The organism is Dietzia papillomatosis NBRC 105045, assembly GCF_001570845.1.
GTDB lineage: Bacteria > Actinomycetota > Actinomycetes > Mycobacteriales > Mycobacteriaceae > Dietzia > Dietzia cinnamea.
In genome coordinates this window covers 1-176,556 of sequence record NZ_BCSL01000001.1, presented here as the reverse complement: position 1 = coordinate 176,556, position 176,556 = coordinate 1, and the positions used below count along the sequence as shown (strand labels likewise).

Sequence of the window (176,556 nt, the reverse complement as noted above, 5' to 3'; positions counted from 1 at the left end):
TTAATGGCATCACGATGTTGCTGTACCCAAGCGATCCATTGGTGTGCGTCATGGTGCTCCTCAGCGGGAAGTGTCTGCGCGCGGGCGCGCATCGCCGCCAGGTACTGATCCAGTTCCTGGGCCCGGCGCCAGCGATCCATCTGCGCGGACAGGACACTTGCACGGTGGTGCTCGGCGTAGCGCTGGCGGGCAACGTCCATCGCCTGTTCCCACCGCTGTCTCCTCTCGCGCTCTAGACGTTCGCGTTCGAGTCGCCGGGCCTCAGCGTGGGCGGTACGAAGTTCGATTTCCTGCAGGATCTGCGCGACGTCGGTCAACGAGCCATCGCTATCTGTCCAGGTTCCCTGGCGAACCGCAGGACCGCCGCCCACTTCGACTTTCAAGAGCCCGGCAGGAACGTAGTCGTACCTCGGATACGTGGTCCAGGAGTACTTCTCGTTCTGCCGCAGCTCTGCCGGGGTGGGCTGGTGCTCGACTCGCTTGGTGGGTTCGGTCACCGAGACCGTGAAGGTGTGACCCGAGACTGTGATGTCCAGGTCATGTGGTGGCCTCTGCTGAGTGCGGTTGCCATAGCGGTCCCGACTGACTGCGGCGGCCACTTCGAAACCGCGCGCCGAACTTGCCACGGCGATCGCGTGAAGAATCCGGTGACCGCGTTGACGCAATGGCGAATTCCGCTTCCCTGTTGCGCGGGCGCGGACTTGGGTCAGTGCGGGGTGAAACTTGCTCACTCGCTCTGGCACTGGGATCGGTTCGAGCGCGACTGTCATCCACTCCGGCAGATCGGTCAAAACGATCGTGGCTTCACCCCACCGCGCCCCGCGCTCAACTACGAGGATCTTGTCGGCCGGCACCTTGTTGAACCGGATCGCGCTCTTGACCAGAGCCTCGTAGCTCGGGCCCTTGTCGTCCGTGCGCACGACCTCGAGCCGGCCGCCGGCGGCCACGACGTCAGCGATCAATTGGTCCACAGGCCGCAGCTTCTTGTTCGTGACCGTGGCCCGAGGGGGCCGCGGCGAATCGGCAGTTCTTGACCTTGCCGAAGGCTCTGGATGTGGTCTGCTCGACGGTGCGGCGCCACGCTTTCGCTTGGTCCAGTGCCCGTCCGGGTAGCTGCCGTGTGTCAGGTAGTGATGGCCAGCGTCAGTGAGTGTCGCCGACCATGTGCCACCCTTGGTTGAGATCTCCAGCAGTCGCCTCCATTGGAGGGCTTTCGCACGGGTCTTGTGTGTTCCGCCGTCTGGCATCACCCCGTCGGGGCAGCCGTCTGCGACCCACTTCAACACGGCGAGCTGGGTGGGGTTGATGGGATCCGAGTGCGCCACGCTCTCAGTGTCTGACCTCGCGGACTACCGGACGCTGAATTGAGCCAACTCGCGCGGACCATTGGTTTACTGGGCCCAGCGTGAGGCGGTGTGCGCAGCTAGCGTCTCGGCCAGCTCTGCGGGCTGCTCGTTTTCAATCCACTGCCGCGGGGACTGATCATCCAGGTCAGGGTGAGGTGCGCATATCCAGAGCAGCGCGGTCCACGCATCAGCGCTCGTGACCAACTCCCTCCACAGACATAAGAATTCGGGACGTACCTGACTGTTCGTGAGCTGCCATGTCGGACACACCCACGCACCGTCTTCCAGCTGGGCGCCCAGCACTTCCCCAGACTCAAGCCTGCGCACGGTCTCGGTCAGGGAGATCCCCAAGACCTCGGCCATCGAAGCGGGGGTGTAGAACGGCCCGATCTTCGAGTCCAGAACACGGCCACCCTCGATGCCCCCTGAAATATCGGATGCCTGTGGCGTGTCCATGAGTGCCATTGTCACCGCGAGCAAGGTGCCGTGCAGCCGGATGACGTTCGCGCCAGTCTCCAGGTCGGTCTCGGACTGGCTTCTGGCATCACTCTTGATCCATCGGCGGTTCCGAAAGAGCAAGGGAGGCGAGGGCCCTCGTTCGTCGATAGGGCTGTCCGCATCTTCACTGGCCGCAAGACACTCAGTGCGGGAGAATCAGGTTTCTAGCGTCTGTCGTAGCCGTCTGGTGTCATCCGTTGCTAGGCGGCCGCGATCTCAGCCCACAGCCCGAGCGTTGATTTCAGGTCGTGGTTGGCGGGACGGGCCGAGAAGGAGGCCACCGATGCAGCTCCAGACGATCAGCGACCCACTAGGTGAGGCGACCACTGTCACCGTTGACCTGCCGCGGCAGGAGTTGGGCCATTTCAGACCATGGGACGAGCTTGCTGCACTGCACGCGGCGGGCCTGGCGTTCACATCGGCAGTGTTCATCGACGCACCCACCGAAGAACTCGACACCTGGCCGGCGGCCGATGCCGCCTTCCTCCACGCGATCGCCGACAGTGACCCAGAGGCGACGGTGACGCCGCTGGTGTGGGCGCGGATACGCACCGCGCCCCGCTATCCCTCACTCCGCGAGGTGAAGGCGGAGAAGTTCCCGTTTCATGCCGAGCAGCCGGTCCCGCGAGAGCCGGAGTGGCCACCCGATTTCAGCGGGGTCCCCACTGAGAAGCTGAGCAACACTCTGCGCGATGAGCCGGGATCACGGATCGTGCTGCACGTCCCGGCAGGTGATGGCTGGCATCGCGTCGCCTGGGTCCGCCAGGATTTCGAGGGGCTCAGCATGTCGTCACTGTTGTGCGAGTGCTCTCTGCAGTACGTAGTCAAAGCTGGAGGTGGCACGATCAGCTTCCGCGGTGATGCTGACTGCGCGTACCGCCCAGTGACCGCCTACCTCCGGGCGCTGTCGCTCCGACACCTTTTTTCAGAGGCCACAACCGAGGCTCTGCGTGCGATGGTCGATGCCGCCCTGGCCGGCATGTGGCTCGGGCAACGACACGGGGACGACCTGTGGGGCTCAAACCTGTATCTGCAGACAGTATCGGCGGTGCTCGACGTGCCGATGCCCTGGGAGTTGGCGCACGCCGCTGTCGAAGAGGGGTTAATTAGCCTCGACGGTGCTGTACTCGGCCTACCTCAGCCGATCCGCACCGCGCCTGTCGGACCGGTCATGGACTGGGACAGCACCGAAGCCACCGACGGCGATTGGATCGTGTGGTGGTCGCGGCTTGACGACCGTTACCAAGTCGAAGTCACTCGCGACCCCCACAACACTAGCCGCGCGAAGTTGACGATCTACGACCACGCAAACAACAACGCCGAGGTTCATACCGAGCAGGTCGGTCTGGCGTACGGCGCCGTCTTCGGACCAGACACGGGCGATGTCGACCAGTGGACGGCTATCGCCTTGGGAGTCGTGAGCTGACCGCGCTGTTGGGGGCTCGGCGCTGGCCGGTGTTCGTGCTGCTTACCAGCGCCGAGCCTTTCGCTATCGAGCTACTCGGTATGGCTCGAGGCGTCTGAGCTGACCTGTCGAAGTGCTCGGGAGACCGTTGACAGCGTTCTCCACCAGTTGATCGAAGAGAATGAAGTCCGCGTGTAGAGCCTCGTCAAAGATTGCCGCGGCATCCGCTATGGCGTCAGCCGGGACGTCTTCGGCACGGTCTTGCACCCACATCTGTTCGAGTGGCCTGTACGGCGTGATGCTCTCGATGAGAAGGTTGCCGTCGTCCCTGTCGTAGCTAGACGGCTGACTCTCTCCGGGGGGCACGACCCCGGTAGCAGAGTCGATGAAACTGCGATGCCACTGTTGAACGAAGTTCACGAACCTCCCGAATGCCAACGACTCTTCGATCCGTCCCTTCTCCAGGTACCAAGTGACCAGAGAATTTGAATTAGGTGCTTGATGAGGGTCGCGATGATGGGGATCGACTCGTTTGTCAGATGGCTCGTGCGGCACGGCGCGGTGCCGCGATGGCCGCCCGTCAATGGGTGGCTCCCACTGGGCGGGCTCGTCGATTTCGGCGGTATCGAGTGCTCTAGTGGCCGCGGAGTCGATCGCGTGCCGTAGTGGCGCCCCGAACCTGTTGTGAAACGCTCGATACTCTGTCCGTTCTCGTCCCGGCGCCAAACGTGGCCCCAAAGCAGTGAAGCGCGCGTCGCTTCCGGTCATTGTTTCCCACAGCCGTACGGACACGAAGTGCCTCGTCGTCTCCGTCGTCGCTACGTCCAGTCGGGTGAGCTCCCGGTCGAGGTCAGCGTCGAGCGCTGGCGGTCGCCGGAAGACCCATCGTCGTTGGTCGTAGTCGATCGGCGGAGGTGAGCATGCGAGTACGTCCCAGTAGTGATCCAAAATAGTCAGTGTGTGGTCGAGCAGATCGTTTTCGGCCAAGCGTTGCAGGTGGGTGCTGACGGTCCGAGCGCTCGAAGACGACAGTTGGAACTGTGCCGCGAGTTCAAACCATCTGGTGTGCGTGCCCATCCGCGCCAAGATCAACGAACTGCTGACCGCTTGGGCCCCGGTGTCCTTCTGCGCCAGGCGGGGCAGGGTTACCGTGAGTGAAGGCCAGAGTGCTTGAGGCAGATGCTTCGACTCCAGACTTCGCAAGGATGACTCTGCGGCGGGCCAGGCGGCGCGAGCGCCAAGACGTCTCGGCTTGCGCGGCACCAGGCTGTACATCCGGTAGGACAGTTGATCGGCGACCTTCATCGTGTCGCGGTCTCGCGTGAGGGTGATTGCGGTGGCCAGTGCACTGTCTGAGTGATCCTGCTGGCGGATGAAGGTCCTGGTGAATGGTGCACCGGGGGCCGGAGGCGAATGCTTGAGGTCCTCGTAGCGCTCCAGGGCTTGAGCCGCGGCCTCGAGGTGGGGCGCACGGAGGATGTCGACTGCGGCAGCCAACTGCACCCCGTACTGAGCCGCACTAAGATGTGCGGCGAATATCGGTCCCGGACCAGCGGCGTGTTCGGAAAGGCGGTATCCCGTACCCGCGCTGATTCTGCGCCCGGGTGTGAGATGGGCGGCTACTGCGTCTGCGAGGTCCACTTGCCACATCGATAGCCAGTTCACGATGCGCACGAGCGCATTGAGAACCACCGTCGCCGGAACCAAAAGGCCACAGGCCGTGACCTGTTCACCGGACACCAGCGCTGTGAGGACGTGGTCGACCATCCGTTGAGCGGCTATGACCGGGTGCCCGTGGTCGAGACTGCGCGCCGCTGCGCTGGTCAAATCAGTACCGCACCGTGCCGGACGGCCGGGGCGTTTCGCATCCTCGCTGGATACCTTCGGGTGCTGACAGCGATTCGCATCAGCTGGCACTGCAGTCAGACGCTTCTCCCCGGAGTGCGGTACTCGGCCGCACTCCGGGCAGGCGTCGACCAGAAGCACCAGGTGTTTCGTGCACGCCACGGCCGTTGGCAGATACCAACGCAGCTTCCACGCGCCGTCTCGGCTAACCAGACAAGCGGGGCAGTACCGGGCTCCGGAGCGCCGTAGACGCTGGTCTCGCCGATGCCCCTGCCGATGGTAGGCCTCGGAGTTGATCCAGTTCTCGCCGATCGCGACCTCGAACGGGATGGCCTTAAAAGTCATCGACCGCAGACTTTCTGCGTCGATGCTCAGAGCGTGCCCGATCCTGGCCCAGTCCAATTGGGGGCCTGACAGCAAGTCATATGGCCCCTGAGGCGCCTTCTCTCCGTACGCGCGAAGCAACTCGCTGACCGAAAGGGAGTTGTCGCCAGCGACCAACTCAAGGTAGCTCTGCAGGTCTTGGCCAGATCGCATCGTGCGCGTGACAGCCAGGGGTGCACTGGGGAACTCATGCTCCACGACGTTTCCCCTTTGCTGCCTTGCCCTTCCGGGCGCGTTGTTCTCCGGCAGCGGCTCTGCGTGCTGCGACGGATCCGATGTCAAGGGGAGTCTGATTGATCACGCTCTCATCAATCCGCTCCGCACCGCTGACGATCGCAATGGCGGCGGCGCGTTTGAGTAACTCAGTCAGCGAACCCACGCTGCCGGTGGTGCATTCATAAAGCAGGTCAGCGTGCCTAGCCAAATAGCCGTACTCGTGATTGCACAGCGCGAGTTGAGACTCCAACGTCGCGACTAGACTCTTCCACTCTTTTCGCCCCTCCGCATCGGAGAGGGAGATCCGGTCACCGCGAACCAGGGTCCACCGCCTAGCGGTCTGGTCGATACGACCGCGGGTTCTCCTACCGCTGGTGTCATAGAGACCCTTGTCGGCCAAGTCCACGCCGGCGTACACACAAGTGCCGGCGAAGTCGTCAAGTATCCGCTTGAGATGGTCAGTCAAGGCCTGCCCATCGCGGCTACCGGCGTTGAGGCAGTGCAGGTCATCAACTATCAGCAGCTCGGTCTCAGCCCTCTCGAGTGCCCCCATCGCGGCCGCTGTCCACCTCTCAGTGGTGAGATTCAGCCCCTCGGGGACTCCGAGGAACGTCGCAATCGACCGCGAGAACGCCTTGATCGACGGACTTCCGCTCAAGCCAATCCGGGCGGTCGGTATGCGGTGCGCACCAGTGCCGGTTCTGTCACCGTTGAGGCGGCGTGAACGCCGATCCACAGCGCGAGCGACATGGTTGATCGCCGTTGTCTTGCCGACCGTCGGCGCACCGTCGATGACAACCGCGTTGCGTGCTGCGTACCCACCGACCGGATTCGTCGCTCGAACCAACTGAACTACCTGGCGGATTTCTTTGAGAAACGCGGTCTCCACCGGCGTCATGAACGTGTGGTAGCGGATCCTCAACTCTTGATACTCCGCCAGCGCGTCCTCCTCCATATCCGCGAGTTCTGGGACCGTCTTGATGTCCGGCCGCTGCAAATACGGTGTGTCGCAGAAGGCTTGCCACCCCTGCCAACTTCTGCGCGAAATCTCAGTAGTCATAGCCCCACGCCCGTCCAGTCATCATCCGACTCATCGCTGTCCTCGGAGATCGCGAGGAGCGCGACATCATCGAAATCTACGTCTGGATCATCGAGATCGTCTTCGAACGCGTCCTCAGATGCTGGCCGCTGATCGTCCGGTTTCGCTTCGGCCCACGCGCGATCGGCGGCAGCGAGCTTGTCCAGCACGCTCGGCAACCGGGATCCATCGCTCGTCACTCGTGAGCGGAGCTTGCGGTTCTTGCCCAACGCTTCCAGCGCCGCGTCGAGAAACTCGCGTTCCTTCACCCAGCGGTCGGGTAGATCTTCCGCCCCGATGGCTCGGACCAGCTGCATCATGGCATCGCTGAACGGCGCATCGAGGCCCCGTGCTTGCGTCCACCACAGTGTGTGGATCTCGTTCGTCTCCGGGTCTTGGAAGTAGATTTTCCGAATGTCGTTGACGTCGTAAGCGAAACGGAAATGGTCCGGTCGCCCGACCCGGGGCTCGGTGGACTGCCGATGGCGGTAGGCGTCCAAGGCAGGACCGTCGTAGATCCTGTTGTCCCACTGGACCCCATAGTGCTGAATCGTGCGGGCCACCTTCGGCAGAAACTTGATCCAATCACCGGGCCGAACGAGGAGCCGGGGCAGCCCATGACACGCGATGGATGCTTCGTACATCTCCGCCGGCGACATATCTCGTTGCGGCATACCGGCAAACGTCAGTCCGGACTGCTTGTTGTGGTGATAGACCGTGCAGATCCACTGCCGGATCATGTTGTCCAGTTCGTGGATGGTCAGCAAGTCTTCCTTGTCGACGTCTAGCCCGCGGAGGGTCGGATCGCTTCCCACGTAACCGGGGAGCATCGAGATCAACCCGGAATTCAGGGTCCGGAAGAACCTCTCGAGCACGGCTTTGTCGGTCGGCTTGTAGGGCTGCGCCGTGTACACCGAAACGCCTAGTTCTTGGCACACTGACACCACATGCTCGGCTACATACGGCTTCCCCCGGTCGGTCAGGATCGCCTCGGGACCCACATAGGGCATGCCCCAGACCTCTCCTGCGGGGACCGATATCTGCTGGGGAACGCCCCTGTATCGCCAAGCGGCCTCTTCAGGGATCCCTTCAGGGGCCGGCATCACCGAACATGCCTGCATGATGACGTTGCCCACGTCGACGCGGTTGCTGTTCGGACTAGTCACGACGCCGACGATGTTCTTGGTGCAGTAGTCCATCCCCGCGGCAAGTTCCACGCGCGTGACTATGTCTTTGTGCAGTCGCGTCTTCGGTACCACGACGAGGATGTCGATCCGGTGAGAATCGAGAACTACCAGTTGTCCAGGTCGCGTGATGTCCATCTGCCCATGGGCGGTCTTCGGCGCGTCAGCCACCGATGCCCGACGCTTCGTGGACGCAAAGGTTCCCGCGCCCTTTGCGATGTCCTCCAATCGTCGATAGCGGGTCGACTGGCTGGGAAGTTCCGCCTCGTCGCCGCACTCCTGTCTGAACCTGAGGTTGATCTCCCACATCACATTCTTGCGACTACTGGTGGTCTGGCGGACCTGGTCGCCGACGACCTCGCGCGCGATCTCGGTCCACCGCTGATCCGTGCGAAACTCCCGCCGGCGCGTGATGTCCCCTGATACCAGGCCGTTGGCTCCGGATTCGCGAAATTTCTTCAGCTTGCGACGCACTGTTCGAGTGGAGACACCCCTTGCCTCCGCTACCTCTGCTACCCGCTGCTCCACCTGTGCTGGCGCATCCGGGTCATCGACTGGGTTGATGATCCAGGCGAGCTGCCGGACGAGTTTCTCCAAGTCGTCTCGTTCCTCGGGAGCGAGCAGGTCGACACCCGTGACCATCGAGGTCTCTTCAGCAGGATTCGCTTGCTTTACTTCCCTGATGAACTCCACGAAGCTCATCGTGGTGGTGAACCTCGAGGCGACCGAGCGCAGCACGATGTCCGTGCCTTGACGGTCGGTGATGGTCATCAGCTCGTCCTTTACCTTCACCGTGTCTCCCAGTTTCGGCACCCATGTCGAGCTCATCAGGCCACCTTCTCGTCGGTCGATGCCGTCGCTGGCCACAGCACAGTGCTCAGCTTGAGTTGCTTCGACCAGTCGAAGCTGAGATGGCCGTGCCACACCAGGTGCAACGCTGCTGGGACAATTCGGAGCTGCTCGACACGGGGTGGCAAGTCGCTCAGAAGCTGCCTGAACGAGATCCCAGACGTCGCTACTGCCTCTTGCACGAGGCGGAGGTCGTCCGAGTCAACCAGTCGTGGGTTGCGGTAGCCGGCCACGTGCAGGGTGTTTCGTAGGCGCACCGGATCGTCGTCTGTCCACAATCGGTAGTGCCATCCACGCAGCCGGCACGCCTGGCGGAGCCATGAGCTGGCCTCTGCAACACGCTCGGTGCCTGCCCGTTTCGGCGTAGTGACATCGACCAGCTCCACGGAGCCGTCCGCGTAGGTCAGCAGATAGTCGGGGATCCGGGTACGTAGACGGTCGCTGACCAGATCCGGACCCGAGACCTGCAGTGGTTGAGAGGAAATGTGCACTACGTCGGGATCAGCGTCTGCGGTAGCCAGGAATGACCGCTCGTGCAGCGACTCGTAACCGACGTGCTTGCCGACGGTGGACGACCACCACAGTCCGTCGTAGTGCAGGCGCCCCTTGTAGGCGTGGAAGGTACGGAAGGGATTCGAGTCAGCGACATCGTGCCAGGTCACCTCGGCGAACGGGACGGTCCGCTCCGAGTCCTTTCCTTGGCGTAGCTGCGCCGTCACCTCACGTAACGAGGCGAGACGCGCCGATTGAGAGGGTGTGTTGTCTGACGTGGTCAAGGCGGCGCTATTGACCTGCGTTTGGGTATGCGTCATGATGACGTTGTCTCCTTCAGGAGAGAAGAATTGGTGTGAAGCCTGAGCGCTTCGCGTAATCACGAGCCGGGTTGCCGCCCGGCTCGTGGCGATTTCGCAGCAGGAGTCGCCGCCCCCACTTCAGATGAGTGGCTGGAGCAGCGGTTATTGGGGTATTTCGATGCGCGCCCCTGCGCGAGGTCGCTACGCTTCAGTCGCCTCCGGTGGTTCGGAGACGTCGAGGAAATCCGTTAACGCCAGGGTGGCGACGGATGAGACTGAGCGGTGTTCACGGAGCGCGGCTCCGTACAACTCGCGGACAAGCCATCCGGGCAGGGACAAGTGGACACTGACCGAGGAGTGGTCATCGATTGGCCGGTCTGCGCGTCGTGGCGCACCGAGTCGTGCGGGCGGAATTTTGTTCATATCGAAAGACCGAACCTGCACCCGACGCCTAGTCGAGCTGCAGAGCCGCGTTAGCGACTCGGTCGACCTCCCTTCTTTCGGCTCGGGGCAGCTTGTCTCCGATCCGCCCATCTCATCACGGACATCTCTTGGTGGTCAATGGCCATTGATGTCCAATGCGCCCGATCCTGGCGGCGGTGCGTCCTGACCACGGACGCCGTGAGCGACCACTACGTTTAGACAGTCAGCCATCCTCGATTAAGGAACTACCCGAGTTGCCCACCACCAACGCCGCCTTCATCTGGTCCATCGCCAACAAGCTGCGGGGCCCGTACCAGCCCAATCAGTACGGCGATGTGATCCTGCCGTTCACGATCCTGCGGCGCCTGGACGCGATCCTCGCGCCCACCAAGGCGGAGGTGCTCACCCAGCACGCCCGGCTGCAGGACAGCGGCATCGACCCGTTCGTGGTTCTGCGGTCGAGGTTCGGGCTGCCGTTCTTCAACACCTCGGTGTGGGACTTCGGCAAGCTCGCTGCGGATCCGGCGGGCCTGGCGGACAACTTGATCGACTACATCGAGGGCTTCTCACCCAACATCCGGGACGTCTTCGACGGCTACAAGCTCCCCGAACTGATCGATGAACTGGACAAGAAGGACCGCCTGTTCCTCATCGTCAAGGACTTCGCGAACGTCGACCTGCACCCGGATCGGGTCAGCGGACACGACATGGGCTACATCTTCGAGGAGCTCATCCGGAAGTTCGCCGAGTCTAATAACGCCCAGGCCGGTGACCACTTCACCCCCAGGGAAGTCATCGCCCTCATGGTGAACCTGCTGTACGCGGACTCCGATCTCGAGCTCACCACTCCCGGCATCGTGCGCACCATCTACGACCCCGCGGCGGGCACGGGCGGCATGCTCTCGGTGGCCTATGACCACCTGGTGGAGATGAACCCCGGTGCCAAGCCGGTGCTGTACGGCCAGGAGGTCAACTCTCGCTCGTATGCCATGTGTAAGTCGGACATGGTGATCAAGGGCCAGGGCGTGGACAACATCTACAACGGTGACACGCTCACCGACGATGGCTTCCACGGAGAGCACTTCGATTTCCTACTGTCGAATCCGCCGTTCGGGGTGGAGTGGAAGACGCAGCAGAAGGCGGTGAAGGACGAGCACGAGCAGCGGGGTTTCGCGGGCCGTTTCGGTGCCGGCCTGCCGCGGGTCTCCGATGGCTCTCTTCTGTTCCTGATGCACCTGATCAGCAAGATGCGGCCCGTCCGCTCCCCGGGAGACAAGGGCTCCCGGCTGGCGATCGTCCTTAACGGCTCGCCCCTGTTCACCGGCGGGGCCGGCTCGGGCGAGTCCAATATCCGGCAGTGGATCATCGAGAACGATCTGCTGGACGCGATCATCGCGCTACCGACGGACATGTTCTACAACACCGGCATCTCTACCTACATCTGGATCCTGGACAACGCCAAGACAGACGAGCGCAAGGGCAAGGTTCAGCTCATCAACGCGGTCGAGATGTTCGGCAAGATGCGCAAGTCCCTCGGCTCCAAGCGCAAAGAACTGCGCCCACAGGACATCGAGAAGATCTGCGAACTCTACGACGGCTTTAAGAACCACGACAACGACGACGAGGCGCCCGCCCTCTCTAAGGTATTCGCCAACTCGGAGTTCGGATACCGCACCATCACGGTGGAGCGGCCCCTACAGCTGCGATTTCACATCGCTGACGACACCGCCGAGCTCGTGCTCGCGACCAAGGCGATCGCCAAGCTCCCTGCGGCCGACCAAGACGCCATTCGCAGCGCCCTCTACAGTCTCTCGGGCCGCTCGTGGACCAACCGCGACGCCTTCGCCACCGATCTCAAAGCCGCGCTGAAGGCTGCAGGCATGGCCAAGGTCGGCGCCCCGGTCATCAAGACAATCTGGACCACGATTGGCGAACACGATCCCGAGGCCGACGTCATCACCACCAAGGGCAACCCCGAACCCGACACGTCACTCCGGGACACCGAAAACGTCCCGCTGTCCGAGAACATCGAAGAATACTTCGCCCGCGAGGTCCTACCCCATGTACCGGATGCGTGGATCGACCACGACAAGACCCGCATCGGCTACGAAATCCCCTTCACCCGCCACTTCTACCGCTATACCCCGCCCCGCCCCCTCGAAGAAATCCAGAAGGACCTCCGCCACCTCGTCACGGAGATCCAGGCCATGCTCGCGGAGGTGGGGGCGTGAGCTGGGCCAGATACCCCGACTACGTCGAGAGCGGCGTTCCATGGTTCGGGACTCTTCCATCTCACTGGACTACACCCCATCTGGGGCACATAGTCGAATGCCTGGATGCCATCCGCATCCCGCTAAATTCCTCGGAGCGAGCCGAAGTCCCCGGCGATGTTCCCTATTGGGGCGCTAACGGAGTCGTGGGTTCGGTCGACCGGCCGCTTGTTGACGGCGAGCTAGTTCTCCTCGGAGAAGATGGCGCACCCTTCACTGACAAAACCAAAGAAAAAGCGTTCTACGTAAATGAACCGATTTGGCCAAACAACCATATCCACGTACTGCGGCCTTCGGCGCAAGTAATGCCGCAGTTCTTAACGCATGCGCTGAACGCGAACGAGTACAATTGGTACATTGAGGGCTCAACGAGAGAGAAGCTTACCCAGGGCAAGATGCTCTCAATCCCGATCGCAATGCCACCAATCGCCGAACAACACATAATTGTCAGGTATCTTGACAGCGAGACCGCCAAGATCGATGCGCTGATCGACAAGCAGGAGCAGCTCATCGCCACCCTGCGCGAGGAGTCAGACGCGCTGTGGTCTGCAGAATTGAAACGACTCAGCGGCTTGGCCCCGTCTCTGCCAATCCGACGTGTAATAGAATCGATTGTTGATGGCCCATTCGGCTCCTCACTGACATCGTCCCACTACTCTGCGGATGGCGCGCGTGTAATTCGACTAGGCAACATTGGCGTCAATGAATTTAAGGACGATGATCGAGCGTATATCCCGCTCGATTACGCTACCTCACTGTCCACCCACGAGGTGAAGAAAGGCGACGTTGTGGTTGCCGGCTTAGGCGATGACAAGATGCCACTTGGGCGGGCTGCGCTGGTCCCTCCAATTGGACCCGCTATCGTCAAGGCGGACTGCTACCGAGTGCGTCCCCGCGCTGAATTGGTGCGAGCTGACTACTTAGCGTGGGCTCTCTCCGCCCCGCCCACGCGAAATCAGATCGCCTTGCTCGCACGCGGCGCAACTCGCGCTCGGTTGAATACTTCAGTAATTAAAGAGGTCGAGATTCCTGTTCCTGCTTTGAGGGACCAAGCGGAAGCCGTTTCACGGGCTCGTGAACACCTTTCGAAAATCGACTTCCTTGTGTCCAAAGCTACTCAGCTAAGCGACACCCTTCGCGAGTATCGGTCAGCGCTGATCACCAATGCTGTGACGGGGAAGATCGACGTGAGGGAGGCTGTGTAGTCATGGCCCAGCATCACGAGTCCGTGCTCGAGGACGAGATCTGTGCGCACCTGGCCGCGCACGGCTGGGAGTACTCGCCCAACGATGCCGGGTATGACCGCGAACTCGCGCTGTTCCCCGAGGACGTGTTCTGGTGGCTGCAGCACACCCAGCCCGACGAGTGGGACAAGCGTGTCAAGCCCGCAGACCCGCCCGCGGCGCAAGAGAAGTCCAAGGCCGCACTGCTGCAACGCCTCGCCAAGGCGCTATCCGCAGACCTCAAAGCCGACGGCGGCACCTTGGCGGTCTTGCGGCGGGGGTTCTCGGACTTCAACGCGAACTTCGCGATGTGCCAGTTCAAGCCCAACTCCGGGCTCAACGCCACTACCGCCGCCCAATACCAGGCCGTGCGGTTGCGAGTCATGCGGCAGGTCCACTACTCCCAGTCCAGCCCGAAGAAGTCCATCGACCTGGTTTTCTTTATTAACGGCATCCCCGTTGCCACCGCCGAGCTCAAGACCGACTTCACGCAGTCGGTGGAGCACGCTATCGAGCAGTACAAGAAGGACCGTCTGCCGAAGGGCGAGCCGCTGCTCGGCATTGCCACCCGAGCCCTCGTGCACTTTGCCGTCTCCAACACCGAAGTGCACATGACCACCCGGCTCGCGGGCCAGGACACCGTGTTCCTGCCGTTTAACCGCGGCAACGGCCACCACGCTGGCAATCCGCCCAACTCGCACGGCTCCGCTACCGCCTACCTGTGGGAGACGATCCTTCAGCGCGACAACTGGCTGGAGATCCTCGGCCGGTTCATGCACCTGGAGATCACCGAGAAGCGCGACCCGGACACCGGCAGGAAGACGCGCAAAGAAGCCCTGCTGTTCCCGCGCTACCACCAGTGGGACGCCGTCACCCGACTCGTCCAGGCCGCCCGCACCGAAGGGCCCGGGCAAAAGTACCTCGTTCAGCACTCCGCCGGCTCGGGCAAGACCAACTCCATCTCCTGGCTCGCCCAGCGCCTGTCGTCGCTGTATAACGATGACGACGACAAGGTGTTCTCCTCCGTCATCGTGGTCACCGACCGGACCGTGCTCGACGCGCAACTGCAAGAGGCCATCCACCAGATCAACCGCACCACCGGAGTCGTGGCCCACATCGATGGGCTGACCGGCTCGAAATCCTCAGAACTGGCCGAGGCTCTCGAATCGGGGACCCACATAGTCGTCGTCACCATCCAGACCTTCCCCTACGCCCTGGACGCCATCTCCGACCGCACCACCCTCCGAGGTCGGTCCTTTGCGATCATCGCCGACGAAGCCCATTCCTCCCAGGCCGGCGGAGCGTCCAACAAACTCAAGCAGGTCCTGTCCCAGGCCGAGCTCAACGAGGTCGCCCAGGGCGGGGCCGTGTCGGCTGAGGACATGCTCGCAGCTGAGACCAAAGCCCGCGCCGAGGCCGGCAACATCTCATTCTTCGCCTTCACCGCCACACCCAAGGCCACCACGCTCGAATTGTTCGGCCGCCCCGGCCCCGACGGCACGCCGCAGCCGTTCCACCTGTACTCGATGCAGCAGGCGATCGACGAGGGCTTCATCCTGGACGTCCTGCGCAACTACACCCCGTACACGACCGCGTTCCGGCTCTCTCACAACGGCAAGACCTACACCACTAGCGAAACCGGCGAAGGCACCGTCGCCGTGACCACCGAGGGCAGCGACGACGACCTGGTGGACCGATCCGCCGCGGTGAAGTCGGTCATGAACTGGGTCAAACTGCACCCCACCAACATCTCGCAGAAAGTCCAGATCATCGTCGAGCACTTCCGCCAGAACGTCGCCTGGCGACTGAACGGGCAAGCCAAGGCAATGGTGGTGACCAGTTCCCGCAAGGCAGCCGTGCGCTACAAACTCGCCTTCGACAAGTACGTGACCGAAAACGGCTACACCGACGTCGCCGCGCTAGTCGCTTTCTCCGGGGAGGTCACCGACCCCGAGTCCGGAACCGACGAGCCGTTCTCCGAGATCAACATGAACCCCGGGCTCAAGGGCCGCGACCTGCGGGATGCGTTTGCCACCGACGAGTTCCAGGTGATGCTGGTTGCCAACAAGTTCCAAACTGGTTTCGACCAACCCAAACTCGTAGCCATGTACGTCGACAAGCGGCTCGGCGGGGTCCAGGCCGTGCAGACTCTATCCCGGCTAAACCGAACATTCCCGCCGCTGAAAGACCAGACCTTCGTGCTGGACTTCGCCAACGAGGTCGACGACATTGTCGACGCCTTCGCGCCCTATTACGAGGCCACCACACTGGCCGATGTGACCGACCCGAACATCGTCCACGACACCGAACGCAAACTCTCCGTCGCCGGCATCTACGAACGCTCCGAGGTCGACGGCTTCGCCGATGCCTTCCTCGCCCGTGAAGGCCACAACGCGTTGGTGAAGTGGGTGGCGCCCGCTGCCGACCGTTTCACCGTGCGGATGCGGGCCGCGGTCGAAGCCTCCGACGCCGTGGAAATCGACGAATTGCAGATGTTCCGCAAGGACGTGGGCACTTACGTCCGGCAATACGAGTTCCTGTCCCAGCTGTTCGACTACGAGAACCCATGGCTGGAGAAGCTCGCGCTGTATCTCAAGCTCCTGGCCCCGCAGCTGAGCAGTGGGGAAAAGGACACACCGATCGACCTGTCCGCGGTGGCTATCGACTACCTCGGCCACCACCGGCAGACCACCCGGGACGGCGAACTCTCCGGCGGGACGCCGCTCGAGCCCGCACGCGAGGCCGGCACCGGCACCGTACGCGACCCCGACTTGGTGGCCCTCGACGAGGTGATCGACCGCATCAACGACCTTTTCGCCGGAGACCACCCCGACTCCTCCGTCCGCAACGTGGTCACCCACATCAAGGACCGCCTCGAAGAGAGCGAGACCCTCCGGACCCAAGCGCAGAACAACTCACTCGCCCAGTTCCGCGCGAGCCCCGACATTGATGTCGCCTTCACCGACGCCGTCATCGGATCGATGGACTCCTCGGCAGACCTATCCGCCCAGATCCTCAACAACCAGGACCTGGCCCGCGCACTGCTCGGCGAGCTCCTGCCGGCCGTCTACCGGACACTGAGCAAGGCGAGCTGAGCATCGGGCCCAGACAGAAGGGGCACTTCAGTACAGGTGCTCTACGACCCTGTTCTCTTTGAACGACCACACGAAACGAGTGCTATTCGCCTGAGTCACTATCAAGCGATCTCCCGTGTCCAGCTCGAAGGAGTCATCGTCGAACCGGCCATATGTGTAGGCCATTCCAGTGCTCTTCTCCTTGAAGTTCCACTGGTTGTTCCAATCACCGACATATTCGAAATCACTCATAGAGGGACCCTACGAACCGGGGGAGCGTGGCGCTACCGCTATAACGCACCACGCGCCAGCCATCACCGAGCAAGGCGAGAGCGTTGACCGAACAGAACATATATGAGAACCAAGCCGAACCATCTCCCGTCGACACTCGTTGAGTGGCCTTGGCGGCGCGGCTAACGCACTAACCCGGCAAGAGGGCTCCGATGCGGCGGCACCGCTGCTAGGAGATGCCGACGTCGAGGTGACAGATTCCTGCGAATCATGTGACACGCGAATGAGAAATTGACAGATTGTTTGAGAACCGACACGGCAGCTACAGTCCCCGCGCCATGTCCACGAAGCGCGAGTAGTGGAGCTGGTGCGCGACCGTGATCGTGGACGTGGGACCGCCACGGTGCTTACCGAGGATCAGGTCGGCCTCGCCGGCGCGCGGGTCGTCGCGCTCGGAGGCGTCCGGGCGGTGCAGCAGCATGACGATGTCCGCGTCCTGCTCCAGCGAGCCCGACTCACGGAGGTCGGAGACCTGCGGCCGCTTATCGGTACGCTGCTCCGGCCCACGGTTCAGCTGCGATATCGCGATCAAGGGCACGTCGATCTCCTTGGCCAGCAGTTTGAGCTGACGGGAGAACTCCGAGACCTCCTGCTGACGCGACTCGACCTTCTTCCCCGAGGACATCAGCTGGAGGTAGTCCACCACGATCAGGCGCAGATCGTGCTTCTGCTTGAGCCGACGGGCCTTGGCACGGATCTCCATCATCGTCATGTTGGGCGAGTCGTCGATGAACAGGGGCGCCTCGGAGATCTCACCCATCCGCCGGGCCAGCCGCGTCCAGTCCTCGTCGCTCATCTTGCCCGACTTCATATCGGACAGTTTGACCCGCGCCTCGGCGCTCATCAGACGCATGACGATCTCCGTGCGGCTCATCTCCAGCGAGAACACCACGGAGGCGAGCCCGTGCTTGATGGAGCAGGACCGCATGATGTCCAGGCCGATGGTGGAGTTATGCGTCGGGATCGCGCTGGGACCCGCCAGGTACAGGTGGTCGTCGGCGGCCACCTCGATGCACTTGACCGGCACGCTCGAGGCGCCGCGCACATCGGTGATGAGCCGAGCCGGACGTCCGGAGTCCGGGTGCTCGGGGACGACGATGCCGAAGTCGCAGACCAGCATGAGCGTGTCCAGCGACTTGGTGGTGACGATCTGCTCGGTGCCGCCCATCTCGATGCGCCACTCGTGCTCGGCGTCGGCGACCAGCTCGGTGCCGTCATTGAATCGCACGGTGAAGCAGGGACGGTTCTCCCACACCTCGGTCACGGCCACGACCTCGGTGGGCTGCCCGTCGGCGCCGAGCACGCGGTCACCCACCGCCACCTCGCCCATGGTGGTCTGACCGCCCGGGGTGGGCAGGACGGTGTCCAGGGCGAGAGCCTTACCGACGCCGGGGCGGGCGGCGATGATGATCATCTGCCCGCCGTGCAGGCCGTTGGTGACGGCGTCGAGGTCAGCGAACCCCGTGGGAACACCCTGGGCGAGACCGCCCGCGGTATGGATGTTGTCGATCTCGTCCATCGTGGGCTGCAGCAGCTCCTCGATGATGACGTAGTCCTCGGTGGTGCGGCGCTCGGTGACCTCGAAGATCTCCGCCTGCGCCCGGTCCACGACCTCGGCGACGTCCGAACCCTCGGACCCCGAGTAGCCGTACTGCACGATGCGGGTACCCGCGTCGACAAGACGACGCAGTACCGCCTTCTCCGCGACGATCTGAGCGTAGTACCCCGCGTTGGCCGCGGTGGGGACCGTCGAGATGAGCGTGTGGAGGTAGGGCGCACCACCGGCACGACGGAGATCCCCCCGGCGATCCAGCTCGGCGGCCACGGTCACCGCATCGGCCGGCTCCCCGCGCGCATACAGGTCGAGGATGACGTCGTAGATGGCCTGATGCGCCGGCTTGTAGAAGTCACCCGGCTGGATCTCCTCCACCACGTCCGCGATGGCATCCTTGCTCAGCAGCATGCCGCCCAGCACGGACTGCTCAGCGGTGAGATCCTGCGGCGGGGTACGGCCGAACTCGCCTCCGCCACCCTCGTCGGGCTGAGGGGGCAGCTCGCCGGGACCGTCGTATCCCGCCTGGGCCATGACCGCTCCTCTTCCACTGTCGAACTCGATCACCCGCCCGGCCCCGACTGGGAACCGGCGAGCGACCCCTTCACTGTAGGGCACCGACACGACACACCCGGAGTTGCGCCTCCAGCCTTATCCACAGGCTTCTCCACATTTGCGGGAGGGTGTCTGTGGAGAACTGTGAATGGTTGGAGGTTACGCAGGGCCGATGGGCGTATCACTGTGGATAAACGGTGGAAAGCCCAGGCCAGTTCCCACAAAACCGCTGGTCATTGGTATCGGTGCAGGTCGGAGGCCCCGTGGAGAACCTCGTTTATCACGTCACCAACCGGGACACAACGGATAACGAGATATGAACGCGACGGATCTGAGAACCGTCGGGACCCTAGCCATTACAACTAGTTATCCACAGGCCGTCCACAATGGCGCAGGGCCCCGGCCGTCACTGTGACGACCGGGGCCCTGCGCGGTGTATCAGGCGGGGACGACCTCGACCGCGACGCGCGCGGTGGTGTCGTGACCCAGGTCGACGACGACGTTGTGGCTGCCGGTCGCCTTGATGTGCTCCTTCGGCATCTGCACGGAGCGCTTGTCGAGCGTGGGGCCGCCGGCGGACTTGATGGCCGCGGCGACGTCACCCGCGGTGACGGAGCCGAACAGCTTGCCCGTGTCGGAGGTCTTGACCGCGACCTTGACGTCGGTCATCGACTCGAGCTTCTGCTTCAGCTCGTTGGCGTGATCCGAGTCGCGGACCTCGCGGGCCTCGCGGGCACGCTTGATGGACTCGATCTGGCGCTCGGCACCCGGGGTGGCCACGATGGCCATCCCGCGCGGGAGCAGGAAGTTACGACCGTATCCGCCCTTGACCTCGACGATGTCGCCCGGCGCACCGAGCTTGTCGACGTCGGCGGTGAGGATCAGCTTCATGATCCGTCTACCTTTCTTTCCTCCGACGGACCCGACCTGGGCCGGAGACGTCGCGAGGTCATGTCTCATGCTTGTGGGGTGGGACGCCGGCAGCGCCCCGGGGAATCGACCCGATCTAGAACGGGGGCTCGTCGTCCATGCCGCCGAAGCCACCGGAACCACCGGCCTGCGGGGCGCTACCCCACGGGTCGTCGTTCTGCTGGCCGCGGCCCTGGCCGCCGCCGTAGCCGCCCTGCGACTGACCACCGCCGTAGCCACCCTGCTGACCGCCGCCCTGGAAGCCACCACCCTGCTGGCCGCCGCCCTGGAAACCGCCGCCCCCGCCGCCTTCGCGGTTGGTGCGGGTCACCTTGGCTGTGGCGTACTTGAGGGACGGGCCGACCTCGTCGACCTCGACCTCGTACACCGTGCGCTTCTCGCCCTCACGGGTCTCGTACGACCGCTGCCGAAGCCGGCCGTTGACGATGACGCGCATGCCCTTCTGCAGCGACTCGGCGACATTCTCCGCCGCCTGCCGCCAGACGTTGCAGGTGAGGAACAGGCCTTCGCCGTCCTCCCACTGGTTGGTCTGCGAGTTGAAGCGACGCGGCGTGGAGGCGATCCGGAAGTTCGCCACCGCGGCACCCGACGGCGTGAACCGCAGCTCGGGGTCCGCGACGATGTTCCCGACCACCGTGATGGGGGTGTCGCCCTGTGCCATTCGCTTGTCCTCCGTGTTTCAGGCCTGGTGTGGATGGTGATCGGAGGCCGACCGACCGCGCCCAGAGTACCGGGGTGGTCGGACAGTCCGGGTCACTTGTCGGCGCGCAGCACCTTGGTGCGGAGAACGTTCTCGTTCAGACCGAGCTGACGATCCAGCTCCTTGACCGCGTCCGGCTCGGACTTGAGCTGGACGACCGCGTAGATGCCCTCGTTGAGCTTGTTGATCTCGTAGGCGAAGCGGCGCTTCCCCCAGACATCGACCTTGTCGACCGATCCACCCTCTTGCCGGATCACGTTGAGAAACGTGTCCAGCGACGGCGCCACGGTGCGCTCGTCGAGACTGGGATCGAGGATGACCATCACTTCGTATTGACGCATGGGACCTCATCACCTCCTGTGGACTACAGATTCGGCCACGGTGTCTCCGTGGCAGGAGGGTCGTTGCGTCAGCAACCGCTCAAGGCTACCCCGCCCGAACTCGACTGACGAAATCCCCGTCGGAAGCGGACCGTGCTGCGGCGGCCCGTACTTCGGACTGCGTCCCCATCTGGCGGGCGACGCACCGTTGTTCCACGGCCGCGAGGTGGAGCTCCAACAGAGTATTCGCCGGCTGGCCTCGCCGCGCGTCCGCCCGCCGATGGTCGTGGGGGCGTCCGGGTCGGGCAAGTCCTCGCTGCTCGCCGCAGGTCTCGCGCCGCGGTGGACCGCCAACGGCGCCGGAACACCGTGGACGACAACTACTCCCCGGGCGGGGTCGAAAGCGCCGTCCGCGCGTCGGCGGAGTCCGTCAACCAGGCACTCGACCAGGCGGGACGGGCGAACTGCCGGGCCCTCTTCCTCCGGCTCGTCGACGTCCGCGCCGCCCGACCCGTCCGTCGCCACGCCCCGCTCGCCGAGCTGTCCGACGACCTCCTCGTCGTCGCCACCCCCTTTCGCCAACGCCGGCCTCCTCACCGTGGACGGTGACTCGGTCACCCCACCCACGAGGCCCTCTTCTCCTCCTGGCCGCGCCGACGCCGCCCTGCCCTCAGCGTCGGCCACCGCCGACTACGTGAGATGGAGGGACGACGACGAGGTCGCCAGTCTGCTCTCGCTCCGGGCCGGCGCGGACGCCCGTCACACCCGCGACGTCGCCCACCCGCGACCCCGGACTCGGCCGCGCACGCGATGGCCGCCTACCGGATCCACCCCACCACCGAGGCACTATCGGCGCTGCTCAACACCAGCCGCGCCGACGTGCCGGGCGCGTCGTCTACGCCAGCCGGGCGGACGGCGGCCTCGAGGTGTTCACCGCGCCCTACGGACCCGCCAACCGGTCGGTCGCGAGCCTGCCCGTCACCTCCGGCGCCGTGGTGACCAACCCGCTCAGCCCCGACGACCGGACTCTCGCCGTGCGACACCAACCCCGACCTCGGCCTGGTCGACGTCACCGATCCCACCCGCCCCGCGCTTCGGGTGACCGTGCCTCCGCCCGACCCGTGCCTGGTCGCCGAGTTCTCCCTCCTCACCTCCCGCACCGGGCAGGTCACGGTCATCGACGTCGCCGACCCATCCGACCCGCGACCCTGGGCGGTGCTCGGCTCGACCACCGACCCACAGCTCCACCAGGGCCGCAGCGCCTCCCCGGCGGGCGGACTGCTCGCGGTGGGCGCGGAGGGCGCCATGTGGATGTGGCAGCTCGACCCCGACCGCGTGGTGAGCGACGTCTGAGCCGGCTGCGTCCAACTCACCTGCGAAGAGTGGAAGCGGCACTTCCCGGACACCGAGCCGTTTGGCTTATGCAGCTGAGCCTCTCGCCGCTGACTCTCGCGCGGCGGGCCGGCGCTGCGTCCGCGGGACTGCCGAGCCGGAATCGGCGGACTGCGCTGCGTCCGCGGGACTGTCGAGCCGGGGTCGGCGGGCTGCCGAGCCGGAATCGGCGGCCCGTCGAGCTGTCGCCGCGCAAAGGAGCATCACAACCTCGCCCAGGTGCGCTGCGTCTTCGACCTGTGATGGCCGAATGGACCTGACACGCAGCGCAGTCCCGCTCTGAGCGTGCATTCCGGCAGCGCGGGCCATAGAGGCAGCGCATCCGGCAGCACTCGCGCTGCCGGAATGCCCACGGGGCAGCCGCGGCGCCGGGATCCTGTGGCCAGGACAGTTGCGGCGCCGGGATCCTGTGGCCGAGGCAGCTGCGGCGCCGGGATCCTGTGGCCGAGGCAGCCGCGACGGGGCTACACCGGCCGGGATACGCCGGCGGGGCAATTGCGGCCGGAAGCTGCGCCGCCGGATGCGTCAGCCGTGCTGCAGCCCGATCGTCAGCGCTTGTGCCACCGGGATCACCGTGAGAAACAGGAAGGCCGCGACGGTCCAGCCGATCCACACGGGTTGACGCCACCCCGCGCGGTAGCCACCGGCGGCGGTCACCATGCAGATGAATCCGACCAGGATGCACAGGAACATCCAGATCATGGCGCTGGTAGTCATCGGATCGGGTCCTTCGTCTCGGGGTCGGTGGGAAGTGCCCCACCGGTGTCTGAGCGGGTCGCACGGAATGCGAGCGGCGCGGCCGGCGAAACGGGCGAACCGGCCGAACTCGGCCCACCGTGCCGGGCGGCCCCGGCGGCCATAGTGGATCGGGTCGCCCCGGCGGGCCGAACGGCTCCAGTGGGCCGGGCGACCAGCCGTTCTCCGGGATCGGCGAGGACCCCGGCGAGCGGATCAGACCCCTCGGGTGAGCCCTGATGCGTCATGCGGACACGGTCGAGGTGGGGCCGGTAGATCTCCGTGATCACCACCGCGCACACGGCGAGGACGAGCAGATCACGAACCAGCACGAGAGGGTGGAAGAGCTCGGGCCCGATCCCCTTGTTGGCCACACCGTGGAAGTACGACATGTGCGCCACCCACAGCAGCGCGTCGAACGCCATCCACGTCAGCAGCAGCCGCACGCGAGGCACGGCGAGCACCGCGAGCGGGACCAGCCACAGCGAGTACTGCGGGCTCCACACCTTGTTGGTGAGCAGGAAGAACGCCACGACGAGGAACGCCAACTGCGCCACCCGCGGGGTCACCGGCGCGGTCAAGCCGATCACCAGGACCACCAGGCACGCCAGCGCGAACAGCACCAACGAGACGGTGTTCAGCGTCGCGGGGGCCTCCCCGGCGGCGCGGCCCGCGTCGAAGCCCTGCCACCCGGTGAGCGTCTGGATGACGACGTAGATGCTCTCGGGGTTGGCGGGCCGGTCGGAGTTGAGCCGGAAGAACTCCCGCCATCCCTCGGGGAACAGGGCCATGATCGGCAGGTTCACGGCCGTCCACGCCACGACGGCGGCGCCGGCGGCCTTACCGAGCTCGACGAACCGCCTGCGGCGGATCGCCACCACCAGCAGCGCGCCGAACAGGAACAGCGGATACAGCTTGGCCGCCACGCCCAGCCCCAACACGACGCCGGCCCAGACCGGCCGGCGGCGGGCCCACAACAGCAGCGCGACCGAGGCGAACATCACCGCCATGAGGTCGTAGTTGGTGAAGGCCTGGAAGATGATCAGCGGGCTGGCCGCCATGAGCAGCGTGTCCCACGGTCGGCGACCGGCCGACCGGTAGGTGGCCCACACGGCGACCATCCACATGAACGCCAGCAGGACACAGCCCAGCGCGAAGTAGGTGATCACCTCGAGCGGCCCGCCGGGGAAGATCTCGTGCAGGGCCCGGGCCGCCTGGGCGGTGACGTATTGGAACATCCCGGACAGCACCGGGTACTCCATGGAGCGGACCTCGCCGGTGTCGGTGATCCACGAGTACTTGTAGGGCAGCGCCCCGGTGTCCAGGCCCTCGGCCGAGTACAGCGGCAGCGGGTCCGCGTAACAGGCCTTGTAGTACTGCCGGCCGTCCCAGTTGAGGCCGGGCTGCGACCCGTCGGTGGGGTGGGTGGTCTCCAGGCAGGCGGCCTTGGAGAAGAAGCCGAACGCCAGGAAGATCACGGCGAACAGCATGATCACGCGCAGCGGCGTCCAGAAGCGCTGGCGGCCGACCACGGCGTGCCGGCCGAGGGGCCCGCCCCACGCGGCGAGCGCGCCCGCCCCGGCACCGTCACCGGGTCGGACCCGCTCGTGCGGCTCGAGCGATCTCAGGTCCTCGTCGAGCGGCAGCGGGGAGAGAGGTCCGTTGCTCTGCACGCTCACACCCTAGTCCACGGCTTTTCCGGCCCGCGGCGCCCGCGATCCGGCCACTGCGGGCCGCGGGTCAGGGCCCGCCGTCCGTGGCGTCGCCGCCGTCGTTCCCGCCGCCCGTGTCGCCACCGCCCGTGTTGCCGCCGCCCGTGTTGCCGCCGGCCCCGCCTGGGCCCGGCGCGGGCGCGGGGGCGGGCTGGGCCGGGGCGGGCGCACCGGCGCCGGGGATGACGATCTCCGGCAGGCCGGGCACCTGGATGGTCAGCGGGCCGGGGGCCTGCGGGGCGGGTGCGGGCTGGACGGGCGCGGGCGCGACGCTCGGCTGGGGAGCGGTGTCGCCGGTCCCGGTACCGCCCGTGGTGCCCGAGCCGGTCCCGGAGGACCCCCACGAGGAGCGTCCGGCCTGACCGCCGATGTAGCCGGGCTCGGGGAAGGACTCCCAGTCGGTCCCGGACAGCGCGCCGTCCATGGCCGACTTCCAGATGTCGGCGGGCACGGAGGCGCCGTACATCGTGCCGCCCCAGGCGTTGAGCAGCGGCTTGTTGTCGTCGGTGCCGACCCAGACCGCGGTGGCGATCGACGGGGTGTAGCCGACGAACCAGGCGTCCTTGTTGTAGCCGGTGTCGCCGAGCTGGGTGGTGCCGGATTTGGACGCCGAGGGGCGGCCGCCGGCCAGCGCATGGCCGTTCGAGTAGGCGGCGATGGGCTCCATCGCGGACGTGAGGTTGTTGGCGACGTCGGCCTCGACCACCTCCTCGCCCTCGATCGACGAGTTGTCCAGGAGCACCTCGCCGTCGGCGGTCTCGACCCGCTCGATGAAGTGCGTGGGCCGGTGGACACCCTCGGCGGCGAAGGTCGCCAGGCCGGTCGCCATGTCACGGACGCGGATGGGGTACTGGCCCAGGATGAGGCCGTCGTACGGATCCTCACCCTGCTCGCTCAGGGTCTCCCACGGCAGACCCGGGATCTGCTTGGGGATGCCCGTGCGGTGGGCCATGTCGCGGACGTCGTTGGCCCCGTTGTCCAGCATGCGCTGGAGCCGGATGAACGAGGTGTTGAGCGACAGCAGCAGCGCCTGGGAGATCGAGCAGGAGCCACAGGACCGGCCGTCGACGTTGGTGACCGTGACGTTGCCCGTGGTGACCGGAGCGGAGGAGATCTGGGTGCCGAGGCCGATGCCCTGCTCGAGGGCGGCAGCGACACCGAAGATCTTGAACGTCGAACCGGTCTGCAGCGGGGCGTTGGCGTAGTCCCAGCCCTCGGCCTCCTCGCCGCCGTAGTAGCCGATCACGCCGCCGGTGCGCGGGTTGATCGACACCACCGCCGTGCGGTTGTCCGGACTCTCGCCCTGCATGTTGGAGCGCGCCGCGTTGACGACCGCGTCCTGGGTCTTGGGATCGATCGTGGTGATGATCTTGAGACCGCGGGTGTTGAGCATCTGCTCGTCGATCCCGGACTGGGCGAGCTCGGCGAGCACCTGGCGCCGGATCGGGCCGTTGGTGGGGTCGCCGACGTTCTGCTCGACGGCCTGCGGATCCTCGACCACCTGCGGGAACACGGCGTTGCCGCGCTGCTGCGCGTCGATGGCACCCATGTCCCGCATGCCGTCCATGACGTAGTTCCACCGTCGCTCGGAGGCCTCGCGGTTGTTGAGCGGATCCAGGGCGGAGGGCGACTGGATGACGCCGGCCAGCAGCGCACCCTCCTCCACCGTCAGCGCCTCGACGGGCTTGTTGAAGTAGGCGGTGGAGGCGGCGGCGATACCGTAGGCGCCGCGGCCGAAGTAGATGGTGTTGAGGTAGGCCTCGAGGATCTGGTCCTTGGACCACTCGTTCGTCATCTTGGCGGCGATGATGATCTCTTTGGCCTTGCGCTCGTAGGTGGGCGCGTCCCCGACCATCGTGTTCTTGACGTACTGCTGCGTGATGGTGGAGCCGCCGCCCGCGCTGGACTCGCCCGTGATCTGCCCGATCACCGCACGGCCGATGCCGGTGGGGTCATAACCTTCGTTGGTGTAGAAGGAGCGGTCCTCGGCGGCGATGACCGCGTTGCGCACGTGGACGGGCACCGTGTCGAGCTCGATGAGGGTGCGGTTCCCCTCGGGCGGGACGATGCGACCGATCATCGTGGTGCCGTCGCTCTGGTAGATCTCCGAGATCTGCTCCGTGCGGACGCTGCCGGGATCGGGGATCTCCGTGCGGTTGTAGGTCACGACCGCCACCGTGAGGGGGACGACCAGGAGGACGACGGCGAGGAGGATCACCGTCGTCCAGACCGGATGGCGACGGACCCACCCGGCCTGCTCCGAGGCCCTGCCCCGGTCCTCGTCGGCGGCCTTACCCGTCCTGCCGTTCTGCGCCATGCTCTACCCTCCCGCGAGCCGATCCGACCGACCCGGAAGGCCCCCGGCGGCGGTGCTCTGGCGACCATTGTGTACGAAAAGGGCGCCGACTCTGTACTCCGGAGGCGCTGTCGGGCACCCGGCGGGGTGTTCAGCGGTGGCGTCGGAGCTCTCTGGCCGCCCGTCGTACGCGCTTTCCGGTCCCCGGCGTGAGCCCCACCTCGTAGGACTCGACGAGGTGGTTCCACGAGCAGCTGCGGCACACCTCGACGACGTGGACGGTGAACTCGTCGTGGGACAGGGCGAGCTGCTCGATCTCGTCGGCACCGCGGGCGGAGCCGGACGCCGGGCCCAGGTCGTCGCCGAACACCCAGGACACCTCGGTGAGGTTCTCCTTGCGGCAGACCGGGCACACGGTGTCGGTGACCACGCCGTGGAAGCCGGCCGCGCGCAGGAGGTAGACGTCCGCGTCGCAGACCTCGCGTAGGGACAGGCCGCCCTCGCGCAGGGACGCCAGGACGCCGCGACGGCGCAGCGCGAAGTCCACCACCCGGCGGCGCCGCAGCGCCGCACGGCCGGTGGGGTCCTCCGGCCCCGGCGGGAGGCCGGGTCGCGGGAAGCGGGAGTCGGCCTGGTCCACGACCCCAGCGTACGGCTCCCGCGGGGACCCCGGGCCGGATGGCGCTCGCCGGTATATCGCTCCGATACATCAGTGGGTGTACGATCGGTGACCGTCGCATGACATCCGCAGACACGACCGACGTGGGAAGGGGGAGGTGGAGTGCTGGAACTGGCCATCCTGGGACTGCTCGACGAGCGGCCGATGCACGGGTACGAGCTGCGCAAGCGGCTGTCCGAGATGCTCGGGACGGTCCGGACGGTGTCCTTCGGCTCCCTCTATCCGACGCTGCGTCGCCTCCGACACCAGGGAGACATCGTCGAGGACTCCTCGGCCGCCACCGCTACCCGGCCACCCGCTACGGCGCGGCGCGGTCGCAAGACCTACCGCATCACCACGCGCGGCAAGGAGACGCTGGCGACCCTGCTCGACGAACCCGGCGCGTCGTCGTTCACCGACGACGGCTTCGGCGTCCACCTGGCCTTCTTCGACCGCACGCCCGGCCCCGCCCGGGTGCGGCTACTCGAGGGCCGACGGCGGGTCCTGGAGGAGCGACGCGAGGGTCAACGCGATGCCGCCGCACGCACCGGCCCCGCCGAACTGCGGTACGCCCGGCAGCTCACCCTGCTCGGGCTCGAGACCAGCGAGCGCGAGCTGCGGTGGATCAACGAGCTCATCCGGACCGAGAACCCATCACAAGGAGAACCCCAATGACCGACCAGAAGGTGCGCGTCGCGATCGTCGGCGTCGGCAACTGTGCGTCCTCGCTCGTGCAGGGCGTGGAGTACTACAAGGACGCGGCGGTCGACTCGACCGTCCCCGGCCTCATGCACGTGAAGTTCGGCGACTACCACGTGGGCGACGTGGATTTCGTCGCCGCGTTCGACGTCGACGGCAAGAAGGTCGGCATGGACCTCGCCGAGGCCATCCGCGCCTCCGAGAATAACACCATCTCCATCTGCGACGTCCCGCCCACCGGCGTGACCGTGCAGCGCGGCCCCACTCTCGACGGCCTGGGTAAGTACTACCGCGAGACGATCGAGGAGTCCGCCGCCGAGCCCGTCGACGTCGTGCAGGCACTGCGTGACGCCGAGGTCGACGTGCTGGTGAGCTACCTGCCCGTCGGCTCGGAGGAGGCCGACAAGTTCTACGCGCAGTGCGCGATCGACGCCGGTGTCGCGTTCGTCAACGCCCTACCCGTGTTCATCGCCTCCGACCCCGAGTGGGCGGAGAAGTTCCGCTCCGCCGGCGTCCCGATCGTCGGCGACGACATCAAGAGCCAGGTCGGCGCCACCATCACCCACCGCGTGATGGCCAAGCTCTTCGAGGACCGCGGCGTCGCGCTGGACCGCACGTACCAGCTCAACGTCGGCGGCAACATGGACTTCAAGAACATGCTCGAACGGGACCGCCTCGAGTCCAAGAAGGTCTCCAAGACCCAGGCCGTGACCTCGAACCTCGAGGGCTCGCTCAAGGACAAGGTCCACGACCGCAACGTGCACATCGGCCCCTCGGACTACGTGGAGTGGCTCGACGACCGCAAGTGGGCGTACGTTCGTCTCGAGGGACGTGCGTTCGGTGACGCCCCCATCAACCTGGAGTACAAGCTCGAGGTGTGGGACTCCCCCAACTCGGCGGGCATCATCATCGACGCCGTCCGCGCGGCCAAGATCGCCAAGGACCGCGGGATCGGCGGGCCGATCCTGCCGGCCTCGGCGTACCTGATGAAGTCCCCGCCGGTCCAGATGGCGGACGACAAGGCCCGCGCCGAGCTCGAGGCCTTCATCATCGGGGCCTGACCAGCGCATCACAGAGGACCGTATGAACCCCACCGCGACGCACCACCCGCACGCCACCACGGGACGTCGCCGTGTCCCGGCCGTCATCGCACTCGCGATGGCGGCCGGGGTCGCACTCTCGGCCTGTTCCGCCGACCCGGACGGCGAACCGGCCGCCCCGCCGGCGACGGCGTCGAGCACCTCGTCGTCGTCGACCCCCTCGTCCGCCACGCCGACCCGCGACACCGCCGAACCGGTGTCCGCGACGGCCACCGCCGCCGCGCCCGCGGCGCCCGCACCTCCTCCGCAGCTGCCCGCCAACGTCGTGGGCGCCGGCGGGCCGTGCCAGATGCTCGGCGAGGTCGCGCAGGCCGAGAACGGGTCCGCGCTGTTCTGCACCGAGGACCCCCGCGGCGCCGGCCCGTTGTGGCTGCCCCGCGCCGGCTCCGTGCCCGACGCCGGCGAGGGCGGGGGCGGGGGCGGGCTCGCCGAGGCCGTCGGCCAGCCACGCCCCGGCGGGCCGTGCGCGCAGGAGGGCCTCGCCGTGACCGGCGCCGACGACACCGTCCTGACCTGCCGACTCACCGGCGGCGCGGACGTGCCCGGCGGCCTCTACTGGCAGTAGCAGCCGCGTCAATCGCGGTCACATCGGTTGCAGGCGCCGGCCTTCACAGATTGACTGGGCAGCATCTGACCCCCTGCCCGACCGGAGGCCCCGATGACCCAGACCCGGTTCGCCCATATCGAGGTCGACGACGGCGTGTACGCCCCGCAAGACGATTCCTGGCTGCTCTGCGACGCACTCGACAAGTGCGACGTGGTCGCCGGTAAGCGCGTGCTCGACATCTGTACAGGCAGCGGGATCCTGGCCATCGAGGCCGCACTCAAGGGCGCCCTCGAGGTGGTCGCCTACGACATCTCCCCCGCCGCCGTCGCCTGCGCGTCCAGCAACGCGGAGCGGGCGGGCGTCGACGTCGTCGTCCGCCTCGGCACGCTGGCCGACGCCCGCTACGCCGGGCCCTTCGACGTGGTGGTGTCCAACCCGCCGTACGTCCCCTCCGACGCCCCGCTCGAGGGCACCGGCCCCAACCGCGCGTGGGACGCGGGCGCCAACGGGCGGGTCGTGCTCGACCAGCTCTGCGAGCTCGCCCCCGACCTGCTCGCACCCGGCGGGACCATGCTCATCGTGCACTCGGAGTTCTCCGACCCGCCGGAGACCGTCCGCAGGATGAAGGAGGTCGGGTTCACCGCGCGGCCGATCGCCACGCGCACCGTCGACTTCGGGCCTGTCATGGCCTCGTACGCCGAGCGCCTCGAGGCCGCCGGTCTGCTCGAGCCCGGACGGCGCGAGGAGGAATTGGTGGTGATCCGCGTTGACCGCAGCTGAGCGCGGGACGCGCGGGTCCGACGGCTCGGCTGGTGGCGGAAGCGGCGCGTCGCGCGATGCCCGGCGCGTACGGATCGTGCCGGGCGGCCCGATCCTGGTCGAGGGGCCGGTCGACATGACCACGCCCGACGGGCACCGGGTGTGCTCGGACCGCTTCGTGGTGGCCGTGTGCGCGTGCCGACGCAGCAAGAACTACCCGCTGTGCGACACCAGCCACCGCCGGAAGGTGCGCCCCACCGACACGGAGGACGCGCAGGGCTGACCGCCCAACCAGAAATCCGCTACCCCGAGTAGGGATCCGCTACCCCTGTGGGAGTAGCGGATCAGGAGCGGGAGTAGCGGATGTGGGGCGGGGGCTGCGTCGGCCCCGCCGACTCGCACGGTGGGGCGGGGGCGCGAGACGCGTCAGGGCAGGAGCGAGGACTCGCCGCGCTTCCACGCCGCGAGCATCTTCTCGGCCGCGAGGTCGTCGAGGTAGTCCAGCGCCCGCATCCCGAACACGATGTCGGCGGCCAGCTCGGGCTCCCGTCCGACCAGGTCGCCCACCACGTCGTGGCGCATGACCTGCTCGTGGACCGCGTCGGCCTCGACGTGCTCAGCGTAGAAGTGCACACACTCCTCGGGGGCGTCCATCCGGCGCAGACCCGCCACCAGCCGCGCGGATCCCGGCGACGAGGTGATCTCGATCGCCGCGAAGTGTCCCATCGCGGCGCCGCGCAGCGACCGGTGCAGGCCGAACATCGACATGAGGTTCACCGTCGACAGCGTCTCGGCGCTCACCCGGTCGATGTAGCCGAGATACGACGGGTCCAGTCCGGCCGCGCTCATGAGGTCCGCCCACAGTTGTTGGTGAACGCGATCGCCGCGGCCACCGCCGAACTCGTCGAACTCGACGGCTACGAACGACGCCTTGGCCTGACCCTGCAGCCGCGGGATCGCGAACGCGTGCGGGTCACCCTCCTTGAGGTGGTACAGCGAGCGGTGGGCGATGTACTCGCGGATCTGATCCCACGTGCCCTCGTCCTTGAAGTACCACGACTGGCCGGTGCCGGAAGTGGCCTCGACCGACATCGCGTCCATCTCGGCCACCGGGTCGTCGCCCGGCTCGACCGCGCCACGCAGGTGCGCGAGGAACACCCGCTCGAGGTCCCGACGCATCCGCAGGATCTCCGGGTCCCACTCGAGTTCGGCATCGACGCCGTCAAAGCCCCGGTAGTGCAGCTCGTACAACGTGTAGAGCGTCAGCTGCAGGTCGCGGCCCAACGGCTCGACCTCGGCCGGGACCGCCGGAAGCCGGTCCGTGCGCCCGGTCGACAGAGCCTCGGTCGCCGCATCCGACAGCGGCCCGCACGCGCGGGGCAGCGGAGGCGCGGTCGACGTGGCGTCGTTCACGGGAGCGAGGTCGGCGGGTGCGGCGGTCATGCCCCTTGTCTACCCTCTCGACCGGCCATCCTCCACCTGCCGAGAGGACTCGGAGTCGCCGTCTGCGATGACGCCCCCTCGGTCCGAGGCCCTGTCGTCGTCGACCTCTCGGCGCTCGTCACCGCCGGCGGCCGTGTCGCCACCGGGGTGCTCGCCGCGGCCCTGCTCGCCGTGGCTCTCCTCACCGCGGCCGCGGGCGGCGTTGTCGGCGTCGCCGTCGGCGTCGTCGTTGTCGTCGTCGTCATGCTCGCGCTCGATCCGCTGCTGCTCCTGCTGCTCGTCGGGGTCGCCCTCACGGCTCTGGTAGCTGTCGAACATCTTGCGGCGCTCGTGCCACCGCAGGCTGTAGGTGGCCTCGCGCACCACGTTCTCGTCGTCGAAGTTCGATCCCAGGGCGCCGGCGAAGGCGCCCAGGCAGCTGGACAACCACGCCAGGTGGACGTAGTCGAGCAGGACCGTGGGGCGACCGAGCTGCGTCCCCAGGTAGTCAGCGTCCATCACTGTGAGCGCCAGGACGAACATCGCCGCCAGGAGGGCGACGAACATGATGCCCACGCCGACCCCCACGGTCAGCACCGTGGCCGCGTTGTCCATTCTGCGGTTGCCCGGGGTGAACTCGTCGTTCCGCCGGGTCCAGAGCCCGTTGCGCAGGATGAGCCACGCGACCAGCGTGAGAACCCCCATCACGCTGATGAGCAGCAATCTGAGCGCGTGCAGCTCCACCGACAGCGCGGCGATGCTGCCGTAGAAGATGCCGAAGGCGCCCGTGCCCGCGCCGGCGGCCACGACGCCGGACAGGGCCGTTACCATCCGGGCGGGCCGGTTGTTGTGCACCATGCCCGCGAGCAGGCGGGCCTTGTTGACGAGCCCACGCCGGTGCGCCGGGGGCAGGTCGTCGGTGCCGGGCACACCCATTCCGTCGCGGTGGGTCCCCGAACGCACCAGCCGGAGCGCCAGCTCGCGGACCTTCGACCGCACGCGGAACACACCCAGCACCGGCACGCACACCAGGGCGGCCGCGGTCGAGCGGCTGACGTCGTACAACACCGGCACACCGTCGGGGTGGGTCGCCAGGTCCGTCAGATAGATCACGAAGTCCCACCCGTGCTGCTGCAGCAAGCGGGGGGCGTGATCGGTGAGCCGGATCTCTCCCTCCGGCCCCAGCGGGAGGGTCTCCTGGTCGACCTCCACCCGCCAGCGTCCACCGAGTTCACGGCCGAGGTCCTCGGCGAGGTCGTCCGCGATCGCCACCGCGACCCGGCGGGGCACTCCGGGGTCGGCCATGAGTCCCACGGTCGCGAACGCCCCGGTATCGGTCTGAGTCTGCTCGTCCACGCCACCATGATGCAGGTCGGCGGCGTTCCGGGGAATGGTCGGTCACCGCCCGCCCGCGACCGGGCGGGTCCGACGGTGCTCCGGTTGCGGGGCCCGGGGGGCTCGCGTTACATGGGGCACGTACGCGAGTACGGGAGGTGGCATGTCGGAGACGGAGAACCAGCAGTCCGGGCCGGATCGGCCCCGGGGGGGGTCCGGGCCCGAGCTGGCGAGGTACGGCTCGCCGCTCAACTGGCCCGTGTTGCGCCAGCTGGCCGGGTCCGACCTGCTCGGCCGCGGCAGCGCCACCCGTTCGCGCCGCTCGCTGGAGATCACCCCTCGTACGAAGACGGCCGACAAGGTGGTCAAGAGCGTCTGCCCGTTCTGCGCGGTCGGGTGCGGCCAAGACGTCTACGTCTCCGACGGCGAGGTCGTCCAGATCGAGGGGGATGACGATAGCCCCATCTCGCGCGGTCGCCTGTGCCCAAAGGGATCCGCGAGCAAGCAGCTCGTGACCAACCCCGGGCGCATCACCACGGTCCTCCACCGCAAGCCGTACGCCACAGAGTGGGAGGAACTGGACCTCGAGACGGCGATGGACATGGTCGCCGAGCGCGTCCTGGCGTCGCGGGAAGAGTTCTGGGAGGACACGGACGACAAGGGCGACACGGTCCGGCGCACCCGCGGCTTAGCCAGCCTCGGCGGGGCGACGCTGGACAATGAGGAGAACTACCTCATGAAGAAGCTCTACACGGCGCTCGGCGCCATCGAGGTGGAGAACCAGGCCAGAATTTGACACTCCTCCACCGTTCCCGGTCTGGGAACCTCGTTCGGGCGTGGTGGTGCCACGAACTACCAGCAGGATCTGGCCAACGCTGACTGCATCGTCATCCAGGGCTCCAACATGGCCGAGGCCCACCCCGTGGGTTTCCAGTGGGTCATGGAGGCCAAGCGGCGCGGCGCGACCATCATCCACGTGGACCCGCGGTTCACGCGCACCAGCGCCCTCGCGGACCTGCACGTGCCGATCCGCGCCGGCTCGGACATCGCGTTCCTCGGCGGGCTGATCAACCACGTCCTGACCACCGACTCCTACTTCCACGAGTACGTTCGTGCCTACACCAACGCGTCGACGATCATCGGCGAGGAGTTCCTCGACACCGAAGACCTGGCGGGCCTGTTCTCCGGGTTCGACAGCGGGGACCGGACGTACGACTTCGAGTCGTGGCAGTACGAGGGTCGCGGCAACGACATGCCGGACGAGAGCGGCTCGGGCGAGGACGACTCGGACGACGAGCCCGCGGAAGTCCCCGGCGCCGCCGGCGCCCGCGCTTCGGCGACCACCACCGACCCGAACGTGGACGAGACCCTCCAGCACCCGCGGTGCGTCTTCCAGATCCTCAAGCGGCACTTCAGTCGCTACACCCCGGAGATGGTCGAGCGCACCTGCGGCATCGCGACGGAGGACTTCCACCGCGTCGCCCGGGCGCTGACCGAGAACTCGGGGCGGGAACGCACGTCGGCGTTCTGCTACGCGGTCGGCTGGACCCAGCACACCGTGGGCGTGCAGTACATCCGCACGGCCGCGATCCTGCAGTTGCTGCTCGGCAACATCGGCCGGCCCGGCGGCGGCATCATGGCGCTGCGCGGGCACGCGAGCATCCAGGGCTCCACCGACATCCCCACGCTGTTCGACCTGCTGCCCGGTTACCTGCCCACTCCGGACGCGCACAGCCAACCGGATCTGGACAGCTACATCGGCACCGACGACGAGGCACAGGGATTCTGGGGCAACATGCGCTCGTACACGGTCAGCCTGCTCAAGGCGTGGTGGGGTGACGCGGCCACCGAGGACAACGACTTCGCCTACGGCTATCTGCCCAAGCTCACCGACAAGGCCGACTCGACCGCGACCGTGCAGCGCCAGGTCGACGAGGGCGGCGGCGGCTACTTCCTGGTGGGTGAGAACCCGGCGGTGGGCACCGCGAACGGGCGGATGCAGCGCGCCGGGCTGGCCAATCTCGACTGGCTGGTCGTCCGCGACCTCGTCATGATCGAGTCGGCCGACTTCTGGAAGAACGGGCCGGAGATCGAGACCGGCGAGATGCGCACCGAGGACATCGGCACCGAGGTGTTCTTCTTCCCCGCCGCCAACCACGTGGAGAAGAAGGGCACGTTCACCAACACGCAGCGGCTCCTGCAGTGGCGGCACCAGGCCGTCGAGCCGCCGGGAGACGCGCGAAGCGAACTGTGGTTCTACTACCACCTCGGGCGTCGTCTCAAGGAGAAGATGGCCGGCTCCACCGATCCGCGCGACCGGCCGCTGCTGGACCTGACGTGGGATTACCCGATGGAACCCGGGACGGTGGACGAGCCGGACGCCGAGGCCGTGCTCGCCGAGATCAACGGCCGCGGCCCCGACGGCGAGCCGCTGTCCACGTTCACGCAGCTCAAGCCGGACGGGTCGACCGCGTGCGGCTGTTGGATCTACTGCGGCGTCTACGCCGACGGCGTGAACCAGGCCGCGCGGCGCACGTCGCGGCACGAACAGGGTCCGGTGGCCCCGGAGTGGGGCTGGGCGTGGCCGGCCAACCGACGCATCCTCTACAACCGTGCCTCGGCGGACCCGGAGGGCCGACCGTGGAGTGAGCGCAAGGCGCTGATCCGCTGGGACCCGGATGCGAACGACGGCGCCGGCCGGTGGGTGGGTGACGATGTGCCCGACTTCGAGGCCCACAAGTCACCGGACTACACCCCGCCCTCGGGGGCGGTGGGCCCGGAGGCGATCAGTGGCGCGCAGCCGTTCATCATGCAGGACGACGGCGTGGGGTGGCTCTATGCGCCCCGCGGGCTCGCCGACGGTCCGTTGCCCGCGCACTACGAGCCGCCGGAGTCGCCCGTGTCCAACCCGGTCTATCCGGGCCGGGACGCCAACCCCGCCCGGTCGATCCGGCCGGGTCGGTACAACGAGACCCAGCCGGGTCACGGGGATCCGGGGACGGACGTGTTCCCGTTCGTCTTCACCACCTACCGACTGACCGAGCACCACACGGCGGGGGCCATGAGCCGGACGCTGCCGTACCTGTCCGAACTGCAGCCGGAGTTCTTCTGCGAGATCTCCCCGGAGCTCGCGCGTGAGCGGGGCCTGGTCAACGGCGGGTGGGCGACGATCGTGACCGCCCGTTCCGCGATCGAGGCCCGCGTCCTGGTGACCCGTCGGATGACGCCGCTGCAGATCGACGGCCGGACACTCCACCAGATCGGGCTGCCCTACCACTGGGGTGGCAACGGCGTGAGCATCGGCGACCCGGCCAACGACCTGTTGCCGCAGCAACTCGACCCCAACGTGTCCATCCCCGCGACCAAGGCGACGAGCTGTGACATCGTCGCGGGACGCCGCCCGCGTGGCCCCGCGCTGCTCGAGTTCGTCGAGGAGTACCGTCGCCGCGCCGGCGTGCCCACCGAACCGGGAACGGAGAGCTAAAGCCATGTCCGCCTTCCTGTCCGACCTCGGACGGTCCTTCTTCGGTGACATCGACCCGGCCGGGGACAACGGCTACTCGGATCCGCCGCCGCGCAAGGGCTTCTTCACCGACACCAGCGTGTGTATCGGCTGCAAGGCCTGCGAGGTGGCGTGCAAGGAGTGGAACCTCATCCCCGAGGACGGCATCGAGCTGTCCGGGATGAGTTACGACAACACCCAGGCGCTGGGGGCGTCCACGTGGCGACACGTCGCCTTTATCGAGCAGGAGGTGCCCGCGCGGGTGGCGGACGCGTCCGTCGCGCCGGCGCCGAGTGCGCCCGTCGACCTGGGCATGCCGGCGCCGACCCTGCCCGGTGATTCACCCGGCGCCGGCGAGCCCACGGACTTCCGCTGGCTCATGGAGTCGGACGTGTGCAAGCACTGCACCCACGCGGCGTGCGTGGACGTGTGCCCGACCGGTGCGCTCATGCACACCGAGTTCGGCACGGTGGTGGTGCAGAGCGACATCTGCAACGGGTGCGGGTACTGCGTGAGCGCGTGCCCGTACGGCGTGATCGAGCGGCGCTCGGGGCCGGCGAGCGACCCCGCGGTGGGTATCGCGCAGAAGTGCACGCTCTGCTACGACCGGCTCACCGAGGGCCAGACCCCGGCGTGCGCCAAGGCGTGCCCCACCGAGTCGATACAGTTCGGTGACCTCGACGAGCTCCGCGAGCGCGCCGCCGGTCGCCTCGACCAGCTGGTCGAGGCCGGCGAACCCCATGCCCAGCTGTACGGCCACGACTCCCGCAACGGCGTGGGCGGCACGGGCGCGTTCTTCCTCCTGCTCGACGACCCCGAGGTGTACGGGCTGCCGCCGGATCCCGTGGTGACGACACGGCACGTGGGGTCGATGTGGCGTCAGGCGGCGCTGGCGGCCGTGACGCTATTGGGCGGCGCCGTGGCGGCGTTCGCCGCGGGGGGACGATCCTGATGGCCGTCGACGGTGGGAACCGCGCCGAGCACGACGACGACAAGGCGGGCATTCCCGGGGGCCCGGGGCAGACCACCCGGACCCGCCGGAAGGGCCGGGGCGGCCGCGAGCAGGCCATGGTGCCCCCCGCGGAGTTCCGCTCGTATTACGGAAAGCCGATCGTCAAGGCTCCCCCGTGGAAGTACGACATCGCGGCGTATCTCTTCCTCGGCGGGTTGGCCGGTGGCTCGTCGCTCCTCGCGGCCGGTGCGGACCTCGCCGGGTTGCCGAACCAGCGTCGTTCGGCGCGGATCGTCGCGCTCGGCGGGATCACCGGCAGCTTGTATTACCTGGTCCACGACCTGGGGCGCCCGGAGCGGTTCCACCACATGCTGCGGGTGCTCAAGCTCACCTCGCCGATGAGCGTGGGCACCTGGATCCTCTCGGCATATGGGCCGTTCGCGGGCATGGCGCTCGGTGAGGAGATCGTGCCGCTGCTGCCCGAGAAGCTCGCCCGGCGGCTACCCACCGAGCTCATCACCCGGGCGTCGCGGCCGGCCGGCATCGTCGCGGCGCTCGTCGCCCCGGCGGTCGCGTCGTACACGGCGGTGCTGCTCACCGACACGTCCCTGCCGAGCTGGAGCGCCGCGCGTCGGGAGCTGCCGTTCGTCTTCGTCGGCAGTGCCGCGGCCGCGTCCGGCGGGGTGGGTCTGCTGCTCAGTCCGCTCGAGGAGACCGGGCCGGCCCGTCGGCTAGCCGTGGGCGGCGCGGCTCTCGAGCTCACGGCGGATCAGATCATGCAGCGGTCGATGGGGATCACCGCGGAGCCGCTGCACGCGGGCCGGGCCGGGAAGTATCACCGGGCGGCGCAGATCCTCACGGGCGCCGGCGCGGTGGGCGCGGTCCTCGGTCGGCGCAGTCGACTGCTGTCCGCGGTGTCCGGGCTGGCGATGGCGGCCGGGTCGGCGTGCACGCGGTGGGCGGTGTTCCACGCGGGCATGGCGTCGGCGGAGGACCCGAAGTACGTGGTGATCCCCCAGCGTGAGCGTCGGGACGCCCGCGGCGGGGGCGAGGCGTACGCGGAGCAGGTGGGCGACGACCGCGCCCGCTGACGACCGGATCAGGTGACGACGTGGCCGTCGTCGCCCTCACGGCGGGTGAGCCCGCGTGCGGCGAGCGCCTCGAGCAGCGGCAACACCACACGCCGCGAGGAGATCAGGTGCGTCCGGGCCGCGCTCGGGGTGAACGGCTGCGGTAGCTGACGGAGCCGGCGCACCGCCTCGTGGTAGACGCTCGGGCCCAGCCACACCCCGGCGCCCAGTCCGGTCAGCAGCCCGGCGCGCTCGCACGCGGCCAGCTCGCGCGGCCCGAGGCCCAGCTCGGCGAACTCGTCGGCGGTCGGCGCGTCGAACGGGGCTGCCCGCAGCCGCTCGGCCACCTGCTCCGCGGCGGACCGGACCTTCTCGGGTAAAGCGGCCGTCCCGGCCGTCACCCGACCGCCCTCCGTACGCAGCGAAGCGGCGGCGGGCTGCGCGAGCACCGCCCCCAGCAGTGCGGCATCCGGCAGGTCGAGGGCACGACGCGCGGCCTCCGTGGGCAGGCCGGGATCGAGGGGGGCGTCGCGGTCGTGCACACGGACGGCCTCGACCAGGCGTCCGGCCAGCGCGGCCGCCCTCTCCGGGTCGATGAGCCACCCGCGGTACGCCTCACCGACGGGCGGGGCGGACACGCCCCACGCCCGCAGGTCGTCGACGTGCGCGACACCCCGACGACGCAGCTCCGACTCCAGCTCCGGCGACTCGGGCACCTGCGCGAGCTCGGCCGCCCGCCGGCGGGCGGCCCCGCGGCGACGCAGCTCCGGAGGCGCGGGATCGAGGACGACGGCACCCGCGGGGATCCGGTCCGCGCCCGGTTCGCGCAGGATCAGCCGGTCCCCGATCCGTATGGGCAGCGGCGCGGAGATCGTCAGCCGCGCGTGGCGCTCGTCGAGGGGCCGGACGCGTGCGGCCACCGCGGCGGAGCCGAGATGCACCATGAGCTGCTCGGGCAGCGCGTCGGTCCGCCCGTCGTCCCGCCCCTCGACCCGCACGTCGACGGTGTCGATCGCCCCCCAGCGGCCCGGCGCCACCAGGGTGCTGCCCCGCGGGACGTCGTCGGCGGCGATCCCGCGGAGGTTGACGGCCACCCGCCCCACCGCCGTGACCTCGTCCCGCGTGTCCCCGAGCGACTGCAGGCCGCGCACGGTGACGCGCGGACCCGACGGCCCGAGCTCGAGCGAGTCGCCCACGCGGATCGTGCCGGCGGGCAGGGTCCCGGTGACGACCGTGCCGGCGCCGCCTATCGTGAACGAGCGGTCCACCCACAGGCGCACGTCGGCGTCGCGGTCCGGTTCGGGCAGGAGCGAGCCGAGCTCGGCCAGCTCGGCGCGCAGTCGGTCCATACCCTCGCCGGTGATCGCGGAGACGCACACGGCCGGGATGTCGGCGAGCGGGGTGCCGGCGAGCGCCTCGCGGGCCTCCGCCAACGCGAGCTCCGGCTCCAGCAGGTCACTGCGGGTGATGACCAGGATCCCGTGCCGCACCCGCAGAGCCGCGAGGGCGTCGAGGTGCTCGGCGGACTGTGGCATCCATCCGTCGTCGGCCGCCACGACGAACATCACCGCCGGCACCGGCCCCACCCCGGCGAGCATGTTCGCGACGAACCGCCGGTGCCCGGGAACGTCGACGAACGCGACGGTCCGGCCGTCGTCGAGGGTGGTGGAGGCGTAACCGAGGTCGATCGTCAGTCCGCGGCGCCGTTCCTCGTCCCACCGGTCGGGCTCCTCGCCCGTCAGCGCGCGGACGAGCGTCGACTTGCCGTGATCGACGTGTCCGGCGGTGGCCACGACGAACATCAGGCGAGCGCCCCCACGCGGAGCACGAGCGCAGCGAGCTCGTCGTCGTCACCCGGAGGCAACGCCCGCAGATCCAGGAGGTACCGGCCCTCGGTGACCCGCCCGAGGACGGCGGGGCGGCCGGCACGCAGCGCGTCGGCGAAGGACTCCGGCAGGGACACCGCGGCGCTGGGGAGCTCGACGCCCGGCGCGCCGCCGCCGCCGACGGCCGCGACCGACCGCACGGCCCGCGCGTCGACCCCGGCCTCGTGCAGACGGCCGGTGATGCGCTCGGCGCGCGCCATGAGCGCGACGGGGTCTGCCTCGAGCCCCACCACGACGTGCGGGCGCGGCCCCCGCAGCGTCGCCTCGAGCGCGGCGAGCGTGAGCTTGTCGACCCGCAGCGCGCGGGCGAGCGGGTGGCGCCGCAGGCGGTGGACGAGCTCGGCGTCGCCGGCCAGGATGCCGGCCTGCGGTCCGCCGAGCAGCTTGTCGCCGCTCGAGGTGACGAGGTCCGCGCCCGCCGCGAGTGTGGTGGTCATGTCCGGCTCGTCGGGGAGCGCGGGATGCGGCGCGAGCAGACCCGACCCGATGTCGACGACCAGCGGCACGCCGAGATCGCGGAGGTCGGCGGGCGGGACGGACGAGGTGAAGCCGCTCACCACGAAGTTCGACGGGTGCACCTTGAGGACGAACGCGGTGGTGTCATCGATCGCGCGGGCGTAGTCGTCGGCATTCACACGGTTGGTCGTGCCTACTTCCCGTAGGCGCGTGCCCGTGGACTCGAGCAGCTCGGGCAGGCGGAAACCGTCCCCGATCTCGACCATCTCGCCGCGCGCGATGACGACCGTGCGGCCCGGGCCGCCCAGCGCCGTCACGGCCAGCGCGAGGGCGGCCGCGCCGTTGTTCACCACGTGCACGCCCCCGGCCGTCGGGACCGCCGAGCGTAGGGCGTCCAGCGCTCCGCGACCCCGTCTGCCACGGCGCCCCGTCGCCAGGTCCAGCTCCACGTCATTGGTCCCCGCCGCCTCGGCGAGCGCCCGCACCGCGGCCTCGGACAGAGGCGCGCGGCCGAGGTTGGTGTGCAGGAGGACCCCGCTGGCGTTGAGGACGCGGGTCAGGGTCACCGCGGCGGTCGGCAGGGCCGCGGTGACGGCGTCGACGATGCCGCCCGGGTCGAGGTCCCCCGAGCGGGCCCGCTGCTGCGCGCGCCGGATCTCTGTCTTGACCAACTCGCGCCCCAGCTCGGCGACGGCGGCGGCGAGCCGTGGGTCGCGGAGCAGGACGTCGGTGGACGGGATGCGACGGCGCGGATCGCCGGCGGCGATCCGAGTGGGCTCCGCGGGCGGCTGCTCGGCGATCGTCGCTCCCCTTCTCGCACGGTTGTGGCGGAGGCGGACGGGAATCGAACCCGCCTGACCGAGATACTCGGCCACGTCGGTTTTGAAGACCGCGGGGACCACCAGGTGCCCGGACGCCTCCCTGCCATCACGAGGGTAGGCGTTCCGCGGCGGACGCGCCCGTCGATCCTCGCGCGTGGGTGCCCGCCGGGTCGCTCACGTGGTCACCCGCCGGGTCGCTCACGTGGTCGCCCGCCCGGCCGCTCGCGTGGGCGCCCGCCCGGCCGCTCGCGTGGTTAGGGTCGGGGTATGGCCACCGACACCGCTTCGTCCCCTGCCCGGTTGACCTCGTACGCGCACGGAGGCGGGTGCGCCTGCAAGATCCCGCCCGGGGCCCTGGAGAACGTCGTCTCGGGACTCGTCGGGGCCCCGGTGCGCGACCCGGCGGCCGAGCTCATCGTGGGGCTGGACGACGGCGACGACGCCGCGGCGGTCCGAATCTCCGACGGCGTCGCCGTGATCAGCACTGCTGACTTCTTCACGCCCGTCGTCGACGACCCTTACGACTGGGGGCGGATCGCGGCCGCCAACGCGTTGTCCGATGTCTACGCGATGGGCGGCACCCCGATCGTGGCCATCAACCTCCTGTGCTGGCCGATGGACGTCCTGCCATACGAGATGGCCGGCGAGGTGCTGCGCGGTGCCCAGGACATCGCGGGAGCCGCCGGTTGCCACGTGGCCGGCGGGCACAGTGTCGACGACCCGGAGCCCAAGTACGGCATGGCCGTCACCGGCACCGCCGACCCCGAGCGGCTGCTGCGCAACGACGCCGGACGCGCCGGGGTGCCGCTGTCGCTGACCAAGCCACTGGGGATCGGCGTGCTCAACAGCCTGCACAAGAACACCGGGGCGGTGAGCGTCGAGGCGATCGAGACGATGACCCGCCTCAACGACGTCGCCTCACGGCAGGCGCTGGCCGCGGGCGTCGAGTGCGCGACCGACGTCACCGGGTTCGGGCTGCTCGGACACCTCTACAAGATGACCCGCGCCAGCGGGGTCTCGGCCGTGATCGACTCGGCCGCCGTGCCCTATCTCGAGGGGGCCCGCAGGGCACTGGCCGACGGGTTCGTCAGCGGCGGGACGCGCCGCAACCTCGACTGGGTGCGTCCGCACCTCGACGCGAAGGTGGGCGAGGACGAGCTGCTGCTGCTCGCCGACGCCCAGACCTCCGGCGGACTGCTGGTGGCCGGCGAGATCCCGGGCGCCCCGGTGATCGGCGAGCTCGTCCCCGCCGGCGACGCCGCCGTCACCGTGCGCTGACGTGGCGGCGAAGGGGCTGCCCCTCCAACCGTAGTGGCGCCGGGCGAGGGTACTGACACGGCGTGCGAGAAGGGATGCCGTGCAATCAGGGCGCGCACCTACCGCCAGATGCGCTGCCGAATTGACCCACGCTGCGCGACTGGTCCCGCGAGGCAGCGCAACCCGGCTAGAACCGGGCAATCCGCCAGCACGAACCGAACGGACAGCGTAAGCGCGGCCTGATGCGCTGCTGGAATGTACGGTACGGCCGGCCCGCGGGCACAGCGGACGCACAAGTGCCTCCAGGTGCGCTGCCGTAGCGCACGTCGAGGCTGATCCGGAGGGCCGGGCGGGCTGCCGGGGCGGCGAACCCGGCCGGCGGCGAACGCGGCCGGCGGTGAACGCGGCCGGCGGCGAACGCGGTCGAGGCCTCGCGGTCAGGCGTCGCGGTCGAGGCGCGCGAACTCGTTGAAAATGCGGGCCCCGTGGAGCAACGCCCGCTCGTCGAGCACGAAGCCCGGGTGGTGCAGGTCCGTCTCGTCCCGCTCGCCGTCCCACACGCCCAGCCGCAGGTACACACCCGGGATCTCCTCGGTGTACCAGGCGAAGTCCTCGCCGCCGCTGGACTGCTCGGCCGTGCCCACGCCCTCCGGACCGAGCACGGTCTCGACCGCGCGGGCGGCCAGTTCGGCGCACTCGTCGTCGTTGACCACGGGCGGGACGCCCTGCACGTACTCCACCTCGGCCCGCACGCCGTACAGCGCGGCCAGGTGCTCGATCGCGTCGCGGACGAGCGGCTCGGCGGTCGCCCAGACGTCGCGGTCGGCGCTGCGGAGCGTGCCCCACAGTTCGCCCGAGTCCGGGATGACGTTCGGCGCCGAACCGCCGGCCTTGATCGAACCCCACGTCAGGACCGTCCCGGAGCGGGGATCGATACGCCGGTCGATCACGCCGTTCAGACCCAGGACGATCTGCGCGAGCGCGTGGACGGTGTCCTGCGTCTCGTGTGGCCGCGCCGTGTGACCGCCGGCCGAGTGGACGTGCACGCCGATCTTGGCGTTGGACGAGGTGATCGGCCCGCCGGTCACGCCCACCTCGCCGACACGGCGGTGGGGGTCACAGTGCAGCGCGATGATCCGGTCGACACCCTCGACCACGCCCTCCTCGACGCAGGTCTTGGCGCCACCGGGCATTGTTTCCTCGGCGGGCTGGAAGATGAGGCGGACCGGGCGCGGCGGCGGGTCGGCGACCAGCATCTCCGCCGCACCGAGCAGCATCGCGGTGTGCCCGTCGTGGCCGCAGGTGTGGCTCACTCCCTCGACCTCGGAGGAGAACGACTCCCCCGACTCCTCGGACATCGGCAGCGCATCGATATCGGCGCGAAGTGCGACGACGTCCTTCGCGGTGGCGCCGTCGGCCGCCGGCACGTCACACCACAGGCCCGTGCCCAGCTCGAACTCGCGCGGCTTCAGCCCCATCCCGCGCAGCTGTTCGGCGATGTAGACCGTGGTCTCTGTCTCCTCGAACGACAACTCGGGATGCGCGTGGATGTGGCGCCGCCACCGCACCAGGCGCTCCTCGAGACCGCTGGGGTCCTGCTTCTCGGTCTTATTCTCGGTCTTTCCGCGTCCGAACACCGAACACCTCCTGACAGAACTGGACCACCCGGTCGCCGAGCAGCTGCCGGTTGGCCAACTTCACGAATTCATGACCTTCGTCCTCGAAGATCAGCACGTCCACCGGTACATCCCGGCTGCGCAACGCCTCGGCCGCCTGCTCGGTCTCGCTGGGCGGGACGTTGGTGTCGTTCGCGCCGTGGACGAACAGCATCGGCACATCCACCCGGTGGAACCGGCGCAGGGGCGAGACCTCTCTGAGCAGCTCCCGCTCCTGAAGAGGATTGCCGTACTTGGGGTAGGCGGCCGCCGCGACCCACGGTTCGGTGTCGCGGTAGAAGGTCCGTAGATCGCTCATCCCGCATGCCGCGATCCCGCCGCACCAGCGACCGGCGTGCCGGACGAGGGTGGCGTTGACGAGGTACCCGCCGTAGGAACGCCCGGCCACGACCACGCGGTCCGGGTCGGCGATGCCCTCGTCGACGAGGTGCAACAACGCGTCCTCGACGTCGTCGATCCCCGCGAAGCGACCGTAGCGGTCGTCGGCGTGGCTGAAGAACCGCCCGAACCCGGTCGAGCCGCGGACGTTGGGCGCGAAGCACGTCACCCCGATGTCGAGCAGTCGGCGGGCGACGTCGTTGTACCCCGGGCGCGACTGCCCCTCCGGGCCGCCGTGCAGGTACACCACGGTGGGCGCGGGCTCACCCTCCGGCGCGGCGCGGTAGAGCCAACCGGTCATCTCGAGTCCGTCGCGGGCGGTGAACTCCACCAGCTCGGGAGCCGGGTCCGGCTTGTGGGGGCCACGACCGGTCCACCTGCGGCCCTCGACGTCGTACATCACCACGCGGGGCGGCTCGTCGAGGCTCTCGACCATCACCGCGAGGAGCCGGCCGTCGGCGGTGATCGTCGGTGACGAGGCCACCACGTCGGGCAGGGGCGGCCGTGCGATCACGCGCGGCCGCTCCGACGTGATGTCGAGGACCTCCAGCTCGGAGAGCCCGCCGCGAACGTTCCACAGCAGCACGGCCGTCGACCGGTCCAGACTCACCTCGACGGTGTCGAGATCGGCATCCTCGCGGTAGGCCAGTTTCCACGACTCGGTCCCGTCCTCGCCGGCCTCCACGGCGAGCAGTCCCGTCCGGTCCGACGAGTGGTCGCTGCGGACCACCATGCGCATCGGCCGATCGGGCCCACCGGCGTCGAGGATGACGCCGGCGTCGGTCGTGGACCCCGTGTCGACGGGCAGCAGGGGCCACCACCGGCCGTCGGGGACGATCCGCAGAAGCTCGCGCATGCCGCGGGCGCCCACCCGGAACAGCGCCGCCTCGTCGCGGGCGTGGACGAGCGCGCCGCCCATCCGGCGGTCCACGACCGTGCTCTCCCCCGACTCCGGGTCCACGAGCCGCCCCTCGGCGACCCCCTCGGAGTCGAACGCCGTCACGGCGAGCAACTCGCCGTCCCAGCACACGATCTGCACGGTCGCGTTACCCCACGTGTCCACGGCGTGGGCGCTGTGGTCCTCGGGGTCGGTGGTGACCAGGAAGATGCGCTCACGCTCACCGCCGTCCGGCGCGACCTCGCAGGCCAGCCACTTGCCGTTGGGCGAGTACGCGACCTTGCGGACGGGGCCGTCGATGGGCAGGACGACGTCGCGCTCCGGGCCGAGCGGCCGTTGCACCGCCCGCGGGTACCCTGTCCGTTCGGTGACCACGCACGCGAGCATCGATCCGTCGGGCGACAGGCACGGCGACGACGTGTGACGGATGTACCCCGGGCCGCCGACCGCGTCTTCGGGCGACCCGGCGACATCGAGGGACTCTCTCTCCTCGGTGACCTCGGTGATATCAGGCACGGTGGATCCAGGTGTCCTTCCCGCCCCCTCCGCTGGAGGCGTTGACGACCATTGTGCCCGCAGGTGCGACGCGTGTCATCGCGACCGGCGGGGCCTCGGCGACGATCTGCCCCGCCGCGTCGCGGCTGAGCATGACGAACGCCCGCATGTCCACGTGGCGACGCTGCAGTTCGTGCCCGTCGAACGTCGGCAGCGTGGACAGCGACTGCACCTCCTGCGCCACGAACCGCGCACCGCCGCGGCGCAGTTCGTCACGCCGCTCGTCGAGCTCCCGCGGCGAGCACTCCGGGCCCACCGTGATGCCGGACCCGCCGTAGCCGTCGATGGGCTTGACCACCAGCTCGCCGAGCCGGTCCAGCACCTCGCGCCGCTGCTCGGGGTCGGAGCAGAGATAGGTCTCGACCTGGCCGATCAGCGGCTTCTCGCCCAGGTAGAAGTCGATGATCTGCGGGACCCGCGCGTATATGGCCTTGTCGTCGGCCGCCCCGTTGCCCGGCGCGTTCACCACGGCCACGGCCCCCTCGGCCATCGCGCCGAGCAGCCCACGCCGCAGGCGCACACCGTCCGCGCCGTCCGACGACAGGAACATCTCCTCGTCCATACGGACGTAGAGGACGTCGATGGGGTGGCGGCCCTCGTCGTCGTCGCCATAGACCTTCCCGTCCGAACACACCAGGCGGTCCGGGGTCACCACCACGGCGTCCACCGCCTCGGCGGCGTGGATGAGGTCGAAGGCCTCCAGCTCGTCCTCGGCGACCACCACGGCGATCCGCGGATCGTCCACACCCTCCGGCGCGGCCGCGCGCAACGTCTTCCCCAGCAGCTCCAGACCCGCGCGCGGGTCGTGCACCTCGGAGCGCGCGCCGAACTCGGGGTACCCCTCGGTGATCCGGTCGCGCAGCGCGACGGCCATGGCCAGGCCACCGGGCATGCGCAGGTTGTCCTCGAGGACGATCCACTCGCCCGGCCCCGTCGAGACCAGGTCGGCTCCGCACACCGGCGCGTGCAGCACGCCCTCGGGCACCGCCCGTCCGGTGGGCCGAAAGCCCGGCGCACGTTCGAGCGCCTCGGGCGGCACGACACCCGCGCGTGTGATCTCGCTCGGACCGTAGATGTCCTGGAGGAACATCTCCATCGCGCGGGCGCGCTGCTCGAGTCCCGCCGAGATGCGGCTCCACTTGTCAGCGGGCACGATGCGCGGCACGGCGTCCAGCGGGAAGACCTGCGGCTCGTCGTGGCCGTACACCTTGAGCGTGATGCCGAGGTCGCGCAGGCGGTCGTCGACGCCGGCCTTGCGGTCACGCAGCGTCTCGGGGCCGAGGTCGGAGACGGCCTTGAGCACGTCCACGTACTCGGGTCGCGGCGCGCCGTCGGCGGTGATCGCCTCGTCGTGGACGTCCTCGGTGACGGCCTCGCCGAGCGGCGAGTACGCGGCCAGCATCGAGCGCATGCCGCGGTCGTCGGAGATCGCGCGCGGCCGCAGCCGGCCCGAGGTCTCGGCGAGCAGCACGGACACCACGTCGCCGCGCCGACCGCGCCGTCGGTGCGCGGCGCGCTGCCGGGCGGCCGAGGTGCCGGTCGCGCGGACCCCGTCGAGGAGGTCGCGCACGAGGTCGGCCTCGCCGGTGGCCTCGATGTGGGACTCGAGGTCGGCGACCAGGTCCACGAGCACCTCGGTGGCGGGCCGGGGTGTCCCGGAGACCGCGTCCACGAGGTCCCCCTCGAGGCCGGACCTCGCCGCGCGCCAGAACGCCGCGTCCAACACGGCCGGGGAGGGGTCGTCCCAGCGGCTCTCACCGTCGGCGCGCTCGGCCACGAGGGTGTCGACGACCGCGCGGAACAGGGCGGCGACGACGACGAGGGTGTCCACGGTGCTGCAGGAGTCGCACGCCCGGAATTCCACCCCGGCGCCGTCCCGGGACGGGCGGATGTCGATCTCGAGCGCCTCCCGGCCCGGCACGACACCGGTGCCGACGAGTTCGTCCTCCGCGGCGAGCAGGCCCTCGGCGGTGTCGGTGGCGAACGCGGTGACGTGGGCGGGCGACCAGCGGGCCTCGAATGTGCGGGTGGAGGCGTAACCGGAGTCGGAGCCGTCGGCCCAGTAGGGCGAACTCGCACTCATGGCCAGCAGCGTGGGGGCCACCGCGACCGCCCGCCGCGCGACGTACTGGGCCTCGTCGGCGTCGGCGACCTCGACCACCACGGAGAAACGGGCGGCCGCGCGGGTCTGCGCCTCCCGGCCGGGGCCAGGGTGGAAGTCACCGGGGCCCGGGTCGAACTCGACGCCCGGAGAGGCCAGCGAGCCCGCCGCCACGATGCCCGCGTGTGACTTCTCCGCCGCCTCGCCGAGGATCCGGCGGTTACGCCGGATCGCCTCGGCGAGGTCGTCGATCCGCGTGTGCGCGCCCGCCTCCGACACCAGGAGGGCGCCGTGGTGTGCGGACGACACGGGGCTCGCGCCGCCGTCAGCGGCGCCGGCGGAGTCGGCCAGGGTGGCGGAGTCGGCGGAGTCGGCGAGGGTGGCGCTGTCGGCGGAGTCGGCGCTGTCGGCCAGGGTGGCGAGCACCTCGGGCGCGCGGCGCACCGGCCGTCGGGTACGGAGGTCGACGAGGTGGAGCTCCTCCTCGACCCTGATCCATCGTTGTCGCTGGGTCATTGTTCCCACGCTAAGGGAGCCCGTCGGGGCGTGCATCCGCGCGCGGGCGGCGACTGATCACCGCGGGTCACCTTCTGCTCGCGCGGGCAGGCGCAGGAACCACGTGTCCTTGCCCCCGCCGCCCCGGGAGGAGTTGACGATCATCGACCCTCCGGGTGCCACCCGCGTCAGCGCCGCCGGGACCGCGTGTGCGGTGGTCCGGCCGCCCTCACGGCGCAGGTGCGCGAACGCCCGCAGGTCCACGTGACGCCGCTGCATCTCGCGGCCGTCGAACGTCGGCAGTGTCGACAAAGACACCACGTCCTGGGCGATGTACCGCTCCGGTCGGGCGAGCAGGTCCTCGCGTCGCTCGGCGAGCTCGGCCTCGGTGCACTCGGGCCCGATCGTGATGCCCGCCCCGCCGTAGCCGTCGATCGGCTTGACCACCATCTCGGCCAGCCGGTCGAGCACGTGGTCCCGCTGGGTCCGGTCCGCGCAGAGGAACGTGGGGACCTGGTCGAGGATCGGGGACTCGCCGAGGTAGAAGTCGATCATCTCCGGTACCGCGGCGTAGATCGCCTTGTCGTCGGCCACCCCGTTCCCCAGAGCGTTGGCGACGGTGAGCCGGCCCGCGAACAGGGCCTCGAGGAGCCCGTCGCGCAGCGGCACACCGTCGAAGCCGGGCGAAGACAGCAGCATGTCCTCGTCGATGCGCGCGTAGACCACGTCGATCCGGTGCAGCCCGCCCCGGTCGCGGCGGTGCAGGACGCCGTCGACGAACGCGACGGCGTCCGGGGTGACCAGCGGGAGGCCGGCGCGTTCGGCGATGAGGCGGTGTTCGAACCACGCGGAATCCGTGGGTCCGGACGAGAGCATCACCACGGCGGGGTCGTCCCCCGCCGCGGGCGGCGCGGTCGCCTCGAGCGTCCGCCTGATCATGGGGAACGCCTCGTCGGGCGAGTAGAGGTCGTAGCCCTCCATCAGGTCACCGAACAGCGTCGTGGTCATCTCACGGTGGGCGTGGGAGAACGCTATGCCCGAGGGCACCCGGACGTTGTCCTCCAGGACGAGCCACCGGCCGTCATCAGCACACACCAGGTCGACGCCGCTGATGTGGGCGCGGATCCGGCCCGGTCTCATCACCCGCCCGGTGCTGCGGTACCCGGGTGCGCGGTCCAGTGCCTCCGGGGCGAGTCGACCGGCCGCGACGATCGCCTGGTCGCCGTAGACGTCGTTGAGGAACGCGTCCAACGCCCTGGCGCGCTGCTCGACTCCCGCGGCCAGCCGCTCCCACACCTCGGATGTGACGATCCGGGGCAGGAAGTCCATCGGGAAGACGTGGGGCCGGTCCTCCCCGGTGACCCGGAACGTCACCCCGGCGACGGCGGCCTCCTGTTCGGCCCGGATCTGCCGCGCCCGCAGCCGCACCGTCCCCACCCGCTCGAGCCGCTCGATGACGCGTTCGTACTCGGGGCGCGGCTCCCCGTCGGCGCCGAACGCCTCGTCCCAGCTCGGATCCGGGTCGAGGGCGTCGAGCGGCACGTAACCGCCGAAGAGTCGGCCGCGGGTCGCCGACATCGGCGACCGGGTGCCGGTGCTGCCTGAGGTTTCCGCGACGAGGAGGTCCACCACGTCGACCGGGCGGGTCCGGCGCCTCAGCACCTGCCGCTGCCGGTAGGCGCTACTGCCGTTGTACAGGGCGTCGTCCAGCAGCTCGCGGACCAGGTCGAGGTCACCGGCCGCGCTCAGCTCGTCCGCGAGGGAGGTCACGAGGTCGGTGAGGACGTCGGCCGCGGGGCGTGGCCGAGCGGTCCCCGGGTCCACCAGGTCGCCCTCGAGTCCGGACCTCGCCGCGCGCCACATCGCCGCCCGTAGCGACACGTCGGCGGGCGAACCGACCTGCGCGCCCCGGTCGAGGGCGGCCGACTCCCGCTCCACCAGGGCCCGGAACAGCACGGCCACGAGGACGGCGGTGTCCGCGATCGGGCTCGAGTCGCACGCCGTCAACTCGACCGTCCGGCCGTCCCTCCCGGGCTGGACACCGAAGCGCACCATCGACGCGTCCGAGACCACGCCGCTGGCCACCAGGCCGTCTACCAACGCGTCGTACTCCTCCGCCGAGCAGACCCCCGCCACCGGCGCGATGGTCGGCCACCGCGACGCGGCCGTGGAGCGGTAGCTGGCGTGACCGGAATCCGATCCGTCCCGCAGGAACGGCGAGCTCGCGGTGAGCGCCAGGAACGCCGGCAGGTGCGCGGAGGTCCGGCAGGCCACCTGCACCGCCCGGTCGCGATCGGTGACCCCCACGCGTACGCCGGTGCTGCAGTAGACCTGGTCGCGGACGAGGAACTCGTAGTCGGCGAGCAGCCGACGGAACCGCACGGTCTCGTCCTCGAGGGAGGAGGTCGGGGGACCGAGCGGCAGGGCGCCGGCGGCGACGACCGCTAACCCCGCCTTCTCCCCGGCGTCGCGGAGGTCTCCGCGCAGACGGCGCATCTCGCCGCGGAGCCCGGCGGCCGAGGTCATCTCCGGGGTGCACGATCGCACCACCGAGCTCTCCGCCTCGACCGCCTCGTGGTGCGCGGGCAGCCGGGCGATGAGTTCCCCGGCCCGGGGCGTGAGCTCGCGGGTGGCGGCGTCGAGGACGTGGAGGTCCTCCTCGATCACGATCGTCCGGCCGGTGGGGCTCATGAAGAGACGGTAACACCGCTCCGTCCGGCGCACACCCGGTGCGGCCGAGTATGACGCCTCAGCGCGCCCTCCACACGGGGGCCCGCTTCTCGGCGAACGCCCGCGGGCCCTCCGCCGCGTCCTCCGAGGTCATGACCGTGATCATCTCGGTGTCGTTGACCGTCCACCTGAACGCCTCCGAGGGCCGCGCCCCGTCGGTGATACCGAGCGCGACGCGCTTGGTGCCCTGCACGGCCAGCGGGGCGTTGGCGGCGATCACCGCGGCCAGCTCGAGCGCCTCGTCGAGCAGGCTGTCGGCGGGCACGACGCGGTTGACCAGGTGGAGATCGAGGGCGCGGTCGGCGGAGATCGGCTCGCCGGTGAGGAGCATCTCCATCGCCACGCGGTGCGGCAGCTGGGCGGGCAGTCGGAACGCGCCGCCGGCGGCCGCGATGAGCCCGCGCTTGACCTCGGGCAGGCCGAAGACGGCGTGCTCGGCCGCCACCACGAGGTCGCAGGCCAACGCGATCTCGCAGCCCCCGCCCAGGGCGGTGCCGTTGACGGCGGCGATCACCGGGACCGACACGTACTGCTGCATCATCCCGGCGAAGCCCCACTCGCGGTTCTCGGCGGGGAAGATGTCCTCGCCGCGGGCGATGGCCTTGAGGTCCGCGCCCGCGCAGAACGACTGCTCGCCCGCGCCGGTGATGACCACCGCCCGGACCTCCGGGTCGGTGTCGGCCTCGTGTAGTGCACGCCCGAGCAGGGTGCTCATCTCTCCGTTGACGGCATTGCGGGCCTCGGGACGGTCGAGGATCGCGAGCAGCACGTGGTCGCGACGCTCGGTGCGGACGGCGGGGCGGATCTCGGGGTGGACGGCGGGGCCGGCGGAGTCGGTCATGCACCCAGTCTCACCCGGCCGGATCGTGCGTGGTGAAAATTCCCCGGTCGTCGGTGCGATCACTCCGCGGGTCCGGCGATCAGCGATGTTTCACGTGAATCACTGCTGTGCCACGAGCGCATCGTCGGGCGGGTACTGTGACACGCTACGGATATATCTGATTTGCGCTGCGGCCGCCCCGTGGCGAGCGCTTCGTATCGGGAAGTGAGGTGGCGGACTTGGCCCCCACGCGACTCGCTCAGCGTCCACAGCTGTCGGAGGAGGTCGCCGATCACGTCCGGACCCTCATCATGAGTGGCGAGCTCCGACCCGGCGACTTCATCCGGCTCGATGAGACGGCTGCAACACTCGGGGTCAGCGTCACCCCTGTTCGCGAGGCGCTGCTGACGCTGCGGGGCGAGGGACTGGTCGATCTCGTCCCCCGGCGCGGCTATCTGGTGTCTCCGATGAGCCGACAGGACGTGCAGGACATCTTCTGGCTCCAGGCCGAACTGTCCAAGCGCATCGTCGACCGTGCCATCGCCGGGTTCGACGCCGAGGCCCTGGAGCGTCACGCCCGGCTCGTGGACGATTTCGAGTCGGCCGCCTCGTCAGACGACGCGAACGGGGTGGTTCGCGCCCAGTACGCGATCCACCGCTCGATCAATCGCGCGTCGCGGTCGGACAAACTGGCCCGCTTCCTCTCCAATGCCGCCCGTTACATGCCGTACCGGCTGTACGCGGAGGATCGGCAGTGGCGGGACGCCGCCCTCGCCGAAAACCGCCGCATGCTCGAGGCACTACGCGCGGGCGACACGGCCACGGCCCACGAGGTGATCGACTCGGAGTTCGACAGGGGCGCCCGCCTGCTCGTGGACCATCTCGAGCGGGCGGGCGTGTGGGACGAGTCGAGGGGCGGGGACTCCGCGGACGCCTGAACCCTCCGGTCAGACGCCCACGGTGCCGTGCTCGGCGCGGAGCGCGCCCTTGACCACCTTGCCGCTGGCGTTGCGCGGCAATTCGTCCACGTGCACCAGATGCTTGGGCAGCTTGAAGCCGGCGAGCTTGTCCCGCAGCCACTCGGTGAGCTCCTCCAGGCTGATGTCGACGGCGTCGTCCTGCTCGTTCAGCGCGACCACCGCCACGGGAACCTCGCCCCACTTCTCGTCCTTGCGTCCGATCACCGCGACCTCTCGGATCCGCGGATGGCCGGCGATGACGTTCTCCACCTCCGCGCAGTAGATGTTCTCACCACCGGAAATGATCATGTCCTTCTTGCGGTCGACCACGTAGACGAAACCCTCCTCGTCCATCCGCACCAGGTCCCCGGAGTGGAACCAGCCGCCCTCGAAGGCGTCCGCGGTCTCCTTCGGCTTGTTCCAGTACCCGGACATGGTGGTCGGACCGCGGTAGACGATCTCCCCCACCTCGCCGGGCCCCACCGGCTCACCGAACGGGTCGATCACCCTGGCCTGGAGGGTGGGGATGACCTTGCCCACCGAGCCCAGTTTGCGGATCGCGTCGTCGCCGTCGAGGGCGCACGTGATGGGACTCATCTCGGTTTGACCGAACACCGCGCAGTTCAACGCGTCCGGGAACGTCTCCGCCATGGCCCGCAGGATGGTGTCCGTCGAGGGGGCCGCCCCCCACGAGATGTTGCGCAACACCAGGCTCCGCGGCCGGGCCCGCTGTTCGGCGCAGACGGCCTGCCACTGCACGGGCACGAGGAAGACACTCGTGATGCGTTCGGCCTCGAGGGTGTCCAGGACCGCCGCGGGGTCGAAGGCCTGCAAGGGGTGGACGACCGTCACACCGCCGAGCTGCAGGCTGGGGGCGATCGCTCCGAGCGCCGCGATGTGGAACATCGGCGCTGCGCACAGGGAACGCCCTTCCTCGTCGAAGAGGCGGAACACCCGGATGCAGGTCAGTGACTGGGCGGTGAGGTTCTCGTAGGAGAGCATCGCCCCCTTGGGCCGGCCCGTGGTGCCGGACGTGTACATGATGAGGGCGGTCGAGTCCTCGGGGACGTCCACCGGATCATGCCTCGCACCCTCCTCCGCGAGCGCGTCGGCATACGTGGTCTGGTCTTCCGCAGCGGACTCGCCGCCGATGACGATGTGCTCCCCCGGCTCCTCGCCCTGGGTGCGGATCGCGCCCACGAGCGGGGCGAGCACCGCGTCGGTGATGACGACCTTCGGCGCGCAGTCACTGACCAGGTAGGCGAGCTCGCCCGGGGTGAGTCGGAAATTCACCGGCACCGCGATCGCACCCAGTTCGTTGATCCCGAGAATGGCTTCGACGAACTCGGGGTTATTGAGGGTGATGAGCATGACCCGATCGCCCCTGCCCACGCCGCGGCGGGCCAACGCGTCGGCGAAGCGGCCACTGCGCTCGTGCAGCTGCCTCCATGTGGTGGCCTGGCCGAGAAACCGCAACGCTTCGGCGTCCGGCTTCATCTCGGCATGGGTGGCGACCCACGTGTTCCAGGTGTTGCGCCGTGCGGCATGGAGTTCGGCGATGGGATCCGTTGTGGTGGGGTCCGCGACAGTGGTCATCATCTCGACCTTTCTGAGGGGTGAGGGAGGAACGCGGGTCAGGAGAAGTTCGGGCGGCGTTTCTCGAGGATCGAGGACACGCCCTCGGCGAAGTCGGCTGAGGTCAGCAATTCACGCTGGCCCTCGTGCTCGCGGGCCAATGCGGCGTCGAGTTCGGCCAGGGTGGCTCCGGCGACGGCGCGTTTGGTCAGTTCGAGAGCCCGACGCGGCCCGCGGGCGAGCCGGCGGGCGAGCTTGGCGGCAGCCGGCCGGAGGTCCGATGACGGGTGGATCTCCAGGGCGAGTCCGACGTCGCGCGCCTCCGACGCGGAGACCGCATCGCCACGCAGGAGCATCCGCGAGGCGATCGACCGCCCGACGGCCGCCGGCAGCAGCACGCTGGCGCCTCCGTCGGGCATGAGACCGATATTGGTGAACGCGAACAGCAGGTAGGCGTCCTCGGACATGAGCACGAGGTCGGAGGCCAGCGCCAGCGAGACTCCCACGCCGGCCGCGGGCCCGGTGACCGCCGCGATCACCGGCACCTGCGTGGTGAGCACCGCGCGGACCAGGGCGGCCGCACGATCCATCGTCGCGTCGGGGGTGGGCGCGTCCTCCCCCGCTTCTCTCATCGCCTGCAGATCGGCACCGGTCGTGAACGCCCCGCCCTCTCCCGCCAGGACGATGGCCCGGGTGGCCGGATCGGCACCGTACTCCGTGATGATCTCGACCAGGGCCGTCACGGTGGAGTGGTCGAGCGCGTTCATCCGATCGGGCCGGTTGATACTGATCGTCACCACGCCCGGGTCGTCGTGGTCGACCCTGATCGCGTCGCGTCCGGTGGCGGTCATCGACTCGACTCCTTCGCCTCGATCAACGTGCGGTCCCGCGGCCGGATGGGGCACGCCCCCAGGTCCGCCGGCCGGTAACCATCCGGGTAGCCGGGGTACGTCCGGTTCTCGGTCCCGCGCGCGCCCAGTTCCCGGCGACGCACCGGCATCCACCGGACGATCTTCGACCGCGCCCGCAGTGCCCCGTACGCGGCCTCACGGAGCACCGGCGGCTGCCACGGGAACCCGAAGGCGCGGGTCATGTCGTCGTCGATCAGCGACAGCACCACCCGGCGCACCACCGGCCGGACCGCCCGGGGATACCAGGAACACATGAGGTCCAGGGTGTACGTGCCGATCAGCTCGTTGGTCGGGGCGTACCGCATGGCACGTGACTCGTAATCGTCCCGCCAGCGCCGGAACTCCCCGATGTCCTCGGGGATGTCGGCGATCTTCATCCGCTGACCCACCCCCCGGTAGAAGTGGAACGCGGCCAGGCGCTCATGCGGGTGCAGCCGTCGCCACCCGTTCGCATCGATCCACTCCAGCGGTTCGTAGATGAACGTCGACAGCACGTAGAGCATGTCATCGTTCGTGATGTCGTACCGGGCGTGCTGGCGGTTGATCACCCGCAACGCCTCCTTGCCCCGCGGCGAGTCGTACCCGTGCTCGACGAGCTCCACCATGAGCAGCGCCGTGTCGTCGTACCGCTTCTGCGGGTGGTCGCGAAAGTTGCCCGCCTCCTCCAACACAGCCGACACCGACGGGATGCAGTAGGTCCTGTACAGCGCCAACTCCAGAGCGCGCTGGTAGTCCCACGGGAACTCGTACGTCGCGGTGATGCGGTGGATCTCCGCCGCGTCCGCCACCGGGTCCAACGTCGCGATGAGATCGCGCCAGAACCACCGGCCGGGCGTGAGCGGGACCCGCGCCGTGAGCGGGTGCTCGACCGCCGCGTCCACGATGAGCTCGGCAGGGATGGTTCCGAACACCCCGGGTAGCGCGGGCCGGTTCGGGCCCGAAGTCCTCGTCGTCGTCGTCTCCCCCGTCTTTCCCGGAGCGGTGGCGGTCATGTCACCTCACAGCTTTCCCTGGACATTGGCCAGCATCCATTTGACGATCTTGATGTCGCGCGGCTTGCGCGTCATGGTCATGAGGTTCAGGGGCGCCGAGAACTTCTGCGCGGTGATGGCCTTGGGACGCGCGAACTCACGCAGACCGTCGGCACCGTGGATGCGGCCGAAGCCCGAGTCCCCGGAACCGCCGAACGGTAGAGCGGGGATGCCGGCAAAGGCGAGGAACGAGTTGATCGACACCATTCCCACATCGAGCTTCTCGGCCAGCGCCAGGCCACGCCTGCGGTCGCCGGTGAAGATCGACCCGCCCAGCCCGTAGCTGGTGGCATTGGCCTTCTCCACGCCCTCCTCCAGGTCCGCCACCGGGTTGATGACGACGGTGGGGCCGAAGGTCTCCTCGGTGACCGCGCTCGAATCCTCCGGAACGTCGACCAGCACCACCGGCTCGACGATCTTCTCGCCCACCGAGTCCTCGCCGCCGACGACGGCCTTGCCACCGCGGGATATCGCATCCTCGACGTGCCGGCGGATGATGTCGACCTGCGCCGGTAGCGTCATGGGCCCGTAGCTCGAGGTGATCGAGCTGCCGGGCGTCAGCGCGCGGACCCTGGCGGTGAACTTGCCGACGAACGCGTCCTTGACGTCCTCGTGGACGTAGATCCGCTCGACGCCAGCGCAGGTCTGACCGGCGTTGCCCATCGCGCCGAACACCGCCTGGTCTGCGGCCGCATCGAGATCGGCGTCCCTGTCCACCAACAGCGCGTCTTTGCCGCCCCCCTCGATGACGACAGGCGTCAGTGTCTCCGCGCACGCGGCCATGACCTTACGACCCGTCGCGGCGGAACCGGTGAAGGCCAGCTTGTCGACCCCCGCCCTGCACAGGGCGTTACCCGTCGAGCCGTCGCCGGTGATCGTCTGGATCAGCGGCTGGGACGCCCCGAGCGAATCCCACACCTCGGCGAGCCACACCCCGACACCCGGGGTGAGCTCGCTCGGCTTGAACACGACCGCGTTGCCGGCAGCCATCGCGTAGGACAGGGTGCCCATCGGGGTGAACACCGGGTAGTTCCACGGACCGATGGCCCCGACCACCCCGTAGGGCTGGTACTCGACGTACGCGGCCTGGTTCGCCATGAGCAACCCGGCCGAGACCGCGCGTCGACGCAGCACCTTGTCCGCGTTCTTGGCCGCCCACTCCAGATGGCTGACGGCGAGCATCACCTCCAGCGTCGCGTCCTCGTCCGGCTTGCCGGTCTCAGCGGAGATCAGCGACGCCAATTCCTGGGCGCGGGAGGAGATGGCACGCTTGTACTCCAGCAGCCACGCCCGGCGACCCCGCGGGCCCTGGCCGCGCCACCAGCGCGCGGCGGCCCGCGCCCGCTCCACGGCCAGGCCGACCTCCTCGGGCCCCGCGATCGGATACTCGGCGAGGACGGTTCCGTCGCGGGGGTCCAGGCTCGCGAAGGAGGGTCCCGTCTTGTCGGGCTCGGTGGTGGTCATGTGCGTCTCCCCGGTTCAGATCACATATATTTGATGCAGAGTCAGTGATGTGGGCCACACTAGTGGACCGGGGCGGATCTCGGTACCGGCCCAAGGAAACTCCCGACCGGAACGAGAAGAAGACCCTTCGGCATGTGGCGCGCCACGCCGACACCTGGCACTCGTTCGTCGACGTGGAGACGTACCGCCATGGGTCCGAGGTGCTCGCACGGCACTGCGCGGACGACGGGCGCGACCCGGCCGAGATCGAACGATCCACGGAGATCGGCGGCCCCAGCACCCCTGACGAGGCCCGACAGATGGCCGACGCGCTGCACCCGGAGGGCCGGGCACGCCCCTCAGCTCGCCCGGACCGCCCTGTCGACCCGCCGCCACGTGCGGAAGGTGAACCACGAGATGACCAGCATGAGCACCAGGACCAGCGAGGCGAAGATCGACGGGCGCCCGGTGAGGATCAGGCCCACCGCGTTGACCAGCGCGAGCGCGGTGAAGAACGCGACGAACCCGCCAATCACCTCCAGCCGCTGGCGCGAGGCCAGCGCGTCGCCGCCGCTACGCCCCCGCACCACCCGGTCGGGGCCATCGGACCGACCGGCGCTGTCCCTGCGCCCCATGCCGATCAGCTCTTGAGACCGCCGGCGGTGAGGCCGGAGATGATCCGTCGCTGAAAGAGCAGCACCATGATCACCAGAGGTACGGTGACGAGCGCGCCGGCGGCCATGATCGCCGCGTGCGGCGGGATGTAGGGGTTGACACCGGAGAAGCGGGCGATCGCCACGGTGACGGGCTCGGTCCCGGTGGTGGACAACTGCTGCGAGAGGATGAACTCGTTCCAGGTGATGATGAACGCAAGGATCGCCGTGGTGAACAGGGCTGGCGCCGCGAGCGGAAGGATGATCTTGATGAACGCCTGACCGCGGGTGGCGCCGTCGACGCGGGCGGCCTCCTCGAGCTCCCACGGCAGGTCGTTGAAGAACGATGTCAGGGTGTAGATCGTGAGCGGCAGCGCGAACGAGATGTTGGGGATGATGAGCGCCTGGTACGTGCCGATCCAGCCGATGTCGGTGAACAGCTGGAACAGCGGTGTGACCAAGGCGACCCCGGGGAACATCGACGCGGCGAGGATGAGTCCGGTGACGAAGAACTTGCCGCGGAAATCGACCCGGGCGAGCGCGTACGCGGTGAACACGCCGAAGGTCAGGGCGAGCGCGGTGGTGACGGAGCTGATGATCACCGAGTTGATGATCGCGCCCAGGAAGTTGTTGCCGCCGTCCGTGGACAGTGCCTCGCGGAAGTTGTCCAGCGTGATGTTCGAGGGCAGCGGGCTCGCGGAGAACACGAACCGGTTGTCGCGGAAGGCCGTGACGAGCATCCAGTAGAAGGGCGCGAGCCCCCAGATGAGGATGAGCAGCGCGCCGACGTAGGTGCCCGCGGTGCGGCCGAGAGGCTTGCGCGGGGGCTTGAGGTCCCGGTCGTCGGGGCGTCGGTGGGGGCCGGAGGTCGACGACGACGAGGGGGTCGTCGGCGTGGCCGGCGAGGTGCTGTGGTCAGACACTCGGTGGCTCACCGGATCTCCTCCTTTTTTCCAGTGCGATCTTCCACGACGTTCGCGCCGAGGAACTTCACCATGATGTACGCGACGGCGAAGACCAGCAGGAACACGAGTGTCGAGATCGCGGAGGCGCTGTTGAAGTTGCCCATCCGCATCTCGTTGACCACCAGCATGGACACGGTCGCGGTGGGCGAGTTGGAGTTCGCCGAGACCAGGATGACGGGCAGGTCGTACATGCGCAGCGCGTCGAGCGTGCGGAACAGGATCGCGACCATGAGCGCGGGCCGGACCAGCGGCAGGGTGATGCGGATGAACTGCTGCCACCGGGAGGCGCCGTCGACGCGGGCCGCCTCGTAGACGTCACCGGGGATCATCTGCAGTCCGGCCAGGATGAGCAGGGCCATGAACGGCGCGGTCTTCCACACGTCGGCCACGATGATGGCAACACGGGCGTAGAAGGGGTCGGTGGTCCAGGCGATGTTCGTGCCGAGGATCGTGTTGGCGATGCCGTTGGGGTCGAAGATGAACGCCCAGAGTTTGGCGGTGACGGCGGTGGGGATCGCCCAGGGGACGAGCACCGCGGCCCGCAGGAGGGATCGGCCCCAGATGCTCTTGCCCATGACGACGGCCATGGCGAAGCCGAGCACGGTCTCGAGCGAGACGGTGGTGACCGTGAAGAACAGGGTGTTGCCCATGGCGGGCCAGAAGTCGGTGGCCGAGACGCCGTCGGGGCAGGTGACGGTGCCGCCGCCCGGGGCCGGGCAGGCCTGCGTGAGCCAGTAGAGGTAGTGCTGGAAACCGGCGAACCCGCCGGAGGTGAACATGCCCGTGGCGGGGTCGAGGCCGCGGTCGGCCATGAAGGACAGGTACACCGCGCGGACGATCGGGTAGCCGATCACCACCGCGAGGATGATCAGCGCGGGGCCCACCATCCACACCGGTCGCCAGTCGAACTTCTTCGCCACCAGCGGAGCCTGGGGCGTCTCGCTCGTCGTCATCTCGCCGCTTCCTCGCCGGGTGCGCCACACCCTGTCAGGGAGACCGCTGGGCCCCGGGATGGCACCCGGGGCCCACCGGCCGTCATTCAGAGAGGGTCCGTCACTGAGCCTGTTCGATCGCGGCGCTCATGTCGGTGAGCGCCTGCTCGACGGTCTTCTCTCCCTTCAGGGCCGCGAAGGTGTTGTCCTGAATGGCCTTCGACAGCGCCGGGTAGAACGGTGAGACCGGGCGCGGCTCGGCGTTGTCCAGGGCGGCCTTGAGGGCCTCCATGTACGGGAACTGCTCCTGCAGCGCGGCGTCGTCGTAGATCGAGGATAGGACGGGCGGGAAGGACTCCTGCGCGAAGCCCATCTGGACGTCCTCGGAGATGAGGAACTCGAGGAACGCCGTGGCCGTGGCCTTGTTCTCGGAGTAGACGTTGATGCCGTTGTTGTAGCCGCCGAGGACGGACTTACCCGGGCCGTCCGGGCCGAGGATCGGCGCGACGTCGAACTTGTCCACGACCTCCGAGGTCGGGTCGGTCTGACCCGAGTCGTACATGTACGGCCAGTTGTAGGCGTACATGGTGCGGCCGCCCAGGAAGGCCTGCGCGGTCTGCTCCTCCGTGAAGCTGTCGGACTTCATGGCGACCACGTCGTTCTTGTAGGCGTCGACCAGGGCTGTCAGGCCGGCGCGGGTCTCCTCGCTGTCCAGCTCCGGGGTCTGGCCGTCATCGCCGACGATCCTGCCGCCCCAGCTGTGGATGAACTGCGTGGCCGCGACGGTCAGGCCCTCGTACTGCTTGAGCTGCAGGTTGACGCAGTCGATGGCGGCCTCCACGGCCGCGCCGCAGGACTCGACGAGCTCGCCCCAGTTGGCGGGGGCCTCCGGCTGGAGGTCGGTGCGGTAGTACAGCAGCTGCGCGTTGGTGTTCTGCGGCACCGCGTAGAGCGTGTCGTTGTAGGTCGCCGAGTCGACGGCGGCCTCGATCAGTCCGCTGGTGTCGACCTCGGTCTCACCCTCGATCGGCTGGAGCCAGCCGTTGGCGGCGAAGTACGCGGTGTCGGTGACGTCGAGCGCGAACACGTCGTACTCGCCGCTCTCCGTCTGCAGCGACTGCACGAGGGTGTCGCGCTGACCGTCCTGCTCGGCGGGGAGCTCGTGGAGGGTGACCTCCTGGTCGGGGTTCTCCGCGTTCCACTGTTCGATGACGGGACGCAGCTTGTCCGTGTCGTTGCTACCCATCGCGAAGGTGATGGGGCCGACGCCGGAGGTGCCGGAGCTCGCCTGTTCGCTGTCCTCCCCGCCGCCGGAGGAACAACCCGCGGCGACCACCGCGACGATGGAGGCGGCCGTCGCCGCCTTGAGGAACCTGCCGTGAACGGCCATGCGCTCTCTCCTACTGTCGTGTCTCGACTCCCGTCGGCGCGCGCCGACGGGCAGCTGATCGACGTCGGCTGTGACGCGAATCTCACTGAGGACCTGCTGAGCGTAACCCACACGACGGTGGTCCGGCGGAACCAAGGCGATCATCGGCCGGGCCGCTCGCTCACCGCCGTCAGGTGGGGTTCACACAGGCGAGGTCACGGCGTTAACTGTAACAACAACAGATGTTGCGGCGCGTGACGGTTCAGCGGAGTCGGTCGCCGCCCTCCACCTCGAAGAAGCGCACCTCGCCGTCGAGCGCCTCGAGGTACACGGTGTCGCCTTTGCGCGCGCCCCCGCCGGACCCGGCGCGGTACACCACCGGGTTGCCCTCGGCGGTCGAGCAGTGCAGGTAGCTGTCCGCTCCGAGCTCCTCCACCAGTACGACCGTCACCTCCAACCCGTGGCCGTCCTCGGCGATCCGCAGGTGCTCGGGCCGCACGCCCACCGTGACCCGCGGACCCGACCCGGCCGGCACCGGTTCGCGGAACCCCTCGAGGTCCACCCGGCCGTCGGCCACCGGCGCCTCGAAGAGGTTCATCGACGGCGAGCCGATGAAACCGGCGACGAACGCGTTGACCGGGTTGTTGTACAGCTCGCGCGGAGTGTCGACCTGCTGGAGCACGCCGTCCTTGAGCACCGCGACACGGTCGCCCATCGTCATGGCCTCGACCTGGTCGTGGGTCACGTAGATCATCGTGGTGCGCAGATCCCGCTGCAGCTTGGCGATCTGCGCACGCGTCGCCACACGGAGCTTGGCGTCGAGGTTCGACAGCGGTTCGTCCATGAGGAAGACCTGCGGATTGCGCACGATCGCCCGGCCCATCGCCACACGCTGCCGCTGGCCACCGGAGAGCTCCTTGGGCTTGCGGTCCAGGTACGGCACCAGGTCGAGCATCTCCGCGGCGGTCCGCACCCGCTCGGCGATCTCCTGCTTGCTCGCCTTGGCCAACTTGAGCGCGAAGCCCATGTTCTCGCGGACCGTGTAGTGCGGGTACAGCGCGTAGTTCTGGAACACCATCGCGATGTCCCGGTCCTTGGGTTCGGTCCCGGTGACGTCCCTGTCGCCGATGAGGATGCGTCCGGCGGCCACGTCCTCGAGGCCGGCGAGCGCGCGCAGGGTGGTCGACTTGCCGCAACCGGAGGGCCCGACCAGGACGAGGAACTCGCCGTCGGCGATCTCCAGGTCCAGGCGGTCCACGCTGCGCCGCGCGGCCCCGGGATAGATGATTGACACGTTCTCGAAGGTCACCGAGGCCATGAGCGGGTCTTTCCCTTCACCGGCAGGAACGTGCCGGACGATCCGAGATAGAGGGTGAACACGACGACTGTAGCGGCCCGCGCCGGAGTTCACCGACACTGCGCCCACAGTTCATCCGGACGTTCACCGGGCGCGTTCGTCCGGTGGTTCTGCGCACCTAGCGTCACAGCGTCCGATGAGCCGTAGATGTCTTCAGGGAGACTCGAATGTCCGTCCGCCGCCTGCTTCCGATCGCCACTCCAGGGATCTCCAACCGCCAGCACGTAACATGTGTGTACAAGTGTGGAGACCAGTGCGCCGCCCCGGTGCCCAACACCACCGATAACGCCTACTTCGGCGACATCGCCACCGAGATCAGCCGCCGCGGGGCGCTCAAGGCCGCGGGCGTCGTGGCGCTGGCGGCGGGGGCCGCGCAGGCCCTGCCCGCGACGGCCGCCGCGCAGGGTTCCGGCGCGACCACTTCGCTCGGGGCCACCGGCTCGACCGGCGGCACCACGATCGACACCGGCTTCACCCCGGTCGCGCCCAACAAGGCCGACGCCGTCACCGTCCCCGAGGGCTACTCCAGCGACGTCGTGATCCGCTGGGGCGATCCCGTGTTGCCCGGCGCCCCGGAATTCGACTTCGAGAACCAGACCGCGGCCGCACAGGCCATGCAGTACGGCTACAACTGCGACCTCGCCGTGATGTTCCCGATGGACGACCGCGACGGCCGCTACCTGCTCACCGTCAACCACGAGTACACGACGGAACCCACCATGTTCCGCGGGTACGACTCCGCGAACCCCACGCGCGAGCAGGTCGAGATCGCGTGGGCCGCCCACGGCCTCACCGTCGTGGAGCTCGCCAGCCGCCCGGGCGACGGCGGTCTCGACCCCGTCATGGGCTCGTACAACCGGCGCATCACCGCCACCACCCCGTTCGAGCTGCGCGGCCCCGCCGTCGGCCCCCTCACCCGGACCACCGCCGACCCCACCGGCACTCGGGTGCTGGGGACGCTGAACAACTGCGCTGGCGGGCACACCCCGTGGGGCACCGTGCTCTCGGGCGAGGAGAACTTCAACCAGTACTTCGGCACCTCCGGGACGATCACCGACGTCGACCGCCTCGAGCAGCTGCGCCGCTACGGCATCAGCGCCTCGCCGTCGGGACGCAAGTGGGAGCGGTTCGACGAGCGCTTCGACCTGGCCGCCGAACCCAACGAGGTCAACCGCTTCGGGTACGTCGTCGAGGTCGACCCGTGGGATCCCCACTCGACCCCGGTCAAGCACTCGGCGATGGGCCGGTTCAAGCACGAGGGCGCCAGCATCCACGTCACCCCCGGCGGGACCGTGGTGGCCTACTCCGGCGACGACGAGCGCTTCGACTACCTCTACAAGTTCGTCTCCAGCCGCCGCATCGTCCCCGGCAACACGCGGTCCGCGCGGGCCCAGAACATGCGGATCCTCGACGAGGGCACCCTCTACGTCGCGACGTTCTCCGGCAACTCGCCCGCCTCGGAGATCGACGGCTCGGGCGCCCTGCCGTCCGACGGCGCGTTCGACGGCACCGGCACGTGGATCCCCCTCATGACCGTGAACGCCGACGGCAGGGCCGTCTCCCACGTGGACGGGATGACCCCCGAGCAGGTCGCCGTGCACACCCGGATGGCCGGGGACGCGGTCGGCGCCACCAAGATGGACCGGCCCGAGGACGTCGAGCCCAGCCCGACCACCGGGAAGGTCTACATGGCGCTGACCAACAACTCGCGCCGCGGCACCGCGGGCCAGCCCGCCGCCGACGAGGCCAACCCGCGACACAACAACAAGCACGGCCAGGTCGTGGAGATCACCGACGACCACGAGGGCACCGGATTCGGCTGGAACCTGCTGCTCGTCTGTGGTGATCCCGCCGAGGCCGATTCGTACTTCGGTGGCTTCGACAAGTCCAAGGTCAGCCCCATCTCCTGCCCGGACAACGTCGCGTTCGACCCCGCCGGCGGGCTGTGGGTGTCCACCGACGGCAACGCGCTCGGCTTCAACGACGGCCTGTACTCGGTGGCCACCGAGGGTCCGGACCGCGGTGAGACCAAGCTGTTCCTCACCGTCCCGATCGGTGCGGAGACCTGCGGTCCGCTGGTGTTCAACGATCGCGCGATCGTCAACGTCCAGCACCCGGGCGAGATGGACGGCGCGTCGATCGAGAACCCGGCCTCGCACTGGCCCGACGGCGGTGACTCCCAGCCCCGCCCGTCGACGGTCGTGGCCTGGCGCGACGGCTTCTCCGGCGGCACGGGCTCGCTCGGCTCGGGGTCGCTGGGCTCGGGGTCGCTGGGCTCGGGGTCGCTGCCGACGGGCTCGCTCGGCCGCTGACCCCGCTCGGGCGCGGATCGCAGCTGAGCCTGAGGCCCCGTCGAGAAGAGCTTTTCGCACCATTTCACTAGGTCGATACAGGCGAGATCCTCTTCTCGGCGGGCCGAGGCGCGCCCGCGTACGCCAGTCCGCGCTCGGCGCAGGCCGCGATCGAGGCGGCCACGCCCTCGGGGTCGTCGGACATCGGCACGTGCCCGTCGGCGGTGATCTCCACCTTCGCCTGTGGGAACAGCCGCGTGGCGAGCTTGATCTGACCGACCGGCAGGACCATGTCGAACCGGCCCCAACGGATGGTGATGGGCAGGTTCTCGTCGACGGGCGCGGAGAACAGGAAGGTCCGGCGGTCGGCCCGGTCCAGCACGGTGTTGGACACGATCGCCTCGCTGTCGATCGCGGCGGCCTCGGCGGGGTACCGCCACGGGCGGGCGCAGAACACCGCCATCATGACCGCTCGTCCGGCGGCCCGCTCGGTGAGGGCGGGGATGTGCCGCCCGAGTCTGCCCGCCGCGCGTCGGAGGTTGCGGAAGACGGTGATCGTATAGCGCCACTCGGCGTGCGAGCGGAAGAACCCGGCGGGTGAGAGCGCGGTGACGCTGCTGGCCATCCCGCGCGCGCCGAGTTCCAACGCGAGGAAGCCGCCGAGGGAGTTGCCGGCGATGTGCGGCCGCTCGCCGGCCGGGACGACCGCCTCGAGCAGGTCGACGAGCTCACCGACGAAGTGGTCGAGCACGTCCCCGACGTCCGGCAGGTCGGCGGAGCGTCCGTGTCCGGGCAGGTCGACGACGACCACGCGGAACCGGTCGGCGAGCAACGGCACCACGGCATCCCAGGCGTGCGCGCGGTGACAGACGCCGTGGATGAGGACGATGGTCGGTCCGGATCCGGTGATCTGGTGATACAAACCCATGCCCTGAGTGTCCATCATCACACGCCGCTCCACCAGTGTCTCGACGTGACGCCCCACGACGGGAGAGGAAGGGCTTACATTCGGTGCCGCGAGGCTCCCGGGGGGGAGCCGGTCTCGAGGGGGCTGGGGTCATGACGACGACGACGAGGGAACCGGACACCGGTGAGGTCGGGCCCGCTCTGGGTCTCGCCGAACAGTTCCGGCCCATCCTTCTCCGGCTGGACCTGCTGGTCCGCCGGCAGAGCACCCAGTACGCGCTGAGTAGAGCGCAGACGTCGATACTGCACACCCTGGCCTGCCACGGGCGGCTACGCATGACGGACCTCGCCCGGCTCGAGAACGTGCGGGTGCCGACCATCAGCAACTCGGTGAGCGTCATCGAGGCCATGGGGTACGTCGAGCGCGAGCCCGACGAGTCCGACCGGCGTGGCGTCTGCGTGCGGTTGACGGACCTGGGCCGAGCGCGCATCGAGCAGGTGGTGGCCGACCGCGACCGCGACTTCGCCGAGCACCTGGGCCGGCTGACCGGCGAGCACCGCGAGCTGCTGTCGGCGGCGGTACCCGCCTTCAACGCCCTGCTCGACGCCTTCGACGCCGGCACCGCCGGACCTGCCTGACCTCACCTGGCCCGCCCAGCCGGGCCCGCCGCACCCGACGCACGGGCGCCACCTGACCCCGCGCGGCCCACTCCCCCGCCCCGCCCGACTAGCCTCGGCGGGCATGAGCACAGTCGTCATCACCGGCGCCTCCCGCGGGATCGGGGCGGCGACCGCCCGCGCCCTGGCCGGCAGCCACGAACTGGTCCTGGTGGGCCGCGACGCCGACGCGCTGCGGGCCGTCGCCGCCGACTGTCGCTCCGCACACCCGGACGACGGCCGGTCCGTCGAGATCGTCGAGGCCGACCTCACCACCGCCGACGGGGTCGCCTGCGTCGCCGACGGCCTCAGCACGCTCGACGGGCTCGTCCACTGTGCCGGGGTCGCCGATCTCGGCCGGATCGAACACACCGACGCCGAGCAGTGGCGCCGGGCGTTCGAGGTCAACGTGCTGGCCGTGGTCGAGCTGACCCGGGCACTGCTCCCGGCGCTGCGCGCGGCAGGCGGACACCTCGTCGTCGTCAACTCCGGCGCGGGGACCACCGCCAAGCCCGGCTGGGGCTCCTACAGCGCCTCCAAGTTCGCGCTGCGCGCCGTCACCGACACCCTCCGCGGCGAAGAACCCGACCTACGCGTCACATCGATCCACCCCGGCCGCGTCGACACGGACATGCAGCGCGCGATCGTCGCGGCGGAGGGCGGCACCTACGACCCCGGCGCCTACCTCAGCGCCGACTCCGTGGCCACCGCCGTCCGGCACGCGTTGGAGTCCACTCCGGACGCCCACCCCACCGAGGTCGTCCTGCGGCCCCGGCGCCGCTGACGCCCGCCCCACTCCCCTCGCGCGCCCGCACCACTCCCCTCGCACTTCCCGGCACGGTCACGTACGGCGAACGCCTGCCGCGCGGCCGTGCGTGCCGTAACGTCTCCACCACCATGACCAGCCCCGATCGCCCACTGCGGATCACCGTGATCGGCGCGGGCGTGGTCGGCTGCTACCTCGGCGGCCGACTCGCCCGCCACGCCGACGTGACCCTCGTCGGGCGACCCCACGTCCTCGACCCCATCCGCGAACTGGGCCTCACCGTGGAGGCGGGCGGCAACGAGGGCGGTCGCCTGCACGTCCCCGCGGACATGCTCACCCTGGCCACCACCCCGGACTCGGTCCGCCGCACCGATGTCGTGCTGATGTGCACCAAAGCCGGGCAGACCGCCACCGCCACCGCGGAGTTCGCACCGCTCCTGCGACCCACCACCCTCGTGGTCGGTCTGCAGAACGGGCTGCACTCCGCCGACCTCATCCGCGAAGGCGTCGACTCCGCGCCGGTGATCGCCGGCGTCGTGCCGTTCAACGTCGCCCGCACCGGACCCGCCACCTACCGCCGCACGTCCACCGGTGAGATCCGGATCGCCGAGCACCCGCGGCTCACCCCACTGCTGCGCACGGCCGCCGAGGCCGGCCTGCCGCTGCGTCCCACCGACGACATCCAGGCCGTCCTGCACGGCAAGATCCTCATGAACCTCAACAACGCCGTCCAGGCCCTCTCCGGCCTGCCGCTGCGCACCGAGCTGCTCGACCGCGACCTGCGGTGTTGCGTAGCCCTGTGCCAGGCCGAGGCGAACCGGGTGTTCACCGCGGCCGGCGTGGTGCCCCGGGTGCCGCTCGCCGTGCCCGCCGGCGCCCTCCCGATCGTGATGCGCCTGCCCACCCCGCTGTTCCGCCGACTCGGGCGGGCCGTGATGCGGGTCGACGCCGACGGCACCTCGTCCATGAACGACGACCTGCTGCGCGGCCGGCCCACCGAGATCGACGTCCTGCAGGGCAAGGTCGTGAAGATGGCCCGTCAGCTCGGACTGTCGGCGCCGGCCTGCGAGCGGATGGTGGAGCTGGTGCGCGAGGCGGAGGCCGACGGCGAAAACCGCCGTCGGTGGAGTGGCCCCGACCTGCTCGCCGAGCTGCAGCGCGCGCGGCGCCGGGCACGCCGGCTCGCCCGTCTGCAGCAGAGGAGCGGTCAGTCCTCGTAACCGATCGAGAACGCGGCCTCGAGGTCATGTTTGGACTGGGTGCGGAACGCGATGTGCGTCTCGGTGTCCAGCACGCCGGGGACCTTGTTGAGGCGGTCGGAGACGATGTCGGCGATCTCCTCGTTGCGCCGCGCCCGGACCAGCACGATGAGGTCGATGGTGCCGGTGACGGAGTACACCTCTGACACGCCGTCGATCTCGGCGATGGCGGAGGCGACCTCGGGGATCCGCGCCGTCTCGGCGTGGACGAAGACGATTGCGGTGATCATGGGCCCAAGGGTAGTGCAGTCGAGCGGCCACGGGACGGCAGTGGCCGGTGCGAGAACCTCCGGATGGTGGAGCGGCGAACCGCACGGGTCCGCTCCTTCAACCGGAGGCCCTCGCCTCAACCGGGCTCAGCTTCCCGAGCCGGGAACGACCCTCTCGTAGATCACATCTCCCCTGCCTCATCGAGCACCGCATGAGCGCAGGCGACGAGCTCATCGACCGCCTCCGCCGGGATCTGACCCATCGCCGTGAGGTTGCGCGGATCGTCGAGCTGGCGCCGACGAACCCCCTCGAGAATGATCGCGAGCTTCCACAGTCCGAGACCATGCCAGAAGGGCAAGTCCGAAACGTCACGTCCTGACACCTCGGCGTAGTGCTCGACCAGCTCGGTCCGTGTTGCGAAGCCCGGCACGGTCGAGGCGTCGAAGCGCATCGTCGGCAGGTCTCCCTCTTGGGGCCAGTAGGCCAGCAAGGTGCCGAGGTCGGCGAGCGGGTCGCCGAGGGTGGCAAGCTCCCAGTCGAGGATCGCGCGCACCTGCGCGTCATCCGGGTCGATGATGATGTTGCGGAGGTGACTGTCGCCGTGGACGAGTGCGACTTCGCCGGGCGCCGGTTCGAGCCCGTGCAAACGGGTCGTCAACCGATCCAGTTCGCCCAGCTCACGGGTGCGGGACAGCTCCCATTGACCAGCCCACCGACGCAGCTGCCGCGCGGCGTAGGGCTTGCGGCTCGCGAGGTCGGCGAGACCGACTTCCTCCAGATCGACAGCGTGAATGCGTGCCAGGGTCTCCGCCAGAGACAGCCCCACGGCGTGCCGAGCAGCCGGGGAGAGCCGCTCCGCATCTGCTCGATCATCGAGCACGAGCCCGTCGACGAAGGACACGACGAGTACCGGACGGTCGGCGACCGCCGGGTCCTCGCACAATCCGTGGACGACAGGCAAGGGCACTCGCGTGCTCTGGAGAGCCGCGAGAATCCGGTGCTCCCGCGCGACATCATGCGCGGAGGCGAGGATCTCGCCCATCGGTGGACGGCGTAACACCAACCGGTGGCCCCTGACGTCCGTCGCCAGGTAGGTCAGGTTGGACTGACCCAAACCCACACGTTCGTAGGTCAACGGCTGCTCGACCTCCACTCGCTCGGCGAGCCACTCCGTCATCGCCTCCGTGTCGATGCCCTCGATCACTTGTTCCGCCCCCACTCGGGATCGCGGCGACGGTACTCGCGTCGCGCGATGGTCATCTTGTGCACCTCGTCCGGACCATCGGCAAGACGCAGGGTGCGCATATGGGCGTACCAGAGCGCGAGAGGGAAGTCGTCGCTCACGCCGCCACCGCCATGCACCTGGATGGCGCGGTCGATGACCTTCAACGCGACAGCTGGGGCCGCGACCTTGATCGCGGCGATCTCCGTGCGCGCCACCTTGTTGCCGACGGTGTCCATCATGTGTGCCGCCTTCAGGGTGAGCAGGCGGGCCATCTCGATCTCGATGCGCGATTCGGCGACCCAATCCATGATGTTGGCCCGGTTCGCCACCGGCTCGCCGAACGTCACCCGCGACTGTGCGCGGTCGATCATCAGGTCCAGAGCACGCTCGGCCACACCGATCGCTCGCATGCAGTGATGGATACGACCCGGGCCGAGTCGTGCCTGGGAGATCATGAAGCCATCCCCCTCGCCGGCGAGAAGAGCGGAGCGGGGCACGCGCACATCGGTGAACGTCACCTCCGCATGACCTTCCCGATCCATGTACCCGAAGACCGGGAGACCGCGTTCGATCTTCACCCCCGGGGTGTCGAGGGGGACCACCATCATCGACTGCTGCCGGTGAATGGGGGCGTCTGGATCGGTTTTGCCCATGACGATCATGACCTTGCAGTTCTTGTGCAAGGCGTTCGACGTCCACCACTTGCGCCCGTTGATGACGTACTCGTCACCATCGCGCTCCATGCGGGTCTCGATGTTGGTCGCGTCGGAGCTCGCGACGGCGGGCTCGGTCATGGCGAACGCGGAGGCCATCTCGCCCGCGAGAAGCGGCCGCAGGTACTTCTCTTTGTGCTCCTCGGTGCCGAAGAGGGTGAGCACCTCCATGTTGCCGGTGTCCGGGGCGTTGCAGTTGATGGCCTCGGGTGCGATCTCGAGGCTGCGGCCGGTGATCTCGGCGAGGTGCGCGTACTCGAGGTTGGTCAGGCCCGGTCCCCACTCCGGATGCGGGTGGAACAGATTCCACAGGCCCTGGCTACGAGCCTCGGCCTTGAGGTCCTCGAGCACCTGCGGCTGGTGGTTCGCATCGTTTGATGCACGCATCTGCTCGTGGTAGACGCTTTCCGCGGGATAGACGTGCTCTTCCATGAAGGTGAGGAGACGGTCGCGGTAGTCCTGTCCGCGTTCGCTGAGTTCAAACATCGTGGTGGTCCTTTTCTGATGGCGTGCCGGCTACTCGCCGGCGACGGATGGGGCAGGAAGGTGCAAGAGGTCGCGAACGACGCCGATCGTCTCCTCGGCGGTTCGGTGGAGGACGCCGGTGATTCCCAGACGGGCAGCACCGACGAGGTTGTGCTCGAGGTCGTCGACGAGCAGACACTCATCCGGTGCGACACCGAGCCGAGAACACGCGATGCGGTAGATCTCGCGTGATGGTTTACGTACACCCACCTGAGCGGAGATCACACTGACATCGAAGAGTTCGTCGAGGTCGATGCGGGAATAACAATCTTGACCGAGGGAGTTGGAGACGAGCGCCACCGGTACGCCTGCAGCACGGATCCGGCGGACCATGTCGATCATCGGCAGGTCCAGCTCGAGGTGGGCGCCCAGGCTGGCCAGCAGCCCCCGCGCCTCGACCTTTCCCCCTGCCTCGACTAGGGCTGCCGCGAACGCATCCTCGAAACCCTCATCATCCAGCTGTCCCACCTCGTGCTCCACTAGCGCACAGCGTGCCCCTTCATGGGTGCCGAGGACGCCAATCACCTGACTCGGTTCGAGTCCCGCGTCGGCGGCGATTCCACGGAAGGCTGAACCCAGCGGAGCTGTGAGCACTCCCCCGTAGTCGATCAGAATTGCCCGCACACGGCGCTCGTCGGACGGGGCCGTCACCGGGGACATCGACGTCATAGCGGGGCTCCTTCACGGTTGGTCTGGCTACAGGTATACTTGAACCCTGATTCACCTTCAAGTCCTTGCCGCCTCGCCTGAGGAGTGACCATCTCCAGCGCCAGCCCGCCGCCGGCACCGCACCGCGGGACGCTCGCCTGGGCCATCGCCGTGCTCTTCGGCGTGACCGGCCTCGGAAGTGCCGCGGTCGCTGTCGCCCTGCCGGCGATCGCGAACGATCTCAACCTCACGGCCGGCCGTGCCGCTCTCGTCGTCAGTTGCTACTCGCTGGCCCTCGCAGTGGGCAGCGCGCTCTTCGGACGCCTGGGCGACTTTTTCGGCATCCGGCTGCCCCTTCTAGTAGGAATGTCGATCATGGTCACCGCGGCCTGCGCGGGCGCGCTCGTCGATTCTCTACCCGCCCTCATCGCTACACGGTCCCTGCAGGGACTGGGAGCTGCAGCCGTCCCGGCGCTGACCATCGCCGCAGTCCAAGCGCTGTTCTCGGGCGACTCGAGAGCGCGCGCCATGGCGACGTACTCAGGCATCGGAGCGACCATCAACGCACTCGGTCCGGTGGCCGGGGCCCTGCTCGTCGACCCCTTCGGCTGGCGGCCGGTCGTCGCCATTCCGGCGCTCACCCTCCTCATCGTTCCCCTCGTGAGGCGCGACCTGCCGACAGATCGCCAGCAGGGCGCGACGCTGGACCCCTCCGGAGTGGCCCTCATCGGGGGCGCGGCTATCGGAGCCGTGATGTCCCTTCAGGCAGCGACGCTGGGCCCGATCGTGGCGGCCGCAGGTGGCGCGCTCCTACTCGTCTGCGGACCCACCGCGGTCCTGCGTTCGCGCTGGCGGCCGCACGGGGTCGTGCCCGCCGGACTCGTCAGCGACCGAATAGCCCGCCGGAGCCTGCTCACCGCGGTGAGCCTCCCAGCGGCGTGGTTCGGAATCCTGGTTGCTGTACCCACGGTCCTCATCGCCGAGGGATGGTCCGGGGCGCGGGTCGGACTACTTCTCGTCCCCTGCGCCGCACTGGGTATCGTCGCGCCGCGCATCACCGGCCCGATGCTCATCAGGTTCGGCGCGCCGCGCAGCCAACTTCTCGCGACGATCGGAACCACCTCGGCCATAGCTCTGGCCGCCACGGGAGCCGCCCGGGTCGACGCCGTCGCCCTCATCGCTGCCACACTCGTTCTCGTGCTCGCCTTCGGCCTGGGGCAGCCCGCGATGACCGCGCTCGTGGCCGACTCGGTGCCCGTGAACACCCGTGGCGGGGCCCTCGGTCTACTGACTTTGGTCTTCCTTCTGGGCGGCAGTCTGGGCGCAGCCGCGGTTGGCGGTCTCGGTGAGGCCATCGGCTTCCCCAGGGCCATGCTCGTGCTGGCCGTCCTCCCGATGATCGCCACCATCGCTTTCGTCCGACCATTCCCTTCCACCCGGCCCCGATCCGAACCCCGACACCAGGAGATCCCGTGACTGATACCGACCACGTCCTCTACGACATCACTGAGGGAATCGCGACCATCACCCTCAACCGGCCGGACCGACGAAACGCGATGTCGGTGCCCATGATCGAGCGACTCGGCGAACTACTCGCGCACGCCGACGAGGATCCCGCCGTGCGCGTTCTCGTCCTCACCGGCGCGGGACGCGCATTCTGCGCTGGTGGCGACGTCCAGCAGTTCGACGAGGACGGCGGAGAAGGAGGCGGCGCCACCGAGGTCGACCCCGAGGCGGTCGCCGAGCAGCTGCGCCACCAGGAACTCACCGTCGGGCGTCTGCACGCCTTCACCAAGCCGACGATCGCGGCCATTCCCGGCGCTGCAGCCGGCGCCGGACTGGGCTTGGCCCTCGCCACCGATCTGCGAATCGGAACACCACGGACCGTCATGGCGACGGCTTTCGCCGCAGTGGCACTGTCCGGCGACTTTGGCGTCGCGTGGCTGCTCGACCGGCTGGTCGGCCCGGCGCGTGCTCGCGAGTTGCTGCTGCTGAATCCCCGCCTCGACGGACAAGCATGTCTCGACCTGAATCTGCTCACCCAACTCGTCTCCGAAGATGAGCTCACACGGATGACCACAGAGCTCGCGACCCGTCTGGCCAACGGCCCGGCACTGACCCTGCGGCACATCAAGAGCAATCTGCGAGAGGCCCCGCACCAGACGTTGTCGGAGTCCATGATGGGAGAGGTCCCGCGACACAAGGAGTGCGGACTGACCGACGACCACGTCGAGGCGGCCCGGGCGTTCGTCGAGAAGCGCCCCCCGGTCTTCGCGCACTGACTGCTACCAGATTCCAGCCCCGCCCCGCCTGGGTCGGGGCGGGGCGGGGCTGGACGTATGCGCCAGTCACTCGGCGTCACCGCAGTAGCGGAATGGATCACCCTTCGAAGTACGCGCGCGGATTCTTGATGAGCATCGTGTCTATCTCGTCCTGTGACGCACCGCCCTCGAGGAGCGCGGGGATGACGTCCTCACTAATGTGCCGGTAGTTCCACTGCGGGACCACCCGGCGCTTGGCTTCGGGGTCGAACCAGTCGATGAAGCACGCCGCATCATGTGCGAGCACCATCCGCTCGGCGTAACCGCGGCGAAGCATCTCCAACACCGTGGCCACCCGATCCTCGAAGGGTAGGAGTACGTCCAACCCAAACCGATCCATACCCAGGTAGGAACCCGCGTCAGCGACCTTGCAGAGGTAGTCGACGTCGGTGGTGTCCCCACTGTGGCCGATCACGACCTTCGACAGGTCGGCGCCCTCTTCGGCGAGCACACTCTGGGCCACAAGGCCCGAGCCGGTGTGTGGGTTGGTGTGCACCGTGATAGGAGCACCACTTTCGGCGCTGGCGGCACCGACTGCCCGCATCGCCCGCTCGACGCCCGGGGTCAGACCCTGCTCTTCGATGGCGCACTTGAGGAAGCCGGCACGCACGCCCGTGTCGGCGATGCCCTCGCGCAGGTCCTTAAGAAAGAGCTGCGTCAGCGGTTCAGGGACGTCGAAAAGGAGACCGGGACCCGTGTAGTGGAACTGGAAGGGGATCTCGTTGTACGTGTACAAGCCGGTGGCGACGACGATGTTGACGTCGACCTGTTCGGCTACCCGCTGCACTCGAGGTAGGTAGCGACCCAGTCCCAGTACAGTCGGGTCGAGGATCGTGTCGATTCCCAGGTCGGGGAGTTGTCCGAGTTCTGCTACCGCCTCGGCGACCTTGGCATCTTCGTCCCAGTCGTCTTGGTAGTTCTCCCGGTACTCCTCCCCCAGCACGAAGATGTGTTCGTGGGCCAGCACTCGGCCGAGATCGGCGGAGTCGATATCCCCTGTCACTGTCGGGACGGTCGCCATAGCTTTCTCCTTCGGGATGTCAGGTGTGACGAATCGGTACTTGAATGCGGATACAGGCGCTGGTCGAGCCTGGGTTTCCACGACGATCGCACCCACGGCCCAGGACTGTTGCCCTATCGCCGGGCAAGTGGGGTGTCAGGGTTCGCCGTACGAGAACGTGGATGAACCGCCTGCCAGCAGGCCCCGACTGGCAATGTCGGACTCTGGCAGGCGATTCACTTCACCGAGCCTGATCGGAGCGAGATCAGACCGGGTCATAGCGCGTTTCCGGGTATGACCACGGGTTCTTCCGTCTTGTGCTCGACCACTCCCTGCGTCGGGTTCTCACTGTCGTGGCGCTCGAGCAGCTTCCTCAGCAGGGGGACAAGCAACAGACCGAGGAAGGTCGTGCCCACGACTACCCACAGTCCGGAGGACGGTGAGCCGGTCGCCGTCTCCGCAAGACCGAAGGCGTACGGCCCCACGAAGGCACCGGTGAGTCCGATGGTGTTGACGAAAGCCAGTCCGGCAGCGGCGGCGACTCCCCCCAGGCGAGCCATGAGGACGGACCAGTAGAGAGGCTGAACCCCCACGATGAAGAGCATGGCCGCGCTGAGGATGAGCATCTTGGTCACCGGATTCCCGACCAAGATGAACAGCAACGCCAGGACGATCACGGCCGCGGTCGTGATGCCGATGAGCCGCACCTCCGTGCCGGGATTGCGCTTGAGTACACGGGGGATGAACACCACGCCGATGACGGCACCGATGCCGACGACGCCCGAGATGAGTCCGATCATGAAGCTGTCGGTCACATTCATCGCCTCGACGATCGAGGGGACGAAGAAAATGACGCCGTAGGTCGCAATCTGGTTGATGAAGTAGATGCCCGCGATGGCCAGCAGGAACGGCTTGGACATCGCAGTACGGACGATTGCGCCCGGGTTCGACTCCTCGACCTCGTTCCCGACGGCGCGGCGAGTCAGTTCGCGCGCCTCCTCTGGTTCGAGCCATGGTGCCTTCTCCGGCGAATCGGGCAGCGTGATGTACAGGATGACGCCGAGGATCACAGTCGGGATGCCTTCGAGTATGAAGAGCCACTGCCAGCCGTGCAGACCCGCGATGCCGTCCATTTTCATGAGTGCACCACCGATGGGGTTGGCGACGATGAACGCGACGGATGAGGCCGTGAGAATGAGGCCTACAGCCGTGGCGCGATCCTTCTGCGCGAACCAGGTGGTGATGAGGTACATGATTCCGGGGTAGAGACCAGCCTCGGCCGCGCCCAACAGTAGACGCAGGATGTAGAAGGTCATGGGGCTCGAGATGAACATCATCGCGATGGTGATGAGGCCCCAGGTGACAGCGATGCGGCTGATCCACACCTTGGCCCCGATCCTGTGCAGGATCAGGTTGCTCGGCACCTCGAGGAACGCGTACGTGATGAAGAACAGACCCGCACCGAGCCCGTACGCAGCTGCGTTGATCCCTGCATCGATTTCCAGCGCGTTCTTGGCCAGACCGACGTTGGTCCGGTCGACGAAGGCCATGAAGTAGGCCGCCATGAGCAGGGGCACCAGTCGCAGGAAAACTTTCCTGGTCGCCCTCGCGTGCACAATGTCTGACGCCTCTGTTGGTGCTGTCATCCGGACTCCTGTACTCGAATTCTGATTCAAGTCCCAATATTGAACCCAGATTCAGGTTGTGTCAAGGGTCACATCGTTCGACTTCGCCCGGCGCACAGACCACCTCCCCCGCACGGCTGCCCGTGACGTGCCGGAGACGCGGCGAAACCATCCTGACCAGTTCTGATCGGGATGGGGCAGGACTGTCTGCCCTCGCGCTCACAGGGCCGTACGGGCATAGGATTCCGCGACGTCGAAGACCCTCAGTCCAGAGTGTCGGCGAGCTCCTGCGCACGGGTCAGCAGCGTGAGTTTGCGGATTTTGCCCGTATCGGTGAGCGGAAAGGACTCGACCACTTCGACGAGCGGCACCTTGTAACTCGCCATCCGGCTGCGAGCCCACTCCTCCACCGCTTCCGCGGACAGCGATCCGCCGGCTCGGGCACTGACGAAGGCGACCGGCCGCTGTCCCGTCACCGAGTCCTCGGCCGGGACGACCGCCACCGAGCCGATGTCGGGATGGTCAGCGAGAATCATCTCCACCTCGGCGGGGAATACGCTCATGCCCCTGACCTTGATCAGGTCCTTGCTTCGCGCCAGGTAATGCAGGCAACCGTCGTCGTCGAGATAACCGGTGTCACCTGTGTGAAGCCAGCCATCGCGCAGCTGCGCGGCGCTGGCTTCCGGATTACGCCAGTAACCGTTCATGATCGAAGGGCTCCGGAGGAGGATCTCCCCCGCCTCACCGAAGGGCATCGGGTCGGCGGTCACCGGGTCCACGACGATCACATCGGTCCCCGGAACCGGCAACCCGCAGAAGACGGGTTTTGTCAGCAAGTCGTGGTCGTTCAGATGGAAGCCGTAGGGCACGACGTCGACTGTGTGGCTCTCTGTCATGCCGTAGGACCCCTCCCGCAAGACCGACCCTTCACCGATGACATCAGACCATCGCCTACGGATCTCGGGAGTCAGTTTTTGGATGAAGGACATCGCCATGGGCGCGACGAAAGAGGTCAGGTCACGTTCCTCAACCCCGGGCACGCGCAGGATGTCGAGGAAGTTCTCGACGGTCGCCGCCGTCATGGTCACCCGGTGCCGTTCGACGAGGTCGACGACCGCGGCCGCGTCCCACCGTTCGAGCAGGACCGTCGTGCCCCCCAGCACGAGCGGGATGAGGATGCCCAGATCCTCCCCCGCGATCCAGAAGACCGGGATGAAACACAGTGACACGATGTCGTCGTCGACGAGACCGTTGGCCCCCGCCCCGCTGACCGCGGTGTAGACCATGTGCCGTTGGGTGTGCTCGCATCCCTTGGGCAGCCCGGTCGTGCCGCCGGTGTAGTTGAGCGCGGCGAGAGCGTCGAGGTCTCGTGCGGGCTCGGACAACGGCTCCGCGTCGACCGTCTCGGACCAACGGACCACCTCGACCCCGTCGACGGAGGGCAGTGGGTCCCCCTCTCCCCCGAGAACCACCACGGTGCGCACCTCGGTCTCGGCGGCGATGCTGCAGAGTCTGTCCGCCAGGGCGGCGCTGGTCACGACCACCTGGGCACCGGAATCACCGAGCTCATGGCGGAGCTCGGCGTGTTGGAACATCGGATTGACAGGGACGTGCACGCATCCCGCCCGCAGGGTCCCGAGGAAAGCCACGATGAACTCGGGCACGTTACCGAGGTGAACGCCCACGCGCTCCCCGGGTAGCACCCCGTGCGCCCGCAGCCAACCGGCCCACCGGGCATGACGGTCGGCGAGAGAACGGTAGTCGATCCTGACATCACCGTGAATGACGGCTGGCCGATCGGGGCGCTCCCGGGCCCACGCGTCGACATACTCGGGCACGGTGAGATCGCCCAGGGGGTGGACGACGTCGCGCGGTGTGTCCGCGGGACGAACTCTCTCCTGGCGCCGTCGGACGTCCTCTACGTGTCGGGTGTGGTTCACTCCTGCGCTCCTTCGTTTCACCAGGTGTCGATGTAGCGGGTAGACGTGTCGACCGCGGCCGGGGTCGCCGCTGCCGCCGTGAGAATCCACCGGCGGGTGTCGGCCGGGTCGATGACGTCATCGAGTTCGACAGCGGCAGCGGCGTTGACGGCCCGCCCGCGCTCGTACATGTCGGCCAACAATTTCTCTTCGAGCTCGCGTCGTTCGGCCGGATCGGCGATGGCCTCGAGTTCGCGGCGGAAGCCGAGCCGCACGGCCCCCTCGAGCCCCATCCCTCCGACCTCGCCGGTGGGCCAGGCGAGCGTCGCGGCCGGTCGGTGGAATCCGCCGGCAGCCATCGCCTGCGCCCCCAGCCCGTAGGCCTTGCGCAGGACGACGGTGACGATCGGGACCCGCAGGTGGGCCCCGATGACGAAGAGACGGGCGAAGTGCCGCACGGTGGCGGTGCGCTCGTGATCGGGCCCCACCATGAATCCCGGGGTGTCGCACAGCGAGACGACGGGTAGCCCGTGGGCGTCACAGAGTTGCAGAAAGCGGGCGAGCTTGTCGGCGGCCGGTGCGTCGATCGCCCCACCGAGGTGGCGCGGGTTGTTGGCGACAAGACCCATCGGGCGTCCCTCGATGCGCACCAGGCAGGTGACCACCCCACGCGCGAAGCCTGCTCGCAGCTCCAGCACCGAGCCCTCGTCGGACAGCGCCTCTATCGCGGCGTGGATGTCGTAGGCCCGGACCCGGTTCCCTGGGACGACATGGCGCAGTGCACGCTGATCGACTGCGGCCCACTCCGGCTGCACACCCTGGAAGTAGCCGAGGTAGCGCCGGGCCACCGCGACCGCCTCCGCCTCGTCGGCCACGACGACGTCGACGACGCCGTTGCCGCTCTGGACGTCGATGGGGCCGACCTCGTCCGGAGAGTAGAGCCCGAGGCCACCACCTTCGATCATCGCCGGGCCGCCCATCCCGATGGTCGAGTCGCGGGTGGCGATGACGACATCGCAACACCCGAGGAGGGCGGCGTTGCCCGCGAAGCAGCGGCCGGCGGCGATGCCGATCGTGGGCACCTGCCCGCTGAGGCGCCCCATCGTCGCGAAGGTCGGCACGTCGAGGCCACTGACCACGGTCGTGTCGGTATCGCCGGGACGACCACCGCCACCTTCGGCGAAGAGGACCACGGGCAGTCGCTGCTGCTCTGCCAGTTCGAGCATGCGATCTGTCTTCTTGTGGTTGAGGTACCCCTGGGTGCCTGCGAGGACGGTGTAGTCGTAGGCGAGGACTGCGCAGCGGGTGTCCTCCGCCGGCGCCGCCGTGACCCGGCCGATCCCGGTGATGATGCCGTCGGCCGGTGTGTTCGCGATGAGGTCTTCCTCGGTCCGGCGGGCACGCTGGGCCGCCACGGCGAATCCGCCGTACTCGACGAAACTGCCCTCGTCGACGAGGTCGGCGATGTTCTCCCGAGCGGTCCGCTGGCCGCGGGCGTGGCGCTTGGCGACAGCCCCGGGCCGGGCGTCGTCCATGAGCCGGGCGCGTCGCTCGAGCAGCCGCGTGAGGTCGGGCCGCTCCGAGTCGAGGTCGGGGCCGTCCTCGGCGACACCGGCCGCGGACTGGTCCGCCGACGGCCTGAGCCTCGCGATCAGGTCGCCGGCGGTTACGCTCGCGCCTGCGGAGGCCTGGACCGCCGTCACCTCCCCGGAAGCCGGCGCCGGTACGAGGTGCTCCATCTTCATCGCTTCGATGATCACGAGCGGTGTGCCTGCGGCGACGTCTTGTCCCTCCTCGACGAGCACAGCGATGACTGTCCCGCTCATCTCGGCGAGAATCTCTCCGTCCGTCAGGTCCGACGGCCCCGCTGCCCGCGTCAGGCCGGCGGAGTCGAACCACGTCGTCGTCACCGACCACGTGGGCAGGTCGGCATGCGCGAGCAGTTCGCGCAACGTGGCCAAGTTGGTGTCCAGGCCCCCGACCGTGCACTCATCGAGAGCCCAGCGCGCCTTGGAAAGCGCCCCGGCCTGCCCTTCCTGGCTGTGGGTGATGATCTTCGCGACGAGGGAATCGAAGGAGCCGTCCACGCGCGTGCCCTCTACGAGGTGAGTGTCGACGCGCACCCCCGGCCCGGCCGGCAGGGCGAGGGCGGAGACCACGCCGCTCGCCGGGAGGACCTCGCCGTTGCTGCCCGTGCGCTCGGCCGCCACCCGCAGTTCCACGGCCGCACCGACGACGCGGGGAGGCGATGCCAGACCGAGATCGGTCAGGGTCCCGCCCAACGCGAGACGCAGTTGGGTTAGAACCAGGTCGACACCGGTGACGAACTCGGTCACCGGGTGCTCGACCTGCAGTCGCGGGTTGACCTCGATGAACCACCACCGGGTCGGATCGTCGGCGTCGACGAGGAACTCGACCGTCGCGAGACCGCGGTAGCCACGGCCGGACAGGAGCCGGCGGGCCGCCGCGTGGAGATCGGCCCGTACCTCGTCGGGCAGGCCGGGGGCGGGCGCGACCTCCACAATCTTCTGGAAACGTCTCTGCACGGTGCAGTCCCGCTCGCCGAGATGGGTGATCTTGTCGCCGTCCCCGATGACCTGCACCTCGATATGGCGCGCCCTCTCGACGTAGAGCTCGGCGAAGAGGGCCCCGGAGCCGAAACCACGCTCGGCTTCCGACCGGGCCCGCTCCCATGCCTCACCCAGTTGCTCCCCGGAGGGGACTGCGCGCATGCCACGACCGCCCCCTCCGGCCGCCGCCTTGATCATGACGCCGGCGGGCTCCTGCTCGCGGGCGAAGGCCTCCGCCTGCTCGCGTGTGACACCGACATCGGTGGCGGGCAGAACCGGCACCCCGGCCTCCTGAGCCGCCGAGCGGGCGCTGCCCTTGTCGCCGAACAGTTCGAGGAGCGACGCATCCGGACCGACGAAGGTGACGCCCGCGTCAGCACACGCCCGGGCGAGTGCAGGACTCTCGCTGAGGAAGCCGTAGCCGGGGTGCAGCAGGGTGCACCCGTGTTCCGTCGCCCCGGCGACGAGGGCGTCGGCGTCGAGGTAGGCCGCCGCGCCCTCACCCGGGAGGACGTGGACCGCCGTGGCGAGCCGAGCGGCGAGGGAGTCGACCTCGGCGCGGGTGACGGCGACGACGACGTCGAGACCGAGCTCACGGGCGGCCCGCACGATGCGCAGGGCCACTTCTCCACGGTTGGCAACGAAAACGGACTCGGGCACTCGGGCTCCTCAGTAGGGTTGGACGTCTCAGAAGATCTCGAACAAGCCGGCTGCACCCATGCCGCCTCCGACACACATCGTCACGATGCCGTACCTGGCGCCACGGCGACGGCCCTCGATCAGGATGTGCCCGGCCATACGGGCACCGCTCATGCCGTAGGGGTGGCCGATGGAGATGGCTCCGCCGTTGACGTTGTATTTCTCCGGGTCGATGCCGAGGATGTCGCGGCAGTAGAGGGCCTGTACGGCGAAGGCTTCGTTCAGCTCCCAGAGGTCGATGTCGTCGACGGTCAAGCCGTGTTGCTTGAGCAGCTTCGGCACCGCATAGACCGGACCGATGCCCATCTCGTCGGGCTCGCATCCGGCGACAGCGATGCCGCGCAGGGCACCGAGCGGACTCAGTCCCAGACGTGAGGCCTCCGCGGCTTCCATGACGACCGCGGCGGAGGCTCCGTCGGAGAGCTGCGATGCGTTACCCGCGGTGATCGACATTCCCTCCGAGCCTGCCCCGGCGAGGACCGGATCGAGCTTGCGCAGGTCCTCGATGGCCGTTCCCGGGCGGTTGCCCTCGTCCTTGGCGAGTGTCACCTGCCGTGACCCGACCTCACCCGTCGTGCGGTCCTTCGTGAGCATCGTCGACGGCAGCGGGACGATCTCGTCGTCGAAGGCCCCGGCCGCCTGGGCCGATGCGGTACGTTGCTGGGACTGCAGCGCGTACTCGTCCTGGGCTTCCCGGCTGACGCCGTAGCGCTGCGCGACCACCTCCGCCGTTTCGAGCATCGACATGTACAGCGCGGGCACATGTCCGACGAGCCACGGGTCCTGCGCGCGGTAGTCGTTGATGTGTTCGTTCTGTACGAGCGGGATCGAGTCGACGCCTCCTCCGACGACGATGTCCATTCCGTCCATGACTACCTGCTTCGACGCGGTCGCTATGGCCATGAGGCCGCTGGCGCACTGCCGGTCGACGGACATACCGGCGACGGATACCGGCAGCCCGGCACGCATCGCGGCCTGCCTACCGATGTTCATCGCGGTCGAACCCTGCTGCAGGGCCGCGCCGATCACGACGTCCTCGACGCGCGCGTCGTCGACGCCGGCGCGGTCGACGGCGTGCCGCACGGCATGGCCGATGAGCTCCTGGGCCTGGGTGTCGTTAAAGGCGCCGCGGTAGGCGCGGCCGATCGGGGTTCGGGCCGTGGAGACGATGACTGCTTCACGCATGGTGGGTCCTCTGTGGTGTGTAGTGGTCTCGGAACGGGTTGTCAGCTCACTGGGAGATCCACGAGTTCAGCGAGGTCGGTGCGGTGACGGTCCGGCGTGCCGAGGGCGAGTTGATCAGATTTCGCTCGTTTCAGCCTGGTGTGGACCGGCGCCTCCCACGTCATGCCGATGCCGCCGTGCAGTTGCAGGGCCTCCTCCGTGGCCCGAACGGCCGCATCGGAGCAGAAAGACTGGGCGAGGGCCTGGGCCACGTACTGGTCGGGGTCGTCTTCGGCGAGCGTGGCGGCGGCATATCGGGCGGCCGCCTGGGCGTTGACGAGGAGCAGATAGAGATCGGCCAGCCGGTGCTTGATCGCCTGGAAGGAACCGATCGGCCGGGCGAACTGCACACGGTTCTTCGTGTAGTCCACGGTGGCCTCCAGGCTCCACCGGGTCAGTCCGAGCTGCTCCGAGGCAAGGAGCGCGGCTCCTGCCGCGAGGGCGGCGTCGACGGACTCGGTGGCCGTGCGTCCGGAGGCGACCTCGGTGCCGGCGCCCGCAACGACGACCCGGGCCAGCGGCCGGGTCACGTCCAGCGAGACAATCGGCGTGAGATCCACTTCGTCCCGGTCGTAGGCGCGTAGGGAGGTGCCGCCATCGGCGTCCCGGACCGGGACGAGGAACAGGTCGGCCCCGAGCGCCCCGGCGACCGGAGCAGCGTCGTGGTCCACCGGCGACCACGACCCCCGCCGGGCGGTCCACGGCAGAACGAGCGCAGCTGTGCGCTCACCCGCTGCGAGCGCCGGGAGGAGAACCTCGTCGCCAGCGTGAACGAGGGCGGTGGTGGCGATGACCGCGCTGGTGAGGAAGGGCACGGGCGCGACGGAGGCCCCCAGCTCCTCCAATACGACTGCGGCTTCGCGGGCGCTCGCATCAGACCCCCCGAGGCTCTCGGGAACGAGCAGGCCGGCGAGGCCGAGCTGCTCGGCGAGTACCCGCCACATGGTGGTGACGTCGGTATCCGGCTCGTCGGCCAGACGGGTGAGAAGCGCGTCATCGTGAGTGCGCCGGAGAGCGGAACGGACGCTCAGGCGCAGGGACTCTTCGACATCAGAATTAAGTAGGTCGATCATCGCGGCACGTCCTTGAAGGCGATCCCCTTGTCGGGGCGGTGGTCGGCGGGCAGGCCGAGCACTCGCTCGGCGATGACGTTGCGCATGATCTCGCTGGTGCCTCCCTCTATCGAGTTGCCCTTGGCGCGGAGGTACCGGTAGCCGGGGCCGTGCCCGAGGAACGAACCTCCCTCGGGCCGCACCATCGTCCAGTCGTGGTACGTCAGACCGTCCTCTGGCGCTACCTCGAGAGCGAATCCGCTCACCTGCTGCGCCTGGTGGGCGAAGGCGAGCTTCATCGCGGAGGTCTCCGGGCCCGGCTGGCCCGCCTCGAGGGACTGACTCAGACGCTCTCCGGCCAGCCGGGTCACCTCGGTGTCGACCCACCACTGCATGAGCTCGGCGTGGTGGCCCGGCGTGCGCACGGACACGTCCTCGCGCCAGCGCCGGGCCACGAGACCGATCTGGCCCGCCTCGCGGACGTTGCCGGCGCCGATGGCGACACGCTCGTTGTTGAGCGTCGTCGTGGCCACCTTCCACCCCTGACCGACGTCGCCGACCCTGTTGCTGTCGGGCACCCGGACGCCGGAGAGGAACACCTCGTTGAACTCGGCCTCGCCGGTGATCTGGCGCAGCGGCCGTACGTCGACGCCGGGCTCCGTCATGTCGAGAATGAAGTAGGTCATCCCTGCATGCTTGGGAACGGAGGTGTCGGTGCGGGCGAGGAGGATCGCCAGATCGGCGTTATGAGCCCCGGAGGTCCACACCTTCTGCCCGTCCACGACCCAGTCGTCGCCGTCGCGGACCGCGCGGGTGGCGACGGCCGCGAGGTCCGATCCGGCGCCGGGCTCGCTGAACAGCTGACACCAGACTTCGGTGCCCGCGAATAACGGCCGCAGGTAGCGCTGCTGCATCTCTTCGCTACCGAACGCGAGAATCGTCGGTGCGGCCATACCCAGGCCGATGCTGTTGCGTCCGAGGTCCGGTCGCGGCGCTCCCGCCGCGTCGAGCAGTGCGTCGACCTCCAGCTGTCGTCCCCGGGCCAGGCCCAGCCCGCCCTTCCCCTCGGGGAAGTGAACCCAGGCCAGCCCTTGGTCGAACTGTGCGGCGAGGAACTCTGCACTCGTCGTGGTCTGGGGGTCGTAGCTCGCGAGGAGTTGTTCGACCCGCTCGTGCAGATCAGACATCGGCCGTCATCCTGCGGATCTCGTTGCGGGCGAGCGCATTCTTGTGCACCTCGTCGGGACCGTCGGCGAAGCGGAGGGTGCGGACCTGGGCATACCACTCCGCCACCGGGAAGTCCTGGCTCAGACCGCCGGCGCCGTGCACTTGAACCGCCTTGTCGAGGATCCATTCGACCGTGGCGGGCGCGGCGATTTTGATCGCCTGGATCTCCGTGTGAGCCCCCTTGTTCCCCACGGTATCCATCAACCAGGCGGTCTTGAGGGTGAGTAGACGAAGCTGCTCGATTCGCACCCGTGACTCCGCGATCCAGTCACGGACGACTCCCTGCTCCGACAACGGCTTGCCGAAGCTGACGCGGCTCGCGGCCCGGGCGACCATGAGCTCGAGCGAGCGCTCGGCGATCCCGATAAGGCGCATGCAGTGGTGGATGCGGCCGGGCCCGAGCCGGGCCTGGGCTATCGCGAATCCCGCCCCCTCCTCGCCGATGAGGTTGCTCACCGGAACCCGTACATCGGTGAAGTCGATCTCCGCATGTCCACCGTGGTCGCGGTCGTCATAACCGAACACCTTCATCCCGCGGCGGACGTCGACCCCCGGGGTGTCGCGTGGAACGAGGATCATCGACTGCTGCTTGTTACGTGCGGCCGAGGGATCGGTCTTACCCATGACGATGAAGACCTTGGCATCGGGGTTCATCGCACCGGAGATGTACCACTTTCGACCGTTGATGATGTATTCATCGCCGTCACGGCCGATCGAACTCTCGATGTTGGTCGCGTCGGAACTGGCCACGCGTGGCTCAGTCATGGCGAAGGCCGATCGGATCTCCCCGGCGAGAAGCGGCTGTAGCCACTTTTCCTTCTGCTCCGGGGTCCCGAACATGTGCAGCACCTCCATGTTGCCGGTGTCGGGGGCCGCGCAGTTGGTCGCAACCGGGGCGATGTGCAGGCTGCGCCCGAGCGTCTCGCACAACGGCGCGTACTGGAGGTTGGTCAATCCGGCGCCGTCCCGCCCCGGAAGGAAGAGGTTCCACAATCCCTGCCGGCGGGCTTCTTCCTTCGCCTGCTCGATGATCGGCGGCGGCGACCAGCGGTCGGGGGCCGCGTCGAGCTGCTCCTGGTAGGTCGCCTCGATCGGGTACACGTGCTCATCCATGAATACGTCGAGCTGCTCCTGCAGCTCGGCGGTCCTGGCGTCCGTCGTGAAATCCACGGGTCGCTCCCTTCGTTCAGGTGGTGGGGGTGGCGGTCCGGGCGGGCCGTTCACCGGTTGTCGCGATGTCGCCGCGGTCGATCTGACGCTTGAGGATCTTTCCGGTCGCCCCCTTGGGGAGAGCTTCGACTACCCGGTAGATCCGCGGGACCTTGTAGGCGGCGAGCTGCTCGGAGAGCCACGCGCGCAGGTCGGCGGGGACGATCGTCGAGCCGGGCTGCGGGGTGACCACGGCCGCTATCTCCTCGCCCAGCTGTTCGTCGGGGACTCCGATCACCGCCGCTTCGAGGACATCGGGGTGGTTGTAGAGGACCTCCTCGACTTCGCGGGGATAGACGTTGTAGCCACCACGGATGACTAGGTCCTTCATGCGGTCGAGAATCCACAGGTCACCGTCCTCGTCCATCCGACCGATGTCCCCGGTGAAGAACCACTCGCCGTCACGCACGGCGGCCGTGGCCTCGGGCCTGCCCCAGTACTCGCGCATGACCACCGGGCCTGCGATCGCCACTTCGCCGACCTCACCAGGAGGCAGGTGGTTGCGGTCATCGTCGACGATCGACAGGCGGCACCCGGCGAGGGCCCGACCGACGCTCATCTCCTTGCGGGGATAGATGGCACGGTTGCAGCTCGCCGCCCCGGTGGTCTCACTCAACCCGTAGCCGTCGAGGACCATCGCGCCGAAGCGGTCGCGGAAAGCCCGGGCGACCTTGAAAGGCAGAGCGGCGCCGCCGGAGCAGGCCAACCGCAGGTTGCTCAGATCCTCGGCGGTGACGTCGGTGTCGGCGTGGAGCATGGCGTTCCACATCGTCGGGACTCCGGCGAGAGCGGTGAGCTTCTGATCGGCTGCCATGCGCAGCAGCGAAGCCGCATCGAACGGCCGCAGCAGCGACATACTGCCGCCGGGCGTGTACACGGTGAACATCACCGCGGCCTGGCCGAAGACGTGGAACAGCGGAAGGGCGGTGCCCATCCGGTCCGCGTTCGTCACTTCGAGTGCGTCGGCGAAGGCGGCGCCACAGGCGAGCAGGTTGCCGTGGGTCAGGACGGCGCCCTTCGGCGAACCGGTGGTCCCTGAGGTGTAGAGCAGCACCGCGGCGTCCTCGGTCGAGACGTCGGCGAGGGCAGGCCGCTCCTGCGCAGCGGTGACGCAACCGGGCTCGAGCAGCCACAGCGGGAGACCGCACGTGTTCGCGATTGCCTCCACCGGCCCGCGACTCTCATGCCACCCGAGCACGCAGGTGCATCCCGCGTCCTCGACGAAGTGGAGCAACTCACGCTGCGTGCACAGGGGATTGACGGTCACGGCGGTCGCGCCGAGTGCGAGGACCGCGTGATACGCCAGGACGAACTCCTCACTCGTCGGCACCACGATGAGGACGCGGTCGCCCGGCTCGACGCCGAGGTGGGCGAGCTTCGCCATCGCCCCGCCGATCTGGGAACGCAGCTGAGAGAACGTTCGGGATTTCTCCCCTTCTCGTAGGGCCACGGAGTCGGGTGTCTCGTCTGCCCATTTCCACACCAGTCCGGCGGCGTTGCTCATCGGGTCCCTCCTCGGAGCTGTTGCTGGTATCGCTGCATGCCGTGAATCCACCGATCGGGGTCGTCCACCTTGCGTTTCAGGAACTCCCGCACGTTCGCGTGGGGTGTGATGAGGAAGGTTCCCTCGGCGACCGCCGCCAGGACCTGATCGGCGACATCGCGGGGAGCGAGGACGTCGCCTGCGCTGGTCACGGCGGCCGCGGCCACCTTGCCACCGTCGCTGCCCGACGAACCCATCCCGGAGCGGAGCATGTCGGTGTCGACACCCATCGGGCAGAGACAGCTGACGCCGATACCGTCGGAGCCGTAGGTGACGGCGAGCCATTCCGCAAGGCCGACAGCGCCGTGCTTGGACACCGAATACGTGGCCGAACCGACCTGAGTGAGCAGTCCCGCTGCCGAGGCGGTCGAGACGAAGTACCCGCTCCCCCGCTCGACCCATCCCGGAACGAGCTGCCGAGCCGCGCGCACGTGGGCGAGCAGGTTCACGTCCAGTGCGAGCTGCCATTGCTCGTCCGTGGCGGACAGGCCGGAGCCGTCGCCGACCCCGGCATTGGCGAAGAAGAGATCGACCGGGCCGTAGTGATCCTGCGCTGCGGTGATCATCTCGCTGATCGTCTCCTCGCGGGAGGCGTCCCCCGCGACCGCGATCGCACCGAGACGCTCAGCGGTAGCGTTCAGCCGGTTCTCGTCGAGGTCGGAGACGACCACCCGTGCGCCGGCCTCGAGGAGCGCTTCCGCGAGGGCGGCACCGATGCCACCGGCAGCGCCGGTGACGACGGCCACCTTGTCCTGCACCTGCATCGGGACGCCCATCAGTCGCACGGCCCGCCCGCAACGTAGAGAACCTGGCCCGTGGTGAAGCCGGCGCCCTCGCTCGCGAAGAAGGAGACGGCATGCGCGATGTCGTGGGGCGTGCCTGTGCGACCTACGGCCGCCTGGTCGCGCGCCATCTTCTTCAGGTCGTCGAACGAGATCCCGATACGCTCGGCGGTTTCCGCGGTCATCTCGGTCTCGATGAATCCGGGGGCGATCGCGTTGGCGGTGACGCCGAACTTCCCGAGCTCGAGGGCGAGGGTCTTGGTCAGACCTTGCATGCCGGCCTTCGCGGCAGAGTAGTTGACCTGGCCCCGGTTCCCCTGCGCCGATGTCGAGGAGAGGTTGACGATACGACCGAAGCGCTCCTGCGTCATGTACGCCTGGCAGGCCTTGGTCATGAGAAAGGCACCGCGCAGGTGGACCGACATGACGGAGTCCCAGTCCTCGACCGACATCTTGAAGATCAGGTTGTCGCGGATGATGCCGGCATTGTTGACCAGCACCGTGGGCGCACCGAGGCGGTCGGCGATTCGAGCAACGGCGGCCTCGACCTGGTCGGGATCCGACACGTCGGCGCCGACCGCGAGCGCCCGGCCCCCGCTGGCGACGATGTCCTCTACGACGTCCGCACAGGTGGATTCGTCCAGGTCCAGCACCGCGACCGCCATTCCGTCGCTGGCCAGACGCCGGGCGACATCCGCGCCGATGCCTCGCGCTGCGCCGGTCACGACGGCAACACGCTGGTGATCAGTGGTCATGTGAGCTCCCTGTGTCCTTGTTTGCGATCTAGCTCACACGTTAGTTGAATCCGGTTTCAGGTTCAACTATGTTCGACGTCACAACGCCCCGCGACCCAAGGAGTTCCCCGTGACCCAGACCGCCCGACACCGCCCGACTTCCGTGCAGGACCTCAAGGACCTCTCGGGCCGCGAGCTCGGCCCCACCGCGTGGCACACCGTCGACCAGTCGCGCATCGACGGCTTCGCCGAGCTCACCGGCGACCATCAGTGGATTCACGTCGACCCCGCGCGGGCGGCGGACTCGCCGTTCGGCTCGACGATCGCGCACGGTCTCTACAGCCTGTCGCGCACGCCCGCCTTCCTCGAAGAGCTCATGGCCTTCGACGGGTTCGCCCACAGCCTCAACTACGGCTACGACAAGGTCCGCTTCATCCACCCGCTGCCGGTGGACTCGCGGATCCGGATGCGCGCCACGCTGACCTCGGTCGAAGAGACCGCCCCGGGCGCGGTGAAGGTCGTCACCACGCTGACCGTCGAGGCCGACGGCATCGACAAGCCGATCCTGGTCGCCGAGTCGATCGGCCGCTTCACGGTCTGACCCGCCACGCTCACAAGAAGGGGACCGCATCTGCAGTGCAGGTGCGGTCCCCTTTCGCGTGCGGTCCGGATTCGGCCTAGCGGCGCACGGCCATAGCCCCCGAGAGGGGGAGCTGCCACCCGAGACCGCGGTGGGCGGCTATCTGCGCATCGATCCGCTGCGCGACGTCAGCGGGGAAGGACGCCGTCCGTCGCGCGGTGAGGTCGACGTGGCCCTCGATCATCTCGAGAGTGTTGGCGATGCGCCCGGTCGTACGGTTCACGATCACCGAGATACCGTGGAACACCTTGTCCCCACGGTCGAGCCACCGGACGTGGGCCGAGATCTCCTCGCCGATCCGCACTTCGTCGAAGAACTTCAGGTACTGCTCCATACTGAAGACCCCCATCTGACGGCTGGCGCGGTAGGCGTCATCGATTCCCACTCGACGCAACTCCTCCTCAGCCCCGCGGATGTGGAAGCCGTAGAAGTGGGCGACGTTGACGTGGCCGTTGCCGTCCTCCCACTCGCGTCCGGCGACCGTGCTGCACGCCGCCGGGATCCGGTCGACCTCCTCCACGGAGGGCAGGTTCTGTTTCACGGCACCAGCACGACCTTGCCGGTGACCGAACGCCCCTCGAGGGAGCGCAGTGCAACGGAGGCGTCCTCTAGTGGATGAGTGGCGCCGACGACGGGCCGCAGAGCCCCGCTTCTTAGGTGCGGCAGCATCGCCTCCCACTCCCTGCCGACATGGCCGGGGCGGGATAACGCGTAGGCACCCCATCCGACTCCCACGACGGAGACGTTGTTCAGCAGGAGCCGGTTGACCTTCACCTCGGGGATGGATCCGGCGGTGAAGCCGATGACGAGAAGACGGCCGTGCTCCCGCAGGGAGCGCAGCGAGTCGGTGAACCGTTCACCACCGACGGGATCGACGACGATGTCGACGCTCGCTTTGCCGACCGCCTCGAGGAAGCCGTCGGCCGGGACCACCTCGTCCGCGCCCGCAGCGCGGGCGATCTCGCCCTTCTCCGGCGTGGAGACCACTCCGATGACCTTGCCCGCCCCGAACGCCTTCGCCATCTGGATGGCCGCGGTCCCGATCCCGCCCGCGGCGCCGTGGACGAGGACGGTCTCACCCTCGGCGAGGTGACCGCGCTCGACGAGGGCGAAGTAGACCGTCGCGTAGTTGAAGGTGAAGGATGCCGCCTCCTCGAAGCCGACCTCGTCCGGCAGTGCGAAGGTGAGGTCGGGGCGCGCCAGGGCCTGCTCCGCGAAGCCACCGAGCAGCGTCAGGGCCGCCACGCGGTCACCGACAGCCAGGCCGCTGCCCTCGGGCGCAGCGGTGACGACACCGGCGACCTCCGCCCCCGGGACGAAGGGGAGCTCGGGCTTGAGCTGGTACAGGCCTCGGGTCTGGAGCAACTCGGGGAAGGCGACCCCGGCCGCTTTGACCTCGATGGTCACGAGCTCGTTGTCGCGGAGGTCGGGGAGCTCGACGACCTCGACGGCGTCCGGGCCATCGAGAGAGGAGATGTGGATGGCGCGCATGGTCAGCCCTTTCGGATTCTCAGCAGAAGCTTGCCGGTGTTGACCCCGTCGAAGAGGCCGAGCAGGGCGTCCGGGAAGGCGGGCACCCCGCCCTCGAGGATGGTTTCGGTCGCGACGAGGCGCCCCTCGGCGATGAGTTCCGAGATCTCGGCGACGGCCTCGGCGTAGCGGTCCGCGTAGTCGAACACGACGAACCCCTGCATCGTGGCGCGGAAGACCAGAAGGGACATGTACCGCCGCGGGCCGTCGGCGAGGGTCTCGTCGTTGTACGTCGACACAGCCCCGCACAGCACGACCCGGGCGCCGCGGCGCAGGTTGGCCAGTGCCGCGTCGAGGAGCTCGCCCCCTACGTTGTCGAAGTAGATGTCGATTCCGTCGGGGGCGGCGTTGCGGACCTGGCGCAGGAGGTCGCCCTCCCGCCGGTCGATGACCTCGTCGAGTCCGAGCTCGCGGAGCCAGGACACCTTGTCCGGACCACCGGCGACGCCGATGACGCGGGCCCCTTTCGCCTTGGCCAGCTGCGCGACGGTGCTCCCGACCGCCCCGGCCGCGGCGGAGACCAGGACTGTGTCACCGGCCCGGAGTCGGCCGACGTCGTGGAGGCCGAAGTACGCGGTCATGCCGGGCATGCCGAGCGCGCCTAGCCAGGTGCCCATCGGGGCGATGTCGGTGTCGATACGGTCCACCCCCTTGCCGTCTGACAGCGCGTACTCGCACACGCCGAAACTGCCGGTGACCCGGTCGCCGACGGCGAAGTCCGGGTGCTCCGAGGCGATCACCTCGCCGGCGCCCAGTGCCCGCATGACGTCTCCGATCCCGACCGGGGGGATGTAGGACCGCACGTCGTTCAGCCATCCGCGCATCGCCGGGTCGAGGGAGATCAGATCGACGCGTACGAGGATCTGACCGGGGCCCGGGTCCGGGACCTCGGTGCTGGTGAGATCCCAGGTACTGGAGTCTGGGCGGCCTTGCGGGCGGGCGGCGAGACGGATCTCCTGTGAGGTCCGGGACATAGGTCGACTCCTGTGTTCGGTGCGGGGTTTGTTCGTCAGCCTCCCACAATCTGAATCTGGGTTCAACTAGTATGAATCGGGATTCAATCGAATCTCGAGTCGACCCACTGCACCCGAACGAAGGACAACAATGGACATTCCCGCCCTCTTCTCTCTCGATGGACGCGTCGCCCTCGTCACCGGCGGGTCCCGCGGCATCGGCCGCATGATCGCCGAAGGCCTGCTCGCCCAGGGCGCGACCGTCTACATCACCGCGCGCAAGTCAGAGGCCTGCCTGACCACCGCCGACGAGCTGTCCGCGACCTACGGCGAAGGGCGGTGCGTCGCCCTGCCGTACGACATCTCCACGACCGCCGGCATCGCCGCCCTACTCGAAACATTCCGCGAGAACGAGGACCACCTCAACATCCTCGTCAACAACGCCGGTGCAGCGTGGGGAGAGGCCTTCGACGACTTCCCTGAGAGCGGATGGGACAAGGTGATGGACCTCAACGTCAAGGCGCCCTTCTTCCTCACCCAGGCCGCCAAGCAACTGCTGCTGGCAGGGCACGAGAGCACGGGGCACCTCGCCAAAGTCATCAACATCGCCTCGATCGACGGACTCTCCCTCAACCCGATGGAGACGTACTCCTACCATGCGAGCAAGGCTGGCATCGTCCACCTGACCAAGCGAATGGCGGTGCGCCTCGCTCCCGAGGGCATCATCGTCAGCGCGATCGCCCCTGGCGCCTTCGCGTCCGCGATGAACAAGGAGGCCCGCGACCACGCCGAGGAGATCGCCGGCGAGATCCCCTCCGGCCGTATCGGCCGTCCCGAGGACATGGCGGCCGCGGCGATCTACCTGGCCTCGGACGCCGGCGACTATGTCGTCGGCAGCACTCTCGCCGTCGACGGCGGGGTCAACATCGCCCGCTGACCGCGCGGAGTTGCGCGCTGGACGCCTCAGTCCGCGCGCAGCTCCGGCGTCGTCAGGCCCAGGGCATTGGTCCACAACCGGGTCGCTGTTTCGACGAGTTCGTCGATGGACTCGACCACCGCGCCCCCGGTAAAGGATTCGAAGGCCAATCGGGCCACCATGCCGGACAGCGCCATCGCCGCCATCGAGGCGTCGACACCGCGATCCGCCAGGCCCCGTTCCTGCAGATCCGCTATGGCACGCGCGTTACGCGTGACGAAGGCCATCGTGCGGGCGTTGCGCAGCTCGCGGAATCGGGGATTGAGCGCCGCCACCTGCTGCAGGAGCACGTTCAGCTGGGCATTGCGCCGATAGGCTTCGAAGTAGGCGCGGTTGCTGGCCGCGATGATCGCGACCGGGTCATCGCTCGCCTCTATACGGCCCGTCCCCGGATGGAGCATGTCGCTTTGCGCTTGGTACAGGACAGCAGCAAGAACCTCGTCCTTGCTGTCGAACCACGTGTAGAAGCTGCCGATCGAACACTTGGCCTCGGCGGCAATGTCTACGAGCCGGGAATCAACGTAACCATCGCGCTCGAACACCGTGCGCGCGGCCGCGATCAGAGCGTCACGGGTGCGCCGGCCACGCTCCGTCTGCGGCTGCGGCTGGGCATCCAGCCGTGCAGCATCGACGAGGTCGGGGGCCGCCGTGCTGTTATCGCGGTCGCTGGACATACCGGTTATGCTAGCGGCCGCTTATCCGGGAGCGACAATGGTGAAACCGCCAGGGCTTGTCTACTACATGGCGTAGCCAGGTCGGTATGGCGCAGAGGTGACGCCGGGGCGGCAGGTGGTCGGAGCTCGTCATGGCGGGTAGCGAGGGCTCGCCATTGCGTGGCCAGGCTTCGGCGCGCATCGCGCCGTCGTTGCGTTAGCCTCCGGTGGTTACGCCCGGCGCGAAACGGGTGTCGAACATCCAGGTCAGTACCCACTTGTCGACGCACACGATGTTGGTATGCGAGCGGCCGCGATCAGCTCATGTTCTCCGGGGTCCAGTAAGCGCGCATGGAGGATACCTTGCCCTGCGCGTCGTGGACCATGAGGTCCCACACGTTGATGGTCGCCTTGGAGCCGCCGTCGAAGTGAGTGGTGATCTCGAAGTTGAACAGCAGGTCGTTGCCGCACACTCGGGTCTCGAGGACCTTCGCCTCGATCTTCAGCGCGGTGACGGTCGAGTAGAAGGCGCGGATCGCCTCCGGGCCCTCGTGCACGGTGCCGCCGCCGACGGGGTCCTCGACGGTGGCGTCGTCGGCGTACAGGGCCATGACGGCCTCGAGGTCGCCGGCGACGAGCGCGTCGACATAGGACTGCGCGGTGGCGCGGATCTGCTCGGGTGCGGTGGCTGCGGCGCTCATGGTGGGTGGCCTTTCGGTACGACGACGAGGTGACCCGAGCCTAGAACGTGTTCTCGCGCTGCGGGCGCGCACCGGGGTATTTCCCGGTGGTCCTCTCTGTCGGTTGCGCCTCTCCCGCCCCAGCCCTAACCTCCTCTCACCACCTGTCACAGGGCCGCCGGGCCCGGGGAGCGGGGTCCGCGATGTCCACACCACAGACGTCCCGACAGCCGTCGGACGCGGAGTCGTTCCACACCGGCCGGGTGGTGATCATCTCCCTGGTCGCCGCGCTCGGCGGGTTCCTGTTCGGGTTCGACACCGCGGTCATCAACGGCGCGGTGGACGCGGTGCAGCAGGACTTCGGTATCGGCGCCGGGCTGATCGGGTTCACGGTCTCCTCGGCGTTGCTCGGATGCATCCTCGGCGCCTACCTGGCGGGACGACTGGCCGACCGCTGGGGCCGCACGCGGGTGATGGTGTTGGCGGCAGTGTTGTTCCTCGTGAGTGCTCTGGGATCGGGTTTCGCGTTCGGCCCGTGGGACCTCATCGCCTGGCGCGTCCTCGGCGGACTCGGGGTGGGCGCGGCGTCGGTCATCGCCCCGGCGTACATCGCTGAGGTGGCCCCGCCGGCGGTCCGCGGCCGCCTCGGGTCGCTGCAGCAGCTGGCGATCGTGTCGGGCATCTTCGTGGCCCTGCTCTCGGACGCGTGGCTGGCGGGAGTCGCCGGGGGCGCGATCGAGGAGTTGTGGTTCGGGGCGGCGGCGTGGCGGTGGATGTTCTGGGCGGAGGTCATCCCCGCTGTCGCCTACGGCGTGCTGGCGCTGATGATCCCGGAGTCGCCGCGCTACCTGGTGGGCCGGGGGATGGTCGACGAGGCCAAGCGGGTGCTGCGCTCCATCCAAGAGGGCGGCATCGACTCTCGCATCCGCGAGATCCGGGCGACCGTCCGCGAGGACCGCCGGCAGTCGTGGCGGGACCTGATCCGCCCGGGCGGATGGAACTTCCTGCCCATCGTGTGGATCGGCATCATCCTGTCGGTGTTCCAGCAGGCCGTCGGCATCAACGTGATCTTCTACTACTCCACCACGCTGTGGCAGTCGGTGGGCTTCGCCGAGGAGGACGCGTTCACGCAGTCGGTCATCACGTCGGTGACGAACATCGTGGTCACGGTGGTGGCGATCGCGCTCATCGACAAGATCGGGCGTCGCAGACTGCTCATGATCGGCTCGGTCGGCATGACGGTCTGCCTGGCGGTGATGGCGGCGATGTTCAGTCAGGCCACGATGGTCGCCGGCCCGGACGGCGAGCTCGCCCCACAGCTCGGCGACACCCCGGGGCTCGTCGCCCTCATCGCCGCGAACGGCTTCGTCGTGTTCTTCGGCATGTCGTGGGGCCCGGCGGTGTGGGTCCTGCTCGGCGAGATGTTCAACAACCGGATCCGCTCCACCGCGCTGGGGCTGGCGGCGGCCGCGCAATGGCTGGCGAACTTCGCCGTGTCGACCGCCTTCCCGCCGATGGCCGAGTTCAGTCTGCCGTTCACCTACGGCTTCTACGCGGTCGCGGCGCTGCTCTCGCTGCTGTTCGTGGCGCGGTTCATCCCCGAGACGACCGGCCGTTCGCTGGAGGAGATGGAGTAACCGCCCCGCACGCCGCCCGCACCCGGGGTCAGGCCGCGTCGTCGGGAGTGCGCACCGCGCAGAACAGGTCGGTCCGCAGCGTGGCCGGGTCCATGTCGGGCGACGGCTCGGTGACGTAGGACTCCCAGAACGGTAGGCCGGGCGCGCGTCCCGTCCCCGCGATCTCGCCCATGAAGTCGCCCCACGCCTGCCCGAGGTCGTCGTAGGAGCCCACGTGGCTGATCACGGCGATCTCGCCGGCCGGCAGCTCGGAGGCGACGAGCTGTCGACCGTCGGCCTCGATCGGCTCCGTGCCCACCTGCTCGGCCAGCGGGGCGCGGAGAGGGAAGCCGATCTCCAGGTCCACCACCGAGTCGGGCCCCTCGACCGCGGCGGTGTAGAGCGCGATGGGCGGGCCCGCGGGAGCCAGGCCGGCCTCGAACGCGCGCGGCAGCACGGTCCCGAAGACGGAGTCGAACACCCCGGTCAGCTCAGACATCGGCACGCCCGTCACGCGGACCACCGCGGTGGGCACGGCAGGCGCGCGTAGCAACTGCATTTCGCCGATCGGGTCCACGCCCAGGTTGGGGTAACCGGACGGGGGGTCGGCGGGCGCCGTCGGCGCCTGATCGTGTGACGAAGAGGATGACGACGACGACATGGTGTGCCCTTCCGACGCGAGGTGCCCGTTCCCAGTGTGCGCTGCGGTCGGGACGAGGGGAAGACCCGCCGAGCAGCAGGGTGGGTCCCCCGGCGCCGGCGAGGGATGCGGCCCGCGCCCGCCGGGGGGACACTGGGGGCATGCCCCACTACCGCCTCCGCACCCCCGACCAGACGATCGATCTCGGCGAGCACGAGACCGCCCAGCAGGCCCTCGAGTCCGCCGTGTCCGGTCATCGTGAGACCCGGTCCGCCGACGGGTCCCTCGAGGTGCAGGTGGGCGAGTCGTGGCACCCCGTCGACATCGAGGGGAACATGCCGTGAGCACGGTGACCCAGTGCGCGACGTGCGGGGTCGAGCGGGCGGAGACCCTGCCCGAGGTATGCCCGATCTGTGCGGACGAGCGCCAGTACGTGCCCGTCGCCGGGCAACGCTGGACCACCCCCGAGCAGTCGCGGGCGGCGGGCGCGTCCCTCGAGTTCACCGAGCGCGAGACCGACGTGATCGGTCTGGAGCAGAAGAACTGCCCCGGGATCGGCCAACGGCCGTCGCTCATCCGGACCGACCACGGGAACGTCCTGGTCGAGGTCCCGAACTACATCAGCGACGAGGCGGTCGCGGCGATCCGCGGGTGGGGCGGGTTGTCGGCGATCATCGCCTCGCATCCGCACATGTACGGCGTGCAGTCGCTGTGGTCGGCGGCGTTCGACGACTGCCCGGTGTACGTCTCCGCTCCGGACGAGCAGTGGCTGGGCCTGCGACCGCACAACACGATCGTGTGGGGCGGGGGCCACGCGGCGGGACCGGAGGACGGCGGCGAGATCGAGATCCTGCCCGGCGTGCGGGCGTCGCAGCCGGGCGGTCACTTCCCCGGCAGCGTGGTCGTGCACTGGACCGCTCCGGACGGCCGTGGCGTGCTGTTCAGCGGTGACACGATCGGCACGGTCGCCAGCCGTCGGTGGGTGACGTTCATGCGGTCGTTCCCCAACTGGATGCCGCTGTCCGGGGCGGTGGTGCGTCGGATCGCCGAGCACGTCTCGCGGTACGACTTCGACCGGCTCTACAGCAACTTCGGCGGGTGCGTCCCCCGGGACGCGCGGGCAGCGGTGCAGCGGTCGGCCGAGCGCTACGCGGCGTGGGTCGACGGCGAGTACGACCACCTCACCTAGAGGCGCCCGGGCCCGAGCCGCCTTCGACCGACTCGCCGGACTCGTCGCGCTCGGCCCGCTCCATGCGCTCGGCGCGCTCCCTGACCTGCTCGAGCCGACGATCCCATCCCCGCGACACCGCTCCGAGGAGGTCGGAGATCTCCCGGATGCGGTCCGGCCGCACGGCGTGTACCTGTCGACGATGATGCGGTCGCGCGTGCACGAGCCCCGAGTCGGTGAGGATGCGCAGGTGCTTGGAGACCGCCTGTCGACTCACGCCGAGATCGCGGGCCACGGCACCGGCGTCGTCGGGCCGGTCGGCGAGTCGGACGAGGACCCGCCGACGGGTCCGGTCCGCGAGGGCGCCGAACACACCGTCCGCCTCTTCGCTCAGCAGCCGGTCCTGCGGGTCCTCCTCCCCCCGGCTGTTCATCCGCCGCCCTCGGCACGCACCCGCGCGAGCTCCAGCTCGGACACCCAGCCGTTTGAGTTCTCCTCGAATCGCCGGCGGCGCACGGCCGCGTCGTCGTGCAGACCCGCGAACCCGGTCTCGCGGACCGTCAGGACGACGCCCGATCCGTGGTCCTCGATCGTGAACTCGACCAGGTTGGCCTGCGCCTCATCGACCTCTCCGGCCATGCCACCGAGCCACCGGAACACCGCGCGACGTGGCGGGTCGAGCTCGACGGTGCCGATCGTGAACTCGCCGTGCACCGGGTCGACGACGCGCGACACGTCGCCTTCTGTGGTGATCTCGTGATCGGTCCACGTGCCGTCGTTGATGAACCAACCCGGGTCCGACACGATCGCCCAGACCGTCCTCGCCTCGGCTTCGATGTGGATGCTGCGGACGATCTCGTCGGGAACGTCATCGCTGCTCGCCCCCGCTCCGGACGCGCCACCGCTGTCGACGGGCACGGTGTTCTCGCTCATCGGGCTCTCCTCTCCCCCGAGGCGCCTCCCGCTCGGTGAGGTGGTGTCGCGGTTGCACCTTCCCTCCCCACGATGGCACGCGCGCGACTCGAGTGCAACCATTCAGTTGCAGCAATGTTCGGTCATCGACCGGCGGGCGTCGTCACCGACCGGCGGACGCTGCGACAGTCTCCGGTGTAACTGCACGGCACCCCCACGTCCCCGGGCCGGACGCCGACCGCACGATCTCGAGCCCGACCCCGTTAGTCGATCCGGTGACGAACGGGCCCGCGGGGAGAGCGAACCCGCCCGGCCAGGCGCGGGCGGCGGACTACCCTCCGGGTATGAACTCCCTCACCTCCCCGAGACTCTCGCGGACGCTCTGCGCGGCGGCTGCCGCCCTCGTCGTCGTCGCCCCTCTCACCGCCCCCACCGCCGGCGCGGCGCCCACCGCAGCGACCAACCCGGCACCCACCTGGTCCGGACTCGACACCCGCGAATGGGCACGGCCGATCCCCGCGCCGGGGGCCGCGGCGGAGACCCTCCCGCTCGACCCGTCACTCTCCCTGCCGCAGGCCGGACGGGCCGTGCGGCAGGTCTACGGCACCCTCGACCAGCACGGCCGGCCCGCGATCTCCGGGTCCGCGGTGTTCCTGCCCCACGGTGCCGCGCCGGAGGGCGGCTGGCCGATCATCGCGTGGGCGCACGGCACGACCGGCCTCGGCGACGACTGCGCGCCCTCCACCCAGCCCCGCTCCGAGCGTGACGCCGAGTACCTCGGCCACTGGCTCGACAGGGGCTACGCCGTGGTCGCCTCCGACTACGTGGGCCTGGGCACGCCCGGGCTACTCAGCTACCTCAACGGGCCCGCCACCGGCCAGGCGATCGTCGACTCGGTGATCGCCGCACGCTCCGCCGGCCTGCCCCTGTCCCCCACCTGGGCACTCGTCGGACAGTCCCAGGGCGCCGGAGCCGCGCTCAACACCGCCGTCCGCGCCACCGACCTCGGCGCGCCCGCCGGCCTGGACTACCGCGGCGTCGTGGCGACGGGCGCCCCGGCGAACATCGAGCACATCTTCCAGTGGGGTGGGCCCGGCTTCCCTCCCGTGCAGCTGCCGACCGGACTCAACGTCTACGCGATGTACATCCTCGCCGGGTTCCGAGATCAGCACCCCGAGCTGGACATCAACGGCTACCTCACGCCGGCCGGGCGCGAGATGGTCGACGCCGCCGAGACCCTCTGCTACGCGGCGATGCGCGAGAAGGTCGGCGGGTTCCAGATCTCGCAGGCGCTCTCGCGGCCGTTGCAGGAGATCCCCGACGTGTTCGGCCACCTGCGCCGCTACATGGGCACGCCCGCCACCGGGTACGACCGGCCCGTGTTCCTCGGCCAGGGACTGCTCGACCTCGACGTGCCCGCGCCGTCGGCCCTGTCCCTCGCCGCGGAGATGACGCTCAACCGGCAGCCGCTCGAGCTGCGCGTCTACCCGGACCGCGACCACAGCGGGACCGTGTACGCCGCGACACCGGATGCGACCGCGTTCCTGGCGCGGGTGATGGGGTGAGGGGGTTCGGATCACCGTGGCCACCCCCGTTCGGTGCGGTCGTCCACTTCGAGTCGCGCATTCCCGCACGTCAGGGCGCGCCCTTCACTGCTCGCGATGTGACCTGCGCGGCAATCGTTACAGACTTGTCACATCCCACTGCCAGGGGCTAGAGTCTCGTCATCGCCGCGCGGGGATGTTTCAGGGACTCCCCGCGCGGCTGACATCATTTCGGGGAAAGCCGGACCCCGCGGGACGGCGGGATTCCGGGACACCGCGATTCCTAGAACGCGTTCTAGTACCGTTGCGGGCATGAGCGCCCTCGACTTCGAGTCCACCAGCAAGACCATCACCGCCGGCCGTTTCGAGCTGCACTACCACGAGGCAGGGGGGGCCACGAGCGCAGCGGGCACGGCCGAGCCCGAGAGCGCGGTCCCCGTCCTGTTCCTCCACGGGTCCGGCCCGGGCGTCACCGCGTGGTCCAACTTCTCCGGCAACTTCCCGGTCTTCGCCGAGCGGTTCCACACCATCCTGCTCGACATGCCGGGCTTCGGGAAGAGCTCCGACCTCGAGTGGGAGAAGGCCTACCCGATGATCGCCGCCGAGGCGATCGACGCGTTCTGCGAGGCCAAGGGCATCGAGAAGGTCGACATCATCGGCAACTCCATGGGCGGCAACGTCGCGTGCGAGACCGCCCTCGCCTACCCGGACCGCGTCCGCAAGATGGCGCTCATGGGCCCCGGCGGCCTCGCCGCTCCCCTGTTCACGCCCGATCCCAGCGAGGGTTCGCGTCGCCTGTTCGACTTCCTCGCCGACCCCACCGACGAGAAGATGAGCGCCTGGGTCGACACCATGGTCGGCAACAAGAAGATCGTCTCCCCCGAGCTGATCCGCGCCCGCACCGAGGCCGCCACCGCGCCCGGCGCCGTCGAGCGCATGTACTCGATCTTCGGCTCCATCCTCAAGCCCGAGAACGCCTATACCCCGCTGTACGCCCGCGCCTCCCGGATCCACCAGGAGACACTCCTCATCTGGGGCCGCGACGACCGCATGCTCCCCTACGAGCAGGCACACTTCGCGTTCCGCCAGCTCCCCAAGGCCGAGCTGCACGCCTTCTCCCGCTGCGGGCACTGGGCCATGATCGAGCAGAAGGACAAGTTCGAGCGCCTGGTGATCGCCTTCCTGCTCAACTGAGCCCCCGCGCGGGCGGCCGGGCGTGTCGCGGCCGCGGGGACGCGGGTTAGCCTGTCGTGCATGACCGACTCCCCGCAGCCCGGCCAGCCCGAGCAGCCGCAGGACCAGCCGCCCGCAGTCGACCCGCGGACCGGCGAAGACCTGTCGTGGAAGCAGACGCCCGTGGCGATCGTGCTGCTCGACCGGCCCGCCCCCGGCTACGACGAGATCGGTGAACTGCTCGCCGAGATCTTCGAGGGCTCCTACGAGGTCGAGCGCGGCACCGAGGACGACCCCGCCACGGCGGTGTACATCGAGGACGCGACGGTCATCGTCTCCTCGATCGACGCCCCCGTGCCGGAGGCCGCCCAGTACACGCGCGACCTGGCCGCGTGGAACGGCGGCGAGGCCGTGGTGGAGACGCACCGGTCCCAGGTCGTGGTGGCGGCGTTCCGGTGGGGACCGGTCGGCGACGACGGCGAGCCCACCGATCCCGAGTACCTGGACCCGCGGCTCGATACGCTCCGTTGCGAGTTGGCGGTCGCGAACGTCACGGCAGCACTGACCGCGCTACCCGGCGCGGTGGCCGTCACCGTGGGCGGCGCCGCGGCGACCCTGCCGGCCGGCCCGTACCGCGATCTCGTGACGGGCAACCCGGTGCCGGCGCCGGCGCTCGTCGGGGTGCGGGCGGGGATGCAGTCCGAGTCCACGTCGTGCGTCTACACCACGGGGATGGGCAGGTTCGGCCGGATGGACCTCGAGCGCCTGGACGTGGACGCCGCGACGGCGGCCGTGTACTCCGAGATGTGCAATCTCGTGGCCTATTCGCTGGCGACCGGCACCGTGTTCGTGCCCGGCCAGACGATCGAGGTGGGCGGCCCTCAGCCCCTGGTCGCCAGCGCCGAGGTCTCCCCCTTCACCGGCCAGGAGATCCTCCGGCTCTCGCCGGGCCCGCGGGGCTGAGGGTCAGGGCCGCTGGTGGTTCATCCGCTCCACCACCAGCCTTGTCGTGGCCGCGAGCTGGAACGGCCGGATGACCGGCTCGATCCGGCTGGCCAGCCGCTCCTTCTTGAGCCGGGCGATCACGCTGCGGACCAGCTCCGGCAGCGGATTGCCGAGGTGATCGACCAGCGGGTAGATCCGCACCTCCGGCGCGATCCGCGCCATCTCGACGATCGCGTCGACGTGGTCCGACAGATCCATCCGGTCGGCGTACGTGAACAGCAGGTGCGAGCACAGCACGAGGTCGGCCGAGTCGCTGGCCAACGGCAGCGACGGCAGCGCCCCGGCGATGTACCGCTCGGGCGAGGCCTCCAGGTCCGTGAGCATGCGGTCGGCCGCCGTGCGACGGATCGCCTCGTGTCCCACGACGCCGCCGCGGACGTCCCAGTCGAAGTCCACCTCGCGGGCCTGCTTCTGCGCCACCGACCGGTCGACGTCCGCGAGGATCCGGCCGCGGAGGTCGTCCGCGCCCCGGGCGTACTGCGGGTCCACCGCGATCGCGTCCCCACCGGCCGCGCAGATCTCCGCCACCGCGCTGGCCGCGCCGCCCGGGCAGTCCACGATCCGGCCCTGCAGGTCAGCCCCGTTCAAACCGAACATGTCCGTGTACTCGGCCAACGATCGCGCGCTCACGAGGACATCGGTGTCCTCCAGCGCGTGGAACGTGGTGTCGGGACTTACGGTCACCTGGAAACTCTCCTGAAGTGAGCCGACGCGGATCTGATTTCCGCCGCCGTGGGGTCATGAGCATGGACCCGGGTTCCGGCGCGGACCGCCGCTGATACCGACCGCGGCCCGCCCTTCTCCGGTGGGCCCGCGCGTCGTCCGTGCTACGCCATGACGGCGTGGGCGACGCGGGACCTCTCCGGTACGCGTCGCCAGCACATCAGCACATCTTTCGGCACGAATTCACCGTAACAGCGGCGTACGACAGTGGCCACCGTGAAGTTCACGGTGATCAGAATTCTTCCGCACCCTGGCTGACCGCCGGGTACGCGCCGAGCGGGCGGCGGGCGGGCGAGGCTCCGTGACCGTGAGGTGCATCACCGGTCGAACATGACACAAGCTAGTCTTTTGTCCAGTTCAAGGTCCTCGCGGACCGTTCAGCGTCTCGACCCCCGGGGAGCACTTGTGAGATCACCGACCAGCCGTCGCCGCAGAACACCCGGACTGTCCACCGCCGCAGGTGCTCTCGCCCTGGGCGTCGCGATGGCGCTGGCCCCGGCCATGACGCCCGCCGCCCCGGAGGCCGCCGCGCAGGGCTCGTCCAACTCACCCGACCGCAGCGCGTTCTACACGCCGCCGGCTGAGCTGCCCACCGAGCCGGGCGCAATCATCCGCACCGAACCCATGACCATCACGCCCAGCATCCCCGACCTGGCGAACGGCGGCGCACTGCTCGCCGACGCCCAGCGGATCATGTACCGCTCCACCGGTGCGGCGGGCAGTCCGATCGCCGTCACCGGCGCGTACCTTCATCCCCAGGCCCCCTGGACCGGGCCGGGCCCGCGGCCGCTCGCCGTGGTCACCCCCGGGACGCAGGGCCAGGGCGACCAGTGCGCGCCGTCCAAGTCCATGGAGGTCGGGCTCGGCGTGCAGACCGCACCCCCGTCGGCGGCCGCCGGGTACGCCGTGATCGACGCGCTGACGATGGTCCAGGAGGGCTTCGCCGTGGTCGTCACCGACTACGAGGGCCTCGGCACGCCCGGCCACCACCCGTACGTCAACCGCGACTCGCAGGGTCGCTCCGCCTTGGACGCCGCGCGCGCCGCGCTGCGCCTCCCGGGCACCGACCTCGCCCCCGACTCCAAGACCGTGGTCAGTGGGTACTCGCAGGGCGGTGGTGCCGCCGCGGCCGCCGGCGAGATGCAGCCGACCTACGCGCCGGACGTCAACGTCGTGGGGATCGCCGCGGGCGCGCCGCCGTCAGACATGATCGGCACGCTCGAGCGCGTCGACGGCGGTCTGCTCACCGGCGCCGTGGGTTACGCGATCAACGGCATCCTGCAGGTCCACCCCGAGTTGCGGGACGCCTTCGACCGCCAGCTGAACGACGCGGGCAAGCGCATGCTCGAGGTGACGGCAGGGCAGTGCGTCGCCGAGACCGGCTTCGCCTACGGCCTGCACCGCACCACCGATTTCACCCGGGACGGCCGGTCTCTCGCCGATGCGGCCCGCTCCGAGCCGGAGATCATGCGCGTCCTGGACGGCTACAACCTGGGCGACGGCGCACCGGCCGTCCCGTCACTCGTCCTGATCGGGCGGAATGACGACGTGGTGCCGCACGACACCGCCGTCGACCTCGTCCGGGACTGGTGCGCGCAGGGCACCACCGTCGAGCTGCGCATCGCCGAGGTGCCCGCCCTGGCCCCGGGCCTGGTGATCGACCACGCGATCCCGATGCTGTCCGAGCGCGCGACCAACGCCCGCTACCTCATGGACCGGGTGCACGACCATCCCGCACCGAACTCCTGCGGGACCGTCTGACCGACGCACGCGAACGTCGCGTCCGCGCGCCGCGGCGGTCTCAGGGCAGGTTGTGGTGAAACGCCTGCTGCTGTGTCAGCCGAGAGATCCGCCAGCCGGCGTCGGTGCGGATGAACTCGAGGACGTACCAGAGCCCGTAGAAGAACACCTGCTGGTCCTTCTCCTCCACGGGCCGCAGCGCCATGGGGTTGAAGCACATGCACCGGCCCGTCGCCGTGTCCCCCTCAAGGCTCACCTCGAGGTTGGCCATGAGGTGCTGGGTGGCCGCGAAGACCGGCAGCATCTCGGCCAGCCACGCGCGGATCGCCGGGTAGGCGTCGTCCGGCCCGCCGGAGGCCTCGTAGCTCACCCGCGCGTCCCGCGTGAAGACCCGGTCCAGGCCCTCGAAGTCGCGGGAGTCGATGCAGGTCGCGTACCTGGTCATGAGGTCCTGAAGGTCCCAACGGTCGGATAACTCGACCAGTGTTCGGTTCACGATCCCTACGCTAACGTGGCCGTATGCAGTACGAGGAGGAAAGGCGCGCTCGCGACTCGATCGAGCAGCTGAAGTACCGCTACTGGCGGGCGTGCGACGCCAAGGACCCCGACGGCTTCCGCTCCTGCTTCGTGGCGACCGGTGGAGTGCTCGACTTCGGCCCCCTCGGCCGGACCGACCCCGACACGATGGTCGGCATCTTCCGGCAGATCGCCCTGGCCACCGCCGCCGACGGCGGGCCCCGCATACTCGATATGCACCACGGCTTCATGCCCTCGATCACCGTCGAGGCCGACGGGCCGAGCAGTCCGCCGAGCCGCGCCACCGGCACGTGGACTCTGCAGTTCCGTCAGATCGACCGCGACAAGGGCACCGAGACCCTCTCCACCGGCGAGTACTCGGACGTCTATGTGGTGGAGGGCGACGGGATCGAAGACGACCGCTGGGTCATGGCCGAGTGCCTGTTCACGCCCGGTTGGTCCATCACCCGCACCCTCGACGAGGCCACCGTGACCTACCCGGAGGTCAGCATCGTCCCGGGTGCGGCCACCGAGGGGGCCGACTCGTGAGCGCCCGGGTCGCACTGGTGACAGGTGGCAGCCGCGGTGTCGGGCGCGGGGTGGCCACCGCGCTCGCCGACGCGGGGTGGGATGTCTTCGTCACCGGACGGGCCGCCGAGCGACTGCAGAGCACGGTCGACGCAGCCGACGGCGCCCCGGGCCGGATCCGTGCACTCGAATGCGACCACTCCCGTGACGAGGAGATCCTCGCCGTCGTCACCCGGATCGCCGACGAGACCGGCCGCCTGGACCTGCTGGTCAACAACGCGTGGACCAACCCCGAGGGCTTCGTGGGGTTCAACGGCAGGTTCTGGGAGCGGCCCACCACCGACTGGGACGCCCTGATGGGCGTGGGCCTGCGCGCGCACTACGTCGCGAGCTGCGAGGCCACCAAGGTCATGGTGCCGCAGGGATCGGGGCTGATGGTCAACATCTCGTCGTTCGGCTCGCGCGCGCCGTTCCACACCGTCCTGTACGGCATGAGCAAGACCGCCCTGGACAAGATGGCCTCCGACATGGCGCACGAGCTCGCTGGCACCGGTGTGTCGACCCTGTCCCTGTGGCTGGGCCTCATCCGCACCGAGGTGCTGCTGTCCACCGGCATGGAGGACTTCAACGGCTTCCCGCTGGCCCGCGCGGAGGACCCCGCGTTCGTCGGTCGCGTCATCGCCGCCCTCGCCGACGACCCGGACCTCGGACGGATGAGCGGCTCGACCGTCATCACGGCCGAGTACGGTCGCGAGAAGGGCATCCGGAACGACGACGGCGAGGTTCCGCTGTCGCACCGGGGTGCCTTCGGCGGGGGCCCGCTCTTCCCGCCTGTCACGGACGAGCAGTTGGGGATCGAGACAGTGGACGAGGTGGCCGCGGCGGGCGGACACAACGGATTCACCAAGGAGGGTTGAATGACATCCCCCGAGTTCGGGGAGCTCGACGACCCGCTCGAGCGACTGGAGCGGAACGAGCGTCAGGGCAACCAAGCGTTCCGGTTCGTGCTGCTGTCCGTTGTCGCGATCGTGGCGCTGGCCGTGGCGATCGTGGTGATCCGCGGCGGCGTCGGCGACGAGTGCGCCGACGGGGTCCCGCTGTGCCTGACCTCGGACCGCGTCGAGGTGGTGATCCTGCCGCTGCTGCTGTCGATCGCGCTGTCCATCACGTCCGCCGTGAAGACGTACCGGCGGTGGCAGGCGCGGATCCGATGGCGGCCGTGGCTGTACGCGACGTACGCGATGTGGATGGTCACCACGGCGTACCTGCTGATCTCGTCGTCGGCGGTGTTCGTCCAGCAGGGTTGACGCCGCCGCCTGAGCCCCGACGCCCAGGCACCCCGCTGCGGAACTCCCGGAATCCGCTACCCTCCGCCCGGATCCGCTACTCCTGCGGGGGTAGCGGATCCCGAGTCCGGGTAGCGGATTCGGGCGTGGGGCCTGCCGGGTGATCGACTCGTGCCGGGTAGCGGATTGCGGCGCGCGTCAGTGTCAGCGCGGCCGTCAGGGCACGATGTTGACCATCTTGCCCGGCACCACGATCACCTTCTTGGGCGCGGCGCCGCCCAGGTTCTCCTGCACCTTGGCGTCGGCCAGGGCGGCGGCCTCGACGTCGACCGGCGAGGCGTCAGCGGGCACGGTGATGCGCGAGCGCACCTTGCCCTTGATCTGGACCGGGTACTCGACCGAGTCCTCGACCAGGTACGACTCGTCGAAGGTCGGGAAGGGGCCGTGGGCCAGCGACCCGGTGTGACCGAGCCGGGCCCACAGCTCCTCGGCGAGGTGCGGGGCGACGGGCGCGACCATGAGCACGAGCGGTTCCACGACCGAGCGGGGCGCACCCGGCCCCTCGGTGGGGTACGCCTTGGTCAGGGTGTTGACGTACTCGATGAGCTTGGCGATCGCGGTGTTGTCGCGCAGGCCGGCGTAGTCGTCGCGGACCCCGGCGATGGTGCGGTGCAGCGCCTTGAGCACGTCCTCGCCGGGTGCGCTGTCGGTCGAATCCGTGTCGGTCACGCGGACCTCACCGGTGGACTCGTCGATCACCACGCGCCACAGCCGCTGCAGGAAGCGGTGCGCGCCCACGACGTCCTTGGTGGCCCAGGGGCGCGAGGTGTCGAGCGGGCCCATGGACATCTCGTACACGCGCAGCGTGTCGGCACCGTAGGAGTCGCAGATCTCGTCGGGGGAGACGGAGTTCTTGAGCGACTTGCCCATCTTCCCGTATTCCTGGAACACCTCGATCTCGGTGGCGTCCGCGCCGGCGGAGGCGTCGGTCCAGTAGTACTTCCCGTCGCGCTCGGTCACCTCGGCCGCGGGCACGTAGACGCCGCGGGAGTCGGTGTAGGCGAAGGCCTGGATGTACCCCTGGTTGAACAGGCGCCGGTAGGGCTCCTCGCTGGTGACGTGGCCGAGGTCGAACAGGACCTTGTGCCAGAACCGCGAGTACAGCAGGTGCAGCACGGCGTGCTCGACGCCGCCCACGTAGAGGTCCACGCCGCCCGGGTCGCCGGCGCCGTGGATCTCGGGGCGCGGGCCGGTCCAGTAGCGCTCGTTCTCGATCGCGCAGAGCTGCTCGGAGTTGGTGGGGTCGATGTAGCGCAGCTGGTACCAACTGGAGCCGGCCCAGTTGGGCATGACGTTGGCGTCGCGGGTGTAGGTCTTGAGCCCGTCACCGAGGTCCAGCTCGACGGTCATCCACTCGGTCGCCTTGGCCAGTGGCGGGGACGGCACCGAGTCGGCGTCGTCGGGGTCGAACGAGACGGGCTTGTAGTCCTCGACCTCGGGCAGCTCGACGGGCAGCATCTCCTCGGGCAGCGCGTGGGGCACGCCGTCGGAGTCGTAGACCACGGGGAACGGCTCGCCCCAGTAGCGCTGCCGGGCGAACAGCCAGTCGCGGAGCTTGTACTGGACGGTGCCCTCGCCGGTGCCCTCCCCCTCGAGCCAGGCGATGGTGGCGGCCTTGGCCTCGTCCACGCCCAGGCCGTCGAGGGACAGCCCCTCGTCGTTGGTGGAGTTCACGGCCACGCCGTCGCCGGCGTAGGCCTCGGCCTGCACGTCGAGCTCGCGCCCGTCGGCGGGCGCCACGACCTGCCGGATGGGCAGCCCGAACGCCAGGGCAAACTCGTGGTCGCGCGCGTCGTGGCCGGGCACGGCCATGATGGCGCCGGTGCCGTAGCCCATGAGGACGTAGTCGGCGACGAACACCGGGACCTGCTCGCCGTTGACCGGGTTGACGGCGTAGGCGCCGGTGAAGACGCCGGTCTTGTCCTTGTTCTCCTGGCGCTCGAGCTCGGACTTCATGGACGCGGCGCGCCGGTAGGCGAACACGGCCTCGGCGGGCGAGGAGTGTCCGCCGGTCCAGCGCGGGTCGAGGGCGCCGGGGGTCGACTCGCCGGGGGCCGCGCCGGGCGCGCCGGCCGGGACCTCGGGCCAGAACGGCCCGGCGAGCTCGTCGACCAGCGGGTGCTCGGGCGACAGGACCATGTAGGTGGCGCCGAACAGGGTGTCGGGGCGGGTGGTGAACACCTCGATGGACTGGTCGGCCACGGCGAACCGGACGCGGGCGCCCTGCGAGCGACCGATCCAGTTGCGCTGCATGGACTTGACCTTGTCGGTCCAGTCGAGCCGGTCGAGGTCGTCGACGAGCCGGTCGGCGTAGGCGGTGATCCGCATCATCCACTGGCTCAGGTTCTTGCGGAAGACGGGGAAGTTGCCGCGCTCGGAGCGGCCCTCGGCGGTGACCTCCTCGTTGGCCAGGACTGTGCCCAGGCCGGGGCACCAGTTGACCGTGGAGTCCGAGAGGTAGACGAGCCGGTGCGCGTCGAGGACCTTCTCCTGCTCGGCGCGGGTCAGCTCGCCCCAGGTGCGGCCGGCGAGGTCGGCGGCGAGATCGGCGGGCAGTCCGGCGGCCAGCGGGCGGGCGCCGGAGGCGAACTGCTCGACGAGCTCGGCGATGGGCCGGGCGCGGCCGGTGCGGGTGGGGTGGTCGCCGCCGTCGGTCGTCCGGGCGGGGGCGTCGGGGTCGTACCAGGAGCCGTGGATCTGCAGGAAGATCCACTGGGTCCAGCGGTAGAAGTCGGTGTCGGTGGTGGCGAAGACGCGGCGGCGGTCGTGGCCCAGGCCGAGGCGGCCGAGCTGGCGCTCCATGTTGGCGATGTTGGACTCGGTGGTCACGCGCGGGTGCTGTCCGGTCTGGACGGCGTACTGCTCGGCGGGCAGGCCGAACGCGTCGTAGCCGAGGGTGTGCAGCACGTTGGTGCCGAGCATCCGGTTGTAGCGGGCGAACACGTCGGTCGCGATGTAGCCCAGCGGGTGGCCGACGTGCAGCCCGGCGCCGGACGGGTAGGGGAACATGTCCTGGACGAAGAGCTTGTCCGCGGGCAGCTCGCCGTCGGGCGCGGCCAGCGGACCAACGGGGTTGGGGGCCTCGAACGTGCCGCGCTCGGACCATTCGCGCTGCCAGCGGGACTCGATCTCGCCGGCGAGCGCCGCGCCGTAGCGGTGGGCGGGCCCTCCCTCGGGCTGGGTCCCGCTCCCGGACGCCGCCGCGGTCTCGGGCTGCGCGCCGGTGGCGCTCTGGTCGCTGCTGCTCACGTCGTCTGCTCTCCCTGGTCTCGCCGGTGCCCGCACGCAGGCCGTGTCCAGCCTAAACCCTGGCCGGGGCGGGGCCGCGTCAGCGTCGGACCCGCGCGGCCGGACGCGTGGCGGCGTCCGGCCGCGTGCCGGGTGGCGTGGATCAGGTGGTGGCCGCCCCGGATCGGGTCGGGTGCCGCGCCGGATCAGGTCAGGCGCGGTCCGCGCGCCCACGGGCGAGGACCGCGTCGACGCTGTAGCGGCCGGGGCCGACCAGCACGAAGACGGCGGCGGCGAGTCCGACCACGGCGATGAGCTCCCGGCCGTTGTCGGAGACGTGGACGCCGGAGCCGAGGTGGACGGTGAAGAACGCGCCGATCATGACGACGACGACGAGGACGGCGACCAGGGGGGTGAGCAGTCCCAGGATGAGCAGGATGCCTCCCACGAGCTCGATCACGCCGACGACGGCGGTGGCGGCCGTGGCCCCGGGGGCGCCGACTCATTACGTGTCGTGTCAACTATGCCGCTATAGTGGGGCTATGGCAGATCAGGCTCGGAATCACCAGGTGCGATGGCTGGACAACGAGGAGAAGGCCCTGTGGCGGGACTACCTCGCCGTCCAGGGCCGCCTCCACCTGGAGATCCAGCGAGACCTCAAGGCCTCGTCCGACCTGACCGAACCCGAGTTCGAAGTGCTCGTCTACCTGAGCGAGGCGGACGGCCCGCAGCGCATGACCGCCCTCGCCGACGTCCTCATGTGGGAGCGCAGCCGCCTCTCCCACCAGGTGAGCCGGATGATCAAGCGCGGCCTCGTGCAGCGGACCACCTGCCCCGAGGACGGCCGGGGCGCGTTCGTCTCCGCTACCGGCGAGGGGATGCGGGCCATCGAGCAGGCCGCCCCGGACCACGTCGCCACCGTGCGTCGGGAATTCCTCGACCGCCTCGGCGAAGACGACAAGCGGGAGCTCGCCCGGCTGCTCGCCAAGGTGCGGGGCGCCGACGGGGCTGAGGCGACTCGGCGATCCGCCGGCGCGGGCGTACCCTCAGGGGCGTGAACGCAGTGTCCGTGGTGGTCATGGTGCTCCTCGCGGGGCTCGCCCTCGTCATCGCCGGGACCGGCGTCGCCGCCCTGGTCGGCATGCTCCCCGGCAACGGGGTCCTGGGCGTCCGCACGCCGGAGACCCGCCGCTCCCCCGAGGCGTGGGAACTCGCCAACCGGGCCGCCGGTCCCGCGTTCCTCGGCTCCGGTCTCGTGCTCCTGCTCGGTGCGCTCGCCCTGGGACTGATCGGCGGATGGGTGGGCGGCCTCGTCGTCGTCGTCTCCGTCGTCGGTTCCCTCGCCCTGCTCAGCGTCGCCGGCCTCGCCGGGGCACGCGCGGCGGCGATCTGGGCCGCCGCCGAGGACGGTGACCAGGCCGGATGTGGCTGCGGCCCCGACGGTTGCGGCGGTCACTCCGGCACGAACGCCGCCGACACCGGCTGCGCGGACGGCTCCGCCGACTCCCCCGCCGGCGCCTGCTCCCCCACCGACGCGGGGCCCGGCGCCCCCGGCGACCCCGCCGCCGACTGCGGCGTCACCGGCGGATGCGGCTCGTGCGCCCTCCAGGGCATGTGCGAGACGGAGAGCGCCACCCGCTGAGCGGACCGGTGGCCCGGCCCCACGGTCGCCCCTACGGTGTGGGACACATCAGTCGCCACCGTGGAAGGAGACCGACATGGCCGCCACAGACACGACCCGGGACGTCACCGAGATCCTCACCGCCGATCACCGCGAGATGATCGAGCTCCTCGACCAGATCGAGGCCACCACCGACCCCGCCGAGCGTCGCGCCCTCGCCGACGCCGTCACCGCCGAGGTCATGCGCCACTCCGTGGCCGAGGAGATGTTCGTCTACCCCGTCATGGAACGCGAGATCCCCGGCGGCAAGGACGAGGTCGAGCACGACAAGGAAGAGCACGACGAGATCGTCGTGGTGATGAAGAAGCTCGAGAACGTCGACGCGCAGGAGGCCGAGTTCATGGGCCTCGTCCGCGAGCTCAAGGGCCTGCTCGACCACCACGCCGACGACGAGGAGTCCGACCAGTTCCCCAAGCTGCGCGAGCACCTCTCGAGGGACACGCTGCTCGACCTGGGACGCAAGGTCGAGGCCGCCAAGCAGATCGCCCCCACGCGGCCGCACCCCAGCGCCCCCCACTCCGAGCTGTTCCACAAGACGATCGGCGCGGGCGTCGGGATGGTCGACCGGCTGCGTGACGCGCTGAGCGGGCGGATGAAGAACACCTGACGCCCGCGCCGCCGGCGCGGGCAGCGAGGGGCGGCGCGGGGCGGCAGGCGGCGCGGGGCAGCGAGGGGCGTTTTGGACGCAACCATGTCGGCCTGGCGGCCGTTTCGCCTACATGGTTACGTCCATTCCCTGCCTGGCTGCGTCCACGTCCGCGGAGGTCTGTCCCTACGGCGCCGGCGAGGGTGATCGGCGGTCTACGCCCGGCCGGGTCACCGGAGGGACGTCACCACGATCGCGGCCAACCCGCAGGCGGCGATGACGATCACCAGGGCCACCAGCCCGATGTTGTGGCGGGCCTGCGTCTGCTCGACCTCGCCCGCGCGGACGAACCGGTCCACCCGCTGCTCGTGCCGACGCTGCACCCGCAGAAGGGCCAGCAGCGGGACCACCACGAGCGCCGAGAACGCGGCCGCCCATGCCCACGACAGTTCCCCCACCAGTTTGGCGACGAGGATGATGTTCACCGCCACCACGGCCCAGGTGCGGGCCCACGACAGGCTGGTGCGCTCGGATTGGAGCCCGGCGTCCGGCGGCACCGCCTCGGGCTCCACGCCGATCCGGCGCGGGCGCGGCGAGGTCACCCGAAGGTCCCGCTCAGGATCGCCACCATGAGCACCACCGCACCCGCCGCGATGCCCAGGACCAGCAGGATCGACGCCTGTGGCATGGGCAGCGGCCGCTGGTGCCGCATGGCCACCTCGATCCGGATCCAGCGCCGGAAAGCCACGATCGCCAGCAGCCCGGCCAGCACCAACAGGATGCACGCGAGCGGGGTGCGGATGATCTCCGGGATCTCGTCACCCGCGAACGCCTCCAGCGCCACCGCCCCTGCCGTCAGCCCGAGGCTCGTGCGGATCCACGCCAGGAACGTGCGCTCGTTGGCGAGCGTGAAGCGAGGATCCGGTTCCTCGCCGTCCCGCAGCGCCCTGGGCCGCCACCCCTGCTCCGTCATCCGGCGTGCTCCGTCATGACCCGAGCCTATCGGGCGCCTCGCGCGGCGCGAGTGATGCAATAGGGGGATGGGCCTTCTGCGTCGTCTCCGGGTCGAGCCGTTCATCCTGGCGATCCTCGCCGCGGTGGTCGTCGCCGCGTTCCTGCCCGCCACCGGCGGCGCGGCCGACGCCCTCGACTGGGTGACGACCATCGGCATCGCCGTGCTGTTCTTCCTCTACGGCGCGCGACTCGAGCCCCGCGAACTGCTGGTCGGCCTCACGCATTGGCGGCTGCACTCGGTGGTTCTCGTGGCGACGTTCCTGCTGTTCCCCCTGCTCGGCCTCCTCGGGCAGTGGATCCTGACGCCCGTACTCGGCCCGGCGCTCGCAGCGGGGTTCCTGTTCCTCACGCTGGTCCCGTCGACCGTGCAGTCCTCCATCACGTTCGTGGCGATCGCGCGCGGGCACGTCAGCGCCGCCGTGGTGTCGGCGTCCGTGTCCAACCTCTTGGGCGTATTCGTCACTCCCCTGCTGGTGTTCGCCCTCATGACCACGGACGGGTCGGTGATCATCACGTGGGACTCGGTGGGGTCGATCGCGCTGCAGCTGCTGCTACCGTTCGTGGTGGGTCAGCTGCTGCGGCGGTGGGTTCTGCCGGTCATCCGCAGGATCACGCGGATCGCCCTGTTCGACAAGACCGTCATCGTGCTGGTGGTCTACGCGGCGTTCTCCGACGGGGTGGCCGACGGTATCTGGTCGACCATCGGCGCCGCCGAGCTCGCGTGGCTGCTCGTCGCGTGCTGCGTCCTGCTCGCGGTGGTGCTGGGCCTGACCGAGCTCGCCTCCCGCGCTCTGGGCTTCGAGGACCGCGACAAGCGCGTCGTGCAGTTCTGCGGTTCCAAGAAGTCGCTGGCCACCGGACTGCCGATGGCCGCCGTGCTGTTCGTCGGGCAGCCGATCGGCCTCATGGTGCTGCCGCTCATGCTCTTCCACCAGATCCAGTTGATCGTGTGTGCGTGGCTGGCCGGTCGCTACGGGCGAGCGACCGAGGCGACGCCCGCCTGAGCCGCGCTGCCCATTCAGTCTGTCAGGCCCTTCTGCCGGCTTCACGCCAGCGGGAGACTGCTGTACATTCGTACGCGTACTTTTGTACGGCAACGATGGGAGATCTCGTGACAGCCTCCGGACGCACCCGCGACCCCGAAAAACGCATCCGCGACATCGGGCGCGCGGCCGCCGACCTCATCGCCGAGAACGGCGTGGAGGCGCTCACGCACCGCGCGGTGGCGGCCCGGGCCGGCGTGGCCGTGGGCACCACCACCCGCTACTTCGCGGCCATCGACGACCTGCGCCGCCACGCTCTGGAGTACCTCGCCGACCGGGTCGACCGCGACCTCGCCGAGCTCGCCGAGGGGCTGGCCGTCACCGACGACCCCATCGCCTACCTCGCCGCCGCCGCCCACGCCGACCTCTCCGATCATCAGACGGTGCTGGCGGAGTGCTCGCTCGAGTACGCGGGCCTGTTCGAGGAGGACTTCCGTGATCTCGCCCTGCGCTGGTACACCGGCCTGACCGAGCTCCTCGCCCCCTATTTCGGGCGCGCCCGCTCCGAGATGCTGGCCATGTGCCTGGACGGGGTCTACATCAACACCGCACTCACCGTCACCCCGCCCGATGCCGTCCGCCTCGAGGCGACGATCCGTGCCCTGACCACCATGCCCGACATCACCGACGCACCCGACGAGGACCCCTCCGCATGAGCGGCACCTCCGCCCCTACGCGCGACGCGATGCACGCCGACCCGCATATCGTGGGTTCCTACGACCCGTCGCGTCGCTGGCTCGGCCTGGCCACGCTGGCCTTCTCCCTGCTGGCCATCACCACGGACATGACCATCCTCAACGTGGCGATCCCCGCGATGTCGGCCGACCTGCAACCCACCGCCTCGGAACAGCTGTGGATCATCGACGCCTACTCGCTGGTCATGGCGGGTCTGCTCATCTCCATGTCCTCCATCGGCGACCGCTGGGGCCGCAAGCGGATGCTCATGACCGGGTACGTGCTCATCGCGCTCGCCTCGGCCCTGGTACTGCTCGCCGAGTCCCCCGGGTACGTCATCGCGCTGCGCGTTCTCCTGGGCGTCGGCGCGGCCATGGTCATGCCGTCCACGCTGTCGCTGCTGCGAGTGACCTTCACCGACACCCGTGAACGCGCCACCGCGTTAGCCGTGTGGGCTGCCGTCGCCGGCATCGGCGCCGCCGTGGGCCCGCTGCTCGGCGGGTTCCTGTTGGAGACATTCCACTGGCAGGCGGCGTTCCTGGTGAGCGTGCCGATGATGGTCATCGCCTTTGTCAGCGCAGTCGTCACCGTCCCGGAATCCCGCGTCCCCGAGCCCGGACCCTGGGACCCGTTCGCCGCGGCGCTGACCCTCATCGGGATGTCGACCACTATCTGGGCCGTCAAGAAGTTCAGTGAGGAGGCGTCGATGACCTACGTGCCGGCGTGGATCGCCCTCGCCGTGGGCCTGGGGGCGCTGTCCTGGTTCGTCCGGCGCTGCCTGCGCTCGGACTCGCCACTGCTGGACGTGACGATGTTCCGCCACCGCATCTTCTCGGCCGGCGTCCTGGCTGCCCTCGTCGCGAGTTTCTCCATGTCCGCCGGCCTGTTGCTGCTGGCCCAGTGGTTGCAGCTGGTCAACGGCGCGAGTGCGTTCGAGTCCGGCCTGCAGCTCATGCCGCTGGCGCTGGCCGCCGCCGTCACCTCGCTGCTGGCGCCGGTGGCCTCGGAGCGGATCGGCATGCGCTCCACGATCTTCCTCGCCCTGTTCGTCACCGGCGCCGGCATGGTCTTCCTCGGCCTCCGCGGCGAGGACCTGGACCTGACCTCGGTGTCCATCGCCCTGGCCCTGATCGGGGCCGGGATCGGAGCGCTCGCGCTGGCCTCCTCCATGATCATGGGCGGTGTCCCGCGGTCGAAGGCCGGAAACGCCGCCGCCATGGAGGACACGGCGTATGAGTTCGGCGCCGTCCTGGGCATCGCTCTCCTGGGCTCTCTGGCCTCGTTCCTCTACCGTCGGGAGCTCGGCACCCCGGCCGAGGCACTGGTCCTGGGCCAGGAGGCGACGGAGGCTGCCCGCGACTCGCTGGGCGGGGCCGTGGCCGTGGCCGAGGCCGCTCGACTGCCGGACCTTGCGGTCCGCGCGGGCGAGGCCTTCACCTCCGGACTGGGGGTGACGGGACTGATCGGCGGGGCGATCCTGCTGACGTTCGCGTTCGTGGTGTTCGCCCTGACCCCGAAGGGCACCATGCTCGCGGATCTGGAGCACTGACAGACCAGCTGCGCCCGGCGGAGACGAACTCCACTAAACGATCGTGATCTCGAGCGCGTGCCGGGGGGGTCACAGTGGGCGACCCGGTGCCGGACAAAGCTCGTCCGGCCGATCGGTCCGCTGATGAAGTCGCGGTGGGCGTGGAGTGCGTCGGGTTGCAAGTTCTCCGGGTCGCCGTGCGTGGACAGTAGCCAGTCGCGGAAGTGCTCGCGGTGCTCGGACAGTCCGTAGCCCAGCAGCCCGAAGACGTGGGTGCGGTACCCGGCCTCGGTGCGACCGGGCACCACGACCGCTAGATGTCCGACGACGAGGGCGTTTTGTGGTTGAGGACGACGGGTTCGCCCTCGCTGTGGACGCCGAACTCGATCCGGTGGCCGGCCGATGACGGCGTCGCGGTCGACGGTGTGCTGCACCGGCACCGGGTCAGCCGAGGTCGGACACGATGCGCTTGGCCAGTTCCTCGGAAGACTGCGGGTTCTGGCCGGTGTAGACGTTTCGGTCCACGACAACGTGCGAGCTCCACGGCTCAGCGGCCTTGGAGTAGTTCGCTCCCAGCTCGACGAGCTTGTCCTCGAGCAGCCAGGGCGCGTTGGCGGCCAAGCCCACCTGCTCCTCCTCGTCGTTGGAGAACCCGGTCATCGTGTAGCCGGCGAACGGAGAGGAGGCCGGGTCATCGGACGCGGCGAGCACCGCGGCCGGCGCGTGGCACAGGAGCGCGACGTGCTTGCCCCCGCTGACGCGCTCCCGGAGGATCGCCCCGGAGGTCTTGTCGACGGCGAGGTCCTCCAGCGGGCCGTGGCCGCCCGGGTAGAACACCAGGTCGAACTCGTTGTGGTCGACGCTCGCCAGGTCGGTCGGCGCCTCGAGAACCTGAGCGAGACGGTCGAGGGAGGCACGGACGTGCTGCAGGGTCTCGGGGTCGCCCGCGCCCTCGTCGAGGCTCGCCTGGTCGACGGAGGGGGTGCGGCCGCCCGGCGTGGCCACGGTGATGGACCATCCGGCGTCGGAGAACACCTCGTAGGGGGCCACGAACTCCTCGGCCCAGAAGCCGGTCGGGTGCTGGGAACCGTCCTTGAGAGTCCAGTGGTCGGCTGCGGACAGGATCATCAGTACGTTCACCATGAGCGCGACCCTACTGATCCGAGACGGCCTCGCAAGTGGTCTCACCGAGTCACCTCGCGCGTGACCTCGCCCACAGATATATACATCTTCACCTGAACCACATGTGACAGAGGATGACATTCGCGATCCCGCTACCAGCACCTTTCTGCCGCGCGAGCGATTGGCGACATATCAGCAGGTCAGGACGGGTGCGGTCCGGGAGGCTGCTTAGGGAGCAAAACGTTGAAGAGCGGTGGGGCGACCCTTAGCGTTCACGCGGCATGAGCTGAGCGGCTCACGCGAGTCGAGGGGTGACCCGGGCCCCTCCCGGTGCATTGAAGGAGTTCTCGTTGGCCACAAAGCCCGTCTTGCTCCGTCGCACTGCTCCACTCACCGTCCTGACCGGTCTGGCACTGCTGGGGTTCTCGGCAGGGGCGGGAATCGCATGGATGACTGGGGCTACCGCCTCAGCATCCACGAACCACCGCGCGGATCCTTCCGTCGCGCAAGCGGGTTTGGTCTCTCCGACGACAACCGGCCCGACGTCCACAGCGGCCACATCGACTCCGACGACGTCGACAGCACGCGTAGATGTTAAGTCGCCGGAGTCCTCGAGATCCGAGGGGCCCTCGCCCGGGCCGGCGCCTGCTTCCGCACCCGCGCCCGCCGTCCGCGTGCCAGTGGCATCCGCACAACCACCCGTGCGGCCGCGGTACACGCCGGCTCCCGCGCCGCAGCCTGTGCCGCCACCCGCACCGGTGCGGGCTCCGGCGCCCGCACCGGTAATGCCAGCAGCGCCTGAGCTGCCTCCGATCAACATTCCACTACTACCCGTCAATCCTCAGCCACCCATCCAGCCGCGGCACGTCACCCTCGGCTGAATCTCGCCAGAGAAAAATCGGAACATCAAGGAGAGAACACAATGATCCCCGCTGGAATCCTCGCCGCCATCGTCGCGATCGGGACCACGATCACGACCGCCCTCGTCGGTCTCGGACCCGCTGCCGCGTCCGTTGCCGGGCCGGCCATCGCCGCCGGCCCGCCCGCGGTCGCCGGCGTTGCCGCGGCGGCGTTGGGCGGTGCCGGCAGCCTCGGCGCACTCGGCATCGGTGCCGGCGCCGCCGGCACCAATCCCCATGTGGCCGGCGGTCTCCAGAATGCCGGCGCCCAGATGTACAACGATGCGGTCGGGTCGGTGGCGGGTGCCGTCAACGGCCTCAACATCCCCGGCGTGCACATTCATGTGAACTGACCCGCCGATCGGCGCTCGGCCCCGCCGGATCCCGACTCAGCTCGGATCCAGCGGGGCCGCGGTGCTTCAATAGAACGGTGACCAGCGTGACCTACCTAGAGCAGACCACCGCGGGCCAGCTCCGGCCGGCCGATCCCGTCGACCTCACCATCACGCGCGTCTTTCCCGCGGAGCCCACCTTCAATGAGCGGATGTACCGCGAGATCGGCAGCGACTGGAAGTGGGGCGACCGCCTCGACTGGTCGCAGGGTCGCTGGGCCTCCTACTGCTCCGACCCGTGCGTCAGCACCCTTCGAGCAAGACTGGGCGACGAGGTCGTCGGCTACGCAGAACTGCGCATGAGCCCCTGCGACAGCGCAGCCGACGCTGGCACTGCAGCCGGGACCGGATCCGCCGGTGACGGAGTCGACGTGGAGATCGTCTACTTCGGCATCCTGCCCGCTTTCGCCGGCGGCGGCCTGGGCGGCTGGTTCCTCTCCGAGGTCTGCCGCATCGCCTGGAACGTTTCGGGCTGCCGCCGAGTGTGGCTTCACACCTGCGACGACGACTCCCCCGCCGCCATCCCCAACTACCTCGCCCGCGGGTTCGTCGAATACGCCCGGGCCGGTACTGGCTGCTACGCCTGCACTGCGTGATCCAACGAGCGGGCCCGGCTCACTGCTCCGGAAGCCGGCTCAGCGCCCGCCCACTCATCCGGGAGATCAGCTTCTCCGCGACCGCCCCGAACGCCTGCAGTTCGTCGTCGTCAAATCCCTCGAACAACCAGTCGGCGAGGCCGACGCGCGCCGTCACCACCTCATCAACGATCCGTCGCGACTTCTCCGTCAGGCTCACCAACCGCACCCGGCGGTCATCCGGCGGCATCGTTCGCTCCACGTGACCACTCGCCACCAGGCCGTCCACCAACGCCGTCACCTGGCGCGGTGAGCAATCGAGGTACGTCGCCAGCTCCACCTGCTTGCACTCACCCCGCAGCCCCAGCACGAACAGCAACTCCAACCGCGGCACCGTCAGCCCGTAGTTCGCCGCAGCGCGCGCGATGTGCCCGGCCATCTGCTCGGAGAGCATCAACGCGCGATCGAGAACTTCCCTCGACGATAGTGCCACCTGCTTATAGTTACCACTATTCACGGTTTCATCCCCACCGGGGGCCGGTGGGCGACCAGTCTCAGGAGACACCATGGACGTGACCATCCCGGCGGGCTTCGACTTCACCGACCCGGACCTGTTCGAGAAGCGACTCCCGCACGACGAGTGGCGCGAGCTCCGGCGGACACAACCCATCCACCGCGTGGACAAGCGCCCCGGCTCCGACGGTTTCGACGACGACCACTACTGGCTCGTCACCAGGCACGCCGACGTCAAGGAGATCTCCCGGCTGACCGGCGAGATCTTCTCCGCGGGGGAGAACACGATGATCCCGCGGTTCGCCGAGGCTACCCCGCGCGAGATCATCGAGGCCCAGCGCGCGATGCTCGTCAACGAGGACGGCGAGATCCACAAGAAGCACCGCCGGATCATCTCCCGCGGCTTCACCCCCCGCGGCGTCGCCGGCATGCGCGACGAACTCGCCGACCGGGCGCGCAAGATCGTCACCGCCGCCGCCGAGAGCAACGCCGACGACTTCGTCACCTCCATCGCCTCCGAGCTGCCACTCCAGGCGATCGCCGACCTGCTGGGTGTGCCGCAGGAGGACCGCCACAAGATCTTCGAGTGGTCCAACATCATGACCAGCTACGACGCCGGCGGTGACCCCGACGCACCCGCCATCGCGTCCATGGAGCTCATCGGGTACGCCAACGCCATGGCCGAGGACCGTGCCGCCAACCCGCGCGACGACATCGTCACCAAGCTCGTCCAGGCCGACGTCGACGGCGAACACCTCTCCGCCGAGGAGTTCGGCTGGTTCGTCACCCTCTTGGCCGTGGCCGGGAACGAGACCACCCGCAACGCCACCACACACGGCATGGTCGCGATGCTCGAACACCCCGAGCAGTGGGAACTGTTCAAGCGTGAGCGGCCCGAGACCGCCTACGACGAGATCCTCCGCTGGGCCTCGCCGATCACCCAGTTCCAGCGCACCGCCATGGAGGACACCGAGATCGGCGGGGTGCCCATCGCCAAGGGCGACCGTGTGCTGATCTGCTACGGGTCGGCGAACTTCGACGAGGAGGTCTTCGACGACCCGTTCACGTTCACCATCCTCCGCGACCCGAACCCGCACGTGACCTTCGGCGGCCAGGGCCCGCACTACTGCCTGGGCGCGAATCTCGCGAAGATGCAGCTCGAACTGATCTTCAACGCCGTCGCCGACCACCTGCCGGACCTCACCGCGCTCGGCGATCCCAAGCGCCTGCGCTCCGGGTGGCTCAACGGCCTCACCGAGTGGAAGGTCGACCTGGGCGTGTGCCCCGTGGCGAGCTGACCAGCCCGCTCAGGCCAGCCACGCCTGCAGCACCATGTACGTCGCCGTGCCCAGCACGATGCTCGCGGCGGCGCGCCGGAACGCCAGGTGCACGCCCAACGTGAGCGCGAGCGCGACGGTCGCCGGCACCCACGAGCCGAGCGCCGTGGTGGTGTCGCGCAGGGTGTAGACCACCAGCACCACCATCACGCCGGCCGGCATGGTGCGGCCGAGATAGCGGACGACGCCCGAGTCGCGGAGGCGGGTGAGGGCGACGAACGGAGCGGCCCGCAGCGCCACGGTGACGAGGAACATCACGCCCAACCCGGCGAGGAGGTAGGCGGTCCCGGGGACGGCGGTCACGCGACATCACTCCCGGGCCGCTCGGTCCGCCCGGTGTGCTGCGTCTGTTCGGCGTTCTCCGCCTGCCCGGTCCGCTGCAGCCACGCGTACCGCACCAGCAGCACGCCCACGAACGCGCACAGACCCACGATGAGCATCTGGTCGGGCGCCACCACGGCGGCGACCAGACCGCACACCAGGCCGATCACCGGCGCGGGCAGGTCGCCGGACGAGCGCCACGCGTCCACGGCCAGCACGGCGAACAACCCGGTCAGCGCGAACTGCAACCCGTCCAACCCCTCGGGCAGGGCGGTGCCGACGAGCGCTCCGATCACGCCCGGGATCACCCACAGGGACTGGCAGGTGATCGCGATGGTCAGCGTCCGCGGACCGCTCATCTCCGCGCGCCGCTTGGTGGACGTGATCGCGTAGACCTCGTCGGTGAGCGCGTACACGGCGTACAGCCGACCCAGCCGCGAGCGGATGACCTCGAGCGGGAAGCTCAGGCCGTAGAAGACGTGGCGGAAGTTCACCAGGAACGCGGCGGCGGCCAGCGAGTACAGGGGAGTGACGGCGGTGAGCAGGCCGATCGCCAGGAACTCCATCGACCCGGCGTAGATCACCAGGGAGAACACGGGTGCCCACCACCAGTCGAACCCCGCCTGGGTCATGAGCACCCCGAACGCCAGCCCGAGCGGCACGAGTCCGAGCCCGACGGTCGAGCAGTCGGCCAGACCCTTGCGGATCTCGCCGCGGATCCCTGCGCTGGTGGAGAGGCTGGTCGACACGCCGGGCAGTCTAGCCAGCCACGATTTCGCATCACCCCCGACAGAGGCCTTCCGCTGCCCGGCCGGCGGGCGCAGACTCGACCCATGGACGAACAGTCGGGCGACGCGCCCGCGCCGACGGTGTGGCACTGTTTCCGGTGCTCGGATTCCCGGACGGTGATCGCCTGGCTGGTCGCGGCTCTGGGGTTCGTGGAGACGGCGTGCTACTCCGAGGACGGCGTGGTGACCCACGCGGAGCTCCTGTAGCCCGAGGGCGGAGGCGTGATGCTGGGCGACGCGGGACGTGGTGCGGACGATCCGCACTCCTCGCCACCCGGCACCGGTCTGGCCTACGTCGTGACCGCCGACTCGGAGAAGGTGTACCGCAGGGCCGTGGGCGCCGGGGCCGAGGTGGTGCTGGCGCTGCAGGACACCGACTACGGGGATCGCACCTTCTCCGTGCGGGACCCGGAGGGCAACGTGTGGTCGGTGGGGCAGTACCGGGGCGCGCCTGCGCCCTGACGATGACGCGATGCGGGGCGGTCAGGCCCGCCGCTGGTCGGCGACGGGCACGAGCGGGATCGCCAGCGCCGCGATCACGGCCGCGCCGGCGAACACCGGCCAGTAGCCGACGGCGTCGATCACGGCGGCGACCAGGGGTGTGGACGCCGAGATCGCCACGAACTGGGTGGTGTTCTGCACCCCGAGCGCTCGGCCGCTCCAGCGGGGCCCGGCGAACTCGGCGACAGCGGTGAACGCCAGGCCGTTGTCGGATACCGACAGCACGGTGGCGATCACGCCGAGCGTCACCGCGATGACCCCGGGCGCGCCCAGTGCTTCCGCCGCCGCCAGCGCGGCCAGGCCGGCGGTCACCGAGATCGCCACGCCGCGAATAGGTGTCGTGCGGGACCCCACTCGGTCCGACACCGCGCCCGCCACGATCCGCGCGACCGCACCGAGCACCTGACTCACCGTCACCACGACGCCCGCGGACATCGCCGACCATCCGTGCCCCAGCACGAGCCACGTCAGCAGGAACGCCTGCAGCATGCCCTGTGGCACCACGAGCAGTACCGACACGCCGTGGACGCGGTACAGGTAGCCGGAGCCGCGGTAGGGCGACCCTTCGGTCGCCGCGCCACTCACCGCCTCACCGTCAGCGGCAGTCGCCGCGCCACTCACCGCCTCGGCGCCCGCGTCGCGCGTGGCCTCGGGTGGAGGCGGATCGGTGACGACGACGAGGGCCGCCACCGCCGAAACGGCTGCCATCGCCAGGGGGAGCGCGAACGCCGCGCCCAGACCGTACGACTGCGCGAGCAGCGGCATGGTCATGGCCGCGACCGCGGATCCGGCCGGCTGCGACATCTGGCGGACGCCCATGGCGAGCCCGCGGCGGTTCGCGGGGAACCAGCTCACGACCAGTCGCCCGCTCGCCGAGTTACCTGAGGCGGTGAAGGCACCCGTGATCAGCAGCAGCGCCGCCAGAAATGCGAACGAGTCAACGAACAGAGCCGCGGCGAGGGTGACGGCGGCACCGACCGACCCGGCGACCAGGACGACCTTCTCCCCGGCACGATCGACTAGCCAGCCCCACGCGATCAGCGCCGCGGCCATGCCGACCAGCGGCATCGCGACCAGGATCCCGCCCTGCGAGAGGGACAGTCCCATAACGCTCGTGAGGTGGGGGAGCAGGAAGCCGACGCCGATCACGAACGCCGATCCGGACGCGGCGACGAACGTGGCCACGGCCAGCACCAACCAGTGCCGGGCCGTCACCGTCGTCGACTCACCGTCCACCGTCTCCACCTGCAGGAGCTTATGCCACTGCCCACAATACGGAAACACTGTCCCGAATCGTGAGATCGCGCACGGCTTCTATGTCAGTTGAGGTCGCCGTCCTGCAGGTATGTGGCGTACAGGGGCAGGGGCATCTCCTGGCGGCGCAGCACCGCACCCCACACGTCGACGCGGGCGGGCGCGAGCAGGTCGCTGGGCAGGCTGGGCGCGACGTACCAGTCGCCGCGGTCGAGCTCGTCCTGCAGCTGACCCGGCGCCCAGCCGGTGTACCCGACGAACACCCGCACGCCGTCGATGTGCTCCCGCAGGAGGTCGGGGTCGCTGTCCAGGTCCACGACGTGCACGCGGCCCTCGATCTGCTGGAGCCCGCTGAACCGGTGGCCGTCGACGCCGGCACTCAGCACGACCAGGGCGATGCCGGTGTCGGGCTTGACGGGTCCTCCGATGTGGAATACGGACGGGGGAGCGCACAACTCGGACCAGGCGGGCAGGATCTCCTCGACGTCGGTCTCGCTGCGTCGGGTGATCACCACACCCAGCGACCCGGAATGGTCGTGTTCGATCATGTAGATGATCGCGCGCCGGAAGTTCGGGTCGGGCATGTCGGGCGCGGCGATGAGCAGTGAACCGGCGACGGGATCCCGCTTGTCCATGGCGTCGTAGAGGCGGTCGCCGAACAGGCCTCCGCCGCTCAGATCATCCGGTCCCGTGTCCATGTATCCATGATGCCCCCGTCGTCGCCGGGCCACACGCGCGTCCCCTCGATCGGGTCTCGCCGCGGTGATCGGCGGCCCGGCCGCGAGCGCTACCGTGACTCCCGTGACCTCACCGCCCGCCGACCCGGCCGTTCCCACCCGGGGCCGCCTGGCCGCCGCCCTGCGCGAGTCCGATGGTCTGGGTCGGCTGTCGACGGCTCGGTTGGCGGCGTTGCTCAGCGAGGGCATCCATCAGGCCGCCCTCGGCGGAATCGTGCTGTTCAGCCCCGAGTCGGGCACCACTCCGGCGGCGATCGTGGGCGGGTTCGCGGTGATGCTGCTGCCCTATTCGATCGTCGGGCCCTTCGCCGCGGCCGCTCTGGACCGGTGGGACCGCCGGGTCGTGGTGGCCGTCGCCGCCCTGGTGCGGACCCTCGCGATCGTCGCGACCATCGCGCTCATCGCCGCCGGCGCCGTCCACTCGGGCGTGGGCCTGGCGGTGTTGTTCGCGCTGTCCCTCGTGGCGATCGGTCTGGGCCGGCTCATCAACACCGGGATGACCGCGGCGATGCCGAAGGTGGTGCCGGACCGGCTCCTCGCCGCCACCAACTCGGTGCTGGTGACGGTGGGTTCGGTCATCACCGCGGTGGGCGCGGTCGCGGCGTTCGCGGTGCTCGCCGTCCTGGGCGCGGGCGACTCCGCGGTCTCGTGGACCCTCGTGCCGTCCGTGGTTTCCGCGTTGGCGGGGGTGTGGGCGGTCCTGGCCCTGCCGCCGCGCCACCTGGGACCCGACGACGACGAGCTCCTCTGCCACCCGGACGAGGCCGTGACCCGCCGTGCCGTCCGGGCGTTCGCCGGGGGGCTCGCCGAGGGCGTCCGGGCCGCCCGTTCCTCGGCTCTGGTGTGGGTGTCGTTGACCGGCGTGACGCTCGGGCGGGCCGCGTTCGGGATCACGACGATGCTGGCGATCCTGCTCCTGCGCGATGCCGAGTCCGGCGGGTCAGGCGGTCCGATCGTCGCCGGGATGGGCGGCTTCGGCTTGATGTCGGCGGCCGTGGCCGCGGGCATGGGTCTGGCCGCGGTCGTCACCCCGTGGGCCATCGCCCGAGCCCGACGCGTCCTCGTCGTCGCCGCCGGGGCCACCGCATCCGCCGTCGCCCAGCTCGTCGTCGGACCGACCCTCGACCCGACGGTCCTGGTGGTCGGCGCGGTGGCGATCGGTCTGGGGGCGCAGGTGGTCAAGCTCGTCGCCGACAATGCCATGCAGACCGACGTCCCCGATGTCCGCCGAGGCGGCGTGTTCGCCCTCCAGGACGCGCTGTTCAACTCGGCGTTCGTCGTGGGCATGCTCGCGGTGCTTCCGCTCGTGCCCGCGGACGGCCGGTCGGTGTCACTGATGCTGGTGCCGGCGGTGCTGTACGCCGCCGCGGGCGTGATCGCGGTGGTGGTGGGCATCCGCTCAGGAGCCCAGGCCGAGCGAGCCCGCGGCGATCGAACCGCCGCCCACTGAGCCCCCACCCACTGAACCCGCGCCCACAGAGCCCGCGCCCACAGAGCCCGCGCCAGCGCTGCCTGCTCCGACCGACCCGACGCCGACGCTTCCGGCACCGACTGAGCCCCCGCCGCCCGACCCGGCCGCGGCGGACCCTGCGGCAGCCGATCCGGCCGCTGCCGAACCCGCGGCCGCGGAGCCGGCTCCGAGCGCGCCCGCGTCGATGACCCCGACATCCACCGAACCGGCCACCGACCCCGCGTCGACGTGCGGCAGCTCGACATGCGGTAGCTCGATGTGGGGCGGTTCGAAGTGCGGCAGCTCGATGCGCGGGGGTTCGAACGGCAGGGCGGTGTCGAGGCGACCGTTGCCGTCGACGTCCGCGACCGACAGCCAGCCGCCCCCCGTGTCGACCGTGATCGATCCGTCCTCCTCGACGACCGGGGCCGCCGGCTCAGCAACGGTCCCACCCTGGACCGGCGGGGGCGGCGGGCCCGGGGCGGGCTCGGTGACCGGGGGAGTCGACCATCTGGACGAGTCCGCGACCGCCGCGGAGCCGTGGTGGATCGCGCCGATCGCATCGGACAGCAGCGAGCCCCAGTCCGGCAGCGCTCCCAGGGACTGGGTACCGGCGGCGATCGCGTCCGACCCCGCGGCCAGTGCACCTTCGACGAGACCGCCCGATCCGTGTACCCCGGCGGCGATCGAGCCGGCCGCCAGGGAGCCGGCGCCGACGGAGCCGAGACCCGCGGATCCCGCGCCCACGGAGCCCCCGCCGACCGAGCCCGCGCCGACCGAGCCCGCGCCCACGGAGCCACCACCCACGCTCCCTGCGCCGACCGAGCCACCACCGACGCTGCCCGCGCCGACCGAGCCCGCGCCCGCAGCCCCCGCGCCGAGAGAACCCGCCGCGAGCGCCCCCACGCCACCCGCGTGAACGTTCCACACGCCGCGGTTGCCGTCGTCGGCGTAGGCGACCTGGCCGGCGGCACCGACATCGGTCACCACTCGGTCCGCCGTGCCGTCGAGGTCCGAGTCCCAGAGGGCGTCGTCGGCGTACCCATCGCCGTCGAAGTCCAGCCACAGCGCGTCCGGCGCGCCGATTCCGAGGGTGAGATCGGGCTCGCCCTGCCACTGCGTCGGCTCACCGACGCCGTCTCCGAAGAAGTAGTCCATGCGCCGATCGTGTCGCTCACGAACCGCACCGACCAGAGCCACCGGCCGATCTGTGGAGAGCCCACCGAGTTGTCCACAGGCCACGCGGAGCGCTTGACGCGATCCCGCCGGACAGGTCGGGGGAGGCGCGGTCAGCGGGCTAGCGCGCGGTCCAGCACCACGGGCTGGCGGGGGTCGCCGCCCAGATCGGGCCGGCCCAGGCGGGCCGCCCGCAGCCCGAGCACCACCAGGAACACCAGCGCCCAGATGAGGTAGGCGTTGCCGACGAGGTGCTCGACCGGGCTCCAGCCCAGCTCGCGGCCCTCACTGTTCGGCACCCACCACTGGGGAGTCGCCAGGAAGATCACCACGCCGCTGACGGCGATGCCCAGCCAGAGGCGCTCGTCGCGGCCACCCCGTCGTCCCGCACGGTCGGCCCACACCAGCGCGAGCACGACCGCCGGCACCGCCCACACCCAGTGGTGGCCCCACGACACGGGCGAGCAGAACAGCGCGACGTGACCCACCGCCACCGCAGCGGCGACCTCCTGACCAGACCGCAGCAGACGCCACGCGACCCACGCGATACCCAGCCCGATCGTCGCGGCGACGAGGAACCACACGATCGACGCGGCGGTGTCCTCGAGGCCGAGACGGTAGACGACGCCGTTCACCGACTGGTTGGAGGTGAACGCGAGGCCGCCGATCCGCTCGGGATCACGGATGGCGAAGCTCCAGTAGCGGGCGGAGTCGTCAGGCGCGAGCAGGTGGCCGAGGCCGGTGAACGCCAGCGCCGACACCACCGCCGTGGCCAACCCTCGCCAGTCCCGCCGCAAGAAGAAGTACAGCAGGAACACCGCGGGCGTGAGCTTGATGGCCATCGCGAGCCCGGTGAGCGTGCCGCCCCACCACCGCCCGCGGCCGAGGATGACGTCGACCAGCACCAGCGCCATGAGGAACACGTTGACCTGCCCGAACCCGATCGTCTCCCGGACCGGGCCGGACCACAGCGCCACCACCATGACGGCGGCCGTGAGCCACCACAGCTCACGCGCCGGCCGCTCACACGTGCGCGTGAGCACCAGCTGCACGACGAGCGCCAGCACCGCGATGGTCGCCAGCGTGACGAGCGCGGACGCCACAGGCAGCGGCACCAGCGTGAGCAGCGAGAAGATCTGCGCGGACAGCGGGGGATAGGTGAACGGCAGGTGCGCGCCCTGCGCCAGCTGCGGCAGTTCGCCGTACAGCTCACCGCCGTCGCGGAACACCTGCCCGCCGACGCGGTAGACGTCGAGGTCGATGCGGTACGGCGGGATCTGTTGCAGGCCGGGGACGCCGACGGTGTGCATCAGCGTGCCGACGCAGGCCAGGACGACGACGACGAGGCGACCGACCGCTGACGAGAGGTAGCGGTCGACCGCTCCGCCGGTCACGCCGGGTCGCCGTTCTGCCGGTCCGTGTCGGATCCCCCGGTCGGCTGGTCCCCGCCGTTCTGCTCGGCCCACCATCTGAGGAGTTCGGCCTCGGCCTCGTCCCGGTCGAGCGGGCCGCGGTCCAGGCGGAGTTCCTTGAGGAACGACCACGCGCGGCCGACGTCGGGACCGGGCCCCAGGCCGAGCAGGGTCATGATCTCGTTGCCGTCGAGGTCGGGGCGGACCCGGGCGAGGTCCTCCTTCTCCTCGATCTCGGCGATCCGCCTCTCCAGCGAGTCGTAGTTGGCCTGCAGCTTCGCCGCGCGGCGCCGGTTTCGGGTGGTGCAGTCGGCGCGCACGAGCCGATGCAGGCGGGGAAGCAGGTGACCGGCGTCCGAGACGTAGCGGCGCACGGCCGAGTCGGTCCACTGGCCCTCGCCGTACCCGTGGAAGCGCAGGTGCAGGAACACCAGTCCCGAGACGTCCTCGATCATCTGCTTGGGGTATTTCAGGGCGCGCATGCGCTTGCGGACCATCTTGGCGCCGACCACCTCGTGGTGGTGGAACGTCACGCCGCCGCCGGGTTTGGGCGCGCGGGTGGCCGGCTTGCCGATGTCGTGCAGCAGTGCGGCCCAGCGCAGGACGAGGTCGGGGCCCTCCGGCTCGAGGTCGATGGCCTGCTTGAGCACGGTCAGCGAATGCCAGTAGACGTCCTTGTGCTGCATGTGCTCGTCCCGCTCGAGCTTCATGCCGGGCACCTCGGGCAGCACGTGGTCGGCCAGGCCGGTCTCGCACAGCATGTTGATGCCGTCGATCGGGTAGTCGCCGAGAATGGTCTTGTCGAGCTCGGCCCGGACCCGCTCCGCGGTGATGCGGTCGATCTCCGCGGTCATCTCCGTCATCGCCCGGAACACGCGCGGCGCTAGGGTGAAGCCGAGCTGGGAGACGAAGCGGCACGCCCGCAGCATGCGCAGCGGGTCGTCGGCGAAGGACTGCTCGGGCGCGGCCGGGGTGTCGAGCACTCCGGCCAGTAGCGCGTCCATCCCGTTCAGCGGGTCGACGAACTCGTGCCGGCCGTCGGGGTGCAGCCGCACCGCCATGGCGTTGACGGTGAAGTCGCGCCGCACCAGGTCCCCGTCGAGGGTGTCCCCGTAGACGACCTCGGGGTTGCGGGTGACCCCGTCGTAGGAGTCGGCGCGGAAGGTCGTGATCTCGATCTGCTGCTCGATCCCGTCGCCGTCCCGCTTGACGGCGGACAGGGTGCCGAACTCGATCCCCGTGTCCCACACCGCGTCCGCGTAGCGGTCGAGGATCTCCCGGACCGTCTCCGGGCGGGCGTCGGTCGTGAAGTCCAGGTCCGTGCCGAGACGCCCGAGCACGGCGTCGCGGACGCTGCCGCCCACGAGGTACAGCTCGTGCCCGGCCTCACCGAACGCCGCGGCCAGCGGGGACAGCACGTCGGCGAGCTGGTTGAGGGTGGTCTGGGCGCCGGCCAGCAGTCTGACCCGCCGGGCCTCGACCTCCGCCGGATCGGGCCTGGCGCCGGGGCCGTCCTGCAGACCCGAGAACACCGCGGCATCGTGTCGGTCGGAGGCGGCACGATCGTCGGCGGCGCTGCGATCGGAGGTCGGTCTGCGGGCTGTCACGGCGCTGACTTTACCGAGTGGGCCCGACATGCCCCTGCCGGGCGGAGAACCGGCGCGGGCCGCCCCCGGACGTGCCGGTTCGCCACCGCCCGCGGTCCGCCCGCGGTCCGCCCGCTCGACCCGCCGCGGGTCTCAGTCGTCCGCCGCGACCGCCTTGGACCACAGCGGCTCGACCGCCTCGACCTCCGGCGGACCGCTCAGCAGGTCCCCCGCCTCCTCGAGATACCGCAGGTAGGCCGGGTTACCGAGGAACTCCTGCGCGGCGGCCGCGTCCCGGTAGTGCTGGAACACCACCATCACGTCCGGGTCGACGTACGAGGCGCACAGGACGTAGGCGCGATGCCCGTCGTTGGCCTGTACCGCCTCGGGCATGTGCCGACGCCACGCCTCGATCAGATCCTCGCGACGGCCCGGCTTGGCCCGGTGTCGCAGGACCAGGGCGTGCGCGGGCGGGCCAGAGCTCATACAGCGGACTCTAGCCGCGCCCGGGTAGCCGGTCCCGCCTCACGTGGCGCCCACCCCGTCACCCTGTGTTCGGTGACAGGAGTGACTTAGAGTGACGGGCGTGTCTCGTCGTCGTCGCCCCCGTCCACGCCTGTCACCCACTCGTCGGACCGGTGCCCCGGCCGCCGTCACCCTCGCGGCGGTGGCAGCTCTGACCGGCGCGGCGGTCACCCTGACCGCGGTCGTCCCCGGGACCGTCCCCGCGGCGGCCGCCCAGTCCTCCGGAGGGGTCGACACCTCCACCGCCCTGGGCTTCACCACCGCACCGCGACCCACGGCCCCGCCGCCTGCCGACCGCTCCCGCCCGCAGGTCCTGCGCGTCCAGCCCGTGGAGGGCCGCAAGGTCCTCGCCGACGTGTGGTCGCCGGCCATGAACAAGGCGGTGCCGACGTTCGTCCTCCTGCCCGCACGGCCCGCGCCGGCGCCGCTGCTGCTCCTGCTCAACGGCGTCGGCGGCGGCGAGGACCACGTCGGCTGGGCCTACCACACCGACTACCAGGACTTCTTCGCCGACAAGCACGTCCTCGTCGCCAGCCCCGAGGGCGGCCGGTTCAGCCTCTACACCGACTGGCAGCGACCCGACCCCGTCCTCGGCGTCAACCGCTGGCACACCTTCCTCGACTCCGAGCTGCCCGCCGCGCTCGCCGGCGCCTGGGGGCTCAACGGCACCCGCGGCGTGATCGGCGTGTCCATGTCCGGCGGCCCGGCCCTCACCCTCGCCGCGACCGGCCGTCACCACTACGCGGCCGCCGCGTCCCTGTCCGGCTTCCCCGAGGTCTCCACGCCGCTCGGCCGCGCCGCCATGACGGCGATGGTGGCCCGCGGCGGCGGCAACGTGCACAACGCGTGGGGCGCCCCCGGGGACCCGGCGTGGCTCCACAACGACCCGTCGCACGACGTCGAGCGACTCCGCGGCACCGCTCTCTACCTCGCCTCCGCGCCGGGCAACCCCGGGCCCGACGAGGCCGCGGGGTCCGGCTCGGCGACCCTTGCGATCGGCGCCCCCACCGAGCTCGCCGCCGACCTGGGGACCCGCCACATGGCCGCCGCGCTGCGGGCCGGCGGCGTGCCGTTCACCTATGACCGCTACTCCAGCGGCGCGCACACCTTCGGCCTGTTCTCCCGCGAGCTGCGCGACTCGTGGCGGGTCGTCGGGCCGGCGCTCGGGGCCTGACCCCGCGCGGTGCGGCGACGGCACGCCGTGGATTCCGGTCAAGTCACCCCCGGCCGGTAGCATCGATGGGTGTCCGAAGCCGATCGTCCCGCCGAACCGCGCGCCAACGCGCCGCGGCGTCGTCGTTCGCGTCGGCCGGCCGGACCCGGCTCGGCCGGTCGTGATTCCGCAGGTCACCGCCCGGATCGCGGCGGCGCGAAGGGCTCCGACGGGCAACGATCCGGTCACGGCGACGCCCCGAAGTCGGCCGCCCAGAACCCCTCTGGCGGCGCCGGCGGCGCGTCGGGCCCGAAGGCCGCCCAGGGCGGACAGTCCGGGGCCCCCGATGACGGTCAGCAGCGCCAGGGCCGGCGGCGCCGTCGCGGGGGCCGCGGACGGCGCGGTGGCCGGGGGCAGGGCCGTGCGGCCGAGGCCCAGAAGCAGCAGGGCGCCGACACCACCCACACGGTGAAGTCCGGTGACGGCACCGCCGGCGCGACCTCACGCCAGGCGCCCCGCCACGCGCGCGCCTCCAACCGGTCCCGATCCGGTGGGGGACAGGCGGCCTCGGCCAACACCACCCGCACGTCGCCGCCCGGGAAGGCCGGCGGCAAGGGCGGGTCCAAGGCCGGCGGCAAGACGGCCGCCAAGAACGCGCCCAAGACCGGTGCCAAGGCGGCGTCCAAGCCGGGCGCCCAGGGCGGCAAGGGCGGCGCCAAGAACGCCCGCGGCGGCCGCGGGGGAGCGCGCCATCCCCGCGGGGGCCAGCGCCTCAAGACCGTGCTGGAGACCTCGGCCGGCGGGCTGGTCGTGCGCGGTCTCGAGCGCGCCGCGAGCGGGCCCGAGCCGGACCTGTCCCGGCTCGAGGTCGCGCTCATCGGTCGCCTCGACCGGCGCGGCCGCATGCTGTGGTCCATGCCCAAGGGGCACATCGAGCCGGGCGAGACCGTCGAGGAGACGGCCCGACGCGAAGTGCTCGAGGAGACGGGCGTCGACGGCACGGTCCTGGCGGCGCTGGGCACCATCGACTACTGGTTCGTGGCCGAGGGTCGGCGCATCCACAAGACCGTCCACCACCACCTCATCCGCTACGACCACGGTGACCTGTGCGACGAGGACCCCGAGATCACCGAGGTCGCGTGGGTGCCGTTCGATGACCTGCCCCGCCGCCTGGCCTATCCGGACGAGCGGCGGCTGGTCGAGGCCGCCCGCACCCTGTTGCCGCAGCTCGCCCGCGCCGAGGCCGCAGGCGACAACCCTCCGCCCGCCGACGCGCAGGTGGTGGACCCGTCCCGCCGGGCCGACGGTCCGGAGCCGGTCCGCCGCAGTCACGCCCCGGGTTCCGCAGCCGCGCCCCGCGACGACTCCCCGGAGGAGTCAGGGCCGTGATCGGGCGGCCGGTTGGGCGTGCAGTCCGGGCGGTCGTCCCGACGGCGTTGTGCGCGGCACTGGCGATCGGACCGGGCTGGGGCGTCGGCACCGCGTGGGGCCCGGCCGCGGCCCGCGCGATCACCCCCGAGCAGGCCTCGGCCGCCGGCTACATCCCCAATCCGGCCCCCGCACTGGCCAGGATCAGCATCGACGAGCTCACCCCTCGGGTCCTCGACGGCGCGAACGACCCGGCGGCCGCCGGGGGCGGGGGAGGGGCCGCCGTCGGCACCGAGGCCGGCGTCCCGGTCGTCACGGTGTCGGGGACCATCACCAACGTCGGCGACACCCCGCTCGAGGCGGTTGACGTGCGCCTGCAGCGCGGGCCGCGGTCCGCCGACGCCGAGTCGGTGCGCGAACCGCTGGTGTGGTCGGAACCGTCGTTCGGGGTGCGCGGCGAGTTCGTCCGCGTGGCGGAGGCCGTGCCGCCGGGCGCGTCGGTGACGTACCGGGTCTCCATGCCCGCGCGCGCCGTGCCCGGTGATCCGGGCCCCGACCTGCAGCTCACCGAGCCCGGCGTCTACCCGCTGCTCGTCAACGTCAACGGCACGCCCGCGGGCGGATCCCCCGCGCGCCTCGACGACGCCCGCACCCTGTTGCCCGTGCTGGAGGCGCCGCGGCCGGCGACAGTGCCGGGGGTCGACGACGACGAGGTGGTCGACCCCACGCCGGCGGACGAGCAGGGTCCGGCGCCGGTCCCGCTGACGGTGCTGTGGCCGCTGGCCTCGTCACCGACGCGGGTCGCGGCGGTGCCCGGTGTCGAGGGTCCCGATCCCGTGGTGATGCTGACCGACGATTCCCTCCTGCGGGAGCTGTCGGACTCCGGTCGCCTCACCGGTCTGGTCCGCGCGGCCGACGAGGCGTTCGACGGACCCGGGGGTCAGGAGCTGCGGCGTTCGATGTGCCTGGCGGTGGATCCGTCGCTGCTGGGGACGGTGTCGGAGATCGCGGGCGGCCGCACCGTGGTGATCTCCGACGACGCCGGATCCGATCGCACGGGTGACTCCTCCGCGCGTGGCGCCAGGGTCCGCGGCGGTGGCGACGACGACTCCGGGTCCGGCGGCGCCACCACGCGCCCGGCCGATCCGGAGGCCGTCGCCGCGGACGCCACACGGTGGTTGGACGAGCTGCGTGCCCTTTCCGACGGCGCGTGCGTGGTGAGCCTGCCGGCCGCGCAGGCGGGCCTCGAGTCGGTCGCGGCGGTGGGGTCCACCGACCTCACGCGTGCGGCGCTCGACAACGCGGGCTCGGTCGAGCGGATCCTCGGGGTGGCGCCCGTCCCCGACGTGGTCGTGCCCGCCTCGGGCACCCTGGCGCCGGGCACCGCCGAGGCCCTCGCCCCGCAGGGTGGTGGCGCGGGCAGCGCAGTGGTGGCCGCGCCGTCCACCCGCACCGACACCGGCCTCGTGCCGCCCCCCGGGATCGTGGGACTGGCCGGCACGGCGGTCGGGCGCGCGCTGACCTACTCCGCGACGATCGGCTCGGCCCTGGCCGCGACCGGCGACGTGCCGGAGAACCCGCGCTACTCGGACCCGGACACCCGGTACTGGCTCACGGCCGACTCGCCGGCGGCCCGGCTCCAGGACGCCCGCGCGGCCCTGCTGGCGCCGGTGGTGGACGCGATCGACGCGACGAGTGGCCCGGGGGACGCCACGGCGGACGCTCAGGGCGTCCTCGCCGTGCCGCCGCAGGTGTGGACCGTCGACGGGGAATCGGCCGGCTCCCTGCTCGAGTCGCTCGGCGCCCAGCTGACGGCCGGCCGCATGCGGGCGCTCCCGCTCACCGAACGCCTCACCAGCCCCGTGACCGTCCCCGACGGGACCCTCGCCCCGGATCCGACGGGCGCGGTCGACCCCGGCGCGCCCGACCCCGCCGGCGCGGACCGGCGCATCGCCACCGCCCTCGAGGCCGTCGGCACGCTCCGCTCGTTGGTCGACACCTCCGATCCGACCTCCGCGGGCGCCCAGGATCACCTCGACCCGATGGTCACCGACGCCCTGCGGGTCCTCTCGGAGACCGGGCGGCGGGCCGGCGGCGACGGTGTGGACCCCGGATCCGGGACCGGCGAGGACGCACTGGCCCGGTCCGCCGCGCGACTCGACCGGCTCGAGGAGACGGTGACCGCCTCCCTCGACCGCGTCGACCTCCTGCCGCCGGGCAGCGTCTTCACGATGGCCAGCCCCAACAGCCCGCTCCTGCTCGTGACACGCAACGCCCTGCCGTTCCCGGTCCGCGTCGGCGTGACGGTGACCGCCCCGGAGGACATCCGGGTGGATCCGGTGGGGGTCGTCCAGATCCCGGCGAGCGGATCGCGCACCCTGCAGGTGCCCACCCAGTCCGACGCCGAGGGCGGCACCCGGCACGCCGTGACCTTCATGCTCACCGGACCCGACGGCCGACCGCTGTCGGAGCCGGTGGAACTGTCCGTCCAGACCGGCGGGTACCCGGTCGCGCAGGCATTCGCGTTGGCCGCGGCGGCGCTCGCCCTCGTCCTCGGGGGTCGGCGCTACCTGCGCTACCGTCGGGGCATCCTCGACCCCGCGGACGAAGGGCACCGACCGTGAACGACGAGCAGGGGTCCACCGGACCCGAACTGCGCAGACCGGATCCCGGCCTCAGGGCCAGGCGGCGTGAGTCGGGCAGCTGCGTGCTGCCCGGCCCGGCGTCGCCGCCGCCGGTCGCCGACTCGTTCGTTCCCGACGCGATCCCTACCCCAGCCATGACGGCCGCCTCCGTGGGCGCGGGGGCCCCGGCTGCCGGCACGTCCACGGACGGGTCCTCCGAGTCCCGCTCCGGGGGCGGGACCGGGGGCCGCACGCGCGACTCGTCCGACGCGTCCGTGATGCGGTCGACGGGCTCGATGGCCGTGGCCAACCTCGCGAGCCGTATCACCGGGTTCGTCCGGATGATCCTCATCCTCACCGTGCTGGGCCCCGCGGTCGCGTCGGCGTTCAACACCGCCAACACGCTGCCCAACATGATCACCGAGCTCGTGCTGGGTTCGGTGCTCACGGCCATGTTCATGCCGCTGCTGGCCAAGGCGGCGCAGGAGGACGCGGACGGGGGAGTGTCCTTCATCCGCCGCCTGCTCACCGTCACCTCGGCGCTCGCGCTCGGCGCGACGGTGCTCGCCGTGGCGTGCGCGCCGCTGCTCACCGAACTCAACCTCGGCGACGGCGAGGTCAACACCGACCTGGCCACCGCGTTCGCGTTCCTGCTGCTTCCGCAGATCTTCTTCTACGGCGTGTTCTCCGTGATGCTGGCGGTGCTCAACTACAACGGCGTCTTCCGGCCCGGCGCGTGGGCGCCGGTGTGGAACAACGTCGTCGCGATCGCCACGCTCGCCCTGTTCGCGGTGGTGGGCAGCGGTATCGACCCTGCGGCGCCGGTCAACCTGCTCAGCGGCCCGATCCTGCTGCTCGGTCTGGGCACGACGCTCGGCGTGGTCGTCCAGGCCGCCGTCCTCGTCCCCGCGCTGCGCCGCGCCGGTGTCGACCTGCGCCCGCAGTGGGGGCTCGACCCGCGGATCAAGCAGTTCGGCGGGCACGCGCTGGCCGGCGTGACGTACGTGCTCATCTCGCAGGTCGGTCTGGTCATGACCAACCGCATCGGCGCCGCCGCCGACGAGGCCGCCATCGCGATCTACCAGACCTATTGGCTGCTGCTGCAGGTCCCGTACGGGATCATCGGCGTCACGCTGCTCACGGCGATCAACCCCCGCCTGGCGGACAACGGCGTCGCCGGCCGGAACGACGCGGTCGTGCGCGACATCTCGCTGGGCACCCGGCTGTCCCTGTTCGGCCTCCTGCCGATCATCGCCTTCATGACGGCGTTCGGGCCGACCATCGCCACGGGCCTGTTCCGCTACGGCAACTTCGACGCCGACAGCGCCCGGGTCCTCGGCCTCACCGTGGCCGCCGGCGCCTTCACCCTGGTGCCCTACGCGATCGTACTCCTGCAGCAGCGCGTCTTCTACGCCCGTGAGGACTACTGGACGCCCACGGTGATGATCCTCGCGATCACCGTCGTCCGGGTCGTCCTCTCGCTCCTCGTCCCCGCGGTCGCGGACGAGCGCTCGCACGTGGTGATCGGCCTCGCCCTGGCCAACGGCATCGGCTGGGTCGTCGGCGCGGTGGCCGGGTACGTCCTGCTCCGCTCGAAGCTCGGGTCGTTGCGCGGCCGGGAAACCCTCCGGTCCGCCGCGTGGACGCTCGGCGCCTCGGTCGCCGGCGCCCTGGTGGCCCTCGCGGTGGACACGGTGCTGCCGATGGACGCGCTCACCGACGCCGTCGGCAGCATCGGCTACGTGCTCCGCGCGGCGCTCGCCGGTGTCCTCACCCTCGCGGTCACCGGGCTGGTCCTGTCGAGATCCCGTCTGCCGGAACTGGACTCCATCACCCCCGTTCTCCGCGGCCTCGTGGGGCGTCTGAGGCGATAGTCGATTCCCCGGGCGGGCGGTACGTACACTCGAGGGATCACGAGCGGCCGACGGGAGGCCGGGCGCACCAGGCGAGGAGGACAGCGGGTGGGCGATCAGACCGGGGCCCCCGTGGGGTCCGCTTCCCCCACTCCTCCTCGTCTGACCGTCGGCGGCCTCGTCTCCGGTGGCCGGTACGAACTGCTCGAGCCGTGCGGCGGCGTCGCCGGGCAGGCGTTCTGGAAGGCCCGCGACCGGCGCCTCGACAGGTTCGTCGCCCTCACCTTCGTCGACCCCCTTCCCGGCGAGCAGCCCCCGGGCTCGGCCACCGGGGTCCTCGACCGGACCGTCGCCCTGACGTCCGTCTACTCCGACGGCCTCGCGCGCGTGCTCGACGTCATCCGCGGCCGCGCGGGCGGCATCGTCGTCACCGAGTGGATCCCGGGCCGCAGTCTCGCCGCCGCCGTCGCGGAACCCGACCCGGATTCCGCCGTGGGCGCGGTGTGGGGCCTGTCCGACGCCGCGACCCGCGCCGAGGAGGCCGGCCTCGCCCTCGGGTTGGACTCGCCGGACCGGGTCCGCCTCACCGAGGACGGGCGCGCCGTCCTGTCCTTCCCCGGAGTGCGCGAGGGCGCGGACGCCCGCGCCGACGTGCGGGGTCTGGGCGCGGTCCTCTACGCGCTGCTCACCGGGACGTGGCCGCTGCCCCTTCCCGACGGGTCCGACCGGCACGATCCGGCCGACGGGCGCCCGGGGGAGGCCCCGAGGGGCGACGACGACGAGGTCCTCGATCCCACGGTGGTCGGTTCCGGGGTCTCGCCCGAGTCCGCCGTGCTGGCGATGCGGACGCTCGACGGGTCGTCGGTGAGCTCGGCGGCCACGGTGAGATCCATGGTGGCCGACCGCGTCGGCGGGCCGGTGCGCGCCGCGCGTGTCACCCGCCCGGTAGACCCGGACCCGGCGGGCGGGGCGTACGACGGGGCGTACGCGGGCGGGACCGCTGAGCCGTACTCCGAGCCGGACCCGGAGACGCAGAAGCGCCGGTGGCAGATCATGGCCGGCACCTCCGCCGCGGCGGTCGTGGTGATCGTCCTGGTCCTCACGTGGTTGCTCGGCGGCTTCGGCGGCACGAGCAACAACACGCCGTTGTCGCAACAGCTCGACGCGATCGAGCGGGCCGCCCAGGCCAGCCGGGCGTCCCAGACCACCGAACCTGCGCCGGAGGACCAGGCGGACACCGAGGAGACCGAGCGGGACACCCCGGACACGCCGGTCGAGGTCTCGACCGTGACGACCTGGCAGCCGGCGTCCTCGGCCGGCACGGCGGAGAACTCGGCGAGCGCGCCGAACGTGGCCGACGGTGACCGGTCCACCTCGTGGTCGAGCGACACCTACCGCGCGCAGATCGGCGACTCGCCGTCCGCCTACAAGCCGGGCATCGGGCTGATGTTCACCCTCGACGGCGAGCAGGAGGTCCGGCGGGTGGTCCTGCACTCCGAGGACGACGACGTGCGCTTCGAGGTGCGCTCGTCGCCCACCGCGACGCCGAGCTCCCTCGACGAGACCACCCGGCTCGGGACGGGCACCGTCCGCGACGGCGAGGCGACCGTGACGATCGACGAGCCCGAGGAGTCGCGGTACCTCCTCGTGTGGATCACCCGGCTCGGCACGTCCGGTGCCCAGGCCTACGACGCCGAGATCACCGAGGTCGAGCTCACCCGCTGACCCGCCCGGCGCCGAGGTGGCACCCCCACCGGCCGAGGCACCGGGTTACCGTGACGCCCGTGAACACCGGTGCCACCGTCACCCCCGCCCCGGCGACGACGCGTGCGTCCCTGCGGGCGGAGTCCCCGCTGACGGACTCGGAGTTGATCGACGCGCACGTCGCCGGCGATCCGGACGCGTTCTCCGCGCTCGTCCGCCGTCACTACGACTACCTGTGGCGGCTGGCCATCCGGACGTCGTTCAACCGCGATGACGCCGCGGAGGCCCTCCAGGAGGCCCTCGTCTCGGCGTACCGCAAGGCGGACACGTTCAAGCACGCCTGCCCCGTCCAGGGATGGCTCTACCGGATCGTGGTCAACGCGTGCCTGGACAAGATGCGCGCCCAACGCCTGCGTACCCATACGCAGCTCACCGCGTCACTGCACGAGCAGGTCACCCTGCGCGACCACTTCCACCAGGATCCCGCCTACGCGATCATCGTCGCCGAGGCGCTGGCGGGCCTGCCCGACGATCAGCGCGACGCCGTCGTCGTCGTCGACATGTTGCGGTGCACCGTGGCCGAGGCCAGCCACCTGCTCAACGTCCCCCCGGGCACCATCAAGAGCCGGTGCGCCCGCGGCCGCGCCAAGCTCGCCGTCCTCCTCGAGGGGGTCACCCTCACCGCGTGAGGGGGAGACCGGGGACACTGGGGGAACAAGCCGCCCCACCCGCGTGTTGAGCCCTGGTGAGTAGGCCTGACACGGTGGTGCAGGTCCGCCACCCTCCCCATCGACCGCCCACCCCGAGGAGCCCCGAGAACTCATGAGCGACACCGTCCACGACGTCATCATCGTCGGATCCGGCCCGGCCGGCTACACCGCCGCCATCTACTCCGCGCGGGCCGAGCTCAAACCGGTGGTCTTCGAGGGGTCGCAGTTCGGTGGTGCGCTCATGACCACCACCGACGTGGAGAACTTCCCGGGCTTCGCCGAGGGCATGATGGGCCCGGACCTCATGATGCAGATGCGCGAGCAGGCCGAGCGGTTCGGCGCCGACCTCCGGATGGAGGACGTCACGTCGATGGACCTGGCCGGCGACGTGAAGATCGTCCGCGTCGGCGAGGAGGAACACCGTGCCCGCGCCGTCATCCTCGCGATGGGCGCGGCCGCCCGCTACCTCGGCGTCCCGGGGGAGCAGGAGTACCTCGGCCGCGGCGTGAGCTCGTGCGCCACCTGCGACGGCTTCTTCTTCCGCGACAAGCCCATCGTGGTGGTCGGCGGCGGCGACTCGGCCATGGAGGAGGCGACCTTCCTCACCAAATTCGGCTCCTCGGTGACGATCGTTCATCGCCGCGAGGAGTTCCGCGCGTCGAAGATCATGCTCGAGCGGGCCCGCGAGAACGAGAAGATCTCCTTTATCCTCAACACGACCGTCGACCAGGTCGTCGCCGGCAGCACCGGCTCGGTCGAGAAGCTGTGCCTGCGCAACACGGTCACCGGGGAGACGAGTGAGCTCGAGACCGCCGCGATGTTCGTGGCGATCGGCCACGACCCGCGGTCGGAGCTCGTGCGCGACCAGGTCGAGGTGGACGAGGACGGCTACGTCCTCACCGACCAGACCACCGCCACCTCCATCCCCGGGGTCTTCGCCTGCGGCGATCTCGTCGACAAGCGCTACCGCCAGGCCATCACCGCCGCCGGTTCCGGCTGCTCGGCGTCGATCGACGCCGAGCGTTGGCTCGCCGAGCAGGCCTGACCACAGCCACCCGAACCTCCACCGAAAGGACCGCCATCATGGCCGACACCCCCAACATCGTCGACGTCACCGAGGCCGACTTCGCCGACGCCGTCCTCGCCGCCAGCGCCTCCAAGCCGGTGCTCGTGGACTTCTGGGCCACCTGGTGCCGCCCGTGCACCATGATGGCGCCGGTCCTCAACGAACTCGCGGGCGCCGAGGCCGACAAGCTCACGGTCGCCAAGGTGGACGTCGAGGCCAACCAGGAGTTGGCCGCCGAGTACCAGATCACCGCGATCCCCGCGCTCCTGCTGTTCTCCGAGGGACAGCCCGTGAAGCGCCTCACCGGCGCGAAGTCCAAGTCGGCCCTGCGCTCGGAGCTCAGCGACGTCCTGGGATCCTGAGGGTCCCGCAAGAAGCTGCTGAGAGACCCCCTGAGCCGTTCCCCCGCCGCGCGGCGCGGGAACGGCACTCGGGTGGGTGAGGCGGTAAGTTCATTCGAGTACGTAACTCGAGAGAGCGGGAGGAACCCATGGCGTGGAGGCGTGGTGACCGCGGGCCCGAGGTGGCCGCGATCCGGGCCACCCTCGCTGGGATGGGCCTGCTTCACAACATCGATTCGGTCGGGGTCACCGAGCCGGAGACCGGTTCGGTCCTCGCCCGGACCGACGCGGTGTTCGACGCCGATCTCGAGACGGCCGTTCTGGCCTTCCAGCAGGCCCGTGGGCTGATCTCCGACGGGATCGTGGGTCCGGCGACCCAGGCCGCCCTCGACGACGCCAGCCACGTCCTGGGGACGCGGGATCTGAGCTACATCGTCTCCAAGCCCATGGCCGGGGACGACGTCGCCCAGCTCCAGCGCCGGCTCGGGGAGCTCGGTTTCTACGCCGGTCTCGTCGACGGGACCTTCGGCGCCCTCACCCACGCTGCGGTCACCGACTTCCAGCGGGACTGCGCCCTCGAGGCGGACGGCGTGGTGGGCGCCGAGACCCTCGACACCATCAACCGCTTCTCGACCCTCTTCAAGGGCGGCGACGTGGCGTCCCTCGTGGAGAAGGAGCGCGCCCGTACCTCCGGTCCGATGCTCGCCGGCAAGCGGATCGTGCTCGATCCCGGCCCCAGCGGTTCCGAGAACCCGATCCGCATCGAGACCCCGAACGGAACGATCACGGATGCCGAGCTCTTGTGGGACATCACGCGACGCCTCTCCGAGCGGATGAACCAGGCCGGCGTGGAGGTCTTCCTCTCGCGGCCCGAGGCGATGATCCCCACCGATCCCGAACGCGCGGAGATCGCCAACGCGTTCAACGCCGACCTCGTGATCTCCCTGCGGCTCGACCGGCATCCCAATCCCGTGGGCAACGGGGTCGCGACCTTCTACTTCGGTAACTCGCTGGGCGCGGAGTCCATGCTCGGTGAGGCTCTGTCGGGATTCATCCAGCGGGAGATCGTCAGCCGCACCGAGCTGCGGGACTGCCGCACCCACGGCCGCAGCTGGCCACTGCTGCGGATGACCCGTATGCCGTCCGTGCAGATCTACCTCGGGTACGCACACAACGCCGGCGACCTCGCCATCCTGGGGGACCGCGACGCGCAGGACACGATCATCGATTCGATCCTCGTGGGCGTCAAGCGCCTCTATCTACTCGACGAGGACGACCATCCCACCGGGTCTATGTCCGTCGACGACCTCATCGACTACGAGCAGCGCCAGCGCAGCTGAGCCCCGCGGCTCGCCCGGCACACGCATTCACGCGCTACCAGGCTCGCCCGGCACGTACTACCCGGCCCCGGCCGGACATCACGCCCGGGCCGACGCCCCCGACAACACGCCGACTCGGCGGGTGGCGAAGCCGTGCTCCGCGAACAGCTGATCGAGGGCGCGCTCGACGTCCGCCTTCCACAGGTGCTCGCTCTGGATATCGAGCCGGAGCCTCGGATGGGTCTCGTGCGGCGCGATGATGGTGAACCCGTGCTCGATGAGGAAGCTCGTCGCCGGCACGCACGAGTCCGCGCCGCACGTGTCACGTGACGCTATCTCGCCCGCGTCCTCGGACGTCACCCCGAAGGCCTCGATGGCCTTGATGCCGCGACTCCGCAGGTCCACCACGACCGCGTCGAGGAGCGAGGTGAGGACTCCGGCGGGGGCGCCATCCTCGACGCTCATCCCCGCCAGGAGGATCGCGTCGGCGCCGACCGGTGAGGTCGGGAAGCAGGACGCTCGGGGGATCATCCCCGGGGGCGCGTAGAACGCCGCCGCCGCGGGCTTGTCGGCGGCCCGGGCGATCTGTCCGCACACGCCCCACTCGAGCGAGACGTGGGAAATCCACGCCTCCTTCTCGAACTCCGGATCCCCGGGGGAGCCACTCGTCGACTCGCCGTCCGTCTGCCAATAGACGCAACGCCGGGCCCGCGGGCCGAGATGGTCCACGGCGGACAGGTCCAACGAACGAATCGAGATCATCGTGTCGTACCGGTCGACCCGCCCTCGAGTAGCGAGAGGACACGCGCCAGGTCGTCCGCGTCCCCGACATCGATCGTGATGCGGCCCTTGCGGCGACCCATCGTCACCGACACCGAGGTCTCGAAGCGGTCGGACAGTCGACCGGCCACCGCCTCGAGCTCGGGGTCCTTCCGACGACCGCGGGGAGCGGGCTTCGGCTTCTCCTCGGCATCTTCGGCATCACGGTTGGCCAGAGTGACGATCTCCTCCGTGGCGCGGACGGATAAGCCCTCCGCGACGATCCTCGCGGCGAGCTCGTCCTGCGCGGCCGCGCCCGCCTCCAGCCCGAGGAGCGCGCGGGCGTGCCCTGCGGACAGGACGCCTGCCGCAACCCTGCGCTGGACCGCCGTAGGGAGCTGGAGGAGACGGATACTGTTCGTGATGGCCGGCCTGGACCGCCCGATCCGGTTGGCGAGCTCGGACTGCGTCACGTTGAACTCGTCGAGCAGCTGCTGGTACGCGGCCGCCTCCTCCAGGGGATTGAGCTGCACTCGGTGGATGTTCTCGAGCAGGGCGTCGCGGAGGAGGTCCTCGTCCTCCGTCTGACGGACGATCGCGGGGATCGTCGCCAGCTCGGCCCGCTGGCTCGCGCGCCAGCGGCGCTCGCCCATGATGAGCTGATACCGGCCGCCGGACATCTCACGGACGACAATCGGCTGCAGTAGGCCGAACTCCTTCACGGAGTGCGCGAGTTCGGCGAGGGCCTCTTCGTCGAAGTAGGTCCGCGGCTGCTTGGGGTTCGGGTCGATGTCGCTCGGCGAGATCTCCCGGTAGACCGCGCCCGGATCGACCAGGTCAGCGGTTTCACGTGAAACCTCGCTCGTACGCTCGCCGCGATCGCCGGTCGGCGTTTCACGTGAAACAGCGCCCCGCTCACGACCCCCTCCTGCGGACGCCGAGGATTCGGCGCGGCCCGCACGGGACGCTCCGGCATCGCCGGCGGACTCCGCCGGCGCCGCGGTATCCGCAGCCGCGCGACGGGGGCGCGGGGGAGAGGTACGGGGACCGCCGGCGCGGGGGCCCAGGATCACGTCGGCCGCGTCGCTACCGAGCCGCGGGCCGTCCTCGGGTCCGGTCGGGATCAGGGCCGCCAGCCCACGTCCGAGACCACCCTTGCGTTGCTGACTCATCGACTCTCCTCCGGACGCGATTCGTCCGCGCTCATGCCGGGGGCGGGGGTGCCCACCAACTCGTCAGTCGTCGTATCGCCACCCGGGCTACTCGCCCCCCGGACGTCCGGCCCCCGGTCGCTTGCGCGCCGGCTGGTGACGCCCCGGCCGTTGATCTCGCGGGCGGCGTCGAGGTAGGCCAGGGCACCTCGGGATCCCGCGTCGTACTGGAGAATGGTCATCCCGAAACCCGGCGCCTCCGACACCTTGACGCTCCGAGGGATGACCGTCCGCAGCACCGTGTCGCCGAAGTGGTTCCGTACCTCGCCCGCGACCTGCTCGGCCAGCTTGGTCCGGCCGTCATACATGGTGAGCATGATGGTCGAGATCGCGAGCTCGGTGTTGAGGTGCTGCTGAATCAGCTCGACGTTGCGCAGCAGCTGCCCCACACCCTCCAGTGCGTAGTACTCGCACTGGATGGGGATGAGCACCTCGCTCGCGGCCACCATCGCGTTAACGGTGAGCAGGCCCAGGGAGGGCGGGCAGTCGAGGAAGACGTAGTCGATCCCGAGCAGCCGGAGATCGTCGGGGTGAAGGACCTCGGCCAGTCGCCGCTCCCGGTGGGGTAGGCCGACGAGCTCGATCTCCGAGCCCGCGAGATCGATGGTCGCGGGGATGCAGTACAGCTGCTCGGCGTGCGGGCTCTTCTGCATGAGGTCCTCGATCGAGGCCTCCCACATCAGCAGCTCGTAGCTCGACGGCGTCCCCTCGCGGTGGTCCACACCGAGAGCCGTGCTCGCATTCCCCTGAGGGTCCATGTCGATGACGAGGACACCGAGCCCACCGAGAGCCAGAGCTGCGGCGAGATTGACGGTGGACGTCGTCTTCCCGACGCCGCCCTTCTGGTTGGCGATCGTGATGATGCGCGGCGTCTCAGGCCGGGGGAGCGCGGGGGCATCCCCGTGGAGCACCTCGTTCGCCTGCCTCGCAGCCGCGAAAATCGGGGTCTCGTCGTCGGACATCCGTCACCTTTCGACTTCCATCATGGACACCGGCGGTGCAGCATCCGCTGCCCGTGGAGTCAGTGTTTCACGTGAAACCGACACGATCCCGGGCCGGATGCCCGGGCCGGTCACCGGACGCGTCGTCCTCCCCCGCGAGATCGCGAGCCACGGTGTCCCATCCTAGTCGCCAGACTGCCGATCACCAGTCTCGTCGGCTCCGCATCGGGGGCGGCCACGGTCTCGACGCGAAGCCCCTCGAAACCGAGCGTGGCGAGCGCCCCGCGATCCCGCTCGACCTCGTCTGCCGCGGACTCACCCTTCAGCGCGACCATTCGCCCGCCGACCCGGAGTAGGGGAGCGGACCACCCGGCCAGCTTGGCCAGCGGCGCGACCGCGCGGGACGTCACGACGTCGGCATTCCCCGCCGTCGCGATGACGGCCTTCTCCTCCGCCCGGCCACGCACCACTCGCACGTCGATACCGAGTTCGTCGATGATCTCCTCGAGGAACGTCACGCGCCGCAGCAGTGGTTCCACGAGCGTCACGCGGAGATCCGGTCGGGCGAGAGCGATCGGGATCCCGGGCAGGCCGCCGCCGCTGCCGATGTCCACGACCGCCTCCCCGTCCTCGAGCGCAGACGCCGCCGCAGCCGAGTTGAGCACGTGCCGATCCCACAGACGGGGACGCTCCCGCGGCCCCATCAGACCGCGCTCCAGTCCCGCGGTTCCGAGGAACTCGACGTACCGGATCGCCAGTGGGAGACGCTCGCCGAACACGTCCGCGGCGCCTGCGGGCACGCCGCCCAGGCCGCTGTCACGTGTCGTTTCATTAGTGGTGTCGTCGGTCATGGCGTTGCGCTACCTCCATCGGGCCCAGGCCCGGTTTCACGTGAAACATCGAACTACATCGTTGTCATTCTTCCCCGGACACGCGACAGGGGTGCGAGCCGCTCGACTCGCACCCCTGTCGGGTCCTCATCGCCTCACTCCGGCAGGACGACCACCCGGCGGTTCGGCTCGACGCCGGTCGAGTCCGACGTGACCCCGTCGATCTCCGCGATCGCGCCGTGGATGATCTTCCGCTCGAACGGGGTCATCGGCTCCAGTTCCTCCGACTCTCCTGACTCGAGCACCCGCTGGGCGGCGACACGACCGGCATCGGTCAACGCCTCCCGCTTGGCCTCGCGCCATCCGGCGATGTCGAGCATCAGCCGACTCCGGTCACCCAACTCCTGCTGGACGGCCAGACGGGTCAGCTCCTGGATCGCATCGAGCACCGCGCCGGCCGGACCCACGAGCGTGTCGAGATCGTCGCCCCCGACGATGCTCACGACCGCGCGGTCGCCCTCGACATCCAGGTCGATGTCCCCGTCGAAGTCCAGGATGTCGAGGAACTGCTCGAGATAGTCACCGGCAACCTCGCCCTCCTCGACCAATCGTTCCTCGGACACCTCGATGCTCCTCTTGGACATGGACCCGCCTCCATCGTGACCGCCGATCGCCGTACCCACATGAGCCGACGAGTATCTACCCCAAGTATGGGACAAGGTCCCCGACGCCGGAGCATCGGGGACCTCGTCCAGTTGCGTGCCCTACCGGGTCACCGCTTCTTTTTCTTCTTCTTGTTCTTGGGCCGCGATCCGGAGGCCTTCTGAGCCGGCCTACTCCGCTGACCGCCCGGCGCCTGTGGGCGCTGCCCCGGGCGGGGCCCGCTCGGCGAGGGAGGGGCGGGAGCGGCCTTCGGCGGGACCACCTCGTCGTCGTCCCCATTCACCTCATCCGCGCCCACGGTGGGCGCGGTGGCCACGGCGGTACCCGACGCGGCGGCCGACCCGCTCCCACGGCCCTTCTTGGGGTTGACCGGCTTCACCCCGACACGCGGGGCGAGGGCCTTCTGCTCCTCACGGCGCGCCAGCGCGGCCGCGTCGTCCTCCTTGGCCATCCTCTCGTACAGGAAGTACTGCTGACCCAGGGTCCACAGGTTATTGGTGACCATGTAGACGAGGATCGCCATCGGCCAGAACGCACCGGTCACCAGGATGCCGATGGGGAACGCCCACAGCATCAGCTGGTTCATGATCTTCGCCTGCGGGTTCGCCGCCGCCTCCGGCGACTGACGCGAGAGCGACACGCGGGCGTTGAAGTGGGTCGTGACCGCCGAGATGATCATCAACGGAACGGCGACCAGGATGATGTTCCACCGGGAGAAGTCCAGCGCGGCACCCGGTTCGACGAAGGCCTGGAACTGCTCGACCGGCTGCGAGATGAACGACGACAGCGGGGCGCCGAACAGGCGGGCGTCCAGGAAGCTCTGGACCTCGTCCGCGTTGAACACGTAGTTGCCCGTGTTGCGCGTCTCCTCGGCCGTCATCCCCAGAGCGCCGAACTGCTCACCCATCCGGTTGAACGAGCGCAGCACGTGGAACAGACCCAGGAACACCGGGATCTGGATGAGCATGGGCAAACAGCCCAGCAGAGGGTTGAAGCCCTCCTGCTTCTGCAGCTTGCGCGTCTCGACGGCGAGCTTCTCGCGGTCGTTCTTGTACCGCTTCTGCAGCTCCTTCATCTTTGGCTGCAGCTCTTGCATCTTGCGGGAGAAGCGGATCTGCTTGGCCGCCGGCCAGAACAGCAACGCGCGCAGCGTGACGACGAGGAAGATCACCGACAGCGCCCAGATGACGCCGTTGGAGTCCGGAGCCTCGACCCACGGGAGGAGCCCCCCGAGGAAGGCGAAGATCTTGTGCCAGAACCAGAGGATCCCGGAGATCGGGTAATAGACCAGCGGGTTGGTGATGAACGACATGGGTGTGTGAGTCCTAGCTACGTTCGTGAATTGTGGTCGTGCGCATCATGCTCGTCCGGGGGATCGGGCGCGCGTGGCTCCGGGACCGGGTCCCACCCGCCCGGCGTCCACGGGCCGCAGCGCAGCAGGCGCCACACAGACAGCCAGGTGCCGTACCAGGCGCCGTGGACACGCACGGCCTCGACGGCGTACGCGCTGCACGTCGGCTCGAACCGGCAGCTCGGCGGGGTGAGCGGCGAGATGCCCTTCTGATAGAAGTCCAGCATCCACAACAGGACCCGTGCCACGGGTCCCGGCCGGCCCCGGGTCACGTTGACCCCCGAGCCCGCGACGCCGCCGCGGCCAACCCGGTTCTCATATCCCGCACCAGATCGGCGTGAGGCGCCGTCGCCGACGCCGGGTTCGCGCGCACGACGACCATGAGGTCCGGGTCGACGTCCGCCAGCACCTCGGCGGCGATATGACGAAGCCGCCGGCTGACCCGATGGCGTGTCACCGAGTCCCCGACGGCTTTGCTCACGACGAGCCCGAAACGCGGACCGCCCACGCGGACATCCGAGGAGTCCACGTGGGCGTGTACGACCATGGTGCGGCGGCCCTTCCTGGCACCCTTGCGCACCACCGTAGCGAAATCAGCGGAACGGTGGAGCCGGTGCGACCTGGGAAGCACGCGCCACCCCGGCCGGGATCAGGCCGTCAGCGAGGCGCGGCCCTTGCGACGACGGGCGCCGACGATGCCACGGCCGGCGCGCGTGCGCATCCGGAGACGGAAACCGTGCACCTTGGCACGACGACGGTTGTTCGGCTGGAAAGTCCGCTTGCCCTTGGCCATGGTTGGCTCCTCACGTGAAGTCGGCGCCGTGACCAGCGCCTGTTCGAGTACGAGACGTCGTCGAATCACCGGGGTCGGCGGCACCACGACGCGCCGTACGCCCGCGGGCGCACGACAGACTGTTCAAGATTACGCGCACCACGCGCCGGCCACCAAACCGTGTAATCCCATTCGTCCCACGGTCACCACTTCGCAGGCCATCTCGACACGCCCACGGCCGCGATGCTTGACTTCCGGCCTCCAGTCGATCTTGAGGGTTGCCCCTGGCTGGGACGTGTTGTTACGGTCATTCACCAACAAGCCCCCCCGGGCTGTACATAACCTCAGATCCGAACCAGTACCACCGATCCCTCGCCGCTGATCCTCCACCTGCGCACGGCCCATGGGTGAAGTCTGTCTTCCCACAGCTGTGGACAACCATGTGGATACCTCAGTGGACCTGGGTCGGAGCCTGTGGATAGAGTGTGGTGTCCGGCCTGGCCGGCCCCCCGGCCCACCGGGATCGCCCGACACGCTGACGAGAGGAGACCACCCACCGTGTCTCCTGAGCTCGAACACGTGTGGAGTGCCGTCCTCGACAGGCTCACCGATCCCGAGTTGGCCAGTGACGACAACCCGGCCCTGTCCCGCCAGCAGCAGGCGTGGCTCCGGCTCGTACAGCCGATCGCCGTGGTCAACGGCTTCGCGATGCTCGCCGCGCCATCGGCCTTCGCCCGCGACAACATCGAATCCGTCCTGCGCGGACCCATCACCCGCGCCCTGAGCGCGCAGCTCGGCGAGCCCGTCGACCTCGCCGTCAAGGTCGACACCTCCCTGGCCGGCGGGCAACCGCCCACCGACGACCAGGACGACCAGGTCATCGACGCCGACGAGATCCATCGCCCGGCCGCCGAGGAGGAGCACCCGCCGGCCACCACACGGCCCCGGCGGATGACCGAGGAACAGATCGCCGCCGAGCGACTCCTCCACGGCAGCGACCGCGACGAGGCGCTGTCCGCTGCGACGGCCCCCGGCCTCAACGAGCGCTACACCTTCAGCGCGTTCGTCCAGGGCAACTCCAACAGGTTCGCCAGGGCCGCCGCACTCGCCGTGGCCGAGGCGCCCGCCCGTGCGTACAACCCCCTGTTCATCTGGGGAGAATCCGGTCTCGGCAAGACCCACCTGCTCCACGCCATCGGGCACTACTCGTTGCGCATGTACTCCGAACAGAAGGTCAAGTACGTCTCGACCGAGGAGTTCACCAACGACTTCATCAACTCCGTCCGCGACGGCCGCCAGAACATGTTCAAAAAGCGGTACCGCGAGGCGGACATCCTGCTGGTGGATGACATCCAGTTCCTGATCGGCAAGGAGCAGGTCCAGGAGGAGTTCTTCCACACCTTCAACACGATCCACAACGCGCAGAAGCAGATCGTGATCTCCTCCGACCGGCCGCCCAAGCAGCTGCAGCCCCTCGAGGACCGACTACGCACGCGGTTCGAGTGGGGGCTGATCACCGACATCCAGCCGCCCGAGCTCGAGACACGCATCGCGATCCTGGACAAGAAGGCGAAGTCCGAGAACTACGTCGTCCCCCGGGACGTCCTCGAGCTCATCGCCACCCGCGTCCAGCGCAACATTCGCGAACTCGAGGGCGCGCTCATCCGTGTGGTGGCGTTCGCGTCGCTCAACGGGCACGAGATCGACGTGCCGCTCGCCGAGATCGTTCTGCGCGACGTGGTCTCCGACGACGATTCGCTACAGATCTCCGCGGCGACCATCATGGCGGTGACCGCGGAGTTCTTCTCCACGAGCATCGACGAACTGTGCGGAACGTCCAAGACGCGGTCGCTCTCCCGGGCACGGCAGATCGCCATGTACCTGTGCCGCGAACTCACCGACCTCTCCCTCCCCAAGATCGGCGTCACCTTCGGCGGCAAGGACCACACCACGGTCATGTACGCCCAGCGCAAGATCCTCAAGGAGATCAAGGACGACCGGCGTACCTACGACCAGATCCAGGAGCTCACCGCCCGGATCAAGGAGCGCTCCCGCTCGCTCTGAGGGCCACTCGTACCGTCCCCCTTCCCGCCATACGGGCTGATTCGTCGTGCGCGCGGGTCGCCGCGTCGCCGCGACCCCTGTCATCCGGCCGGAGCCGTCGTGTCACGGCGCCTGCGACCGTCGTGTCACGGCGCCTGCGACCGCGTCGCGACACACCTGAGACCCCCCGCGACCCCCTTCGTCACATCGTTCACAGCTGTGGACAAAGCTGTGGGATCTTGTGGACCGACGGTGGACAGAGGGTGGACGGAATCTTGTGATTCCACCGGGGCGCTCGACCAAATCACAAGAATCGACAGACGCGTTCACACGACGAAATCGGCGGAGACCTGTGATTACAGGTCTCGGCTCACAATTTCACAGGACCTACTACTACCTCTTATCTCTCTTGAGAGTTCTTGTAAGAAGTAGGGATGTGGAACGGCGAGCCTGCTTGACCGGTTACGCCGACTCCGTGTGCCCACTGTCGGTGCGAGCGGTTACCCTCATGGAGACGTTCCGCCGACCGCGGCGGGCACGTACGGCACGACCCCCCGAAACAGACCACTCGTCCAGATACCGGCAGCCGGTATCCGCCCCGCCTGAAAGAGGTCATCGATGGAGATCACGGATCCGACGTTCCGCGTCACCCGCGAGGACTTCGCGGAATCCGTGGCCTGGGTCGCCCGCACGCTACCCTCGCGGCCGTCGGTGCCGATCCTCGGCGGCGTCCTGCTCGAGGCGGACTCGGGTCTGACGATCTCGGGGTTCGACTACGAGACGTCAGCGCAGGTCTCGGTACCCGCGGAGGTATCCGAGCCGGGCAGCACGCTGGTGTCCGGGCGGCTGTTGGCCGACATCGCCCGCGCCCTGCCCGACCGCCCGGTCGAGGTGGTGGTCACCGCGCAGAAGATGTACATCACCTGCGGCTCCGCGAAGTTCACCCTCCCGACCATGCCGGTCGAGGACTACCCGCAGCTTCCGGCCATGCCGGAGGTCACCGGCTCCGCCGAGGTCGACGCGTTCTCGGAGGCCGTGGGCCAGGTCGTCGTCGCGGCCGGCAAGGACGACACCCTCCCGATGCTCACCGGCATCCGTATGGAGATCGAGGGCACCCGGGTCACGCTCATCGCGACCGACCGGTTCCGCCTGGCCATCCGGGAGTTCGACTGGGAGCCGGCTCGCGAGGACGTCACCGTCGAGGTGCTCATCCCGGCCAAGGCGCTGTCCGAGGTCACCCGCTCGGCCGGACACGGTGGTCGAGTCGACCTCAGCCTCGGGGCGGGTTCCAACGTCGGGGCCGAGGGCATCCTCGGTGTGCTGGTCTCCGGTCAGCGCACCACCACCCGCCTGCTCGACGCAGAGTTCCCCAAGGTCCGGCAGCTGCTGCCGCCCCAGCACACGTCCGTCGCGATCGTCGAGGTCGACGCCCTCGTGCAGGCGATCAAGCGTGTCGCGCTCGTCGCCGACCGCGGCGTCCAGGTCCGCATGGCGTTCAGCGAGGGCGAGCTCGCGCTCTCGGCCGGCGGGGACGACGCCGCGCAGGCCAACGAGTCGCTCCCGGTGGACTTCGTCGGCGAGCCGCTGACCATCGCCTTCAACCCCGGCTACCTGCTCGACGGCCTGGGCAGCATCCACTCGGCCCGCGTCGCGTTCGGGTTCACGCAGCCCAGCCGCCCCGCCGTCCTGCGACCCGCACCCGAGGCCCTCCCCGAGCCGGGCGCCGACGGCGCCATCGCGCCCGTCGAGTCGGACCACACCTACCTGCTCATGCCCGTGCGCCTGCCGGGCTGAGCCCGCGACCCGGGACCGTTCCGGTATGCACCTGCGTCACCTCAGGCTCCTGGACTTCCGCTCCTGGCCGCTGCTCGAACTGGATCTCGAGCCGGGGGTCACCACGCTGATCGGCCGCAACGGCCACGGGAAGACCAACGTCCTCGAGGCGATCGGCGTGCTGGCCAGCCTCCGATCCCACCGCGTCGCGGGCGACGCGCCGATGATCCGGACCGGTGCCGGGACCGCGCTCGTCGGCGCACTCGCCCACAACGCCGGGCGGGAACTCACCGTCGAACTCGCGCTCAACTCCGGCAAGGCCAACCGCGCGAGACTCAACACCTCACCGTGCCGCCGACTCTCCGACATCCTCGGGGTCGTCCAGTCCGTCCTCTTCGCACCCGAGGACCTCGCCCTCGTGCGCGGCGAACCAGCCGAGCGGCGTCGAGTGCTCGACGAGCTCATGGTCCAACGCCGTCCCTCGCTCGGTCGCGACCTGGCCGAGTACTCGTCCGTGCTGCGTCAGCGCACCGCGCTGCTCAAGTCCGCGTCAGGTGCGCTGCGGCGCGGCCGGCCCGAGGAATCCGCCGCGGTGCTGGACACCCTCGACGTGTGGGACGGCCGGCTGGCCGAACTCGGGGCCAGACTCGTGGCCGGTCGGATCGACCTCCTCCGGCAGCTGCGCCCCCTCGTCGTCGACGCCTATCGCGGGCTGGCACCCGAGTCCCGCCCGGCCGGTCTCGCCTACCGGTTCCGCGTCGCCGACACCCCCGATGAGTCCGAGCTGACCGATCCCGAACTCGTCGAGGCGGTGCTCCTCGCGGAGCTCGGTCGGCGGCGACGCGACGAGATCGACCGCGGCATGTCGCTCGTCGGGCCGCACCGCGACGACCTCCTCCTGACCCTCGGAGAGGAGCCGGCGAAGGGGTTCGCCAGCCACGGGGAGACGTGGTCGTTCGCGCTCGCGTTGCGCCTCGGCTCCCTCGAGTTGTTCCGCGCCGACGGTGCCGAGCCGGTGCTCCTCCTCGACGATGTGTTCGCCGAACTCGACCGCCATCGCCGCGCCGCGCTCGCCGATGTCGCGGCCGGGGTCGAGCAGGTCCTCATCACCGCGGCGGTCGGGGAGGACGTCCCGGCCGGGCTGCGGGGCGTGCGTCATGACGTCGTGATGACGGGCGAGGGGCGGGACCGTCACTCCGCGATGACACTGTCACGACCCCGGGACGACGAGGGCGACGACGACGAGAACACCGATACGGAAAGTGGGGACCCGACATGACGGGCGGGACCGGACGGGACGGCATAACACCGTCTGCCCAGCCACAACGTGGTTATGACATCGCCAAGAAGGCGCTCGAGGAGGCCAGGGCGAAGGCCCGTGCGGAAGGCAAACAGGTCGGTCGCGGACGGACCGGCCCGGTCGGCGCGGGACGTCGGTTGCGCAAGCGCGGCTGGACGGGCGCCGGCGCCGATCCGTGGGACCCCCAGCCGCTCGGGCGGCTCGTCGGCCAGGTCGCCAAGAAGCGCGGATGGGACGACAAGGTCGCCACCGGCCGGCTGTTCGCCGAGTGGGGACGGATCGTCGGCGAGGACGTCTCGAGCCACGCGACGCCGGAGCGTCTGGAGGAGGGGATCCTCCACGTGCGGGCCTCGAGTACCGCGTGGGCCACGCAGCTGCGGTTGATGTCCGCGGACATCCTCCGCAAGATCGCCGCCGCCATGGGACCGGGTCACGTCCGTCGGCTCAAGGTGGAGGGGCCGGAGAAACCGAGTTGGCGGAAGGGCCCCCTCCACGTGTCGGGTCGGGGCCCGCGGGACACCTACGGGTGAGGGCCGGGCGTGCCCGCGGCCCGCGCGGCGGTTCCCGCAGGTAGACTGGGCCGGTCCCAGACCCCCGAGACGCGAGGAGATCGCACGTGGCGGACGCCAGGAGCACGGCCGACAACGGCGGAGCCAAGGAATACGGCGCTTCATCGATCACGGTCCTCGAGGGGCTCGAGGCCGTCCGGATGCGGCCGGGTATGTACATCGGTTCCACCGGACCGCGGGGTCTGCACCACCTGATCTGGGAGGTCGTCGACAACTCCGTCGACGAGGCCATGGCGGGGCACGCGACCGGCGTCAAGGTCACCCTTCTCGAGGATGGTGGCGTCGAGGTCATCGACGACGGCCGCGGCATCCCGGTGGAGATGCACGAGTCGGGCATGCCCACCGTCCAGGTCGTCATGACCCAGCTCCACGCGGGCGGCAAGTTCGACTCGGATTCCTACGCGGTCTCCGGTGGTCTCCACGGCGTCGGCATCTCGGTGGTCAACGCGCTGTCGACCCGCGTCGAGGTCCAGATCAAGCGCGACGGTCGCCTGTGGAAGCAGGACTTCGACATGGCCGTGCCGGCGGAGCTGGTCGACGCCGGGCCCGCCGAGGGCACCGGGACCAAGATCCGCTTCTGGGCCGATCCGTCGATCTTCGAGACCACCGAGTACGACTTCGACATCGTCGCCCGTCGCCTGCAGGAGATGGCGTTCCTCAACAAGGGACTGACCATCACGCTGACCGACCGTCGGCCGCGAGCCGAGAAGGCGGCGGAGCTCGACGCCATCGCGGACAGCGAGGGCGTCGGCCCGGACTCCGCACCGGGCTCGGACGAGGGCTCGGATCTGGCCAGCGCCGTGGACGCCGAGCAGGTCTTCGTCGAGGGTGCCGGTGACGGAGCTGAGGCGGCCGAGCCCGAGAAGATCCGCGAGCGCAAGCGGACCTTCCACTACCCGGACGGCCTCAAGGACTACGTCAAGGCGATCAACAAGTCCAAGACCGCGATCCACCCGACGATCCTGTACTTCGAGGGCAAGGGCACCGGCCACGAGGTCGAGGTCGCCATGCAGTGGAACTCCGGGTACTCGGAGTCCGTCCACACCTTCGCCAACACGATCAACACCCACGAGGGCGGCACCCACGAGGAGGGCTTCCGTGCGGCGTTGACCTCGCTGGTCAACAAATACGCCCGGGACAAGAAGCTCATCAAGGAGAAGGACCCCAACCTCACGGGTGACGACATCCGCGAGGGTCTCGCGGCCGTCATCTCCGCCAAGATCGCGGACCCGCAGTTCGAGGGGCAGACCAAGACCAAGCTCGGCAACACCGAGGTCAAGGGCTTCGTCCAGCGGCAGGTGGCCGAGCACGTCGGTCACTGGTTCGAAGCCAACCCCGCCGAGGCCAAGGTGATCGTCAACAAGGCCATCGCCTCCAGTCAGGCACGCGTCGCCGCCCGCAAGGCCCGCGAGATGGTGCGCCGGAAGTCGGCGACCGACATCGGTGGCCTGCCCGGCAAGCTCGCGGACTGCCGGTCCAAGGACCCGTCGAAGTCCGAGCTCTACATCGTGGAGGGGGACTCGGCCGGTGGTTCGGCCAAGTCCGGTCGCGACTCGATGTTCCAGGCGATCCTGCCGCTGCGCGGAAAGATCATCAACGTCGAGAAGTCGCGGATCGACAAGGTCCTCAAGAACGCCGAGGTCCAGGCCATCATCACGGCGCTGGGCACCGGCATCCACGAGGAATTCGACATCGACAAGCTGCGGTACCACAAGATCGTGCTGATGGCCGACGCCGACGTCGACGGCCAGCACATCGCGACGCTGCTGCTGACGCTCATCTTCCGCTTCATGAAGCCGCTCGTGGAGAACGGGTACGTCTACCTCGCGCAGCCCCCGCTGTACAAGCTCAAGTGGAGCAAGGGCGAGCCGGACTTCGCGTACTCGGACCGCGAGCGCGACGAACTCCTCAAGATCGGCCTGGAGAACAAGCGCAAGATCAACGTCGACGACGGCATCCAGCGCTACAAGGGCCTCGGCGAGATGAACCCCAAGGAGCTGTGGGAGACCACCATGGACCCGACGGTCCGCACGCTCCGGCAGGTGACCCTCGAGGACGCGGCCGCCGCCGACGAGCTGTTCTCGATCCTCATGGGTGAGGACGTGGACGCGCGCCGCAACTTCATCACCCGCAACGCTCGTGATGTGAGGTTCCTGGACGTCTGACGGGACGTCGGGGCTGAGGTCGATCATCCCGCCGCGATGGTGGCATGATTGCCGCGTGAGACAGACCACAGTGACCGGCGTCGGTCGGGCCGTCGTCGCCCTGGCGTGCGCTACCGCGCTCGTCGTGTCCGGGTGCGGCAGCGAGGTCCTCGGCCAGGGATCGGTCGCGACCGGCCCGGCCCCAGGTACGAGTCCCGACGCGCAGCCGGGTGCTGACGCGCAGCCGGGCGCCGGTGGCCTGTCGGTGCCCGATGTCGAGCCGCCGCCGGCGGGCGCGGTGGTCGACTACCAGATCGGTGGCGCGTACCCGCCCGCCGCTGACGTCGGGGTGGTCATCCGCGATCGCTCGGATCCGCCGGTCGACGGCGTCTACTCGGTCTGCTACCTCAACGCGTTCCAGGCACAACCCCACGAGGCCTCGGCCTGGAGCGGTCAGCACGCTGATCTCGTGTTGAGCGGCCCCGGCGGCGACGTGGTCGAGGACACCGAGTGGGACGAGGCGCTGCTGGACATCTCGTCCGACGCCAAGCGGTCGCGACTGGCCGCCATCGTGGACGGGTGGTTGGCCGAGTGCGCCGACCGTGGATTCCGCGCGGTCGAGCCGGACAATCTCGACTCCTGGACGCGGTCGGGGGGACGCCTGACCCGGGCGGACGCGGTCGCGTACGCGGACCTGCTGGTTGACCGTGCGCACGCCCGGGGCCTCGCGGTCGCGCAGAAGAACGCGGCGGAGCTGACGGATGAGGAGATCCGTCGGGTGGGTTTCGACTACGCCGTCGCCGAGGACTGCCAGCTGTATTCGTGGGGGCGTGGTTCGGAGTGTGATCGCTATCTGGCGGCCTACGGCGACCGGGTGATCGAGATCGAGTACACCGACGGCGGCTCCCGGGCGTTCGAGACCGCGTGCCGTCTCCGCGGTGATCGCATCTCGGTGCTCCTGCGTGACCGGGACGTGGTGCCCCGGGGCGAGCGCGGGTACGTCAACCGCAGCTGCTGACTGGTGCGGCGTCGGGGTTGAGGTATTTGACGGATCCCCACGGGTGGGGCAGCGCGTCGGAGGCGAGGCCCACGTAGCCGGCGCCGAGTTCGGCGGACCGGTCGATGGCCTCCCGGGCACGCTCGGGTGGGCAGTCGTAGACGAGGTGCCACACCCGCGACGGGTCGACGCCCCCCGGTAATTCGCCGGGGTCGGTCAGGTGGGTCTCGAGGTCGGTCTCACGGACGCAGGTGATGTCGAGCAGCCGGAGTATCCACGGGTGGGGGACGGTGCCCGGGTTCCCCGCGATGACCCGGGCGCCGTCCCGCCGCAGCGCGTGGACGAGCCCGGTCAGGGGCACGATGACCCGGGCGTCGAGGTGCCCGTCGGCCCCGATGCCGGACGCCACCTGGTCCAGGAATACCGAGGTCACGCCGTACTCTTCCCGCCAGCGGCGGACATCGGTGCGGACGTCCTGGAGGCTGCGCCGCCCGTAGTCGGTGTCGACGTACCCCAGGAGTGTCGGGCCCCCGTCGACGGGTGTGCTGCGTAGGGCCTCGGCGAAGATCGGGTCGGTGGCGCGTCCGGGACCGGAGTCGACGTTGACGACGACGAGGTCGGCGGCACCCGGATGCAGGACCTGCTCCCAGAGTTCGCGATCGTATACGGGGTGGAGGTACAGCGGCACCGCCGCGCGTGGCGTGCTCACCAGCTGTGGGGGTGTAGAGCCGCTGAGACGGCGTGGTAGACCGCGAGCAGGCAGGCCCCGCACAGCATGGCGACCCCGACGGGTACCGGTAGTCCGAAGCGGAGCGTCGCGAATCCCATGCAGGCGAGGGCTGAGATCCAGATGGCTTCGGCGACGCGGCCGGCCCGGAGGACGATCGCGGAACCGAAGGCGAACACGGCGAACACCGGGGCGACGACGCAGAGGACGACGATGTCCGGGACGAGTCCGGATGCCGGGTCTTCCGCGATGCCGAGAATCTGGTCGACGATCCACGTCGCGGACAGCGTCGCCAGTGCGATGGCCCCCAGGTAGATGAGGGTGCGGACGAGGACGCCGCGGAGGACGAACCGCCAACGGCCGGAGCGGTAGGACAGGGACTTGAGCCGGATGCCGAGGTCCTCGATCGCCGGATCGCACAGCGCGGCCGCGAGGATGACCGCGATGGACAGCGGGATCCGGTCGTCCGAATCGGCGAGGTTGAGCGCCAGGAGCAGCGCGGTCGACATGAGAGCGGCCTGACAGGTGCCGTCGAATGCGGCGCGGACGTCGTCCCGGGAGGGCCACGCCGGTGGGAGCGAGGTGGTCATCCGGTACGTCCGGGCGGCGAGTAGGGCGCCGCCCAGGGACAGCACCCCGAGGGCGATGATCGGTACGAGCGCCGCGCCGGCGAAGGTGGCGGCGACGGCGACCGCCGCGCAGCCCGCGGCGAGTACGGTGAGCAGCCCTAGACCCCCGAGTACGGAGACGAGGGTCAACGACGCGGCGTACAGGGTCCACGCGCCGCAGAGTGCGGCTGTGGGCACAGCTGGGGCGTCGCCGAGGTACCAGGTCGCCGCGGTGACGACGCCGACGAGAGGGACCGCGACGAGCAGTGCGATGCCGACCGAGATGCGCGCAGCGCCGGGGAGATCCCCCAGGCCGGCCCTTCGCCACGTGACGAATCCGAGGAGCTGCCCCAGTATCCAGCCGGAGAGGCCGGTGGCGACGATCGCGATCGACAGATCGGCGCCCACGCCGATCGCGGCGGGTGCGCAGAGCGCCATGACGACCGCGCCGCCCAGGAGCAGCAGTGCGCGGACCCAGCCCTCGCGGCGGACGCGAGGACGAACGATGGCGGTCTCCGCGGCCCCCGGAGCGAGCGCAGGGAGGGTGCGGGCGTATTCGTAGACGTCGTGGGCGCCGTGCCGCCGGGCGAGCGCGTCGCCGAAACCGGACGCCTCGAGGTGGGCGGCCACGTCGAACCGGTCGACCGCGCGCCCGACGAGGCCCTGGTGGGCCTCGGCGGGAACGGCGGCCACGACCAGTGGCCGCGCGTGCCGGGGCGATCTGCCGGGTGGGTCGGGGATGATGAAGGTCTCGCTCATGACGCCACACTCGGGATGAACTCGAGAGCGCCACCGGTGAAGTGGTCGCTGTGGGTGCCGGCGGCGATCTCGTACCAGCCCCGGAAGTTGTCGATGCAGCTTCTCAGGGCGAACGATTCCAGAGCGTGTTCCCGGCCTCGTCGACCGGTCTGCTCGCGGAGCCGGTCGTCGGTGAGGAACCGGAGGCACTCCTCTGCGAAGGCCACGGGGTCCCGCGGCGGGACCAAACCGCCCAATCGACCGTCCCGGCCGACTGCCTCGGAGACACCTCCGACGTCGGTGTTGACGGTGACGCGCCCGCACATCATCGCCTCGATCGTGGTGAAGGGCAGGCCCTCGGACACCGACGACAGGGCGACGATCGAGCCCGCCTCCACCGCGGGGCGGGGTCCGGCGGTCGGACCCTCCCACGTGACGCCGTCCGTGACCCCGAGTTCGTCGATGGTCTTCTCGATCGATTCCTTGTACCGCGCGTTCCCCGCCGGGCAGGGCCCGAAGATCCGCAGGCGCGTGGCGGGGAGTTCCCGCCTCACCAGTGCGTAGGCGCGGACCAGTGTCTCGAGGTCCTTGAGCGGGTCGATGCGGCCCACGAAGCTGATCGTGGGCACCCGGGGCTCGGGGCCCACCGGCGTCATCGTCGACACGTCCACACCGTTGCGGACGGTGTGGATCCGGGCCGGATCGGCGCCGAGGCGGACGGCCCACCGGGCATTGAAATCGCTGACGGGGAGCAGGAGGTCGGCCTCGCTGTAGACGAGAACGCAGAAGGCCCGGAGCGCTGTGCACACGGCGTAGCGGGCCGACCAGCCGAGCTGGGTGCCCGCCAGTGCGAGGTAACGTTCCCGCAGGTAGACACCGTGCTCGGTGAGGATCAGTGGTACGCCGTCCCGCCACTTACGGGCGAGTCCGACCAACGCGGCGCTCCCGTTGGAGGAGGCGTGGACCACATCGACGTCGCCGAATCGGACGTCGGTGGCGCAGAGGGTGCGATCGACGAGAGTGGCGGCTTCGACCGCATCCCCCACGCTGAGCCGGGCGGACCGGTCCAGCGCGGGGGAGTGGCCCCACCACGCGTCGAGCAGGGCCTCGGCGGAACTCTCCGACCCCAGGAGTCGGAAGAGGTCACCGCCGCCGGCCGCGAGGAGCTCGCGGAGCGCCGCGCCCAGGAGGGCCGGGTCGTGGCGCACAGTGCCGTCGGCGACCGTGATGGTCTCGGCGGGCGGCAGAATCGCCGCCCAGAGGTCGCGGAGGGCGGCCCGCACGCGGGCCCGCCTCCGCCGGGTGAGGAGCCGGCTCTCGGGGAGGCCGGCCCGGACAGGCGCCCACACCGGGTACAGGGTCGTGGACCTGACCTGGCTCGGAACGGTCCACGTGATCGGCGTGCGGCTGCCGCCCGTCAAGGTGACGACCTCCCACGTGTGGTCCGGCATCCCGCTCACCAGCTGGTCGCACCAGGTGCTGACGCCGCCGGTGTTGACCGGGTAGGTGCCTTCGTTGATCAGGGCGATACGCATGTCGTCAGCCCCTCGCCGACGGGCCCTCGCCCACGGCGCCGACGCGGGTGGCGTCATTGATCGGCGGGACGACCACGGAGTTCTGACCGGGCGACGGGGCCGCGGCGGCCCCGGCGGCTCGCGGGAGAGCGCGGGCGGCGACCGCCGGCTCTTCCCTGTCTTCATCCGGCGTGAGGAACCCGACGTCGTCTCCGAGCTCGAAGGTGACCTCGCCGCCTGCTGGGACCGTCACCCAGCGTGACTCGGACCCGGCGTAGGCCTCGCCGTCGAAGGCGGAGCCGCTGCGGGTGGTGATCGGCACCTCGACGGAGGCGGCACCGTCGTTCTCGATGACGAGCGTCGAGCCGCGGACGGTCGCCGTGACGGAGTCCGCCGCGTCCGCCCAGGCGGCGCGCCGTTGCATCTCGCGCCCCAGCTCGGCGTGCGAGGGGTTGCGCAGCGGCGCGGACCGGTCGTTGAACAGCGCGCGGTAGTCGCGGACCATCGCGTCCAACACCGGGTAGAGGATGCGGTCTCCGGTGATGTTGGACTGGTGGACGTAGTGCGGCCGCGGGTCCATGCTCAGCGCGTGGCTGAGCGCGTGCCGGGCCTCCTGCGGGACGATGTACTCGTCGAAGCCGCTCTCCAGGGGCAACGGAGCGTCGAGGCAGGTCGAGGCGGCGTTGCTCTCGCAGGTCCCGGAACCACCCTGGTCGGACCGGGTGTAGATCCAGTTGTACTCGTCGACCGCGTTCTCCTTGGTCGAGGTGTTGTAGTAGATGTTCATCGGGTGGCGAGGAACCGTGAGCGCGTTCCCGAGCGGCCGCTGGTTCGGCTCGACCGACGCGTCGCCGGCGATCCAGGTGACGCCGGTGTCGTCCAGCGCCGGCGCGAGAGCAGGGTTGTCGCGCCTGGCGGGACCCGAGGCGGTGCCCGAGTGCTGACCCGTGACCAGTTCGGTGGCGTCGAGTGGGACGCCGTTAACCCGCGCCCAGTCGATGTTCTGCTGGATCTGCGCGGTGATCTCCGCCTGGTCGAGGCTGTCCAGATTGGTGTGGTCCCACGTGTGGTTGATCCACCGCAGCTGGTTCTTCGCCGCGAGCAGGGCGTCGGTGAGCCCGTCGTCGCCCGCGCCGAAGGCGTTGAACGTCATGTCGAGTTGGATGCCGTTCGAGTCCTCCCAACTCGTGGCCACGCCGACATCGGCGGCGACCATGCGGGACTCGGTGAGGGCCCCGTCCTCGGGCTCGTCTTCGCAGTTCACCCCGAACGTGCAGTTGCCGACGGGGTTCCACTCGTCGTCGGCGAGGAAGACGTCGTCGACCTGGACGTTGAACACGTTGCGGTAGAGCGACGTCGACACGCCGCGGGTCAGCCACGTGATGATCCCGTGGGAGAGCGCCTTGAAGTGGTGCTGATACTGGTTCATCGCGACGGTCATCACGAGGCGCTCGCGGGTGCCCTGCGTGTGGACGCCCATCATCACGCCGGCCCCGCCGGACGGGCCCGTCAGCAGGGGTACGAACTGCGCGCCCGTAGCCGGCGTCGCGGCGTAGCCCCACGACTCGGCCACCGTCGAGCTCAGATTCTCGAAGGGCACGGGGCCGTCGAGGTAGGACCACTCGCCGGAGAGTGCTCCCGCGGTCAGCGTGGCGGTGGTGGCGTCGAAGTTGGTGCCGCCGGTGGTCGGCACGAGGCCCACTTCCGCAACCGGCGTGACGTTCGCGGACACCTCGCGGATTCCGTAGTCGGCGGTGAACTGATCGATCACCGCGTTCTCCTCCGGGGTCAGCCCGGTGCGATCGGCGGCCACGGAGACGATGCCCATGTAGCGCGCGGTCTTGGTCGCGTCGTCGGCCAGCATCGCCCGGGTGATGGCCTGGCGGCCGGTAGCCTTGACGTTGATCCGGTCCACTTCGACCCCCTCGGCGGCCAGCCGGGTGGCGAACGCCTCGCCGCTGAAATCCCCGTCGTCGAGGACCAGGACACGGAGCTCGACCGTCGCCTGGGCGGCGGAGGGCGGTGGCGTCGTGGTCGGGGTGGTGCTGGAGGTCGGCGTCGTGCTCGACGCGGGTGGGGTGGACCCACCTGATCCCGATGATCCGAGAGACCCGGTCTGGGCGGTGGCGATACCCACCAGCGGAGCGGTGATGGCGCCGGTGACGGCGAGAGCGGTGACCGCGCGGAGACCCGATCGCTGCAGAGGCGAGAGCCCCCAGCTCGAGCCACCGCGCGCAGCGGTGTTGAACATATTCATCCCTGTTGTAGTGCCGCCACTCCCGATCCCCCTCGGGAGTGGCGGCGTCCCCCCGGGGATCAGGACTCTCGCCCCGATCCCCTCGCACGGTGCTCCGTGCGACAGAGAAAGTGTGCGCCCGGTGACAGGGCCGCACAACAGTCTCGGCCCGACATTTTCCCAAGAAAATCTCTTTACTATAAGACAGTCCTTATCTCAACGTTCGATCACAAACGGGCAGCGGGGTGCCTGGGTATGCGGACGCGTCACAAACAGCGAAATGTGGCCAAGGTGCTGTGATCACGGCGTACACACTAAAATTGCCCTTACTTTGCGTTCCCGGGACGTACTCAGCTCGCTGAAAAGACGGCGTCCGAACCGAGAACTGGACGATAAGTCAGCTTTGTCGTACGTTCGCCGCCCTCGTACCGCGCCCGGGCGGCCTGAATGGTGATCGGCATCACCGGATCGGGGGGAACCGGCCGCGATCGGCCTCGAATCCAGTCGCGCCGATCCGGCGCGGGGCGACATCGGGAGGCGCGCGGAGGCGGCCCCGATGCGCGCGAGGTGCCGCGGGACGGCAGACCGCTGCCGGGCCAGGCCGGTCCCGATGACGAGGCGCGCTTCCGACCGGCGCCGGAGCGGGCGCCGTGGTGGGTCGTCGACCCGGCACCCCCGCGCGCCCGACCCTGCGTTTCCGCTGGTCCTATAGACTGGTGGGGTCGAAGCGTGCCCGGTGGCGCTGCTTCGAGCGCGACAGAAGAGGAGCCCATGACGGACACGACGTTGCCGCCCGAGGCCGGGGGCCACGACCGGATCGAGCCGGTCGACATCCAGGCCGAGATGCAGAGAAGCTACATCGACTACTCGATGAGCGTCATCGTCGGGCGAGCACTCCCGGATGTGCGGGACGGGCTCAAGCCCGTGCACCGTCGCATCCTGTACGCGATGTGGGACAACGGCTACCGGCCCGAGCGTAGTTACGTGAAGTCGGCCAAGCCGGTCGCCGACACGATGGGTAACTACCACCCGCACGGTGACTCGGCGATCTACGACACCCTCGTGCGTCTCGCCCAGCCGTGGGCCATGCGGTACCCGATGGTCGACGGGCAGGGGAACTTCGGCTCGCGGGGCAACGACGGCGCCGCGGCCATGCGCTACACCGAGTGCAAGATGACCCCGCTGGCCATGGAGATGGTCCGGGACATCGACAAGAACACCGTCGATTTCCAGCCGAACTACGACGGCAAGACGTCCGAGCCGGTCGTCCTGCCCTCGCGTATCCCGAACCTGCTGGTCAACGGCTCGAGCGGTATCGCCGTCGGTATGGCCACCAAGATGCCGCCGCACAACCTGCGCGAGGTCGCCGAGGCGATCTACTGGTGCCTGGACAACCCGGATGCCAGCGAGGAGGAGACCCTCGCGGCGTGCATGGAACGGATCAAGGGCCCGGACTTCCCGACGCACGGTTACATCGTCGGCGACCAGGGGATCAAGGACGCCTACTCCACGGGTCGAGGCTCGATCCGCATGCGGGGCAAGACCTCCATCGAGGAGGAGGGCAACCGGACGGTCATCGTCATCACAGAGCTGCCCTACGAGGTCAACCCGGACAACATGATCCTGTCGATCGCCGAGCAGCTGCGCGACGGCAAGATCGCCGGCATCTCGAAGATCGACGACGAGTCCTCGGATCGCGTCGGCCTGCGCATCGTCGTCACGCTCAAGCGTGACGCCGTGGCCAAGGTGGTGCTGAACAACCTCTACAAGCACTCGCAGCTGCAGACGTCGTTCGGCGCCAACATGTTGTCCATCGTGGACGGTGTCCCGCGGACGCTGGCGCTGAACCATCTCGTGCGTCTGTACGTCGAGCACCAGGTCGAGGTCATCGTCCGGCGCACCCAGTACCTGCTCGACGAGGCCGAGAAGCGCGCCCACATTCTTCGTGGTCTGGTCAAGGCACTCGATGCGCTCGACGAGGTCATCGCCCTGATCCGTCGGTCGGAGACGGTCGAGATCGCCCGAGAGGGCCTCAAGGACCTCCTCGAGATCGACGACGACCAGGCGCAGGCGATCCTCGACATGCAGCTGCGCCGCCTGGCGGCACTGGAGCGCCAGAAGATCATCGATCAGCTCGCCGCGATCGAGCTCGAGATCGCCGACTACAAGGACATCCTGGCCAAGCCGGAGCGTCAGCGCGCGATCGTCGGTGATGAGCTGCGCGAGATCGTCGAGAAGTACGGCGACGACCGTCGGACCCGCATCATCCCGGCGGACGGAGACGTCACCGACGAGGACCTCATCGCCCGCGAGGACGTCGTCGTCACGATCACGGAGACCGGGTACGCCAAGCGCACCCGGACAGACCTGTACCGCGCCCAGAAGCGCGGCGGCAAGGGCGTCCGCGGAGCGGAGCTCAAGCAGGACGACATCGTCCGCCACTTCTTCGTCTCCTCGACACACGACTGGCTGCTGTTCTTCACCACGAAGGGCCGGGTCTACAGGATCAAGGCCTACGAGCTCCCGGAGGCCAACCGCACGGCCCGCGGCCAGCACGTGGCCAACCTCCTGGCGTTCCAGCCGGAGGAGCGGATCGCCGGCGTCATCCGGATCAAGAGCTACCAGGACGCGCCGTACCTCGTCCTGGCCACCCGCAACGGACTGGTCAAGAAGTCGCGGCTCGAGGACTACGACTCCCCGCGTTCCGGCGGCCTCATCGCCGTCAACCTGCGCGACGGGGACGAGCTGGTCGGCGCCGCGCTGGCCGGACCGGACGACGACCTGCTGCTGGTGTCGGAGAAGGGCCAGTCGATCCGCTTCCACGCCAACGACGACACGCTCCGCCCGATGGGGCGCGCGACGTCCGGCGTGATGGGGATGCGGTTCAACGACGGCGACGCGCTGCTGAGCATGTCCGTGGTCCGTGCGGACACGTCGGACCAGGAGAAGTACTTCCTGCTGGTGGCCACCGAGCGCGGGTACTCCAAGCGCACCGCGCTGAGCGAGTACACGGCCCAGGGGCGCGGCGGCAAGGGCGTACTCACGCTCATGTTCGATCCCAAGCGCGGCAAGCTCGTCGGCGCGACGATCGTGGAGCTGCAGGACGAGCTGTACGCGATCACGTCCAGTGGCGGCGTCATCCGCACGTTCGCCAAGCAGGTCCGCAAGGCCGGCCGGCAGACCAAGGGCGTGCGTCTGATGAACCTCGCCGAGGGCGACTCGCTCCTGGCCATCGCCCGCAACGCGGACGAGCCCGACGACGAGGACAAGGCCGAGGCCGAGTCCATCACGGAGGAGTAGGCGATGACCGACCCGACCGATCCGGCCGCCGCGCGTCCCGAGACCGCGGGTTCCGGGACCGCGGGTTCCGGTACCGAAGGTCCCGGCGCCGGGGCGACCGCCCCGGAGCCCGGGTACGGCGGGTCCGGATCCGGCGCGAGTGAGGCGGCCACCACCGCGTTCCCGGCGGCGCCCCAGCACCGGGCCGAGGGCGTGAGCGGCGGACTGTCCAAGGCCCACTCGGGTGGGGCCGCCGGTCGGGCCGCACCGGTGGTATCGCCCACCGAGCGCCGCGGGCCGCTCGAGTCCGTCCTCGTACTGCGCAGGATCGACCCGTGGTCGGCGTTCACCACCGTCCTGGGGCTCATGTTCGCCCTCTACCTCGTGTGGATGGTCGCGATCGGCGTGACCTACCTGCTGCTGTCCGGCATGGGCGTGTGGGACCGGCTCGGCGGGTTGCTGTCCGGGGTGGCCGGCGACGAGTCCGCGTCCGTGATCGGTCCGTCGACGATCTTCCTCTACAGCGGCGGCGTCGGTCTGCTCAACGTCCTGTTGCTGTCGATCCTGGCCACGCTCGCGGTGTTCATCTACAACCTCGCGGCAGACCTGACCGGCGGCGGAGTGCAGGTGACGCTCAGTGACCGCCGCAACTGACGCGGCACCGGGGGACGGCCCGGAGGCCGCCCGGCGCGCTGTCCGTGACCGCCTCCGAGTTGCCGATTTGGGTCCGGGGGAGTGCGTCGGGTAGATTCATCCATCGGTACGAGGGCCTATAGCTCAGGTGGTTAGAGCGCCAAACTGATAATTTGGAGGTCGGAGGTTCAAGTCCTCCTAGGCCCACTCCGCAAGGCAGACGCCGGATCCGCACGCTGCGGTCCGGCGTTTATGCTTGGCGGTGACGGGGCCTTAGCTCAGTTGGTAGAGCGCTGCCTTTGCAAGGCAGATGTCAGGGGTTCGAATCCCCTAGGCTCCACTCATCGGCGCCCACCGCGCGGACCGCGCCGCAGCCCGCCGCGGCACAGGACGCCACCCCGACCGACGCCGGATCCGGCGGATAGGGAGACCGTGCAGACCACCCCCCGCTCGTCATGGGTCCCGTTCGTCCTCATGGCCCTGGTGGTGACCGTGGCACTGGCGTCCAGCGCCACCACCTCGCCCCTGTACGTCGATTACCAGCAGTCGTGGGCGGTCGGCGGCACCACCATCACGGTCGTCTACGCCGTGTACGCCCTCGCGGTCCTCGTGCCCCTGCTGTTCCTCGGGCGGCTCTCCGACGCCATCGGTCGCCGACCGGTGATTCTGGCCGGGCTGGCGCTGCTGGCGGCGAGCATGGGCATGCTCGCGGCCGCCCCGTCGGTCGCGTGGCTGATCGCGGGCCGCATCATCCAGGGACTGGCGGTGGGGCTGATCACCGGCTCGGCCTCCGCCGCACTGATCGAGCTCCATCCGACCCGCGATTCACGGGTCGGCGCACTCACCAGCAGCTCCACCACCAACTTCGGTATCGCGGTGGGAGTGCTCCTCGCGGGCGCCGTGGCCACCTCGTCGTCGTCACCCCTCGTGCACCCCTACCTCGTGATCGGCGCGGCCACCGTCGCGCTCCTCGTCGCCGTGGCCACCCTCGTCCCGGAGACGGCGGGCGGCTCCGCGACGGCGCGCGACGCCCTGCGGGTGCGGCCTCCCACGGTCCCGGCGGAGATCCGGTCCACGTTCGCCCTCGCGGCGGTGTGCGTGACCGTCTCGTGGTCCGTCGGCGGCGTCTTCCTGGGGCTGGGCGGGGCGATCGCGCGCGACCTGATGGGCCGGTCGGACTACATGGTCACCGGACTCGTGGTGGCCAGCCTGCAGGGTGCGGCGGGGATCGCCCAGCTCGTGTGGAACCTGCGATCCGGGCCGGAGCGGTGGCGGCTCGGGGTGGCCGTCGGGGTGGGGGCCCTGGTCTCCGGGCTGGTCGTCGCATCCCTGTCCCTGGCGGCCGGCGAGGTGGCGGGCTTCATCGCCGCAGCCGCGCTCACCGGGCTGGGCATGGGTCTGCTGTTCCTCATGGGCAACACGCTGGTGGCGCAGAGCGCGCCCCCGGCCGTACGCGGGCAGGTCTTCTCCGCGCTGCTCGTGGTGGCCTACACCTCGCTCGGTGTGCCGGCGGTGGTGGCGGCGGTCATCGCCGAGGGCATCGGGCTCATCCCGGCCTACCACGTACTGGCTCTGGTCGTGGGCGTGGTCGCCCTGGGAGCGCTGGTTGCCGTGACCCGCGCGCGGCGGACCTAACCTCTGCTCAACGCCTGCGCGGCGGCCACGACACTCAGCGCGGCGAGTCCGGTGCGCAGGCGGTCCGAGGCGAGGAGTGCGGCGATGCGGGGCCGCGTGACCTGTTCACGCGCGATTCCCACGTGCAGCGGCACCACCCCGGCCGTCACCGCGGGGGCCGCGACGCCCGCCGCGCAGGCGACGAGCGTGGCGGTCAGCCCGGTCCGCTCGCGCGAGCGGATGGACCCGTAGGCCGTCCACGCCGTCGCGCCCAGCCCGGCCGCGTACAGCGTCAGGGCCACGGGGGCGATACGGCGGGCGTGATCGGCCTGACGTTCGGCGATCCCGTGGGTGGGGCCGTCGAACAGCTGGGGATACACCACCGAGGTGACCATGGACTGGAAACCCAGGTGGACTGCGGACGTCGTGAGCAGCGCGAGGCGGCCCGCTCGGAGCGTCGGATCGGCGGACGCACGGCGTCGGCGGTTCATGCCCGCCACGTTACCTCTCGCGCGAACGTCCCAGCAGGGCGCGGCCCTCGCCGTCGTCGGTCATGGCGCGGGCGGTGCGGAGCACGACGCGCCACCCACGGTCGGGCGCGTCCACCGGCCCGCGCCGCTCGAGTTCCCACCGGCTGGCGGTCACCCGCACGACGGTGTACCGACCCGGCTTCGAGGAGAGGACGACGAGCTGGGTGTAGCCGGTCGCCACGGCGCGGTCGCCGTCGAGTACGACCACCGGCAGGCTCGGCACGTGACCGCACCCGTGCGCGATGAGACCCTGGTGCGCGTCGCCGGTCACCATCTCCACCAGGCCGTCGTGGCCCTCGAGGCGGCCGGTGTCGACGTCATACACGCCGTCGGAGGTCCACAGCTCGGCCACGCCCTGGGCGTCGCCGGAGTCCACGCGCGGGGAGTAGGCCGCGAGGATCCGGAGGATCGCGAGCTCGTCCTCGGCGGCGGCGAGGCGGTCGTGCGTGTCGGTGAGCCGCGCCTCGAGGACGGCCAGTCGGGTGTCGAGGGAATCGAGGCTCACGGCCTCGGAGGAGGAAGTCATGACCACCACGTTAATGCGCTGACTGAGGGGGTGAACACGTTATAGTTCCGGTATGGCGGACACTTCATCGGACACCGGTCCATCGGTATTCACGGCGGACGTCCTGGTCGTGGGGATGGGCATCGCGGGAGCGTGCGCGTCGATCGAGGCCGCCGAGGCCGGCGCCACGGTCATCGCGCTCGAGGGCGCCTCCGGGCCCGGAGGCTCGTCCGCGCAGTCCGGCGGGGAGGTCTACCTTGGCGGCGGTACGGCCACCCAGCGGGCGCTCGGCATCTCCGACACGGTCGAGGACATGCGCGCGTTCCTCACCGCCGTCCTCGGACCCAACGCCGATCAGGCCAAGATCGACGAGTACTGCGCCGGCGCGGTAGAGCACCACGACTGGTTGGTCGACCACGGCGCGGTGTTCAACCACAAGCTGTGGGACACCCCCACGTGGATGCCGGGCGACGACTCGGGGCTCATGTGGATGGGGGAGCGCGCCGAGCCCTACGCCTCGCTGGCGAAGCCCGCCGCCCGCGGTCACCGCCCGCCCGGCCCGAACTTCGCGGGCAACCTCCTCATGGACTCGCTGGTCGCCACCGCCGAGAAGGCCGGCGTCGACCTGCACTGTGACGTCAAGGCGCGGTCGCTGATCGTCGAGGGCGGCCGTGTGGTGGGCGTGCGGGCGACGCAGTTCGGTGAGGAGCGCGAGTACCGCGCGACCGGCGGCGTCGTGCTGGCGACCGGCGGGTTCGTGGACAACGACCGCATGCTCGAGCAGTGGGCGCCCCAGCAGCTGGGCAAGGACAAGGTCTCCGACGGCCGCGACGACGGCTCGGGGATCGAGATGGGCATGGAGGTCGGCGCCGCGGTGCGTCGCATGCACCAGACCGAGACCGCGATGCTCATCATCCCGCGCCTGGTCGTGGGCTCGATGCTCGTCGACGGCGACGGCAACCGCTTCATCAACGAGGAGGTCTACCCGGGCCTGTACTGCCACGCCGCCGTGCACCACCGCCGCCCGCCGGTGTGGGTGATCATCGACGGCAAGGGCATCGAGGACGTCCCGGAGAACGAGCTGTGGGGCATGCAGCCCATGCACGCGGCCGAGACCATCGAGGAGCTGGCGGCCGACTGCGGTCTGCCCGCCGACGCGCTGGCCGACCAGTTGCGCCGCTACAACGAGGGCGCCGCCCGTGGCGAGGACCCGCAGTTCGGCAAGAGCGCGCAGTGGGTGCGCCCGCTCGAGCCGCCGTTCGGCGCGTACCCCACGGGGGCCGGCGGACCGGACACCTTCAACGGCCTCCCGCTCAAGGCGCAGGGGTTCACCCTCGGTGGCCTGCACACCGACCTCGACTCCCGGGTGCTGAGCCGCGCCGGCGAGCCCATCCCCGGCCTGTTCGCCGCGGGCCGCTGCACCCACGGGCTCCACGGTGACGGTTACATCTCCGGTACCTCGCTGGGCGACGGGTCGTTCTTCGGCCGGCGTGCGGGTCGGGGCGCGGCGGGGGCGACCGGTGCTGGCGGCGCGTCGGCCGCTGCGGACGCCGTCGGGTCGGTGCAGGCGTGAGCGGGCAGGTCGCCGTCGAGCGACGGGACCGGCCGGGGATGGACCCGGGTCCGTGGGACCCCGCGCGCGGCGGTGGTCGCGCTGTCGATCGGATGGACGACGACGAGGGTCTCTACGCCCTGGTCGAGCAGGTCCGCCGGATCCGCGCGCTGACGACCGGCGGGATCTTCGACACCGACTTGTGCCCGCCGACCGCCCGGCTCCGCGAGGTGGCGGCCTGACGCCGGGCCGCGTCGGGCGGCGCCCGACCGCGGAGTAACGTCACACGGCGTGACCGAACAGCCAGAATTCGGGGAAGCCGTCTCCGCTCAGACCTTCCTCGACCAGCCCGACCACGCCTCCGGTGCCACCGAGCTCGCCCGCCAGCTGAGGCGCATCCGCGGCCTCGTCTCCGGCGCGGAGTTCGAGGACCTGTCCGCGGAGATCGAGCTGGCCCGCGAGCTGGCCGACCGCATCGAGAACGCCGCGACCCCCCACCCGCCGGCCGAGTACGACTCATGGGGCGTGCCCGAGCACATCGCCTCCAACCCGGTGATCGGCTCGCGCAACCCGGCCGCCCCGCCGCTGGAGGCCGCCGTACTCCCGGACGGCACCGTCCGCGCGGACCTGACGCTGGGCGTGGAGTTCCAGGGCCCGCCCGGATGTGTGCACGGCGGCGTGGTGGCGATGCTGTTCGACGAGATGCTCGGCCTGGCCAACGCCGCGGCGGAGCGCATCGGGATGACGGTGGACCTGCAGGTCACCTACGTCGCCCCCACCCCGCTGGACACGCCCCTGCGGTTCGAGGCCCGCCAGGACCGGGTGGACGGGCGCAAACTGTGGTGCACGGGCACGCTGCACGCCGGTGACACCCTGTGCGCGTCGGTCACGGGCATGTTCGTCACGCCGCGCTGGATGCTCGACGGGGATCAGAGCAAGCCCATCGAGGGCTGA

The 176,556-nt window shown here is 69.6% G+C and carries 154 protein-coding genes, 3 tRNA genes and 3 pseudogenes; 70 read left to right on the top strand and 90 right to left on the bottom strand.

Features of this window, described 5'->3' with window-relative positions; translation table 11 throughout:
• Both DPA01S_RS00780 and DPA01S_RS00775 read right to left on the bottom strand, forming a co-directional pair.
• The coding region (locus DPA01S_RS00780; protein ID WP_061913506.1) for a hypothetical protein at window positions 1-971 on the bottom strand (971 nt) is incomplete at its 3' end.
• 420 nt (window positions 972-1,391) lie between these two features.
• Window positions 1,392-1,802, bottom strand: a complete 411-nt coding sequence (locus DPA01S_RS00775) for a hypothetical protein (protein ID WP_157076948.1) — start codon at window positions 1,800-1,802, stop codon at window positions 1,392-1,394.
• Window positions 1,803-2,127: 325 nt separating this feature from the next.
• On the opposite strand from DPA01S_RS00775, the gene DPA01S_RS00770 reads away from it, so the two are divergent.
• Window positions 2,128-3,270, top strand: a complete 1,143-nt coding sequence (locus tag DPA01S_RS00770; protein ID WP_061913502.1) for a hypothetical protein — start codon at window positions 2,128-2,130, stop codon at window positions 3,268-3,270.
• A 63-nt stretch (window positions 3,271-3,333) separates the two neighbouring features.
• Here the strand turns inward: DPA01S_RS00770 and DPA01S_RS16175 are convergent, their stop codons facing one another.
• From DPA01S_RS16175 to DPA01S_RS00750, 5 genes and pseudogenes are all read right to left on the bottom strand, one after another.
• Complete coding sequence (locus tag DPA01S_RS16175; RefSeq protein WP_232302942.1) at window positions 3,334-5,016, bottom strand: hypothetical protein; 1,683 nt, start codon at window positions 5,014-5,016, stop codon at window positions 3,334-3,336.
• A 222-nt stretch (window positions 5,017-5,238) separates the two neighbouring features.
• Window positions 5,239-5,631: pseudogene (locus DPA01S_RS17510) on the bottom strand (TniQ family protein); the annotation flags it as partial.
• A 34-nt stretch (window positions 5,632-5,665) separates the two neighbouring features.
• Window positions 5,666-6,649, bottom strand: coding sequence for a TniB family NTP-binding protein (locus tag DPA01S_RS00760; protein WP_232302941.1), 984 nt, complete (start codon window positions 6,647-6,649; stop codon window positions 5,666-5,668).
• A 101-nt stretch (window positions 6,650-6,750) separates the two neighbouring features.
• Window positions 6,751-8,784, bottom strand: coding sequence for a TnsB C-terminal domain-containing protein (locus DPA01S_RS00755; protein WP_061913496.1), 2,034 nt, complete (start codon window positions 8,782-8,784; stop codon window positions 6,751-6,753).
• Window positions 8,784-9,617: a TnsA-like heteromeric transposase endonuclease subunit gene (locus DPA01S_RS00750; RefSeq protein WP_232302940.1), complete on the bottom strand. Its 834-nt coding sequence runs from the start codon at window positions 9,615-9,617 to the stop codon at window positions 8,784-8,786. Before DPA01S_RS00750 ends, DPA01S_RS00755 begins: the two co-directional genes overlap by 1 nt.
• 659 nt (window positions 9,618-10,276) lie before the next feature.
• Between DPA01S_RS00750 and DPA01S_RS00745 the strand changes: the two genes are divergently transcribed.
• Genes DPA01S_RS00745 through DPA01S_RS00740 form a run of 3 tightly spaced genes read left to right on the top strand, consistent with a single transcriptional unit; the run spans window position 10,277 to window position 16,610 of the window.
• Window positions 10,277-12,253, top strand: a complete 1,977-nt coding sequence (locus tag DPA01S_RS00745; RefSeq protein WP_061913492.1) for a type I restriction-modification system subunit M — start codon at window positions 10,277-10,279, stop codon at window positions 12,251-12,253.
• Window positions 12,250-13,497 carry a restriction endonuclease subunit S gene (locus DPA01S_RS16170; protein ID WP_084374631.1) on the top strand — a complete coding sequence of 416 codons (1,248 nt, stop codon included), beginning with the start codon at window positions 12,250-12,252 and terminating at the stop codon, window positions 13,495-13,497. The genes DPA01S_RS00745 and DPA01S_RS16170 overlap by 4 nt, the downstream gene beginning before the upstream one ends.
• A 2-nt stretch (window positions 13,498-13,499) precedes the next feature.
• A complete protein-coding gene (locus DPA01S_RS00740; RefSeq protein WP_061913490.1) occupies window positions 13,500-16,610 on the top strand; it encodes a type I restriction endonuclease subunit R in 3,111 nt (1,036 codons plus the stop codon).
• Between the two features lie 27 nt (window positions 16,611-16,637).
• On the opposite strand, the gene DPA01S_RS16650 is transcribed toward DPA01S_RS00740, so the two are convergent.
• From DPA01S_RS16650 to rpsF, 5 genes are all read right to left on the bottom strand, one after another.
• The gene (locus tag DPA01S_RS16650; RefSeq protein ID WP_157076947.1) at window positions 16,638-16,841 is read right to left on the bottom strand and encodes a hypothetical protein; all 204 of its coding nucleotides are present in this window, start codon (window positions 16,839-16,841) and stop codon (window positions 16,638-16,640) included.
• A 301-nt stretch (window positions 16,842-17,142) separates the two neighbouring features.
• A complete protein-coding gene (gene dnaB, locus DPA01S_RS00735; protein WP_061229636.1) occupies window positions 17,143-18,966 on the bottom strand; it encodes a replicative DNA helicase in 1,824 nt (607 codons plus the stop codon).
• Window positions 18,967-19,425: 459 nt separating this feature from the next.
• Window positions 19,426-19,878, bottom strand: a complete 453-nt coding sequence (rplI, locus tag DPA01S_RS00730) for a 50S ribosomal protein L9 (protein ID WP_061913488.1) — start codon at window positions 19,876-19,878, stop codon at window positions 19,426-19,428.
• Between the two features lie 115 nt (window positions 19,879-19,993).
• Window positions 19,994-20,578 carry a single-stranded DNA-binding protein gene (locus DPA01S_RS00725; RefSeq protein WP_007632070.1) on the bottom strand — a complete coding sequence of 195 codons (585 nt, stop codon included), beginning with the start codon at window positions 20,576-20,578 and terminating at the stop codon, window positions 19,994-19,996.
• A 92-nt stretch (window positions 20,579-20,670) separates the two neighbouring features.
• Window positions 20,671-20,958: a 30S ribosomal protein S6 gene (rpsF, locus tag DPA01S_RS00720; RefSeq protein WP_007632072.1), complete on the bottom strand. Its 288-nt coding sequence runs from the start codon at window positions 20,956-20,958 to the stop codon at window positions 20,671-20,673.
• Here rpsF and DPA01S_RS17505 point away from each other — a divergent pair.
• From DPA01S_RS17505 to DPA01S_RS00710, 3 genes and pseudogenes are all read left to right on the top strand, one after another.
• Window positions 20,957-21,280 (top strand): annotated as a pseudogene (locus tag DPA01S_RS17505) (nSTAND1 domain-containing NTPase); the annotation flags it as partial. The gene rpsF and the pseudogene DPA01S_RS17505 sit on opposite strands and share 2 nt — an antisense overlap.
• Entirely contained in the window at window positions 21,280-21,546 is a 267-nt protein-coding gene (locus DPA01S_RS00715) for an nSTAND1 domain-containing NTPase (protein WP_061913486.1), read from the top strand. The pseudogene DPA01S_RS17505 and the gene DPA01S_RS00715, both read left to right, overlap by 1 nt.
• A 495-nt stretch (window positions 21,547-22,041) precedes the next feature.
• Window positions 22,042-22,290 carry a hypothetical protein gene (locus tag DPA01S_RS00710; protein ID WP_157076946.1) on the top strand — a complete coding sequence of 83 codons (249 nt, stop codon included), beginning with the start codon at window positions 22,042-22,044 and terminating at the stop codon, window positions 22,288-22,290.
• Between the two features lie 564 nt (window positions 22,291-22,854).
• Here DPA01S_RS00710 and DPA01S_RS00705 read toward each other — a convergent pair.
• From DPA01S_RS00705 to DPA01S_RS00690, 4 genes are all read right to left on the bottom strand, one after another.
• Window positions 22,855-23,046 (bottom strand): hypothetical protein, encoded by a 192-nt coding sequence (locus tag DPA01S_RS00705; protein ID WP_043567330.1) that lies wholly within the window; start codon window positions 23,044-23,046, stop codon window positions 22,855-22,857.
• Window positions 23,043-24,743, bottom strand: coding sequence for a glycosyltransferase family 87 protein (locus DPA01S_RS00700; protein ID WP_084374629.1), 1,701 nt, complete (start codon window positions 24,741-24,743; stop codon window positions 23,043-23,045). Before DPA01S_RS00700 ends, DPA01S_RS00705 begins: the two co-directional genes overlap by 4 nt.
• Window positions 24,744-24,804: 61 nt before the next feature.
• Window positions 24,805-27,093, bottom strand: coding sequence for a transglycosylase domain-containing protein (locus DPA01S_RS00695; RefSeq protein WP_061913482.1), 2,289 nt, complete (start codon window positions 27,091-27,093; stop codon window positions 24,805-24,807).
• Between the two features lie 130 nt (window positions 27,094-27,223).
• On the bottom strand, window positions 27,224-27,622 hold the full coding sequence (locus tag DPA01S_RS00690) for a DUF5318 family protein (protein ID WP_061913540.1): 399 nt from the start codon (window positions 27,620-27,622) through the stop codon (window positions 27,224-27,226).
• Window positions 27,623-27,853: 231 nt separating this feature from the next.
• Between DPA01S_RS00690 and DPA01S_RS00685 the strand changes: the two genes are divergently transcribed.
• From DPA01S_RS00685 to DPA01S_RS00665, 5 genes are all read left to right on the top strand, one after another.
• Complete coding sequence (locus DPA01S_RS00685) at window positions 27,854-28,405, top strand: PadR family transcriptional regulator (protein ID WP_061913479.1); 552 nt, start codon at window positions 27,854-27,856, stop codon at window positions 28,403-28,405.
• Window positions 28,402-29,490, top strand: a complete 1,089-nt coding sequence (locus tag DPA01S_RS00680) for an inositol-3-phosphate synthase (RefSeq protein WP_061913477.1) — start codon at window positions 28,402-28,404, stop codon at window positions 29,488-29,490. The genes DPA01S_RS00685 and DPA01S_RS00680 overlap by 4 nt, the downstream gene beginning before the upstream one ends.
• Window positions 29,491-29,512: 22 nt before the next feature.
• Window positions 29,513-30,094, top strand: coding sequence for a hypothetical protein (locus tag DPA01S_RS00675; protein ID WP_061913474.1), 582 nt, complete (start codon window positions 29,513-29,515; stop codon window positions 30,092-30,094).
• Window positions 30,095-30,187: 93 nt separating this feature from the next.
• Entirely contained in the window at window positions 30,188-30,856 is a 669-nt protein-coding gene (locus DPA01S_RS00670; protein WP_061913472.1) for a HemK2/MTQ2 family protein methyltransferase, read from the top strand.
• Entirely contained in the window at window positions 30,843-31,118 is a 276-nt protein-coding gene (locus DPA01S_RS00665) for a CDGSH iron-sulfur domain-containing protein (protein WP_232302939.1), read from the top strand. The genes DPA01S_RS00670 and DPA01S_RS00665 overlap by 14 nt, the downstream gene beginning before the upstream one ends.
• A 143-nt stretch (window positions 31,119-31,261) precedes the next feature.
• Here the strand turns inward: DPA01S_RS00665 and DPA01S_RS00660 are convergent, their stop codons facing one another.
• Both DPA01S_RS00660 and DPA01S_RS00655 read right to left on the bottom strand, forming a co-directional pair.
• Window positions 31,262-32,278, bottom strand: coding sequence for an iron-containing redox enzyme family protein (locus DPA01S_RS00660; protein ID WP_061913468.1), 1,017 nt, complete (start codon window positions 32,276-32,278; stop codon window positions 31,262-31,264).
• Between the two features lie 9 nt (window positions 32,279-32,287).
• Complete coding sequence (locus DPA01S_RS00655; protein WP_061913466.1) at window positions 32,288-33,613, bottom strand: hypothetical protein; 1,326 nt, start codon at window positions 33,611-33,613, stop codon at window positions 32,288-32,290.
• Window positions 33,614-33,818: 205 nt separating this feature from the next.
• Here DPA01S_RS00655 and fdh point away from each other — a divergent pair, with 205 nt between their 5' ends.
• The 3 genes from fdh to nrfD are packed head-to-tail and all read left to right on the top strand — an operon-like array spanning window position 33,819 to window position 39,137.
• Window positions 33,819-37,076 carry a formate dehydrogenase gene (gene fdh / locus DPA01S_RS00645; RefSeq protein ID WP_232302946.1) on the top strand — a complete coding sequence of 1,086 codons (3,258 nt, stop codon included), beginning with the start codon at window positions 33,819-33,821 and terminating at the stop codon, window positions 37,074-37,076.
• Window positions 37,077-37,080: 4 nt separating this feature from the next.
• A complete protein-coding gene (locus DPA01S_RS00640) occupies window positions 37,081-38,046 on the top strand; it encodes a 4Fe-4S dicluster domain-containing protein (protein WP_061913462.1) in 966 nt (321 codons plus the stop codon).
• Window positions 38,046-39,137, top strand: a complete 1,092-nt coding sequence (gene nrfD / locus DPA01S_RS00635) for an NrfD/PsrC family molybdoenzyme membrane anchor subunit (RefSeq protein ID WP_375545243.1) — start codon at window positions 38,046-38,048, stop codon at window positions 39,135-39,137. The genes DPA01S_RS00640 and nrfD overlap by 1 nt, the downstream gene beginning before the upstream one ends.
• A gap of 8 nt (window positions 39,138-39,145) precedes the next feature.
• On the opposite strand, the gene selB is transcribed toward nrfD, so the two are convergent.
• The 3 genes from selB to DPA01S_RS00620 all read right to left on the bottom strand — a co-directional run bounded on the left by selB (window position 39,146) and on the right by DPA01S_RS00620 (window position 42,379).
• The gene (selB, locus tag DPA01S_RS00630) at window positions 39,146-40,918 is read right to left on the bottom strand and encodes a selenocysteine-specific translation elongation factor (protein ID WP_198150698.1); all 1,773 of its coding nucleotides are present in this window, start codon (window positions 40,916-40,918) and stop codon (window positions 39,146-39,148) included.
• Window positions 40,918-42,180: an L-seryl-tRNA(Sec) selenium transferase gene (selA, locus tag DPA01S_RS00625; protein ID WP_061913534.1), complete on the bottom strand. Its 1,263-nt coding sequence runs from the start codon at window positions 42,178-42,180 to the stop codon at window positions 40,918-40,920. The genes selB and selA overlap by 1 nt, the downstream gene beginning before the upstream one ends.
• Window positions 42,181-42,283: 103 nt before the next feature.
• Window positions 42,284-42,379, bottom strand: a tRNA-Sec gene (locus DPA01S_RS00620).
• 167 nt (window positions 42,380-42,546) lie between these two features.
• Here DPA01S_RS00620 and selD point away from each other — a divergent pair.
• Entirely contained in the window at window positions 42,547-43,557 is a 1,011-nt protein-coding gene (selD, locus tag DPA01S_RS00615) for a selenide, water dikinase SelD (protein WP_061913458.1), read from the top strand.
• A 416-nt stretch (window positions 43,558-43,973) separates the two neighbouring features.
• Here selD and DPA01S_RS00610 read toward each other — a convergent pair whose 3' ends face one another.
• Genes DPA01S_RS00610 through DPA01S_RS00590 form a run of 5 tightly spaced genes read right to left on the bottom strand, consistent with a single transcriptional unit; the run spans window position 43,974 to window position 53,210 of the window.
• The gene (locus DPA01S_RS00610; RefSeq protein WP_061913455.1) at window positions 43,974-45,173 is read right to left on the bottom strand and encodes an amidohydrolase; all 1,200 of its coding nucleotides are present in this window, start codon (window positions 45,171-45,173) and stop codon (window positions 43,974-43,976) included.
• The gene (locus tag DPA01S_RS00605) at window positions 45,145-47,004 is read right to left on the bottom strand and encodes an alpha/beta hydrolase family protein (protein WP_061913453.1); all 1,860 of its coding nucleotides are present in this window, start codon (window positions 47,002-47,004) and stop codon (window positions 45,145-45,147) included. The genes DPA01S_RS00610 and DPA01S_RS00605 overlap by 29 nt, the downstream gene beginning before the upstream one ends.
• The gene (locus tag DPA01S_RS00600) at window positions 46,997-49,660 is read right to left on the bottom strand and encodes a glutamate-cysteine ligase family protein (RefSeq protein ID WP_061913451.1); all 2,664 of its coding nucleotides are present in this window, start codon (window positions 49,658-49,660) and stop codon (window positions 46,997-46,999) included. Before DPA01S_RS00600 ends, DPA01S_RS00605 begins: the two co-directional genes overlap by 8 nt.
• A gap of 57 nt (window positions 49,661-49,717) precedes the next feature.
• Window positions 49,718-52,330, bottom strand: a complete 2,613-nt coding sequence (locus tag DPA01S_RS00595; RefSeq protein WP_061913532.1) for a carboxylate--amine ligase/circularly permuted type 2 ATP-grasp protein — start codon at window positions 52,328-52,330, stop codon at window positions 49,718-49,720.
• Window positions 52,331-52,388: 58 nt separating this feature from the next.
• Complete coding sequence (locus tag DPA01S_RS00590) at window positions 52,389-53,210, bottom strand: crotonase/enoyl-CoA hydratase family protein (protein WP_061913449.1); 822 nt, start codon at window positions 53,208-53,210, stop codon at window positions 52,389-52,391.
• A gap of 209 nt (window positions 53,211-53,419) precedes the next feature.
• On the opposite strand from DPA01S_RS00590, the gene DPA01S_RS00585 reads away from it, so the two are divergent.
• Window positions 53,420-54,127 (top strand): GntR family transcriptional regulator, encoded by a 708-nt coding sequence (locus DPA01S_RS00585; RefSeq protein ID WP_061913447.1) that lies wholly within the window; start codon window positions 53,420-53,422, stop codon window positions 54,125-54,127.
• A 9-nt stretch (window positions 54,128-54,136) separates the two neighbouring features.
• Here DPA01S_RS00585 and fadD5 read toward each other — a convergent pair whose 3' ends face one another.
• The 9 genes from fadD5 to DPA01S_RS00540 form a co-directional block, all read right to left on the bottom strand.
• The gene (fadD5, locus tag DPA01S_RS00580; RefSeq protein WP_083961753.1) at window positions 54,137-55,747 is read right to left on the bottom strand and encodes a fatty-acid--CoA ligase FadD5; all 1,611 of its coding nucleotides are present in this window, start codon (window positions 55,745-55,747) and stop codon (window positions 54,137-54,139) included.
• Between the two features lie 35 nt (window positions 55,748-55,782).
• The gene (locus DPA01S_RS00575) at window positions 55,783-56,574 is read right to left on the bottom strand and encodes an enoyl-CoA hydratase-related protein (protein ID WP_061913445.1); all 792 of its coding nucleotides are present in this window, start codon (window positions 56,572-56,574) and stop codon (window positions 55,783-55,785) included.
• The gene (locus DPA01S_RS00570; protein ID WP_083961752.1) at window positions 56,571-57,626 is read right to left on the bottom strand and encodes an oxygenase MpaB family protein; all 1,056 of its coding nucleotides are present in this window, start codon (window positions 57,624-57,626) and stop codon (window positions 56,571-56,573) included. Before DPA01S_RS00570 ends, DPA01S_RS00575 begins: the two co-directional genes overlap by 4 nt.
• A gap of 6 nt (window positions 57,627-57,632) precedes the next feature.
• The gene (locus tag DPA01S_RS00565; protein ID WP_061913443.1) at window positions 57,633-59,129 is read right to left on the bottom strand and encodes an aldehyde dehydrogenase family protein; all 1,497 of its coding nucleotides are present in this window, start codon (window positions 59,127-59,129) and stop codon (window positions 57,633-57,635) included.
• A gap of 338 nt (window positions 59,130-59,467) precedes the next feature.
• Window positions 59,468-59,743 (bottom strand): hypothetical protein, encoded by a 276-nt coding sequence (locus tag DPA01S_RS00560; protein ID WP_061913441.1) that lies wholly within the window; start codon window positions 59,741-59,743, stop codon window positions 59,468-59,470.
• 5 nt (window positions 59,744-59,748) lie between these two features.
• Window positions 59,749-60,684: a carbohydrate ABC transporter permease gene (locus tag DPA01S_RS00555; protein ID WP_153038710.1), complete on the bottom strand. Its 936-nt coding sequence runs from the start codon at window positions 60,682-60,684 to the stop codon at window positions 59,749-59,751.
• A gap of 8 nt (window positions 60,685-60,692) precedes the next feature.
• Complete coding sequence (locus DPA01S_RS00550) at window positions 60,693-61,679, bottom strand: carbohydrate ABC transporter permease (RefSeq protein ID WP_061913439.1); 987 nt, start codon at window positions 61,677-61,679, stop codon at window positions 60,693-60,695.
• A gap of 100 nt (window positions 61,680-61,779) precedes the next feature.
• Entirely contained in the window at window positions 61,780-63,048 is a 1,269-nt protein-coding gene (locus DPA01S_RS00545; protein ID WP_061913436.1) for an ABC transporter substrate-binding protein, read from the bottom strand.
• 241 nt (window positions 63,049-63,289) lie between these two features.
• Window positions 63,290-64,345 carry an ABC transporter ATP-binding protein gene (locus tag DPA01S_RS00540; protein WP_061913434.1) on the bottom strand — a complete coding sequence of 352 codons (1,056 nt, stop codon included), beginning with the start codon at window positions 64,343-64,345 and terminating at the stop codon, window positions 63,290-63,292.
• Between the two features lie 206 nt (window positions 64,346-64,551).
• Here DPA01S_RS00540 and DPA01S_RS00535 point away from each other — a divergent pair, with 206 nt between their 5' ends.
• Complete coding sequence (locus tag DPA01S_RS00535) at window positions 64,552-66,696, top strand: PhoX family protein (protein WP_061913432.1); 2,145 nt, start codon at window positions 64,552-64,554, stop codon at window positions 66,694-66,696.
• Window positions 66,697-66,763: 67 nt separating this feature from the next.
• Here the strand turns inward: DPA01S_RS00535 and DPA01S_RS00530 are convergent, their stop codons facing one another.
• Window positions 66,764-67,621, bottom strand: coding sequence for an alpha/beta fold hydrolase (locus DPA01S_RS00530; protein WP_232302938.1), 858 nt, complete (start codon window positions 67,619-67,621; stop codon window positions 66,764-66,766).
• Window positions 67,622-67,734: 113 nt separating this feature from the next.
• Between DPA01S_RS00530 and DPA01S_RS00525 the strand changes: the two genes are divergently transcribed.
• From DPA01S_RS00525 to DPA01S_RS00515, 3 genes are all read left to right on the top strand, one after another.
• Entirely contained in the window at window positions 67,735-68,220 is a 486-nt protein-coding gene (locus DPA01S_RS00525) for a MarR family winged helix-turn-helix transcriptional regulator (RefSeq protein ID WP_061913430.1), read from the top strand.
• A gap of 103 nt (window positions 68,221-68,323) precedes the next feature.
• On the top strand, window positions 68,324-69,022 hold the full coding sequence (locus DPA01S_RS00520) for an SDR family oxidoreductase (RefSeq protein ID WP_061913428.1): 699 nt from the start codon (window positions 68,324-68,326) through the stop codon (window positions 69,020-69,022).
• 113 nt (window positions 69,023-69,135) lie between these two features.
• Window positions 69,136-70,224 carry a 2-dehydropantoate 2-reductase gene (locus DPA01S_RS00515; RefSeq protein ID WP_061913426.1) on the top strand — a complete coding sequence of 363 codons (1,089 nt, stop codon included), beginning with the start codon at window positions 69,136-69,138 and terminating at the stop codon, window positions 70,222-70,224.
• On the opposite strand, the gene DPA01S_RS00510 is transcribed toward DPA01S_RS00515, so the two are convergent.
• The 4 genes from DPA01S_RS00510 to DPA01S_RS00495 all read right to left on the bottom strand — a co-directional run bounded on the left by DPA01S_RS00510 (window position 70,212) and on the right by DPA01S_RS00495 (window position 73,605).
• Window positions 70,212-70,493: an Lrp/AsnC family transcriptional regulator gene (locus DPA01S_RS00510; RefSeq protein WP_061228358.1), complete on the bottom strand. Its 282-nt coding sequence runs from the start codon at window positions 70,491-70,493 to the stop codon at window positions 70,212-70,214. The genes DPA01S_RS00515 and DPA01S_RS00510 overlap by 13 nt on opposite strands.
• Window positions 70,494-70,654: 161 nt before the next feature.
• On the bottom strand, window positions 70,655-71,650 hold the full coding sequence (locus tag DPA01S_RS00505) for a phosphotransferase family protein (protein ID WP_061913522.1): 996 nt from the start codon (window positions 71,648-71,650) through the stop codon (window positions 70,655-70,657).
• 23 nt (window positions 71,651-71,673) lie between these two features.
• Window positions 71,674-72,897, bottom strand: coding sequence for an acyl-CoA dehydrogenase family protein (locus tag DPA01S_RS00500; RefSeq protein ID WP_061913424.1), 1,224 nt, complete (start codon window positions 72,895-72,897; stop codon window positions 71,674-71,676).
• A 30-nt stretch (window positions 72,898-72,927) separates the two neighbouring features.
• Window positions 72,928-73,605 carry an HAD family hydrolase gene (locus DPA01S_RS00495; RefSeq protein WP_061913422.1) on the bottom strand — a complete coding sequence of 226 codons (678 nt, stop codon included), beginning with the start codon at window positions 73,603-73,605 and terminating at the stop codon, window positions 72,928-72,930.
• A gap of 84 nt (window positions 73,606-73,689) precedes the next feature.
• Here DPA01S_RS00495 and DPA01S_RS00490 point away from each other — a divergent pair, with 84 nt between their 5' ends.
• Together DPA01S_RS00490 and DPA01S_RS00485 are read left to right on the top strand one after the other, a co-directional pair.
• On the top strand, window positions 73,690-75,060 hold the full coding sequence (locus tag DPA01S_RS00490; protein WP_157076943.1) for an MFS transporter: 1,371 nt from the start codon (window positions 73,690-73,692) through the stop codon (window positions 75,058-75,060).
• Window positions 75,057-75,866 (top strand): enoyl-CoA hydratase-related protein, encoded by an 810-nt coding sequence (locus tag DPA01S_RS00485; RefSeq protein WP_061913420.1) that lies wholly within the window; start codon window positions 75,057-75,059, stop codon window positions 75,864-75,866. Before DPA01S_RS00490 ends, DPA01S_RS00485 begins: the two co-directional genes overlap by 4 nt.
• Before the next feature lie 97 nt (window positions 75,867-75,963).
• On the opposite strand, the gene DPA01S_RS00480 is transcribed toward DPA01S_RS00485, so the two are convergent.
• From DPA01S_RS00480 to fabG, 11 genes are all read right to left on the bottom strand, one after another.
• Window positions 75,964-76,926 (bottom strand): phosphotriesterase family protein, encoded by a 963-nt coding sequence (locus tag DPA01S_RS00480; protein WP_061913417.1) that lies wholly within the window; start codon window positions 76,924-76,926, stop codon window positions 75,964-75,966.
• 254 nt (window positions 76,927-77,180) lie between these two features.
• Window positions 77,181-78,482, bottom strand: coding sequence for an MFS transporter (locus DPA01S_RS00475; protein WP_232302937.1), 1,302 nt, complete (start codon window positions 78,480-78,482; stop codon window positions 77,181-77,183).
• 311 nt (window positions 78,483-78,793) lie between these two features.
• Window positions 78,794-80,470, bottom strand: a complete 1,677-nt coding sequence (locus tag DPA01S_RS00470; protein ID WP_061913413.1) for an AMP-binding protein — start codon at window positions 80,468-80,470, stop codon at window positions 78,794-78,796.
• A gap of 17 nt (window positions 80,471-80,487) precedes the next feature.
• A complete protein-coding gene (locus DPA01S_RS00465) occupies window positions 80,488-83,679 on the bottom strand; it encodes a carboxyl transferase domain-containing protein (protein ID WP_061913411.1) in 3,192 nt (1,063 codons plus the stop codon).
• Window positions 83,680-83,706: 27 nt separating this feature from the next.
• Window positions 83,707-84,903 carry an acetyl-CoA C-acyltransferase gene (locus tag DPA01S_RS00460; RefSeq protein WP_061913410.1) on the bottom strand — a complete coding sequence of 399 codons (1,197 nt, stop codon included), beginning with the start codon at window positions 84,901-84,903 and terminating at the stop codon, window positions 83,707-83,709.
• A gap of 41 nt (window positions 84,904-84,944) precedes the next feature.
• Complete coding sequence (locus DPA01S_RS00455) at window positions 84,945-86,015, bottom strand: acyl-CoA dehydrogenase family protein (protein WP_061913407.1); 1,071 nt, start codon at window positions 86,013-86,015, stop codon at window positions 84,945-84,947.
• Window positions 86,012-87,181, bottom strand: coding sequence for an acyl-CoA dehydrogenase family protein (locus tag DPA01S_RS00450; protein WP_061913405.1), 1,170 nt, complete (start codon window positions 87,179-87,181; stop codon window positions 86,012-86,014). The genes DPA01S_RS00455 and DPA01S_RS00450 overlap by 4 nt, the downstream gene beginning before the upstream one ends.
• Complete coding sequence (locus DPA01S_RS00445; RefSeq protein ID WP_061913403.1) at window positions 87,174-88,391, bottom strand: acyl-CoA dehydrogenase family protein; 1,218 nt, start codon at window positions 88,389-88,391, stop codon at window positions 87,174-87,176. The genes DPA01S_RS00450 and DPA01S_RS00445 overlap by 8 nt, the downstream gene beginning before the upstream one ends.
• 16 nt (window positions 88,392-88,407) lie before the next feature.
• On the bottom strand, window positions 88,408-89,934 hold the full coding sequence (locus DPA01S_RS00440; protein WP_061913401.1) for a class I adenylate-forming enzyme family protein: 1,527 nt from the start codon (window positions 89,932-89,934) through the stop codon (window positions 88,408-88,410).
• Window positions 89,931-90,737 carry an SDR family oxidoreductase gene (locus tag DPA01S_RS00435; RefSeq protein ID WP_061913518.1) on the bottom strand — a complete coding sequence of 269 codons (807 nt, stop codon included), beginning with the start codon at window positions 90,735-90,737 and terminating at the stop codon, window positions 89,931-89,933. Before DPA01S_RS00435 ends, DPA01S_RS00440 begins: the two co-directional genes overlap by 4 nt.
• Before the next feature lie 11 nt (window positions 90,738-90,748).
• Window positions 90,749-91,510 carry a 3-oxoacyl-ACP reductase FabG gene (gene fabG, locus DPA01S_RS00430; protein WP_061913399.1) on the bottom strand — a complete coding sequence of 254 codons (762 nt, stop codon included), beginning with the start codon at window positions 91,508-91,510 and terminating at the stop codon, window positions 90,749-90,751.
• Window positions 91,511-91,619: 109 nt separating this feature from the next.
• Between fabG and DPA01S_RS00425 the strand changes: the two genes are divergently transcribed.
• Window positions 91,620-92,090, top strand: a complete 471-nt coding sequence (locus DPA01S_RS00425) for a MaoC family dehydratase (protein WP_061228362.1) — start codon at window positions 91,620-91,622, stop codon at window positions 92,088-92,090.
• A 76-nt stretch (window positions 92,091-92,166) separates the two neighbouring features.
• On the opposite strand, the gene DPA01S_RS00420 is transcribed toward DPA01S_RS00425, so the two are convergent.
• From DPA01S_RS00420 to DPA01S_RS00410, 3 genes are read right to left on the bottom strand one after another with little or no spacing between them, the layout of a single operon-like run.
• Window positions 92,167-92,670: a thioesterase family protein gene (locus DPA01S_RS00420; RefSeq protein WP_061913397.1), complete on the bottom strand. Its 504-nt coding sequence runs from the start codon at window positions 92,668-92,670 to the stop codon at window positions 92,167-92,169.
• The gene (locus tag DPA01S_RS00415; protein WP_061228364.1) at window positions 92,667-93,620 is read right to left on the bottom strand and encodes an NADPH:quinone oxidoreductase family protein; all 954 of its coding nucleotides are present in this window, start codon (window positions 93,618-93,620) and stop codon (window positions 92,667-92,669) included. Before DPA01S_RS00415 ends, DPA01S_RS00420 begins: the two co-directional genes overlap by 4 nt.
• Before the next feature lie 2 nt (window positions 93,621-93,622).
• The gene (locus tag DPA01S_RS00410; protein ID WP_061913395.1) at window positions 93,623-94,633 is read right to left on the bottom strand and encodes an NADP-dependent oxidoreductase; all 1,011 of its coding nucleotides are present in this window, start codon (window positions 94,631-94,633) and stop codon (window positions 93,623-93,625) included.
• A gap of 130 nt (window positions 94,634-94,763) precedes the next feature.
• Here DPA01S_RS00410 and DPA01S_RS00405 point away from each other — a divergent pair, with 130 nt between their 5' ends.
• The gene (locus DPA01S_RS00405) at window positions 94,764-95,549 is read left to right on the top strand and encodes an SDR family oxidoreductase (RefSeq protein WP_061913393.1); all 786 of its coding nucleotides are present in this window, start codon (window positions 94,764-94,766) and stop codon (window positions 95,547-95,549) included.
• 26 nt (window positions 95,550-95,575) lie between these two features.
• Here the strand turns inward: DPA01S_RS00405 and DPA01S_RS00400 are convergent, their stop codons facing one another.
• Both DPA01S_RS00400 and DPA01S_RS00395 read right to left on the bottom strand, forming a co-directional pair.
• Window positions 95,576-96,262, bottom strand: coding sequence for a TetR/AcrR family transcriptional regulator (locus DPA01S_RS00400; RefSeq protein WP_061913391.1), 687 nt, complete (start codon window positions 96,260-96,262; stop codon window positions 95,576-95,578).
• A 296-nt stretch (window positions 96,263-96,558) separates the two neighbouring features.
• Window positions 96,559-96,942, bottom strand: coding sequence for a nuclear transport factor 2 family protein (locus DPA01S_RS00395; RefSeq protein ID WP_061913389.1), 384 nt, complete (start codon window positions 96,940-96,942; stop codon window positions 96,559-96,561).
• 182 nt (window positions 96,943-97,124) lie between these two features.
• Here DPA01S_RS00395 and DPA01S_RS00390 point away from each other — a divergent pair, with 182 nt between their 5' ends.
• The gene (locus DPA01S_RS00390) at window positions 97,125-98,558 is read left to right on the top strand and encodes a sugar porter family MFS transporter (protein ID WP_061913387.1); all 1,434 of its coding nucleotides are present in this window, start codon (window positions 97,125-97,127) and stop codon (window positions 98,556-98,558) included.
• 28 nt (window positions 98,559-98,586) lie between these two features.
• On the opposite strand, the gene DPA01S_RS00385 is transcribed toward DPA01S_RS00390, so the two are convergent.
• Window positions 98,587-99,198, bottom strand: coding sequence for a GyrI-like domain-containing protein (locus DPA01S_RS00385; RefSeq protein ID WP_061913385.1), 612 nt, complete (start codon window positions 99,196-99,198; stop codon window positions 98,587-98,589).
• Window positions 99,199-99,338: 140 nt separating this feature from the next.
• Between DPA01S_RS00385 and DPA01S_RS00380 the strand changes: the two genes are divergently transcribed.
• A complete protein-coding gene (locus DPA01S_RS00380; RefSeq protein ID WP_061913383.1) occupies window positions 99,339-99,521 on the top strand; it encodes a hypothetical protein in 183 nt (60 codons plus the stop codon).
• Window positions 99,518-100,366: an MBL fold metallo-hydrolase gene (locus DPA01S_RS00375; RefSeq protein ID WP_061913381.1), complete on the top strand. Its 849-nt coding sequence runs from the start codon at window positions 99,518-99,520 to the stop codon at window positions 100,364-100,366. Before DPA01S_RS00380 ends, DPA01S_RS00375 begins: the two co-directional genes overlap by 4 nt.
• Here DPA01S_RS00375 and DPA01S_RS00370 read toward each other — a convergent pair.
• Window positions 100,359-100,778: an ArsR/SmtB family transcription factor gene (locus DPA01S_RS00370; RefSeq protein WP_061913379.1), complete on the bottom strand. Its 420-nt coding sequence runs from the start codon at window positions 100,776-100,778 to the stop codon at window positions 100,359-100,361. The genes DPA01S_RS00375 and DPA01S_RS00370 overlap by 8 nt on opposite strands.
• Window positions 100,775-101,278: an SRPBCC domain-containing protein gene (locus tag DPA01S_RS00365; RefSeq protein ID WP_061913377.1), complete on the bottom strand. Its 504-nt coding sequence runs from the start codon at window positions 101,276-101,278 to the stop codon at window positions 100,775-100,777. Before DPA01S_RS00365 ends, DPA01S_RS00370 begins: the two co-directional genes overlap by 4 nt.
• Window positions 101,279-101,601: 323 nt before the next feature.
• Here DPA01S_RS00365 and DPA01S_RS00360 point away from each other — a divergent pair, with 323 nt between their 5' ends.
• The 3 genes from DPA01S_RS00360 to DPA01S_RS00350 all read left to right on the top strand — a co-directional run bounded on the left by DPA01S_RS00360 (window position 101,602) and on the right by DPA01S_RS00350 (window position 104,937).
• On the top strand, window positions 101,602-102,822 hold the full coding sequence (locus DPA01S_RS00360; protein ID WP_061913375.1) for a lipase family protein: 1,221 nt from the start codon (window positions 101,602-101,604) through the stop codon (window positions 102,820-102,822).
• Between the two features lie 291 nt (window positions 102,823-103,113).
• Window positions 103,114-103,995, top strand: coding sequence for an alpha/beta fold hydrolase (locus DPA01S_RS00355; protein WP_061913373.1), 882 nt, complete (start codon window positions 103,114-103,116; stop codon window positions 103,993-103,995).
• A 60-nt stretch (window positions 103,996-104,055) separates the two neighbouring features.
• Complete coding sequence (locus tag DPA01S_RS00350) at window positions 104,056-104,937, top strand: hypothetical protein (protein ID WP_061913372.1); 882 nt, start codon at window positions 104,056-104,058, stop codon at window positions 104,935-104,937.
• A gap of 3 nt (window positions 104,938-104,940) precedes the next feature.
• Here the strand turns inward: DPA01S_RS00350 and DPA01S_RS00345 are convergent, their stop codons facing one another.
• Window positions 104,941-105,663: a hypothetical protein gene (locus DPA01S_RS00345; protein WP_061913370.1), complete on the bottom strand. Its 723-nt coding sequence runs from the start codon at window positions 105,661-105,663 to the stop codon at window positions 104,941-104,943.
• Window positions 105,664-106,107: 444 nt separating this feature from the next.
• Between DPA01S_RS00345 and DPA01S_RS00340 the strand changes: the two genes are divergently transcribed.
• Complete coding sequence (locus DPA01S_RS00340) at window positions 106,108-107,463, top strand: lipase family protein (RefSeq protein ID WP_232302936.1); 1,356 nt, start codon at window positions 106,108-106,110, stop codon at window positions 107,461-107,463.
• Between the two features lie 40 nt (window positions 107,464-107,503).
• On the opposite strand, the gene DPA01S_RS00335 is transcribed toward DPA01S_RS00340, so the two are convergent.
• Window positions 107,504-107,938, bottom strand: coding sequence for a nuclear transport factor 2 family protein (locus DPA01S_RS00335; RefSeq protein ID WP_061913366.1), 435 nt, complete (start codon window positions 107,936-107,938; stop codon window positions 107,504-107,506).
• A 23-nt stretch (window positions 107,939-107,961) separates the two neighbouring features.
• On the opposite strand from DPA01S_RS00335, the gene DPA01S_RS00330 reads away from it, so the two are divergent.
• The 3 genes from DPA01S_RS00330 to DPA01S_RS00320 are packed head-to-tail and all read left to right on the top strand — an operon-like array spanning window position 107,962 to window position 109,793.
• Window positions 107,962-108,507, top strand: a complete 546-nt coding sequence (locus DPA01S_RS00330) for a nuclear transport factor 2 family protein (RefSeq protein ID WP_061913364.1) — start codon at window positions 107,962-107,964, stop codon at window positions 108,505-108,507.
• Window positions 108,504-109,403, top strand: coding sequence for an SDR family NAD(P)-dependent oxidoreductase (locus DPA01S_RS00325; RefSeq protein WP_061913362.1), 900 nt, complete (start codon window positions 108,504-108,506; stop codon window positions 109,401-109,403). Before DPA01S_RS00330 ends, DPA01S_RS00325 begins: the two co-directional genes overlap by 4 nt.
• The gene (locus tag DPA01S_RS00320; protein WP_061913360.1) at window positions 109,404-109,793 is read left to right on the top strand and encodes a hypothetical protein; all 390 of its coding nucleotides are present in this window, start codon (window positions 109,404-109,406) and stop codon (window positions 109,791-109,793) included.
• A gap of 195 nt (window positions 109,794-109,988) precedes the next feature.
• Here DPA01S_RS00320 and DPA01S_RS00315 read toward each other — a convergent pair whose 3' ends face one another.
• Window positions 109,989-113,081 (bottom strand): leucine--tRNA ligase, encoded by a 3,093-nt coding sequence (locus DPA01S_RS00315; protein ID WP_061228373.1) that lies wholly within the window; start codon window positions 113,079-113,081, stop codon window positions 109,989-109,991.
• 190 nt (window positions 113,082-113,271) lie between these two features.
• Window positions 113,272-113,547 (bottom strand): annotated as a pseudogene (locus DPA01S_RS00310) (DoxX family membrane protein); the annotation flags it as partial.
• Between the two features lie 55 nt (window positions 113,548-113,602).
• Here DPA01S_RS00310 and DPA01S_RS00305 point away from each other — a divergent pair.
• The 3 genes from DPA01S_RS00305 to DPA01S_RS00295 all read left to right on the top strand — a co-directional run bounded on the left by DPA01S_RS00305 (window position 113,603) and on the right by DPA01S_RS00295 (window position 115,348).
• Entirely contained in the window at window positions 113,603-114,118 is a 516-nt protein-coding gene (locus tag DPA01S_RS00305) for a MarR family winged helix-turn-helix transcriptional regulator (RefSeq protein ID WP_061228375.1), read from the top strand.
• The gene (locus DPA01S_RS00300; protein WP_061228376.1) at window positions 114,115-114,702 is read left to right on the top strand and encodes an SdpI family protein; all 588 of its coding nucleotides are present in this window, start codon (window positions 114,115-114,117) and stop codon (window positions 114,700-114,702) included. The genes DPA01S_RS00305 and DPA01S_RS00300 overlap by 4 nt, the downstream gene beginning before the upstream one ends.
• 76 nt (window positions 114,703-114,778) lie before the next feature.
• Entirely contained in the window at window positions 114,779-115,348 is a 570-nt protein-coding gene (locus tag DPA01S_RS00295) for a hemerythrin domain-containing protein (RefSeq protein WP_061228377.1), read from the top strand.
• A 209-nt stretch (window positions 115,349-115,557) separates the two neighbouring features.
• On the opposite strand, the gene DPA01S_RS00290 is transcribed toward DPA01S_RS00295, so the two are convergent.
• Complete coding sequence (locus DPA01S_RS00290) at window positions 115,558-115,929, bottom strand: DUF202 domain-containing protein (protein ID WP_061228378.1); 372 nt, start codon at window positions 115,927-115,929, stop codon at window positions 115,558-115,560.
• Window positions 115,926-116,300, bottom strand: coding sequence for a YidH family protein (locus DPA01S_RS00285; RefSeq protein WP_061228379.1), 375 nt, complete (start codon window positions 116,298-116,300; stop codon window positions 115,926-115,928). The genes DPA01S_RS00290 and DPA01S_RS00285 overlap by 4 nt, the downstream gene beginning before the upstream one ends.
• A gap of 67 nt (window positions 116,301-116,367) precedes the next feature.
• Between DPA01S_RS00285 and DPA01S_RS00280 the strand changes: the two genes are divergently transcribed.
• From DPA01S_RS00280 to DPA01S_RS00270, 3 genes are all read left to right on the top strand, one after another.
• Window positions 116,368-117,345, top strand: coding sequence for a bile acid:sodium symporter family protein (locus tag DPA01S_RS00280; RefSeq protein WP_061228380.1), 978 nt, complete (start codon window positions 116,368-116,370; stop codon window positions 117,343-117,345).
• A gap of 107 nt (window positions 117,346-117,452) precedes the next feature.
• A complete protein-coding gene (locus DPA01S_RS00275) occupies window positions 117,453-118,040 on the top strand; it encodes a TetR/AcrR family transcriptional regulator (protein WP_061228381.1) in 588 nt (195 codons plus the stop codon).
• A complete protein-coding gene (locus tag DPA01S_RS00270) occupies window positions 118,037-119,608 on the top strand; it encodes an MFS transporter (RefSeq protein ID WP_082767663.1) in 1,572 nt (523 codons plus the stop codon). The genes DPA01S_RS00275 and DPA01S_RS00270 overlap by 4 nt, the downstream gene beginning before the upstream one ends.
• Before the next feature lie 423 nt (window positions 119,609-120,031).
• Here the strand turns inward: DPA01S_RS00270 and DPA01S_RS00265 are convergent, their stop codons facing one another.
• Window positions 120,032-120,730 (bottom strand): type 1 glutamine amidotransferase domain-containing protein, encoded by a 699-nt coding sequence (locus DPA01S_RS00265; protein ID WP_061228382.1) that lies wholly within the window; start codon window positions 120,728-120,730, stop codon window positions 120,032-120,034.
• A gap of 901 nt (window positions 120,731-121,631) precedes the next feature.
• Here DPA01S_RS00265 and DPA01S_RS00260 point away from each other — a divergent pair.
• Both DPA01S_RS00260 and DPA01S_RS00255 read left to right on the top strand, forming a co-directional pair.
• Window positions 121,632-121,961, top strand: coding sequence for a hypothetical protein (locus tag DPA01S_RS00260; RefSeq protein WP_061913358.1), 330 nt, complete (start codon window positions 121,632-121,634; stop codon window positions 121,959-121,961).
• Window positions 121,962-122,038: 77 nt separating this feature from the next.
• On the top strand, window positions 122,039-122,596 hold the full coding sequence (locus DPA01S_RS00255; protein ID WP_061913356.1) for a GNAT family N-acetyltransferase: 558 nt from the start codon (window positions 122,039-122,041) through the stop codon (window positions 122,594-122,596).
• Window positions 122,597-122,615: 19 nt separating this feature from the next.
• Here DPA01S_RS00255 and DPA01S_RS00250 read toward each other — a convergent pair whose 3' ends face one another.
• A complete protein-coding gene (locus tag DPA01S_RS00250; protein WP_061913516.1) occupies window positions 122,616-123,029 on the bottom strand; it encodes a MarR family winged helix-turn-helix transcriptional regulator in 414 nt (137 codons plus the stop codon).
• A 112-nt stretch (window positions 123,030-123,141) separates the two neighbouring features.
• Between DPA01S_RS00250 and DPA01S_RS00245 the strand changes: the two genes are divergently transcribed.
• A complete protein-coding gene (locus tag DPA01S_RS00245) occupies window positions 123,142-124,386 on the top strand; it encodes a cytochrome P450 (protein WP_061913354.1) in 1,245 nt (414 codons plus the stop codon).
• A 9-nt stretch (window positions 124,387-124,395) separates the two neighbouring features.
• Here the strand turns inward: DPA01S_RS00245 and DPA01S_RS00240 are convergent, their stop codons facing one another.
• Together DPA01S_RS00240 and DPA01S_RS00235 are read right to left on the bottom strand one after the other, a co-directional pair.
• Window positions 124,396-124,680, bottom strand: coding sequence for a branched-chain amino acid transporter permease (locus DPA01S_RS00240; protein WP_061913514.1), 285 nt, complete (start codon window positions 124,678-124,680; stop codon window positions 124,396-124,398).
• A gap of 44 nt (window positions 124,681-124,724) precedes the next feature.
• Complete coding sequence (locus DPA01S_RS00235) at window positions 124,725-125,495, bottom strand: AzlC family ABC transporter permease (RefSeq protein WP_061913352.1); 771 nt, start codon at window positions 125,493-125,495, stop codon at window positions 124,725-124,727.
• Between the two features lie 84 nt (window positions 125,496-125,579).
• Between DPA01S_RS00235 and DPA01S_RS17500 the strand changes: the two genes are divergently transcribed.
• Window positions 125,580-125,741: a VOC family protein gene (locus DPA01S_RS17500; RefSeq protein WP_311200895.1), complete on the top strand. Its 162-nt coding sequence runs from the start codon at window positions 125,580-125,582 to the stop codon at window positions 125,739-125,741.
• A gap of 18 nt (window positions 125,742-125,759) precedes the next feature.
• Window positions 125,760-125,996, top strand: coding sequence for a VOC family protein (locus DPA01S_RS17495; protein ID WP_311200896.1), 237 nt, complete (start codon window positions 125,760-125,762; stop codon window positions 125,994-125,996).
• A 21-nt stretch (window positions 125,997-126,017) separates the two neighbouring features.
• Here DPA01S_RS17495 and DPA01S_RS00225 read toward each other — a convergent pair whose 3' ends face one another.
• Together DPA01S_RS00225 and DPA01S_RS00220 are read right to left on the bottom strand one after the other, a co-directional pair.
• Window positions 126,018-127,280 (bottom strand): MFS transporter, encoded by a 1,263-nt coding sequence (locus DPA01S_RS00225; protein WP_232302935.1) that lies wholly within the window; start codon window positions 127,278-127,280, stop codon window positions 126,018-126,020.
• A 74-nt stretch (window positions 127,281-127,354) separates the two neighbouring features.
• Window positions 127,355-127,987, bottom strand: a complete 633-nt coding sequence (locus DPA01S_RS00220) for a YqgE/AlgH family protein (RefSeq protein WP_061913350.1) — start codon at window positions 127,985-127,987, stop codon at window positions 127,355-127,357.
• Window positions 127,988-128,090: 103 nt separating this feature from the next.
• Here DPA01S_RS00220 and DPA01S_RS00215 point away from each other — a divergent pair, with 103 nt between their 5' ends.
• The gene (locus tag DPA01S_RS00215) at window positions 128,091-129,476 is read left to right on the top strand and encodes an MFS transporter (RefSeq protein ID WP_157076942.1); all 1,386 of its coding nucleotides are present in this window, start codon (window positions 128,091-128,093) and stop codon (window positions 129,474-129,476) included.
• Here the strand turns inward: DPA01S_RS00215 and DPA01S_RS00210 are convergent.
• The 4 genes from DPA01S_RS00210 to DPA01S_RS00195 all read right to left on the bottom strand — a co-directional run bounded on the left by DPA01S_RS00210 (window position 129,426) and on the right by DPA01S_RS00195 (window position 134,136).
• Window positions 129,426-130,634, bottom strand: coding sequence for a hypothetical protein (locus tag DPA01S_RS00210; protein WP_061913345.1), 1,209 nt, complete (start codon window positions 130,632-130,634; stop codon window positions 129,426-129,428). The two genes, DPA01S_RS00215 and DPA01S_RS00210, sit on opposite strands and share 51 nt — an antisense overlap.
• A gap of 131 nt (window positions 130,635-130,765) precedes the next feature.
• The gene (locus DPA01S_RS00205) at window positions 130,766-132,046 is read right to left on the bottom strand and encodes a glycosyltransferase 87 family protein (RefSeq protein ID WP_061913343.1); all 1,281 of its coding nucleotides are present in this window, start codon (window positions 132,044-132,046) and stop codon (window positions 130,766-130,768) included.
• Window positions 132,043-133,671, bottom strand: coding sequence for a CCA tRNA nucleotidyltransferase (locus DPA01S_RS00200; protein ID WP_232302934.1), 1,629 nt, complete (start codon window positions 133,669-133,671; stop codon window positions 132,043-132,045). The genes DPA01S_RS00205 and DPA01S_RS00200 overlap by 4 nt, the downstream gene beginning before the upstream one ends.
• A gap of 132 nt (window positions 133,672-133,803) precedes the next feature.
• On the bottom strand, window positions 133,804-134,136 hold the full coding sequence (locus DPA01S_RS00195) for a putative quinol monooxygenase (RefSeq protein WP_061913341.1): 333 nt from the start codon (window positions 134,134-134,136) through the stop codon (window positions 133,804-133,806).
• 181 nt (window positions 134,137-134,317) lie between these two features.
• Between DPA01S_RS00195 and DPA01S_RS00190 the strand changes: the two genes are divergently transcribed.
• The 9 genes from DPA01S_RS00190 to DPA01S_RS00150 all read left to right on the top strand — a co-directional run bounded on the left by DPA01S_RS00190 (window position 134,318) and on the right by DPA01S_RS00150 (window position 146,334).
• Window positions 134,318-135,349, top strand: coding sequence for an alpha/beta hydrolase (locus DPA01S_RS00190; protein WP_061913339.1), 1,032 nt, complete (start codon window positions 134,318-134,320; stop codon window positions 135,347-135,349).
• 69 nt (window positions 135,350-135,418) lie between these two features.
• Window positions 135,419-136,717, top strand: coding sequence for an NUDIX hydrolase (locus DPA01S_RS17140; RefSeq protein WP_232302933.1), 1,299 nt, complete (start codon window positions 135,419-135,421; stop codon window positions 136,715-136,717).
• Window positions 136,714-139,320 (top strand): hypothetical protein, encoded by a 2,607-nt coding sequence (locus DPA01S_RS00180; protein WP_232302932.1) that lies wholly within the window; start codon window positions 136,714-136,716, stop codon window positions 139,318-139,320. Before DPA01S_RS17140 ends, DPA01S_RS00180 begins: the two co-directional genes overlap by 4 nt.
• Window positions 139,317-141,194, top strand: a complete 1,878-nt coding sequence (locus tag DPA01S_RS00175) for a lipid II flippase MurJ (protein WP_061913336.1) — start codon at window positions 139,317-139,319, stop codon at window positions 141,192-141,194. The genes DPA01S_RS00180 and DPA01S_RS00175 overlap by 4 nt, the downstream gene beginning before the upstream one ends.
• Before the next feature lie 87 nt (window positions 141,195-141,281).
• The gene (locus tag DPA01S_RS00170) at window positions 141,282-142,898 is read left to right on the top strand and encodes a protein kinase family protein (protein WP_061913334.1); all 1,617 of its coding nucleotides are present in this window, start codon (window positions 141,282-141,284) and stop codon (window positions 142,896-142,898) included.
• Between the two features lie 50 nt (window positions 142,899-142,948).
• A complete protein-coding gene (gene sigM / locus DPA01S_RS00165; protein ID WP_061913332.1) occupies window positions 142,949-143,566 on the top strand; it encodes an RNA polymerase sigma factor SigM in 618 nt (205 codons plus the stop codon).
• Between the two features lie 133 nt (window positions 143,567-143,699).
• Window positions 143,700-144,632: a thioredoxin-disulfide reductase gene (gene trxB, locus DPA01S_RS00160; RefSeq protein ID WP_061913330.1), complete on the top strand. Its 933-nt coding sequence runs from the start codon at window positions 143,700-143,702 to the stop codon at window positions 144,630-144,632.
• 38 nt (window positions 144,633-144,670) lie between these two features.
• Window positions 144,671-145,015 carry a thioredoxin gene (trxA, locus tag DPA01S_RS00155; RefSeq protein ID WP_007629616.1) on the top strand — a complete coding sequence of 115 codons (345 nt, stop codon included), beginning with the start codon at window positions 144,671-144,673 and terminating at the stop codon, window positions 145,013-145,015.
• A 128-nt stretch (window positions 145,016-145,143) separates the two neighbouring features.
• Window positions 145,144-146,334, top strand: a complete 1,191-nt coding sequence (locus tag DPA01S_RS00150; protein WP_061913328.1) for an N-acetylmuramoyl-L-alanine amidase — start codon at window positions 145,144-145,146, stop codon at window positions 146,332-146,334.
• A 78-nt stretch (window positions 146,335-146,412) separates the two neighbouring features.
• Here DPA01S_RS00150 and DPA01S_RS00145 read toward each other — a convergent pair whose 3' ends face one another.
• The 9 genes from DPA01S_RS00145 to rpmH form a co-directional block, all read right to left on the bottom strand.
• Complete coding sequence (locus tag DPA01S_RS00145; protein ID WP_061913326.1) at window positions 146,413-147,075, bottom strand: hypothetical protein; 663 nt, start codon at window positions 147,073-147,075, stop codon at window positions 146,413-146,415.
• Window positions 147,072-148,244, bottom strand: a complete 1,173-nt coding sequence (locus DPA01S_RS00140; protein ID WP_061913323.1) for a ParB/RepB/Spo0J family partition protein — start codon at window positions 148,242-148,244, stop codon at window positions 147,072-147,074. The genes DPA01S_RS00145 and DPA01S_RS00140 overlap by 4 nt, the downstream gene beginning before the upstream one ends.
• The gene (locus DPA01S_RS00135) at window positions 148,241-149,245 is read right to left on the bottom strand and encodes a ParA family protein (protein ID WP_061913321.1); all 1,005 of its coding nucleotides are present in this window, start codon (window positions 149,243-149,245) and stop codon (window positions 148,241-148,243) included. The genes DPA01S_RS00140 and DPA01S_RS00135 overlap by 4 nt, the downstream gene beginning before the upstream one ends.
• Window positions 149,246-149,355: 110 nt before the next feature.
• Entirely contained in the window at window positions 149,356-150,075 is a 720-nt protein-coding gene (rsmG, locus tag DPA01S_RS00130) for a 16S rRNA (guanine(527)-N(7))-methyltransferase RsmG (RefSeq protein WP_061913319.1), read from the bottom strand.
• 134 nt (window positions 150,076-150,209) lie between these two features.
• Window positions 150,210-150,698 (bottom strand): Jag family protein, encoded by a 489-nt coding sequence (locus DPA01S_RS00125; protein WP_061913316.1) that lies wholly within the window; start codon window positions 150,696-150,698, stop codon window positions 150,210-150,212.
• A 128-nt stretch (window positions 150,699-150,826) separates the two neighbouring features.
• A complete protein-coding gene (gene yidC / locus DPA01S_RS00120; RefSeq protein WP_061913314.1) occupies window positions 150,827-152,029 on the bottom strand; it encodes a membrane protein insertase YidC in 1,203 nt (400 codons plus the stop codon).
• A gap of 17 nt (window positions 152,030-152,046) precedes the next feature.
• Window positions 152,047-152,316 (bottom strand): membrane protein insertion efficiency factor YidD, encoded by a 270-nt coding sequence (gene yidD / locus DPA01S_RS00115; RefSeq protein ID WP_061913312.1) that lies wholly within the window; start codon window positions 152,314-152,316, stop codon window positions 152,047-152,049.
• 20 nt (window positions 152,317-152,336) lie between these two features.
• Window positions 152,337-152,699: a ribonuclease P protein component gene (gene rnpA / locus DPA01S_RS00110; protein ID WP_061913310.1), complete on the bottom strand. Its 363-nt coding sequence runs from the start codon at window positions 152,697-152,699 to the stop codon at window positions 152,337-152,339.
• 18 nt (window positions 152,700-152,717) lie between these two features.
• The gene (rpmH, locus tag DPA01S_RS00105) at window positions 152,718-152,861 is read right to left on the bottom strand and encodes a 50S ribosomal protein L34 (protein ID WP_007629603.1); all 144 of its coding nucleotides are present in this window, start codon (window positions 152,859-152,861) and stop codon (window positions 152,718-152,720) included.
• Between the two features lie 537 nt (window positions 152,862-153,398).
• Between rpmH and dnaA the strand changes: the two genes are divergently transcribed.
• The 6 genes from dnaA to DPA01S_RS00075 all read left to right on the top strand — a co-directional run bounded on the left by dnaA (window position 153,399) and on the right by DPA01S_RS00075 (window position 161,687).
• The gene (gene dnaA, locus DPA01S_RS00100) at window positions 153,399-154,904 is read left to right on the top strand and encodes a chromosomal replication initiator protein DnaA (RefSeq protein ID WP_007629602.1); all 1,506 of its coding nucleotides are present in this window, start codon (window positions 153,399-153,401) and stop codon (window positions 154,902-154,904) included.
• A gap of 597 nt (window positions 154,905-155,501) precedes the next feature.
• On the top strand, window positions 155,502-156,677 hold the full coding sequence (gene dnaN / locus DPA01S_RS00095) for a DNA polymerase III subunit beta (RefSeq protein WP_061228204.1): 1,176 nt from the start codon (window positions 155,502-155,504) through the stop codon (window positions 156,675-156,677).
• Window positions 156,678-156,702: 25 nt separating this feature from the next.
• Window positions 156,703-157,935 (top strand): DNA replication/repair protein RecF, encoded by a 1,233-nt coding sequence (recF, locus tag DPA01S_RS00090; RefSeq protein ID WP_061913308.1) that lies wholly within the window; start codon window positions 156,703-156,705, stop codon window positions 157,933-157,935.
• Window positions 157,932-158,486 carry a DciA family protein gene (locus DPA01S_RS00085; RefSeq protein ID WP_061913306.1) on the top strand — a complete coding sequence of 185 codons (555 nt, stop codon included), beginning with the start codon at window positions 157,932-157,934 and terminating at the stop codon, window positions 158,484-158,486. The genes recF and DPA01S_RS00085 overlap by 4 nt, the downstream gene beginning before the upstream one ends.
• 86 nt (window positions 158,487-158,572) lie before the next feature.
• On the top strand, window positions 158,573-160,690 hold the full coding sequence (gene gyrB / locus DPA01S_RS00080) for a DNA topoisomerase (ATP-hydrolyzing) subunit B (protein ID WP_061913304.1): 2,118 nt from the start codon (window positions 158,573-158,575) through the stop codon (window positions 160,688-160,690).
• Window positions 160,691-160,745: 55 nt separating this feature from the next.
• On the top strand, window positions 160,746-161,687 hold the full coding sequence (locus DPA01S_RS00075) for an endo alpha-1,4 polygalactosaminidase (protein WP_198150697.1): 942 nt from the start codon (window positions 160,746-160,748) through the stop codon (window positions 161,685-161,687).
• Here the strand turns inward: DPA01S_RS00075 and DPA01S_RS16935 are convergent.
• From DPA01S_RS16935 to DPA01S_RS16925, 4 genes are read right to left on the bottom strand one after another with little or no spacing between them, the layout of a single operon-like run.
• Window positions 161,671-162,375: a spherulation-specific family 4 protein gene (locus DPA01S_RS16935; RefSeq protein ID WP_167349541.1), complete on the bottom strand. Its 705-nt coding sequence runs from the start codon at window positions 162,373-162,375 to the stop codon at window positions 161,671-161,673. The genes DPA01S_RS00075 and DPA01S_RS16935 overlap by 17 nt on opposite strands.
• Window positions 162,372-163,760, bottom strand: coding sequence for a hypothetical protein (locus DPA01S_RS16930; protein ID WP_061913299.1), 1,389 nt, complete (start codon window positions 163,758-163,760; stop codon window positions 162,372-162,374). The genes DPA01S_RS16935 and DPA01S_RS16930 overlap by 4 nt, the downstream gene beginning before the upstream one ends.
• Window positions 163,757-165,274: a DUF3492 domain-containing protein gene (locus DPA01S_RS00060; RefSeq protein WP_061228210.1), complete on the bottom strand. Its 1,518-nt coding sequence runs from the start codon at window positions 165,272-165,274 to the stop codon at window positions 163,757-163,759. The genes DPA01S_RS16930 and DPA01S_RS00060 overlap by 4 nt, the downstream gene beginning before the upstream one ends.
• A gap of 4 nt (window positions 165,275-165,278) precedes the next feature.
• A complete protein-coding gene (locus DPA01S_RS16925) occupies window positions 165,279-167,504 on the bottom strand; it encodes a hypothetical protein (RefSeq protein ID WP_061228211.1) in 2,226 nt (741 codons plus the stop codon).
• Window positions 167,505-168,260: 756 nt separating this feature from the next.
• Here DPA01S_RS16925 and gyrA point away from each other — a divergent pair.
• The 5 genes from gyrA (at window position 168,261) to DPA01S_RS00030 (ending at window position 173,036) form a co-directional block, all read left to right on the top strand.
• Window positions 168,261-170,789, top strand: coding sequence for a DNA gyrase subunit A (gyrA, locus tag DPA01S_RS00050; RefSeq protein ID WP_061913297.1), 2,529 nt, complete (start codon window positions 168,261-168,263; stop codon window positions 170,787-170,789).
• Window positions 170,790-170,792: 3 nt separating this feature from the next.
• Window positions 170,793-171,422: a DUF3566 domain-containing protein gene (locus DPA01S_RS00045; RefSeq protein ID WP_061913295.1), complete on the top strand. Its 630-nt coding sequence runs from the start codon at window positions 170,793-170,795 to the stop codon at window positions 171,420-171,422.
• 112 nt (window positions 171,423-171,534) lie between these two features.
• Window positions 171,535-171,608 (top strand) — tRNA-Ile (locus tag DPA01S_RS00040).
• A gap of 60 nt (window positions 171,609-171,668) precedes the next feature.
• Window positions 171,669-171,741: transfer RNA gene (locus DPA01S_RS00035), tRNA-Ala, on the top strand.
• Between the two features lie 92 nt (window positions 171,742-171,833).
• Window positions 171,834-173,036 (top strand): MFS transporter, encoded by a 1,203-nt coding sequence (locus DPA01S_RS00030; RefSeq protein WP_061913293.1) that lies wholly within the window; start codon window positions 171,834-171,836, stop codon window positions 173,034-173,036.
• Here the strand turns inward: DPA01S_RS00030 and DPA01S_RS00025 are convergent.
• A complete protein-coding gene (locus DPA01S_RS00025) occupies window positions 173,033-173,506 on the bottom strand; it encodes a hypothetical protein (protein ID WP_061228270.1) in 474 nt (157 codons plus the stop codon). The genes DPA01S_RS00030 and DPA01S_RS00025 overlap by 4 nt on opposite strands.
• A 10-nt stretch (window positions 173,507-173,516) precedes the next feature.
• Entirely contained in the window at window positions 173,517-174,071 is a 555-nt protein-coding gene (locus DPA01S_RS00020; protein ID WP_061913290.1) for a nuclear transport factor 2 family protein, read from the bottom strand.
• A gap of 52 nt (window positions 174,072-174,123) precedes the next feature.
• Here DPA01S_RS00020 and DPA01S_RS00015 point away from each other — a divergent pair, with 52 nt between their 5' ends.
• Genes DPA01S_RS00015 through DPA01S_RS00005 form a run of 3 tightly spaced genes read left to right on the top strand, consistent with a single transcriptional unit; the run spans window position 174,124 to window position 176,556 of the window.
• A complete protein-coding gene (locus DPA01S_RS00015) occupies window positions 174,124-175,623 on the top strand; it encodes an FAD-dependent oxidoreductase (RefSeq protein WP_061913288.1) in 1,500 nt (499 codons plus the stop codon).
• The gene (locus tag DPA01S_RS00010) at window positions 175,620-175,844 is read left to right on the top strand and encodes a hypothetical protein (RefSeq protein ID WP_232302931.1); all 225 of its coding nucleotides are present in this window, start codon (window positions 175,620-175,622) and stop codon (window positions 175,842-175,844) included. Before DPA01S_RS00015 ends, DPA01S_RS00010 begins: the two co-directional genes overlap by 4 nt.
• Window positions 175,845-175,893: 49 nt before the next feature.
• Entirely contained in the window at window positions 175,894-176,556 is a 663-nt protein-coding gene (locus DPA01S_RS00005; protein ID WP_061913286.1) for a PaaI family thioesterase, read from the top strand.

Coding starts and splice junctions, on each gene's coding strand:
- DPA01S_RS00385 (WP_061913385.1), bottom strand. CDS start 99,198: ATGTCGTCGTCGTCATCCTCTTCGTCACACGATCAGGCGCCGACGGCG.
- DPA01S_RS00135 (WP_061913321.1), bottom strand. CDS start 149,245: ATGTCCGACGACGAGACCCCGATTTTCGCGGCTGCGAGGCAGGCGAAC.
- trxB (WP_061913330.1), top strand. CDS start 143,700: ATGAGCGACACCGTCCACGACGTCATCATCGTCGGATCCGGCCCGGCC.
- DPA01S_RS00020 (WP_061913290.1), bottom strand. CDS start 174,071: ATGACTTCCTCCTCCGAGGCCGTGAGCCTCGATTCCCTCGACACCCGA.
- DPA01S_RS00680 (WP_061913477.1), top strand. CDS start 28,402: ATGACCGACCAGAAGGTGCGCGTCGCGATCGTCGGCGTCGGCAACTGT.
- DPA01S_RS00775 (WP_157076948.1), bottom strand. CDS start 1,802: ATGGACACGCCACAGGCATCCGATATTTCAGGGGGCATCGAGGGTGGC.
- DPA01S_RS00280 (WP_061228380.1), top strand. CDS start 116,368: ATGGGCCTTCTGCGTCGTCTCCGGGTCGAGCCGTTCATCCTGGCGATC.
- DPA01S_RS00760 (WP_232302941.1), bottom strand. CDS start 6,649: ATGGAGGAGGACGCGCTGGCGGAGTATCAAGAGTTGAGGATCCGCTAC.
- DPA01S_RS00660 (WP_061913468.1), bottom strand. CDS start 32,278: ATGACCGCCGCACCCGCCGACCTCGCTCCCGTGAACGACGCCACGTCG.
- DPA01S_RS00450 (WP_061913405.1), bottom strand. CDS start 87,181: ATGTCTGATCTGCACGAGCGGGTCGAACAACTCCTCGCGAGCTACGAC.
- DPA01S_RS00380 (WP_061913383.1), top strand. CDS start 99,339: ATGCCCCACTACCGCCTCCGCACCCCCGACCAGACGATCGATCTCGGC.
- DPA01S_RS00505 (WP_061913522.1), bottom strand. CDS start 71,650: ATGACGGAGTGGCTCGCCGAGCGAGTGGAGGTCGAGCAGCCGTTGACC.
- DPA01S_RS00270 (WP_082767663.1), top strand. CDS start 118,037: ATGAGCGGCACCTCCGCCCCTACGCGCGACGCGATGCACGCCGACCCG.
- DPA01S_RS00670 (WP_061913472.1), top strand. CDS start 30,188: ATGACCCAGACCCGGTTCGCCCATATCGAGGTCGACGACGGCGTGTAC.
- DPA01S_RS00145 (WP_061913326.1), bottom strand. CDS start 147,075: ATGATCTCGATTCGTTCGTTGGACCTGTCCGCCGTGGACCATCTCGGC.
- DPA01S_RS00210 (WP_061913345.1), bottom strand. CDS start 130,634: ATGGACTACTTCTTCGGAGACGGCGTCGGTGAGCCGACGCAGTGGCAG.
- DPA01S_RS00770 (WP_061913502.1), top strand. CDS start 2,128: ATGCAGCTCCAGACGATCAGCGACCCACTAGGTGAGGCGACCACTGTC.
- DPA01S_RS00550 (WP_061913439.1), bottom strand. CDS start 61,679: ATGACGACGAGCGAGACGCCCCAGGCTCCGCTGGTGGCGAAGAAGTTC.
- dnaN (WP_061228204.1), top strand. CDS start 155,502: ATGGAGATCACGGATCCGACGTTCCGCGTCACCCGCGAGGACTTCGCG.
- DPA01S_RS00440 (WP_061913401.1), bottom strand. CDS start 89,934: ATGAGCAACGCCGCCGGACTGGTGTGGAAATGGGCAGACGAGACACCC.
- DPA01S_RS00740 (WP_061913490.1), top strand. CDS start 13,500: ATGGCCCAGCATCACGAGTCCGTGCTCGAGGACGAGATCTGTGCGCAC.
- DPA01S_RS00320 (WP_061913360.1), top strand. CDS start 109,404: ATGACATCCCCCGAGTTCGGGGAGCTCGACGACCCGCTCGAGCGACTG.
- DPA01S_RS00695 (WP_061913482.1), bottom strand. CDS start 27,093: ATGGCGCAGAACGGCAGGACGGGTAAGGCCGCCGACGAGGACCGGGGC.
- DPA01S_RS00370 (WP_061913379.1), bottom strand. CDS start 100,778: ATGAACAGCCGGGGGGAGGAGGACCCGCAGGACCGGCTGCTGAGCGAA.
- DPA01S_RS00515 (WP_061913426.1), top strand. CDS start 69,136: ATGACCAGCCCCGATCGCCCACTGCGGATCACCGTGATCGGCGCGGGC.
- DPA01S_RS00565 (WP_061913443.1), bottom strand. CDS start 59,129: ATGACCACCACCGAGCCCGACAAGACGGGACCCTCCTTCGCGAGCCTG.
- DPA01S_RS00435 (WP_061913518.1), bottom strand. CDS start 90,737: ATGCAGGTGCAGGACAAGGTGGCCGTCGTCACCGGCGCTGCCGGTGGC.
- DPA01S_RS00595 (WP_061913532.1), bottom strand. CDS start 52,330: ATGAGCCCCACCGGCCGGACGATCGTGATCGAGGAGGACCTCCACGTC.
- DPA01S_RS00480 (WP_061913417.1), bottom strand. CDS start 76,926: ATGGCGACCGTCCCGACAGTGACAGGGGATATCGACTCCGCCGATCTC.
- DPA01S_RS00570 (WP_083961752.1), bottom strand. CDS start 57,626: ATGACCGCCACCGCTCCGGGAAAGACGGGGGAGACGACGACGACGAGG.
- DPA01S_RS00265 (WP_061228382.1), bottom strand. CDS start 120,730: ATGGTGAACGTACTGATGATCCTGTCCGCAGCCGACCACTGGACTCTC.
- DPA01S_RS00140 (WP_061913323.1), bottom strand. CDS start 148,244: ATGAGTCAGCAACGCAAGGGTGGTCTCGGACGTGGGCTGGCGGCCCTG.
- fabG (WP_061913399.1), bottom strand. CDS start 91,510: ATGACCACTGATCACCAGCGTGTTGCCGTCGTGACCGGCGCAGCGCGA.
- DPA01S_RS00150 (WP_061913328.1), top strand. CDS start 145,144: ATGGCGTGGAGGCGTGGTGACCGCGGGCCCGAGGTGGCCGCGATCCGG.
- DPA01S_RS00455 (WP_061913407.1), bottom strand. CDS start 86,015: ATGATCGACCTACTTAATTCTGATGTCGAAGAGTCCCTGCGCCTGAGC.
- DPA01S_RS00530 (WP_232302938.1), bottom strand. CDS start 67,621: ATGATGGACACTCAGGGCATGGGTTTGTATCACCAGATCACCGGATCC.
- DPA01S_RS00365 (WP_061913377.1), bottom strand. CDS start 101,278: ATGAGCGAGAACACCGTGCCCGTCGACAGCGGTGGCGCGTCCGGAGCG.
- DPA01S_RS00540 (WP_061913434.1), bottom strand. CDS start 64,345: ATGGCCTCGGTGACCTTCGAGAACGTGTCAATCATCTATCCCGGGGCC.
- nrfD (WP_375545243.1), top strand. CDS start 38,046: ATGGCCGTCGACGGTGGGAACCGCGCCGAGCACGACGACGACAAGGCG.
- DPA01S_RS00495 (WP_061913422.1), bottom strand. CDS start 73,605: ATGACGTCGATGTCCCCGGTGACGGCCCCGTCCGACGAGCGCCGTGTG.
- DPA01S_RS00525 (WP_061913430.1), top strand. CDS start 67,735: ATGACGACGACGACGAGGGAACCGGACACCGGTGAGGTCGGGCCCGCT.
- DPA01S_RS17495 (WP_311200896.1), top strand. CDS start 125,760: ATGCTGGGCGACGCGGGACGTGGTGCGGACGATCCGCACTCCTCGCCA.
- trxA (WP_007629616.1), top strand. CDS start 144,671: ATGGCCGACACCCCCAACATCGTCGACGTCACCGAGGCCGACTTCGCC.
- DPA01S_RS00640 (WP_061913462.1), top strand. CDS start 37,081: ATGTCCGCCTTCCTGTCCGACCTCGGACGGTCCTTCTTCGGTGACATC.
- DPA01S_RS00415 (WP_061228364.1), bottom strand. CDS start 93,620: ATGCGCGCCATCCACATCTCCTCTCTCGATGGCCCGGACGCCGTCGAG.
- DPA01S_RS00125 (WP_061913316.1), bottom strand. CDS start 150,698: ATGTCCAAGAGGAGCATCGAGGTGTCCGAGGAACGATTGGTCGAGGAG.
- rsmG (WP_061913319.1), bottom strand. CDS start 150,075: ATGACCGACGACACCACTAATGAAACGACACGTGACAGCGGCCTGGGC.
- DPA01S_RS00600 (WP_061913451.1), bottom strand. CDS start 49,660: ATGACCCAGCGACAACGATGGATCAGGGTCGAGGAGGAGCTCCACCTC.
- DPA01S_RS00045 (WP_061913295.1), top strand. CDS start 170,793: ATGACCGACCCGACCGATCCGGCCGCCGCGCGTCCCGAGACCGCGGGT.
- DPA01S_RS00025 (WP_061228270.1), bottom strand. CDS start 173,506: ATGAACCGCCGACGCCGTGCGTCCGCCGATCCGACGCTCCGAGCGGGC.
- DPA01S_RS00350 (WP_061913372.1), top strand. CDS start 104,056: ATGACCGACTCCCCGCAGCCCGGCCAGCCCGAGCAGCCGCAGGACCAG.
- DPA01S_RS00355 (WP_061913373.1), top strand. CDS start 103,114: ATGAGCGCCCTCGACTTCGAGTCCACCAGCAAGACCATCACCGCCGGC.
- DPA01S_RS00240 (WP_061913514.1), bottom strand. CDS start 124,680: ATGTTCCTCGTCACCGTGGCGCTGCGGGCCGCTCCGTTCGTCGCCCTC.
- dnaB (WP_061229636.1), bottom strand. CDS start 18,966: ATGGCCCAGGCGGGATACGACGGTCCCGGCGAGCTGCCCCCTCAGCCC.
- DPA01S_RS16925 (WP_061228211.1), bottom strand. CDS start 167,504: ATGTTCAACACCGCTGCGCGCGGTGGCTCGAGCTGGGGGCTCTCGCCT.
- rplI (WP_061913488.1), bottom strand. CDS start 19,878: ATGAAGCTGATCCTCACCGCCGACGTCGACAAGCTCGGTGCGCCGGGC.
- DPA01S_RS00510 (WP_061228358.1), bottom strand. CDS start 70,493: ATGATCACCGCAATCGTCTTCGTCCACGCCGAGACGGCGCGGATCCCC.
- DPA01S_RS00545 (WP_061913436.1), bottom strand. CDS start 63,048: ATGGCCGTTCACGGCAGGTTCCTCAAGGCGGCGACGGCCGCCTCCATC.
- DPA01S_RS00405 (WP_061913393.1), top strand. CDS start 94,764: ATGGACATTCCCGCCCTCTTCTCTCTCGATGGACGCGTCGCCCTCGTC.
- DPA01S_RS00195 (WP_061913341.1), bottom strand. CDS start 134,136: ATGAGCTCTGGCCCGCCCGCGCACGCCCTGGTCCTGCGACACCGGGCC.
- DPA01S_RS00390 (WP_061913387.1), top strand. CDS start 97,125: ATGTCCACACCACAGACGTCCCGACAGCCGTCGGACGCGGAGTCGTTC.
- gyrA (WP_061913297.1), top strand. CDS start 168,261: ATGACGGACACGACGTTGCCGCCCGAGGCCGGGGGCCACGACCGGATC.
- DPA01S_RS00725 (WP_007632070.1), bottom strand. CDS start 20,578: ATGGCACAGGGCGACACCCCCATCACGGTGGTCGGGAACATCGTCGCG.
- DPA01S_RS00500 (WP_061913424.1), bottom strand. CDS start 72,897: ATGTTTGAACTCAGCGAACGCGGACAGGACTACCGCGACCGTCTCCTC.
- DPA01S_RS00260 (WP_061913358.1), top strand. CDS start 121,632: ATGATCCCCGCTGGAATCCTCGCCGCCATCGTCGCGATCGGGACCACG.
- yidC (WP_061913314.1), bottom strand. CDS start 152,029: ATGTCGTTCATCACCAACCCGCTGGTCTATTACCCGATCTCCGGGATC.
- DPA01S_RS00460 (WP_061913410.1), bottom strand. CDS start 84,903: ATGCGTGAAGCAGTCATCGTCTCCACGGCCCGAACCCCGATCGGCCGC.
- DPA01S_RS16650 (WP_157076947.1), bottom strand. CDS start 16,841: ATGAGTGATTTCGAATATGTCGGTGATTGGAACAACCAGTGGAACTTC.
- DPA01S_RS00705 (WP_043567330.1), bottom strand. CDS start 23,046: ATGACTACCAGCGCCATGATCTGGATGTTCCTGTGCATCCTGGTCGGA.
- DPA01S_RS00060 (WP_061228210.1), bottom strand. CDS start 165,274: ATGCGTATCGCCCTGATCAACGAAGGCACCTACCCGGTCAACACCGGC.
- DPA01S_RS00220 (WP_061913350.1), bottom strand. CDS start 127,987: ATGGACACGGGACCGGATGATCTGAGCGGCGGAGGCCTGTTCGGCGAC.
- recF (WP_061913308.1), top strand. CDS start 156,703: ATGCACCTGCGTCACCTCAGGCTCCTGGACTTCCGCTCCTGGCCGCTG.
- DPA01S_RS00295 (WP_061228377.1), top strand. CDS start 114,779: ATGGCCGCCACAGACACGACCCGGGACGTCACCGAGATCCTCACCGCC.
- selB (WP_198150698.1), bottom strand. CDS start 40,918: ATGTTCGTCGTGGCCACCGCCGGACACGTCGATCACGGCAAGTCGACG.
- DPA01S_RS16175 (WP_232302942.1), bottom strand. CDS start 5,016: ATGGTCGACCACGTCCTCACAGCGCTGGTGTCCGGTGAACAGGTCACG.
- DPA01S_RS00085 (WP_061913306.1), top strand. CDS start 157,932: ATGACGGGCGGGACCGGACGGGACGGCATAACACCGTCTGCCCAGCCA.
- DPA01S_RS00245 (WP_061913354.1), top strand. CDS start 123,142: ATGGACGTGACCATCCCGGCGGGCTTCGACTTCACCGACCCGGACCTG.
- DPA01S_RS00395 (WP_061913389.1), bottom strand. CDS start 96,942: ATGAGCGCCGCAGCCACCGCACCCGAGCAGATCCGCGCCACCGCGCAG.
- DPA01S_RS00400 (WP_061913391.1), bottom strand. CDS start 96,262: ATGTCCAGCGACCGCGATAACAGCACGGCGGCCCCCGACCTCGTCGAT.
- selD (WP_061913458.1), top strand. CDS start 42,547: ATGGCCACCGACACCGCTTCGTCCCCTGCCCGGTTGACCTCGTACGCG.
- DPA01S_RS00535 (WP_061913432.1), top strand. CDS start 64,552: ATGTCCGTCCGCCGCCTGCTTCCGATCGCCACTCCAGGGATCTCCAAC.
- DPA01S_RS00330 (WP_061913364.1), top strand. CDS start 107,962: ATGCAGTACGAGGAGGAAAGGCGCGCTCGCGACTCGATCGAGCAGCTG.
- DPA01S_RS00590 (WP_061913449.1), bottom strand. CDS start 53,210: ATGACCGACTCCGCCGGCCCCGCCGTCCACCCCGAGATCCGCCCCGCC.
- rpsF (WP_007632072.1), bottom strand. CDS start 20,958: ATGCGTCAATACGAAGTGATGGTCATCCTCGATCCCAGTCTCGACGAG.
- DPA01S_RS00755 (WP_061913496.1), bottom strand. CDS start 8,784: ATGAGCTCGACATGGGTGCCGAAACTGGGAGACACGGTGAAGGTAAAG.
- DPA01S_RS00360 (WP_061913375.1), top strand. CDS start 101,602: ATGAACTCCCTCACCTCCCCGAGACTCTCGCGGACGCTCTGCGCGGCG.
- DPA01S_RS00675 (WP_061913474.1), top strand. CDS start 29,513: ATGAACCCCACCGCGACGCACCACCCGCACGCCACCACGGGACGTCGC.
- DPA01S_RS00750 (WP_232302940.1), bottom strand. CDS start 9,617: ATGACGCATACCCAAACGCAGGTCAATAGCGCCGCCTTGACCACGTCA.
- DPA01S_RS00410 (WP_061913395.1), bottom strand. CDS start 94,633: ATGTCCCGGACCTCACAGGAGATCCGTCTCGCCGCCCGCCCGCAAGGC.
- DPA01S_RS00285 (WP_061228379.1), bottom strand. CDS start 116,300: ATGACGGAGCAGGGGTGGCGGCCCAGGGCGCTGCGGGACGGCGAGGAA.
- DPA01S_RS00015 (WP_061913288.1), top strand. CDS start 174,124: ATGGCGGACACTTCATCGGACACCGGTCCATCGGTATTCACGGCGGAC.
- DPA01S_RS00305 (WP_061228375.1), top strand. CDS start 113,603: ATGGCAGATCAGGCTCGGAATCACCAGGTGCGATGGCTGGACAACGAG.
- DPA01S_RS16930 (WP_061913299.1), bottom strand. CDS start 163,760: ATGAGCGAGACCTTCATCATCCCCGACCCACCCGGCAGATCGCCCCGG.
- rpmH (WP_007629603.1), bottom strand. CDS start 152,861: ATGGCCAAGGGCAAGCGGACTTTCCAGCCGAACAACCGTCGTCGTGCC.
- DPA01S_RS00575 (WP_061913445.1), bottom strand. CDS start 56,574: ATGACCGCCACCGGACGCGACGCGATCAGGGTCGACCACGACGACCCG.
- DPA01S_RS00250 (WP_061913516.1), bottom strand. CDS start 123,029: ATGCTCTCCGAGCAGATGGCCGGGCACATCGCGCGCGCTGCGGCGAAC.
- DPA01S_RS00520 (WP_061913428.1), top strand. CDS start 68,324: ATGAGCACAGTCGTCATCACCGGCGCCTCCCGCGGGATCGGGGCGGCG.
- fadD5 (WP_083961753.1), bottom strand. CDS start 55,747: ATGATGACCACTGTCGCGGACCCCACCACAACGGATCCCATCGCCGAA.
- DPA01S_RS00560 (WP_061913441.1), bottom strand. CDS start 59,743: ATGGGGCGCAGGGACAGCGCCGGTCGGTCCGATGGCCCCGACCGGGTG.
- DPA01S_RS17500 (WP_311200895.1), top strand. CDS start 125,580: ATGGACGAACAGTCGGGCGACGCGCCCGCGCCGACGGTGTGGCACTGT.